Origin of the sequence: Gardnerella sp. DNF00476, from assembly GCF_049262735.1 — a bacterium.
Classification (GTDB): Bacteria; Actinomycetota; Actinomycetes; order Actinomycetales; family Bifidobacteriaceae; genus Bifidobacterium; species Bifidobacterium vaginale.
The window spans coordinates 1,153,428-1,384,113 of record NZ_CP058401.1; the positions used below are offsets into that span (position 1 = coordinate 1,153,428).

Annotated in this window: 183 protein-coding genes, 7 tRNA genes, 1 other RNA gene, 2 pseudogenes and 2 riboswitches (2 of these 195 only partly in view); of the genes and pseudogenes, 148 read left to right on the top strand and 45 right to left on the bottom strand. The window is 41.0% G+C overall.

Features of this window, described 5'->3' with window-relative positions; genetic code table 11:
• Positions 1–5,010 carry the 3' portion of a sugar-binding protein gene (locus HXT25_RS04585; protein WP_422118726.1) on the top strand. 1,251 nt of this gene lie to the left of the window's left edge, so 5,010 of the gene's 6,261 nt are visible here — the last part of the coding sequence; its start codon lies off the left edge, out of view; it ends in the stop codon at positions 5,008–5,010.
• 479 nt (positions 5,011–5,489) lie between these two features.
• On the opposite strand, the gene HXT25_RS04590 is transcribed toward HXT25_RS04585, so the two are convergent.
• The 4 genes from HXT25_RS04590 to HXT25_RS04605 form a co-directional block, all read right to left on the bottom strand.
• Positions 5,490–7,457: a family 16 glycosylhydrolase gene (locus tag HXT25_RS04590; protein ID WP_415706846.1), complete on the bottom strand. Its 1,968-nt coding sequence runs from the start codon at positions 7,455–7,457 to the stop codon at positions 5,490–5,492.
• Positions 7,458–7,587: 130 nt separating this feature from the next.
• Entirely contained in the window at positions 7,588–8,418 is an 831-nt protein-coding gene (locus tag HXT25_RS04595; RefSeq protein WP_004112249.1) for a carbohydrate ABC transporter permease, read from the bottom strand.
• Complete coding sequence (locus HXT25_RS04600; protein ID WP_004112250.1) at positions 8,418–9,362, bottom strand: carbohydrate ABC transporter permease; 945 nt, start codon at positions 9,360–9,362, stop codon at positions 8,418–8,420. Before HXT25_RS04600 ends, HXT25_RS04595 begins: the two co-directional genes overlap by 1 nt.
• 143 nt (positions 9,363–9,505) lie before the next feature.
• A complete protein-coding gene (locus HXT25_RS04605) occupies positions 9,506–10,759 on the bottom strand; it encodes an ABC transporter substrate-binding protein (RefSeq protein WP_422118727.1) in 1,254 nt (417 codons plus the stop codon).
• Positions 10,760–11,069: 310 nt separating this feature from the next.
• Between HXT25_RS04605 and HXT25_RS04610 the strand changes: the two genes are divergently transcribed.
• The 7 genes from HXT25_RS04610 to HXT25_RS04640 all read left to right on the top strand — a co-directional run bounded on the left by HXT25_RS04610 (position 11,070) and on the right by HXT25_RS04640 (position 20,296).
• Positions 11,070–12,689 carry a glycoside hydrolase family 31 protein gene (locus tag HXT25_RS04610; RefSeq protein ID WP_422118728.1) on the top strand — a complete coding sequence of 540 codons (1,620 nt, stop codon included), beginning with the start codon at positions 11,070–11,072 and terminating at the stop codon, positions 12,687–12,689.
• An 85-nt stretch (positions 12,690–12,774) separates the two neighbouring features.
• Entirely contained in the window at positions 12,775–13,887 is a 1,113-nt protein-coding gene (locus tag HXT25_RS04615) for a LacI family DNA-binding transcriptional regulator (RefSeq protein WP_004112255.1), read from the top strand.
• 46 nt (positions 13,888–13,933) lie between these two features.
• On the top strand, positions 13,934–14,668 hold the full coding sequence (locus HXT25_RS04620; protein WP_422118729.1) for a hypothetical protein: 735 nt from the start codon (positions 13,934–13,936) through the stop codon (positions 14,666–14,668).
• Complete coding sequence (locus tag HXT25_RS04625) at positions 14,655–17,465, top strand: HAD-IC family P-type ATPase (RefSeq protein ID WP_422118730.1); 2,811 nt, start codon at positions 14,655–14,657, stop codon at positions 17,463–17,465. The genes HXT25_RS04620 and HXT25_RS04625 overlap by 14 nt, the downstream gene beginning before the upstream one ends.
• Before the next feature lie 145 nt (positions 17,466–17,610).
• Positions 17,611–19,095, top strand: a complete 1,485-nt coding sequence (locus tag HXT25_RS04630) for an L-serine ammonia-lyase (RefSeq protein WP_004112260.1) — start codon at positions 17,611–17,613, stop codon at positions 19,093–19,095.
• Positions 19,096–19,342: 247 nt separating this feature from the next.
• The gene (locus tag HXT25_RS04635) at positions 19,343–19,750 is read left to right on the top strand and encodes an FKBP-type peptidyl-prolyl cis-trans isomerase (RefSeq protein ID WP_014554739.1); all 408 of its coding nucleotides are present in this window, start codon (positions 19,343–19,345) and stop codon (positions 19,748–19,750) included.
• Positions 19,751–19,816: 66 nt separating this feature from the next.
• Positions 19,817–20,296 (top strand): GreA/GreB family elongation factor, encoded by a 480-nt coding sequence (locus HXT25_RS04640; protein ID WP_004112265.1) that lies wholly within the window; start codon positions 19,817–19,819, stop codon positions 20,294–20,296.
• Positions 20,297–20,462: 166 nt separating this feature from the next.
• Here HXT25_RS04640 and lexA read toward each other — a convergent pair whose 3' ends face one another.
• Positions 20,463–21,182: a transcriptional repressor LexA gene (gene lexA, locus HXT25_RS04645; protein WP_004112267.1), complete on the bottom strand. Its 720-nt coding sequence runs from the start codon at positions 21,180–21,182 to the stop codon at positions 20,463–20,465.
• 171 nt (positions 21,183–21,353) lie between these two features.
• Between lexA and HXT25_RS04650 the strand changes: the two genes are divergently transcribed.
• From HXT25_RS04650 to nrdR, 3 genes are read left to right on the top strand one after another with little or no spacing between them, the layout of a single operon-like run.
• A complete protein-coding gene (locus HXT25_RS04650; protein WP_248903213.1) occupies positions 21,354–21,722 on the top strand; it encodes a LysM peptidoglycan-binding domain-containing protein in 369 nt (122 codons plus the stop codon).
• 45 nt (positions 21,723–21,767) lie between these two features.
• Positions 21,768–21,959 (top strand): hypothetical protein, encoded by a 192-nt coding sequence (locus HXT25_RS04655; RefSeq protein WP_014554736.1) that lies wholly within the window; start codon positions 21,768–21,770, stop codon positions 21,957–21,959.
• Positions 21,960–22,012: 53 nt separating this feature from the next.
• On the top strand, positions 22,013–22,462 hold the full coding sequence (gene nrdR / locus HXT25_RS04660) for a transcriptional regulator NrdR (protein WP_004116911.1): 450 nt from the start codon (positions 22,013–22,015) through the stop codon (positions 22,460–22,462).
• A gap of 74 nt (positions 22,463–22,536) precedes the next feature.
• On the opposite strand, the gene HXT25_RS04665 is transcribed toward nrdR, so the two are convergent.
• Positions 22,537–24,813, bottom strand: a complete 2,277-nt coding sequence (locus HXT25_RS04665; RefSeq protein WP_285085085.1) for a HelD family protein — start codon at positions 24,811–24,813, stop codon at positions 22,537–22,539.
• A 230-nt stretch (positions 24,814–25,043) separates the two neighbouring features.
• Here HXT25_RS04665 and mraZ point away from each other — a divergent pair, with 230 nt between their 5' ends.
• The 16 genes from mraZ (at position 25,044) to tuf (ending at position 45,520) form a co-directional block, all read left to right on the top strand.
• A complete protein-coding gene (gene mraZ, locus HXT25_RS04670; protein WP_004115702.1) occupies positions 25,044–25,817 on the top strand; it encodes a division/cell wall cluster transcriptional repressor MraZ in 774 nt (257 codons plus the stop codon).
• An 11-nt stretch (positions 25,818–25,828) separates the two neighbouring features.
• Positions 25,829–26,890: a 16S rRNA (cytosine(1402)-N(4))-methyltransferase RsmH gene (rsmH, locus tag HXT25_RS04675; protein WP_422118839.1), complete on the top strand. Its 1,062-nt coding sequence runs from the start codon at positions 25,829–25,831 to the stop codon at positions 26,888–26,890.
• Positions 26,890–27,522 (top strand): hypothetical protein, encoded by a 633-nt coding sequence (locus tag HXT25_RS04680; protein WP_020760101.1) that lies wholly within the window; start codon positions 26,890–26,892, stop codon positions 27,520–27,522. Before rsmH ends, HXT25_RS04680 begins: the two co-directional genes overlap by 1 nt.
• Positions 27,522–29,615, top strand: coding sequence for a peptidoglycan D,D-transpeptidase FtsI family protein (locus tag HXT25_RS04685; protein ID WP_422118731.1), 2,094 nt, complete (start codon positions 27,522–27,524; stop codon positions 29,613–29,615). The genes HXT25_RS04680 and HXT25_RS04685 overlap by 1 nt, the downstream gene beginning before the upstream one ends.
• Positions 29,616–29,643: 28 nt before the next feature.
• Positions 29,644–30,888, top strand: coding sequence for a hypothetical protein (locus tag HXT25_RS04690; RefSeq protein ID WP_004112287.1), 1,245 nt, complete (start codon positions 29,644–29,646; stop codon positions 30,886–30,888).
• Positions 30,889–30,981: 93 nt separating this feature from the next.
• Positions 30,982–32,712: a UDP-N-acetylmuramoyl-tripeptide--D-alanyl-D-alanine ligase gene (locus HXT25_RS04695; RefSeq protein ID WP_004122305.1), complete on the top strand. Its 1,731-nt coding sequence runs from the start codon at positions 30,982–30,984 to the stop codon at positions 32,710–32,712.
• Positions 32,709–33,812: a phospho-N-acetylmuramoyl-pentapeptide-transferase gene (gene mraY / locus HXT25_RS04700; protein WP_004116897.1), complete on the top strand. Its 1,104-nt coding sequence runs from the start codon at positions 32,709–32,711 to the stop codon at positions 33,810–33,812. Before HXT25_RS04695 ends, mraY begins: the two co-directional genes overlap by 4 nt.
• A 77-nt stretch (positions 33,813–33,889) precedes the next feature.
• On the top strand, positions 33,890–35,467 hold the full coding sequence (murD, locus tag HXT25_RS04705; RefSeq protein WP_004124704.1) for a UDP-N-acetylmuramoyl-L-alanine--D-glutamate ligase: 1,578 nt from the start codon (positions 33,890–33,892) through the stop codon (positions 35,465–35,467).
• Positions 35,454–36,782, top strand: a complete 1,329-nt coding sequence (locus HXT25_RS04710; RefSeq protein ID WP_004124706.1) for an FtsW/RodA/SpoVE family cell cycle protein — start codon at positions 35,454–35,456, stop codon at positions 36,780–36,782. Before murD ends, HXT25_RS04710 begins: the two co-directional genes overlap by 14 nt.
• A gap of 132 nt (positions 36,783–36,914) precedes the next feature.
• The gene (locus tag HXT25_RS04715; RefSeq protein ID WP_246979435.1) at positions 36,915–38,141 is read left to right on the top strand and encodes a UDP-N-acetylglucosamine--N-acetylmuramyl-(pentapeptide) pyrophosphoryl-undecaprenol N-acetylglucosamine transferase; all 1,227 of its coding nucleotides are present in this window, start codon (positions 36,915–36,917) and stop codon (positions 38,139–38,141) included.
• 2 nt (positions 38,142–38,143) lie between these two features.
• Positions 38,144–39,655 (top strand): UDP-N-acetylmuramate--L-alanine ligase, encoded by a 1,512-nt coding sequence (gene murC, locus HXT25_RS04720; protein WP_422118732.1) that lies wholly within the window; start codon positions 38,144–38,146, stop codon positions 39,653–39,655.
• A gap of 64 nt (positions 39,656–39,719) precedes the next feature.
• Complete coding sequence (locus tag HXT25_RS04725) at positions 39,720–40,853, top strand: cell division protein FtsQ/DivIB (RefSeq protein WP_004122291.1); 1,134 nt, start codon at positions 39,720–39,722, stop codon at positions 40,851–40,853.
• Positions 40,854–41,132: 279 nt separating this feature from the next.
• Positions 41,133–41,504 carry a 30S ribosomal protein S12 gene (gene rpsL / locus HXT25_RS04730; protein ID WP_003813881.1) on the top strand — a complete coding sequence of 124 codons (372 nt, stop codon included), beginning with the start codon at positions 41,133–41,135 and terminating at the stop codon, positions 41,502–41,504.
• Positions 41,505–41,507: 3 nt separating this feature from the next.
• Positions 41,508–41,978 (top strand): 30S ribosomal protein S7, encoded by a 471-nt coding sequence (gene rpsG / locus HXT25_RS04735; protein WP_004112309.1) that lies wholly within the window; start codon positions 41,508–41,510, stop codon positions 41,976–41,978.
• Between the two features lie 42 nt (positions 41,979–42,020).
• Positions 42,021–44,150: an elongation factor G gene (gene fusA / locus HXT25_RS04740; RefSeq protein ID WP_004112311.1), complete on the top strand. Its 2,130-nt coding sequence runs from the start codon at positions 42,021–42,023 to the stop codon at positions 44,148–44,150.
• Between the two features lie 170 nt (positions 44,151–44,320).
• On the top strand, positions 44,321–45,520 hold the full coding sequence (gene tuf / locus HXT25_RS04745; protein WP_004112314.1) for an elongation factor Tu: 1,200 nt from the start codon (positions 44,321–44,323) through the stop codon (positions 45,518–45,520).
• 792 nt (positions 45,521–46,312) lie between these two features.
• Here tuf and HXT25_RS04750 read toward each other — a convergent pair.
• Positions 46,313–46,386: transfer RNA gene (locus HXT25_RS04750), tRNA-Lys, on the bottom strand.
• 437 nt (positions 46,387–46,823) lie between these two features.
• Between HXT25_RS04750 and HXT25_RS04755 the strand changes: the two genes are divergently transcribed.
• From HXT25_RS04755 to murI, 10 genes are all read left to right on the top strand, one after another.
• Positions 46,824–52,847, top strand: coding sequence for a S8 family serine peptidase (locus HXT25_RS04755; RefSeq protein WP_422118733.1), 6,024 nt, complete (start codon positions 46,824–46,826; stop codon positions 52,845–52,847).
• A 152-nt stretch (positions 52,848–52,999) separates the two neighbouring features.
• The gene (gene xseA, locus HXT25_RS04760; RefSeq protein ID WP_050543325.1) at positions 53,000–54,355 is read left to right on the top strand and encodes an exodeoxyribonuclease VII large subunit; all 1,356 of its coding nucleotides are present in this window, start codon (positions 53,000–53,002) and stop codon (positions 54,353–54,355) included.
• 115 nt (positions 54,356–54,470) lie between these two features.
• Complete coding sequence (locus HXT25_RS04765; RefSeq protein WP_422118734.1) at positions 54,471–54,782, top strand: exodeoxyribonuclease VII small subunit; 312 nt, start codon at positions 54,471–54,473, stop codon at positions 54,780–54,782.
• A 49-nt stretch (positions 54,783–54,831) separates the two neighbouring features.
• A tRNA-Arg gene (locus HXT25_RS04770) sits at positions 54,832–54,904 on the top strand.
• Between the two features lie 256 nt (positions 54,905–55,160).
• A complete protein-coding gene (gene ileS / locus HXT25_RS04775; RefSeq protein ID WP_004574981.1) occupies positions 55,161–58,571 on the top strand; it encodes a mupirocin-resistant isoleucine--tRNA ligase in 3,411 nt (1,136 codons plus the stop codon).
• 282 nt (positions 58,572–58,853) lie between these two features.
• A complete protein-coding gene (locus HXT25_RS04780; RefSeq protein WP_422118735.1) occupies positions 58,854–59,741 on the top strand; it encodes an ABC transporter permease in 888 nt (295 codons plus the stop codon).
• On the top strand, positions 59,738–60,745 hold the full coding sequence (locus HXT25_RS04785; RefSeq protein WP_004115673.1) for an ABC transporter permease: 1,008 nt from the start codon (positions 59,738–59,740) through the stop codon (positions 60,743–60,745). The genes HXT25_RS04780 and HXT25_RS04785 overlap by 4 nt, the downstream gene beginning before the upstream one ends.
• A gap of 142 nt (positions 60,746–60,887) precedes the next feature.
• A complete protein-coding gene (locus tag HXT25_RS04790) occupies positions 60,888–62,636 on the top strand; it encodes an ABC transporter substrate-binding protein (protein ID WP_101891859.1) in 1,749 nt (582 codons plus the stop codon).
• A gap of 16 nt (positions 62,637–62,652) precedes the next feature.
• Complete coding sequence (locus tag HXT25_RS04795) at positions 62,653–64,278, top strand: ATP-binding cassette domain-containing protein (protein WP_064623537.1); 1,626 nt, start codon at positions 62,653–62,655, stop codon at positions 64,276–64,278.
• A 50-nt stretch (positions 64,279–64,328) separates the two neighbouring features.
• Positions 64,329–65,111, top strand: coding sequence for a glutamate racemase (gene murI / locus HXT25_RS04800; protein ID WP_004115668.1), 783 nt, complete (start codon positions 64,329–64,331; stop codon positions 65,109–65,111).
• Positions 65,112–65,188: 77 nt separating this feature from the next.
• Here murI and HXT25_RS04805 read toward each other — a convergent pair whose 3' ends face one another.
• Positions 65,189–65,893 carry a vitamin K epoxide reductase family protein gene (locus HXT25_RS04805; RefSeq protein WP_004116863.1) on the bottom strand — a complete coding sequence of 235 codons (705 nt, stop codon included), beginning with the start codon at positions 65,891–65,893 and terminating at the stop codon, positions 65,189–65,191.
• Between the two features lie 81 nt (positions 65,894–65,974).
• Here HXT25_RS04805 and HXT25_RS04810 point away from each other — a divergent pair, with 81 nt between their 5' ends.
• Complete coding sequence (locus tag HXT25_RS04810) at positions 65,975–66,862, top strand: PHP domain-containing protein (RefSeq protein ID WP_415681711.1); 888 nt, start codon at positions 65,975–65,977, stop codon at positions 66,860–66,862.
• 8 nt (positions 66,863–66,870) lie between these two features.
• On the opposite strand, the gene HXT25_RS04815 is transcribed toward HXT25_RS04810, so the two are convergent.
• Complete coding sequence (locus HXT25_RS04815; protein WP_004112344.1) at positions 66,871–67,095, bottom strand: DUF3107 domain-containing protein; 225 nt, start codon at positions 67,093–67,095, stop codon at positions 66,871–66,873.
• A gap of 82 nt (positions 67,096–67,177) precedes the next feature.
• On the bottom strand, positions 67,178–68,722 hold the full coding sequence (locus tag HXT25_RS04820) for a phosphotransferase (protein WP_422118736.1): 1,545 nt from the start codon (positions 68,720–68,722) through the stop codon (positions 67,178–67,180).
• A 151-nt stretch (positions 68,723–68,873) separates the two neighbouring features.
• Here HXT25_RS04820 and HXT25_RS04825 point away from each other — a divergent pair, with 151 nt between their 5' ends.
• Positions 68,874–70,457, top strand: coding sequence for an ATP-dependent helicase (locus tag HXT25_RS04825; RefSeq protein WP_246979471.1), 1,584 nt, complete (start codon positions 68,874–68,876; stop codon positions 70,455–70,457).
• A gap of 125 nt (positions 70,458–70,582) precedes the next feature.
• Here HXT25_RS04825 and HXT25_RS04830 read toward each other — a convergent pair whose 3' ends face one another.
• Positions 70,583–72,409, bottom strand: coding sequence for a zinc-dependent metalloprotease (locus HXT25_RS04830; protein WP_020760564.1), 1,827 nt, complete (start codon positions 72,407–72,409; stop codon positions 70,583–70,585).
• Positions 72,410–72,628: 219 nt separating this feature from the next.
• Between HXT25_RS04830 and HXT25_RS04835 the strand changes: the two genes are divergently transcribed.
• From HXT25_RS04835 to HXT25_RS04850, 4 genes are all read left to right on the top strand, one after another.
• Positions 72,629–73,561, top strand: a complete 933-nt coding sequence (locus HXT25_RS04835; RefSeq protein ID WP_004112354.1) for a YlbL family protein — start codon at positions 72,629–72,631, stop codon at positions 73,559–73,561.
• Positions 73,562–74,179: 618 nt separating this feature from the next.
• Positions 74,180–79,573, top strand: coding sequence for a Rib/alpha-like domain-containing protein (locus tag HXT25_RS04840; RefSeq protein WP_422118840.1), 5,394 nt, complete (start codon positions 74,180–74,182; stop codon positions 79,571–79,573).
• Between the two features lie 270 nt (positions 79,574–79,843).
• Complete coding sequence (locus tag HXT25_RS04845; RefSeq protein ID WP_422118737.1) at positions 79,844–81,478, top strand: SpaH/EbpB family LPXTG-anchored major pilin; 1,635 nt, start codon at positions 79,844–79,846, stop codon at positions 81,476–81,478.
• Positions 81,479–81,783: 305 nt separating this feature from the next.
• On the top strand, positions 81,784–82,893 hold the full coding sequence (locus HXT25_RS04850) for a class C sortase (RefSeq protein WP_422118738.1): 1,110 nt from the start codon (positions 81,784–81,786) through the stop codon (positions 82,891–82,893).
• A 118-nt stretch (positions 82,894–83,011) separates the two neighbouring features.
• On the opposite strand, the gene HXT25_RS04855 is transcribed toward HXT25_RS04850, so the two are convergent.
• A tRNA-Val gene (locus tag HXT25_RS04855) sits at positions 83,012–83,085 on the bottom strand.
• 148 nt (positions 83,086–83,233) lie between these two features.
• On the opposite strand from HXT25_RS04855, the gene HXT25_RS04860 reads away from it, so the two are divergent.
• From HXT25_RS04860 to HXT25_RS04885, 6 genes are all read left to right on the top strand, one after another.
• A complete protein-coding gene (locus tag HXT25_RS04860) occupies positions 83,234–84,760 on the top strand; it encodes a DivIVA domain-containing protein (RefSeq protein WP_004112362.1) in 1,527 nt (508 codons plus the stop codon).
• A 46-nt stretch (positions 84,761–84,806) separates the two neighbouring features.
• The gene (gene recO / locus HXT25_RS04865; protein ID WP_004112365.1) at positions 84,807–85,541 is read left to right on the top strand and encodes a DNA repair protein RecO; all 735 of its coding nucleotides are present in this window, start codon (positions 84,807–84,809) and stop codon (positions 85,539–85,541) included.
• 121 nt (positions 85,542–85,662) lie between these two features.
• Positions 85,663–85,765, top strand: a riboswitch (TPP riboswitch).
• Positions 85,766–85,800: 35 nt separating this feature from the next.
• Positions 85,801–86,421 (top strand): ECF transporter S component, encoded by a 621-nt coding sequence (locus HXT25_RS04870; RefSeq protein ID WP_004112368.1) that lies wholly within the window; start codon positions 85,801–85,803, stop codon positions 86,419–86,421.
• Between the two features lie 178 nt (positions 86,422–86,599).
• Positions 86,600–87,523, top strand: a complete 924-nt coding sequence (locus HXT25_RS04875) for an ABC transporter substrate-binding protein (protein ID WP_009993809.1) — start codon at positions 86,600–86,602, stop codon at positions 87,521–87,523.
• A gap of 144 nt (positions 87,524–87,667) precedes the next feature.
• Positions 87,668–88,885 carry a phosphotransferase enzyme family protein gene (locus HXT25_RS04880; RefSeq protein WP_174191032.1) on the top strand — a complete coding sequence of 406 codons (1,218 nt, stop codon included), beginning with the start codon at positions 87,668–87,670 and terminating at the stop codon, positions 88,883–88,885.
• Between the two features lie 104 nt (positions 88,886–88,989).
• The gene (locus tag HXT25_RS04885) at positions 88,990–89,784 is read left to right on the top strand and encodes an isoprenyl transferase (RefSeq protein ID WP_004112377.1); all 795 of its coding nucleotides are present in this window, start codon (positions 88,990–88,992) and stop codon (positions 89,782–89,784) included.
• Between the two features lie 26 nt (positions 89,785–89,810).
• Here the strand turns inward: HXT25_RS04885 and HXT25_RS04890 are convergent, their stop codons facing one another.
• Positions 89,811–91,040 (bottom strand): M20 family metallopeptidase, encoded by a 1,230-nt coding sequence (locus tag HXT25_RS04890; RefSeq protein ID WP_422118739.1) that lies wholly within the window; start codon positions 91,038–91,040, stop codon positions 89,811–89,813.
• 64 nt (positions 91,041–91,104) lie between these two features.
• A complete protein-coding gene (locus tag HXT25_RS04895; RefSeq protein ID WP_004112383.1) occupies positions 91,105–91,479 on the bottom strand; it encodes an MTH1187 family thiamine-binding protein in 375 nt (124 codons plus the stop codon).
• Positions 91,480–91,649: 170 nt separating this feature from the next.
• Between HXT25_RS04895 and HXT25_RS04900 the strand changes: the two genes are divergently transcribed.
• The 13 genes from HXT25_RS04900 (at position 91,650) to HXT25_RS04960 (ending at position 108,475) form a co-directional block, all read left to right on the top strand.
• On the top strand, positions 91,650–93,170 hold the full coding sequence (locus HXT25_RS04900; protein WP_009993551.1) for a glycine--tRNA ligase: 1,521 nt from the start codon (positions 91,650–91,652) through the stop codon (positions 93,168–93,170).
• Positions 93,171–93,239: 69 nt separating this feature from the next.
• On the top strand, positions 93,240–94,394 hold the full coding sequence (gene dusB / locus HXT25_RS04905; RefSeq protein WP_422118740.1) for a tRNA dihydrouridine synthase DusB: 1,155 nt from the start codon (positions 93,240–93,242) through the stop codon (positions 94,392–94,394).
• 226 nt (positions 94,395–94,620) lie between these two features.
• Positions 94,621–95,823, top strand: a complete 1,203-nt coding sequence (ftsZ, locus tag HXT25_RS04910) for a cell division protein FtsZ (protein ID WP_004574977.1) — start codon at positions 94,621–94,623, stop codon at positions 95,821–95,823.
• Between the two features lie 24 nt (positions 95,824–95,847).
• Positions 95,848–96,315: a cell division protein SepF gene (locus tag HXT25_RS04915; protein ID WP_004112394.1), complete on the top strand. Its 468-nt coding sequence runs from the start codon at positions 95,848–95,850 to the stop codon at positions 96,313–96,315.
• 184 nt (positions 96,316–96,499) lie between these two features.
• Positions 96,500–96,796, top strand: a complete 297-nt coding sequence (locus HXT25_RS04920; protein ID WP_004112397.1) for a YggT family protein — start codon at positions 96,500–96,502, stop codon at positions 96,794–96,796.
• A 172-nt stretch (positions 96,797–96,968) separates the two neighbouring features.
• Entirely contained in the window at positions 96,969–98,285 is a 1,317-nt protein-coding gene (locus HXT25_RS04925) for a DivIVA domain-containing protein (protein ID WP_004112400.1), read from the top strand.
• A 48-nt stretch (positions 98,286–98,333) separates the two neighbouring features.
• Positions 98,334–98,828, top strand: a complete 495-nt coding sequence (locus tag HXT25_RS04930; protein ID WP_004116823.1) for a signal peptidase II — start codon at positions 98,334–98,336, stop codon at positions 98,826–98,828.
• On the top strand, positions 98,821–99,753 hold the full coding sequence (locus tag HXT25_RS04935) for an RluA family pseudouridine synthase (RefSeq protein WP_285085212.1): 933 nt from the start codon (positions 98,821–98,823) through the stop codon (positions 99,751–99,753). Before HXT25_RS04930 ends, HXT25_RS04935 begins: the two co-directional genes overlap by 8 nt.
• A gap of 52 nt (positions 99,754–99,805) precedes the next feature.
• Positions 99,806–103,357 carry a DNA polymerase III subunit alpha gene (dnaE, locus tag HXT25_RS04940; protein ID WP_004115626.1) on the top strand — a complete coding sequence of 1,184 codons (3,552 nt, stop codon included), beginning with the start codon at positions 99,806–99,808 and terminating at the stop codon, positions 103,355–103,357.
• A 61-nt stretch (positions 103,358–103,418) separates the two neighbouring features.
• Positions 103,419–104,114 (top strand): hypothetical protein, encoded by a 696-nt coding sequence (locus tag HXT25_RS04945; protein WP_004116818.1) that lies wholly within the window; start codon positions 103,419–103,421, stop codon positions 104,112–104,114.
• A gap of 153 nt (positions 104,115–104,267) precedes the next feature.
• Positions 104,268–105,605, top strand: coding sequence for a type I glutamate--ammonia ligase (glnA, locus tag HXT25_RS04950; protein ID WP_004112411.1), 1,338 nt, complete (start codon positions 104,268–104,270; stop codon positions 105,603–105,605).
• Between the two features lie 399 nt (positions 105,606–106,004).
• On the top strand, positions 106,005–106,961 hold the full coding sequence (locus tag HXT25_RS04955; protein ID WP_004112414.1) for a nucleoside hydrolase: 957 nt from the start codon (positions 106,005–106,007) through the stop codon (positions 106,959–106,961).
• A 110-nt stretch (positions 106,962–107,071) separates the two neighbouring features.
• Entirely contained in the window at positions 107,072–108,475 is a 1,404-nt protein-coding gene (locus tag HXT25_RS04960) for an MFS transporter (protein WP_004112416.1), read from the top strand.
• A 117-nt stretch (positions 108,476–108,592) separates the two neighbouring features.
• On the opposite strand, the gene hrpA is transcribed toward HXT25_RS04960, so the two are convergent.
• Positions 108,593–112,660, bottom strand: a complete 4,068-nt coding sequence (hrpA, locus tag HXT25_RS04965; RefSeq protein WP_009994825.1) for an ATP-dependent RNA helicase HrpA — start codon at positions 112,658–112,660, stop codon at positions 108,593–108,595.
• A 28-nt stretch (positions 112,661–112,688) separates the two neighbouring features.
• Positions 112,689–113,390 (bottom strand): class I SAM-dependent methyltransferase, encoded by a 702-nt coding sequence (locus HXT25_RS04970; protein WP_004116812.1) that lies wholly within the window; start codon positions 113,388–113,390, stop codon positions 112,689–112,691.
• A 169-nt stretch (positions 113,391–113,559) separates the two neighbouring features.
• Here HXT25_RS04970 and hflX point away from each other — a divergent pair, with 169 nt between their 5' ends.
• The 6 genes from hflX (at position 113,560) to HXT25_RS05000 (ending at position 119,509) form a co-directional block, all read left to right on the top strand.
• Positions 113,560–115,029, top strand: a complete 1,470-nt coding sequence (hflX, locus tag HXT25_RS04975) for a GTPase HflX (protein ID WP_013399502.1) — start codon at positions 113,560–113,562, stop codon at positions 115,027–115,029.
• Positions 115,030–115,157: 128 nt separating this feature from the next.
• Positions 115,158–116,120 (top strand): L-lactate dehydrogenase, encoded by a 963-nt coding sequence (locus tag HXT25_RS04980; protein ID WP_004112440.1) that lies wholly within the window; start codon positions 115,158–115,160, stop codon positions 116,118–116,120.
• A 158-nt stretch (positions 116,121–116,278) separates the two neighbouring features.
• Positions 116,279–117,625, top strand: coding sequence for a SufS family cysteine desulfurase (locus HXT25_RS04985; protein ID WP_020759888.1), 1,347 nt, complete (start codon positions 116,279–116,281; stop codon positions 117,623–117,625).
• A 66-nt stretch (positions 117,626–117,691) separates the two neighbouring features.
• Positions 117,692–118,339, top strand: coding sequence for a Fe-S cluster assembly sulfur transfer protein SufU (gene sufU, locus HXT25_RS04990; protein WP_020759889.1), 648 nt, complete (start codon positions 117,692–117,694; stop codon positions 118,337–118,339).
• A gap of 53 nt (positions 118,340–118,392) precedes the next feature.
• Positions 118,393–118,833, top strand: a complete 441-nt coding sequence (locus HXT25_RS04995; RefSeq protein WP_004137942.1) for a metal-sulfur cluster assembly factor — start codon at positions 118,393–118,395, stop codon at positions 118,831–118,833.
• A gap of 13 nt (positions 118,834–118,846) precedes the next feature.
• Positions 118,847–119,509, top strand: coding sequence for an HAD family hydrolase (locus tag HXT25_RS05000; RefSeq protein ID WP_014554701.1), 663 nt, complete (start codon positions 118,847–118,849; stop codon positions 119,507–119,509).
• Between the two features lie 25 nt (positions 119,510–119,534).
• Here HXT25_RS05000 and HXT25_RS05005 read toward each other — a convergent pair whose 3' ends face one another.
• From HXT25_RS05005 to HXT25_RS05015, 3 genes are all read right to left on the bottom strand, one after another.
• On the bottom strand, positions 119,535–120,194 hold the full coding sequence (locus HXT25_RS05005) for a DUF4125 family protein (RefSeq protein WP_422118741.1): 660 nt from the start codon (positions 120,192–120,194) through the stop codon (positions 119,535–119,537).
• Positions 120,194–122,251 carry a DUF4037 domain-containing protein gene (locus HXT25_RS05010; protein WP_004115594.1) on the bottom strand — a complete coding sequence of 686 codons (2,058 nt, stop codon included), beginning with the start codon at positions 122,249–122,251 and terminating at the stop codon, positions 120,194–120,196. The genes HXT25_RS05005 and HXT25_RS05010 overlap by 1 nt, the downstream gene beginning before the upstream one ends.
• Positions 122,252–122,364: 113 nt before the next feature.
• Positions 122,365–122,438, bottom strand: a tRNA-Pro gene (locus HXT25_RS05015).
• Between the two features lie 448 nt (positions 122,439–122,886).
• Between HXT25_RS05015 and lysS the strand changes: the two genes are divergently transcribed.
• Together lysS and HXT25_RS05025 are read left to right on the top strand one after the other, a co-directional pair.
• A complete protein-coding gene (lysS, locus tag HXT25_RS05020) occupies positions 122,887–124,560 on the top strand; it encodes a lysine--tRNA ligase (RefSeq protein WP_004115592.1) in 1,674 nt (557 codons plus the stop codon).
• 128 nt (positions 124,561–124,688) lie between these two features.
• Positions 124,689–125,429 carry a phosphoglyceromutase gene (locus HXT25_RS05025; protein ID WP_004112459.1) on the top strand — a complete coding sequence of 247 codons (741 nt, stop codon included), beginning with the start codon at positions 124,689–124,691 and terminating at the stop codon, positions 125,427–125,429.
• A gap of 145 nt (positions 125,430–125,574) precedes the next feature.
• On the opposite strand, the gene phoU is transcribed toward HXT25_RS05025, so the two are convergent.
• Entirely contained in the window at positions 125,575–126,255 is a 681-nt protein-coding gene (gene phoU / locus HXT25_RS05030; protein ID WP_029600550.1) for a phosphate signaling complex protein PhoU, read from the bottom strand.
• A gap of 167 nt (positions 126,256–126,422) precedes the next feature.
• Between phoU and HXT25_RS05035 the strand changes: the two genes are divergently transcribed.
• On the top strand, positions 126,423–127,850 hold the full coding sequence (locus HXT25_RS05035; RefSeq protein ID WP_422118742.1) for a sensor histidine kinase: 1,428 nt from the start codon (positions 126,423–126,425) through the stop codon (positions 127,848–127,850).
• Positions 127,851–127,873: 23 nt separating this feature from the next.
• Here the strand turns inward: HXT25_RS05035 and HXT25_RS05040 are convergent, their stop codons facing one another.
• Positions 127,874–128,128 carry a DUF2530 domain-containing protein gene (locus HXT25_RS05040; RefSeq protein ID WP_422118743.1) on the bottom strand — a complete coding sequence of 85 codons (255 nt, stop codon included), beginning with the start codon at positions 128,126–128,128 and terminating at the stop codon, positions 127,874–127,876.
• A 198-nt stretch (positions 128,129–128,326) separates the two neighbouring features.
• On the opposite strand from HXT25_RS05040, the gene HXT25_RS05045 reads away from it, so the two are divergent.
• The 3 genes from HXT25_RS05045 (at position 128,327) to HXT25_RS05055 (ending at position 131,504) form a co-directional block, all read left to right on the top strand.
• Positions 128,327–129,331, top strand: a complete 1,005-nt coding sequence (locus tag HXT25_RS05045; RefSeq protein WP_422118744.1) for a CHAP domain-containing protein — start codon at positions 128,327–128,329, stop codon at positions 129,329–129,331.
• A gap of 161 nt (positions 129,332–129,492) precedes the next feature.
• A complete protein-coding gene (locus tag HXT25_RS05050) occupies positions 129,493–130,248 on the top strand; it encodes a C40 family peptidase (protein WP_032834307.1) in 756 nt (251 codons plus the stop codon).
• Positions 130,249–130,460: 212 nt separating this feature from the next.
• On the top strand, positions 130,461–131,504 hold the full coding sequence (locus HXT25_RS05055) for a universal stress protein (protein WP_004115580.1): 1,044 nt from the start codon (positions 130,461–130,463) through the stop codon (positions 131,502–131,504).
• Positions 131,505–131,637: 133 nt separating this feature from the next.
• Here HXT25_RS05055 and HXT25_RS05060 read toward each other — a convergent pair whose 3' ends face one another.
• Both HXT25_RS05060 and HXT25_RS05065 read right to left on the bottom strand, forming a co-directional pair.
• Positions 131,638–132,876: a glycosyltransferase gene (locus HXT25_RS05060; protein WP_174191040.1), complete on the bottom strand. Its 1,239-nt coding sequence runs from the start codon at positions 132,874–132,876 to the stop codon at positions 131,638–131,640.
• Positions 132,877–132,967: 91 nt separating this feature from the next.
• The gene (locus tag HXT25_RS05065) at positions 132,968–133,387 is read right to left on the bottom strand and encodes an OsmC family protein (protein WP_004116790.1); all 420 of its coding nucleotides are present in this window, start codon (positions 133,385–133,387) and stop codon (positions 132,968–132,970) included.
• Positions 133,388–133,581: 194 nt separating this feature from the next.
• Between HXT25_RS05065 and HXT25_RS05070 the strand changes: the two genes are divergently transcribed.
• The 3 genes from HXT25_RS05070 to HXT25_RS05080 are packed head-to-tail and all read left to right on the top strand — an operon-like array spanning position 133,582 to position 135,690.
• Positions 133,582–134,454 carry a thymidylate synthase gene (locus HXT25_RS05070; protein ID WP_102720633.1) on the top strand — a complete coding sequence of 291 codons (873 nt, stop codon included), beginning with the start codon at positions 133,582–133,584 and terminating at the stop codon, positions 134,452–134,454.
• A 48-nt stretch (positions 134,455–134,502) separates the two neighbouring features.
• Positions 134,503–135,126, top strand: coding sequence for a dihydrofolate reductase (locus HXT25_RS05075; protein WP_422118745.1), 624 nt, complete (start codon positions 134,503–134,505; stop codon positions 135,124–135,126).
• An 18-nt stretch (positions 135,127–135,144) separates the two neighbouring features.
• Entirely contained in the window at positions 135,145–135,690 is a 546-nt protein-coding gene (locus HXT25_RS05080) for a low molecular weight protein-tyrosine-phosphatase (RefSeq protein WP_004112487.1), read from the top strand.
• A 107-nt stretch (positions 135,691–135,797) separates the two neighbouring features.
• Here the strand turns inward: HXT25_RS05080 and HXT25_RS05085 are convergent, their stop codons facing one another.
• Together HXT25_RS05085 and HXT25_RS05090 are read right to left on the bottom strand one after the other, a co-directional pair.
• Positions 135,798–136,583 carry a DUF4191 domain-containing protein gene (locus tag HXT25_RS05085; protein ID WP_101891869.1) on the bottom strand — a complete coding sequence of 262 codons (786 nt, stop codon included), beginning with the start codon at positions 136,581–136,583 and terminating at the stop codon, positions 135,798–135,800.
• Between the two features lie 127 nt (positions 136,584–136,710).
• On the bottom strand, positions 136,711–137,277 hold the full coding sequence (locus HXT25_RS05090; RefSeq protein ID WP_373271523.1) for a DUF3043 domain-containing protein: 567 nt from the start codon (positions 137,275–137,277) through the stop codon (positions 136,711–136,713).
• Between the two features lie 206 nt (positions 137,278–137,483).
• Between HXT25_RS05090 and HXT25_RS05095 the strand changes: the two genes are divergently transcribed.
• Complete coding sequence (locus tag HXT25_RS05095) at positions 137,484–138,851, top strand: dipeptidase (protein ID WP_004112492.1); 1,368 nt, start codon at positions 137,484–137,486, stop codon at positions 138,849–138,851.
• A 464-nt stretch (positions 138,852–139,315) separates the two neighbouring features.
• Complete coding sequence (locus HXT25_RS05100; RefSeq protein ID WP_422118746.1) at positions 139,316–141,928, top strand: ATP-binding cassette domain-containing protein; 2,613 nt, start codon at positions 139,316–139,318, stop codon at positions 141,926–141,928.
• 15 nt (positions 141,929–141,943) lie between these two features.
• Here HXT25_RS05100 and HXT25_RS05105 read toward each other — a convergent pair.
• Together HXT25_RS05105 and thiM are read right to left on the bottom strand one after the other, a co-directional pair.
• Positions 141,944–142,016, bottom strand: a tRNA-Arg gene (locus tag HXT25_RS05105).
• Between the two features lie 79 nt (positions 142,017–142,095).
• The gene (gene thiM, locus HXT25_RS05110; RefSeq protein WP_415682122.1) at positions 142,096–143,637 is read right to left on the bottom strand and encodes a hydroxyethylthiazole kinase; all 1,542 of its coding nucleotides are present in this window, start codon (positions 143,635–143,637) and stop codon (positions 142,096–142,098) included.
• Positions 143,625–143,717: riboswitch (TPP riboswitch) on the bottom strand. Its footprint overlaps the gene before it by 13 nt.
• 560 nt (positions 143,718–144,277) lie before the next feature.
• Between thiM and HXT25_RS05115 the strand changes: the two genes are divergently transcribed.
• The 8 genes from HXT25_RS05115 to HXT25_RS05150 all read left to right on the top strand — a co-directional run bounded on the left by HXT25_RS05115 (position 144,278) and on the right by HXT25_RS05150 (position 154,632).
• Complete coding sequence (locus tag HXT25_RS05115) at positions 144,278–144,904, top strand: hypothetical protein (protein ID WP_103013111.1); 627 nt, start codon at positions 144,278–144,280, stop codon at positions 144,902–144,904.
• Between the two features lie 121 nt (positions 144,905–145,025).
• Positions 145,026–145,607 (top strand): tryptophan transporter, encoded by a 582-nt coding sequence (locus tag HXT25_RS05120; protein ID WP_004115564.1) that lies wholly within the window; start codon positions 145,026–145,028, stop codon positions 145,605–145,607.
• Between the two features lie 108 nt (positions 145,608–145,715).
• Complete coding sequence (locus HXT25_RS05125) at positions 145,716–147,533, top strand: ABC transporter ATP-binding protein (RefSeq protein ID WP_116772941.1); 1,818 nt, start codon at positions 145,716–145,718, stop codon at positions 147,531–147,533.
• A gap of 18 nt (positions 147,534–147,551) precedes the next feature.
• A complete protein-coding gene (locus HXT25_RS05130; protein WP_004112504.1) occupies positions 147,552–148,325 on the top strand; it encodes an energy-coupling factor transporter transmembrane component T family protein in 774 nt (257 codons plus the stop codon).
• Between the two features lie 57 nt (positions 148,326–148,382).
• Entirely contained in the window at positions 148,383–149,465 is a 1,083-nt protein-coding gene (menA, locus tag HXT25_RS05135) for a 1,4-dihydroxy-2-naphthoate octaprenyltransferase (RefSeq protein WP_004575089.1), read from the top strand.
• A 227-nt stretch (positions 149,466–149,692) separates the two neighbouring features.
• Entirely contained in the window at positions 149,693–150,481 is a 789-nt protein-coding gene (locus HXT25_RS05140; protein WP_004112506.1) for an ANTAR domain-containing response regulator, read from the top strand.
• Between the two features lie 122 nt (positions 150,482–150,603).
• Positions 150,604–153,705, top strand: coding sequence for a DNA polymerase I (gene polA / locus HXT25_RS05145; RefSeq protein WP_009994794.1), 3,102 nt, complete (start codon positions 150,604–150,606; stop codon positions 153,703–153,705).
• 69 nt (positions 153,706–153,774) lie between these two features.
• Complete coding sequence (locus HXT25_RS05150; RefSeq protein ID WP_101887864.1) at positions 153,775–154,632, top strand: Nif3-like dinuclear metal center hexameric protein; 858 nt, start codon at positions 153,775–153,777, stop codon at positions 154,630–154,632.
• A gap of 82 nt (positions 154,633–154,714) precedes the next feature.
• Here HXT25_RS05150 and HXT25_RS05155 read toward each other — a convergent pair.
• From HXT25_RS05155 to HXT25_RS05180, 6 genes and pseudogenes are all read right to left on the bottom strand, one after another.
• Positions 154,715–154,801: transfer RNA gene (locus HXT25_RS05155), tRNA-Leu, on the bottom strand.
• Between the two features lie 66 nt (positions 154,802–154,867).
• Positions 154,868–156,859 (bottom strand): FAD-binding protein, encoded by a 1,992-nt coding sequence (locus tag HXT25_RS05160; RefSeq protein ID WP_020761791.1) that lies wholly within the window; start codon positions 156,857–156,859, stop codon positions 154,868–154,870.
• A 29-nt stretch (positions 156,860–156,888) separates the two neighbouring features.
• A complete protein-coding gene (gene dprA / locus HXT25_RS05165; protein WP_020761792.1) occupies positions 156,889–158,403 on the bottom strand; it encodes a DNA-processing protein DprA in 1,515 nt (504 codons plus the stop codon).
• A pseudogene (locus HXT25_RS05170) lies at positions 158,400–159,380 on the bottom strand (YifB family Mg chelatase-like AAA ATPase); the annotation flags it as partial. The pseudogene HXT25_RS05170 and the gene dprA, both read right to left, overlap by 4 nt.
• 188 nt (positions 159,381–159,568) lie before the next feature.
• Positions 159,569–160,085 (bottom strand): annotated as a pseudogene (locus HXT25_RS05175) (magnesium chelatase domain-containing protein); the annotation flags it as partial.
• Positions 160,085–160,546, bottom strand: coding sequence for a YraN family protein (locus HXT25_RS05180; RefSeq protein ID WP_004121877.1), 462 nt, complete (start codon positions 160,544–160,546; stop codon positions 160,085–160,087). The gene HXT25_RS05180 and the pseudogene HXT25_RS05175, both read right to left, overlap by 1 nt.
• A 231-nt stretch (positions 160,547–160,777) precedes the next feature.
• On the opposite strand from HXT25_RS05180, the gene glgX reads away from it, so the two are divergent.
• Positions 160,778–162,916 (top strand): glycogen debranching protein GlgX, encoded by a 2,139-nt coding sequence (glgX, locus tag HXT25_RS05185; RefSeq protein ID WP_004112514.1) that lies wholly within the window; start codon positions 160,778–160,780, stop codon positions 162,914–162,916.
• Between the two features lie 92 nt (positions 162,917–163,008).
• Here glgX and HXT25_RS05190 read toward each other — a convergent pair whose 3' ends face one another.
• Positions 163,009–164,106, bottom strand: a complete 1,098-nt coding sequence (locus tag HXT25_RS05190; RefSeq protein ID WP_004115545.1) for a hypothetical protein — start codon at positions 164,104–164,106, stop codon at positions 163,009–163,011.
• A gap of 134 nt (positions 164,107–164,240) precedes the next feature.
• Between HXT25_RS05190 and HXT25_RS05195 the strand changes: the two genes are divergently transcribed.
• The 5 genes from HXT25_RS05195 (at position 164,241) to aroA (ending at position 169,368) form a co-directional block, all read left to right on the top strand.
• Positions 164,241–164,314, top strand: a tRNA-Pro gene (locus tag HXT25_RS05195).
• Between the two features lie 346 nt (positions 164,315–164,660).
• A complete protein-coding gene (locus HXT25_RS05200) occupies positions 164,661–165,263 on the top strand; it encodes an ECF transporter S component (RefSeq protein ID WP_014554685.1) in 603 nt (200 codons plus the stop codon).
• Between the two features lie 198 nt (positions 165,264–165,461).
• The gene (locus HXT25_RS05205; RefSeq protein WP_004115542.1) at positions 165,462–167,039 is read left to right on the top strand and encodes an ABC transporter ATP-binding protein; all 1,578 of its coding nucleotides are present in this window, start codon (positions 165,462–165,464) and stop codon (positions 167,037–167,039) included.
• Positions 167,040–167,041: 2 nt separating this feature from the next.
• Complete coding sequence (locus HXT25_RS05210; RefSeq protein ID WP_004112518.1) at positions 167,042–167,935, top strand: energy-coupling factor transporter transmembrane component T family protein; 894 nt, start codon at positions 167,042–167,044, stop codon at positions 167,933–167,935.
• A gap of 62 nt (positions 167,936–167,997) precedes the next feature.
• Positions 167,998–169,368, top strand: a complete 1,371-nt coding sequence (gene aroA / locus HXT25_RS05215; protein ID WP_422118747.1) for a 3-phosphoshikimate 1-carboxyvinyltransferase — start codon at positions 167,998–168,000, stop codon at positions 169,366–169,368.
• 111 nt (positions 169,369–169,479) lie between these two features.
• Here the strand turns inward: aroA and HXT25_RS05220 are convergent, their stop codons facing one another.
• The 3 genes from HXT25_RS05220 to HXT25_RS05230 all read right to left on the bottom strand — a co-directional run bounded on the left by HXT25_RS05220 (position 169,480) and on the right by HXT25_RS05230 (position 175,236).
• On the bottom strand, positions 169,480–170,709 hold the full coding sequence (locus HXT25_RS05220) for an acetate/propionate family kinase (protein ID WP_009994803.1): 1,230 nt from the start codon (positions 170,707–170,709) through the stop codon (positions 169,480–169,482).
• A gap of 139 nt (positions 170,710–170,848) precedes the next feature.
• Positions 170,849–172,507, bottom strand: a complete 1,659-nt coding sequence (gene pta / locus HXT25_RS05225) for a phosphate acetyltransferase (protein WP_075038544.1) — start codon at positions 172,505–172,507, stop codon at positions 170,849–170,851.
• A 251-nt stretch (positions 172,508–172,758) separates the two neighbouring features.
• Positions 172,759–175,236, bottom strand: coding sequence for a phosphoketolase (locus HXT25_RS05230; RefSeq protein WP_422118748.1), 2,478 nt, complete (start codon positions 175,234–175,236; stop codon positions 172,759–172,761).
• A gap of 415 nt (positions 175,237–175,651) precedes the next feature.
• Here HXT25_RS05230 and guaA point away from each other — a divergent pair, with 415 nt between their 5' ends.
• From guaA to HXT25_RS05250, 4 genes are all read left to right on the top strand, one after another.
• Positions 175,652–177,214 carry a glutamine-hydrolyzing GMP synthase gene (gene guaA / locus HXT25_RS05235; protein ID WP_004112523.1) on the top strand — a complete coding sequence of 521 codons (1,563 nt, stop codon included), beginning with the start codon at positions 175,652–175,654 and terminating at the stop codon, positions 177,212–177,214.
• Between the two features lie 90 nt (positions 177,215–177,304).
• Positions 177,305–178,987 (top strand): alpha-amylase, encoded by a 1,683-nt coding sequence (locus HXT25_RS05240; RefSeq protein ID WP_180979803.1) that lies wholly within the window; start codon positions 177,305–177,307, stop codon positions 178,985–178,987.
• Between the two features lie 155 nt (positions 178,988–179,142).
• Positions 179,143–179,539: a transfer-messenger RNA gene (ssrA, locus tag HXT25_RS05245) on the top strand.
• A 232-nt stretch (positions 179,540–179,771) separates the two neighbouring features.
• Positions 179,772–181,223: a tyrosine-type recombinase/integrase gene (locus tag HXT25_RS05250; protein ID WP_422118749.1), complete on the top strand. Its 1,452-nt coding sequence runs from the start codon at positions 179,772–179,774 to the stop codon at positions 181,221–181,223.
• 53 nt (positions 181,224–181,276) lie between these two features.
• Here the strand turns inward: HXT25_RS05250 and HXT25_RS05255 are convergent, their stop codons facing one another.
• From HXT25_RS05255 to HXT25_RS05270, 4 genes are all read right to left on the bottom strand, one after another.
• Positions 181,277–181,666, bottom strand: a complete 390-nt coding sequence (locus HXT25_RS05255; RefSeq protein WP_422118750.1) for an ImmA/IrrE family metallo-endopeptidase — start codon at positions 181,664–181,666, stop codon at positions 181,277–181,279.
• A 151-nt stretch (positions 181,667–181,817) separates the two neighbouring features.
• Entirely contained in the window at positions 181,818–182,603 is a 786-nt protein-coding gene (locus HXT25_RS05260) for a DUF1829 domain-containing protein (RefSeq protein WP_415702344.1), read from the bottom strand.
• Positions 182,600–183,049 carry a DUF6978 family protein gene (locus tag HXT25_RS05265; RefSeq protein WP_250309610.1) on the bottom strand — a complete coding sequence of 150 codons (450 nt, stop codon included), beginning with the start codon at positions 183,047–183,049 and terminating at the stop codon, positions 182,600–182,602. The genes HXT25_RS05260 and HXT25_RS05265 overlap by 4 nt, the downstream gene beginning before the upstream one ends.
• Positions 183,050–183,067: 18 nt before the next feature.
• On the bottom strand, positions 183,068–183,553 hold the full coding sequence (locus tag HXT25_RS05270) for an XRE family transcriptional regulator (protein ID WP_422118751.1): 486 nt from the start codon (positions 183,551–183,553) through the stop codon (positions 183,068–183,070).
• 95 nt (positions 183,554–183,648) lie between these two features.
• Here HXT25_RS05270 and HXT25_RS05275 point away from each other — a divergent pair, with 95 nt between their 5' ends.
• Both HXT25_RS05275 and HXT25_RS05280 read left to right on the top strand, forming a co-directional pair.
• Entirely contained in the window at positions 183,649–183,909 is a 261-nt protein-coding gene (locus HXT25_RS05275; protein WP_422118752.1) for a helix-turn-helix domain-containing protein, read from the top strand.
• Positions 183,894–184,223, top strand: coding sequence for a hypothetical protein (locus HXT25_RS05280; RefSeq protein WP_422118753.1), 330 nt, complete (start codon positions 183,894–183,896; stop codon positions 184,221–184,223). The genes HXT25_RS05275 and HXT25_RS05280 overlap by 16 nt, the downstream gene beginning before the upstream one ends.
• A gap of 156 nt (positions 184,224–184,379) precedes the next feature.
• Here the strand turns inward: HXT25_RS05280 and HXT25_RS05285 are convergent, their stop codons facing one another.
• The gene (locus HXT25_RS05285) at positions 184,380–184,970 is read right to left on the bottom strand and encodes a hypothetical protein (protein ID WP_422114155.1); all 591 of its coding nucleotides are present in this window, start codon (positions 184,968–184,970) and stop codon (positions 184,380–184,382) included.
• Between the two features lie 32 nt (positions 184,971–185,002).
• Here HXT25_RS05285 and HXT25_RS05290 point away from each other — a divergent pair, with 32 nt between their 5' ends.
• Genes HXT25_RS05290 through HXT25_RS05305 form a run of 4 tightly spaced genes read left to right on the top strand, consistent with a single transcriptional unit; the run spans position 185,003 to position 186,451 of the window.
• Entirely contained in the window at positions 185,003–185,356 is a 354-nt protein-coding gene (locus HXT25_RS05290; protein WP_064340371.1) for a hypothetical protein, read from the top strand.
• A complete protein-coding gene (locus tag HXT25_RS05295; protein ID WP_422118754.1) occupies positions 185,356–185,712 on the top strand; it encodes a hypothetical protein in 357 nt (118 codons plus the stop codon). The genes HXT25_RS05290 and HXT25_RS05295 overlap by 1 nt, the downstream gene beginning before the upstream one ends.
• Positions 185,712–186,227: a hypothetical protein gene (locus tag HXT25_RS05300; RefSeq protein ID WP_422118755.1), complete on the top strand. Its 516-nt coding sequence runs from the start codon at positions 185,712–185,714 to the stop codon at positions 186,225–186,227. Before HXT25_RS05295 ends, HXT25_RS05300 begins: the two co-directional genes overlap by 1 nt.
• Positions 186,224–186,451 (top strand): hypothetical protein, encoded by a 228-nt coding sequence (locus HXT25_RS05305; protein WP_422118756.1) that lies wholly within the window; start codon positions 186,224–186,226, stop codon positions 186,449–186,451. Before HXT25_RS05300 ends, HXT25_RS05305 begins: the two co-directional genes overlap by 4 nt.
• Here HXT25_RS05305 and HXT25_RS05310 read toward each other — a convergent pair.
• A complete protein-coding gene (locus tag HXT25_RS05310; protein ID WP_250309618.1) occupies positions 186,448–186,624 on the bottom strand; it encodes a hypothetical protein in 177 nt (58 codons plus the stop codon). The genes HXT25_RS05305 and HXT25_RS05310 overlap by 4 nt on opposite strands.
• A 73-nt stretch (positions 186,625–186,697) precedes the next feature.
• Between HXT25_RS05310 and HXT25_RS05315 the strand changes: the two genes are divergently transcribed.
• The 34 genes from HXT25_RS05315 (at position 186,698) to HXT25_RS05480 (ending at position 214,032) form a co-directional block, all read left to right on the top strand.
• Positions 186,698–186,898: a hypothetical protein gene (locus HXT25_RS05315; RefSeq protein WP_422118757.1), complete on the top strand. Its 201-nt coding sequence runs from the start codon at positions 186,698–186,700 to the stop codon at positions 186,896–186,898.
• 190 nt (positions 186,899–187,088) lie between these two features.
• The gene (locus tag HXT25_RS05320) at positions 187,089–187,289 is read left to right on the top strand and encodes a hypothetical protein (RefSeq protein WP_016797627.1); all 201 of its coding nucleotides are present in this window, start codon (positions 187,089–187,091) and stop codon (positions 187,287–187,289) included.
• 1 nt (position 187,290) lies between these two features.
• On the top strand, positions 187,291–187,512 hold the full coding sequence (locus HXT25_RS05325; protein ID WP_422118758.1) for a DivIVA domain-containing protein: 222 nt from the start codon (positions 187,291–187,293) through the stop codon (positions 187,510–187,512).
• Between the two features lie 21 nt (positions 187,513–187,533).
• Positions 187,534–188,028 (top strand): single-stranded DNA-binding protein, encoded by a 495-nt coding sequence (ssb, locus tag HXT25_RS05330; RefSeq protein ID WP_422118759.1) that lies wholly within the window; start codon positions 187,534–187,536, stop codon positions 188,026–188,028.
• Between the two features lie 56 nt (positions 188,029–188,084).
• Entirely contained in the window at positions 188,085–188,639 is a 555-nt protein-coding gene (locus tag HXT25_RS05335; RefSeq protein ID WP_422118760.1) for a hypothetical protein, read from the top strand.
• Between the two features lie 583 nt (positions 188,640–189,222).
• Complete coding sequence (locus tag HXT25_RS05340) at positions 189,223–189,360, top strand: hypothetical protein (RefSeq protein WP_255264646.1); 138 nt, start codon at positions 189,223–189,225, stop codon at positions 189,358–189,360.
• A 120-nt stretch (positions 189,361–189,480) separates the two neighbouring features.
• On the top strand, positions 189,481–189,789 hold the full coding sequence (locus tag HXT25_RS05345) for a hypothetical protein (protein ID WP_422114161.1): 309 nt from the start codon (positions 189,481–189,483) through the stop codon (positions 189,787–189,789).
• Entirely contained in the window at positions 189,771–190,484 is a 714-nt protein-coding gene (locus tag HXT25_RS05350; RefSeq protein ID WP_422118761.1) for a hypothetical protein, read from the top strand. Before HXT25_RS05345 ends, HXT25_RS05350 begins: the two co-directional genes overlap by 19 nt.
• 150 nt (positions 190,485–190,634) lie before the next feature.
• A complete protein-coding gene (locus HXT25_RS05355; RefSeq protein WP_016797643.1) occupies positions 190,635–191,003 on the top strand; it encodes an HNH endonuclease in 369 nt (122 codons plus the stop codon).
• Between the two features lie 184 nt (positions 191,004–191,187).
• Positions 191,188–191,631, top strand: coding sequence for a hypothetical protein (locus HXT25_RS05360; protein ID WP_050566891.1), 444 nt, complete (start codon positions 191,188–191,190; stop codon positions 191,629–191,631).
• Complete coding sequence (locus HXT25_RS05365; RefSeq protein WP_422118762.1) at positions 191,600–193,036, top strand: phage terminase large subunit; 1,437 nt, start codon at positions 191,600–191,602, stop codon at positions 193,034–193,036. The genes HXT25_RS05360 and HXT25_RS05365 overlap by 32 nt, the downstream gene beginning before the upstream one ends.
• Entirely contained in the window at positions 193,033–194,526 is a 1,494-nt protein-coding gene (locus HXT25_RS05370; RefSeq protein WP_422118763.1) for a phage portal protein, read from the top strand. Before HXT25_RS05365 ends, HXT25_RS05370 begins: the two co-directional genes overlap by 4 nt.
• The gene (locus HXT25_RS05375) at positions 194,426–195,619 is read left to right on the top strand and encodes a hypothetical protein (RefSeq protein WP_422118764.1); all 1,194 of its coding nucleotides are present in this window, start codon (positions 194,426–194,428) and stop codon (positions 195,617–195,619) included. The genes HXT25_RS05370 and HXT25_RS05375 overlap by 101 nt, the downstream gene beginning before the upstream one ends.
• 86 nt (positions 195,620–195,705) lie before the next feature.
• Positions 195,706–195,954, top strand: coding sequence for a hypothetical protein (locus HXT25_RS05380; protein ID WP_422118765.1), 249 nt, complete (start codon positions 195,706–195,708; stop codon positions 195,952–195,954).
• A gap of 90 nt (positions 195,955–196,044) precedes the next feature.
• Entirely contained in the window at positions 196,045–196,506 is a 462-nt protein-coding gene (locus HXT25_RS05385) for a hypothetical protein (protein ID WP_422118766.1), read from the top strand.
• Between the two features lie 31 nt (positions 196,507–196,537).
• Entirely contained in the window at positions 196,538–197,452 is a 915-nt protein-coding gene (locus HXT25_RS05390) for a phage major capsid protein (protein WP_422118767.1), read from the top strand.
• Between the two features lie 15 nt (positions 197,453–197,467).
• Positions 197,468–197,854 carry a hypothetical protein gene (locus HXT25_RS05395; protein ID WP_064340354.1) on the top strand — a complete coding sequence of 129 codons (387 nt, stop codon included), beginning with the start codon at positions 197,468–197,470 and terminating at the stop codon, positions 197,852–197,854.
• Entirely contained in the window at positions 197,844–198,194 is a 351-nt protein-coding gene (locus HXT25_RS05400; protein WP_250309636.1) for a hypothetical protein, read from the top strand. The genes HXT25_RS05395 and HXT25_RS05400 overlap by 11 nt, the downstream gene beginning before the upstream one ends.
• 1 nt (position 198,195) lies before the next feature.
• A complete protein-coding gene (locus HXT25_RS05405; protein WP_415702636.1) occupies positions 198,196–198,492 on the top strand; it encodes a hypothetical protein in 297 nt (98 codons plus the stop codon).
• Positions 198,489–198,854 (top strand): hypothetical protein, encoded by a 366-nt coding sequence (locus tag HXT25_RS05410; protein WP_422118768.1) that lies wholly within the window; start codon positions 198,489–198,491, stop codon positions 198,852–198,854. Before HXT25_RS05405 ends, HXT25_RS05410 begins: the two co-directional genes overlap by 4 nt.
• An 11-nt stretch (positions 198,855–198,865) precedes the next feature.
• Positions 198,866–199,453, top strand: a complete 588-nt coding sequence (locus HXT25_RS05415; RefSeq protein ID WP_422118769.1) for a hypothetical protein — start codon at positions 198,866–198,868, stop codon at positions 199,451–199,453.
• A gap of 112 nt (positions 199,454–199,565) precedes the next feature.
• Positions 199,566–199,883 (top strand): hypothetical protein, encoded by a 318-nt coding sequence (locus HXT25_RS05420; RefSeq protein WP_410312235.1) that lies wholly within the window; start codon positions 199,566–199,568, stop codon positions 199,881–199,883.
• A gap of 2 nt (positions 199,884–199,885) precedes the next feature.
• Entirely contained in the window at positions 199,886–200,272 is a 387-nt protein-coding gene (locus HXT25_RS05425; protein ID WP_422118770.1) for a DUF5361 domain-containing protein, read from the top strand.
• Positions 200,272–203,934: a tape measure protein gene (locus HXT25_RS05430; RefSeq protein ID WP_422118771.1), complete on the top strand. Its 3,663-nt coding sequence runs from the start codon at positions 200,272–200,274 to the stop codon at positions 203,932–203,934. Before HXT25_RS05425 ends, HXT25_RS05430 begins: the two co-directional genes overlap by 1 nt.
• A 15-nt stretch (positions 203,935–203,949) precedes the next feature.
• Positions 203,950–204,699, top strand: a complete 750-nt coding sequence (locus HXT25_RS05435; protein ID WP_422118772.1) for a phage distal tail protein — start codon at positions 203,950–203,952, stop codon at positions 204,697–204,699.
• Between the two features lie 10 nt (positions 204,700–204,709).
• Entirely contained in the window at positions 204,710–206,956 is a 2,247-nt protein-coding gene (locus HXT25_RS05440) for a phage tail spike protein (RefSeq protein WP_422118773.1), read from the top strand.
• Positions 206,957–207,157, top strand: coding sequence for a hypothetical protein (locus HXT25_RS05445; protein ID WP_422118774.1), 201 nt, complete (start codon positions 206,957–206,959; stop codon positions 207,155–207,157).
• Positions 207,147–207,305, top strand: a complete 159-nt coding sequence (locus tag HXT25_RS05450; RefSeq protein ID WP_422118775.1) for a hypothetical protein — start codon at positions 207,147–207,149, stop codon at positions 207,303–207,305. The genes HXT25_RS05445 and HXT25_RS05450 overlap by 11 nt, the downstream gene beginning before the upstream one ends.
• A complete protein-coding gene (locus HXT25_RS05455; RefSeq protein ID WP_422118776.1) occupies positions 207,298–209,208 on the top strand; it encodes a BppU family phage baseplate upper protein in 1,911 nt (636 codons plus the stop codon). Before HXT25_RS05450 ends, HXT25_RS05455 begins: the two co-directional genes overlap by 8 nt.
• The gene (locus HXT25_RS05460) at positions 209,205–210,227 is read left to right on the top strand and encodes a DUF6273 domain-containing protein (protein ID WP_422118777.1); all 1,023 of its coding nucleotides are present in this window, start codon (positions 209,205–209,207) and stop codon (positions 210,225–210,227) included. Before HXT25_RS05455 ends, HXT25_RS05460 begins: the two co-directional genes overlap by 4 nt.
• Before the next feature lie 72 nt (positions 210,228–210,299).
• Positions 210,300–210,716 (top strand): hypothetical protein, encoded by a 417-nt coding sequence (locus HXT25_RS05465; RefSeq protein ID WP_422118778.1) that lies wholly within the window; start codon positions 210,300–210,302, stop codon positions 210,714–210,716.
• Between the two features lie 395 nt (positions 210,717–211,111).
• A complete protein-coding gene (locus HXT25_RS05470; protein WP_422118779.1) occupies positions 211,112–212,233 on the top strand; it encodes an RNA-directed DNA polymerase in 1,122 nt (373 codons plus the stop codon).
• Positions 212,234–212,549: 316 nt separating this feature from the next.
• Positions 212,550–213,533 carry a GH25 family lysozyme gene (locus HXT25_RS05475; RefSeq protein ID WP_422118780.1) on the top strand — a complete coding sequence of 328 codons (984 nt, stop codon included), beginning with the start codon at positions 212,550–212,552 and terminating at the stop codon, positions 213,531–213,533.
• A 22-nt stretch (positions 213,534–213,555) separates the two neighbouring features.
• Positions 213,556–214,032 (top strand): phage holin family protein, encoded by a 477-nt coding sequence (locus HXT25_RS05480; RefSeq protein WP_422118781.1) that lies wholly within the window; start codon positions 213,556–213,558, stop codon positions 214,030–214,032.
• A 97-nt stretch (positions 214,033–214,129) separates the two neighbouring features.
• Here the strand turns inward: HXT25_RS05480 and HXT25_RS05485 are convergent, their stop codons facing one another.
• Together HXT25_RS05485 and HXT25_RS05490 are read right to left on the bottom strand one after the other, a co-directional pair.
• Positions 214,130–214,966, bottom strand: a complete 837-nt coding sequence (locus HXT25_RS05485; RefSeq protein ID WP_422118782.1) for a sce7726 family protein — start codon at positions 214,964–214,966, stop codon at positions 214,130–214,132.
• 453 nt (positions 214,967–215,419) lie between these two features.
• Positions 215,420–216,166 (bottom strand): Panacea domain-containing protein, encoded by a 747-nt coding sequence (locus tag HXT25_RS05490; protein ID WP_101890149.1) that lies wholly within the window; start codon positions 216,164–216,166, stop codon positions 215,420–215,422.
• A 370-nt stretch (positions 216,167–216,536) separates the two neighbouring features.
• On the opposite strand from HXT25_RS05490, the gene miaA reads away from it, so the two are divergent.
• The 11 genes from miaA to HXT25_RS05545 form a co-directional block, all read left to right on the top strand.
• Positions 216,537–217,526 carry a tRNA (adenosine(37)-N6)-dimethylallyltransferase MiaA gene (gene miaA, locus HXT25_RS05495; protein ID WP_004115519.1) on the top strand — a complete coding sequence of 330 codons (990 nt, stop codon included), beginning with the start codon at positions 216,537–216,539 and terminating at the stop codon, positions 217,524–217,526.
• Positions 217,527–217,677: 151 nt separating this feature from the next.
• A complete protein-coding gene (locus tag HXT25_RS05500; RefSeq protein ID WP_004115518.1) occupies positions 217,678–218,679 on the top strand; it encodes a cation diffusion facilitator family transporter in 1,002 nt (333 codons plus the stop codon).
• 68 nt (positions 218,680–218,747) lie between these two features.
• Positions 218,748–219,713, top strand: coding sequence for a TrmH family RNA methyltransferase (locus HXT25_RS05505; RefSeq protein ID WP_004115517.1), 966 nt, complete (start codon positions 218,748–218,750; stop codon positions 219,711–219,713).
• 60 nt (positions 219,714–219,773) lie between these two features.
• Positions 219,774–220,841 carry a phenylalanine--tRNA ligase subunit alpha gene (gene pheS, locus HXT25_RS05510; protein ID WP_004121821.1) on the top strand — a complete coding sequence of 356 codons (1,068 nt, stop codon included), beginning with the start codon at positions 219,774–219,776 and terminating at the stop codon, positions 220,839–220,841.
• A gap of 5 nt (positions 220,842–220,846) precedes the next feature.
• Positions 220,847–223,471: a phenylalanine--tRNA ligase subunit beta gene (gene pheT, locus HXT25_RS05515; protein ID WP_004115514.1), complete on the top strand. Its 2,625-nt coding sequence runs from the start codon at positions 220,847–220,849 to the stop codon at positions 223,469–223,471.
• Between the two features lie 194 nt (positions 223,472–223,665).
• Positions 223,666–224,289 carry an arginine repressor gene (locus HXT25_RS05520; RefSeq protein WP_004121816.1) on the top strand — a complete coding sequence of 208 codons (624 nt, stop codon included), beginning with the start codon at positions 223,666–223,668 and terminating at the stop codon, positions 224,287–224,289.
• 287 nt (positions 224,290–224,576) lie between these two features.
• The gene (locus HXT25_RS05525) at positions 224,577–225,791 is read left to right on the top strand and encodes an argininosuccinate synthase (RefSeq protein ID WP_004115510.1); all 1,215 of its coding nucleotides are present in this window, start codon (positions 224,577–224,579) and stop codon (positions 225,789–225,791) included.
• 30 nt (positions 225,792–225,821) lie between these two features.
• Positions 225,822–227,339 (top strand): argininosuccinate lyase, encoded by a 1,518-nt coding sequence (gene argH, locus HXT25_RS05530; RefSeq protein WP_246979113.1) that lies wholly within the window; start codon positions 225,822–225,824, stop codon positions 227,337–227,339.
• A gap of 66 nt (positions 227,340–227,405) precedes the next feature.
• The gene (gene tyrS / locus HXT25_RS05535; protein WP_004112539.1) at positions 227,406–228,725 is read left to right on the top strand and encodes a tyrosine--tRNA ligase; all 1,320 of its coding nucleotides are present in this window, start codon (positions 227,406–227,408) and stop codon (positions 228,723–228,725) included.
• An 83-nt stretch (positions 228,726–228,808) separates the two neighbouring features.
• Positions 228,809–230,374, top strand: a complete 1,566-nt coding sequence (locus HXT25_RS05540) for a tetratricopeptide repeat protein (protein WP_162861912.1) — start codon at positions 228,809–228,811, stop codon at positions 230,372–230,374.
• Positions 230,375–230,472: 98 nt separating this feature from the next.
• Positions 230,473–230,686: the start of an HAD-IIA family hydrolase gene (locus HXT25_RS05545; protein WP_422118783.1), read on the top strand. The gene runs 884 nt beyond the window's last position; 214 of the gene's 1,098 nt are visible here — the first part of the coding sequence; its start codon is at positions 230,473–230,475; its stop codon lies off the right edge, out of view.

Consider the following 230,686-nt stretch of genomic DNA (forward strand, 5'->3'; position numbering starts at 1 on the left):
ACAGAGAAGACGCAAGTTGAAAATGCTATTAAGAATGCTAATCAGAATAAAAATATCAAGAGTGTAACTGTTGATGGTAACGGTAAAGCGACTATCACGTTTGATGATAAAATTGGCACTCCTTCCACTAAGACAATTGAAGGCCAGTATCTTGTAAAGAAGCAGCGTTCACTTGCGGATAAGTTTACGCCATTATACGGGTTACCTATTGGTGTGAAGAATCCAAGTAGCCTTTCGCCTGATGACATCAAAAAAGTTCAGGAATCTATATACGATGCTAATAAAAATGTAAATGGATTCCTTGATGCTATAAGTAATAATAAAAATAACATTTCGATTGCAACTAATGGTGATGCAACAATTACTTACAAGGATAACGAAAATAGCTTCCCTTCAAAAGATACTATTTCTCACACGTTATTAGTTTATAAGATACCATCTTTATCTGAGAGAGTGAAAATTGCTATGCCAAGCAGACTTGGTGTAAAGAATGCTGAAGATTTATCTTCACCAGAACAAAATGCAATTAAAGATAATATCAAAAAAGCTAATAAAGATCTCGATCAAAATCTTAAGAAAGACGCTAATGCTATTAATGTAGGAAAAGATGGTACTACAACAATAACGTTCAGCGATGATAGTACTGTAAAAATTCGCGGCGAGCGTCTAGTTTATACGCAAGGTAAAAGCACTGCGCAAGGAACTCATAAAGTTACTACTGGAAAGTATACGTACAATATAACTCCTATTAAGGTGACCAATATTAATAATATCGATGGAAATAATTGGGCTGATGCAGCTCGGCGTTTCATGTTCGATAATTATGATTGGACAAATAAAGGAACAGAATTTAATAAAATTAATCATACTGAACCGCTTGCAATTGGTGGTAGTAATATAGCTAGCAACAATAAATGGGATCTAGAAAAACAGGCAAGTATATTCACTCCAAAGAGTGGCACTAACGGATTAAAAATTAATGTTTGGGGTACACTTGGTATAACTAACATTGTGCATGGAAATAGTGGTATTGAGATTAGAGGTGCTAGTAGTACTTGGAATACTGATGATTTGTACTTCACATTATCCAAAGATGATCTTTTCTATGCTGATGGACCAGCGTTTAATCCAGAAGACGAAAAGAAAAAGATTGATGATGCAATAGAGAAAGCTCTGAAAGATAAGGGATTCTCTGGAGATGAGCTTAATAAACTTAAGAATGAAATATCTAAAGATAAAGATGTTTTATCGGATAAAAACGGTATTAAAAAACAAGATGACGTTGATAAGCTTCTTAAGAAAATAGACGAGCTTGTTAATAAGAAGAAAGAAGAATCTGATAATAAAAAGCAGATTGATAAGGTTAAGAAGGATCTTGGTCTTGATGATAAGCAGAAAAAAGAGCTTGATGAACAGCTGAAAGGCGTAACTGATCCTGAAAAGATTCGTGAGAAGATAAACGAATTCCAGAAGAAGCAGGATCAGCAGAAGCAGACTGAGTCTGATGACAAGCAAAAAGAGGCTGATCAAAAGCAAAAGCAGGCTGTTCAAACTCAGCAGAATGCTGATAATAAGACTGTCGACCAAAAGCAGCAGCAAGCTACTCAGGATGAGAATACTTCTAATCAGCAAGCTGAAAAAGATAAGAAGGCTGCTGAGCTTGAGAAGCAAAAGCAGTCTGCTATTGATGAAATTAGCAAGAACGACAAACTTAAGCCTGAGGACAAAGAGCAGTTTATTAAGAAGATTCAGCAGGCAACTGATGAGAATGATATAAATACTATAAAGCAACAGGCTGCGGAAAAGGCTACTCAGAATCAGACTGCTTTTGATAACAGTAATAATAATGGTCTTGATACTGCTAAGCAAGCTGCTAAGGATACTATCGGTAAGCTTACTAATCTTAATGATACTGAAAAGCAGAAGTATCAGGGTGATATTGATAAAGCAAATAGTCTTGATAAAGTTGCAGAGATTCTCAACAAAGCTGAGTTTGAGGATGCTAAAGCTGCAGCTAAGAAGAAGATTGCTGATCTGAAGCAGAAAGGTGATCTTACTGATCAAGAAGCTACAGATCTAAATAATCGCATTGATAAAGCTAATGATTTGCGAGAAGTTGAGGGTATCCTTGAGGAAGCTGAGTTAAATAAAGCTAAGAGTGATGCTAAATCTGATGTAGATAAGCTCACGAATCTTAACAAAGCTCAAAAGGATGCTTTGAAGCAGAAAATTGATGATGTTGAAACTGATCCTACCAGCGATAATTTGAAGACTGTTGATCAGGCTAAGACTGCCATCACTGCTGTTGTTGCTAAGGCTAAAGAGCTTGACAAGAAGATGAGTGATCTTAAGACTCTTGTTGATTTGGTCAATAAACAGAAAGAAACTCTTAAGAAGTCTGATGGCTACAAGGATACATCTAAGAAGAATGCTTTTGACACTGCATTAACAAATGCATCTACTCTTGTTGATCTAACTAAGGGTACGAATGCTGATGGTGCCAAGGTTGATGAGACTAAGAACACATTAGAAAATGCTGTTAAGGATCTCGGTGGTAATACTGTTGACAAGTCAAAGCTTCAGCATGAAATTGAGACCGCTTATGAATGGCAAGGCAAGGATAAGCAGGGTAAAGATGATTCTTCTATAAAGAAGAATCCAAAGTATGAGAATGCTTCTAAAGATAAGAAGAATGATTTTGATACTGCTCTGTCTAATGCAAAGAAAGTTTATGAACAAAAAGATGCTTCACAGGTGTCTATTAATGAGGCTGAATCTAAGTTAAGCAAAGCAATTGATGCTCTTGATGGTCATAATAAATCTGATTTGAATGATGCCATAAAGAAAGCAAATTCAAAGAAATCTGAAATTGTTTACAATAACGCGTCAGAAGATAAGAAATCTGCTTTTGATAAAGCGTTAAAATATGCTGAGGAAATCGAAAAGAAGCTTGGCGCATCAGATGTTGAGATCAGTAAAGCAAAAGACGACTTGGATAAGGCACTTAACGATCTTAATGGTAAGGTTAAAACTTCTGATTTGGAAGCTGCTGTAGAAAAAGCAAAGAAAATGAAGAAGTCAACAACTGATCCTAAATCTGATGGCGATCCTAAGTATGAGAATGCTTCTCAAGAAAAGAAGCAAGCTGTTGATACGGCTCTCAATCGCGCTGAGTCTGCTCTTGCTGACGCTAAGAAGGATAAGTCAAAGAACACTCCTGAGCAAAAGCAGAAAGCTATTGATGAAGCATTAAATAAACTTAATGATGCTATTAGTAATCTTGATGGTGTTGACAAGACTAAGTTGACAGGAAAGCTTACGGAGGCAAAAGGTAAGAAGGATACTCCTGCTTATAAGAATGCTTCTAATACCAATAGTAAAGCGCTTGATGACGCTATAGCTTCTGCAGAAAATATCGTAAATAAAGCTGGTGCAACAGAGAAGGAAATTTCTGATGCTATCAATAAGCTTACCAAAGCTATCGATGGTTTGGATGGTCATGATATTTCTGATTTGCATAACGCTGTTGATAATGCCAATACTAAGAAGTCTAAAGTGTCTTACAAGAACGCCAATCAAGATAAGCGAGATAATTTTGATAAGGCTCTGAAAGCTGCTGAAGAAATCTTGAAGAACCCTAATGGTAAGACTGAGCAGGCAATAAAGACTGCTAAGGATAATCTTGAAATTGCATCGAACGAGCTGGATGGCGTTGTTGATACATCTAAGCTGCAGTCTGAAGTTACTAAGGATACTGATATAAAGGATAAGCCGCAGTATAAGAACTCTGATAAAGATAAGCAGACTACTTTTGATCAGGCTCTTATCGAAGCTCAGAATGCTTTGAGTGAAGCGAAGAACAATAAGTCTCAGAAGTCTCCTGAGGATAAGCAGAGTGCTGTTGACAATGCTTTGAAGAATCTTCAGACTGCTGCATCTTCGTTGAATGGTGTTGATATTAGTGCTTTGCAGGAAGAGATTGCTCTTGAAGGCACTGTGAGAATGTCTTCTGCGTACCTCTATGACACTTCGGATAAAAAGACTGCATATAATGATGCTTTGCAAGATGCGCGAGATCTCGTTTCAAAGTTGGCTGATATATCTGGTACTGGTAAAGATCTTGCTTCTAAGACTCAATCAGAGCGTCAAGCTCTTGTTGATTCTGCTTTGAAGAAGCTCCAGCGGGCTAAGAATGCGTTGACTGGTGTAGCTCCTGCTCAGTCTCTGTCTCCAGTTATTCCTGTGAATCCAGAGTTTGAGCAAAAGCCTGTTCCAGTTCCAACTCCCGATACAACTCCAACTCCAGAGCAAACTCGTGATTCTGGTTTTGGTGTGAATGATAATGCGCCAGCTATTGTAGATAAGGGCGAGTTGCATTTGCAGATCGAGGGTGCTGAATCCGATTTGCAATCTAGCGATAATGCCAATGGTTCGCAGCAGAACAATGTGGATGATAACTCTAGCAATTCTATTAATTCAGGGAATGTTAGCAAGAGTACAAATAGTGGTAATGGTGTCACCAGCAGTTCTGCTGCTAAGCAAGATAATGCATCCAATGATAATGGATCACATGATGCAAATATCGATTCTGGTGTAGAGAATTCTCCAGCTGTTAAGCAGGCGGATATTGATGTTTCTAAGGCAAAATCTAATGTTGATAGTGCTTTGGCGGAAGCTAAAAAGGTAGCGGCCGATCCTCATAGCACTCAGGAACAAGTGAATGCTGCTGTTGAGAAGCTGAGTGCTGCGCGTAAGGCTTTGCTTGCTGCTAAGTCTCGTGCTTCGCAGGTTCGTGATGAGGTTCGTGCTCAGGTTATTAAGAATTCTAAGTCTGCTGGTATGCGTGCTTATTCGAATGCTGAAATGAGTAGTGATAGTAATAAGCGTGGAGAAATCAGTGGCATGAATACTGGTTCTGTTGTTGCTCCTACTGGGCTGCTGGCATCGCTTCTCGCTGCTGCTGGAGCGCTATTTGCTGCTCGTCGTGGTGGATTGCGCAAAAATAAGTAAGCAGTTTTAGCAGTGTAAATTGGTTGCTCGGTTTTATAGCTTTTTGCTTGTAGCTGAGCAACTTTTTTATTCTCGTAACCTGTATGGCTGACTAGTTTATAACCGTATGCACTTATGCAGGTCATTTTTTACTTGTATTTGTACGTGCTATGGGGTGAATATGGCGTAGGGTGTGTTTCGACGTTAGCGCGGTTTAAGTGCGCTCACGTCTTTGCCTGTGTTTGTGTATTTTCGCCCGTGTTTGTAGTCGTTTTTGTATAAAGAGAGAACAAATGTGAGAATAGGGTTACGATTATGTGAGCGTGCTGTAACGTGCGAGCTTTATGGCTTCGAGTTGAAATATGTGATATATATGAAGTTGTAGTGTTTTTGTTCCCAAAATGCGTAGTTTTGAAAACAAAAACACTACAGAGTAGTAACATGCATATGTACTAAGAATGTGTTATGTGATTATTAGAGGTTATTTTTGTTGCTGCTATTTATTTAGAAACAAAATGTATTTCACTCATAGCCATATGATGCCAAGTATTTCCGATATCTACAGGAATAATACGATAGTATTTAAAAGAATTCTTTAGAATAGCTGCAGGGATTTTTATATATTGGCGTTCTATATGGACTTGAGAAGTTTTCCAAGGAATAGTAAAAATCATATCTTTTTGTCCATCTTTTATATTTTCCCAATTTATTCCATCTTTAGATGTGGAAAGCTTAAATTTTTTAATTGCCTGATCATTACCGTAGTTAGCGTAGAACTCTATGCCAGATATTGATCTACATTTATCAAATTTATAATTAATTGATATCTTTTCTTGCTTTAAATGAGAAGGCTTAAAGTCGAATACTCCAGTTTTATATCTATTGGTGATCTCCCCATTAAAAAGATTATCTATAGCATGAGGTTCTACAGGAACAAGTCCATTAGAACTATATCGTTTCATATTGTTTGCTGAAAATTCAGGCGTGATAACCATGTGGGTTACATGACTGCTATGCTTCTGCAAAGAAACAATATTTACAATCCCACGTTTCATTACTGTTTTACCGCTACGTAATTTTGAAATATCATCTTCTGTTATTGGATCCCATGTTACTGGTTCTTGAGTTTCTATTCCATCACTCCAATTAACGCGTACATATGATTTTGTGCCTAATATGTTCTTTTCATAATAATCCTTAATACCATCACCATTAATGTCATAAGATTTTGTATTTATATCTTTATTACCAACAATTGGGTTTTCAGCAATAATGCTAACAATATGTAATTGATCGGAGGATAAATTATGTTGATTTTTAGGCAACTTTTTGTAAACTCGAACATAATCTATATCCATGGTATTAGGATAAGGCTCCCATTGCCATGACCCTGTCCAACCTCCTGATCGTTTTTCGTATAAAGACAAAAGCTGAATCATAGGATAGTCAATATTTACTGATACTTTAGCGTATTCATTACCATCTACATAAAAAACGATACGATCTGGGTATCCAGAGCGTGTTCCTGTACCTTTTTGCCAATCAAAACCATATACATGATATTCATCATTGAAACTCTTATTTTTGTCGTAATACGATCTCAATCCAGTAAAATGAGGAAAAGCAATTTTATCTCTCCAAGAATGTAGATTTGGTGGAACCTTATGATTGTCCCTGCCTTGTACTTCCATGATATCAATTTCAGCACTTTGCTCTGGAGTATCTTCAAATCCTAAGAGCCACCATGCGCTATGTCTAGCAGAACCAGGTTGACCTTTCATTCTCATCTCGTAATAGCCATATTGATTAATATGAGTTAGCTCTGTTTTGTCTGGATTGCGAACGATGTTTTTTCCTGTCCAATTGTGTAAGCTATTGCGATTACCGGTAGAAATACCGCTAACAATAGTTTGCCCATCAAATTCTGGACACCATGGTTGAGAATTTTGATTAATCTGTAATTGCAAATGTCCATTATTAACTAGATAGTTACTCGCATTTTGCGAAGTAGTGCTCCATGAAGATAGATATTTATTTACCCAATATTTTGTATCCAAATTATTTTCATTAAATTCATCATGAAAAATCAAACGATAGCCTTGTTTTTGTAGTTGATTACCTGGTATATTCTTACCAAATTTTGCGTAAAATGTGACGCCATTGCTTAGTTCAGAATGAAGAGTCTCAGGAATTAGAGATAATTTAAATGGGAAGATTGCCTTATATTCATTTCCTGAGCTTTTTATTCGCCAAAACCAGCCTAGAAAATCTTTACCTTTCCTAATAGGATTTTCTGGCAGATTACTGTCATAGATCGTATAATCTTCGCCATCAAAATCGACTTGTAATGTTTTTATTACGTTGTCGTCAATCATGAAACGAACAGGAATATTTGTCTTGGCTTTATCAGTGTCTCTATTCTTAAATGTACGGCTATGCTTAGAATTGATTTCTAAACTGTTTGCCACCGAAAACCAGTTACTTTGTACAACACATGTACTTATACATATAGCAGAAAATATGCACATGCACTTTTTATTAAAATTGATTATCTTCATTGATTATCCTAATTATGTAAAAACATTTATCTATAAATATTTAGCCCTTTACTGATCCAGCTAAAAGACCAGAAACTATCCACTTCTGGCAGAAGCAGAAGAAAATAAACACTGGAATCAAAGCTAATACAGTCGTTGCCATGAACAAAGGCCAGTTTGTTGTGAATTGTTGTACAGCATTGTAAACCTGTAAGACAACAGTCTGTTTGTCTGTTGATGATAAGAACACGCTTGGTAAAAGAAAGTCATTCCAAGTGCCCATTGTTTGGAAAACAACTACGGCTACAATAATTGGACGTATAAGAGGCAGAACTATAGTCCAATATATTCGGAATGGTCCTGCGCCATCAATTTTTGCTGCTTCAAATAATTCTTGTGGAAGAGCTTTCATATAGCCAACAATAAGGAAATAGCAAAAGACGCAGCTACCCATATATAGTGCTACAAGACCTGTAAGAGTATCTGTTAAACCTATTGAAGATTCCATACGGTATAAAGGCAATAAAGTCGCTTGTACTGGTATTGCAAATGTAATCATTAGGATTGACCCAATAATCATAGTAAAAAGAGATTTTTTCTGTACTACACCATAAGCTGCAAGTGATCCGATTAATACTTGCAAAATAACAGCAACAGCAGTCACAGTAATTGTGTTTATAAATGCTTGAATGATTGTTCCATCTGCAAACGCATCTATGTAATTATTCCATAACCATTGTGTTGGTAGCTGCAATGGGTGTTTAATCATGTCGATAGGTGTTTTGAATGAACTAATTACAACGTAGTACAGGGGGACAGCGCATATTAGAGCAATTGTCCAAACAACTATAGTTCGAACTGTTTGAGATACGATTTTGTGACGCTTGTTCATTATTGGAATCTCCTTGCAACTGTGCTTGATACCTTCATTTGGATTGCAATAACAATTACGCAAGCAATCGTGAATAATGTAGATAATGCTGATGCTAAACCAACGTCAGATTGTCCCATGCCGCGCATAATTATCGCTTGAGTTATGGTATTTGTGGAATGACCAGGACCTCCAGCGGTCAATGTGTATGGTAAGTCGTATATTTTCAAAGCAGTTGTCATCAATAAAAATGTTGAAACAACCATTCCTGGAATTAACTGTGGCAAAGTTATATGAACGAATCGCTGTAAACCATTCGCACCATCTACTCTCGCTTGTTCATAGAGATCTGCTGGAATTGCCTGAAGCCATGCGATGTATAAAGTAGCATGCCATCCAACTTGCATCCATACTGCTACGAACATTACGCAAAAACGTGCCCAGTTATCTTGAGAAAGCCATTGAATAGAAGGTAAGCCAAATGTGTGTAAAACTTGATTGGCGACTCCAGAATCTAAAGGAGAAAAAATGTATTGCCAAATTAGACCAATTACCGCTTGTGCTGGTACTCCTAGGAAGAAGAATAATGATCGCAAAAAACTCTTACCAATCATTGCTTGATTTAAAACAACGGCTAGAGGAATTGCCAGACATGTAACTACGATGGTAACGATGAATGAATACATCAATGTAAAAATTAATGCTGAAAGTAATGATGTGTCAGAAAAGACTTGTTGATACTTTTGCAAGCCGATGAAGTGAAAATTTAAATCGTAGCCATTGAAATCAGTAAATGAGTAAAAAATTGATTGCATTAAAGGAATTAAAGTTAACACAATAAAAATAATCACTATTGGCAATAGGAACCAAAATGAAGTTAAATTATCTTTAAAGGCAGCTGAAGATACAGAAAACTTATGTCTTATTTGCTCAGAATTGCTGTTATTGTTTGGTGAACACCTCATAGTAATGCCCCCTCTATGATCTACAAATCTGCTATTGCTAACAGGATTACAGATGCAAATTACTCTTGTCAATGAAAACGGGTTGCACTCTGTAACAGATTTTACTGATTTAAAATTTCAGAGTGCAACCCATTCTGCTTATACTATTTCATCGAATTCCATTTATCGTCTAACAACTTAGTGAATTCTTTTGGAGTGATTTTTCCTTGAACTAGCTCTTGTTGACGAGATGCCATCTCTGTCATCATTGCGCTAGGAGACTTGGAGAAGTTCACCCAGTAGAATTTGTTATTTTGGAAATAATCTTTAATAACTCCAGCAAGTTCAGCAGGAGGATCTGCGCGATACTTATCAGATAATGACAAAGTTCCAGCATTTGTTGTGAACGTCTTAAGACCATCCTTGCTGTTCAAATATGCTAAGAATGTTTTTGCTGCTTCTTGCTGAGCTTTAGATGCTTTAGCTGCAATAGCGAATCCTTGGTCAGGGCCACCATTAATCCACTGCTCTCCATTCTTATAAGAAGGCATAGGAGCAACACCAAAATTAATTCCAGAGGCTTTTACATCTGCCAAATCCCAAGGACCAGAACGCATAACTGCAAGATTTCCAGTGACAAATTCTTGCTTTACCTGATCTGCTGTTAGGCCAATGCTCTTATGAGGAATGACTTTTGCGTCTATAGCTTTAGCCCATTCGCTCAATGCTGGAGTCCACTCTTTACTAAATGTTGAAGATCCGTTCCAGATTACTTCGTCTTGCTTATCGTTTTTGTCAGAAGCATATTTACTTGCTAATAATGCCTCGAATGTGCCAGATGGCTGTGTGTTAAAATCTTCCAAGAATGCGACTTTACCAGAATCATTAATCTTCTTGCCCATAGTAATAAAGTCGTCCCATGTCTTAGGGAATTCAGTGTATCCAGCTTGCTTCAAAATATCTTTATTGTAAAACATTGCACCAACCCAAGCAGAAACTGGCATGCCATATGTTTTACCGTTGTGTTGGAATAGCTTGAAGTTTGATTCATCAATTCCAGATAAGAATTTTGATCCTGAAATATCCAGAGCTTGACCAGATTGCATTATGTCAGTGCGGTTATCCATTGTTAAATTGAAAATCGTCGGAGGAGTGCCGCCAGCTAGTCGAGTTTGCAGAGTTTGGATGTATTGCGTTGAATTTTGACCATATTGCGCATCAATCTTAATATTTGGATGTGCTTTTTGAAATGCTGAAATTACATTGCCTATCTGATTTTTCTTGAAGTAAGAATAAAACGAAATAGATACTTTTCCAGCAGAATTTCCATTGCCACATGCTCCCAATGGTAATAACACTGTGGCGAGTGTCACCAGTGCCACCGCCGTGCGCTTTACATTTCGAAACCCACACCTCATTGTGATTTCCTTTCTTTGTGATAGCAAATCTTCTACCATCTTTTCAATACGTATTAGTACTGATAGGTACAGTATGACACATATCTTATAAAAATGCAACTTAAATATAGTTATATGTGTTTTTAAAAAGATATATAACAAGCGTAAAAATAGTGATTTATTAAGGGATTTCGTTATTCATGAGCAGGATAAACTTGTATGGATAAAGAATATTTTATATATATTAGACAATATCCATTATTAATATTATAGTAATAATACGTATTAGTAATAATTGAATGTATACAGATAATATTTTTTAGGATGCAAGATGAACGTGGAAATTAGTCGCACAATGGATGTGCTAAACACAGCAGAGACAACAAAAACAGATGTAGTTTCAAATGTAGTCGATAAATTTGTAACCACAATTAGGTTGCTCGAAGGGGAGCGCTGGTGGGGTGGAACAGTAATTGATGGGATATATGAACCATTTGGGAAACAAGTATTTACAAGAGATTTGTCTGAATGGACTCAAAAACTAAGAGAAGTTCCTGAAGCCTCAAATCAATCTTCTCCGCTACTAATATCTACGTGTGGACGATATGTATGGTGCAAAGAACCTTTCAAATTTACATTCGCAGATAGAACTCTATCGATAGAACATTCATCATCTCTAACGTTTACCAAAGTTGGAGATAAATTATCTGATGCTTATAAGTATGCTTGCAATAAATATTTTCCACCAAGCGGTAGAAGTATACCTGCAGATCTTATTGATAAGCCGCAATATAATACTTGGATCGAAATGCCTTATGCTCCAACGCAAAATAAAGTAGAAAATTATGCGCGTCAGATTCTTGAATTAGGAATGCCATCTGGAATCATTATGATTGATGACAAATGGTCACCTGATTATGGTGATTGGACATTTGATATTTCGCGTTTTCCAAAACCTCGTAAAATGATTGACTCATTGCACGAACAAGGCTTTCGTGTAATGCTTTGGCTCGTGCCTTTCATTAGTCCTGATTCTGAAAATTTCCGTTATTTGGAAAAAGAAAATCTTTTATTGAGAAGTGTAAATGGGGAAACAGCAATACGACGATGGTGGAATGGCTTGAGTGCTGTTTTGGATTTGTCGCATCCAAAAGCAATCTCTTGGTTAGAAGAGAAGCTTGATGCTCTTAGACAAATAGGTGTTGATGGGTTTAAATTCGATGGTGGTGATTTTTATGAGTGTCATAACGATGACATTTCATACGAATCAATGACGTCTGCAGAATTTTGTGAGCGATGGGCGAAATTCGGGTTGCGCTACTCTTACAACGAGTTTAGAGCATGTTGGAAAATGGGTGGTCAGCCTTTAGCGCAGCGCTTACGAGATAAGCCACAATCGTGGGGGGTTGAAGGTCTACAATCGCTTATTCCAGAAATAATAGCTCAAGGTCTTATTGGTCACGCATTCACATGTCCAGATATGATTGGTGGAGGCGAAATTGAATCTATGCAAAATGCTAATAGTATAGATCAAGATTTCTTTATTCGGTATGCACAGATTGCAGCATTATGTCCTATGATGCAATTCTCTACTTTACCTCACCGTGTTTTAGATAAAGAGCATATGAAAGCTCTAATTTGTGCTATAAGAACGAGAGAAGCACATTTGCCGACGATACAAAAGTTTGCATTAAATGCTGCTAATACTGGTGAGCCAATAGTACGACCAATGTCTTACCACTACGATCATTGTGAAGATATAATTGATCAATTCTTACTTGGAGACAGAATTATAGTGGCTCCAGCTCTTCATAAATATCAAAAACAGCGTTCTGTTTATATTCCTGATGGAAGTTGGGAAAGTGATGATAAAATTATTTTTGATGGACCAACTACTATCATTGTTGATACGCCGTTGGATCGAATTCCAATATTCACAAAAAAAATGTAGAGTATATTTTGTATATACTATATATTTTGGGATTGATGGCAAGTAGTACAAAGGTTGTAATTGCTTAGCGATAGGTTGTAATGCAATGAGAATTTCACAAGACGGATTTGCCTACAAAGCTCCTACAAGTAAAGATGTAGCGACTTTAGCTGGAGTTTCGCAAACAACTGTTTCGTTTGTTATTAATGATAAAAACGGGATTGCTCCTGAAACACGTAACCGTGTACTCAATGCAATGCGCACACTTAACTATCATCCTAACGCTGGCGCTCGCATTCTTCGAACATCTAAGACGAACATTATTGCACTATTTGCAGAGATGCGTAGCAATAAAGATGCAAATGAAACTACTCCTTACATAGATACCATAGTTCGTTATGCTGAAGAACATGGATATGATGTTATTCTTAACACAACTGCACATGATTCAAAGAGTATACAAAGATTAGCTAATAAGACACTTTGTGATGCTTTTATCCTTATGGATATTGAGACTAATGATCCTCGTATACCAGTAGTTTGCCAATTGACTCAGCCAACAGTGCTAATTGGAAGACCTAGAAATGCGCAGGGCTTGGATGTCGTAGATTTAGATGCTCGTATTGCAGGACGCATGGCAGTTGATGAACTATATGAGACAAATCATCATCATATTGCTGTAATAGGGGAGCCTGTGAGTAACCCGTACTCTATAGACTTTGAAGAGCCTGAAAACATGTTCTTTATTCACGAGTTCCATATGGCCATACGTCAAGAATGTGAAAAGCTTAATATTCCGTATTCTATAATCCCAAGAAAATCTCCAGACTGGACAGGTTTTGTTGAATGCGCTGACAGATTATTGAAGTACAAAGATGATAGACTTGGTATTATTGTTCGTCAGCCTAGTGTGGCTCAGTGGTTGTTATGGTATTTGAAAGAACGAAATATTCAGCCTGGGAAAGATTTATCGGTTATCGTACATTGTTCTGATGATTATGCAGAGAGTTTCCCAACGCCTATTACTAATATTTCAACTGTTCCAAGAGAAGTTGCAAAAACTGCGATTCAACTAGTACTTCAGAGACTAGATAGTGAATCCAATCAACAGCATTCTGAATTTAAACAAAATAAGATTATTCCTAATCGCACTAATCGTGAGATACTTGTAGCTCCATCTAATATACATAGGAGAGCAACGACTGTTACATCATGGTAATACGCCTTTTAAGTATTTCATATGCAATTTGTGATATAAAAGTATTATGTCTCTTATGCGCAAAACAAAGCACGTGCTTATGAATAAACTTAAACGCGTGACATGTTTATGCGCAGCTGCGTCGATTTCTCTATTGGCGGTAGCGTCTTTGAGTGGGTGTGAGCCTAATAATCACGCGGTTGGGGATACGGGTAAGGCAGACGACATAGTTCACGATGGCATTGACGTAGAAGATATCAAGCTACTTATAGTTGGGTCAAAATCCGCATCTCTTGATTCCAAGCTTCTTCATTTATGCGAAAAATCTGGTTTGAGTGCATCTTATGCTTCTGTGTCGGATGTTAAGAACGCTAATGAGGCTGCAAGGGATGCGATTAAGTCTGCTTCCGAGCAGCCTGTTTCTATGATATTGATTAACAACATCAATATTGATGCTTCAGATTCTACAGATTTAGGGGTTAAAAGCAATGCTGGTGGAGCGCATGTAGATTCAAAGGCTCGTGAATCTTGGATTGATGCGCTTAAATATGCTCGTTTTGCTGGAATACCAGTAGCTCTTGTGAATCCTAAAAATCCTCCGAAGGATTCAACTTTGTATGCTGCAAAATTGTATATTTTCAAGGATTTAGACAATCAAGCTTTGTTTGAGTTTAATAGGGATAATAGGTCGAATGTAGATAAATTGGGAAAAATTCAACATTCATCTCTTCTAAAAATCGTTCAATCATTAATAGATAATACGCCTCACAGCAGGGATGTGATTATAAATGACAAGAACTAGCGTAATTAAGAAAGATTTGCCAGAGACTTCTCGGAGGCTGCAGATGCGTGATTTGGATAATTTGCGTGACATAAGTGACATGTCTGATTTGCCTGATTTGCCAGAAGTTAACGAATCTGGTTTAAATGCAGATGAAGTTTCTTATGCTGTGGAAAATGGCGACGTTAACATTACGACTAATCGAACATCTAGGTCTGTGCTTTCTATTGTGCGCGCAAACGTGTTTACACTTTTTAATGCGATTATCTTTGTAGCAATGGTGGTTGTTCTCGCTACTGGATCTTGGAAAGATGCCGTTTTTGGTTTTGTTATTTTGATTAACACTGGTATTGGCGTTGTTACTGAGTTGCGTGCAAAACACACGCTTGATAGGCTTTCGATTCTTGTGGCTTCGCGATCGATTGTGCGACGAGGCGGAAAGAACGTTTTTATAAACCATTGCGATATTGTGCTTGGTGATTTGTTATGGGTTCGTGCTGGAGACCAGGTTCCTGCGGACGTGCAAGTGCTTGAATCTTGGGGTTTGGAGATGGATGAGTCAATGCTTACGGGCGAATCTGCAACTGTACGTAAGGCTGCAGAGGATCGCGTATATTCTGGCTCTACCGCTGTTTCTGGTGTTGCTTTGACTCGTGTTACGGCTGTGGGTGGCAACAGTTATGCTGCTAAATTGGCTGCTCAAGCAAAGGTTTACACTAAAACAATTTCGGATTTGAGCCGTGGAATTAACACGATTTTAAAGTGGATGACGATTGTTGTTGTGCCTCTTTGCGTCTTGCTTGTATGGTCTCAGATTAGTAAGGTTGGTGGTTTTGCGCTTGCGTGGCAAACTGGCCATTGGCGTAGTGCTGTGGTTTCTGCTGTCGCTGGTGTTGTCGGCATGATTCCAGAAGGTCTTGTGCTTTTAACTTCGCTTAATTTTGCTGTTGCTGCTATGCGCCTCGCTCGAAAGAAGACTCTGATACAAGAGCTAGAATCTGTGGAAACTTTGGCGCGAGTGGATTGTTTGAATTTGGATAAAACTGGCACTATTACGGATGGTGGAATCGCATTTGTAGGCGTGGATTTGCTTGATGACAATTTAAGTGATGTTGTAAAGCAGAGCAGCGCGGATGCTTTCGACTTGAATGATGGTTTGCGCGGTTTTGTAAATCAAGCTTTATTTGATTTGTCTAATGAAGAAAATCCAAATGCTACTGGTATAGCAATTATGGAAGGTCTTGGTAGTAAAGATACTTTTAGCAAAGGTCTTGATGATAAAAACGGTGAAAATCAGGGTGTCTCCTCTGGTTGCGTAATAAATAATCGTCTTCCGTTCTCGTCTTCTAGAAAATGGAGTGCTATTAATTACAAGCATAAAGATGGTAGTTTTGAAACTTGGTACATGGGTGCTCCAGAAGTTTTGGTTAGTGCGATTCGTGAGTTTCGTGAGTTTCGTGATTGTTCTGACGGCAATTCTGATTCTAACTATTCTAATATGCGCTCGCATGAGCAGTTTGATCGTATTTTGCATCGCGTAAATGAATATGCTCAAAAAGGTGAGCGTGTGCTTCTCCTTGCTTTAGATGACAGCGATTCATGTGATTCTACTTTTTCTGATTCTCCTACTATTTCTTCTAATGCGCGTCCTGTTGCCTTGGTTCGTTGTTCGGAGAAAATTCGTTCGGATGCTAGACAAACGCTCGCATGGTTTAGGCAGCAGGGAGTTAGATGCCGTGTTATTTCTGGCGATAATCCTATAACAGTTGCTGCAGTGGCGGAAAAAGTTGGATTAACCGGCGATTCTAAGCCTATTGCTATGGATGCTAGGAATCTTCCTAAAGATGTTAATCAGCTTTCCCAGGTGCTCGAGAATGTTGATGTTCTTGGTCGTGTTTTGCCAGATCAAAAGAAGGCGATTGTTCAGGCTCTGCATGCTAAGGGTCATGTTGTTGCTATGACTGGCGATGGTGTTAACGATACTCTTGCGCTTAAAGAAGCGGATTTGGGTGTAGCTATGGGGAATGCTGCTCCTGCAGCTAAGGCTGTGGCTCAAGTTGTGCTTGTTGATTCGCGTTTTTCACATCTTCCAGACGTGGTTGCTAGGGGGCGTCAGGTTATGGCAAATATGGAGCGTGTTGCAGGATTGTTCCTTGTTAAAACTGTGTATTCTGCACTTATTTCGGCTGGTGTTGTTCTTCTTGGTCTTCACTTCCCGTATCTGCCTCGTCACATAACTTATATTGGCTCGTTAACAATTGGTATTCCAGCGTTTTTGCTGGCTTTGGCTCCTAATTCAAGACGTTATATTCCAGGGTTTTTGCATCGCGTTGTGCGTTTTGCTCTTCCTAATGGTGTGGCTGTTGCTATATCTGTGTTGGTTACGGCTGTTTTTGCTCCTATGATGTTGGCGCGTGGTTTAGATGCTTCTGGTGTGAGTGCTTCCAAGCTCATTGTTGGTGCAGCCAAGTCTTTGGGTGTGACTCGTAGTATTTGTTCGGTTGTTGTTTTTGCGCTTGGTGTAGTGGTTTTAGCTACTGTTTCTAAACCTATTTTTTCTTGGCGTGGAATAATGGTGTTGTGCTTTGCGCTGGCTGGTGTTGTGGGTGTGTTTATACCGTTTGTCGCTCATTTCTTTGATTTGCACATTCCAACTAATGGGAACGATATGTTTGTTATGATTTGTGCAGTAATGTTTGCTTTTGTTGTGTGGATGCTTTTACACTTATTTAGCAGACTAATCGTAAGTTGGTTAGACAACAGTCATTCTTCTGATATTTCTGCTGCAGATATTTCTATGGATGAAGATGCTGATTAGCTTTTATTAGCTTTTATCAACTTTAGTTGGTTTTTGGGTTTTGTAGTGCATTTTATTTTTATGTTGAACGCAACGTATATCGAATCGCTGCGTGTCGTGACTTTGAAATTATGCTTACAATGTATATGTGTTCAGTATTTTAGAAATGTTTTCGATTGGTGTAGGACCTAGTTCTTCTCATACTGTTGGTCCTATGCGCGCTGCGAACGCTTTTGTTACTTCTTTGAAGGAAAGTGGAAAGCTTAATAATGTTGCGCGAGTTCATGTTACATTGTACGGTTCTTTGTCTCTTACAGGTTTAGGTCATGGCACGGATCGTGCTTCTGTTGCAGGTTTGGAGGGTAATTTACCTGACGATGTTGATACAGAACACATGATGACTATTCGCGAATATTGTAAGAAAACTGGTACTTTGACTCTTGCTCATAGTCATACTATTGAATTTGATTACGATTCAGACGTGATTTTTGAAAAGTGGAAGCGCATGGTTGCACACCCTAATGGCATGAGGTTTGTGGCTTTTGATTCTCAAGGTAATACTGTTGACGAGCAAGTTTGGTATTCAATTGGAGGTGGTTTTATTCGCAAAGGTAACGCGAATGATGCAATGGTTGGGTTGCATGATCGCGTTTTAGACGATGCGAATAATGTTGATGATTCTAAGTCTGACTCGACAAATAATTCTGTAAATGGCGATTCTTCCGTAAATTCTTCCAATGATTCAACTGTTCCTTATCCTTTCTCGACTTGTAAAGAGCTTATTTCAATTTGCAAAAAAGAACATAAGAATATAAGTGATATTGTTTGGCAAAATGAGCTTGCTTTGCATGAGGGAGATGCGCATTACGTTCGCTCCTATTTGCTACATGTGTGGAAGGTTATGAGCAAGTGTGTGGAAAATGGTTGTAATTCTAAACAGGAGATTCTCCCTGGAGGACTTGATGTTCCTAGGCGTGCTCCCAATATGTATGCTCGTCTTGCTGCTAATTCAGATATGCTTCGTCAGAATCATCGTAGGGCTGATTCAGCTTTAGAAAGCTCCGATTCTGCGTGGGTTAATCTTTTTGCACTTGCTGTGAGTGAGGAGAATGCTGGTGGTGGTCGTATTGTTACGGCTCCTACTAATGGTTCTGCCGGAATTATTCCAGCTGTTTTGCAATATTATTGGCGGTTTGTAGATAGTGCTAGTGAAGATGGAATTGTAAGATTCCTTCTTGCTTCTGGCGCTGTTGGATACCTGTTTAAACGCAATGCTTCGATTTCTGGTGCAGAAGTTGGATGCCAGGGAGAAGTTGGTTCCGCGTGTTCTATGGCTGCTGCTGGATTATGTGAGGTGCTTGGCGGCACTCCTGAACAGGTTGAAAATGCTGCGGAAATTGGTATTGAGCATCATCTTGGTTTGACTTGTGATCCTGTTGGCGGTTTGGTGCAGATTCCTTGCATTGAGCGCAATGCTATGGCTGCTAATACGGCGATTAATGCTGTGAGAATTGCTCTGCTAGGTGATGGTTCGCATATTGTTAGCCTTGATAATGCGATTAAAACAATGAAGGAAACTGGTCAAGATATGATGTCTAAGTACAGGGAAACATCTAAAGGTGGACTCGCCGTAAACGTTGTTGAATGTTAGATTGAATGTTAGATTGAATCCTAAATTAAATTTTGGATTAGATTAGGATTTAGATTAGGATTTGACTTTATATTATTGGCATAGGTAGCGGTTGAGTGCTAATCTAAATCACGCTATAAGATTACAGAACTGTTATAATGTTCGAAGTTTTTGGATAATGCTATTAAACATTAGTTGATTTTTGCAAATGTTTTAAGCATTTACATATGGCTGTAAGGGATTGGAAAAGATTATAAAGGAGGGCAATATGGCACAGGATATGCCAGAAGTAGTTTCGGAATTTGGTACTACGCCAACGGTGACGTTCCCAGCGTCTGAGCCGCCAGCGGGGCTTAAGGTTGTTGAGTTAGTAGAAGGTAATGGTCCTTTAGTTCGCGCTGGAGATACTGTGACTGTTAATTATCATGGTGTTGTTTGGGGCGCGGATAAGCCGTTTGATTCTAGCTTTGATCGTCATAGGCCAGCAAGTTTTGGCATTGGTGTTGGTCAGGTGATTCAGGGGTGGGATCGTACTGTTCCAGGTCATAATGTTGGCTCTAGGCTTCTTGTTTCTATTCCGCCTGAGTATGGTTATGGTTCTCGTGGAGTTCCTCAGGCTGGAATTGGTGGTTCAGACACTCTTGTGTTTGTGATTGATATTATTTCTACGCGATGAATATTGCGTGTGATTGATTTTTAATTTGCTGTTTTATTCTTTGTTCTTTATTAAGGAGATTACAAAATGGCTGAAGAAAAAACGATTTTGTTGACTAAGGAAGCTTACGATAAGCTCAAGGAAGAATTGGCTCATCGCGAAGGCGAGTATCGTGATGAAATTACTGAACGTATTGCTGCTGCGCGAGCTGAGGGCGATTTGTCTGAAAATGGTGGTTATCAAGCTGCTCGTGAGGAGCAGGGCAAAAATGAGGGTCGTATTAACGAGCTTATTGTTAAGCTTCGTAATGCTAAGATTCTCGAAGCTCCAGAAGCTGGCAGTGTTGGGAATGGCTCTCTTGTAACCTTGGAGCTTGCTGGCCGAGAAATGACTTATGTACTTGGCTCTCGCGATATTGCTGTTGCTACAGATTACGATGTTATTAGTCCAGAATCTCCAATTGGTGCTGCAATAATGGGCGCTAAAGCAGGTGATACTGTTAGCTATTCTGCTCCAAATGGTCGTGAGATTTCTGTAACTATCAAGGATTCTCATCCTCTCGCATAATAAATTTTTATGTGACAGGAAAGTTCATTTTTTAATCGCTGTGATTTTAAAGCTCTTATAGCTGCTAATCACAGCGATTTTTTTTTATTATTTGTTTTACATATTGAGAGAGTATTTGTAATGTTTTGCGTTTGCTAGAAATTTAGTTCTAGTTCTGCTTAAAACGTTAAATTTTTCTTAAGATAGTAACAACTTTACCCATTATTTTTGCGTGTGATCCATCGATAGGTGAATACGCTGGATTGTGTGGCATAAGCCAGACGTGACCATTGTCTTTTCTAAACGTTTTTACAGTAGCCTCATTATCTAGCAGTGCGGCAACTATATCTCCATTTGTTGCTTCATTTTGTTCTCGTACAACAACGTAATCTCCATCGCAGATTGCTGCATCGATCATTGAATCTCCATGCACTTCTAGCATAAATAGATTTCCGCTTCCAGTAAGTCTTTCTGGCAATCTCATAACATCTTCAACGTGTTGCTCTGCTGTTATAGGTGTTCCAGCTGCAATTCTCCCAACAAGTGGTACGTCGTGTGAGTGAATCAATGAGTCGTTGTTGTATATGCTTACATCTACTGCTGATTTTGTAATCAGTGTATGAGCTTTCTCCTTATTTTTCTTTAAGAAATCTCCAATAACCTCAATGGCACGCCCTTTATTGGCGCTTATTCTTATTAGTCCTTTCATTTCTAAGGCTCGCAATTGATGTTTTACGGAAGAAGGACTTCTTAAGCCTACAGCTTCGCCTATTTCTCTAAATGATGGAGGAAATCCATGTTCTTCAAGGCAATTTTGTATGGCATCCATGATTTTGCGCTGACGATCTGTTAGCGGTTCTGTGTTGTGCGCCGCGGAATCACTAATCTCGTTTGTGTTGATATTCATGGTGTCTCCTTTCGATGATTTTATTCTATGACAAACTCGCAAAAAAATCAAACATATGTTCGACACGCCGTTGCATCTTTAGAACAGATGTGTCAAGATTGATACACCTGTTCGATAGAACAAATGTTCATATGGATTTATATTGATTTAAATTTGTGAGAAAGGGTAATTATGCATAAGAGATCAAAAGCAACTGGTGCTTTATATAGTCAGTTTGCGAACAACGGTACTTGCGTAGATAAAACTTGTTTAAAACGAAATGAGTATAGTAAATCTTTTATTAGATTTATTGTTTTTGTTGCTTTAGTGTGTTTTGCATGGATTATTTTTACTCCAAAGCCAGCAGTTTCTGCAGTGTCAAAATCTTTTGTAACATACACTGTTCGTCCTGGAGATACTTTATGGAGTTATGCAAAAACTATAGCAAACAAAGACAGTAATATTTCTGATTCTGTAGATTATCTCATGCAAATTAATAATTTAGATTCAGCAGATTTAGAAGTAGGTCAGTCTATAAAAGTGCCGTTTATAGATGATTAATCAATGTAGATAATTTTATTCGATAGTTAAAATATGGAGGTTTATATGGATTGGATTTGCGAATGTGACTCGTATGATGAAGATTATAACAATGTTGTATTTATGGCTTCGTTGATATATGAAACAACGGTACAAGTAATTGCAGATATGGCTTTATATCCATCAATTCAGGTATTTATTGGTAAAATTTATCAAGAATATGGACAAAAATATGAAAAAATCGATTTATTTATATAACAAATATTAAAGCATATATAACATATTTTAATAATTTTTAGTATGCTAGATGTATGCATTGTCCTTTTTGTAAGAATTCCGATACTAAGGTTATCGATACGCGAATTAGTGAAGATGGATATTCGATTCGTCGCAGACGTGAATGCCAGATGTGTGGCAACCGCTTTACGACAGTTGAAACTACTCAACTGCTTGTTATGAAACGATCTGGTTCAATTGAGCCATTCGACCGAGCAAAGGTGGTTGCTGGTGTAGGAAAAGCTTGTCAGGGTAGACCTATAGACTCTGAAGCTTTAAAGACGTTGGGAATGGAAGTTGAAGCTGATTTGCGTGCTCGCGGATTAGCGCAAGTTACATCTGAAGAAGTTGGAAAAGCAATATTGAAACCATTGCGAGAACTGGATGAGGTAGCTTATCTTCGTTTTGCTAGTGTATATCAGAACTTCGCTGGCTTGAAAGATTTTGAACAAGCCATTGAGGATCTTAAAAAGAGTAAGCAATAACCCTTCTTGTTTGACCCATATATTTCAATAGGTCAAACAATGTACTAGGTTATTCGGGTTTAGTGTTTTTGTGTTTATTTTGAAAAATCAGCATCATCTTGTGTGCGCAAGATGACTAATCGCTGTGTTGGTCTTGTCATAGCAACGTACAGATTTGCTGCTGCTGTAAGCATAGATGCTGCCTCTTGTTCTATTTTAGAAGGTTGCATCAGAATTACGGCATCGTATTCTAATCCTTTAACGTCTTCAGGCGTGCAAACGCTAATCTGACTATCGTCTGAATTCTGTTGAAGTATGCGATTGTATTCTTTATCGGAAAGATTTTTACGAAGAGTATCTTTAACGATTTTATCAGTATGGTCTAATAGTTCATTAGGAACTATTATCGCTACGCGACCACTTCCATCTTCTGATACGAATTCTTTAAACAAATCAATGCAATATTTTGAAAGCGTTCTATCTAGTTCATCTTGATGCTTAAGTGTATGGGTAACAAGAGAATCAGGAACAGATCGTACAGCATTGACTGTGGAAATGTACAATCCAGAGTTGTTTGCCACTTTTCCTGCAGCATCTGAAACTTCTTTAGGGTTACGATAATTAATGGTCAACTCGTAAAGATCCCAGTTTGCATCTCCAAACAGTGAGCTCATATTCTTTTGCCAATGATGCGTTCCACCTAAAGCGGATGTTTGAGCAACATCACCAACGATTGTAAATGATCTGGAAGGGCAGCGACGGATTAGCATTCGCCAATCCATTGCTGTAAGCTCTTGAGCTTCATCTACAACCACATGACCATAAGTCCACTCTCTATCTGACGCAGCAAGATTGGCAACCATGCTTGTATCGTCACCTTGAATGTTCTCTATGAGCATATCTGCGGTAACGATTCCATTTCCAATGCCATTTTGAGCAAGTGTTTCAGAAGCGTATTGCTGCTCTTCGAGCTTTTTGCGAGCATTTGCAGCATTTTGTGCCTCAACTTTTGGATCTTCACCTAGAAGCTCCATAGCCTCATCAAGAAGCGGTATATCAGAGCGAGTTAGAGGACTACCTTTTGGTCTAGTTAATACACGGATATCGTCTTCGCTTAACCAAGGAGCATATATGCGAAGTTGTTCAGGTTTAGAAAACAGCTGGTCAATAAGCCACGTGGCAGTCATAGGGAGCCAAGCAAGATTCAGAGTAATCTTAAGTTTCTCTTCCATACGAAGCTGCGATGTAATATCGGATATTTCAGACTGCGAAGGAGTGTAATCTAACTGTTCGAGGTATCTATTTCTAAGTGAACTTATAACTGACTTTACGAAAGTTTTGCGAGCCTGATTATGAGGTTGATGTGTTCGTTGAGCATCTGATTGTGCAAGCTCAATATCCTCTTTTTTGAGTTGTACAGCAAACCCGTTTATGCGTAGCGTTGGTAAATCTTTAGGAACACGTATTCTTGCACAAACAGCGTTCTGAATAACGTTTTTCATGCGATACATTCCCTTAAGCTTTGCCGCATGTGGAGTATCTTCTGCAACAGCATGAACATTTGGGATTAAATCAGAAATTGTTCTACTTACAACACCAGTTTCACCCAAAGAAGGCAAAACTTGATCTATATATCTTAAGAATGCCGAGCTTGGTCCTACAATCAGAACGCCTGATTTTTCAAGCTTTCTACGATGTGTATAAAGAAGATATGCTGCCCTGTGCAATGCTACGGCGGTTTTGCCAGTACCAGGCCCACCTTGTACAACAATAGTATGGTCAAGAGGAGCACGAATAATGCGGTCTTGTTCAGCTTGAATAGTTGCAACAATATCAGTCATTTTTCCAGTTCTACGAGAACCTAGTGAAGCTAGTAAAGCACCTTCGCCTGTTAGAGTTCCCTGCTTAGAAGCCTTGTTTACCTCGTCTGCATGAATATCAAGAATCTCGTCTTCAACTCCAACAACCTCGCGGAATTTAAGAGTTATATGCCTACGCATAACGATATTTCCATGGTGACGTGGCGTCGCCTCATAGAATGGTCGCGCAGCTTCTGCTCGCCAATCTGTAAGAATAGGATCGTGATTTTCACTGAGTAGACCAATCCTACCTATGTAGTGTCTTGTTCCTTCGCGATCGTCAAGTCTTCCAAACACAAGCCTGTCTTCTACGGCTCTAAGTTGAGTTAACCGATCCTCATACATTGTTGCAAATGAATCACGTTCGGTGCGCTGAGTAGGCGACCCGTGTGATCCTGCAGCTCGTACAGCGTCAAGTCTTGTACGAACCGTAGAACGCAAGTCATCCAAGCGTCCGTAAGTGCAATCAACTGCTTGTTGTTCTTCGCTAAGTTGTGAGGAGTACGTAGACATTTGTGTCCGTTCTTCTTAAATGTTGAGCTAAAAACTAGGCGTTTAAGTATATCTCGAGGCTTATACACGGTATTTTCTAAGAAAGTTTTTGCGACGAATGCATAAAGTGGCACTTTTATGAAAAAAAAATATTATTTTTTTATAAAAAGTGGGGATTTTTGGTGAGGAATGGGGTAAAATGGTGAACGATGTGCAAGTGGCATATTGCATGTTGAAAAGGAGGTGGAGTTATGGCTCGTAATAATGCGGATGATAATGCGCAGAATAAAGCCAATTCCTCCTTTATGCATGCTCAAAATCTCTCTGACAGTGATTCACAAAATATTGCTCAAGCTAATGCTCAGGAAATGCATATGCCAATGCAAAATCCTCAAGCGTACGCTCAGCCTTATTATGTGATGCCACAGATGTATCAGCCACAGCAGATTCCGCCAATGCAGCAGATTCCTTTTGCGCAACCCATTAACCAGGCTCCATATTCGGCTTTTAATTCCACTCCTTTACCGAATAATGAAGATTCTCGTGGTAATGGCATAAGCAATCAGAATCAGCAACAGAATCAAACCCCAATTCTTCTTGGTACATATGCTCCAAAAATTGATGGAAAAGGTCGTGTAGCTTTACCAGCGAAATTTAGATCTCAATTAGGGAATGGTTTTGTTATGGCACGTGGTCAGGAACGTTGCGTATACGTACTGCCAATGCAAGAGTTTCAACGTATTACAACGCAGATTCAGCGCACATCTATGAGCAATAAGTCTGCAAGAGACTATTTGCGAGTGTTTCTTTCTGGCGCTGTAGATCAAGAACCAGATAAGCAGGGACGCATAGTAGTTCCACCAATGTTAAGAGATTACGCAAATCTTGGAGACGAGATTGTTGTAATTGGTGTTGGCACTCGCGCAGAAATATGGAATAAGTCTGCTTGGAACGAATACCTTGCAGATCGTGAGCAAGATTATGCAGATATTGCAGATGATGTTCTTCCGGCGGTGATCCAATGAAAGGTGATCCAATGAAGGACTTATCTACAATACACGCACCAGTATTGCTCGACGATTGTGTAAATCTAGTATCTCCAGCGTTAAACCACAAGAATTCTGTTGTTGTGGATTGCACGCTGGGTCTCGCTGGTCATGCAACAGCTTTTCTTAAAGCGGCTCCTCTTGCAACGCTTGTAGGCATAGACAGAGATGGCGAAGCTCTTGAGCTAGCTACGAAAAGAATGCGTGAAGAAGGATTAGACGAACGTTTTATTCCAGTACATGCAGCATTTGATGAAGTTGACAAAGTTCTTGAAGATTTAGCAATCTACCATATTGATGCAGCATTTATGGATTTGGGACTTTCTAGCTTGCAAATAGACGAAGAAGATAGAGGATTCTCATATTCTCACAACACTGCATTAGATATGAGAATGGACACTACACAAAGCATAACAGCTGCGACTATTCTTGCGACTTATGATTCGCATAAGCTTGCGAATATTTTCCGAGAATATGGTCAAGAGCGTTTTTCTGGTCCAATAGCTCGCAAAATTGTTCAAGTTCGTGAAGAGACTCCGATTACCACATCTGGTCAGCTGGTTGAATTAGTTGATAACGTTATTCCTCGTTCTCATCGTGCTCCAGGAAACCCAGCTAAGAGAGTTTTCCAAGCTCTTCGCATTGAGGTTAATGGAGAATTAGACAAACTTGCTAGGACACTACCAAAGTTGGCTCTGCGTTTAAATCAAGGTGGCAGGATTGTTGTTGAATCTTATCATTCGCTAGAAGATATTGCGGTTAAAAGATTCATGAATAATGGCTTAGAAGTAGATGTTCCAGCGAATATGCCTATTATTCCAGCAGATGCACAGCCTTTCTTTAGGTCGCTAACTAGAGGAGCTGTGAAAGCATCTAAGGAAGAAATAGCAAATAATACTAGGTCTTCGTCTGTTCGCTTGCGTGCAGTGGAACTGATTCGAGATATTCCAGAACGTTGGATTAAGGAATTTGAATCTATTTCTAAAGGTATTGAAGAATCATCTAATTCTTCGACTATACGATTTGCACATAAAAAAGGGGGTAGGTTCTAATGATTAAGCCATTAAAAAACCGTGCTCCTGGATTGTCTACTGTTACTGCAACAGCAGCTCCTGCAGGTCGTGTAAAAGAAAAAGTTGTTGGAGATTCAAGGAAAAATCGTGTTCTAAAATCCCTTCCATTGGTATTTAGTGCATCAGACCGCAGATCTTACACAGTAATGAACCGCTTGCATAAGGTTATAGAGTGGAGCAATACTCGTAAAGCGCCTCTTTTTAATGTGATTATTGTTGTTTTGTTCTTAGTAATCACTCCTACAACATCTCTATTGTTGCGCACAAAAATGGCAGAAATATCTTTTGAACAAGCTGCTACACAATCGAGTATTTCTAGGCTTCGTCAAGATGTAGAAACAGCGCAAACAAAATTAGATACTTTAGAGGCGGATCTTCCAGCAAAAGCGCAAACAATGGGAATGGTTCCGCAGCAAGGTGCAATAACCGTTGATTTAAGCGATTATGCAAATAAAAAGAAAGCTGAAAAAGCAATGCTTGATGCTAAGAAAGCTCAAACACAGGCTAATCTCAAGAATCAAAAGTCACAGCCCAAACAGCAGACGCATGATTCACAACAATCTAAACAACAATCTCAACAACAAAAACCAAAGGATAAGGAGAAACATTGATGAGCCGCCAAATCAAGCAACGTTTCGCCAAATATTCAGGCAAAGTTAATGGAGTTGTTAATTCTATTAAAGACAAAGTTAATAGAACAAGCAATTCCAGTGGATTTTCAAAAACCAGTAAGTCTCTAAAAGACGGTATTAGTCGCGTTTTTAGCTTACTGAAGCTGATTAAAAGAAAATCGCAATTTACAAGGTTTAAAAAGTCCAGCACATACAATGCGAATTCTTATGAGGCTTACGGATCCTATAATCGGTCTGCTGCTAATAAGACTGCTGCGATGAATAGCACAGTTTTTGCAAAGAAGTGCGTAATTGTTGCAATTATTTTTGCGTTTGTTGCAACATGTGCAATAGTAAAACTTAGTTTTATACAGCTTATTAATGCTCGTTCTACTGCTCAGGCGGCTCAAGCAGAACGTATTAGGACAAAACCAATTCTTGCTAGAAGAGGTCGTATTTTAGATACAAACGGTTCAGTTCTTGCTCAAAGTGTTGAAAGATACAATATAATTGCTGATCCTATGAATGCGCAGGCGTTTAAACCTACTCCTTGCACAAAACAAACTGCTGGTAATTGTCATTCGATTAATGGTAAGGATGTTGAAGGTACTGGTGCCGTGGCGGTGGCACGTCTTTTAGCTCCAATTCTTCATATGAGCTCTGTTGAAATCGGCGGAAAGATTTCTGGATTGGGTCGTTACGCAGTTATCAAGAGGAATGTGAAGCCTTCTGTTAAGCGTGCAATTGACAAACTCAACCTTTCTGGTTGTGTTTATGCAGAAAACAGTAGTGAACGAGTGTATTCAAGTGGTCCTATTTTGGGTGCCCTAATTGGTTCTGTCAAAGATGCCGAAGAAAGCTCTAGACCAGAGGCAAAGGGTAGAAGAGGCGAAATAGGTGAATCTGGATTAGAGCTTTCGCAAGATAAAGTTTTAACTGGTACAGATGGATATCAAAAGTATCAGGGAAACAATGTTGGAAATGAGAAAATTCCTGGCACTGTTAGCGAATATAAAGATGCTGTAAATGGTAATGACATAAAGTTAACCATTGACAGCGATGTAGATTGGTACGTTAAAAAAGTTCTTCTTGACGGAATGAAGCAGTACAAAGCTGGATGGGGAATTGCTGTTGTTCAGGATATTCGCACTGGTGAGATTCTTGCGTTAGAAGATACTGACGATATTAAAGCTGGTTCTTCAGCTGCTAGAGCATCTGTTTCTAAAGCGGTTAGCCAGATCTTTGAGCCAGGTTCTATAGGCAAAGTGTTTGCCATGGCTGGAATGGTTCAATCTGGTGCGCGTCAACTCAGCGACAAATTCTCAGTTCCAGGGACAATAGACAAACAAGGTCAGGTTTTCCATGATTCTCACAGTCATGGTATTGAACGTTTAACATTAGCTGGAATTTTAAAGGAATCTTCTAATGTTGGCATGATTTTAGCTGGCGAAAAATATCCTAATAACAAGCGTTATGAGTTTTTGTCTAAGTTTGGAATTGGGCAATATACTGGTTTAGGTTTACAAGGTGAATCTCCTGGTCTTCTTCCAAGCGTACAAGCATGGGATGGTCGTAAGCAAAACACTGTTTTGTTTGGTCAGGGTTATGCCACTAACGCTTTGCAAATTACTAATGCTATTGCGACTATTGCGAACAAGGGTGTAAGGCTCCAACAGTCAATAATCAAATCTGTAATAGATCCTCATGGACGTGTTTCAGAGCACAAGAGACCTCAGGCAACTCGCGTTTTGGATGAACATGTAGCATCGCAAATGTTGAATGCTATGGAAAGCACAGCGGAATCTTACAAGAACTTTATATCAATTAATGGATACCGTGTTGCTGCTAAGAGTGGTACTGCAGAAGTAGCGGGATTCGGTGGAGGATTAAGTTCTATCGTTGCAGATTGTGCTGGAGTCATTCCTGTGGATAATCCACGATTTGCTATTACAGTGGCATTAAGTAATCCTCAGGGAACTTTCGGCGTTGTTGCAGCAGCACCTCTTTTGAAAGCAATTGGAGAATTCTTGATGCAAAAGTATGATGTTCCAGTTTCTACTCCTCGTAGCAACCCTATTGCTGTAGAATGGTGATATACAACAAATAAGGGCGAGTGCGAGTATGAATGCTGTTGATGAATTTTCCAGAACCAGAGTGACGCTTGGTTTTGCTGCTGAACAGTATGGTTTTGAGGTAATTCCTTCCTTTGCATCTGGTGTGACTATTACATCATTAGCTTGTGATGTTAGAAGTGTTAAACCAGGTTGTCTTTTTGTTCCTTCATCTCGAGTAGATAAGAGACAATTAGAGGCTGCTAGAGATGCTGGAGCGTATGCTGCAATGGTTCCTCCAGAGTTTAGATCTGAAGCAATGAGTGTAGGCATTCCTCTGCTGGTATCTTCTAATAATCCAATAACTCTCGGTAAGCTAGCTTGTGATGTTAATTGCGATCCGTCATCTTTTATAGCAACTTTTGCAGTTGCAGGAGATAGTGATGATGAGATTTACGCAAATGTTATACGTTTGGCTGATTTTCTTCATATGCTCGGCAATCCAGTTGGTATTATTAGTGCAGCTGGGTCTAGCTCTCTTCAAAGAGAGTTAGATTTAGAGTATCCTATGGGAATAATTGATATACAGCATAACTTGTCTGTGTGTGTAGAAGATGGCGCTGCAGCTGTTGTAATAGCATTAAATTCTGCAACTCTTAGTAAAGATGCATTGCAGTCTGTTAACGTTGATGTCCTTGGAGTTGAAAGCAATAATGCTTTAGCAATGGCTGGAAGCCTTGACTTATATGCAAGCGACTCTTCTTATTCTGATCCTTACTCTAATACTTCAAAATTTGATAGTCATGCAAATCATGCAAGTCATGCAGATGATAATGCAGATAATCATTCATATAATAAAAAGAAGTATGATTCTGATACTACATTAAATCAGAATTCAAAATCGCAGCAAAAAGTCGAATCACTTAATTCCGATAGTGAATCTCATAGTGAATCCGATAGCGTATCTGATATTTCTTCTTATAGAACTTCTGCTAATAAATCTGATAAACATTACGAAAATAGTTTTATCAAAAATCAAAATGATGATTCCGCTATAGATGAAGAAAGTATGAAGTCCGCGCGACCAGTAATAAGTTTTTATACTCTTCAACAACGTTATGGGTTTGTAAGTCATGAAAGATCTTATTGCGTTATGCGTTCCCGTGAATCAGATGAGTTAGCTGCTTTAGCAGATCAGATTGGTGGCAAGGATGTTCACAAACATCTTTCTCTTTCAATAGCGATGGTTCTTGCAGCTGGAGTTAGAAGAGGAACTATTAAAAGCGCGTTACGAGTGTCTCATGAATTAAAGTAGTGTTAATTAAAGTAGTGTTCAGAAACGTGTTGATGATTAATAGATTTGTTGCAAAGCAAATGAAACCAATGTTGGGAAAATAACGAGGTTATGATGCAAAATAAGACTTTGGGCAATAATACAACGACCAATAATATGCGTATGATGCCTATGAGTGTTAGAGAAGTAGCTGCTGCGGTTAATGGCAGACTTTTTATAGGTGGTTGTTTAGTAAAAGAAAACCATAGTATTACTTCTGAGAAATTTTGCATAACAGATAATGATGTTGTTATTTCAGATAATGATGTTGTTATTTATGCAACAAGTGATTCTCGTAAAGTTGTGGATTCTTCCATATTTGTAGCAATACCAGGCGATCGTGTTGATGGTCATGATTTTGTTCAAAAAGCTGCAGAACTTGGTGCAAAAATTGCAATAGTGGAGCATTTTGTAAAGTTAGATGAGTCTAATAATAGTAAAATTGCTCAAATAGTTGTTGAAAATTCGGTTGAAGCTCTTGGACTTTTAGCAAAACACAATCTTGAGCGTCGCCGCGCGTTAAATACACCATTTAGTATTATCGGCATAACTGGTTCAGTAGGAAAAACCACTACAAAAGATATGCTCAAGGCTCTTCTTTCAACGCTCGGTAACACTGTTGCACCAATTGGATCTTTTAATAATGAAATTGGTTTGCCGTTAACATCTTTGCAAGTAAATGAAAACACGAGATTCCTTATTGCAGAAATGGGAGCAAATCATGTTGGCGAAATCGCAAAACTAACCACAATAGCTCCTCCTGATTTAGCTGTTGTATTGAAGGTGGGTGTTGCGCATTTAGGTGAGTTTGGTTCTGTAGAAAGAATTGCTCAGGCAAAAAGTGAGATTGTTAGAGGTCTTGTTGCACACGGAATAGCAATTTTAAATGCTGATGATTTTCGAGTATCTGCAATGCGTTCTTTAGCTGATCAAGATAAATTGCGTTGGTTTGGTAAAAACACCAATACGGAAGGTGATTTTGACGCATCTAACAATGGCAATTACCAATTGTCTGCAAGTGATATTTCATTAGATGAAATGGGTTGTGCAGAATTTGTTCTTAATGAGAAGAATGAGGATAAGTTTAAAAACTCAGTTAGAGTCCATCTTGCTATACAGGGACAGCATAATGTTATGAATGCAATGGCTGCTTCTAATGTGGCAAGATATTTTGGAATGAATCTTGAGAGTATTGCTAAAGTTTTGCATGAAGTTTCGCATATTAGTCCGCATAGAATGCAGCTTTCTAAAATTTCTAACAATAATAATGTTTTTACGCTTATTGACGATTCATTCAATGCAAACCCTGATTCCATGAAGGCTGGAATTGATGGATTGTGTTCTTATGAAAATCATGACTTACATAATTTAAACGTTAATGCTGAAGAAGATCTAACAAGTAAAAAGAATAATATTTTTAGAATAGCAGTTCTTGGATCTATGTTAGAGCTTGGTTCTAATGAGAATAATATGCATGAATCAATAGGCGAATATGTTGCAAAGCATAATATTGATGCGCTAATAGCTGTTGGTTCTAAGTTTGATAAAAAATTAGATGAACTAGCTGGTTGCATTTATAAAGGTGCTAAAGATAATTGGCAGAATAAGAGCCTTGATGTTGAAAATGGCGTATATTTTGTTCATGATTGCACTGAGGCGGATAACGTTGTGTGGAACCTTGTGGCCGCGCATTCGAGTAGTGTTGTGTTATTGAAGGGGTCTCATGCTTCAGGCTTGAGCGTGTTAGCTGAACGCTGGTCTAAACTTAATGAGAGTCTTAATGAACATACGGAGGTTAACCTGTGATTGCGCTTATCGTGGGAATTGTGGTATCGCTGATTGTTACTATTGTCGGTACGCCGCTTTTAATCCGCTTAGTACACCGTTTAAATTACGGTCAGTACATTCGTCAGGACGGTCCACAATCTCATTTAGTTAAACGTGGAACTCCTACAATGGGAGGTGTTGTTATAAACCTTGCTGTTGTAGTTGGTTGGGCTGCTTCTGCTCTTTACAGATACTTCTCTGTTGGGCGTACTCCATCTTGGTCTGCGGTTCTTGTGCTTTTTGCAATGCTTTCTATGGGTTTCCTTGGGTTCATTGATGACTTTGCAAAAGTTCGTAAAAAACAGAATCTTGGTCTTTCGGTTCGTGCAAAGCTGGTTGGTCAAATTATTTTTGCAAGCATTTACGCACTTTTGGCTCTAATGCTACCAACTCAGTCTGGTATTGCTAGTGCTCAGGCTGGTATGAGCTTTATTGAAAAACCATTCCTTGATTTTTCAATGTTTGGGCAAGTCGTAGGAATTGTGGTTTTTATTATTTGGGTTAACTTCTTGATGGCGGCTTGGTCTAATGCTGTAAATCTTACAGATGGTTTAGATGGTTTAGCTTCTGGCTCTTCAATGATTGCTTTTGCTGGTTACGCTATGATTGCGTTCTGGGAAAGTTACCACGTTAAAGGTGGCGGTCATTTTGGTTTCTCGTACGCAGTATCTGACCCTCTTGATTTGACTATTATTGCTGTTTGTGCAGCTGTTGCCTGCTTTGGATTCTTATGGTACAACTCAAATCCTGCTCAGGTATTTATGGGAGATACGGGATCATTGGCATTAGGCGGTCTTTTTGCTGCTCTTTCTATAGCTACTCATACCGAGTTCCTAGCTGTTATTTTGGGCGGACTATTTGTTATAGAAGCATGTAGTGATGTAATTCAGGTTGGATGTTTTAAGCTTACGCATAAGCGAGTGTTTAAAATGGCTCCTATACACCATCATTTTGAGCTTGTTGGCTGGGCAGAAGGTAAAGTCGTTGTCCGTTTTTGGATGATTGAGCTTATGTTTGTACTTTCTGCATTGATGATGTTTTATGCGGATTGGGCTGGTCATTCTGGGTTACTGATTTAACGATTAGTTCTGACTTAACGATTAGCATTGACTTAGTAATTGAGTATCTACTTGGTAATTGGTGAGGGTTAAATAATATGAGCAGCGTTGCAGAAGATTGCTTGCTTAGGGAATTGTCGTTCCACAAGAAGTTCCCATTCAATAATGTTCTTGTGGCGGGTCTTGGTGTTTCTGGCATTGGTGCTGTAGAAGTGCTTAAATCTGTTGGTGCTACAGCGATTACTGCAGATGAGCGTAAGGAAGAGGCTCAGGTACACGATTTTTCCAAGATTGATTGGGATAATATAGATGCTGTTGTAACATCTCCTGTTTTTAATCCTCGTACACCTTTTATTCTAGAAGCGCAGAAGCGTAATATTCCAGTTATTAGTGAAGTGGAGCTTGCTTGGCTTGTTCGTGTAAACTCAGATAAAACCAATAATCCTGCACCTTGGGTTGGAATCACTGGTACGAATGGAAAAACTTCCACTACAGAGATGACTTCCGAAATGCTAACTGCTTGTGGTTTTGATGCTCCTGCAGTAGGAAATATTGGAAAATCGGTTTCTCACGCTGCTATGGAATCAGAACATGATGTTTTGTGTGTAGAATTAAGCTCTTTCCAGCTTCATTTTACTAATTCGATGAGATTAGATTGTGCAGCTATTACTAATATTGCTGCGGATCATTTAGATTGGCACGGTGGGATTGAAGCTTACGCAAAAGACAAGTCTAAAGTTTTTAATGGGGTTAAAAAGGCTCTTGTTTATAATGCTCAGGATCCTAGAGTAAGTGAACTTGCAAGTAACGCTCAAGTAGAAGATGGTTGTAAGAAAATTGGTTTTACACTTGAACCTCCAGAATCTGGAGAAATAGGTGTTGAAAATGGTTGGATTGTAGATAAGAGTGGTGTTGCTGGCGGAAAAGTTGGAGATCCAGTTAAATTAGTGGAGCTAAGGGATCTTAAGCATTTATGCGAACCAGACGGAAGCGTATATCCTCATCTTCTTGCAGATGCTTTGACTGCTTTAGCTCTTACATTAGGGTTGAATCCAGATGTTGAAAATGCTGTAAAAGCTTTGTGTAACTTTGCTCCAGGAGGTCACAGGATTCAAACTGTTGCAACTTTAAATGCTAACGATGATCTTCCTGAACACTCGATTCGTTTTGTAGATGATTCAAAGGCTACTAACGCTCACGCTGCAGCAGCATCTATTTCTAGTTTTGGTAAAAAATCTGTAATTTGGATCGTTGGGGGGCTTGCAAAAGGCGGTTGTTTTGAAGATCTAGTTAAAGATAATAGAAGTATTATAAAGGCTGCTGTTGTGATTGGTGTAGATCAAAAACCGATTATAGAGGCTCTTAATGCTAATGGAAAAGATATTCCAGTAACTATTGTTTCTCCAGATGGAACAGGTTGTGAGTCTTTTGATTATGCGGATGATTCTGTTCTTAAAAAAGTGGAAAACGATAAGACTATTAGCCCAGATTCTTCTCTAGGTCAAAAAGTTATTTCTAAAGCAGTTGATGCTGCTGGATGTTATGCAAAACAAGGAGATGTTGTGTTGCTGGCTCCAGCGTGTGCATCAATGGATCAGTTTGTGTCTTATGCGGATCGCGGATCTCGTTTTGCTAAAGAATCTGAGCGATGGGTTAATAGTCATGAACGTGAATAGCAAAAAATCTAATCCTAACAATGCTAATAAAAAGCCTTTGCGATTGTTTTCTTCTAGTAAAAAACAGCGTTCTACTAAATCGTCAAGAGCGTATGAAACTTTTAATGAAAACAGTCATGCTTTTAAACAATACGTTGGTATTCGTAGCATATTTAACCCATTATGGTGTTTGTATGGTTTAAGAATATCTGTTGCAATGCTTTCCGTTTTCGGCTTATTTATGGTTTTTTCAAGTTCCTCAGTGACTATGATTACTTATGGAGCAGGTCCTTGGGGTTCTGGAATAAGTCAATTGATTTATTGCATTATTGGATTTATTGGTTATTTGATTTTTTCTCGTCTTCCAGTCGATTTCTATAAAAGTAAGATTATTGTTATTTACGCAATATCTGTTTTTATGCAATTTTTGACTTTTGTGCCAGGAATTAGACATGAGGTTAATGGTAATGCTAGCTGGATTAAGATAGGTCCTTTTACAATGCAGCCTGCAGAAATAACCAAGTTAGCTATATGTATTTGGCTTCCTATGGCTCTTATATTGGCTAAGAAAGCTTATGAGCGTGTTCAAATGCGCGCATACATTCCGTCTGTAGCGGCTCTTGGAGTTTCATTGCTTCTTGTTGTTGCTGGTAAAGATCTTGGTACTGCGTTGATTATTCTTCTTATAGCCGTAGTCGCATTTTATATAGGAGGATTCCCTACAAAGTGGCTTGTTGTCGCTCTTATATCTGCATCTGCAGCTGTTTTATTGTTGGTTATTACTAGTCAAAATCGTATGAGGCGTATTCTTGCGACTATCCATGGTTGTGATGCTAAGTCTATAAAAGGCGTGTGCTTCCAAGCTATTCATGCGCAATACGCTATGGCTTCTGGTGGTCTTATGGGTGTTGGCATAGGTAATTCTCGAGAAAAATGGAATTATCTACCTTATGCTCATAATGATTTTATTTTTGCGATTATCGGCGAAGAAATGGGATTCTTTGTAGCGTCTTGTGTGATTCTTCTTTATATTGTTATTGGATGGTGTTTGTTAACTTCCGCATTGCAATCTCATAGTAAGTTTGTTTCGATATCTCTTATAAGTATTGCTACATGGATTGTAGGTCAGGGTTTAATAAACATATTGGTTGTGGTTCAAGTTCTTCCTGTTATGGGTGTTCCTATGCCGTTTATTTCTGCTGGTGGTTCGTCTTTAGTTATGTGCTTGTTGAGTATTGGTGTTGCGGACTGTTTTATTAGAAGTAACCCTTATATTAAGCCTAGTGTTAATAGCAGTATTAAGTCAGTTTCTAGTGAGGATGACAATAAACGTTAAAGTCTGGTTATTGTCTAATTGTTTAGTCTTAGATTAAAGTTTTAGATTAGGTTAGAAATTATTATAATTAGTGGTTTTAGATTGATTTAAATTTATTTTAGATTCACTCTAGCTTGAATGTAGGTGGTTTATATGGAAGATGTGAACTCTGATTCATCTGTCGATAATGTCGATGAAGGTTCTTTGCATGTTGTTTTAGCAGGGGGCGGAACAGCAGGTCATGTTAATCCTCTTCTTTCTGTAGCTAGCGCATTAAAAGATTTAGATGAATCTGTAAAAATTAGTGTTATTGGAACTAATGTTGGATTAGAAAAAACTCTTGTTCCACAAGCTGGTTTACCGCTTGATGTTATTGAGAAAGTTCCTTTTCCTAGAAAACCTAATTTATACATGTTTAAGTTTCCTTTTAAATGGGTTCGTGAAAAGAATAAGGTTCGTGAAATACTGAAAAAAAGACGCGCTGATGTTGTTGTTGGTTTTGGTGGTTATGCTTCTGCTCCTGTTTATTCGCAAGCGCACAGCATGAGATTGCCTATTGTTATTCATGAGCAGAATGCTCGTGCTGGAATGGCAAATAAACTTGGTGCGCGTTGGGCTAACATGATTGGTTGTGTTTATGATGGCACTGGTTTATGCTCAAAATTAGGTTCGTGCACAAAAGCGTTACGAGTCGGTTTGCCTCTTAGAAAAGCGATATCTGATTTATGCGCACAAATTACACAAGATTCTGATTTAGCCAGGGTAGAAGGTGCTAAAAAGCTTGGATTAGATCCAAGTAGACCTATTGTACTTGTTACGGGTGGGTCTTTAGGTGCTAAAAGTTTGAACGATTCTGTTTCTATTGCTGCTGGCGATTTGCTTAAGTGTGCTCAAATAGTTCATCTTACGGGTTCTGGAAAGTCTAAAGAAGTTAAAGATAATGTTGCGCGAGTGGCTGGTCTTAATCAAATAAACGACGTTAAGCCAGAGCATGCAGGTTTAGGTGATTATCATATTTGTGAATATTTGGAGAGGATCGACTGGGCTTTTGCTTGTGCAGATTTGGTGATTTGTAGGTCTGGCGCTGGTACTGTTGCAGAAATATCTGCTATTGGTCTTCCTGCAATTTATGTTCCGCTGCCGATTGGTAATGGTGAGCAGCGTTTTAACGCACAGCCTGTTGTGGATGCAGGAGGAGCGATTATGGTTAGCGATTCTGATTTTACTGTTGACTGGATTCGTGACAATGTGTTGAAATTGCTTGACAATACAAATCGTCTTGAACAAATGCGTGAAAAATCTTGGAAATATGGCATTCGTGATGCTGCAAGCGTAATGGCAAAATATATTCTTGATATTGCAAAAGAAAGCAGAAGATAATTATGAATATTAATATGAATCCTATGCGCTCAGCATTTGAAGCAGACCAGACTATATCTTCGTTAGGCTCTGTTCACTTTATTGGAATAGGCGGAGCTGGAATGAGCGTTTTGGCAGAAATGTTACACGAAGAAGGGGTAGAAGTAAGTGGATGTGATTGTCAAGAAAATGACCACACAAGACGCTTAGAAGAACTTGGGATAAATGTAAAAATAGGTCAAAGTGCAGGTCATGTAAAAAATTCCGATATTCTTGTGTATTCTAGTGCGATTAAGCCGAGTAATCCTGAAATTATTGCTGCTTATCAAAATGGTGTGAAACTTGTACACAGAAGTGATATCTTATCCTTGCTTTTAAGTGCTAAAAGGGGAGTAACTGTTGCTGGAGCGCATGGCAAAACTACAACAAGCTCACTTTTAGCACATATTTTGCGAGTTTGTGGTAAAGGTGATCTAGCAGACCCGAGTTATGCGATTGGCGGATCTATTCAAGCACAAGATGGTGGTGAAATAGACGGAGGCCATGCTGGCAGCGGAATCGTTATGGTTGCGGAGGCGGATGAATCCGACGGCAGCTTTGAAAAATATAATCCGTATATTGCAATTGTTACAAATGTTGAAGCGGATCATTTGGATCATTATGGAAATGCGCAAAATTATCGCTCGGCTTTTGTTGAACATTTAAGCCATGCTCTTGGGCATATTGTGATTTGTGCAGATGATGATGGTGCTCGTGCCGTTTTAGATGCTTTAAGCGATGATTCTCTTAAAAAAACAATCGTTTACGCAAGTAATAAAGATAATGTTTCTTTGTTGAATGATCGAGTGAAAAGTTTTGTAAAATTTGCTTTTATTGAGCATGAAAGTGAAAAAACGGGTAGCGGAAGTGAATCGTTTGTTATTGAATTTAATGGCGATTTTATAGACGTTAATCTTATAATTCCAGGATTGCATAATGCTAGGAACGCATGTGCTGCTATTATTGCTGCGATGCTTTTAGGCATGAGCTCTAAAGATGCGGCAGATGGTGCTTCTAGTTTCCGTGGGGCTTCTAGGCGATTCGATATCCGTGGGTGTGTTAATGGAGTAACGGTTGTAGACGATTACGCGCATCATCCTACGGAAATAGATGCTCTTTTGCGCGCTGCAAGAAGAAGATATCCGAATGCTAGTATTCGTGTTCTTTTCCAGCCGCACCTGTTTTCTAGAACTCGCTCTTTTGCGCACGAATTTGCATCTGCATTATCTCTTGCAGATGACGTGATCGTCACTGGAATTTTCCCAGCTAGAGAAAAACAGGAAGATTTCCCAGATATTCACGCGTCAACTATTGTTGATGTAGCTAGGAAAGATGATATTACGTCTAATATCGAGGCAGTGGAAGATATGCGTGAAGGTGCTCTAAAATTGGCTAATCGAGCAAAAAATGGCGATGTGCTGTTTACTGTTGGAGCAGGAAGTATCACAGCTATGACATCTGTTATGCTTGAAGCATTGAGTTCCAAAAGTTTGTGAGTTTATAAGAGTTTATAAAACTTTAAAGCAGATAAAAGTCGTAAGCTGATTTAAGAGGTAGTGTATGGGGCGTGTGATTTTTAGCAAGTCTGAAGGTCGTACTGTATCTAGTACGACTGGAAACGATGCGGAAAATCGTAACCTGATTTCTAAAAAATCATTGCGCAAAAAAGGTAGAACAGCAAAATCGAATTTAACTACATCTGATAGTTCTATTGAGTTTGTTACATCTTCCGTGCCTACAACTGCATCTAAATCTTCTGCGTCTTCTGTAACTGCAGAGTTTTCTGTATCGGGTGAATCTACAAAAAATAATGCTTCTAAAAACACTTTTGTAGATGCTAGGAGACTTTCTGTAGTTGATTTTGTAAAACAGACTTTGCGTTCAACCGCTGGACCATTGGGTATTGTTTCTAGGCCTAAAGTTATAGATTTCAGTGCTAGAGAAAAAGAAAAAAAGTTCGCTAGTTTACGTACGATTCTGTTGAGATTACTCTATAGTTTTCTGATAATTGCATCTATAACATTGCTATGTTGGGTTCTATTCTTTTCTCCTATATTTAGACTTAAGTCTGAAAATATTAGTATTCTTGGCTCTAACGAATGGGTTAGTGAGCAAAAAATTTCGTCTATTGCATCTAATCAGGTAAATAAATCGCTGTTTTTAGTGTCATCTCAAGAAATAATTGAGCAACTTAATAACATACCTGGTGTTACAGAAGCTAAGGTTTCAAAAAAATTCCCTCAAGGATTGCAAATAACGGTTAGGGCGCAAAAGCCTGCTGCGATGCTTAAATCTCACGGTAGTGAAAAATTAACAGCTGTTGACGTTAAAGGTAGAGTTCTTAATGCAGTTGAAAATGTTCCTACTACAGGCATTCCAGTTATTGAAGTTACAGACGTTCACAAGAGTTTGAGCAGTAAGGCTGTACGTGAGGCGTTGAAAATTGTAAGTTCTTTGTCTGAAGATTTTCGTTCACATGTAACGCGAGTTAGTGCCAGAACTCAGGATTCTGTTGAAACTGAGATTTCTTCCACTGTTTCTAATGTAGAAATTCATCGTGTAATTGTTTGGGGTGATTCTTCAGATTTAGATCTTAAAAAGGCGATTGTAGACGTGATTATCAATGATCCTAGCAAAATTGGAAACAGGCAACGTCTTGATGTTTCTGCTCCCGCGAGACCTATTTTAAAGTAGTTCGTTTAAGCGGATCTTATTTAAGCGTATTTTAATTGTCAAGCAAGGATGTATAATAGTAATTCGTGTGTGCCAACGGTGCGCCTTATGTTATAGGTGTTCTCGTTGGGATATCCCAAGTGCCAAGGATAGCGCGCAGTAATGCGTGGCTGGAGGCACGAGGGCCATCGGGCCGGTGGACTGTGGCTTTTACTCTTTTAACCGATTCATGGTTTAAGGTGTGCTGCAGTGTGGCGGTTTTCACCAAATAGAAGATAACAATGAATCGGAGAACTTAAGTTGCCTACGATTGAACAACTCGTCCGTAAGGGACGTCAGGCCAAGCCTAAGAAGTCAAAGACTTTGGCCTTGAAAGGTAGCCCGTTGCGTCGTGGCGTGTGCACTCGTGTGTACACCACCACTCCTAAGAAGCCAAACTCTGCGCTTCGTAAGGTTGCTCGTGTGCGCCTCAGCTCGGGTATTGAAGTAACCGCCTATATTCCAGGCGAAGGTCATAACTTGCAGGAGCACTCCATTGTGCTCGTGCGCGGTGGCCGTGTGAAGGATCTCCCAGGTGTGCGTTACCACATCGTGCGTGGTGCTCTCGATACCCAGGGTGTTAAGGACCGCAAGCAGGGTCGTTCCCTGTATGGAGCAAAGAAGGCGAAGTAAAACATGTCACGTAAAGGACCTGCAAAAAAGCATCAGCTGCTTCCTGATCCAATCTACGGCTCGACCGTCGTGGCTCAGTTGATTAACAAAATTCTTCTCGATGGCAAGAAGTCCATCGCAGAAAACATCGTCTACACTGCTCTTGAGCAGGTGAAGGCAAAGACCGAGCAGGAGCCAGTTTCTGTTTTGAAGCGCGCTCTCGATAACATTCGTCCAAGCCTTGAGGTTCGTTCCCGCCGCGTCGGTGGTGCAACCTACCAGGTGCCAGTCGAAGTTAAGCCTGCTCGTGCAAACACTTTGTCCTTGCGCTGGCTTACCGACTTCTCCCGCCTTCGTCGTGAGAAGACTATGGCTGAGCGTTTGGCTAACGAAATTCTCGATGCCTCCAATGGCTTGGGTGCTTCTGTAAAGCGCCGCGAGGATACCCACAAGATGGCAGAAGCAAACAAGGCTTTTGCTCACTATCGCTGGTAATCCACAAGATAATCGGTATCTTAAAGAGCTAAGGATAATAATATGGCACAAGATGTGCTTAACGACCTGAATATGGTTCGTAACATCGGCATCATGGCGCACATCGATGCTGGTAAGACTACTACCACCGAGCGTATTCTTTACTACACTGGTAAGAATTACAAGATCGGTGAAACTCACGATGGCGCATCCACCATGGACTTCATGGCACAGGAGCAGGAACGCGGTATTACTATTCAGTCTGCTGCAACCACTTGCTTCTGGCAGCGTCAGACTCATGACACTGACGATCGCTACCAGATCAACATCATCGATACACCAGGACACGTTGACTTTACCGCAGAGGTTGAGCGTTCTTTGCGTGTTCTTGACGGTGCTGTTGCAGTGTTTGATGGTAAGGAAGGCGTGGAGCCTCAGTCTGAAACCGTTTGGCGTCAGGCTGATAAGTATAGCGTTCCACGTATTTGCTTCATCAACAAGATGGATAAGTTGGGCGCAGACTTCTACTATTCTGTTAAGACCATTAAGGAAAAGCTTGGCGCTAAGCCACTCGTTATTCAGCTTCCAATCGGTGCTGAAAACGACTTCCTTGGTGTTGTTGACTTGATTCGTATGAAGGCTTACGTCTGGAATGACGTTAAGGACGATATGGGTGCCCACTACGACACCGTTGACATTCCTGCAGACTTGCAGGAGCGTGCAGAAGAATATCGTGCCGAGCTTATGGATCAGGTTGCAGAAGCTGACGAAGAGTTGCTTGAGAAGTACCTCGAATCTGGAGAGCTTTCTGAAGAAGAAATGCGCGCGGGTATTCGCAAGCTTACTATTGCTCGCGAAGCCTTCCCAGTAACTTGCGGTTCTGCATTCAAGGATAAGGGCGTTCAGCCAATGCTGGATGCTGTTGTTGACTTCCTTCCAAGCCCAGAAGATGTTCCATCTATTAAGGGCTTTGATCCAAGCGACGAATCTGTTGAAATTGATCGTAAGCCAGTAAACACCGATCCATTTGCAGCTTTGGTGTTCAAGATTTCAACCCATCCATTCTATGGAAAGCTTGTGTTCGTGCGCGTGTATTCTGGTGAAGTTAAGCCAGGCGATTCTGTGTACGATTCCACCAAGTCCAAGAAGGAACGTGTTGGTAAGATCTTCCAGATGCACGCAGATAAGGAAAATCCTGTAGATTCTGCAGAAGCTGGAAACATTTACACCTTCGTTGGTTTGAAGAATGTCAGCACTGGTGATACTTTGTGCGACGAAAAGAACCCAATTTCTTTGGAATCCATGACCTTCCCAGATCCTGTTATCGAGGTTGCTGTGGAGCCAAAGACGAAGGCAGATCAGGAAAAGATGAGCTTGGCTTTGGCTAAGCTTTCTGATGAGGATCCTACCTTCCAGGTTAAGACCGATGAAGAGTCTGGTCAGACTTTGATTTCTGGTATGGGCGAGCTTCAGCTCGACATTATTGTGGATCGTATGCGCCGCGAGTTCAAGGTCGAAGCGAATGTTGGTAAGCCACAGGTTGCTTATCGTGAAACCATTCGTAAGGCTGTTATGAACCAGGAATACACCCACAAGAAGCAGACTGGTGGTTCTGGTCAGTTCGCAAAGGTTTTGATGAACTTCGAGCCAATCGATCCAGAATCTGGCGAAGTCTATCAGTTCGTTAACGAGGTCACTGGCGGCCACATTACTAAGGAATTCATTCCTTCCATCGACGCAGGTGTGCAGGAAGCTATGGAATCTGGCGTTTTGGCAGGATTCCCAGTGGTTGGCGTTAAAGCAACCGTTACCGACGGTCAGACTCACGACGTTGATTCTTCGGAAATGGCCTTCAAGATTGCAGGTTCCATGTGCTTCAAGGAAGCTGCTCCTAAGGCTCACCCAGTAATCCTCGAGCCAATTATGGCAGTGGAAGTTCGTACTCCAGAAGAGTACATGGGTGACGTTATGGGCGATTTGAACTCCCGTCGTGGAAACATTCAGTCTATGACCGACGCTACTGGCGTTAAGGTTATTGACGCTAAGGTTCCACTGAGCGAGATGTTCGGCTACATTGGTGATCTTCGTTCCAAGACTCAGGGACGTGCAATGTTCACCATGCAGATGGACTCTTACGCGGAAGTTCCAAAGGCTGTTTCGGACGAGATTATTAAAGCCCAGCGCGGCGAGTAAAAGCGCACGCTACTTCGGTGTTTTGTGTCCCTAGTCAACGCTAGAATTTCGTACGTTGACTGGGTTCTGGCACCGAAGTGGCACCTAACCCAGAAACCCAGTAAATATGTAGCGAGAGGCTTCACATAAGGTTGTGAAGCAAACTACGAGACGTCCAGGAGGACAAACACATGGCAAAGGAAAAGTACGAGCGTACTAAGCCGCATGTTAACATTGGTACCATCGGTCACGTTGATCACGGTAAGACTACCTTGACCGCGGCTATTTCTAAGGTGCTGCATGGCGAGTATCCAGATCTGAACCCTCAGTATGACTTCGATCAGATCGACGCCGCTCCAGAAGAGAAGGAGCGCGGCATTACCATTAACATCGCCCACATCGAGTATCAGACGGCTGCACGCCACTATGCTCACGTGGACGCCCCAGGCCACGCTGATTACGTTAAGAACATGATCACTGGTGCCGCTCAGATGGATGGCGCAATCCTCGTGGTTGCTGCTACCGACGGTCCAATGGCTCAGACCCGTGAACACGTCTTGCTTGCTAAGCAGGTCGGCGTTCCAAAAATTCTTGTTGCTTTGAACAAGTGCGATATGGTTGACGACGAAGAGCTTATCGATCTCGTTGAAGAAGAGGTTCGTGACCTCCTCGAAGAAAACGGCTTCGATCGCGATTGCCCAGTCATCCGTACTTCCGCTTACGGCGCTTTGCATGATGACGCTCCAGACCACGACAAGTGGGTAGAGACCGTCAAGGAACTCATGAAGGCTGTTGACGAGTACATCCCAACCCCAACTCACGATCTTGACAAGCCATTCTTGATGCCAATCGAAGATGTGTTCACCATCTCCGGTCGTGGTACCGTTGTCACCGGTCGTGTTGAGCGTGGTAAGCTCCCAATCAACACCCCAGTTGAGATTGTTGGTTTGCGCGATACCCAGACCACCACCGTCACCTCTATCGAGACCTTCCACAAGCAGATGGATGAGGCAGAGGCTGGCGATAACACTGGTCTTCTTCTCCGCGGTATCAACCGTACCGACGTTGAGCGTGGTCAGGTTGTGGCTGCTCCAGGTTCTGTGACTCCACACACCAAGTTCGAAGGCGAAGTTTACGTCTTGACCAAGGACGAAGGTGGCCGTCACTCGCCATTCTTCTCCAACTACCGTCCACAGTTCTACTTCCGTACCACCGATGTTACTGGCGTTATCACCTTGCCAGACGGCATCGAAATGGTTCAGCCAGGCGATCACGCAACCTTCACTGTTGAGTTGATCCAGGCTATCGCAATGGAAGAGGGCTTGACCTTCGCAGTTCGTGAAGGTGGCCGTACCGTTGGTTCTGGTCGTGTGACCAAGATTCTTGCCTAGTATTTTTTCTAACTGAAGATATTAGTTAAGTCTTAGAAAAGACCCCATGAGGAAAATCGTGGGGTCTTTTTGTATTTTCTGTTGAAGAATTACACATAGATCGTTTTGTGTTGTTTGGTGTGTTGTTTGGCGTTGTTTAGCGTGTTTTGAATTTTTACTTTTTTATAGTTATCACAAAAATTATCACAACATTGTTTTTTTTTTAAATGTTATTGTGTAAATGGCGAAAGTGTGTCTGAGAGTCAGTCTTTTGTTGGAATATTGGGGTTATAGGCCAAAAAGTGTGTAATAAATCATGTCTCACGCATTGCAATACAAGGGTTTTGCGGTAATCAAATCTGTTTTCTGCACATTCGCCACCCGGACAAAAAGTGTGTAAAAAATCAGTTCATAACCCTTATAGCAGTACGGCTCGCGGCATATAGAATGTGGGTTATTTCTTATGTTCTTTGGTGTTCGAAACATGTATTAGCTGAATATTTAACAATAAATCGTCAAACGCTGTTACTGTCGCAGATTACGTACTGCACTAGTAACATATGACCCTTACTTTCTCAGTTGGCTGACTGAGTTATTAACAGTGTCGTGCCTATTACCGTTATTTTCTCAGTTCGTTAACTGAGTTATTAACGGTGTGTGTACTGTGGCTTATACGCCAGAAGATTAATCAGCTTAGCTTTACACACTTTTTGGCCTATAGCCCCTTTTTGGCCTATAGCCCATAAATCATATGTGAATAATGAAAAATCTAAATACGAAAAAACCCAAGCCGCAAAGCTTGGGTTTTGTTTGTGCCCCCTCAGGGATTCGAACCCTGGACACGCTGATTAAGAGTCAGCTGCTCTAACCAACTGAGCTAAAGGGGCGTTGGTCATTTCTTGAGCCGAGTAATAACTATACTCAGAATCGATTTATTTGCAAGTTACGGCGTGTCGTGTTTTGTTATTAGTGCTATAACACTTTTTGGTTTCACATTTTATATTTCGGAAAAATTTCGATAAGAAGTTTATCTAAAGTAACATATGTTTATAAATATAAGCAATATTTATAAAAAATAGTAACAAAAAACGAGTTTTGAATCTTTTGTGTGAACAACATGTTAATTTATAGTTGTATAATCAACGCAATTCTGAAAAATTTTCTCTTTAGAAATGGCTATATTTAGCCGTTCTTTGTGGGTTGATTCGTATTTTTTAACTGTTTATGCATAAAAATTTACATATTTATGTTTTTTTTTTATTTTCCTCAATGCTAGGCTTGTGAAAAATATTTTATAAGTATTTCATTGAAGGAGAGCGTATTTATGAAGTTCAAAAGAGCATCATATTTAACTCGCTTAGCTGCATTAGGAGTTGCTACAGCAACCCTTATCGTGCCGCTTTCCGGATTAACTACAGCATACGCAGAAACTGTATCAAACGTAAATGTTAATAAAAAATCTGATAAAACCACAATTTCTGGTGCAAATAAATTGCTCAGCAAAGCTGCTGATTCAGGTCATGTGCCTACAGAAGCAGAAATTAAAAGAGCTATTAAAGATTTTGCTGAAAATAAAAAGAATGAAGGTACGGAAGAATCTTATAAAGGTTCATTGCTTGAAAAAGCTATAGAAGATTATAAAAAAGCGTATAAAAACGAATTTGACTTTAATTCTAAAGAAGAAGTAAATGTTGTAGTTACTCTTAAAGGTAAAGGTGGCATTGGAAAAAGTATTGCTTCAGAACGTAAGAATCAACAAAATAAACTTCTCCCTCAATGGTGCAAAAAATATAAGATGAAGGTTCGCCGTCAGCTTGGATACTTGGTGAATGCATTTGAGGTAACCATGCCTCAGAATATGGTATTAGAACTTAGAAAAGAGCCTGAAATTGAATCTGCTCACAAAGCACGTAAATTCCGGACAATGGAAAACAATGCACGTGTTTTACAAGGTGTAGGTGAGGCTTTTAAAAAGTATAAGCTTGATGGCACTGGTATGCTAGTTTCAATTATTGATACCGGTATTGATATGAATCAGCCAGATATGAAGCTCGATGAATCTGCAAAAGCTCATATGAAAATGAAGCCTAAGCCTGGTTTTACAGATAAAGTTCCTGACGGCTATAATTTTGCAGATCAAAACGATAATGTTAGAGATGATATTAGTGAAGAACAGCATGGCATGCATGTAGCTGGTATTGTGGCTGCTAATGGAGATGAGACAGGTAAACCAGCAGACAAGAATTGGCGTGTAGATGGTGTTGCTCCAAACGCACAGCTACTTGCTATGAAAGTGTTCTCGAATGAGGCTAGCAGAGCTGGCGGTGCTGATGATGCTGATATTGCTGCTGCTGTTGAAAAATCCGTTGAGCTTGGTGCGGATATTATAAACATGTCGCTTGGTTCTATCAACGGCTTTAGTGGAGCCTCAAATATTACAGGTTTGGCATTAAAGAAAGCTAGAGCTGTTGGTGTGCTTCCAGTTATTTCTGCCGGTAATTCAGGTTTGAATTTTTCGTCTAATGGTGAAATAGATGATGTTTTTGGAAAGTTAGATGATGCGACTCTTGGCACGCCTTCTGCATTCCCTGAAGCTTTCAGTGTTGCTTCTGTTGAAAATTCAGTTATGACAGAGAAAAAAGCAACTTATAAAGTAGATGGTTCTAGTAAAGGTACAGATATACTTTATAGGTTGGCTACAGGCAAACCTGATGGTCAAGAGCGTGAAGTCGTTTCTGTAGGATATGGAAGATCATACGATGATGATTCAGATGATCCTGATATAGATGAGTACGATAGCGTAAATGTTCACGGTAAATATGTATTAGTTGAGCGCGGTAAAATCAATTTTGCTACAAAATTCAAGCATGCTTTTGAAGCTGGTGCCGCAGGTATACTTGTTTACAATAATGATAAAGGTACAGAACAATTCCTTGGTATGGCTGGTATTGAAGGATTTGGCAAAAAATTTGGAGTGTCGATTAGGCGTACTGACGCTTTAAAAATGCTCGATGATCTTAAGCAAAATAAGAAAGTTAAGATTTCTTTCAGCAATGATTATGTAAGCGCTCCAAATCCTGATAGCATGCATCCTTCAGGATTCTCTTCGTGGGGTTCAACGCCAGAGCTCGACTTTAAGCCTAATATCGCTGGTATCGGTGGTAACGTATTTTCTACTCAGAACGGTAAAGGCAATTATGTAAACATGTCGGGTACCTCTATGGCTGCTCCAAATGTTTCAGGTCTTTCTGCACTTATGGTGCAATATTATAAGAATCGTTTTCCTTCTATTAGTAGAGTAGAACGCGCAAAGAGAGCAACTCAAGCGTTGATGAATACTGCGAAGATTCTTACTGATGATGGTAAAGATACGGGCGTTCCGTATGTTCCTCGTCAAATCGGTGCTGGCTTGGCACAGGTTGACAAAGCTATGGATACAAATGTTATTGCTACTGTTAACGGTGAATCTTATGTTCCTCTTCGTGAAGTTAATGGTGAAAGAACTATTAAAGTAGATTTGCACAATTACGGAAGCAAAGATTTAACTTTCAACGTTCCAACTCAACAAGTATTAAATGAATCAAACGAAGCTAATAAAAATACTGTTACAAATATAAGTAAGAATGAGGATTTGACTCCTCAAAATTGCAATGGCAGTATTTTAGTAAAAGCTAATAGTGTTGCAACAGTTGAATTTAAGCTTAAGCCAAACACTAGTAGGAATCACTATATTGAGGGTTATATTCGATTTGAATCAAAAGATTCTAATCAACCAAACATCTCAGTTCCATATCTAGGTTTCGTTGGAGATTGGAATAAAGAGCCAATTCTTGTTGATCCTAGTAAGGAGTATTCTTCAGATATTAAAGCAAGTACAACTCTTGTTTCTGCGGTAAGTAATACTAATAAAGTAAAGGTGAATCGTGAGGGTGAAGCTACTAAATTAGGTTCATTCTCTCCTAACAAAGATAAGCTTTTAGACACTATCATTCCATCTGTAATGATGTTCCGTAGTGCTGAAGAAGTCAGATATTCTATATATGACAGTAAGGGCAACCTTGTTAAAGATTTAGGTTATGACAATTATCTTAGCCGTAGTGATTACAGGAGCCTTAAAGGAAATGCTCATGGTAATGAGAGTTCTACTGGTGAATGGGATGGTAGTGAATACGATCCTAAAACCGGTAAAGAGGTAATTGCTCCTGATGGAATATATACGTACAAGGTTACAGCAAAATTGTCTAAGAATTCTGATCGTTCACAAACCTACACTATGAAGGTTGGTCTTGATACCAAAGCTCCTAAGATTAAGGTTTCTGACCGTGACTCTAATGGTGATGTGATTATTACTGTCACTGACGATTTGAGCGAAACTTATGTGCCTGATATTCATATAAATGGCAAATGGTCTGCAGTTAGAAATGTAGATAAAACATGCCAGGAAAAAGATGACAAGGGTGCTTGTAAGTTAAACTTTGATCCTTCTAATCCTGCGACAAAGCATACTTATAAAGTTCATATTGGGTCTGATGCTAAATTCCTTTATGTCTCAACTAAGGATTCTGCTGAAAATAAAAGTGGTTATGTTTATAAGATTTTTAAGGATTCTAAGGATTCTAAAGATGTTGTTATAAATGGAGCCTCTAAGCTTGCAAGTAAGACTATGGCCATTAGATTCATGTCTAAATTCGATGGTGACAATAATCTTTATCTTCCTATCGGCGGTTATGCTTCCGATGATGTGAAAGATATTAAAGTTTCGGTTACCTATAAAGATAATGGGAATAAGACTGTAACTGTTGATGATGAGCATAAGAAATTCTTCAAAGATAAGTCAGCTTTTGCCGCCTATGTTCCTCTTGAGAACGGTGTTAATCATATTGTTGTTACAGGTTTAAACAATGAACGTAAGCCAATTGGTAATGATGAAGTTGATGTAACTTTCAATGCTCATGCTCCAAATATAACAGTAACCAATTTGAACAAAAATAATAATCTCGATGTTCTTAAAAACGGTGAGGTTACTATTAAGGGCAAAGTTACTGATGATAAAGGTGACAAGCTTTCGATGCATTTGGATTATGTTAAGACAGCGCAAACTCCTGATGGTGGTGTTTCCGTTGGTAGCGGTTCTTCTTCTGGAGAATTTGTAGATCCTGATGATGTAAAGCTTAATGATGACGGTTCATTCGAAGTTACTATTAAACCTGATGCTACTGCTTATACAGTTACTTTAACTGCATCTGATGGTGCGAATGATTCTTCTAAAGTGTTTGCTTTAGAAGGTCGTACGAAGCCAGTAGATAAGTTTGATAGTGAAGTTCATAGGATATTCAGCAAGGATTATGACTTTGAAATAGATAAGGAATCCGCAAATAAGTTTGAAGGAATTAACACTTATATAATTCAACCAAAATTGAAAGACGGTAAGCCAAATCCTAATATAAGTGGTAATTCCTTTACAGTAACAGGTAAAGTTGGACCTAAGATTTCAAACATAGTGTTCACGCCTTCTGCTGAAATAGTTGACGGTCATATGAAATTGAAAGATCCTATTGTTGCTGTAATTAAAGATGGTCGTTTTTCTGTGACGCTTCCTATGCATGTTGGAATAAATGATTTCCGTATGCAACTTAAAGAAAAAGTTAAGAAAGAAGGGTCAACAGAGGAATTAGAGAGAAGCTTCCTTGATACTAAGGCAAGATTCTACTTTGACGTAAATCCAGCTAAGGCTGTGTTTAACGCACCTATTGTTTACGGTAATACATTGTTCACCAATAAAGATTCTGTGGACTTCAAGGGTTCTATGAGCCAGGATTGCTTTGGGTATTCTCTGTTTATAAACGGAAGTATAGTTAGTGAATTCTTCTCAACAGATGGTGGTGGTGAAAAGGTAAACAAGTCATTGTTTAACAAGAATTTTGCTGTAAAAGATAAGGATATTATTCATGTAGAAGTGAATAATACAACTGCTTCATCTTTGGAAACCTTCATACCTGTAGTTGTTGATAAGAAGGATCCTGAAGTTAATATTGGTGTGGAAAGCAATGAAACTATTAGTGATAATAGATCCATCAAGGTGAAGGTCAAGGATAATAATCTTCAACTTGCAAAAGTATATGTTGATGGAAAAGTTGTCGCTTCTGCTAAAAATAATCTAGTTAAGAAGAATATAGAAGATATTCTTGTAGATTCTGATAATAGTAAAGATAATGCTGCTGTTGTTGCTAGCAAGCCGGGTGAGACTGAATTCAGTCTTGATATTCCAACTGCTGATTTAAATAACGGTAGTCATACTATTAGAGTAGAAGCTGTTGATTACGCGGGTAATATTACGACTAATACGAACGCTGATAGTGATACGGTTTCTAAGGTAATTGTGATTGACAGAAAGAAAGAAAAGAAAGATACGCCTCAAGGTCCATCTGAACATTCTGGCTCTTCTAATACTTCTGTAAATCCACCTGCTGAGTCGACTTCAGCGCCTAAGGCTCCTGAATCAATAGCAGATCTAAAACAATTACTTAAAGGTGATCTTGTAGTTGGTAATCGCTTGAATAACGTTGCTCGTGCTGGTAAGAGCAATCCTGTTGTTATGCTGATTGCTGGAATGAATGATTCTGCTGAATCTGGTTCTGAGTCTCCTAATGCTAAAGTTTCTAGTGATACAAGTGCATTCATTAACCAACTTAAGAAGAATAAGTTAGCTTATGCTTATGCTTACATTTATTCTTCGCCTGTGCTATTGCATGGTAAAGATGGATCTAAGTATGTAACGGTAACGTTAGGTGATGATGGGTTGCCTCGCTTCGACGCTAAGATCCCAGAAGGATATTCAGGTGAGTATACGATTGTTCTTCTTGATGAAAATGGTTCGCAGATTGCATGGACTACTGTGTGGGTTATTCCAGCTAATGCAACTTCATCTGAAGAAACAATTGCAGAATATAATCAGAAATATTCTGAAAATAATTTCGGAAGTGTTTTGGGAAGTTCTTCAGGATTTGGATTTGATTCATATTACGAGAATTATGAATCTTCTAGCAATGCTGCCAATGATTATTTGAGCTCTGGTTACGCAAATGCTAGTGGATCTGCAAATGCAAGCAATGCTGATGCCAACGGTAGCGGAAGTAAGAACGGAAGCGGATCTAAAGCTAATGGTGCTGCCAATTCTGGTGCAAGCAATTCTGCATCTTCAAAGGAAACTAATGCAAGTAGCATGCTTTCAAAGTTAAGTGCAACTGGTGTTGGAACAGTTTCCACTCTGGTTACAGTTACTTTGTTGATGCTAATTAGTGCTTTTGCGTTAATTGCTAGCAGATTGCGGAATCGAAGCATTAAATAATTGAATTTTAGATTCTGAAGTTGAATTTTAGATTCTATGATTCTAAATAATTAAATACTCCTCATGCTTAATCGCATGGGGAGTATTTTATTGTGGGCACTACTGTCGAGAGTTATCGCGTGTTTGTCCCTCTTTGCAGTCAAGCTGTAAACATGACCTCGTCAAATATGATGCCGCAATTATTCCAGGATGATGCTTCGCAAGATATGCCGCAAGATTCGCAGCAGACGATTATGTCGCAGCCGCGCCAAACGTTCGTTCAGTCGCAGTCGCAGCCGCGCCAGCTTCCTCTGAAGGCAGCCGACACGACTGCCGAAAATCCTTGGCCAGTAAGCGTTATAAGCCAAAAGTTCCATGGTGCTGTAGAAAAGTGGCCTGCAGCTTGGGTAGAAGGTCAGATTGTTGAAATCAACATGAGAAGGTCTACGTCTGGCTACATAACGCTCAGAGACAGTAACGAAGACATTTCAATCTCCATAATGGGCTTTAGCAAGTTTGTTCAGCAAGCGAAAGATTTGCGGCAGGGCGATAGAGTAGTTGTTCACGGCAAGGCAGATATTTGGGTAAAAGCAACGCGATTGAGCTTTGTTGCAGACGAAATTAGACGTGTTGGCGCTGGCGACTTAAAAGCGCAAATAGATGAGTTGCGCAAAAAGCTTAAAGGCGAAGGCTTGTTTGACGTGGAGAATAAAGTGCCTCTGCCTGAGTTCCCAAAGTGCATTGGTCTAGTGTGTGCGCCTCAAGCTCGCGCCGAGGGGGATGTTATTACAAACGTCAATTTGCGCTGGCCTGTAACGCGTTTTAAGGTGGTTCACGCGCATGTTCAGGGTGTGCAATGCCCAGCGGACGTAATTGCGGCCATTAAGCAGCTAGACGCAGACCCAGAGGTTGATGTGATTATTGTTGCGCGCGGCGGCGGTAGTTTTGAAGATTTGATTGGTTTTTCGGACGAAGGCGTGGTTCGCGCTACGGCTGCTTGCGTAACTCCGATTGTTTCTGCGATTGGTCACGAAGACGATTGGACGCTGATTGATTTGGCTGCAGATATGCGAGCTTCTACGCCTACAGACGCAGCAAAGCGCGTTGTTCCAGATGTTAACGAGCAATGGCAGTTGATTGATAACGCTTTGCAACACGCGCGTATGAGGATTTCTGCGCGAGTTAGCAACGAGATTCAGCTTATTGAAGGCTACGCGAACCGTCCTAGCCTTACTAGACCGAGCACTATGCTGGAGCCGCATGAGTTGTTTGTGCAGCAGGCCGTTGAACGCATGAGGCATGGTTTGGTGCGGCTGCTTGACGACGCTAGTTTGACTGTTGAAAAGGCGCATGCCAGTATTACGGCTCTTAGTCCGCAATCAACGCTTAATCGAGGTTACGCAGTTGTGCAAATTAGCGGTGGGAAAGTACTCGATGATTCTAGTCGTGTAAAAACTGGCGATGATATAACTGTTACTCTTAAAAGTGGATTGATTACAGCTAGCGTTACTTCTGTAGAAAAGTCGTAAAGTCTAAAGCTGTAAAATCTAAAGTCGTAAAATTGTAAAATCTAAATATCTTAAAAATAAAACACAAAAATCTTAAATAAAAAATCTTAAATAAAAAATTAGAAAAAGGATGATTATGAGCGACGAAACAAAAGATGCAAATGGTGCAAAAGTTGACGCTATTAGCACGCTTAGCAGTGAAGAGCGGGCTGCGATTAACGCAATGCCTTACGAAGAGGCGCGCGAAAAGCTTGTGCAAGCTGTTAAAGCACTTGAGGCTGGCGGTTTGACTTTGGATCAGTCTATGCATCAATGGGAGCTTGGAGAATCGCTAGCAAAGCGTGCGCAGGGTTTGCTTGCATCGGTTCGCGCTAAGTTGGACGCGGCTCAAGCGGAGCAGTCTGCTACGGCTGCAACTGCTGGAACGCAGTCTAATCTTGAATCTTGAGCAGGTTATAGCGTGTAAACCACGCTATAGTGTATAATTGCCATTTGTTGCCTCGGTAGCTCAGTGGATAGAGCACCACTCTCCTAAAGTGGGTGTCGTCAGTTCGATTCTGATCCGGGGCACTTTTTGCTAATGTTAGGGGATAGTGTTAGATTGTTTCTAACTTAAGCGATGATCCGTTATCGGCGGGGAGTTTTCGGAAGAACGGCGAGGATTCGTAAGATCCTCGCTTATTAGAACCGACGGGGTTGGCCCGTATAGCCAAGCACGAGAGGCTGCAAGAGTTGCGTAAGCATCTTGCAGCAAGCGAGGTGGTACCGCGGCAATAACTGTCGTCCTCGCAGGGAAATATTCACCCTGTTGAGCGAGGAGAGCACAGTGAGCGAATCCACTAATCCAGCAACTAGCGCGTGCGCAAATACGTCTGCAAATCACGTATATCCGAAAGCAAATGTAACTGCATCAACGCAAGAAAACGCCGGCGCGCAAGTTGCACCAAATCCTTCCTTCCCAAAGCTTGAAGAATCAGTTCTCCAATACTGGGATGCAAACAACACTTTCCGCAAGTCAATCGAATACCGCCCGTCTGGCAAAGGTAGCCAAAACGAGTTTGTGTTCTTCGATGGCCCTCCATTCGCAAACGGTCTTCCTCACTACGGCCACCTTCTCACAGGCTATGCAAAAGACGTGGTTCCGCGCTATCAGACTATGCGCGGCCGCAAAGTAAACCGCGTTTTTGGTTGGGACACTCACGGACTTCCAGCAGAGTTGGAAGCGCAGAAGGAACTCGGCATCGAGTCGGTTGAGCAAATCGAAAAAATGGGCATCGCGAAGTTCAACGATGCTTGCCGTGCCAGCGTTTTGAAGTACACGAACGAGTGGCAAAACTACGTACATCGTCAGGCTCGCTGGGTTGATTTCGAGCGCGGCTACAAGACACTGAACATTCCATATATGGAATCCGTAATGTGGGCATTTAAGCAGCTTTACGATAAGGGCTTGGCTTACAAGGGTTACCGCGTGCTTCCGTACTGCCCGAAGGACCAAACTCCACTTAGTGCCCACGAGCTTCGCATGGATGCGGATGTGTACCAGAATCGTCAGGACACTACCGTTTCCGTGGCTGTTAAGCTTCGCGACGAAGACGATGCTTACGCAGTATTCTGGACCACTACTCCTTGGACAGTTCCAACAAACTTCGCAATCGTAGTTGGTGCAGATATTGATTACGTGGAAGTTCGCCCAACTGAAGGCAAGTTTGCTGGCAAAAAGTTCTACATTGGTAAGCCTTTGCTTGGTTCCTACACTAAGGAACTTGGCGAAAACTATGAGGTTGTGCGCGAGCTTAAGGGCGCTGAGATGGCTGGCTGGCGCTACTATCCAGTGTTCCCTTACTTTGCAAGCGATTCTGCGCTCGCTGAGGGTGGCACTCCTGGTCCTAACGCTTTTACGATTTTCACAGCAGATTATGTTGACACCGCTGAAGGTACTGGCCTCGTTCACCAGGCTCCTTACGGCGAAGACGATATGAACACGCTTAACGCGCACGAGATTCGCAGCGTTGACGTGCTTGACGCAGGCTGCAAGTTTACAAGCGATTGCCCAGATTACGAAGGCTTGTACGTTTTTGACGCGAACTTGCCAATTTTGCGCAACTTGCGTGCAGGAGACGGTCCGCTTGCTCAAATGCCGGAAGATCAGCGCGCGTTGCTATTCCAAGAAAAAAGCTACGTGCACAGCTATCCTCACTGCTGGCGTTGTGCAACTCCGCTTATTTATAAGCCTGTTTCTAGCTGGTTTGTGTCTGTTACGAAGATTAAGAAGCGCTTGCTTGAGCTTAATCAGGAGATTAATTGGATTCCTGGAAACGTTAAGGACGGCCAGTTTGGTAAGTGGCTTTCTAACGCTCGTGATTGGTCTATTAGCCGTAACCGATTCTGGGGCTCGCCAATTCCAGTGTGGGTGAGTGACGATCCAAAGTATCCTCGCGTAGACGTTTACGGTTCGTTGGATGAGCTTAAGGCTGATTTTGGCGACTATCCTCGCGACGACGACGGCAATGTGAATATGCACCGCCCATATATTGATCGCCTTACTCGTCCAAATCCAGACGATCCTACTGGAAAGTCGCAAATGCACCGTATTACGGATGTTCTCGACTGCTGGTTTGAGTCTGGTTCTATGCCTTTCGCGCAATTCCATTATCCTTTTGAAAATAAAGACTTCTTCGAAGAGCACTTCCCATGCGATTACATCGTTGAATATATTGGTCAGACTCGTGGATGGTTCTACACGCTTCACATTATGGCTACGGCTCTGTTCGACCGTCCAGCTTTTAAGAATGTGATTTGCCACGGCATTGTGCTTGGCTCCGACGGTCAGAAGATGAGTAAGCATTTGCGCAATTATCCGGATGTGAACGGTGTTTTCAACGAGTATGGTTCAGATGCTATGCGTTGGTTCCTTATGTCTTCGCCAATTTTGCGCGGTGGCAATTTGATTGTGACTGCAGACGGCATTAGGGATACGGTTCGTCAAGTTATGCTTCCAGTTTGGAGCTCATATTACTTCTTCACTTTGTATGCGAACGCTGCAAACGGTGGTAAGGGTTACGATGCTCGCAGGCTTCGCGCGGACGAGGTTGCAGGACTTTGCAACATGGATCGTTATTTGCTTGCTCGCACGCGTTTGCTTGTTGAGCGCGTAGAAAAATGCTTGAACGAGTTTGCAATTAGCGATGCTTGCGCGGCAGTAAGCGATTTTATTGACGTGCTTACGAATTGGTATATTCGCGGCAGCCGCGACCGATTCTGGAATGAAGACGAGACTGCTTTCAACACGCTTTACACTGTGTTGGAAGTGTTTATGCGCACGATTGCTCCTCTTGCTCCTATGGAAGCAGAGGCTGTGTGGCGTGGTCTTACTGGCGGCGAATCCGTGCATTTGGCTGATTGGCCTTATTTGGTTGAGCCGCAAATGCTTTCAGATGGCGAGAAGAACCCTAAGGCTGGCGAAGTCACTGAGCTTGGTGCTGTTCTTGCGCACGACGATGCTTTGGTTGCTGCTATGGATAAGGTTCGCGAGGTTGTGTCTTCTACGCTTTCTTTGCGCAAGGCGGAACAGTTGCGTGTGCGCCAGCCGTTGGCAAACTTGACTGTTGTTGCAGAAAATACTGCTGCTGTAGAGCCTTACGAGCAGGTGCTTGAGCGCGAGCTTAACGTGAAGAATGTCACATTCTGCACTTTGCAAGATGCAAGCGAACACGGTTTGAAGATTGTTCACGAGCTTAAGGTTAACGCTCGCGCGGCTGGCCCTCGTTTGGGTAAGCAAGTGCAGTTTGCTATTAAGGCTTCTAAGAGTGGCGATTGGCGTGTTGACGAGTCTGGCGCTCCTGTTGTTATGACTCCAAACGGCGAAGTTGCGCTTGAACAAGGCGAGTATGAGCTTGTTAATCGCGTTGAGTCTTCGGATGCTCAAGCGGCTGCGAATACGGCTTCTTCTGCAATGCCAACTGGCGGTTTCGTTATGCTCGACACTGCTTTGACTAGCGATTTGCTTGCTGAAGGTTACGCTCGCGACGCTATTCGCGCTGTTCAGGATGCTCGTAAGGAGAACGGTTTGGATGTTACAGACCGAATCGCTTTGACTTTGAATGTGCCTAGCGTGGACGTTGCTAAAGTTGAGCAGTTCCGTGATTTGATTGCTAACGAAACTCTTGCTACAAGCTTAGAAGTTACTGAGGCTGATTCTAGCGCAACTGAGCTTAGCGTAAGTCTTAAGCGCGCGTAAAAAACACAACTAACAGCTAATTAACTAAACAAAAAATGTGCCGTTGTATGATTCATACGTCGGCACGTTTTGTTTGTCTTCGGATTTCGCATAAGTGTAGGCGAAATCGGGGTCGCGATACGCTCTAAGCGAAAAGTGAAGCAATGCGACACTCCGATTTTGCTCACTTCCACACCTTCATATAAATTCGTTATGACAACAATACAAATTTATTCATGTTTGTATTTGTTAGTTTTATAGAAAAATTGCAATATGAAAGTGCAGGTAACGAAATGAGTGGCGATGAAAAGGGGCGGTGTATTTTATTCGCGTAGTAAGCGCGACTTATCAAGTGTTACCGCAATTGTTGGAATTGCAATAATATCACTGTTTGTTTTATTGGCGATTTTTGCCGACCTTTTTACTCTTATTACAGGTAATGATCCATATAGCGAAAATCCCGATGTTTTGTCGGATTCTTCGTTGCCTACAGGCATAGGCGGAATAAGCTCAAAACATTGGTTTGGCGTAACGCCATTGCGCGGAATTGACTTATTTGCAATCATCTCTCACGGCGCAAGAATCTCTCTTGGAATTGGCTTAGCTTCTACTGCAATCTCCGTTGTTTTAGGCGTTGTAATTGGCGTTATTGCTGGTTATTTTGGTGGTTTTGTTGATTTTGCAATTTCTCGCATTATGGACGTGTTTTTTGGGTTTCCTTTCCTAATCTTTACGATTGCACTTTCTGCGATTGTGCCTCAAACTTTCCCGCGTCCGCTTCTTTTAACTCTTATAATCGGCTTTTTTGGTTGGCCTAGTATGGCGCGATTGGTTCGCGGCGAAACACTTAGCCTTAAAAATCGCCATTTTGCTGTGGCTTCTAGAGTTATGGGCGCTAGTGCTTTTCATGTTTTGCGCAATCAGATTTTGCCAAACATGCTTCCAATAATCATTGTTAATACAACACTTTCTATACCAGGCCGTATTGCACTTGAAGCGGCACTTTCATTTCTTGGCGTTGGCATGAATCCGCCTTCGCCTTCGTGGGGACGCTCAATATCCGACGCAGTGCAGTGGGCATTGGTAGACCCGTGGTATTTAATATTCCCAGGTTTATCTTTGTCCCTGCTTGCGCTCGGGTTTAATATGCTGGGCGATTGGCTTTCTTCAAAAATGGAGATAGCAGCATGAGCGTTTTTCTTTACATTATTAGGCGCGTTGCAAGCGCTTTGGCTGTTATTGCTGTTATTGCAATGGCAATGTTTTTGATTTTCTTTATGACTCCAACAAATCCTGCTCAGCTTATGTGCGGCAAACCTTGCACGCCTGAGCGTTTAGCACAAGTTTCTGCGTTTATGGGAACTGATTTGCCTTGGTATAGTCAGCTTTTTAACTATTTACAGGGTATTTTTGTTGGCCGTACTTTTGGCGATTCTGCATCTGCCAGCGCAATTGTTTGCGCGGCTCCTTGCTTAGGATGGTCTTTTGCGCTTAATGAACCTGTTACTGGTTTGATTTTTAGTCGTTTTCCAGTTACAGCATCAATCGCCATTGGCGCTGCTGTTTTGTGGATGATAATTGGCGTATTTGCAGGCGTTTTGCAAGCTGTTAAGCGTGATTCGTGGATTGACCGCTTAATTGTAGCAATATCTTCGATTGGTATTTCGTCTCCTACCTACTTAATTGGTTTGCTGGCGATTATTGCTTTTGCGGTTTACATTCCCGTTTTTCCTACGGGTGGATATGTTAGCTTCTTTGCTAATCCTTTTGACTGGGCTTGGCATCTGCTACTCGCTTGGATTGTTTTAGCGTTGATAAATGGCGCTTTTTATGCGCGCATTACTCGTTCTACAATGATTAGGGAATTTGGTAAAGATTATGTGCGAACTGCAATAGCAAAGGGCATGCCCGATTCACATGTTGTAGTAAATCATGCTTTGCGAAATGCGATTTTACCAATATTTACAATGTTTGGTTTAGATCTTGGCGGTCTTCTTGGTGGAGCGGTTATAACTGAGCGTGTGTTCTCTATGCACGGGTTGGGTTCGCTTCTTTTAGACGCTGTTAAGACTTTTGATTTGCAAGTTTTGGTTGGAGTTACGCTGTTTTCGGCCGCTCTTGTAATAATTGCAAATCTTATTGTTGACGTCTGTTATTGTTTGCTTGATCCTAGAGCGGCTAAAGTCGCCCTTTAAAGTGGTGATTAGTGAGCGATTAAAATCGCCAGCAAAATCGCCATTAAGGTTGCAACTAAAGTCGCTACTAAAGTCTTCTTTAAATCACAATAATAAAAATTTTTAATAACTTTATAACTTTATAAAAAATTAAGGAAAAATCATGCAAAATACACAAAATATACAAAATTATTATCAAATCATCAAAAAATTTAATCGCGGTTTTGCTCTAAATATATTAAGAGCAATTGCTGTAATTCTAGTGTTTTCGCTGGTTTATGCATTTTCTGCTTGCGGAACTGCTGTGCAAAGTGGTCAAAACCTACAAAAAAGACTACCAAATGCTTCTGTGCTTAATAGCAATCCAAAAAAGGGCGGAACGCTTACGATTCTAAGCTCTGAATCAAAAATGGATTTTGATCCTGCAAGAAGTCAGGGTTTGCCAATAACTTCTAATAGCCTAGTTTTCCGCGCTTTAACAACGTGGAAAGTAACGCCAAGTGGCAAAACGCGTGTTGTTGCCGATTTAGCAACAGATACGGGAACTGCTTTAGACGGCGGAAAAACTTGGAAGTACACTCTTAAAAAAGGCATTAAATACCAGGATGGAAGCCCAATAACGTCTAAAGATATTAAATATGGTCTTGAGCGTTCTTTTGCAAACTCGCTTACAGGCGGATTCGGTTACCACAAAGCGCTTTTGGAAGGCGCTAAAGACTATGCCGGTCCGTTTAGTGGCAAATCTTTGGATTCGATTGAAACTCCAGACAATCAAACAATCATTTTTAAACTAAATGCTGCTTTTGCTAATTGGCCTTGGGTTGCGTCTTTGGCGGCCTTTGCTCCCGTTCCGTTAAATTCTGGGAATGCGCAGGATTATGGTAAAAGCCCAGTTGCTTCTGGACCGTACAAAATTGTTGAAAACGAAGTTGGCAAGCAAATTGTTATGGTTAGAAACACTAATTGGGATTCCAGCGCGGATTCAATTCGAGCTAATTACCCAGACAAGATAATTTGGAAGCTTGGTGTTGATCCTTCTGTTGCTGCCCAATCTATGATTCAAGGCAATTCTGGCGCAGACAATGCTATTCTTGCAGATTTTGTGCCTCCAGCTCAACGCGCACAAGCTAAAGCAAGCTACAAGTCGAGCAATCTTTTAGTTACAAGCTGTGACGGAGCGTTGGAATATTTGGCCATGAACAATCGCCGTATTAAAGATGTTAAGATCCGAAAGGCGATTCAGTACGCTGTAGATAAGCAGTCGTATCAGCGAGCAAAGGGCGGTGCGGTTGCTGGCGGTTTTTCAACAACGCTTATTACTCCAGGCGTAAGCGAGCGCAAAGTCTATAATCTCTATTCTGCAAATCCGCGTGGGGACGTAGAAAAGGCTAAACAATTATTAAAGGAATCGGGTAAATCTAAACTAAAGTTTAGTCTTATTGCTCGCCCAGATCAGGCGCAAGTGGCATCTTCTATTCAAGCAAGCTTAAAGCGCGTTGGAATTGATGTTTCTATACGAACTGTGGATTCGCAGATTTTTACCGATATGATTACTGGCGATTCTGGCGACTACGATTTAGCTTTGTCTAAATGGCAGCCTGATTTTCCTTCTGCGTATGCAAATATTGGTCCGCTTTTTGACTCTTCGCAAATAGGCGGCGGCAATTGGAATATATCTCGCTACTCGAATCCAAAAGTGGATTCCTTGATTCGCCAAGCTGTTGGCGTTATAGATAAGTCGCGTGCAGATTTGCTTTGGCAGCAGGTTGATAAAGAGATTATGCGCGATTCTCCAATCGTTCCGCTTATTTACTCTAAGAACACTTATATTCACGGAAGCAATGTGGAAAACTTCTTTGTTGGGTCTTTCCCGGCTTATCCAAACTATGCGCGAGTTTCGCTTAGAAACTAGAAAAGGATTTAAGAAAATGTTGGAAAATCGCGAAAACCCAGTGCTTAGCGTTAGTAACTTGTCTATTGCGATTGGCAAAAATCAGATTACGCATAACGTATATTTAAACTTATATGCGGGCAAAATTAGTGCGCTGGTTGGCGAATCTGGTTCGGGAAAGTCCTTAACTTCGTTGGCATTAATGGGTCTTCTTCCAGACGATTTTAGTGTTTCTGGCAAAGCGGTTATTAATACAAGCGCTAATGACAGTTTGGATTTACTAAGCAATAATGCTCCGTATTCTTATATTCGTTCGGGGCTTATTTCAATGGTATTCCAAGAGCCATCTACAGCATTTAATCCAGTTATGCGCATTGGCAAGCAAATTGAAGAGTCATTAAAATATCATCACGAAAAGTTTGGCAAGATGAGCGCTCGCGCTAAAAAATCGCGAGTTCTTGATTCCCTTAGCGAGGTTGGCCTAAAGGATGTAAATCGCGTTTATAGGTCTTATCCGCACGAACTTTCTGGAGGGCAGCTTCAGCGCGCAATGATTGCAATGGCAATTATTAATCAACCTTCTTTGCTTATTGCAGACGAGCCTACAACAGCTTTGGATGTTACAACTCAGCGTAAGATTTTGCAGCTTTTGCGCGATTTAGCTAAAAAGCATAATATTGCGGTTTTGATTATTACGCATAATATGAGCGTTGTTAAGGCTGTTGCAAACACAGTTTATGTTATGAACAGTGGCAGTATTGTTGAAAGTGGGCTAGTTAAAGATGTGTTTTCTAATCCTAAAAACAGCTATACGCGATCTCTTTTAGACTCTATTGTTGATTTTGATATTAGTAATTTAGCTAGCGAATCAACTAGTTCGGAGGCTGGCGATTTTTGCGTAAACATTCAAAATGTTTCTGCTAAATATGCTAAGTATTCTAAAATTTTCAACCCTTCTAAGTACGCAATAAGTGATTTGAACCTTAATATTTTAAGGGGGAAAACGCATGCGCTGGTTGGCGAATCTGGTGCTGGAAAAACAACGATTGCAAAGCTTATTTCTGGTCAGCTTAAGCCAGAATCTGGCAGCATAAGCATAGAGGGTCTTAATTTATACTCCGATTGCAAAAAACGCGCAAATCGCAAGATTTTAAGCAATATTGGGTTCATTTTCCAAGATTCTGGCTCGGCGCTAAATCCTTTAAAAACTGTAGGTTGGAGCATTGCCGAGCCTCTTATTGTCAATAAAAGTCTTAGCGAAGAAGAGCGCAAAAAGCGCGTGGAGCTTGTTCTTAATCAAGTGCATTTGCCATTAAGCTTAATAAACAGGTTCCCGCACGAGCTTTCTGGCGGTCAAAAACAGCGAGTTGGCATTGCGCGAGCGTTAATAAATCGTCCTTCTTTGATTATTGCAGATGAGCCAACTTCGGCGTTAGATGCAAATCATTGCCTAAAAATCCTAAATCTTTTAAGTAGCTTGCAAAAGCAGTACAACTTTTCGTGCTTGTTTATAACGCATGATTTGGCTTTAGTAAGCCGCATTGCTAGCCAAGTTAGTGTTATAAAAGGCGGAAGGATTGTTGAGCAGGGAAGCGTTAAAGATGTATTGCGTTTACCTAAAAATCCATACACGCGCAGTCTTATTGATGCTGTTTTGCAATGATTATGTTTGTGCTAAAAAGTACCATTGTAAGAGTTTATTAGGAGGTTTTTATGTCTTCGTGCGCTCCAATAGGTGTATTTGACTCTGGGTTAGGTGGTATTTCTGTAGTTCGTGAGCTTCGAGAAGCAATGCCAAATGAGCGCATTATATACTTTGGGGATTCTGCTAATGCTCCATATGGCATAAAAACTCCGCAAGAAGTGCGTGAGCTTAGTTTTAAGATTGTTGAGCATTTTGCAAGTCTTAATGTTAAAGCTATTGTTATTGCTTGCAATACTGCCACTTCTGCTGCTGTTAAAGATTTGCGTGAGCACTATAGTATGCCGATTATTGGCATGGAACCTGCTCTTAAGCTTGCTTGCGATTTAGGTGGCGGCAAGCCTCAGCGCGTGATTGTTGCTGCTACTCCTTTAACGCTTAAAGAGCGCAAGTTTGCGGAACTTATGAATCGTTTTACGCAAGATCACCAAATTTTTTCTAGACCGTGTCCAGATTTGGTAGAAATTGTGGAAAATGGTGATTTAGGCAATAAAAATATTGTTATGAGTGCTTTGCATAAGTATTTTGATTCTTATGATTTAAACAATATTGATTCAGTTGTTTTAGGCTGTACTCATTTTGTGTTTTATAAAAGTTATTTTCGTGAGTTTTTGCCTGATTGCGTGAAGATTGTAGATGGTAATGCTGGCACTATTCATCATCTTAAAAGCGTCTTAGATTCAATGAATCTTCTTGCGGATAAAGATGACGAGGGGAGTGTTTTGCTCACTAACTCCGATTCAAGCGATCGTATTGCTAAGCTATCGCAATCTCTGCTTAATAGTGACTGCTGATTATAACTTTAATTTAAATTGCAGCTTATAAATATGTGATGAAATATGTGATGAATTTAGTTGTATAAGCTTTTGATTCAACTAAATATAGCATGACCGTATTTGCTTAAAATTAATAGCACGATTACGAATATCCATAGTGAGTCTACGATTAAATCGTAGTTAATTCTGTAATACGCGTTTAGAATTTTATTTTTTAATCCAATTCCTTGCGCGCTAACTGTTGCGTGGCTAAGTGACATGAATTGTATAGTAGTGCAAAACATTAGTACTAAGCACCATGGGCAAAGAACTTGTATTACGAACATTGATTGAGAAAACAGCCAATACGCGTACAAGAGTGCGCATAATCCGCCTATCCAACTAAATATCGCTAGCCATTTTGGAAGTTTTACTTTTGCTATTCCGACTACAGCAAGTGTTACAAATACGCTTTCGGCTGCTATTCCAAAGAAGGCGTTAGGGAAGCTTAGTTCGCCAAATCGTATGAATTCTGCTTGCCATGTTTGAGCTACTTTAGAGCATGATACGAGAGTGTTTATATCGCATCCAAGCGCTTTGTGCGGTGTGCGCGCAAGAGCTAAAGTCTCAGAAGATAATATTAGAGATGTTAGAAGGGCTATTGCAGAAGTAACTAGCATAATAGCGTAAACCCAAGTAGCAGAATGTCTCCAGCCTTTTAATGAGTTTGTTTCGTAAAGTGTTTTTTCGTCTACATTGTTTTCCGTTTTAGATAGCTCATTTATATTAGTGAGTTCTGTTTGTGAATTACAGCTATCCATAAGTACTCCTGTAAACGCTAATAATGTAGGGATTAATCGTTTATAAGATAAACGTTACATGCCACAGTTTACGATAATTGTATGACTGTAACTAGCACTAGCGCTGATATTGATTTTTTTGCAAACCCTGATGAGAATAATTCTGGTTGGGATTTGCATTGTCATACCTTTTATTCCGATGGTACAAAGTCGCCAGAAGATTTGGTAAATGAAGCTAAAACTATTGGTCTTAAAGGTGTGGCTATTACAGATCACGATACTACTGCTGGTTGGAGTGATTTTAAAGAAGCTGCTAATATTGCGGATTTTCCAGTTATTTTTGGATCCGAAATCACATCTGTAGAAGGTAATATATCTGTTCATATGCTTGCTTATCGTTATAATCCAAACGACGAGTGCATTATTGAAATGTTTGATTTAACAAGGAAACGTCGTTTAAATCGTACGCGTAAAATGGTGGAGCTTATGTCTCACGATTTTCCGATTACTTGGCAAGATGTTCTTGCTCAGGCAGGTAAAGGGAATCTGACTACGATTGGCAGACCACATATTGCAGATGCATTGGTTTCTGCAGGTGTTTTTGAAACAAGATCTCAGGCTTTTGCAGGGCCAGTAGCGCCTCATGGACCTTATTACATTCCTACGCCATCTCCCAGCGTTGATGAAGTTATTAAAGTTATTAAACATGCTGGGGGAGTGAGCGTTATTGCACATCCTGCGGATTATAGTAGGAATCCTGTTATTCTTTCAGACTCTCAAATTGCTCATTACGCTAGTTTAGGTCTCGATGGTTTAGAAGTGTATCATCGTGGTAATTCTTTAACGCAAAGACAAAGACTATTTGGATTAGCAAAAGACTTGGATTTGCTTGTTACTGGCGGCTCTGATTGGCACGGAAGCGGGAAACCAAATAGTCTTGGTGAAGAAACAACTAGCGACGAAGTAGTGAGTAAAATCCTAAATCGCTAGTTTTGTAATTACAATGCGTTGAAACCAACAGTGTGTGTTGGGGTATCTCCGATTATTGCATAGGCAAAAGAGTTGCTAGGTACAACAATTTTCCTGTTATTTTTATCTGTAATGGTGATTAATTTTTCGTCTTTGATTGCATTGGTTATAATATTCTGCACGTCTTCTTCGCTTTGTTCTGATTCAAAGCTGATAGTGTCGTTTACGTGTTTAACTCCGATTGTTACCTTCATTTTGTTTCCTTTAATACTTTTGATACTTTTAATAATTGGTTTCTTTGATTTTACTTAATATTTAGCATCTAATATTTAGCATTTACGAATTACTCAGTTTGTCTTTAGCATCTTTAATAGCTTGATCTGCATCTTTTAGCATTGGGATAATAATAGTTGCTGGCTTATCTAAATCTTCATTGTTATTTTTGCCAGTATTTTCTACATTGTTATCTTTGCTTTCGATGCTGTTATTGCTCTCAATCTTGCTTTCGATGCTTCCGTCACTATTCTTGTTACTATTATCGGCGTTATTGATAATGCTATTTATAACTTGTGTTTCTAGATTATCAGCAACAGATGTAGTTTTAGTAGCATTCGTATTATCAGACTCTTTGTAAGAATCTTCTTGCGCTTGTGAATTTGAATAGTTCACTTTTGTAGGGTTTTCACTCGTGCTGTCGTTATTGCTGTTTAAAGCAATTGTCTGACTTTTAGCACTTATATTGCTCTCATTTGTGGCATCAGAAGATTCAATAGTATCGTCTTTAACTATATCTCCTACAGTTAGAGAAGACGCAGGATTTGCGCTTGAATTGTTGTTTTGATTAGCATTTGCGTTTCTAGAATTGTTTATACGCGTAAGCTCGTGAGCAAGACGTTCTACTTGTGCTTTAAAGCGCATGATCCCAGTTGTATCCGCACGCTGCAAAGCTTGAACAAAGTCGCCAACCTGCTCCATTTGAAGCCATAGGTTTGCGCGAAGCATAATCATGCTGTCTAATCTGGCTCCTAGCATTCTTCCGTAAGCGCTAAGAAGTGCATTCCTATGCTGTTCATTAAGTTTTGCAAAAATCCACGCTAAATCTCGCGCAGGATCGTTGATTTGCATGCTCTGCCAATTGGTTATTGCAGTAATCGTAGATCCAGAAAATAGAAAATCTCCATCTTTAAAACCGCCGTGAACAGGGCAAGTGTCAAATGCCCACAATCCATCGGTTTCAAGCACTCTGGACCAGTTATCGGTGATTTCAGTAGGAATGTGACCAGCTTGACGTAGCCTTTTAATCCAAGATGTTAATTGTGCGCGAATCTGACCAGTAGTAAAAGTCGGGTAGCCGCCTTTTGTTAAAAATGCTGGGCTTAGTCGGTGAATCGCGCCCATGGCTGTGCCAGCGTTTACGCAATCGTCTGTTGTAAGAAGGCTTAATTCTCTAGCGCTTCCGTTTAAATGCGGGCAAATCAATACTGTTGGATTATTACAATCTGCCTGTCCAAGTCTTTCGCCATATAAGCTGTTTGAATCAGATTGGTTATTTTCTTGAGCAGATTGTGTAGATTGTGTAGATTGCGCAACTTTTGTATTTTGCGTATTTTGATTGTTCTGGTTTGAAAGAGAGCCAGGAACAAACTTAAGCATTTCTTCGTGTGCAAATCCAAGAGCTGCAAGTCCTTTGGTTTTTTGCAGCACCCATGCTGCTCTCGCTCTGTCGTGTAAGCGTTTTTGCCCTTTTTCCTCGGAGCTTACAAAAATGTCATAAAGGTTACCAGAAACGTCTTGAATAACGGCATGAGATATTCCCGCAGCGGCATCGGTGGCGTTTGCCTGCTCACTTTGGCGGGTTCCGGCGAATTGTACTTCTGGCATGACCGATGAGGCCAGCGCTACCAACTTGAATCTGCTTATCTGTGTCACAGTTCAACAGTAATACAAAGCAGCGAGATATAGTCAAATAACCTTTAACCACATTTGTGTTTTAATCTTTTATTTTTTCTTTGTTTGCTGTAACAATAGAAATATGATTTCTTCTCCAGAGTCATTATTGAATGATTTAGATGATTCACAGCGTGCAGCAGCCATGGCGTTAAATGGTCCTGTTCGCATTGTGGCATGCGCTGGTGCTGGTAAAACTCGCACTATTACACGCAGAATAGCGTATGCGTGTGCTAAAGGAGAATGGGATGAAAATCGCGTTTTAGCGGTAACTTTCTCTGTAAAGGCTGCTAAAGAAATGCAAGAACGTCTTAAAAAATTAGGTGTTAATAATGCGACTGTTGCAACTTTTCATTCTGCAGCATTAAAACATTTACGTAAGGTATGGGATTCAGTGTGCTCAGCTCCTTTTCCAAGAATAATGGATAATCCTAAAGAAGTTACAGAGCAAGCATTGATTCATTACACAGATCTTGCAAATATGACGTCTGTGCAAATAAGAGATATTATTTCAGAAATTGATTGGGCGAAAGTTTCGCTTATTGCACCAGATGATTATGCGAAAGCATATGCTTGTGTTCATAGAGAACTCCCTGCGGGCTTAGATGTTAAACAATTCGTAGAAGTTTATAAAGCGTACGAGATTGAAAAAAATACGCGTAATCTTATTGATTTTAACGATTTGCTCCTTTTAACCTGTCATATTTTAAGATCTTTCCCTAATGCTGCTAAACAGATTCGTAGTTTAATAGGTTGGGTTACTGTTGATGAGTATCAGGATGTTTCGCCGTTGCAACATGAGCTTCTTGTACTATGGTTGGGCGATAACCGCAATATTTGCGTTGTTGGAGATCCTGCCCAAACCATCTATTCTTTCGCTGGTGCTAGTAGCTACGATTTACTTGAGTTTCCAAAAGAATTTGCACCAATCTACGCGGATATTAGTTTGAATACGGATTACAGGTCTACAGAACGTATTGTTGGTCTTGCTAATCGTGTTCTTTCACAATCTGCGTGTAGGCGTGATTATTTAAAATTAAAATCAAATATTAAGGGTGGCGCTCGCGTTTCCAAAAGTATTTATAATACTGATTACGATGAGGCTCTTTCTGTTGCTCAGCAGATTTCTAAAGCTGTTAAATCGGGGGATGCGCTTCCTACGGATTTTGCTATTCTTACGCGCACTAATGTTCAGCAGAATATGTTTTGTAGAACATTAGGTAGCTTGGGCTTACATTTTTCTGTTAAAAAAGATGCTGGTCTTCAACCTGATGTGCTCGATAATAATATAGATAATACAGAAGTAAGCAATTCCAATTCATCGGTTGCTGGCGACTTATCCTTTGCTGATACAGATAATAAGTTTGTAGATAATGTTTCCGAAAAGAAGCATGTTGATTTAATTAAAAAATCTTTACTTCCTGTAACTATATCTACAATTCACGCGTCTAAAGGTTTGGAATTTAAACACGTTTTTTTGGTTGGCTGTTCTGAAGGTCTTCTTCCTTTTGGATCTTCTGTTAGTAGAAGTGAAGATGAGGATGAAGAAGAACGCAGACTTATGTATGTTGCAATAACAAGAGCGGAAAAAACCTTGCATATTTCTTACGCTCTTTGCAAGGATTATGGAAGTGGTATGCAAAGAACTGTAAGTCATTTCTTAGAATAATTTGTTTAAAATAATTCTAAGAAAATCGCAAGTTTTTCCGCTCTGTTTTATTATTTCTATTCATTTATTATTCATTTGTTATTTATTTATTGTTATTTATTATTTATTTATTTATTATTCACTTATTATTTATTTATATCTGAATCGGGATTTGAATCAGAATCAGTTTCACCGTTATCTGAATCTTCGTCAGCATTGTTGTTTGCGTCATCAGATTCGTCGTCAGACGTGTCATTAGATGCTAACAGTTTGCTTAATTCATCGTCCCAATTCACATCTTTGAGTTTCTTTTCTAAATCTTCACTATTCTTGAAGTCTTCCAAATTAGGCATATTCATGCTTGATTCTTTTGACTCTTTATTTGTTTCAGTTTCCGATTCAGAATTAGACTCAGCATTAATTTCAGCATTAGTCTCAACATTATCATTTTTCTTATTTTCATAAGAATTTTCATGTTCAGACTCGTCGTTATCAATCTTAGAAGCTGACGACTCTTCATTATCTGTAGAATCAGCCTCATAGGATTTGCTTGCCTCATCTTTGTTTGTAGAATCTGCAGAATCTATTTGCTTATTATTATCTGTGCTATTTTCATCTGTAGTATTCGTTTTTTTATCACTTGCGTTTGCCTCATCCTGAGACTCTGGTAAATCAGGCAAAAGATCAGGATGATTCCACATAGAGTCTCGCTCCTCAATGCCTTTTTCGTTTGTGATTGAATCCCATAATGCTGCAGCTTCTCGCATTCTGCGCGGTCTTAATCTCAATCCGATAAGAGATTCAAAAGTTATTTCCGAAGGTCCACCTGCAGCGCGCTCGCGTCTCATCATCTCTCTAAGTTGATCGATGTGTGGAATATGTGCCATTCCAGCACGCCAAATAACGCAATCAACCCAGCCTTCTGTAAGAGCAAGAAGTGTTTCCAGTCCTTTAAGAGCCTGTTTTTGACCCTCTGTTTCTGTATCTGCAACTTTAGAAATATCCACCGCTCCAGAAACAGCTTCTGGATCCATTTCTTGAATATCTCTAAGCTGGTCTTCTACAGCATCTAAGTCAATAGAAATACCATCTGCATACTTTATAATCAGAGCTTCAAAACGTGGCATAAGCCATGGTACAGACGCAAACAAGCGAGCGTGTGCAAGTTCGCGTAAGGCAAGATAATTCATAACTTCTGTTACGTCTAATCCCCAGGTTTTTGCATAATCTATGCAATTGTATGGAATAAGACCTCCAGCTGGATTGTTAAGTAGTGCTATACCTTGATCGAAGCTTCCATGAACCTCGTGAGATAATGCTCCAGCAGCGTATCCTAGTTGCATAGCAAAAGATGTATTTCCGAGCAATCTCATAAACTGGTCAGGTTGTTTTACCTCATCTGGCATAGGGATTGGCATAATTCCATCGTATATGCCATCCACTTCTGTATCTTGTGAATCGCCGAATCTTGCGGATATTACGCTTGTAAACGCCTCGCACACAGATTTTGCAACAGGGTTCGCGAATTTAACCCACGAATCTATTGTTCCTTCAATCCAATCAGATCTAGAAAGAATATCAGGTGTTCCTGGCGCAGGATTTAAGTTGCAACTTGTGTCTAGCCACAAGTTTGCTTGGCTAAGTGCTCTTCTAGCACAGTCCGCAACTTCAGCGTTTACGGTTCCTCCATCGCTTGTTGATCTTTGAATAGCGATAGATTGTGCAAGCTTTTTATTTATTGGACCGTCTTCGAGAGTCACTCTCATTTCAAGAGGATTGTTTAATCCTCCTGTAGAAAAAGCTTGCATCATGGCGTGAACTTCGCCTGGTGTCGGAAGTCCTCCAATTCCACACCTTTCCTTGATGTGTTCGCGTATGTCAAAAGGGAGGTTCTCAAAGTTGTGCCATGCTTTTTCGCCTTGTTCAGAACCAAAGCAGTCGACGAGCCACTGGTGAATTTCTTCTTCGCTCATAGTTAAGTCCTTACAGTCTTAGTTAAAAGTCATCTAATATTTTCTACGTTATTTCGCATTCATTTATTAGTGTGACTTTTTGCAGCTTATTACAGATTCTACCTGATATACGGCAATTTTCATTCAATAAATCAATAATTTAAGTAACTTTTTTAATTTAATATTTTAAATGAATCCTAATTCCGTTATGCGTATGGCTTGAGTATAGAATTATTTCTTATGACTAATAAGATATTTGCTGTTTTTAATAATGTATGTATGACTGTTATAAGTTTTACGAGTAGAGTTTTTAATTATTTTGTTAAATATTTTTCTTCAAAATCCGTGCAGTATTTTATTGGACTGATCATTGGTGTTCTTGCGATTATTGTGCTTTTTCTTCCTAGCGCATATGTTGTTGAAGAGCCAGGGCCAACTCAAGACGTTTTAGGAAAATCTTCTGGAAAATATGTGATAAACGTAGATAATCCTAATAATCCTAATAAAAAAGCTGCTTCAGCTGCTTCGGGTTTAAAATCGCATTCAAAAAGTGGCAAATTGCTTTTAGTCACAGTAAATACATCTGGAGTGCCAGGGTATGAGATTCCAAATATTTACGCTGTTTTATCTTGGTTTGATTCAAAAAAGCAGATTTTGCCGCGTGAGGTGTTAGTACCTGTAAATCAAAATGCAAGTGATTATAAAAAAGAAACAAATAAGCAGATGACTTCCTCGCAATCTTCTGCGCAAGTGGCGGCTTTGGATTATGCGAAGAAACATCTTAATGTGAATGTAAAAAACGTAAAAGTTAAGATGCATATAGACGATATTGGCGGTCCTTCTGCAGGAATGATGTATGCTTTGGGTATTTTAAACAAGCTAACTGGCGTAGATTTGGCTGGCGGCAAAACAATAGCAGGCACGGGAACCATTGATAATAATGGGAAAGTTGGGGCAATCGGCGGAATTCGTTTAAAGATGATATCTGCTAAAAGAGATGGTGCAAGATGGTTTCTAGCGCCAAATAGCAATTGCGATGAGGTGGTTGGCAATATTCCGCAAGGTTTAAACGTAGTAAGCGTTAAGACTTTAGATGATGCATATAAAGCGTTGGAGAAAATTAAAGCTGGTAAAAGTATAAAGTCTTTTAAAACGTGTAATGCGAAGATGTAGAAGGTGTAGAAGGTGTTGCTTCATTTTTAACTCTTTATCTCTTTAACTCTTTATTTCTATTATCGAAAATCCTATATTTAGTATGTTTTATTATGCAAAGTGCTGCATATTGTGTTTTAAGACACGCCGAGTGTGATAATTTCGATGCTAAAAGCGAAAAATATAAAGTTTCCAATATATTTTTAACGTATTTTATGGTGATCTTTATAGAATCTAGGAATTTTTACGAATGTTAAAAAATGTGTAGATTTTCCTTGAATTTTCCTATGGGGGGGGGGGTACAACTGTATACGTGCTTTGCAGTAGTGCACTGTATTATTTTGCATTTGAGCGTTTGGCGCGAATTTAACTACTGGTTTTGGGGAAGCTAGGTATGCTTACGTTTATTTAACGCTTGCACGCTAGTTTTCATCGATAGTTTCGAGTCGGCTTACGTTTATTTACGTAACTTGATTGCGCGCTTTTTGCTTGCAATGCAGTGTTCTGCACCCCGGGCAATGCTTGTTGGCTTATAAAACCAACAAGCATGAGTATTCGAGCAGCTTTTAGATTTTAAGAAATCGAGGCGTTAGAATGTCACGGCTTCATGGCTTATTGAACTTGCGTAAGCAGTTTAGAATGCTTAACGCTTCTGCTTCTTCAGATAGTTGCAGACGTATTCTTTCGAAGCGTTACGTTTTCCGTGCGTTTTTAGCAATGCTCGTTGCCGCCGCCACCATAGTGACAATGCTCATAGTGCCGCCAGTAGAAGAAGCTAAGGGTTATGCAGATGGTAAAGCACCTATTCATGCTTGGTGGAATAGTTTTGGTACAGGCTTTGTGTCTGGTTCTGGCTTTGGAATAGGGGATGCTCCTAGTCAGATTGCTTCTAACGTTGAAGTTGGTCGCAATGTTTATGACTCTTCTACTGGTAGAAATAGAACTCAGATTAAATGGGAAGTGTTCTTCAATACTTACTCTCAAATGTACGAGAGTATTGTAACAGGTGAACCTTATAGCGGTAAGCAAGAAGATAAAGCGTTTGGTGGTAAAAGACCTCTTCTTATGGCTTGGCTTCCAAAAGGTATTGATAGAAAGAGTATAAGAATTAGTAGAAGGAAGTCTGGTAATAGAGCTGGTTACCGTAACTATGGCTGCTGGCCTGAAACAGACAAGTGGTATAGCGCGTTTCCAAAAGATAAACAGTTTGATAAAACTGATAACGGTCGTGGATGTAGAGCAATCCAGTATCAAGAGCCTATTGTTACAATTAATAAAACATTAGATGAGTTTGTTAACAGTAGTTCTAGATGGGCTCATTCGTTCGATGGTAATTTGTATGAAGGTAAAGCTGGTAAAGAGGGTGCTGGTAAAGATCAACAGCTATTTAACTCTTATTGGGATAATGCTTTAGGTACTTCCAGACTTACATCGTATTGCGATTCGAACGATAAGCATGACATGTGCGAAATTAGAAACTGGAAGAATGATTTCTCTACTGTTCTTGCTGACTGGGAAGTTTCAGGTAATACGGCTTTTCAGTGGAATATCACTGCGTTTGTTGATAGTAGTATGGAAAATCGCTCAGATTTAGTATTGAAGAATCTTCCGTTCTCAGCTGGATGGAACTCTGGCAAAGGTACATATTCCGAAAGCGATTTTGGAGATTTAGAAACGAAGAAAAATGGTGCTGTAGAAGTTAGAAGTAAGTGGACTTTTATTGGACCTTTCGATAGTGATGGCGATGGTATTCCAGATTCTATGGAAGGTTATGACCATAAGAATCCTGATGCTTTGCCTGATTTTAGTAATAGTGATCAGCCGCATACTGTTTTGAATAATATTACTGATCCAAATGGTAAGACTGAAATCAAGTATCCTCAATATTCGTCTAGCATGATGAATGATTATGTAAAGAAATTAAATAATCAGAATTTAAGCTCGGACACTACTTATGGTGGCGTAGAGAATGTGCCTGTTACTACGTATGGTACGCCTGTAACAATTAAGCCGTACGTTAATACTGGTTCTTGGCAGGGGTGGGATTTAGGCGACTGGGACGGTCAATATTCTCTACAAAACCATTATGGCGGTCACTATGTTGCAGGAAAAGATACGGATACTACTACTAATATTCCATCAGATTTTCCTAACGGCTCTAGCATGAAGTACGAGCTTACTTCTATTCCACAAGGTATTACGCAATCAAGTAGTTGTAGTACTGGTAAGAATAATTCTGACAAAGGCTGTGTGAGTATAGATAGTAAAACTGGTTATATTACTTATAATCCAGGAAGGTTGGATCGTAAAACCGAAGGTATTACTTTTAAGGTGAAGATTACGCACCCAACTCCTAGTGCCTACCAATACAACTGTAAGTATACGACACCGATGGTTCAGGAAAATGTACCTATAAAAATCAAGGTTGTTTCTAATGCCATGTTGTACAACCCGCAGTACAAGGAAACTACTGTTGCATACGATCCGAATCAGAAGAAGTTTAACCCTACTGATAGCGAAGAGCCTAAGAGTGTACGAGCTAACAAAAAGCCGTGGGTTAGAGTAGGTAATCTTCCTAAAGGTTCTACCTTTAAGTTAGAGAAGTATGGTAAATACGGTTCTCCTGTGCTTGATTGGTCTAAGATTGATTCGAAAAATACAGGAAACGGCAAAGTGACGTTTAGCCCGTCTAAAACACAAGCTGGTAAAAGTGAAAAGACGCCTGTGCTTGTTACGTACCCAGATGGTTCTACGTCTAAAGATAGTGATGCAGGTAATTATGACAAGGTCGTGTATGCTACTGTTAAAGTTGGTGATTTGCCAATTTCAGGCGGTGACTTGAATCTTGGTTTATATGACGGGAATAGCATAAATAATAATGGTTTCTGGGGCTTTTCCTTTAGAGATAAAACGAATCCTCACGAGATCGATAAGGGTAAGAAAATAGGTCTGTCAGATAAGGATCACAAGAACCCTAATAAGGGTATTGTGTTTGATTCTTGGGCAAAGAATGGTAAAGGTCCTATTACTTTCCGCGTGATATGCCATAGGACGGATGTACCTAATTCTCCGTTCGCGTTGCTTAAGCCTAAAGAAGGAAACAAAGAAGCTAGCGGAGAGATTAACGGCTTGCATTTTGAGGATTTCCGACAGTGGATTCGAGATAACGACAAGCGTTGCAAGGGCAAGGATTGCAGTAACGATAATCTCTACCTTCACTCTAGAGAATACGAAAATGACACTATGGAGCGTTCGCGCGCGATGATTGGTGGCACGCCTAAGGAAGGCGGCTCGTACGAGTGTAAAGTGTTTGCTTTCCACGACAAGCCTGATGATAACAAGCTTAAGGACTATAGTGGTTCGTTGGACACATTTGATAAAGCGGCAAAAAATGGTGGTTCTACTGAGTATTCAATACTTTTTGATAACTATGAAAGTATTAAAGCGGCAACAAAAGGCTCAGAGTGGATTACTGACAGTTTCTACTTTAAAATCAAGCTCAAAGACAACCAAAAGTACAACCCGACTTATGTAAAGATGCCAACTATTCAAGCTGGTAAGTCAATTAAGGATGGTAGGTATAGCAGTCCAACAAAAGACAATATCAGCACTGATCAGCCAAAGAGCACTAAAGATGGAAATGATGTTTCGGAGGATGATCGAGCTAGCATTCTTGTTGGTGACCTTCCTGATGGCACGTGGTTTGAGATTAAGAATCTGATCAAGAAGGTTGATAAGAAAGATCCTAAAGACTGCCCTAAGGAAAGTGTGCAGTGGTCTAGGTTTGAAGATTTTGAAGACAACGTTAAGCGCGGCGCTGACAACAAGCCTGTTAAAGATAAAAACGGCAAAGTAGTTACTTTAGATCAGTCTAGTCGCGAATACGGTGCCGTCACCTTCCGTCCAGATAAGTGGCAGTCTGCTGGCGAATATTGGGCGGAAGTTAGAGTTCACTACCCAGACGGCTCGGTTTCTGACGGCGAAGGCTCTGTGAACGAGAAGCATCCTGTGTATGCGAAGGTGAATGTTACTGCTAAGCCTGGCAATAATACATTTGGTCTTAATTTGTTTAGGTATACAACGGATTCTCAATACAGAACTATCAGCGTTGAAAATGGCATAAACCTTCATCCAGGAGATTTACTCGCTGGTAACGATCGCCCTATGTTTGATTCTTACTTAACAAACGCGATTGGCAATCTTCATCAGCATATGATTTGCTCAAAGCAAGACAAGAATGGTAAGCAAACCGATTACACGTATGGCATTCTTCCTGGTCATGTTAATAATGAGAAGTCGCAGAAAGATAGCGAAAAAGACGGATTGCGACTTTTGGAACCGCAGACGATTTGGAAGCATTCATCACTTAAGGATCAGTTTGAGTGCAATACTAATGGCAAAAAGTGCAAGTCTGATACTTACTTATACGATGATTGGGTTGATAGCGATAAAAGCTATAACACTTTTGAGCGCACGCACGGATCTTTTGGTGGCGTGGCGCAAAAGACTGGCGACTATGTGTGCAAAGTCTACGTTATAAAGGGTGATCAGAAGAAGTCGGATGCGTTTAAGAATGCTGTTGAGGCTAATATCAAATCTAAGAAGAACGAAGACCCAGTTACAAGCGTTCTTAACGCTAGAGGTAATCCATATGGCAAAGAAGGCGAAGACTACAAAATTGGCGCATTCTCTGTGCATATTCATAGAGATAACCACTTCTACAACCCGGAGTACGCTGCTGTGAGCGTTAAGGCTGGTCAAAAGGTTGAGAATGTTGTGCCGAAAAGCGTTAAGAGCGCTAACGGTGCGGATAAATACCAGGATGCTGTGAAGGATGGCGCGCTTCCGGACGGAACTTGGTTTGAGTTTAAGGATGCTACTCACGGCTTTGAGGTAAAGGCTGACAGCACTGTTGGGAACAAGGTGTCTTTAGACTGGTCGTATTGGGCTGGTAACGCCGCAGATAATTCAGGTGATCAGAGCAATAAGCCTGATGATACCAAACAAAAGAATGGCAAGCACAATGCAAAGGGTGACGGCACTCGTTACGGCAAAGTGACATTCCACCCGGATCAATCTGTTGCGCCTAAAGCGTACTTGAAAGAGATTGTCATCCATTACCCGGATGGCTCCACTTCGGACGACCCGGATTCTGGAAACAACGGCAAGCCTGTGTATGCGAAAGTTACGGTTGGAAGTCTCAGTGGAGCTGACAAGGATCTTAAGATGATATTGCTAAGATCCCAAGACGCTGATCCTGTTGACACGCTTGGTGGCGGTAATTCTCTTACTGTTATGAGCGGCACGAGTCTTACTAAGAACCCGTATGTGCGCGCGTGGAGCTTGAAAGATCGTAGCAATATTTCATTGCGTATGATGTGCACTAAGCAAGGCGAGAAAAAGTGGAGTCGCGGGCTTGACAATACGCTCAATATGCACCTGAACCAGAATTACGGCGAAAAGGTGCAGCCGTGGGCTTTTGCAAGTGCTGAGCAGCGAAAGTCTTGCAGTCAAGACGGTAAGACTTGTGTGGCTAACTTGCTGTATGGCTTCACGAAGAATGGTAAGCAGGACAGCATAGAAAGCGCTGTGTCTCGCAGTGAAGACGATATTGTTGGCGTACCTAAAAAGGCTGGAAATTACACGTGCGCTGTGTTTGCGTTGAAGCCGAATGCACTGACGGTGTTTAATAACACGGTTAATGCTGGGCTTAGTGATGATAAAAAGTATTCGTCTACGGATATGAAAAATACTTGGTTTGAAGGCGTAGCCATTGGAAAAGACTGGAACAGAATTGCTGTTGATGTGAACGTGATCGATCCGCCTAAATTCGCGTTGCCAAAGACGGGCGGCATGAACTGGAACATGCTTCTTGGTGGTGTTGTGTTTGTTGGCACTTCTCTGATGTTTATTGCGTTGCTGCTTGATCAAAGCAAGTGGGGGCGTGCACTCATCGCTGAGATTATCAATATTATTAAAGTTTTTATCCGCAAAACCGCTAGAAAATGGCGCATTGAAAGGTGGCGATGCTGATGAAAGAAAGTCTGCAGCGCAAAAACTGCAGTGTCAACGTTCCATGTGTCGGCAATGGCGTTACGTAGTTGAGTTACATAGCGACGTTACATAGTAACGACAATTATGCCGAAATATGGTTCGGATTTAATCTTGCTGCGCGCGGCGCAAATCTTATACGCCGACAGCAGAGTTCATGCAGCTTGCAATGGCTCCGCCGACCGTGCGCAACACAAAACAGAAAACTTATCTCTTAAACCTGCTCGAAAGAGCAATAAAAAAGGAGAAATTATGAACAAGATAACTAAGCAATGCGTGGCGGCAATCGCCTCGCTCGCAATGGCTGGCACGCTGTGCGTCGCTGGCGCCGTGGTGGCTGGCAGCTCCGCTTGGGCTGTGGATGCATCTTGCAATGCTGGCGCGCCTTGGTCTGATGCATGCAAGAATAAAAAAGGTTCTATCACAATCACCAAGTATAAGGATGAAACCAATGCTCAAGGTGTGCAGACAAAGAAAACCAAGGTTACTGGTGCAAAGTTTAAGGTTTACAAAGTAACCAACTTTGATTTAACCAGTTATGATAAGTGGCTTGAAGTTGCTGCTAAAGTCACATCTCTTAACACTAATCCAAACGATTCTTCTGCTGGTTTAAACTTTGATAACGGAACTGAACAGGCTACAAAAGATGGTGTTGCAAAGTTTGATCAGTTGGGTATCGGCTTATACAAAGTTGAAGAAACAAGTGTTCCAGATGGATACGAAAAGCTTCCAGAACCATTCTTCATGACTATTCCAGAGATTACCAGTGGTAAAAAAGGCACAGAATATAATTACAATCCAACTGTCGATCCTAAGAATGCATATACTAAAGATGCTATTAAGAAGACTGTTGATACTACGGGAATGGTTGGCACAAAGGATGATTTGCCATATACCATTTCAACTTCTGTAGTCACAAATAGTGGTACGCCTGTTAAAGATCGTACGGCTGATGATTATCAAGGCTTTGCTGTGTGGGATGACGCGTTGACTAAAGCATATGATGCCAATGCGAACGTTGTGCAGAAAGTTAAGATCGGTAATTCTGAAATTACGAATACTAAAGGCAAAGAGGATAAGTATATAGTAGCAGTTAGTAATACGCCTGATGATAATAATCGTAAGCGTATTACCGTATCGTTTACAGATACAGGTCTTGGTGAAATTGCTACGGCTCTTAAGACTTCGCCAAATGCAAAGTTAACTGTTGATCTTAAATTCACTCTTAAAGAAGGAGTTGATTCTGGCGAACTCGTTAACAAGTATGGTTATCAGCCAGGATATAAGAAAGGTACTCCTGAAAATGAAAAGCCAAAGCCTGTTAACCCAAACCCAGGCAACGAATCTAAGGTAACTCTTGTCAAATTCCAGATTAAGAAGATAAGCAGTACTAACGGAACACCTATTAAGGGTGCTAAGTTTGCTGTGTTTGCAAAGGAAGATGAGGCAAGTGCATGTGCTGCTGATGCTTCTCGTTCTGAAGCTAAATGCAAAAACAAGTCTTCTAAGGGATTTGCTACTGATACTGAGACGGCTGATAATACTGGTTTGACAGCAGCTGGATTTAAAGCAAAAGTTGGACAAAAGTTCTACGTTGTGGAAACTAAGGCTCCAGACAAATATGTCTTGGCTCCAAAAGTTGAAGAAGTTACTATTCCTACGGAATACACAAAAGATGCTAAGTATGATAGTAGTACGCAAACATTTGTTTACTCGTTCAAGGATGTTCCAACGAGCGACAATGGCATTGACCACTGGTTCAAGCTTCCTAAGACTGGTGCTTATGGCGTGATTATATTCGCCATCATCGGTTTGGGCTTAGTTGGTGCTGGTACATTCATGTACATGCGCAATAATCGCAAGAAGGAAGAAGAGCAGGCTGCATGATTTGCTCAGTTTGATTAGAAAATCATAAACGATTGAGTCTATAAACGATTGAGTCTGCATAAATTGAGTCTAGGAGCAAAATCCTAGACTCAATCCTATGTGGACTGTTAAAGCAACAAAACCCGTCGTTTTTCCGCTTTTTGTTGTTGATTTTGTGGTTTTAAGCAACATTTTCGGTAAGTTTTTCCCGATTTTGTTGTTAATTTTGCCGTTTTGAGCAACAAAAAGCGCAAAATCCCACTGCGTTTGTAGCAAAATCAAACCAAATATTATCTTTAATTCAATAGCTTGAGCTTGGAGGAGTTATGAAGCTAGCCGATATTAGCAATTGGTGCCACTCGTTGAGCGAGCGCGCGGTTGCTAAGTTGTTTAAGAATAAGGCGAGGCGTACCTCCAGTGTGGCTAGCACGAGCAATGTGGCTGGTGCGAGTGATTTGCTAGCGGAAAAGTCGTCAGCAACCGAAGAGCAAACTCCACGATCCAACTCAAGCAAAAAAATAAACCAAAAAACACAGAAAAACTTAAAAACACAAAAAACCTTTATACATCGCATTATAGAGCCGATTGCGTTAGTGCTAGCAGGCGTATTGTTCTTCAGCTACCCAGTGGCGTCAACACTGTGGAACAACCACGTGTCTAAACAAATTTCTATAGATTACGACAAAGTAAGTTACAATCAGGCCGCTGGCGTGCGAGAATCTATTCTAAGAAGTGCGCGAAAATACAATGCGCGCAGAAAAAAATTCTTTACAGCCGACCCGTATGACGGAAGTGATAATTACAAAAAAACAGCAGACTATAAGTCATATATCAAACAACTAGACGAACCAATGGGAATTATGGGAATCATAAAAATCCCGAAAATTGGCGTAAAACTACCGATTTATCATGGCACTTCGCGCGATGTTCTAGCTCGCGGAGCAGGGCATTTGTATGGTACAGATTTACCTGTGGGCGGCAAAAACAGGCATACTGTTATCACAGCGCATACTGGTTTGCCTACGGCAACTATGTTTGACGGTTTAATCGACATGAAGCGTGGAGACTACTTCTACATTGATGTACAGGGCGACACGATGCGCTACAGGGTGTTTCGCATTAGTGTTGTAGACCCGCAGGATATCAGTTTGCTGCAGCGTGAGCCTGGGCGCGATTTGGCGACTTTGCTTACATGCACGCCGTATGGTGTGAACTCGCATAGGCTACTGGTTACGGGGTATCGCGTGCTGCCGGACCCAGCGCACGCTCCAGAAGATCATCTTCAGTGGCCGCTTTGGATGACGCTGTTTGTAGCTGCTATGATTCTTTCGCTGTTGATAATTTCAATCATGGTAACTGGGTATTTGCAAAAGCGTAAGAATAAATCAGATTTGCGCGGCAAACACATACTGCGCGAGACCTGCCTTCGCGATTAAAGCGTAACGCGCGAACGATTTTCCCGAGATTGTTTACGTATTTGGTGGTTTTGGGAACAAACGCGGGGAAAAAATAAACAAACATGGGAGAAGTACGCTAACCAAGAAAAGCGGAAAGTGGGCGATGAGGGACTCGAACCCCCGACATCCACCGTGTAAAGGTGGCGCTCTAGCCAGCTGAGCTAATCGCCCGCTTGAAACAAGATACAGTATGGTGTGTACTAGATGCGTGATTCGCGATTTGCGTGTGTCTTTCAGAGTTTGTGTTTTGCGTTTTGAAGCGTCTTAACAATCGCGTAGAGTATATTCAATAATGATATGTTCAGGAGGTCTATTGTTTATGGCAAGTAAACCCGATACTGCGCGTAATTCTTCTGGTATTGAGCGCGTAGGTAAGCGCAAGAAGGGTTACAGCGTAGAGCAAGTTAATGATTTTCTTGAGCGTGCCCATTCTTTGTATGAGTCCGACGACATTCGTCTTACACAAAAAGATATTCAAGACGTGTCCTTCGATTTAGAAGATGAAGGATACGCTATTCCTCAAGTTGATGCGGCTCTTTCTAGGTTGGAACGTGCTGTTGTAGATAAAACAACCGAATACGAAATTTCTCATCGCGGTAGAATCGTTTGGAAAGCACAAGCCGATAGTGAATACCGTGTTTTGCTTAATCATTCTCAGCGTGATTACAAGATGCGTTTTGATTCTGGTCAATCTCGCAAGCCTTCGTATGATAAAAAACAGGTCGATAATGTTGTTAATAAGACCTTAGATAAGATTTCTATTCTTCTTGGATATAAGCCAACGTGGGGTAATAGTTCAAGCGATCTTGATGGCATTGACGCAATGTTTGTTTCTAACGTGTTGTTTACACAGCGTTCTGGTAAACATGGATACGATGAGCGTCAAGTGGATTATTATTTGAACGCTTGCATACGATTGCTTAGTAGGCTTGAATCTTACGATCGTGTTTCTAAGTACCTAGATTTTGATTCTAATGGTGCTGCCGCATCTTCTGTTAACGCAGCATATAGTCAGACGACGCCACAGCCTGTGCAATCTGCAAATCCTATGCCTCCATCTGTTCCCGTTGAGCATAATGCGGATTCGTTTGTAGTAAATCCTGTTCAAAATACTGTTGAAGCAGATAATCCTGTTGCAAATGATATTTTTTCTAGAACTACAGTTGATGAAGTAGATTCGCATCATATTAGTGCAGATAGTGTGCCAGTCGTTGAGCATGTGGCAGATAGTGATAATAGTTCTGCACAGCATATTGAAGATATGCCTCAAGATAGGCAAAGCATTTTCGCACCTGTAGACAACAGTGTTGATAACAATAGTGGTGCTTCTCTTAACGATTTGCACCATGGGGATAGGGCTATTTTTACGCCTCATTCTGCTAATGTAGAGCCTAATGATGATACTGATGACGAGATGTCTCAGGCTTCTACTGTTATGCCTCCTACGTTCCCACCATCGTATGCTCCGAAAGATTCCTATTCGCAGACTTATACAAGAGACAGTGCTATTCCAGCTGCACCTAGCCAAGATTCTTATAGTCAGAATCATGTTAATGCTGCTAATGCTAATGCTGTTAATACTAAAGATGATGATAAGAATGATTCAAAGAATAGTGCTTCAAACCCTGTTGGTGATTTGAATTTGTCTCTTCTTGCATCTCCTAAATTTGAGCCGTCGCAAAGTCTCAATCTAGATATTCCAGATCTTTCATTCCCAGTTATGAATCATTTTAATGCTTCTTCTGAAGATTTTAATGCTAACAATGCTGGCAATAATGATTCAGATGATTTGGATGATACTGGCGAATCTAATTTCGGTGGTTTTGTGAATCCAAGCCACAACTGATCTATAAAAATACTTTGGATTAGCAGATTAAGAGTTTTTGATTTTCATGCCGTTGTATAACGATGAGGCTGTAGTTCTTAAGACTTTTCCTTTAGGAGAAGCGGATAGAATTGTAGTTATGCTTACTAAAAAGCATGGTAAGATTCGTGCTGTTGCAAAAGGTGTTAGGAAAATAAAATCTCGTTTTGGGGCGCGTTTAGAACCTTTTATGCGTGTGAATGCACTTTTTGCTACTGGAAGAACTTTTGATGTTGTTTCTCAAGCAGTTTTAGTTTCTGCTTATGCTGAGAGCATTTGTGCTGATTATGATTTGTATAGTCGTGCTAGCATGATTGCTGAAATCGCAGATGATTTGGTTTCGTCTTCTGCACAGTATCAGGATTCTTGTATGCAATACAATCTGCTAGTTGCAGCCTTATCTGCTCTTTCTAGGGGATTGCATAGTGCTGATTCAATTGGATTCTCATATGTTTTAAGAGCGTTAAAACTAGCCGGCTGGTCTCCTATGCTTAATGAATGCGTAGTTTGTGCAACTAAAGATGATTTATCATATTTTTCCTCTTGTTCTGGAGGAGTTATGTGTTCTAAAGATCATGATTTGCAGTCAATTAAGTGTAATGGTTTAGCACGTTTTCAAATGATTTCTTTGATTAATGGCGATTGGAAGAATATAGACGGAACAGATATTGATTATTTAACGTATAGATGCGTTGAGCAGTGGTGTGAATATTATCTTGAGCGTCCAATTAAATCAATGCATTTATTAGAAAATAATATGTGATTTAATATAGCTTTTTTAGCGTCTTATTTAACGTTTTTGTGAACGTTTTAGTGAGCGTTTTTGTTAATTTTTTGTTTGAATTTTATAATAATTGTCCTCGCTGTCTGATGCAATAATGATTGATATCAGACACGGGTGCTCTTTCAAAGAGCTGAGAAGATTACTGTCTAACCGTTTAACGTGATTCGGTTAATGCCGACGTACGGAGTTTTCTGCAGGGTCGCCTTTGTTTGATAACTGATAATGAAAGGAGACCCTAATGGGTGCATCTGTTGAAGAAGAAACCGTGCGTCCATCTTTGCGATGGAATGTAGCTGATATTACGCTCACGGTTGTTGTAGCTGTAGCTTCTGGTATTATCTTCTGGGGTATCGGTTTGATTAGCGAGCCTATTTCTGCTGCTCTTAAGCTTATTCCAGTTCCAGGAGTCAGCGCATTGTACTACGGTTTGTTCTATTTTGCTGGTCCTTTGGCTGCTATTATGGTTCGCAAGCCAGGTGCAGCATTGTTCGGTGAGTTTATTGCTGCAATGGTTGAGTTGACTGTTGGAAGCCACTGGGGTGGTATCGGTACCGTTCTTCCTGGATTTGTTCAGGGCTTGTTCGCTGAATTTGCATTCTTGTTCTTCATGTATCGCAAGTGGAATGTTGGCTTAAGCGCACTTTCTGGCGCATTAGCTGGTTTGGGTGGAATCGTTTCAACCTACCCGTTCTACTATGCAGGTGTTCCAATCTTTGGTTCATTCATGGTGATTCACACTATTTGCAGCATGATTTCTGGTGCTGTAATCGGTGGCGTTTTGATGTGGTACTTGTATAAGGGTATTGCTGCCACTGGCGCATTGAGCCGCTTTGCTTCTGGCAAAGAAGTGCGCGCCTGATTTTACGGGTAAGATTACAAGTAAAATCAACTTATAAATTTGATTTGTGGGCGGGGATTAATTACCTCGCCCATTTTTGTAAAGTCGCAAGTTAAATCGCAAGTTAAGTTGCAAATAAAAGTCAAAATAAAATCACAAATAATAAAATCATAAATCACTATAAAACAAAGGAGTTAATATGCTAAGAGTACGTCTTGAATATGTGCATCCATGGACGAATCACGCAGGTATGTATCTTGCAAGAAAGCGCGGATTGTATGCACAATACGGATTAGATGTAGAGTTTACAAGCACAGATACAGAGCGCGGCGATGTTCCAGCATGTTTGGAGCGTGGAGAAGTAGATATAGCTCTTGTTCGTTTAAATCAACTTTTGGCTCATCAAAATGGTGCAAACAGGCTAACGTCGTTTGCTGTAATGAATCAATCGCAAATTGGTGGAATCATAACAAATAAAAACACGGGCATTACGCGATTTAAAGATCTAGAAGGAAAGCGCGTAGTAATTCCTATGGGCGTTAAGCGCCTATACACGGAGCTTCAGCAGGCGGTTGCTGCCGACGGCGGCGATTTTAGCAAGCTGATTACAATTGACCCAGGCCCATGGGAGCCAGACATTAGAGCAGTAGAACGCGGAATGTGCGATGCTTTTATTAACGTAGCATGGTGGGAGCCATACCAGGGTTCGCTTCCGTTTGATCAAGTTGTTGTTCTTCCATTCGATTCTATTGGCGTAGCGCCGCATCATTCTTACTATGTTTGCGCTCGCCAAGAGATGATTGAGCGAAATCCGCAATTAATACGCAACTTTGCAAGCGCAACAGTTAAGGGCTATGAGATGGCAGGAAAAGACCCTCAGGCTGGTGTTGATGCTTTGCAGAATGCGCTTTGCCATATTAGCCCAGAGGCTTTGCGTGCCTCGCTAGACGAAGTGATTCCGTCTTGGTACGACAAGAATGGTCGTTGGGGCACGGCAGACATGGCTTTGGTGGAAAACTACACTCGTTGGATGGGTGAAAATGGCCACTTAAGCGTGCCTCTTGATTGCGCGCTAAAAAGTTTAGAAAACGGGTGCGTAACAAACGAGTATTTGCCAGAATAGTCATTAGTTTTGCAATAGTTAGTTTTGCATAAGCAAAGTCGCCAGCAGCCGCACATGAGCTGGTTTAGCGTTAAATAATCCCGCAAAAAATGCTCGAAAAACAATGAACCTGTAGTTAAATATTTGTATAAATATGGAGCGAATATGGAAAACGAAAGCAACGACCCTCAACTAGATATTGTTGCTCAAAGATGGGCAAATGTTGATTTAGATGAGGCAAATACTGTGTGCTCGCTTTTAGAGGAGTCGCTAGAAGTAGATTGCGTTTTAAGCCATAGTTTGCGCCCGATGGCTGCAGGTTCATTGCTTCGCGCGCATTACAAAGATAATGCATCAAAGCAATCTAAAAGTTTGGACGTTTATATTAAAAGATGCAGCACAAAAGTGAGGCAAGCTAGCACAATTAGACCGTATCATCGTTTTGCGGAGCATCTTTTACAAAACAAAATAAGCACACCAAAGTACTTGTATTTTAATAAAAATAGCGAGTATTTAGGTTTAGAAAAGAATACTTCTGGCGATATTTGCGTAGACGGAACTCTTCTTGTAATAGGCGATTGCGCTTACGAAGTTACTTTAAAAGCTAGCGGAGAAGACCGATACAAAGACGCGTACACTTGGGATCCGCCTAAAACGTGCGAAGAAGCCAAAAATCTTGGAGCGATGATGGCAAAAATCGCCTTAGCTTCACAAAGTTTTGACGAGCCAAATCCTAAGGAAATCAACGCTTTTCAATCAAGATTTAGTCTTTGTGCAAGCGAAGACGTGCAAAGTGATGCCGAAGTTTGGTTAAAAAATAGGCCCGATTTAGCGAAATTCTTAAAAGAACAGAATCGTGATTTTGTAAAAGATTTAAGCGAATTTGCTCCAACATGCAAAAAAATTTACGATTTGGGGTACGCGAATCTAAGAAAGCAGTGGGCTCATGGAGATCCGCATATATCTAATTTTATGTGGGAAGGTAGTGCTCCAAGCGCAGTATTTGACTTTGGAATGGCGTATAGAAACACAGCAATCTACGATTTAGCAATGACTTTGGAACGCAACACAATTCAATGGGTAGATATTGCGAATGGCAAAAAAGATTCATTTAGAACGGATTTAGTTAAGTCAATTTTGCAAGGATATGCTAGCGTTCGGCCATTAACAGATGTTGAAAAAGAGTTGCTTCCGTTTGTTCTTAGCGTAAGTCAAATTGAGCAATGCGTAGAATTTGTAGACTATTATTTAAAGTCAAATGGATCTTACGACTTTAAAATTTGGGGTTACGATACTGGGTTCTTAGAGCACGCTAGATGGTATAAATCTAGTTACGGAGAGCAATATTTAAACGCTTTAATAGAGATTTTGCGAGAAATATAAATATAGAGGATTTTGGCGGATTTTTTATCTGATTTAGCTGGCTTTTATTAAGCTTTGCAAAACGGGTTTAAGTATTCGTTCAATGGGGTTGTTAGATTTTAACTATGAGTTTTGAAAACGTTGACTACACTTCGTTAAATATTCCAGCAGCTCCATTTAGTGATCCTAGCCGCGTGCCAGATTTTCCTAAAGGTAAAGTTCCTCGCCATGTAGGCGTGATTATGGACGGCAATGGGCGTTGGGCTAAAGAGCGCGGAATGATTCGCACCGAAGGGCATAAAGCGGCGGAGCCAGTGGTTTTTGACACTATTGCAGGAGCCATAGAAGCAGGTGTTCGCTACTTGAGCTTGTACACGTTTTCTACGGAAAATTGGAAGAGATCTCCTCAAGAAGTGCATTTTTTGATGGGATTTTCTAGAGACATTATTCACCGCAGGGTTGCGCAAATGAATGAGTGGGGAGTGCGCGTGCGCTGGGCCGGAAGACGGCCAAAATTGTGGAAGTCTGTCATTGACGAGTTGGAAAAAGCTCAAGAGATAACGAAAAATAACACTACGATTGACGTTGTTTTTTGCTTAAACTATGGTGGTCGCGCGGAAATCGCAGACGCTTGCGCGGCAATTGCTAGGGAAGTTAAAAGCGGCAAAATTAAGGGTGATCGCATTAGTGAGAAGATGATTGCGGAACACTTGTATAACCCAGATATTCCAGATTGCGATCTTGTGATTCGCACTTCGGGAGAGCAGCGCACTAGCAACTTTTTGCCTTGGCAAGCGTCTTATGCTGAGCTTGATTTTGTGCCAGAACTTTTCCCAGATTATGGTCGCGAAGCGCTGTGGAGGTCAATTGACCGTTATGCGCATCGCGACCGCAGATTTGGTGGCGTAAAAAACGCTTAAACTTATCTGTTAGTAGAATTAATTTATTAGTCGCAAGCTAGCCAAGCGCAAGCTGCTACAACAGCTGATTCAAGTCCACGATTTAGAGTTGGTTGCAAATCTGGAGCAAAAGCTGGATTGTGATTTCCAGGAGCATTTTTCATGTCTTCAAATCCACCTAATCCCCAGTATGCGTAAGGTGTATTGAAAGCGTTCGCGACTATAGAAAAATCTTCCGAAGCAGAAGCGCGCGAAATATTTACAGAGTCTTCTCCAAAGTATTCATCAAAAGCTTTACGCACGCGCAAAGACGCATTCTTATCATTATTCGTAAGCGGATAGCGGTCATAGTATGTAAATTCTGGTTTCTTAGGACATCTTGCAAGCTCGCACTCTCCACGCACAATTCGTTCAATAGCATTGTGTACAAATTTTTGAGTATCTTCGCTATAAGTTCTTGTGTTAATTAAAAGCTCGGCATCATCAGGAATAATATTCGACTTACTTCCTGCATTAAGCGCACCAACTGTAACAATTGCGTAATCTTTAGCTGCAAGTTCGCGAGACACAATCGTTTGCAATTTAAGCACAATTGACGAAGCAACAATCACTGGGTCAACACTCAACTCAGGCATAGAACCATGTGAACCTTTACCAAAAATGTGCACACGAATCGAAGCTGCAGTAGTTAAGAACGCGCCCGATCGAATACCAACTGTTCCTGCAGGAATAGCGCCCAACACATGCTGACCAAGGTAAACGTCAGGCTTTGCAATCATGCTCGTAATGCCATTTTCCACCAAGTATTTTGCGCCTTGAGCTGTTTCTTCTCCAGGCTGAAAAACGCCAATGTACGTTCCTCTCCAAGCATCTTTATGCTTGTTAAAAGCCTTCAAGGCGCCAAGTAGGCTGGAAATATGAAAATCGTGACCGCAAGCGTGTGAAACTCCAACCGTTTTGCCATTTTCGTCTTGCGTGCTAACTGTTGAAGTATAATCTTTCCCTGAATTTTCTTTAATTGGAAGCGCATCAATATCCGCTCTCATAGCAACAACAGGACCTTCGCCGTTTTTAATCTCTGCCACAACGCCTGTCTTGCCAACTTGCTTTGTTTCAATCCCAGCCTTGCTAAGAATATCAATAATTGTTTGAGCTGTATGATCTTCTTTCATTGACAGTTCAGGATGTTGATGAAAGTATTTGTATTGTCTTTCTCGTTCTGATTGGGTTTCATCTAAATCGGATAATATCTTCTGAACTGCCGTAAGTTGCAGCATAAATTCCTGCTTTCTTTTGTTTTATTATAACTTTGTTGAGTTTTGAGATTATTTGATTTTAGTTTTATTTTTCTTTATTTCGTTCTTCGAGAATCTTGTCTACAAGAGCAGCTTTTGCGTCGATTTGATCGCTAAAACCAGGACGAATGTCTAACTTTAAAATAACGCCTGTGCGATAGCCTTTTTCAACAAGAACCATAGTTGCGTCTTTTACAACGCGCATAACATCGTCGAATTCGCCTTCGATATTTGTAAACATTGCGTTCGTTTCGTTTTTTAATCCAGAATCACGAATCACTTTAACGCAATCTGCTACATATTCGCTAAGTTCTTCCCCAACTCCGCTAGGAGCAATGCACAATGCTGCAACTGTATTAGTTTTGTGGCAATTCTTGTTATTGCAAGTATCGCAAGTATTGTTATCAGTGTTTTCGCTCATTTTAAATCCTCTCAAAGTGAAAAATATGTGTTGCAAAATTATGCTTACACTTTATTGTATTCGTTTAGCTTATATATGATGCTTATATATGTTGCTTTAGCGTCACAGGGTTTTTCTATAATAAACACCGTTTTCACCCAAATTTTCTAGATTTACGAAAAAGGTGTATTGTGGCTGTTTCAAAGCTTGATGAAGTCGTATCCTTGGCTAAGCGTCGAGGATTTGTGTTCCCAGCTGGCGAGATTTATGGTGGTACGCGTTCTGCTTGGGATTATGGTCCTTTGGGCGTTGCGTTAAAAGACAATATTAAGCGCGAATGGTGGCGTTATATGGTCACTACGCGTGGCGATGTTGTTGGAGTGGATACTTCTGTTATTTTGCCTTCCCAAGTTTGGGTTGCGTCTGGTCACGTTTCTGTGTTCAATGATCCTTTGATTGAGTGCTTGAATTGCCATAAGCGTCATCGTGCAGATAAGCTCGAAGAATCCTATGCCGAAAAGCACGGCGACAAAATGCCAGAAAATGGCTTGAAAGACATTGCTTGCCCAGATTGCGGCACTCGCGGAAACTGGACGGAGCCTCGCGATTTCAACATGATGCTTCGCACGCATTTAGGACCAGTTGAAGACGAAAACAGCTTGCACTACTTGCGCCCAGAAACAGCTCAAGGCATTTTTGTTGACTTTAAGAACGTTATGACTGCTACACGCCAAAAGCCACCATTTGGCATTGCGAATATTGGTAAGTCTTTCCGTAATGAAATCACTCCTGGAAACTTCATCTTCCGCACTCGCGAGTTTGAGCAAATGGAAATGGAGTTCTTCGTAGAGCCTGGAACAGACGAAGCTTGGCATCAATATTGGATTGATACACGCGTAAATTGGTATGTTGATTTGGGCGTAAAGCCTGAAAATTTGCGTATGTATGAGCATCCTAAAGAGAAGTTAAGCCATTATTCCAAGCGCACTGTAGATATTGAATACAAATTCGGCTTCCAAGGATCTGACTGGGGAGAGCTTGAAGGTATTGCAAACCGTACCGACTACGATTTGTCTGCTCACGCTAAGCATTCTGGCGAGGATTTGAGCTACTTCAATCAGGCTACTGGCGAAAAGTATGTGCCTTACGTTATTGAGCCTGCTGCTGGCCTTACGCGTTCGCTTATGGCATTCTTGGTTGATGCTTACGACGTTGACGAAGCTCCAAACACTAAGGGCGGAGTTGACAAGCGTACTGTTCTTAGACTTGACCCTCGCTTGGCTCCTGTTAAAGCTGCAGTTTTGCCTTTGAGCAAGAAGCCAGAATTGCAGGCTGTTGCTCAAGATTTGGCTGCGGATTTGCGCCAGCACGATTGGGTTATTGATTACGATGAGTCTGGTGCTATTGGTCGCCGCTATCGTCGTGAGGATGAAATTGGTACTCCTTTGTGTGTAACAGTTGATTTTGATACTTTGGAAGATCATGCTGTAACGATCCGCGAGCGCGACACTATGCAACAAGAGCGCGTTTCCTTAGACAAGGTTGCAGATTACGTAGCAAGCCGCATTAACGAAAAGCGCGTTAAGTATCCGCAAGGTCCTGTAGAGATTGTTGGTACTCGCGCTGCAGATGGTGGTGTGGATGTTTCTAAAGAAAACGGTGTTGATGAATCGCAGCCTGTAAAGATTGCTCAGGCTGGCGGCTTGTATTAATACTCGTATAGTGAAAAATCGCTAATAAACAAAAACAAAATATATTAAAGTGAATGGAGTTAAAGCAATATGGATTTTTCTATTAAACCAGTAGATTTAGGGAAAATTCATATTGCAACTCCTGTTGTTTTATCTCCAATGGCTGGTATTACTAACTGGCCTTTTCGAGTGATTTGCCGCGAATATGGTCCGGACGGGCTTTACGTAGCAGAAATGATTACAGCTCGCGCATTAGTTGCAAGGAATCCTAAAGCCTTGCGTTTATGCCGTTTTGCGCCTAACGAAAAAGTGCGTTCTTTGCAACTTTACGGAGTAGATCCTTCTATTGTAGAGCTTGCTGCTAGAATTGTTGTTGATGAGAACATGGCGGATCACGTTGATTTAAACTTTGGCTGCCCAGTGCCTAAAGTTACAAGACGCGGTGGTGGATCTGCTCTTCCTTGGAAAACGGATTTGCTTCAAGAGATTTTGCATCGTGTTGTAAGCGTGTGTGATCCAGCGGGAATCCCAGTTACGGCTAAATTCCGCGTTGGAATTGACGAAAACCACGAGACTTTTATGCAAGCTGGTCGTATTGCTCAAGAAGAGGGATGTGCTGCTGTAACTTTGCACGCGCGTACCACTGCAGAATATTATGGTGGCCATTCTGATTGGAGTCGTATTGCTGAGCTTGTAAATGCTTTGGATATTCCTGTTTTTGGTAATGGCGATATTTGGGGTGCGGATGACGCTCTTGCAATGTTTAAAGAAACAGGATGCGCAGGCGTTGCTATTGGCCGCGGATGCCAGGGGCGTCCTTGGATTTTTGCTGATATTCGTTCTGCTTGCAATGGAAGCGACGATCGCGTTAATCCAAGTCTTGGGCAAGTTTGCAAGGTGATTTTAAGACATCTTGAGCTTTTAGTCGAGTTTTATGATGGCGACGAGCGAATGGCTGTTCATGACTTGCGCAAGCATATTGCTTGGTATTTAAAGGGGTTCCCTGTTGGAGGTGGAACTCGTAAGAATTTTATGGAATGTGAGTCTATTGAGGATGTCCAGCGTAATATTGATGCGTTAGATTCTTCGCTAAAGCTTCCTGAGCAAGTTTTAGACACGCCGCGTGGGCGAGTTCGTTTTGCAAAAAAAGTTCATTTGCCATATGGGTGGTTGGATTCTCGAATAACATCTCACAGTGAGCGTGAGGAGTTGTTTGGCGATGATCCAATGGATGCAAGTTACTAGGTTTTACTAGTGTTTTCTAGGGTTTTTGAGTATATAAAACATAATATAAACTACTGCTTAATATTTTAAACTTTTGTTAATAAAACGCATTAATGATTTGCGTATAGCACGGTGTATTATCGAATCGGTGACATTTTTTCAGTTTTTATTCATAAAACGCCGCCATTATCGAGCGTTTTGCGCTAAAGTAATGCGTAAACGTGCGTGTGAGTGACAGGAGACAACGGTGAGCGAGATTGCCCAGACTGACAATTTCAACGACAAAACCATAATCAAGGTAGTCGGCGTCGGTGGAGCCGGTGGTAACGCCGTCAACCGAATGATCACCGAGGGTTTGCAGAACGTAGAATTTGTGGCTATTAACACTGATGCCAAGGATTTGTTGCGTTCTGATGCTGACGTGAAGATTTCATTATCTGACGCTTCGAGTCGAGGATTAGGAGCAGGTGCTGACCCAGAAAAAGGCGCTAAAGCTGCTCAAGATCATCAATCTGACATTGAAGAAGCATTAAAGGGCGCCGATATGGTGTTCGTAACCTGCGGAGAAGGCGGTGGAACTGGTACGGGTGCAAGCCCTATTGTTGCCCGCGCTGCACACCAGCAAGGTGCTTTGACAATCGCAGTAGTTACGCGTCCATTCGGTTTTGAAGGACCTCAGCGTGCTGCATCAGCAAAACTTGGTATTGAGAATCTTCGTAAAGAAGTAGACGCTTTGATTGTGATTCCAAACGATCGTTTGTTGGAAATTTCAGATCGAACCATCGGAATTATTGAAGCTTTTAAGACTGCAGATACCGCATTGCTTGCAGGCGTTCAGGGTATTACAGATTTGATTACCATGAATTCTTATATTCATGTTGATTTCTCTGATGTTACCGCTGTTCTTCGCGGTGCAGGAACTGCGCTATTTGGTATTGGTGCAGCGAAGGGTGAAGACAGAGCTACGCAAGCTGCAGAAATTGCTATTAGCTCTCCATTGCTTGAAGAAAGCATTGAAGGTGCTCATGGTGCTTTGATTAATATTGCTGGTCCAAGTGATTTGAAGCTTCAAGAAGCAAGTGCTGCAACAGAGCTTGTTCGTAAGGCAATACATCCAGAAGCGCAGATTATTTGGGGTCTTTCTTTGGACGATTCTTATGGAGACGAGGTTCGTGTTACTGTTATTGCAGCTGGTTTCGATTCTCATCCTAAGTCTGAAGACAGCAAAGCAGGTGCTTTCGTAGATATGCAGGCAGGAGTCGATTCTGTGGCTCCAGCTCATTCCACTACTACTGCTCCTTCTAAGCCTGTGGACACTGTTGAAACCGCGGAACCTGTTTCTTCTATGTTTGATTCTGTTGATCCAGTTAAGCAATATCAAACACAGGCTACTCAAGTGAAGCCTCAAGACGAACCAGACGAGCTGGATATTCCTGATTTTCTGCGTTAAGCATAACTAGGGGAGGGCATCTTAATGGCTGGTTTTATGAAGAACATGATGTCTTATGTAGGCATGAGTGATGTTCAGGACGACGATGATTTCGTTGATTCTCAAACACAGGATACTTCGTTTGACAACGACCACAGTGTTGCTCCTATGAGCCTTCATAATGGTGATGTTGCACAATCTGGTAATGGTGCTTCTACTCGATCTAATGCAGGTCGTATGAGTCGCATTACTACGATTCATCCAAAATCTTATGAGGATGCGCAATTAGTTGGAAGAGCTTTAAGAGATGGAACACCAGTAGTCTTGAATCTTACGGGTGTTAGTGAATCCGTTGCATATCGCATAGTTGATTTTTCTGCTGGCGTTGTGTTTGGTGTTCGCGGATCTATAGAAAGAGTAACTCCTAGAGTCTTCCTTTTAAGCCCTTCTCAAGTAAATATAAAAGTTGAAGATGCTCCTAATGGCGGATCTGCTCGCGACTTATTCTCCTAAAGCTAAATAACATGAGACTAGTCGCCAGCGACCGAACATTCGATTGCTACGCTTAACTTGTATTTAAGGCAGATATCTTTTAGGTATCTGCCTTAAATTTATACTTATTCTGTACTTATATTTTGGTTTACGATTAACTTAGCTATTGTGTAAAATTATTGAAATAGTTTAAAGGAAAATCTTAATGAATTTTGTAATACGCTTAATACTAATTTTGAATATTTTTATAAACGCTTATCTAGTAATACTGTTTATTCGCGCAGTTTTAGATTGGATTCCGTTTATATTTCGTTCTTTTAAACCAAATGCGATTTTGCAAAAATTCACTCAAATCATATATTTTATGACAGAACCACTTTTAAGATTTGCGCGAAAATTTATACCACCAGCAAGATTAGGTAGCATAAGTTTAGACGTGAGTTTTATGGTAGTGTACTTTTTGTTACTAGTTTTGCAAATGTTTTTGAACATGCTTTACTGATGCTTATTAATCACGATTTTTAATGAAGCGACACGTTAGTTATTAATTTAGAAAAATTTGGTAGATTTCGTAAAAAAATAATCGCTTTTTACACAATTTTTTCTATAGACGTGATAGCATCGAATAGATATATCAAAAGGGCTGCGCGCCCAAAAGTGAGGTGTAATGCATTATGGCTCTGTTAACGCCTAAAGACATTCGCGAGCATACCTTCCAAATCGTTCGATTCAAGGGAGGCTATGATGTTGACGAAGTTGATGACTTTTTGGATCAGGTTACAGAAACAATAGAAGCGCTTGGTCAGCAGGCAGTGCAGGGGCTTGGAGCTTCCACGCAGTCTCTTGGCGCCGATGTTGCTAGCTTGAACAATAAGATTTCTGATTTGACAAAGCAAGTTGAATCTTTAACAAAAGAAAATAATGATTTACGTGAAGCATCCAGCAGCGCGAACAAGAATGACAATGATCTTGCAGCAAAGCTTAAGGAAGCTGAAGAAAATAATCGTGCATTGAGCGAGCAGAATCAGCAGCTTAAAGAGCAGCTGGATGGTTTAGGTGCTCAGGTAGATCAGCTCACAGCACAGGCTGCAAATGCTGATAATGCTAAGGCAGACGCTGATAAGAAAGTTCATGAAGAGCTTGAAAACGTTACTCGCGAACGCGATGACTTTAGAGCAAGTAGCGAGAATTTGGGTCGCGAATTGGAAGAAGTCCGTCAACAGCTTGTTGTAACACAGCAGGAAAATGCAAAGGTTCAGGATTTGTCTCGTCAACTTGAAGAATCTCATAAGCGCGAAGAGCAGCTTCGTGAGCAGGTTGCTAAGATGGAGCCAAGCACGGAAACAGGTAGCTTGCAAAAGATTGCAGGTGCTGGTGCAGAAGTGGGCGGTTCTGAGCCAGAACGCGCTACAGCAATGTTGACTCTTGCAATGCAATTGCACGATCAGTATGTAGATAAGGGCAAGGCTAAGGCAACTCAGATAGTCGAAGAAAGCCAAGCTCGATATAACGAGATCGTTACTAAGGCAGACGATTATTCTAATCGTACTCGTAGCGAGGCTGATGAATACAATAAGCAGACTCGTGGAGATGCGGATGATTACTCCGTTCGTACTCGTAGCGATGCAGACGCTTATGCTGCTCGCGCGCACAACGAGGCAGATGCTTATTCTGGTAAGGTTCGTCAGGCTGCTGATGATTATTCTAAGCAAACTCACGATCAGGCTGATCAATATGAGTCTGAAGTTCAGCATAGAGCAGCGGATTATGATTCCACTACTCGTACTGCTGCAGATGCTTACGCTCGCCAGGTACGTGAGAATCTTGAAAAGCAGACTAAGGTTATTGAAGGAAACATTCAAAGCCTCAAGCAGTTTGAAACTGAGTATCGTACTCGCTTGACTGACTTCCTTGGTCAGCTTGTTGCTCAAGTTTCCGATGAGAACACTTACAGTTCTATGGAAAATCAGGACCAACAGGATCAAAAGTAGTTATACTAAATCCAGTTAGATTGGAAAAATACATTGACGCATTGTGATATGCGTGTAGAACGGCTGCGTAATCGCGCAGCCGTTTTTGCACTGATTGCTTTTATTGGAGTGGTTTTAGACCGCATAACCAAAGTTTGGGCATTAGCAGCGCTTAGTGGAGGAAAAAGCATTGATATTCTTCCACATTTGCTCTCTTTTACTCTTGTTAGGAATCCTGGAGCATCTTTTGGCTTAGGCTCTTCTTTTACTTGGGTTATTAGCGTGTTAGCTTGCGTTGCATGCGCTGCTATGATTGCGGTTATTAAGCACACAAAATCTTTATATTGGACTATTGCGCTTGCTTTAGCTTTTGCTGGAGCTTTTGGAAATCTTATTGATAGAGCGCAATATGCTCAAGGCTTTTTGAACGGAAAAGTCGTAGATTTTATAAACTACGGATGGTCCGTTGGGAATGTTGCAGATATTGAGCTTATGTTTGCAGGAATTGCAGTTATATGCCTCATTTTGATTGGGATTCCTCTTATAGAGCGCGCTGATGAGTGATATTCGTTTTACAGTTACGAGTCAATTTGCTGGATGCAGGTTCGACGTATGCTTGTCGAACCTTATGGGAGTATCGCGTGCAAACGCAATATCGCTAATCGATAGTGGCAAAGCAAAAATCTTAGATAAAAAATCACAAAAATCCTCAACTTTGCAAGATGGAGATGCGATTGTTATAAATCAAGAGGAAGTTGAGGATCAAAAACAAAAGTCAACTAGCAAATCCACTATATGCGATATTCCAATAGTTTATAATGATGAAGATATTGTCGTAGTAGATAAGCCTGTTGGAGTTGCAGCGCATTCAGCAAAAGGCTGGGATGGCCCAACAGTGCCAGAATGTCTAGAAGCAAGCGGTGTTGAAATAAAAACAACCGTGTGCGATGAATCACGAAAAGGAATCGTAAGCAGATTAGACGTTGGAACAAGCGGATTAATGCTGGTTTGCAAAACAGATTTTGCGTATGAAGAAATGAAAAAACAGTTCGCAAATCATAGTGTGAAGAAAATATATCACGCTTTAGTCCAAGGAAATCTTAAACAAAATAAAGCTACAATTGATGCACCAATTGGGCGAGCAAAAGTTTCAGATTTTCGTTTTACAATAACTAAATCAGGTAAGTCTGCAATTACGCATTGGGATGTTATAGAGCGTTTTAAGGGAGCGACTTTAGTGAAAGTCAATCTGGAAACTGGCAGAACACACCAAATTCGTGTGCATTTTTCGTCAATAGGACATCCGGTAGTGGGCGATCCTATGTATGGTGCAAATCCTCAATTAAGTGAAAAATTAGGGCTTTCTAGACAGTGGCTTCATGCAATGAGTCTAAAATTCAAGCATCCTCGAACGGGAGAACTTATTAAAGTTGAATCGAAGTATCCGTTAGATTTGCAACACGCTTTACACGCCATACAAGAATTGTAAAAGTAGAGTTATTTAGTAAAACAGGTCATATTGCATCTATAGAATAGCCACTATGGCTAGGTTGGAAACAAACTTCGTACACTTACATAATCACACACATTATTCGCTTTTGGATGGTGCTTCGAAGATACCAGACCTAGTTGCACGTGCAAAAGAATTAGGTATGCCAGCTGTGGCTATTACAGATCACGGAAATATGCATGGTGCATACGAAATGTGGAGTACTGCTGTAAAAGCTGGAATTAAGCCGATTATTGGAATCGAAGCTTATGTGACCCCTGAAACAGCCAGACAAGACAAGAGCAGAGTGCATTGGGGAACTGAAGCGCAAAGAAGCGACGATGTTTCTGGCGGCGGTTTGATTACGCACATGACAATGTGGGCTGAAAATGATGAAGGCTTAACAAATCTACTCAAAGCGTCTTCTATAGCTAATTTAGAAGGTCGCGTAATGCGATATCCTCGAATGGATAAAGATGTGTTATCAAGGTATTCTAAAGGGGTTATAGCGTCTTCTGGATGCCCATCTGGAATTATTCAAACGCGTCTTCGTTTAGGTCAATTTGATGAGGCTTTACGCGCTGCAGGCGAGTTTCAGGATATTTTTGGGCGCGATAATTTCTTTATAGAATTAATGAATCATGGGCTTTCTATCGAAACGCGCGTTACTAAAGATTTGCTTGAGATTGCTAAGCGTCTTAATGCGCCTCTTCTTGCTACAAACGATTTGCATTACGTGCACGAAGAAGATCGCGAAGCGCAAGATGCAATGCTATGCATTAATTCAGGATCGCGCTTGGATGATCCAGACCGTTTTAAGTTTGATGGCTCTGGATACTATTTAAAATCTGCCGAGCAGATGCGTGAATTGTTTAAAGAGTTTCCAGAGGCTTGTGACAATACGCTAGAAATTGCCCGTCGTTGTAACGTTATGTTCGACGATGGTGAAGATGGCGCTTTTATGCCGCAATTTGATTGCCCTGAAGGTTGGGATGAGACTTCGCTATTCCTTAAAAAAGTTGAAGAAGGATTAGAGCGTAGATATAACAACAATGTTCCTATGGAAGTCTTAAAACAAGCAGACTACGAGTGTGGTGTTATATGTCAAATGCAGTTCTGCGGATACTTCCTAGTTGTTGCGGACTACATAAATTGGGCAAAAGCACATGGTGTTATGGTTGGTCCTGGACGTGGTTCTGCAGCAGGCGCAATGGTTGCGTATGCTATGGGAATTACTGAGCTTGACCCAATGAAGCATGGTCTGATTTTTGAACGATTCCTAAACCCAGAGAGAGTATCTTTACCAGATATTGATGTTGACTTTGACCCAGATGGTAGAGCCAAAGTTTTGGAATACGTCGGTGAAAAATATGGAAGAGATAAAGTAGCTCAATGCGTGATTTATGGAACGATTAAAACAAAGCAAGCATTGAAGGATTCAGCTCGAATAATGGGCTACGAGTTTTCCGTTGGAGAAAAAATTACAAAAATTCTGCCTCCTCCAAAAAACGGAAAAGATATGAGTTTCCACGATATTTTTGATGAAAAATCAAAGAGATACGCGGAGGCGCGCGAGTTTCGCGAAATGTATGACACTGATCCAGATACGAAGCGAATTACCGAAGAGGCAAAAGGTATCGAAGGCTTGATCCGCCAAACTGGTGTTCACGCTTGCGCAACAATCATGGGCTCGGAGCCGATTACTGATACTTCGCCTCTTTTGGAGCGTACTGATGGAACAATAACAACAACGTTCGAGTATCATACTTGCGAAACGTTGGGCTTAGTGAAAATGGACTTTTTGGGTCTTTCCAACTTAACAGTTATTAGGGATACGCTTAAAAATGTTGAGCATAATGGTAAAGAGCCTATTGACTACACTAAAATTCCGCTTGACGATAAGGAAACATATCAGCTTCTTGCTAGGGGAGACACTTTAGGAGTCTTCCAGCTTGATTCCGACGGTATGCGCGCTCTTCTGCGCACACTTAAGCCAGATAACTTTAACGATATTTCGGCTTTGATTGCACTTTATAGACCAGGCCCTATGGATATGGATTCTCACACTAACTACGCCAAGCGTAAGAATGGTTTGCAAGAGATAACGCCTATCCATCCTGAAGTTGCTGAGCCGCTAAAAGATGTTCTTGGCGAAACATATGGTTTGATTGTTTACCAGGAGCAGGTGCAGTCAGCTGCGCGTATTTTAGCTGGGTATAGTCTTGGTAAAGCAGATGTTTTGCGTCGAGCAATGGGTAAAAAGAAGCCAGAAGTGTTGGCTAAAGAAAAAATCCCGTTCTTTAAAGGCATGAAAGAACATGGTTATTCAGAAGAAGCTGCACAAGCTGTTTGGGATGTTCTGGTTCCTTTTTCTGGTTACGCGTTTAACAAGGCTCATTCAGCCGCATACGGTTTGATTTCTTATTGGACTGCGTATTTGAAAACGCATTATCCTGTGGAGTTTATGGCTGCATTGCTTCAAAACGAGCGCACGAATAAGGATAAGACAGCGCTCTACTTGGGTGAAGCTAGACGCATGGGTATTCGTGTTTTGCAGCCAGATATTAACGAGTCTGTTCTTGAATATTCTGCAGTTGGAGATGTAGTTCGTTTTGGACTCGGAGCTGTTAGGAATGTTGGTGATAAAGCCGTTAACGATATTATTAGCGAAAGAGAAAGCGATCGCGGAAAGTTTATTGATTTTAAGGATTTTGTAAACCGTGTATCTTTTGCCGCTTTGAATCGTAGACTTGTCGAATCTCTTATTAAATCTGGTGCTTTCGATTCAATTAATCCTTGTAGAAGAGCTATTTTTGAAATTTGTGAACCACTAATTGACTCTGTTATTTCTATTAAGCGCAGACAGGCAGGTGGTCAGTTTGATCTTTTTGCTGATCTTGATGATTCCGATAGTGATCTTGGAGATGCTCAAATCAACATTCCAGATGTTGAAGAATGGGATAAAAAAACGAAGCTAAACTTTGAGCGAGAAATGCTTGGGCTTTACGTTTCGGATCATCCTTTGAGTGGTCTTTCTGCTGTGTTGGCTGGTCTTAGGGAAATGTCGATTGCTCAGCTTTTAAATCGCGCTAAAACTATGGGCGAAAATCAGCAGGTAACTCTTGCAGGCCTTGTGACTAGCGTAGACAGGCGAGTATCTAAAAAAGGTAATGCTTGGGCGATTGTAACTATTGAAGACATGGAAAGTTCAATACAATGCATGTTCTTTGGTAAGGTCTATGAGTCATCTGCTGCAGAACTTGCGATTGATCAAGTTGTGAGAATTAGGGGACAGGTAGAGGTTCGAGACGAAACAGTGTCTTTAAGAGCAACTGAGTTTGAAGTTCCAAGCTTAGAGGCGGAAGATGCTCAGCCTGTTACAATTGTTCTTCCTTTGCAAGCATTAGAAAAGTCACGTATAAAAGAGCTTGAAAATATTGTTACAAGACATCCTGGTTGTTGCGAAATGAATCTTGCTTTGATTGATTCTAGAGGATGCGCAAAAGTGTTATCGTTTGGAGATAGATTTAGAGTTAAGCGAGATACGTCACTTTTTGCAGAGATCAAAATATTGTTTGGTCCTAATTGTTTGCCAAGCGCGTAGATTATGCTTAAAGTGTTTTTAAGTGGCGTTAACTAGCTGTTTAATAAGTTAGGGGTACAAAATGTGTGCAGATCATGAAGGTTTGAGTGAAGATAGTAGCTACAAAAACTTTGCGAATAATGGGAAAAATTCCAATAATTCTTCTAATTCCAAAGAGTCGAAAGAAGTTCGCACATCTTTTACTGATAAAGAGCTTGAAGATGCGTTACTTGGATTTGAAAAAGAATTTAGCGATGAACAAAAACATGATTCTGTCGATGATGTTGTAAACAAAATTGAGCAAGCAAACTTTGAAGAAGATTTGGAAGGTTTGCTGGGTAAAAAAGCCAAGTGTGCTCTGTTTCTAACTGTTATGGAACCAGGGGAGCTTCTTGCTGCTTTTTGTAAAATGGCTGGTATTAGAGCTAAATGTTTTAGTGACGAGAACGGTGGAGTCGCCGTTTTATGCGATTTAGACGAGGATAATCCAGAAAAATCTGTTAAACGATTCACAGAGTATTTTCGCGGTATTCCAGCGATTTTAATGGTGAATCGAGCTAATAAAATTGATGCAAAAGTCTACGAATATAAAAAAGAAGTACAGGATGCTATTCCTCCCATGGTTCTTACCATGTCTGCTAGATGTGTGGAAGATCTTATGATTTGTTATGCGACAGTTGAAGATCTTAAAGAGTCTGGGATTGAGGTTACTTATACGGATGATTTAAGTGATGAGCAAGCTAAAGAGATTTTTTATAAATATGGCAAAAAAATGTGAGCCTAATCTTGCAAATACGCTAAATTAAAAGTAAGTAAATTCATTGCTATATTTCTAAATAAAAACTAAATATAAGAGATAATATAGTCATTGCGTTTTGCTCTAAAAACATGTTGAAAAATATAAGACTTGAATACTGATTGGACTGTAGATATGGATAGACAACAAGAGTTCGCTTTGCGTACGGTTGAAGAGCGTGATGTCCGTTTTATTAGACTATGGTTCACGGATGTTCTTGGAACTCTTAAATCGGTTGCTATTGCTCCAGCAGAGCTTGAAGCTGCGTTTGAAGAGGGTATTGGCTTTGATGGGTCTGCGATTGAAGGCATGACTCGCGTTTTAGAAGACGACATGATTGTTAAGCCAGATCCTTCGACTTTCCAACTTTTGCCATGGCATGGCGGCCCAGAGGGTACGGCACGCATGTTTTGCGACGTTCTAACGCCAGACGGGGAGCCGTCTCTTGGAGACCCTCGTCATGTTCTTAAGACTGCGCTCGCAAAAGCTAAAGAAAAAGGCTTTACTTTTTACGTTCATCCAGAAATTGAGTTTTACTTATTTGAAACGCAAGACGATTGGTCTAAAGCACCTGTTCCTATTGATGAAGGTGGGTATTTTGACCATGTTCCAAGAAGTTCGGCAATGGACTTTCGTCGTAGTGCTGTGAGCATGCTTGAACAGATGGGTATTTCTGTTGAGTATTCTCACCACGAAGGCGGTCCTGGTCAAAACGAGATTGACTTAAGATATGCAGACGCTCTTACTACTGCAGATAACATTATGACTTTCCGCACTGTTGTTAAGGAGATTTCTCTTGAGCGCGGAATGTATGCGAGCTTTATGCCTAAGCCTTTAACGGATCAGCCTGGTTCTGGTATGCACACGCATTTAAGCTTGTTTGAAGGAGATTCCAACGCTTTCTACGAGGCTGGGCAAGAGTTTAATATGTCGCTTATTGCGCGCCAATTTGCGGCTGGTATTTTGCATCATGCTGCGGAAATTTGCGCTGTTACCGATCAGTATGTGAACTCTTATAAGCGCTTGTGGGGTGGAGCTGAGGCTCCTAGCTATGTTTGCTGGGGTCATAGTAACCGTTCTGCGCTTTTGCGTGTGCCTCAATATAAGCCAGGCAAAGGTAATTCTTGCCGTATGGAGTTTCGCGCGCTCGACCCTGTGGCGAATCCGTATCTTGCATACTCTGTTTTGTTGGCTGCTGGCTTAGATGGTATTGAAAAGCAGATGATTTTATGTGAGCCTACGAGCGACGACGTTTGGGAGCTTACGGATGCTGAGCGTCAGGCTATGGGCATTCAGCCACTTCCTGAGTCTTTGGATGAGGCTTTGAAGATTATGGAGAAGTCTGATTTTGTGGCTAGCGTACTTGGTGAGCATGCTTTTGAGTATTTCTTGCGTAATAAGCATCAGGAATGGGAAGAGTATCGTCGTCAGGTCACTCCTTTTGAATTGCAGAAGTATTTGCCTAGACTTTAGTTTTCTTTTGCATTGCTTTCGCGCGTGTCAAATCTAAATTTTTGAATATTTTTGAATATTTTTCAAATGTTATTATTTGTGATTGTTGACACGCGTTTTAATTTTTTGTATTCATATGTTTAGTTTGTGGCTGAGCTCACAGCTATAATCTAAACATATGTTTATATATATTAACGTTTGTTGAAAATTATAACATTTTATAACAAAATTCGTGAATATTAACAATTAAAGCAACATTATGTCTTCTTGCTTCTATTTAAATATGCCATTGCTTTTCGAGATTATAATAATAAAATTTTTAAATTGGTGATACTTAAATATCAAGTTAGATATTCAATTACACCCATGATTTACAACGACTGTAAGCCATGCCTAAATATAAGAAGGAAGGTAACTCAAGTGAAGAAGCTGATTCTTGATCTTGATACTGGTGTTGACGATACTCTCGCTATATCTTATGCTCTTGGAAGCCCTGAAATGGAGCTTATTGGCATAACTGGCACATACGGTAATGTTTTAATGGAGCAAGGTGTTCGTAACGCGCTTGCAATCACAGATTTACTTGGGCATCCAGAAGTAAAAGTTTATAAAGGTCTTTCACACGCAAGCACAAAAGATTCGTTTGAAGTGCTTCCAATATCTGCTTTTATTCATGGTGACAATGGAATTGGCGATGTTGAAATTCCAGATTCTCCTCGCAAAGCAGAAGATGAATCCGCTGTTGATTTCATTATTGATTCCGTAAAGAAATATGGCAAGGACTTAGTGTATGTTCCAACCGGTCCAATGACCAATATTGCTGCTGCATTGAAGAAAGCTCCAGAAATCAAAGACGAAATCGGAAAGATTGTTTTGATGGGTGGAGCGCTCACCATTCATGGAAACGTAAACGCTTGGACTGAGGCGAATATTTCCCAAGATCCAGATGCTGCAGATATTTTATTCCGTTCTGGTGCTCCAGTGACAATGATTGGTTTGGATGTTACCTTACAGACTTTGCTTACTTACAAGGAGACAAAGCAATGGCGTGATCTTAACACCAAGGCTGGCAAGTTCCTTGCAGATATGACTGATTTTTACATCAAAGCTTATGAAACCACTGCTCCGCACCTTGGTGGATGTGGTTTGCATGATCCTTTGGCTGTTGCTGTTGCAGTTGATCCAACGCTTGTTACAACGCTTCCAATTAACATGCAGGTTGATGTGGAAGGTCCAACTCGCGGTCGTACCATCGGTGATGTTACGCGCTTGAATGACCCTGTTAAGACAATGCAAGTTGCTGTTGGCGTAGACGTTCCACGATTCTTGAACGAGTTTATGACGCGTATTTCTGGTTTGGCAAAAATCGCTGGCTGAGATCATATTGTTTGTGTTGCGCAACATTTTGCGACCTTCTACGCTTCTTGTTGCACAACATGCTTTATGCGTAAATGTAAAAATTAAAAATATTTATTGATCGGATTATTATGACTGAAATTGCAAAATCTACTGCGGTAGATCCATACGAGGATCCAAAAACCCGCGACAAAGTGGCGATTTACTCGCTGATTTTGTTGCTTATAACCTTTATTCTTGGAACATTATGTTTGCAGGGATTTAATCTTGTATTCGACCAGATTGGCAAGGCTGTTGGTGCCCCTGATCAAGCTTCGCTTATTACAAGCTTGCCAATTATTGTTCTAGGTATCGTGTGCTTTATATACGGTTCTCTAGGTGACTTTGTTTCTCTTCGCAGACTTATAACAATCGGTCTTGTAACACTGTTTGTTGGTTCCTTGTTTGGTTTTATTGCAAACTTCTTCTTTACTCCAAATTTGTGGACTGTTATTATTGCTCGCATTATGCAAACTGCTGGTGAACAGGTAGCAGGTTCTTCCTTCCTTGTTATTGCAACTAAGTATTTGCGCAATGATTTGAAAGTTATTTTCTTTGGACTCTTTACTGCCGCATATCAGCTTTCTGCTTCTATCGGCGTATTTGCTGCTGGTGCTCTTAGCTCTATTGCTTGGCAATATTTGTTCCTTATTCCTGCGATAACCATTCTGTTCTTGCCAGTACTCGTTAAATGCTTACCGACTAAGAATGGTATTGGTGGAAAGATTGATAAACTCGGCTTTACCATATTCGGTATTGCTGTGACATTGTTGACTTTGTTCTTCTCTTACAAAGTTTGGGGATTGTTACTTGGATCCATCGTGCTGTTTGTTGTGTTCGCTGGATACATTATGAAGGCAAAGAACCCGTTTGTGACTCCTGCATTCTTTAAGAATAAGCGTTGGCTTTCGGGCATTGTTTTGATATTCATCTTCTACTTTACTAACTATTGCATGCCTCCAATTTACAATGTAATTGGCGGTGCTTTATACAAGATGGATACTTCTCAGGTTTCTTCTTACCTTGTATGGGCATTCGTCGTAGCAGCAGTGTTTGGCACTTGCTCTGGAACAATCATCGGTTTCATTGGACGTAAAGCTGGTATTATTACAGCTGCTGTTCTTATGATTCTTGGATGGGTTGGTGCTGCTGTATTCATCAATTCTGGGTTCCTTACATTAACACTGTGCGCATGCGTTTACTACGCTGGGTGCGGACTTATGTATTCGCCAATCGTTTCTACTGTTCTTAGCGCATTGCCTGTTGAAGAGTCTGGTCGTGGCTGCGGTATGAACGATTTGGTTATGAACGTTACAGCTTCTATTGGTATTTCTATTTTCAGCGGATTCTTTGCTGGAAATCTGTTCAAAGGATTCTCCTTTGCGAATATTCAAGGATTAGCTGCAGGATACTCAAACTTGCTTATGATGGGCGCTATTGTAGCCTTCATAGGTTTGGTGGTTTACATAGTTCGTAGCGTTATGGTTAAAGAGTAATTAATCTTTACCCAATATATTAGTGGTCACTATCTTGCAGTCATCTTTGGCTGCGTGGATAGTGGCCACTTTTTGTAGTCTTATGCCGCGTATTTTTACGCTAACATAGTTTTTACGCTAACATAGTTTTTTCATACGCTGAATACTAATCGGGTATGCTGTTCCAAGTTCTTGTGCCCAAAGAGAAACATAGAATTCTTCGCACATCCACTTTAGTTTTTGAGCTTTTTCTTGAGCCTCATCTCTATTAGGTCCAGCAGGCAAGCTTTCTGCTCTATTTTGAGCTTCTAGCACAAGCTTATGAGCTTCATCTGCTTGCCAAGCCCATCGTACATCTCTATCCTTATTTGTTTTAGCTTTATCAAGTCTAATTAAATCAGCATGCAAGTAGCGTTCTATTGAACTAAGTGCGCTAGAATCTGCTTTTGCAATAAATCCAGGAAAAACAAGTGAGGCTGCGTGTTCTCTAATCGATTGAAGAACGCTAAGCATCGGCAAGTCGGCTTTGCCGCCAACAGCAGTGCTAACTTTAGCAAAACGCTTCAAAATAGCAATCACATCGTGCGCAATACCATAAACTGTATCTTCGTATACTTCGGCAATATTTCCAACAGCTTCCTTAAGCTCAACATCGTTAGTAATTTTTTGTGTATCTGGTATAAGTCGCTTAATAGCTGCCATTTGCAAATCTTGGGCCAAATCTTTAGAAGACTTATAAGGTGCAGAAGCAAGTATCAGAGCCTCACTTCCGAGCCATCTAGATGTAATACGTTTATCATCTAAAATAAGCATATTGAGCGCGCCCTGCCAAACCATTTGAGATCTAGAAAGATTAGTTGCACCAGACTTGTGTAACAAATCTGCTCTCTCAACAACATTTCCAGCTTGTGCAGCTTTAATCGCTTTGCTATTAACAACATTTAATGCACACTCTTGAGCTGATTTTGCAAAGCGATGCTGAAGACTTATCAGCGATTTATCTGTTCCTAAAACAGTAGGCTTAATGCGCTTTTTGCTTTGATTATGGGAATTGTTTGATTTATTTTGATTAGCTTTCTTTTGCTCAACGCTAAAAGTTATGCGCAAATAAGGAGATAGCCGTTGCAACTGTTCATCGCTTAAAACTTCTGGGTGGATTTGTGCTCCAACAACACTAATCGCAGCTTTAGTAAAGACTTCGCTAAAATCTTGCCAAATAAAATCTTCTTGTGGATTTTCGTTTATTCCTGGAAGATAGTCATAATTGTCATCTATCCACTCACGGATTTTACGAGCAGTATCTGGAGCTGGAACGAATTGTACTCGCAAAGTCTTAGGAAGAGACTTAATCATGCCAATAATAAGCTCGTCTAATAAGCCTGGCACATTCCAAGTAAACTCTTGAGGTTTAAGTCGCAAAAGCGCATGAAGTGGAACGTGCACAGTTACACCATCTAAAGGATCATGCGGATCGTAAATGTAGCTTAAATGCAAGTTGATTTTCTGACCGTCTGTTCCAATCGTATGCCAAGTATCTGGGTAATCTGCCAAATCAGTGTCATTTGCGTATTGCAAGCGCTCAACACAATCTGGGTTAAAATCAAGAAAATGCGGGTCTTGGAGCCTGTAATTTTTCCACCATTTAGCTAAATCTGCAATAGTCGTAGCTTCTTGAGGAAGTTTATTATCGTAAAAAGTAAACAAATCCTCGTCGTTTACAGTTTCGCTTGCCTGTCTAGTGCGATTTGTTTGATTATCGGCATCGTTTAAAATGTTAATATTTGAGGAGATAAAATCGTTGAATGGAAAACGCTGTTGAACGTTTCCTTCGACTAAGCCTTGACGAATCATTAACATTCGAGATTCGTAAGGGTTGATTTTAGACCATTGAACAGTGCGATTTTGCACAATAGGCAAGCCGTACAAAAGCACCTTCGATTGGGCGATTGCTGCACCTTTGCTTGCGCTCCAATGAGCATCTGAATATGTTACGCGAGTAAGATTCTTAGCTAAAGACTCTGCCCAAGCAGGGTCGATTTGCGCGCAATACCTTGCCCAAAGTCTAGAAGTTTCAACTAATTCCGTACACATAATCCAAGAAGGAGTTGTTTTAGAAACAGATGAAGCTGGAAAGATTGCAAACCTTGTGCTTCTAGCACCCTGATAATCGTTTTTTGCCATTTTTTGAGCGCGCTTAATAGCGCGAATTTTGGCTGTTCCGCGAAGACCTGCAAAATCCGAAGCCTTAGGCTCGCGAATAACTTGCATGCCAATCATAGAAAGCAAGCCAGAAAGCATAGAAGCGTGGATTCCTTGGTAATCCCAAGTGCAGCAAAGACTGTGAGCAGCTTGCTGATTATTTGGTAATTGGCGGATTTGCAAAGGTGCGCGTTTAAGTGGTAATGCTTCGCCAACATTATAATGAAGTTCTTTGCATAAATCTTTAAGCTGATTAACTAAATCTTTCCACTGTTTTAGGCGTAAAAAGTGGAAAAATTCCTCTTTGCAAAGTCGCCTTAGCGCGTTATTGCTTATTTCGCCATCCGCTTGGAATATGCGATCCCAAATATTCAATGCCGTTAAAAAGTCACTTAACTCGTCTGCATAACGATTGTGTAATCTATCTGCTTCATCGCGTTTATCTTCCGGACGTTCGCGCGGATCTTGCAAACTCAAAAACGCCACAATTACCAGCACAGCAGCAAGAGTATTAGGAGTGGTTTTACGCGCAGCTTCAATAATCATGCGTCCTAAACGAATGTCAATCGGTAGTTTAGAAAGCTCGCGTCCAATATGAGTTAAAGTGATGAAGCCTGATTTTCTGCTTATTGCACCAAGTTCACTAAGCTCGTTAAAGCCGTCGCTTACAGCCTTAATATCTGGAGGATCAATGAATCCAAAATTCGTTATATCTTCGCCAGTTTTAGCAACACCAACAGAGAGCATGTGTAAAACAACAGCGCCGAGTGAAGTGCGTAAAATCTCGGGGTCGGTAAAGCGCGGGCGAGTTTCGTAATCTTCCCTAGAATACAAGCGAATAGCAATGCCATCTGCAATTCGCCCACAACGACCAGAGCGCTGATCTGCACTTGCTTGAGAAATAGGTTCTATAGGAAGACGCTGAACTTTAGCAGACTTAGAATATCTAGAAATTCTAGCAAAACCAGGGTCTACAACGTAGCGAATCGAAGGCACTGTAAGAGAAGTTTCTGCAACATTAGTGGCGATTACAATGCGCTGATGTGTGTGGTGTTCAAAAACGCGATGCTGGTCTTTAGAAGAAAGACGTGCAAAAAGTGGAACAATCTCAATGGCGTCACTACGATTCATGTCGCTTGCACGCGCACCGAAATAAGAACGCAACGATGCTTCAAATTCTCGAATATCGCGCTCGCCAGAAGCAAAAACCATAATATCGCGCGCGCCTTGAGTGTGGTTTGAATGAATCACAAGTTGCGCGCATGCGCGAGTTACAGCAGAAGCAATGTCTTCGTCGCAAATATCGCCGCTTTCCGAAAGACTTTGGCTTTGCGCAACGCTTTCATCATCCATAGCAATATCGGCAAAACCTGGAACGTGCCTCATAAGTGAAGGCGCGCTTCCAAGCGGCTCGTAAAGTACGCGCACGGGGTATGTTCGCCCCGAAACCTCTATAACAGGCACCTTAATGTGCAGCGCTTGCTCAAAATGGTCTTTAAATTTTGCAGAATCTATTGTTGCAGAAGTGATAATAAGTTTTAAGTCTTTGCGCTTTGGCAAAAGAGTTGTTAAATATCCAAGCAAAAAATCAATATTTAGGCTACGCTCGTGAGCTTCATCAATGATAATAGTGTCATAGCGCGTAAGAAGTGGATCGCGTTGAATTTGAGCGAGTAGAATACCATCCGTAACTATCCGAAGCTTTGTTTTAGATGAACTTTCGTCGTTAAAACGCACCTGATAGCCGATTTCTTCGCCAAGCTTAACACCCATTTCGCTTGCGATTCGTTCGGCAACTGTGCGCGCAGCAAGTCGTCGAGGTTGTGTGTGAACAATTTGCTTTCCGCGACCACCTCTGCCAAGTTCCAAAGCCATTTTTGGGATTTGAGTGGTTTTGCCAGAACCAGTTTGACCAGATACGATTATAACCTGCGACTCTTTAATGGCTTCAATAATCTGGTCGTGTGCAGCACAAATCGGCAGTTCACTAGGATAGTCAAAGTTCATATTCAATCCTGTTAAATTTTGCTAAATCTTATTTTCTTAAGACTTCTATAATCCTGTATCCCTTAGAGCTTGCGTATTTTTCAACGCTAAAATCTTCCCCAAGAGTTTTAGAAAGCCAAGTGATTAAGGAATCGGAGCCAAGATTTTTTTGAACAACTAAATAAGCAGCTCCACCAACTTTTAGGCGAGGAAGCCAGGTGATCAAAATATTGTGCAAAACGTCTTTTCCAACGCGGATTGGAGGATTAGACCAAATAAGATCAATGTCTTTTAGCGCATCTTCTTTTAATGCATCTTCTACAAGATAAGTGTGAATGTTGTTTAATCCAGCATTCTTGGCATTAATATCAGTAAGATCTAGAGCACGTTCATTAACATCTACAGCATAAATTTGCGCATTAGGGGATTCAAAACCTAAAGCCAAACTAATAGCACCCCAGCCGCAACCGATGTCGAAAAATCGCCCATTTTCTGGAGGCTGTGGAGCGTGTTTAAGTAGAACTGCAGTGCCTAAATCAAGCTTAGAAGAGCTAAAAACTCCATTAGAAACCTGCACGCTAACCTCGTGACCGCGCAAATCAACATGCAAAGTTCGTCTTAAGTCTAAAGAGTTTGGGTTAGCGGAAAAATACTGTTCGCCGCCAGTTTTAGCTTCTTTAGTATTTTTGTTTGTTTTAGTAGCATTAATGCTGCTCGTCTTTTTAGTTTTATTAAAAGTGTTAATAGCCATTTTAGTGTTGCGTTAAAAATTATGTCTCCTAGATTCACAATAATAAAACAAACGTTGTAAATCGTGTATTAACAGGGGATTTAGCGTTAGTAGTTAAAGCAAAATAGCAAAGGGCATAGTTTTGGTAGATACTTTAGCAAACAGCAATTTGGCGAGTGGTGATAATAATATGCCTGAGCATAAAAATGAGCATAAAGACGTTCTTTCAGGACATTCCGAAGTACTACTAGATTCCACAAACACTGGATCAAGCCTAGAAAGTAACGATGAAGCTTGGCAAGAGCGAGAATCAAGAAACGCCTTAAAACGAGTTGCGGGTCTTGGAGAATTACAAGACGTAACCGAAGTAGAATACAGAAAACTAAGACTAGAGCGCGTTGTTTTAGTAGGCGTATGGTCTAGCGCTCGCGGAACTTTAAGCCAAGCAGAAGAGTCTCTTAGAGAGTTGGCGGCGCTTGCTAAAACAGCTGGTGCAGTAGTATGCGACGGCATGTTGCAGCAAAGATACAGACCAGATGCAGCAACGTATGTTGGTTCTGGAAAAGCGCGTGAACTTGCAGCGGTTGTGGCGCAAAATGATGCGGATACGATTGTGGTAGACGACGATCTTCCACCAAGCCAAAGAAGAGCTTTGGAAGATGCCACTAAAGTCAAGGTTGTAGACAGAACGGCTGTTATTCTAGACATTTTCGCTCAGCATGCAACAAGTAGGGAAGGAAAGGCACAAGTCGAGCTTGCTCAGCTTCAATACATGCTTCCGCGACTTAGAGGTTGGGGTGCTGCTCTTTCTAGGCAGGCTGGTGGTCGCGCTGCAGGAGATGCAGGAATAGGCTCTAGAGGTCCTGGAGAAACAAAAATCGAAATGGATAGGCGCGCAATTAGGAATCGAATTTCAAAATTGCGTCACGACATTGCACTAATGGCACCAACTCGCGAGACAAAGCGCGGATCTAGGCGTCGTCAAGATATTCCAACTGTTGCAGTAGTGGGGTATACAAATGCTGGAAAATCTTCGATTATAAACAGACTTACAGGATCTAAAGAACTTGTAGAAAATGCGCTTTTTGCAACTTTGGATACTGCTGTTCGAAAATCTTTAACTAAAGATGGTCGCGCGTACACGCTTGTAGACACGGTTGGTTTTGTGCGAAGGCTGCCTACTCAGCTAGTAGAAGCGTTTAAATCAACTTTGGAAGAAGTTGGTAATGCAGATGTAATTTTGCACGTAGTTGACGGTTCTCACCCAGACCCTGTTTCTCAAATTGAGGCAGTTAACGAGGTTTTAGCTCAAATTGACGGTGTAGAAGATATAGCGCAAATTATTGCGTTTAATAAGTCGGATGTTATGCAAGAACCAATGCGTTTACGCTTGCAATCGTTGTATCCTGATTCTTTAATTGTGTCTGCTGCAAGTGGAACAAATATTGACCGTTTAAGAACGCGTATAGAAAATTTGTTACCTTCACCACATGTTCATGTTAAAGTTACATTGCCTTATAGCGATTATTCTGGGTCTTTGCTATCTAGAGTTAGGGAAAACGGTATTGTAAAATCCGCGGAATATAAGGATTCTGGTGTAGAATTAGATGCTTTTGTTGGCGATTCTTTGGCTGCAAAACTTATGCAAATTGCACTTTAAACAAAATTCCGGTGGTGTGATTAAAGTAAAAACTGTTTATACACATATAGCTCTTAATGTGAGAGCAGCCCTTGTATTTTTCTATTTATATAAGGGTCGACTCGGTTTGTGGAAAAGGGGTTTTTCTAATGGTGAGTTCTCAGGTTAAGCCAACTAAGCTTGCGATTATTGGTGCTGGTGCAGTAGGTTCCACGCTTGCGTTTGCTGCAGCTCAGCGCGGTGTTGCTCGTGAAATTGTGCTTGAGGATATCGCTAAGGAACGTGTTGAAGCGGAAGTGCTCGATATGCAGCATGGTTCTAGCTTCTATCCAGCTGTTTCTATTGATGGCTCAGATGACGTTGAAATCTGCCGTGACGCAGACATGGTTGTTATTACTGCTGGTGCTCGTCAAAAGCCTGGTCAGACTCGCTTGGAGCTTGCAGGTGCAACCATCAACATTATGAAGTCGATTATTCCTAATGTTGTGAAGGTCGCTCCAAACGCTATCTACATGCTTATTACAAATCCTGTGGATGTTGTTACGCATGTTTCTATGAAGCTTTCTGGTCTTCCTGCTAATCAAATGTTTGGATCTGGTACAAACCTTGATTCTGCACGTTTGCGCTTCCTTATTGCGCAGCAAACTGGTGTGAATGTTAAGAATGTTCACGCTTATATTGCTGGCGAGCATGGCGATTCCGAAGTTCCTCTTTGGGCTTCTGCAACTATTGGTGGTGTTCCAATGTGCGAGTGGAATGCTCTTCCAGGTCATGAGCCATTGGATGAAGCTAAGCGCGAAGAGATTCATCAAGAAGTTAAGAACGCAGCTTACAAGATTATTAACGGTAAGGGCGCTACAAACTACGCTATCGCTATGTCTGGTGTTGATATTGTTGAAGCCGTTCTTCGCGATACTAACCGCATTTTGCCAGTATCTTCTCTTCTTGACGATTTCCATGGAATCTCAGACGTCTGCATGTCCGTTCCAACTTTGTTGAACCGTAATGGCGTAAACTCTCGCTTGAACACTCCAGTTTCGGATCGCGAGCTTGCTGCTTTGAAGCGTTCTGCGGAAACTCTTCGTCAGGCTGCTGCAGAGTTTGGATTCTAATTGATATTAGCTGTTCATAAAACGCTAATTATTAAAATTTAAATTTTGAAAGTCGTTCCTTCAATCTTTGTTTTGGGGGAGCGACTTTTAAATTATGAACAAGATTTATAAAATTTGATTGTATAGGTTGTATAAATTTGCTTAAAAGGGGATTTTGAATGTTTAATCATAAAAATCTTGAGACAGATACTGTGTTAATGCACAAGTTTGAAGATTTGAGATCTCAATTTCCAATTTTAGGTCGCAAAGTACATTCAAAACCCTTGATTTACTTAGATTCTGCAGCTACTGCTCAAAAGCCGCAGGTTGTAATCGATGCAGAGAGCGAATTTTATAAGACTATTAATGCTGGCGTGCATAGGGGGGCGTACGAGTTGGCGGCGCTTTCGACAGTTGCCTTTGAAGAAGCACGTGCAAAAGTTGCAAAACTCGTTGGTGCTTGTAGTGAAGAAGGAAACGAAGAGATTATTGTTACGCCTGGTGCTACGGGCGCTCTAAATCTTCTTGCCACTTCTATTGGAAACGCTACGATTAACGCTAGATTAAATCGCACTGGTTTTGCGGAAGATAACTTAACTTTGCGCCAACATTTTGTGATTAATGAGGGAGATAATATTGTTGTTTCTCGCTCAGACCATCATTCTGTTTTGTTGCCGTTCCAAGAGCTTGCGATTCGATTGGGTGCAGAGCTTCGCTGGATCGATGTAAGTGAAGATGGTCGAGTGCGGGCGGACGCGGATTATTTGAGCACGATTGTTGACGAGCGCACGAAAATCGTTGCAGTTACGCATATTAGCAATGTTACTGGCGCTATTACGGACGTTTCGCCGATTTGTAAGCGTGCGCATGAGGTTGGTGCAATTTTTGTTCTTGACGCATGCCAGTCTGTTCCGCATATTCCAGTTGATTTTCATGCGCTAGATGTTGATTTTGCAGCTTTTAGCGCGCATAAAATGTACGGCCCTACGGGCGTTGGGTTCTTGTATGGACGCCGCAATCTTTTGAACAGTCTTCCACCAGCCAATTTTGGTGGATCTATGGTGGAGCTTGCGTGGCTTAACAAGCCAGCGCAATATATGCAAGCGCCTTACCGTTTTGAGGCGGGAACTCAGCCAGTTGCACAAATGGTTGCTGCAGGAGTAGCTGCGGATTGGCTGCGCGCATTGGGCATGAACCGAGTTGCAGAGCACGAGCAGGAACTTGCTGCAGAATTGTTGAAATTGCAGGATGTTCCGGGCGTTCGCGTGCTTGGGCCGCTTGATTTAAACAACCGTATTGCAACGGTTTCTTTTGAGGTTGAAGGCGTGCATCCGCATGACGTTGGCCAGTTTTTGGATGCGCAAGGAATTGCGATTCGCGTTGGACATCATTGTGCTCAGCCGATTCATCGCCATTTTGGCGTGTATGCTTCAAATCGCGCGTCTGTTGGAGTTTATAACACAATCGAAGAAGCTCGCGCGCTTGTGGAAGCTGTTTCCCATGTTCGCGCATACTTTGGTGCATAGTATTGTCAAATAAAATTCAAATAGAATTCAAATAAAATACTGTTTAATAACAAATAAGGAGAGCATATGTTTGATATGAGTGTTGACGACGGTAGTGGCTTAGAAAGCATGTATCAAGAAGTGATTTTAGATGCTGCTAGAAATCCGCACGGAAAAACACATTTTTCAAACACAGAAAGTCTTTCTAAAGCAGAAGAGCAGGAAGAGAAAGTTGAGGAGGCTTCGGATAAGTCGCCAGCAACCGATGAGTTAAAAAACAATTCTAATATAACAATTACAAATCATCATGAAAATTGTGCTGTAGAAGCTAATAAAAATTACGCATTAGGAAAATCTCATCAATTTAACCCAACTTGTGGAGATGAGGTTACGATGCATGTGGAACTCGCTAAAAACGTTGACAATTCAAGCAATGCGCTTGTTAAAAGTATTAAGTGGGATGGCCATGGTTGCTCAATTTCGCAAGCTAGTCTTTCGATTATGGTTGATTTGGTTGAGGGAAAAACTGTTGCGGATGCCTTGCGATTAGCCGCGCTTTTCCACAAACTTATGGAATCTAGGGGAGCGGGATTAGAAAACGAGCAAGACGAAGATGAGTTGGAAGATGCAATGGTTTTTCAAGGCGTTTCTAAATATCCAATGCGAATAAAGTGCGCATTGCTTGCATGGGAAGGCTTAAAAGACGGTATTGCAAAGGCTATTGAGGATTTATAAAATCGTATGTGGCTTTATAAAATCGCAGTGTAACACTAAAAATAAGGAATATTATGGCAGAAAATCAAGCTCAATCTCAGATCAACGTAAATAGCATCGGTCGCGTAACTGAGGAAGACATTCAGGATGCTTTGCATGATGTTGTAGACCCAGAGCTTGGAATTGACGTAGTTGATTTAGGATTAGTTTACGGGATTGAGATTGATGAGCTTGGTCGTGCGATTATTACGATGACGCTTACAACGCCTGCTTGCCCGCTTACGGATTTGATTGAAGACGAGTGCGCGAGTGCGCTTGTTGGATTAGTTGATGAATTTCGTATTGATTGGACTTGGAAACCGCGTTGGAGCGTTGAAAATATTACGGAAGATGGGCGCGCGCAGCTTGAGGCGCTTGGCTATAATTTGAACAATTTGCCTGCTAGTTTTGGTGCTGGAATTGGTGTTGGTGCTGGAATGTCGTCCTATGCCGGAGGAATTTCGCCAACTGAATAATTTAGGATTTGTAATGATTTGCACAGAAGATTTTTCGCCTAATCGCAATGATTGCAAGAATAGTTGTGATTATTGCGATTTATGCGCGCAAAAAATTATTGAAAACGGCATAACAGATGTTGTTTTTGACTTGCATCTTCTTGTTGATTGGGATGCGCGTCGCACATTGGAATCGTATTACCCAGATTATATTGGCGAGGTGCTGTTTAGCTATGAGCCAGAATGGGGTTTTGAGTTTCACGAGGCTTTGCGTGAATCAGGATGGAGCATTGAGTGTGCGCTTGAATCGTTTAGTGAGCATCATGGTCCTGCCGTAACTTGGCTTTATCGCTTGTATTTTGAGAATTTTTTACACGGATTTTTAGGGGAGCGAGAGCGTTTTGCGGCTGTTGCTCGCGATTTAATTGCAAAAGATGTGCGCGTTTGGGCGTTTGGAAATGCTTCACAAGAGTGGGTTGATTGCGCGCGCACAACTTGCCCAATACTTGGCGAGATAAATGGCGTTAGCGCATCTTATGAATATCATTTGCGCAAGCCGAATATTATGATTTATCGAGATTTTTTGAGCAAAAATGGTTTGAGCGCATCTTCTACTGTTTTTGTTGAATCGGATTTGCGTAGTTTAAAAACTGCACAAAGAATTGAGTGTGCATCTACAAAATTATTCATGCTGTAATAAAACTATTCACGCTATAGTCGCATCAACATTTGTCGGCTGCTTCGAGTGAATCGTAGCCATACATGCGCACAGTATTTGTAATAATCATTTGCGTTAGATTTAGATTTTTCGCTGTTAAATCTTCTATAAAAGCCTTATATTTAGCAAAAGTTTCGGCGGAATACGTGCTTAATTCTCCTCGTAAATACGTTTCAAAAGATGTATTTTCTTCTGTATCTTCGCTTGTTTTTAGAACGCGCATCGCAAGACCTAAATGAGTGTATCGATCGCGAAAATCATCCGCCCATTTAACTTGCGTTAAAATAATCTGCTCCTGCGCACTTTTTATGGGTTCTAAAATCGGCTTAATATAAGGCTTAATTGTGCGCTCAAAAATTTCTGGCGCAGTAGACTCCATCATTCGTGCATATTTTTCTGTTATCAAATTTCTGCCATTGCTGTCAGCGCGCTCAAGATCTTTCTTATAAGACTCTTGCAAATCCAGAGGCCAAGTTAAAAATTGACTCATGCGCATAATGCGGAAAGTTTGCCAATCTTCCTGGCAATTCGCGCGTCCGCCTTCGTTTTGCGTAAGCTGGAATTGCTGCCATTCTAGTTTTGTAATTTCTTCTGCAAGATTTTGCGTTTTTGGATTTTGCGTTTTTGGATTTTGCGTTTTTGGATTTGATAATGAATCGCACATCATAAGCTCCTTAAGCACGTTGCGCGCGAATTAATATGCGCTTCAACATACGGGCGTTGCCATTCTAAAAACGTTTCATTGCAATCGCTCAAACCTTGATATTTAAGCTCTTGCACTACTTCGTTGCACACGTTTTGAATAATCTCGTTTATTTTAGATTCAGCTTCGCTGCTGCCTTTTGTGCCTTCGCCAAATCCGATTCCACCAAAGCATGCTGCGGAGCTTAGTCGCATAAGCGATTCAAGTTGATTTGCTACGCCAGAAAGCCTAGACGCCATGCGATTGCTTAGCTTGCGAAGTGCTGCAAATTGCCACTTATAATATGGCAAATATCCTGCACTTATTGGGTTATTTAGCAAAAATACGATTGAAGCGGTTGCGCGCACAAACTCGTTTATAGAAAGCCATGCTGCAGCTCCGTCTTTTCGCGCTAGCATTCGTGGAACATTGTATTGACCTGCTTGAGCCATCATGCCAAGCCTTCTAGAGATTAGCGAGATTCGCACATCGTCTGGCATGAGTTTAAAACTTTGACGCGTTTTGCTAAATTCTCCAAGTGGGTCTGCAAAAATTTGGCCGTTCGTAGCTGCAGCAAGTGTTGGCTCGCTTAACGAAAGCCATAAATGCGGCTCGTTTTGACTTGGTGCAGTAGAAAATCCCGTTATGTTTTCAAAAAATTCGCTTATGCTAAATATTCCAACTCGCTTGCTTCCTTCGCATGATTTAGCGCGTGGAGTTTCTTCGCGAGAGCCAAAACCAGCGTATTCTTGCGGAAGAGAATCGTAAGCTGCTTGCAAATCATCGCCAATTTTCGCATAGTCTTCATCTGTAAGCCATAAGCAGAATCCTGGGCCAAAATCGTGATCGCGCGAAATCTCGTCGTCAAATCCGTAGCATTCCGATCCGTGACCTACTAATCCTGCAGCTATGCGGTTTTTATAGTCTTTAAATTGTTCAAGTTCAAGCAGTGGTTTTCCGTAAGTTTGCCAATATGATTTTGCAAGTTGCATGCCGTTTTTGATTTTTGGATTATATTCTGTTTTTACAGTTTTGATTGATTTTATGGTTTTATTTGATTGTATAGTTTTATTTGACTCTGGCTTTGGCTCATCGCTTGCTTGCGACTTTTCCGAATTGCATTGAATTGTATTTGCCGCGCTTTTCGCCGTAAATTTTTCTTCTGCATCCTGTGCTTGCTGCAGATTCTCCAACGTTATAGCGTATGACTCGCTATCTTTTCCGTAACATTGTGCTATTAAATCTAGAGCTTCGCTGTATGCTTTCACAGCGTCGGAATACTCTTTTCGTGCGTATTGAACTTGAGCATATCCAGCTAAAGCAGATGTGTAATGTGGTTGATTTTGGTTATTTCCTGCAATGTACATGCGAATACTAGTTGAAGCGTGTTCAAAAGCAGAGTTAAGGATAGTGGATTTGCTGTTTGTGCTTTCGCTAGGCTGCGAACACTCTTGCAAAATCGCAAGCGCAAGATTTGTGTGAGTTGCTGCTATATCTATGTCTGTTGAAGGATCGATACTCGATTTTTGCAATATTTCAAGCGCAATATTAAGTTCATTAATTGCTTCGCTCGTGTTGCCTGTTTCGCTGTAAAGCATTGAAAGATTGTTGTGCAGAGCTGCGAGCTTTCTATCGTTTGGTTTTAGTGTTTTCGATGATTCTTTAATAGCTTGAGAATATATTTCTGCTGCGCGCTCATAGCTGCCCGCGGCTCGTAGGCTAGTAGCAGCGTTTATAAGCGTGGTTGTGCCAGCTTCGCTGCCTGCTAAATCCATCTTTTTTGACAAATCTAGCGCATTATCAATTATTGGCTTGTTTTTTGCGTGTTCTCCTCTAGACCTATAAAATCCCATCAACTCGTTTAACACAGATAGTTGCAATGCTTGAGCGTTTGCTTCTGCGTGGTTTGTTGCTTCTTGGTTTGCTTTTGCTTGCGATTGGTTGAGCGCATTTAGCAGGTATTTTTCGATTTCTTGCGCGCTTGTGTGGCTTGCAAACATATTGTCTAATTCTTTATAAAATTGCGAAACGCTTAACATTTAAGCCACCTTGCTTCTTGCGATTAAATTCCGTTTTGCTCACTACTCAATCATAGCGAATTATTTGTTTATACGAGTGTTGTAATATGCGCGATTGTGCAAAAAATCAAAAGTCGGGCTGGTGGGATTTGAACCCGCGGCCTCTTCGTCCCGAACGAAGCGCGCTACCAAACTGCGCTACAGCCCGATGTCGATTGTGCGAACTCAATAGAGATTGCACATCGTGAATCCATCTTATGAATACATGACGCAGCTACATGTTGTAATTGCGCATGCAACACTCCGACAACGTGGTTATAATAGCGTGAACTTGCTACAAATTAACAGTGTGTGTCGTTGTCAAATAAATTCTTTTAAAATTTTATTAAAAATTCACTTGTATTCTTTTGCAGCTGCATGGTCTCCGCAATATTTGCAAAATGATGTAACTTTTCGTAAATAATTTTGTATATCTTAATAAAATAATAAAAAGTTTTACTGTAAATGTATTTTTCTTTCGAAAACAGAAAAATATAAATATTTCTATAAAAATGTATATTTGTTGCAAAAATGATTAGCGCAATCGATCTAGTAACACAATAAAATGCATTTGCGACTCGCTTACCTGTATTCCCTAGTAGCTACAATTGGCGTTTATGACTGACACGAATACTGCAATGTCTGCCGCACAAAACGCCGCAGAAAATGACGTAACAGATAACGCCAATGAAATTGACACCGTTGAGCATGCTGAGATGCTGCTCGCTCAAGATGAGGCTATTGCTAAGCGCGTAAATGATGGTGCTACTCTTGACGAAGCAATTGATCCAAGCAATAAAGAGTTTGGTCCGCTTGCGCACCCAGAGCAGGTGCAGATGCGTGTTGCTAAGCGTGCGATGATGCTTAAGGAGGGTGTGCAGCCATACCCAGTGCATCTTAATGTTACGGATACTATCGAAAAGGTTCGTGCTGATTTTGATGGCAAGCTTGAAGCTGGCGAAGAAACTGATACCGAGGTTGGTATTGCAGGTCGCGTGCTTTTCTTGCGTAATGCTGGTGGCTTGTGCTTCGTTAAGCTTGCTGCTGGTGACGGCACTACGATTCAGGCGATGGTTTCCAAGAAGGAAATTGGCGAAGAATCTATTAAGAGCTTCAAGCAGATGGTTGATTTGGGCGACCATTTGTATGTTCGCGGTCGCGTTATTTCTTCTAAAACTGGCGAGCTTTCCGTATTTGCAACTGAGTGGGCAATTGCAGCTAAGGCTTTGCAGCCACTTCCGGCTTTGCATAAGGAATTAAGCGACGATACTCGTACGCGCAAGCCTTATATTGGCATGATTGCGGACGAGAAGATTCGCGATATGGTTCGCAGGCGTTCTCATGCTGTAGCTTCTCTTCGCCGCACTTTCGACAGCCACGACTTCTTGGAAGTTGAAACACCAATGTTGCAAACGGTTCACGGCGGCGCTGCTGCTCGTCCGTTTACAACTCATATGAACGCGTTCGACATTGATCTTTATTTGCGTATTGCGCCAGAGCTTTTCTTGAAGCGCTGCTTGGTTGGTGGCATTGATCGCGTGTTTGAAATCAACCGTGATTTTAGAAACGAAGGCGTAGATGCAACTCACGCTCCAGAGTTTACAATGCTCGAAGCTTACCAAGCTTATGGCACTTACGATACGATTGGAGCTCTTACTAAAGAGCTGATTCAAAAGGCTGCTGTCGACGCTTTTGGCTCCACTAAGGTGACTTTGCTTAACGGCGAAGAGTACGATTTTGGCGGCGAGTGGAAGCAGATTACCATGTACGGCTCGCTTTCTGAGGCTTTGGGTGAGGAGATTACGCCAGAAACTTCTGTTGAGCATTTGGGTGCGATTGCAGACAAGCTTGGCGTTGAGCGCGACGAAGTGGAGAATCACGGCAAGTTGGTTGAGCACTTGTGGGAGCACTTCTATGAGGATAAGCTTTATGAGCCAACGTTTGTGCGCGACTTCCCAGTGGAAACCAGCCCGCTTGTTAAGGGTCACCGTACTAAGCCAGGAATGGTTGAAAAATGGGATTTGTATGTGCGTGGCTTTGAGCTTGCAACCGGCTACTCCGAGCTTAACGATCCTGTTGTGCAGCGCGAGCGCTTTGTGGCTCAAGCTAAGGATGCTTTGGCTGGAGATGTTGAGGCAATGGATATTGACGAGGACTTCATTGAGGCTCTTGGCGTCGGTATGCCTCCTGCTGGCGGCATGGGAATGGGTATTGACCGCTTGCTGATTGCGCTTACGGGCGCAACCATTCGCGAGACGATTACGTTCCCACTCGTAAAGCCTCTTCGCTAACTGATAGATTTAGTAGATTGTAAAGCCGTTGTATGTTGTTTAAACATTCATCGGCTTTTTCTATTAAATTTTTCGTGTTTGCTTACTTTTATGTAAGTAGTCGTACGAAACGAATAGACTAGGTAATTATGACATATAAATTAGTATTGCTCCGACATGGTCAGAGCGCATGGAATAAGACCAATCAGTTCACTGGTTGGGTTGATGTACCGCTGACTGAGCAGGGTGTCGAGGAAGCTAAGCATGGTGGCGAGCTTCTTAAAGAGAAGAATGTTCTTCCAGACATCGTGTTCACTTCTTTGCTTCGTCGTGCTATCAATACCGCGAATTACGCGCTTGATGCAGCCGACCGCTTGTGGATTCCAGTTCGTCGTAGCTGGCGTTTAAACGAGCGTCATTATGGTGCTTTGCAAGGTAAGAACAAGTCTGAGATTCGTCAGGAATATGGCGATGAGAAGTTCATGATTTGGCGTCGTTCTTACGCAACTCCACCTCCTGAGATTGATCCAAACGATGAGTATTCTCAGACGAATGATCCTCGTTACGCAGGTGATCCAGTTCCAGAAACTGAAGCTTTGGCGAACGTTGTGACTCGCGTAACTCCTTACTGGGAGTCCGATATTATTCCAGAGCTTAAGTCTGGCAAGACTGTGATGATTGCAGCTCACGGCAATAGCTTGCGCGCAATTGTTAAGATGCTTGACAACTTGAGTGAGGAAGAGATTTCCAAGGTGAATATTCCAACCGCTATTCCTCTTCTTTACGAGTTGGATGAGAACTTTAAGCCAATTAAGCCTCGCGGCGAGTATTTGGATCCAGAAGCTGCTGCTGCTGGTGCTGCCGCCGTGGCTGCTCAGGGTCAGAAGTGAGTTTGATTAGCTTAAGTTAGCTTAATTATCTTAAATTAACTTAAATAAAAAGTAGGTTTGCAAAATTAATTGCAAACCTACTTTTGTTTTACAAGCTACTTTTTAGATTTCTATTCAAAAATCGTGTTCTATGCCACAACCGTATTTATGCCACAACCGTGTCTTTATCTGGTTCTGGCTTCTTAGTTGGGTCAAATCCCGAAACAATAAATACAACTTGCCTTGCTGCAGCAACTGAATGATCGCCGATTCTCTCCATGAATCTGCTTAGAAGTACTAAGTCAATCAATTGTTTTCTAGTGCCGTTCCAATCTTCGCCTTCTACAAGCGCAAAAATGTGTTCGTGTAACTTATCCATTACATCGTCGCCGTGAATAATTGCATCTGCTACATTAACGTCTCTATTTGAAAGCATGTCTGTTAATTGACCTGCAAGAACATGCAAAAAGTCAACCATTTTTTCAACAGTTTCTTTTGCTTGACTTGGTATTGCGCAATCAGGCCAATTTCTTCTTGCGATTTGCGCAACGTGACTTGTTAAATCTCCCATGCGCTCAAAAGTCGCAGCCAAACGCATGGTTGCTACTACTTCTCGCAAATCTGTTGCTACAGGATTTTGTCTAGCTAGCAATGTTAAGCATTGATCTATAACGCTATTTTCTAGTGAATCTAGTTGAGTGTCATTGTCTATAACTGCTTGTGCAGATTCTAAATCAGCATTTAATAAAGCATTTCCAGCATCGTTCATGGCTTTTGCAACAAGCTCTGCCATGCGTTCAATGTTTAATGCAACTGCCTTCATCTCTTCGTTGAAAATCACTCGCATGGTGCGTCCTTTCTTGCGTTCAATCGCGCTCAATTGCGTTTGGAGCATATTCGCGTTTGTTTAGATTGCCCTAATCAAGTATAGACTACTGTGCGCACGTGCGTTAAATGTATTAGTCGCTGTATTAGTCGTTTAAATGTGAGCGCGTTAGAGTATTCTTTAAGAGTATGCTTCAAGATTCGCCATATTCGCCTTTAATGGTGTTTGTTGTTTTTGCTTTGATTGCGCTTTGTGTTGCAATCGTAATTGTTATGTTTGTTGTTGATTCGCTTTTTCCAATATTTCGTAGTGTTTTTAGACCGTTTTTTAGTTCTGTTGTAAATCCTATAGCAGGTGGTTTGCGTAGGATTTTTCGTAGTAGCTTTAAGAAGATCTTAAAAATTTTAGGTAAACGTAGTTTTAGTGATGATGAAGATGATGAAGATTCAGTTGATAGTAATTCAGATGATATAAGTTCAGATGCGTGTGCGATTTTATCCATGCTGTCTGCTGCGACTATTGTTATCGATGCTGATAATGATGTTTTACGAGCTAGTTCTGATAGTTATACGCTTGGTGTTGTTGTTGATGATTCTATTGTTCAACCGCGAGTTTTGGATTCTGTAAATCGTGTGCGCGCGTCTGGCGGTTTTGAGAGTTTTGATTTGATTACTTTTACTCCTGAACGGTATATAACTATTGGTGAAGATTCTGATTTTAATAGTAATTTTTCTGGTGACAGTGCTGTGTTATTAAAATCAGCTACGGTTGCTGGCGACTTTTCCTCGAATAAAACTGATAAATCGTCTGATGCTTCTACAGTTTCTAGACCTAATTGGCTTAATGTTACTGTTGGAAGTGTTGGAGCAGGCAAGGTTGTTGTTATTTTAAATGATACGAGTGCTGCGCATCGTTTTGAGCAGACTAGAGATGATTTTATAAGTAATGTTTCTCAACAACTTATTAGCTCTACTCGAATGATTTCTAGTTTTATAGAACTTTTGCAGGATAATAATGTTACTCTTAATCGTGTTAAGGAAGTGTCTTTAAAAGCTCAGAGGTCTTCTAAACGCTTGGAACATATGTTGGAAGATCTTCTGCTTCTTATGAGTGCTCAGAAGCCTATAGATGTGTCTAAGGCGAGTGCTGTGAACGTCTTGAGTGTGTTAAAAGATGTTCAGAATCAGGTTTCATATCTTGCTTTGAGCCGAAATGTGCGTCTTTGCGTTAAGTCTGATTCTTCGCTTAGTGTTTTAGGCAGTTTTTCACAAATCAGCGCTGCCGTGCGTAAACTTGTTGAGAATGCTATTATCTATTCTTCAGCAAATAGCAGTGTGGCGATTTCAGCGTTAAAGTCTGATGACTCTCAGTTTGCAGTGATTCGTGTTGTTGATTGTGGCTCTGGTATTGCGTTGCGTGATCAGCCTCGTATTTTCGAGCGTTTTTATCGTTCGGATAACCAGAATGACGGCAGTCAGGATGGTGTTGGTTTGGGTCTTGCTATTGCTAAGCACGTGGCTCTTACTCATCACGGTAGCATTACATTGTGGAGTAGACCAGGGCAGGGTACTACGGTTAATTTTGCGATTCCGCTTTCAAGATCGGATGCAAAATAGTTCGCTTAATCGTATTAAGCGTTTTACTTTCCTAGTCTTCTATAATCCCAACGGTCAAAGTGTTCCCAGATTAAAAGCAAAATACCTATTACGAATCCGCTAAGGCAAACTATAGCAAAAAACCATAGTAGAAAGTGTAAGATTGCGAGCACAACAGTGATTATTGATGCTATAAGCCATAGAACTGTTCCAACCATAAATGCTTTGCACAGGTCTACGCGCAATGGCTTTGGTGTCTCTTTGCGTGCATCTGGGTTAATAATCGGTGCTAGCTTCATATGATTAACCATACATCTAGTGATGTCTAATATCAATTTTTGGTTATATTTTTTGATGATATACGTTTATGATATACGTTTAAATTTTACTATTTTCTTTTTCGACACTATTTTTATCACATCCGCACCACGTTGTAGTCTTGAGCTTTGTAGGTGCCGTTTTGACGTGATACTTTAACAATTCGGGAGTGGTTTTTTATGAGACATGGTGCACATGGTGCTAAGAAAGCAAAGGGGCGTTTTGTTTCGCCTTTTATGCTTTTTTCGTCTTCTCATATTTCCAGTGCTACTTCTGAGCGTTCTGCCGAAGCGGTTTGTGCGAATAATGGTGCAGTTGTGGGTTTGAGCGAATCTGTGGCTCAGAGTTTGCAAATGTCTTCTGCTCCTCGTACTCGTCGTGAGATTCGTTTAGCTCGCGAATCTAGAGAACGTAAGAATTGTATTATTGTTTCTACGTCTTTAGTAGCTATAGTTGGTGCCGCATTGACGTCTATGGCTTTGAGTAAGACTGATGGTTTGGGTTCTTTTGCTTCAAAGCAATATGCTTCTGAGATTAATTTTTCCAATGATTCTAATGATCAAGCTGCTTCTCGTTCTAGTCAGCGTGAAAAGTTAGATCGTGCTGATAAATATTTGAAGTTCAGCAGTGCTGTTGCTGGTCTCGAAGCTGATTTAAACGCTTTCTCTACTAGATCGTCTCATGAGTCTAAGTGGGATTTAGGTTCTAATTCAGATTTTAAAGTTTCTGAAATGTCTAAGTCTTCTGCGAATAATCCGCAGGTTGCTATTTTAATGGATTCAGACGTTAATTCTTTGCCTGCTGGATTTAATCCAAATCATAGTTCTGGTGATTCTGGGAATGCGTATGAGTTTAGCCAGTGCACTTGGTGGGTTTATATTCGTAGGCATCAGCTTGGTCTTCCTGTTGGTTCCAATATGGGAGACGGCTGGATGTGGGCTTTGACTGCTCGAAAACTTGGATATTGGGTAGATCGTACGCCTCGTCACGTTGGCGATATTATTGTGTTTGGTCGCGGTCAGGCTGGCGTTAATCGTACTTATGGTCATGTTGCTGTTGTTGAAAAAATTAATCCTGATGGTTCTATTGAAACATCTGAGTCTAGTGCGGAGCTTCATGGTAGGACCTTCTCTAGGGTTGTAAATCCGAATGAAACTTCGGCTTTTGAATTTATCCATTACTAGATTATTTGGAATTTTAATATTTTGACATTTTAATATTGATATCTGTTACTACGTTTTGCGGTTTTCTAGTCTATTCTGGCTGTTATGCGTGTAGGTGTGCATTGTTGTGCTGTAAATAGTGCGTGCAAATTTTGTTTGTGGTCTTAGTTTGTAGTATTAACATGCTAACATCGCTAATGATGATTAAGCGAGATAAGATTTTTTCTTCTGTATTTGCAGGTTTTGTATCTGCAGCGCTGGTTGCTGCTATGATTCCGCTTGCTTGTGCTTCCGCTTCTGCTGAAGAATCAGCAGTTACATCTACACGTTCTTTCCCTAAGATTACTGATGTTAAGCGTGATTTGTTTACAGAATCCACTTCTACCGATGTTGATGCTAATTCTCATTGGGGCAGTATTGAGTCTTTGGATGTTCCGCAGACTAAGAGTGCTGCTGAACTTGCACTTGAACAGGCTCGCCAGCAACAACAGGCACAGAATAATTCTGCTGATGGCTTCGACGCTACTGCAAGTCGTTCTGGAGCGCGTAATGGCGTTGGACCTATGACGTACTTTGTTGCTCCTCCAGATAATCAGTCTGTTTCGGCGATGCTTAATTTTGCGGCTCAGTTTTTAGGTAAAGTGCCTTATCGTTCTGGTGGTACAAGTCCTGCTGGCTGGGATTGCTCTGGTTTTGTGCAGTACGTTTTTGCCAATATGGGTATTTCTTTACCTAGAACTTCTGGAGCTCAGGCCACTGTAGGTACGGCTGTTCCGAGTTTAGCTCAGGCCCAGCCTGGTGACATAATTGCCAATGGTGCTCATGCATCTATTTATGTTGGTAATGGAATGGTTATTAATTCTCAGTACGCTGGAACTCAGTATGATCCTATTAGATACGTTTTTTCGGGATCTTATTCTATTCGTAGAATCTTCTGACAATTTGATTTTGAGTGGTATTCATGATTTTATGGATACAACTTTTAGTTTTTGTTAGTAGTTTTGATACGTTTTTAGGTTATTTTTAATTAATTTTGCCATTAATACTTAGGTTTGTTGTGTCGCGATAGACGCGACTACCTTAAACGCGCTATTCTAGTATTTAAAGTATTTAAGAAAATAAAAAATCGCGCGATGCTAGGAGGATCTAGATGGCACAAGGTGTTATTACACAAGAAAAAGCTGTTCTTGTAGGTGTTGATGGTTCTCATGCGAGCTATAAGGCTGTATGGTGGGCATCTAATTATGCTAAGCATGCTGGATTACAGCTTCAAATAGTTTGTGCATATTCTTTACCTAGTTATGCAGCTGTATCTTTTGATGCGACTTATACTGCGATTGGTGATGATAATGTTGCTCATCAAGACGCTCAGGAAATTCTTTCTAAAGCAAAAGCTGTAGCTTTAGAACAGGGTGTGGATGCAACAACGTTAATCGTTACTGGCGATCCTTCTTCTGTGTTTGTAGAGCTTTCTAGGAACTATCAGCTTATTGTTATTGGTAACCGAGGTAAAGGTGGATTGGCTGAGCGTTTGCTTGGCACGACAAGTTCTTCGCTTCCAGCCTACGCTTATTGCCCAATTGTTGTTGTTCCATATACAGATGATGATGGTCAACGAATCCACTTGAATAATAAGATTTCTAAGATTGCTGTTGGCTCCGACGAGTCTAAGTGGGGATTAAAAGCTCTTGAGATTGCTGCAGATTTGGCTGATAGTTGGAACGCACAATTAGATGTGATTTCTGCTGTTCCTAGCGTTCAGGGTGCAGAAGGTGACACTGCTGTTATGGGATCTTATATGGAAGATCTTGATGAGAGAGTAAAGCCTATTTTGCAGCGTTTGCCAAATCTAAAGATTCATCGTTCTGTAGTTCCAGGTTCTGCTGTAAACGCTTTGACTCAAGCGAGCTTAAACAATGATTTGGTTGTTGTGGGTTCACGAGGACGTGGTGGTTTTACAGGATTGCTTCTTGGTTCTATTAGCCAAGGTTTGTTGCAGCATTCTTCTAGACCGGTGTATGTGGTTCCACGTAAGTATGTGGAGTTAAGCGCTGCTCAAGTAGCACAGCAGTCTAAGGTAAGTAATGATACTAGTGCTATTGATTCTATAAGTGGCGTTCATACAGTTGATGTTCCAAAAGCTGGTGTGGAAGCTGCTAAAGAAATCGAGCAAACTATTGATCCGCTTCACTAGTAGTTTGTAGTAGAGAAGTAGCTTGTAGTAGAAAATAGCGTCCAAAGCACTAAAACAGTGTTTTGGACGCTATTTTGTTGCAAAGCTAGCCCAGGCATGTACTATGTGCTTTTTATTTGTTTAAGTTTGATTTTTACTTGTTTTTAAGTAAAAATCGTGCGCGTCTTTTTTCGCGAGCAGCGCGTTTTTTAGCAAGTTCGTTATTGTTCATTTCAATAGCAAGTTTATAAATTTTAATTAGCTCTTGAGCTTGCTTTTTAAAGTCATTGTTCTTTGAGTATTCGAGAACATTTGCTTTTAGTTGTGCTTGCTCTTCTTCACTCATGTTAAGAACGTGACTAAACACTTGCTTAAAGTCTTCTTTAGAATCCCACTGATAACCATTTTTGCCACTAATAATCTGATTCTCATTAGGGATATCGTGCTTTACGAGAGCAAATAATCCAGATGCCATGGCTTCAAGCATAGAAAGTGAATGCATTTCCGATAGGGAAGCGGTAGTGTAGTAGTCCATAGCGTGCAAATACTTAGGGATCTGCGTGTGTTCAATAGGGCCAAGTAGGTAGATTCTATCTTCAAATCCTTTGCTAGCTACTTTCTTACGCAAGTCTTCTAAATCAGGTCCTCCGCCAATAACAACGAGTCTAGCTAATTCGCGTGGAAAATCGCAATACATAAAGTTGTCAATAAGCTCAGAGATATTCTTTTCTGCTCCGATTCTTCCAACAAAAACGAAGAGTTTCGTGGAATCAGCAATACCGTATTTTTTACGGAATTCTTTTCTAAAAGCAATTCGCTCTGGTGTAGGCAAGAACTTTTTATATTCAACTGCATTGCTAAGAACAACAACTTTTTTATCGACTTTTTGACGATCAATATAAGCTTGAGCCTTAGAGGACATACTAGTAATAATTGTTGCATTTTTAGAAAATCGCGTAAAATATTTTGCTGAAATATTCCTAGAAAACTCTGTAAAATGCTTTAGACCAATATAAAACAGGAACTTATCGTATTCTGTATGAAGAGTATAAATAACAGGAACATGTTCTTTTTTAGCAACTTCTAGACCTATTTCACCAATACCAAACTCATTTTGTATATGAATAACATCTGGTTTAAAGTTGATAGGAAATTTTTTGCGCATGTTTCCAATCGGAATTGCAACTCTATACTTGTATAGCTTTTTAAGGAGTATTCCTGGAACGTATACAACTCCGTCTACAAGCTTAGTTTTTCGCTGTTTTTCGGATCCAACCGTAACAACAAGAACCTCGTGTCCAAGTTCCTCGTACATTTTTTTAAGCATGTATGATTGCGTTGCTACGCCATTTATGTATGGTGGATATGTTTCTGTAAAAATCGCGATTTTCAAAGTTTCCTCCAGTTACATAAATAGCTCTAACAACGTTAAAAGTGTAGCATTGTGTAAGTTATTGCGCCACAAATTGTGATTTTTAGCGTTTTTAGTGTCTTACATTTACTGTTACACGCACTTGCGCACCGCGTTCAAGAGTGTGCTTAACTGTGCAACCCTTGTTGATATGTCTTTCCATGCGTTCTTTTAGTTCTTTTGCATTTTCATCGTTTAAAGCAGGTTTTGCGCTTGTAGCATCAACTGTTACATCCTCTTGGAATCTTAAGTAAGTTCCTTCTTCTGGATCATAAGTTCCATTTACAAGAACTCGAGCGCCTTTTCCTTCTCCGAGCGCATGTTCAACAGCGTATTGGCTGCTTAAAGCTGTGCAACCAGCTAGAGCTATTTGCATTAGTTCCACAGGTGAAAATTGTCCTTCTCCTTTACCAAATTTTAGTGTTGCACCATCATCACTTTGTGCTTGCCAAGACCCGTCTTCTAAACGTTCAACCCATATTCTTCTAGTCATTTTTGCTCCTTTGCATTTTTATACATTAACACATTGTGATTATGTTTGTGCTTATGTCTATTTGTTTTTAACTTTTATTTTTTAAGACAAACCTATTATAACTAGCATGCTTTGATTTCAGTTTGATTCTTGTTCTTATATTTCTTATATTTACTTTTGGTGGTGTTGAATTTAGCTAATGATAAAATAATCTCATGGCTTTAACTCAAGAAGAACTTGCGGATATCCGCTCTCGCGTACCACAGAAACCTACTTCCGATATTCCTACACCTTATGAGGATTTGGTTAGAAAAATACTTATGGAAGGTACTTTAAAATCGGATCGCACTGGTACTGGAACAATATCTCTTTTTGGTCAACAAATTCGATTTGACTTAAGCAAGAGTTTTCCGCTTATAACCACAAAAACAGTGTTCTTTAAGGGACTTGCATATGAGCTTCTTTGGTTCCTTAAAGGTTCTAGTAATGTGCGCTGGTTGCAAGAAAACGGTGTGCATATTTGGGATGAGTGGGCAGATGAAAATGGCGATTTAGGTCCTGTTTACGGCGTTCAGTGGCGTAGTTGGCCAGCGCCTACGCAAGAAAATCCTAATCGAACAATCGACCAGATTGCAAACGTTATGGAGCTTATTAAAAATCATCCAGATTCTCGTCGAATGATTGTCAGTGCTTGGAATCCTGCAGAAGTAGAGAATATGGCTTTGCCGCCTTGTCACTCGCTTTTCCAGTTCTATGTTGCTGACGGCAAGCTTTCTTGCCAGCTTTACCAGCGTTCTTGCGATATGTTCCTTGGCGTGCCATTCAACATTGCTTCTTACTCGCTTTTAACAATGATGATGGCTCAGCAAGCAAGATTGGAACCAGGAGAGTTCGTGTGGACAGGTGGCGATTGCCATATTTACGATAATCACGTAGAGCAAGTGCTTGAGCAGCTTTCGCGTGAGCCGTACCCGTATCCGCAGCTTGAGATTCGTAAAGCTGATTCAATTTTTAGCTACGACTATAGTGATTTTAAGGTTGTTGATTATAAGCATCATCCTACGATTAAAGCTCCTGTAGCTGTGTGATCTTATTTATTAGTTGCTTATTAGTTTGAGTTTTTGACTAGGAGTTTTATGGCAAACGATATTCCTGTGCGTTTAATTTGGGGGCAAGCATACGATTTGGAAGGCCGCGTAGGCGCAATGGGTGTAAATGGTGGTATGCCATGGAGACTTTCCACAGATTTGCGCTATTTTAAAGCCATGACAATTTCTTGCCCAGTAATAATGGGTAGGGGAACTTGGGATTCTATGCCAGAAAAGTTCCGTCCTCTTCCTGGGCGAGAAAATATCGTTGTTTCTAGGAATCCAGATTTTAATTCAGATGGTGCAAAAAGTTTTACAAGCATTGAAGAAGCAATATGTTACGCAAAAAAATGGATTGAAGATAATCCTATTGAGCATGTAGATTCTTCAGATTTGCCTAAAGATGGTAGCGCAGTTTGGATTATTGGTGGCGGAGCAATTTTTAGAGAAGTGATTGAGTCGCAAATTGTTGACGCTGCCTATGTAACTCAAATTGACACTAGAGTAGAAGCTGATACGTTTGCTCCTAACATTCAGAAACTTGTAGATGATGGATTGTGGAAAGTTGCACGTGATGGTGATTGGCAGGAATCGACTATAAAAGTTGGCGCAAATCAATTCAATACAAAATACAAGTTTATGGTATATAAGCCAATTAAAGCTAAAAAATAAGCTAGATTAAGGATATGTATGGAATCTTTAAACAAAATTCACGTAGATGCTAAGCATCCGTATGTTGTTATGACGGTTTGTACAGGGAATATTTGCAGATCGCCAATGGCAGAAATTGTTTTGCGTAACGAGTTTAAGCTTAGAGGATTAAGCGATGTTGTTGCTGTAAAATCATGTGGCGTAAGTGACGAAGAATACGGAAATCCGATTGATAGACGTGCGCAAAGAGAGCTTAAAAGTAGGGGTTATTCTTTGCCGTTAAGCCATTTTGCGCATAGGATTGAGCGAGATGAAATAGAAGAGACGAATCTTTTTCTTCCAATGACTGCTTCGCATATGCAATCTTTGCTCAGGATTATTCCGCCACAAAAGCGTAGTCTTGTTCACATGTATAGGTCTTTTGATCCGTCTTTAGAAAAGCCACAAGTTGGTCGCGAAGCTGTTTTGGATTTGGCGGACCCATGGTACGGAGGTCCTAAAGAGTTTGAGATTGCAATGGATCAAGTGGAGGAGTGTGCTCCTTACATTGTGGATTGGGTAGAGTCGCAGATAACGCGCGAATAATAATTGCGTAAAGTCATATAAAGTCGCTTAAAATATATTAAAACCAGACGAACCAATTGGAACGTCTGGTTTATTTTTATGACTTTTATTTAAATAAAACCTACGATTTATTTTCCTCTTAAAGCTCTGCGACTTACTCGAGGAGCATGAGTTGGGTCAATTCCTTTTGGAATACCGAACCCAGATTTGCCCTGTAGCGTACGCAAACGATCATTCAAAATTGCAAGCTCAGTTTTAGTGAGGAAGAAGCGACGATTAGGGTGAATCATCTTAAACAAAGCAAACTTGTGATTTGTAGGCATTAAAGTTTTAGCTTTTAAAACCTTACTTCTTAGATCCCTAAGTTTAACTTGATTTTCACCATTACCGACGCAAATGCGGTAAACAGGAATATTAGATCCTGCTGTAACACTTTTAATCGCGTGCTCTTGGCGATTCATAGCTTGGCTTAAACGCTCATAGTTACCTTCGCCAACAAGGAAGATGCCGTTAAAACCAGTTCCTCGCCAAATAGCATCTTTTGTGCGAGGATCAACCCATACAGGTTGTTGAGGGAAAGTAAATCCGCCTTTGTTAATAGCAGATACAATGCCAGCCGCAGCTCCAGGCTTTCCTTCTAGTCTTGCATAGCCAACCTTATCTGCGCGTTTAGTGAGAACAACAGTAAACAGTAAAAGACCCAGCATAAGTGCTGTTATTACCATCATAATCCAAGTCAAAATGGACCATCTAAGAATAACACCAGCTACAATGCACAGCACAACAGGAGCTACAAAAGCTAAGCCAAGCCAAAGTGGAAGCTGCTTATCGTCTGTATGCGTGTACTTGTAGATACGCATAATTTGTGAAATCATGCCTGGCTTCTTAATGCCTTTTGGTTTATCGTTTGCCATTTGCGTTTATCCCCTAATACATAATATTAGCGTTTTATTGCTTTGTATTTTGTTGCTTTATTGCTTAGTAATCATACCCTAAACACGCTTATGCTATAAATCATAGCTTTGTTAGTATACTAGCGATTTATTTAGGCCAATTACCGCGCTTTGGTGTACTTGGCTTTGGGAGTCTCCATCTGCGCATTTGTATTGCTCGACTGCAAGCATACATAGCAGATCTAGAGCTTTTGCCAACAGAAACTTCGCCGTATCGCTTAACAAGCTCTTTACGAAGCTTACGCCACATTATTATAACGTCAATAATTGCAGCAAAAAGATATGCGTAAAGAACAATCGCAAGAGCAAAATATAGAGCAATATACTTAGTGGATAAGAAGTTTTGTGTTAAGAATATGCAGAGCATAATAACGATTGCAAACGGCACAAAAAATTCGCCAATATTGAAACGCGCATCTACATAATCTCTAATATAAACTCTCCATGGAAGCTGCTCTGACTTTGGCATATGAGCTAAGTCTCCATTTTTCATCGCATCGTATTGAGCATTTTCTTTTTCGCGCAATCTGGCTCGCGCAGCCTTTGCGCTTGCTTTTCTATCCGTTGGAACTAACGGTCTAAGATTCTGCGCTGTAGCTTCGCTTTGCTTCGGCGTTGGAGCGTTTTTTGTGCGAGTCTTTGCCTTATCTTCTATTTTATTTTCACTATTTTCATTAGTCGCTGATTGATTGCCATTTTGTGCACCATTATCAGCAGATTTTTTTACGAATGGATTCCATGTCATGTTTGCAGATTACCCAACAGACTAGACGCGTTATGAGCAATTTCGTTGGTTATGAATAGTCTGATAGTAGTAATTCAACTAATGTTTTTACTAATCTACTGTTTTTTGGAGGACTTATGGCTAGTTTAGAGGTTGCTGATGTGCGTTCGCGCGTGCAAAACGCTTGGGAAGACGTTATTAGCGTATTAAATAAGAAGATCTCTTTAGGAGCTGTTTCTGCTAAAGGTATTACTGGAGATCATATGCGTGCTTCGGCTGAGTATGTGGCTGAAGTTTTGCGCGAAGTGGGTGTAGATGCTCGCGTTGAGCAGTCTCAGAATCCGGATGGTACTCCTGGAGCTTTTGAAGTAGTTGGATCTCGTATTGTGGATCCTAGCGCTCCAACTGTTTTGCTTTACGCTCATCACGATGTTCAGCCTGTTCCAGATGCAAGCGAATGGAATACTGATCCTTTCAAAGGAACTGAAGTAGATGGTCGCTTGTATGGCCGCGGTAGTGCTGATGATGGCGGCGGAATTGCAATTCACTACGGTGCTTTGCGCGCTTTAAGCGAAGATTTAGGCGTAAATATTAAGGTATTTATTGAAGGTGAAGAGGAAATGGGCTCTCCAAGTTTCATTCCATTCATCGAAGCTCATAAAGATGAGTTTGAATCAGACGTTATTATTGTTGCCGACTCTGGAAATTGGTCTGCGGATGTTCCAAGTCTTACGACTAGTTTGCGCGGAAACACTACTGTAGACGTTAAAGTGAAAGTTCTTGGACATCAGGTTCATTCTGGACAGTTTGGCGGACCAATTTTAGACGCATACACGCTTGCTTCAATGCTTATTGCTTCTCTTTATAACAAGGAAGGTGATTTGGCTGTTCCTGGAATTGAATCGCAAGAGCCTGTTGGCGGTTTGCAACGTGATTTGGATGAGGCTCAAGTTCGCGCAGATTCTTCAGTAGTGGATTCTTACAAGCTTGCTGGTACCGGTTCCCTTGCTGCTCGTATGTGGACTAAGCCTAGCTTGACTGTTATTGGTATGGATGCTCATCCAGTAGAGGAAAGCTTTAATGTGATTGCTCACGAAACGCGTTTGCGACTTTCGCTTAGAACTGCGCCTTGCCAGCGTCCAGAAGAAGCGCAAAAAGCTTTGAGCGACTTTTTGGTTGCAAACGCCCCATTCGGTGCGCAAGTTACTGTAAAGCCAGTTGACAATGGTATGGGTTGGGCTATGGATCCTGATGCTGTAGCAACTAAGGACGCTTTAGCTTCTATGAAGGATGCTTTTGGCGTGGATCCTATTAACAAGGGCGAAGGTGGTTCGATTCCATTTATTCCAGAATTGCAACGAATTTTCCCTAAAGCTCAGGTTTTGGTGACTGGACCTGAAGATCCAAAGTCTAATGCGCATAGTCCTAACGAATCGATTTCTCTTTCTGGCTTGAAATCGAATATCGTAACTGAAGCTTTGCTCTTAGATCGTCTAACTAAGTAAACTTAACAACTCGTATACAATCGCTATATAAAATTTTAGCGTTTGTATACGAGTCTACGCAATGACGTAAAATCTTCACACGACACGGGTGCTTTGCATTAATTTGTAAAGCTGAGAGAAACCGCTTGAACGTGAATCCAGGTAATGCTGGCGCACGGAGATCTGTTTTTCCCGTGCCTTAATGGTGACCTACGATTTAAGCCAACGCATAAGTCGTAGTGAAAGAACAGTAAGGCACATATCTATGTCGAAAGAAAATGTCTTATTGCAATGCAATCAGCGATGTAAATCACTGATATGACGTTTTGTTATTAGGATAAGTCAAAAACGTGTTTGTAATAAAGACATTTTAGGATTTTTAGGTCGTTAAAAAGTCCGTAGCAGATCTAAATGATTCTAAAAGAAAAAATTAAAAAATAGATAGAAAATAATTAAATAAAATCATTGCCATAAAGGATTTTTCTATGCCCGATGCATTTGAAACGCCAGTTTTGAACAAAACTAATACGCAGGATGCCGAAACATTCCTTCCATCGGCTAGCTGCAATGCTCAGCTACGTTTTGATAATTGGGGTTATCGTCATGCTTCTCGCAAACATTTTGCTGTACGCGGGTTGAACCTAACAATTGAAGCAGGGCAAAGAGTTTTGTTGCTTGGTGCATCGGGCATAGGCAAATCCACAATTCTTGAAGGTGCTGCTGGGCTGATTGGTAGTGATATTGTTAAATCTAGCTCAAATAATTCAAAGCCTGATTCGAAGAAGAATGTTTTAGTAGAAGATGAAGATGGCGGTGTAAGCGAAGGCTCAGTATTCGTAGATGATTTACCAGTTCATAAAGCGCGTGGGCGAGTAGGATTAGTGTTACAAGATCCAGAGGCTCAAGCTATTTTTCAGCGTTTAGGGGATAACGTCGCCTTCGGTCCTGAAAATATGAATGTTCCTCGTAAAGAAATATGGGATCTTGTTAATAAAAGTCTTGAAGAAGTAGGTTTAGAAGGATTACAGTTACACCGTTCTACCGCCCATTTAAGTGGTGGTCAAATGCAGCGTCTGGCATTGGCTGGAGCATTGGCTATGAAGCCAAGTGTGCTTCTTTTAGATGAGCCTACTGCGAATCTAGATCCAGATGGTGTTAATCAGATTGTAAAAGCTGTTGGTAAAGTTTTAGACGATACCAATGCAACAATGGTTCTTGTAGAACATCATGCGCAGCCTTGGATTGATTTGATTGATAGAGTAGTGGTTCTTGGTCTTGATAATTCTGTGAACAATACTGAAGAGAATAATTATGTTCACGATGATGATATTGCGCGAGACGAGTTTGCGCAAACAATTATTGTTGCAGATGGAACTCCAGACGAAGTGTTCAGTAGAAGCGATCTTGATTTTGAAAACCTTGGGATTTGGCTTCCTGACAAGTATAAAGATCCGCAAGATCGCAGAATTGGTAGGATTTATGTTGAATGTGAACCAGATTGCGATCCAGCAAAAGGTGATGGAAGAGTAGTTCTATCAACAGAAAACCTTGCGATTAGTCATACGAGTACTCCAATAGCAAAAAATATAAATTTGAAATTTAATTCTGGACAAATCACAGCATTAGTTGGAGCAAACGGTGCTGGAAAATCCACTTTATCTCTAACTTTGGCAGGATTAATTCCAGCTTTAGAAGGTCAGGTTGTAGCTAGTGAGGATCTTTGCGAAGGCGCTGGTGGCACCGATCCTATGAAATGGAAGTCTACTGATCTTGCTAAAAGAATTTCATACGTTTTCCAGAATCCAGAACATCAGTTTGCGTGTGGAACTGTTCTTGAAGAAGTTATGCTAGGTCCTATTAGAACTGGAATGAGTGAAGAAGACGCTAAAACTAAAGCAGAGTCTTTATTAGATAGATTCCGCCTATCTAGATATTCTAACGCAAACCCATACACTTTATCTGGCGGTGAAAAGCGTAGACTTACTGTTGCCGCATCTTTGGCTGCAGCTCCAAGAGTTTTAATTTTAGATGAACCGACTTTTGGACAGGATCGTAAAACTTGGTTACAAATTATAAAACTCATTGCAAGCCTTCGCGCAGATGGCGTTAGTGTTATTGTTGTTACTCATGATAGAGAGTTAGTAGATGCGCTTGGAGCGCGTTTAGTGGAACTTAAAACTAATGTGGATTCCACTAATGACGAATCTTATGAGTCTGAAAATGTAGATAATTCACAAGAATCTTTAGCATTATCTTCGTCAACAGATGCAACGAATATATCTCGAATAGAAGTTAGCGATGTGAACCATCGTGATGAGGCAGCTCGCGCATCAAGTTATTCTCCATTCTTGGCATCTTTGAATCCTGTGTATAGGATGCTTGGAGCTTTCCTACTTTCGGTTCCGCTTTTGTTTACTCTCGACTGGCTTTCTGCAACAATAGCTTTGGTTTTGGAGTTTGTGATTCTTTGGGTTGTTAAAATGAACCCTTTGCGAGTTATTAAACTTTCTTGGCCTGTATGGGTTGGTGCTCCTGGATCTGCATTAGCAGTGTGGTTGTATGGTAAATCAGGTGGAGCAACATGGTTTGATTGGGGAATTATTCATGTAAGTGATCATTCCACAACTCTTGCAATTGCAACATTCATCAGAATTTTAGCTATCGGTGTTCCAGCTATTGTTACTGTTATTGGCATTGATGCAACTGATTTAGCTGATGCCTTTAGTCAAGTTATGAAATTGCCAGATAGGTTTGTTTACGGTGGATTAGCTGGTATGCGATTGTTTAGCGTCCTTCAAGATGATTGGGCTGCTCTCAGCGCATCTAGGCGTTCTCGCGGACTTGGCGATGATAGTAAGATTAAGGCTTTTATGCCTCAAGCTTTTGCTCTTTTGGTGCTGTCTATTCGAAGATCTACAACTTTGGCTACGGCTATGGAAGCTCGTGGATTTGGCGGAGAAAACCCAAGATCTCATGCACGTATAAGCCATGTGAATAAACGCGATTATGTGTTTATGATTGGGTGCTTAATTATTCCTGCTATAGCTTTAATCGCTGCTGTATATTACGGTACTTTTGCTCTTCTTGGAGGAAATTAATACTAACACAAAATGTGGGCTTGATGAGATTCGAACTCACGACCTTCTGCTCCGGAGGCAGACGCTCTATCCACTGAGCTACAAGCCCGCAACTTGTGAAAGTATACACGTTGCTAGGGATTGAAAGTATACGCTATTAGCCAATTTTTGTGACTTTAATGCATACTTTAGCGAGTTATTACGCTTTTAAGGTCGCTTGCTACTTTTTTAGGATCTTCAGCGCACATGAGCGCAGATACAGTGCATACTCCGTCAATACTCAGGTCTTTGATTGGGAAAACGGTGTTTTCGTGTATTCCACCAATCGCTAGAGTTTTTACACCCATGCTGTGTGCTACTTTTGCTACTTCATTTACGCCTTCAATTCCAAGAGGAGGAACATCATGCGCCTTAGTATTTGTGGCAAATGCAGCTCCGATTCCTATAACATCAGGAAGTGGAGTATCGTTCTCTTTGCACTCTTTATATGCTTTTTCCATTAGGTCTACTCTTGCGCAAGAAAGTCCAATCATCCATTCGGCTGGCATGGATTTACGTGCTGTAACGAAAGGCGTGTCTTTTTGACCAATATGCAGGTTGAATCCCAGTTTTGCTGCAGTATCAACGTGATCGTCTATGAAAATCGGTATATCTCCATGTTTTGCTTTTATAAGTGTTTTGCGTAACTTTATGGCTTTTTCTGATATTTCAGTATCGTTGGAGTATTTATCTCGCAATTGAACTACTGTCACTCCGCCATCTATGGATTCTACTGCAACTTGTTCTTCGCTACGGTTTCCCATTCGTGGATCTGTGACTAGGTAAAGCGTCCAATCTGTTGGTTCTATGCTAAATTCAATGTTTGTTAGTTCAAACATGTTGTTTACACTTAATGTTTGCAATGCGTCGATCCACAGTGTTTTGAATGTTCCTGGTGCAGTTGTTTGTCTTGCTGCAAACGTTCCAGCTGCTGCAGCGTGCACGTGTGCAGCCACTGTTGCTGCCACTGGGCGCTCTGGGTTTGCACCCACATATGCCGCCACTAATGATCCAAGAGCGCACCCAGTTCCTACAACTTTTGTCATAGCCTTGTGTCCGCCAGTTATTCGCACTAGGCATCCGTGACCGTATACCGCGTCTTTTTCTCCAGATATTGATATTACAGATCCGTATTCTTTTGCCAGTTTTTTGGCTGCTTCTAGCGCGGAGTTTACTGGATCTTGCGCATCTACGCCTTTCATCTGACTGTTTTGCCCAACTAAAGCTAATATTTCGCTTGCGTTCGCTCGTATTACTGTTGGGTTTCGTTTTACTATTTCTCTTACAAATTTTGTTCTAGTGGTTAATTCGTCTACTCCAACTCCAACTGGATCTAGTACCCAAGGAGTTTGTGTTTCTTCGCAAGTTTCTATTGCTTTGCGTATGGCTTTGCCTTTTATCTCTTCGAATGTTCCAACATTTACTAGAACGCCTGACGCTATTTTTGCAATGCCTGCTGCTTCATCTGGGTCGCATACCATTATTGGCGTAGCTCCTGCGGAAAGTAGTACATTTGCTGTTATTTCTTGAACAATATTGTTTGTTATGCAATGAGTTAGTGGCTTCTTTGCTCTCACTCTTTCTATGCATGATCTAACGTCATTTAGAAACATTCGTCTTCTTGCGCGAACGCTAAAACTTGTATCTATATTTGTATCTATATTTGCATTTGATTCGTTTAATTCTTCCATGATTTTCCCTTCGCTAGCACTACCTAGATCAGGTTTAACGGGTGTAATCTCAGCGTTTTTACGCACCCCGAACCGACTTTGACTATATCGTTTGTGTATGACGTTTGGCTATGTAATATTTTATTTCGCGCGTTTTGCGTTGTTTCGCTTGAAATTTCGGGGATGATTGAAGATTATTGTTTTGGATTTTATAAAATTTTTCCATTAATTTTTTATTTTTGTTTGCATTTGTACTTTTATAGTGTTAGCATCAAACACAACACAAACGGATATCGTAAATTTTACGATTTACGATTTTGGATTTGTGATTGACCACATTAAGCGTTTAGCTTTGCAGCTAAGTATTAAGGAGGCGGCTATCATGCGTAACATGAATGCTCAAGCTCGCGATACTTTTGATGCTGCTCGTATGTGGTGGTGGCAGACTTCTCTTTGGCGTAGTTTACTCTAAAGCTTTAGAAGCTGCTTGTTTAGGCTTGTAAAAGACCTCTAGGGTAAACCTGGAGGTCTTTTTTATATCTCCAGAAAGCCAAATCTATTTGGATTAATTTTACGTCTAAAACAAATCTATAAACATAAAAAACAATTAAAAAATTGTTTAAAACAATCAACATAAAAATCTACATAAAAGGAGAAAATCATGGCTCAGGAAATTAATGAAACTAAGCAGGAAACCTCATTTACTTCTGCTGAATCTAGTGTTAATCAGGCTTCGGATTTACTTAAAGGTGTAAATGTTAAAAAGCATGCTTTAGATATTACGTCTTTGGTGTTGGTGGCTGTTCTTTTTGCAGCAGGATGTATTCTTGACTTTACAGTTGCAAAAGCGCTTTCGATTGGAAATATTCAGCCAGAGTTTGTAATTGCATCGTTCTGCCTTGCGATTTTGTTGGTTCGTCCAAATGTTATTCAGGGTGCGATTATTGGTGCTTTGGCTGCGACTTTAATTCAATTTAACACTTCAATTCCTGGTCTTGAATACGCTTGCGATATTCCAGCAGCAATTATTATGACTTTGATGTTGATGGGTTATTTAAAGGCTTTTCCTAAGGATGCTGCTAGAAAGTTCAGTATTTTCCCATTAATTTCTTCCTTTATTGCAACTGTTATTTCTGGAATGATTTTTGCAACAATCGCATCTTTCTTTATTCTTCACTCTCCAAACACTGTTCTTGTTATGCTTCCAATCATTTTGGGTACTGCTGTGTTTAATGCTGTTGTTGTTGAGGTTCTATACACTCCAATTCGACTCGTTTTACACAAGTAAATCAGAATTGAAAAATAATTAAACAAATTAATTTAAATCAATATAAATAAATATCAAAACATATATAAATAGCAAAAGTCGATAATTAAAACTTGATTATCGCAACTTAAAGGAGAAGATTATGAATCAGGAAATTAACGAACATGAAGGTAATATGCTTAATGCTGTAAGTATTAAAAAGCACGCTTTAGATATTACGTCTTTAGTGTTGGTGGCTGTTCTTTTTGCAGCAGGATGCATTCTTGACTTTACAGTTGCAAAAGCGCTTTCAATTGGAAATATTAAACCAAACTTCTTAATCGCATCATTCTGCCTTGCGATTTTGTTGGTTCGTCCAAATGTTATTCAGGGTGCGATTATTGGTGCTTTGGCTGCAACTTTAATGCAATTTAACGCATCTATTCCTGGTCTTAATTATGTTTGCGATATTCCAGCAGCAATTGTTATGACTTTGATGATTATGGCTTATGTCCGCGTTTTCCCTAAGGATGCTGCTAGAAAGTTCAGTATTTTCCCACTTATAGCAACTTTTATAACCACAGTTGTTTCTGGTTTAATATTTGCATCTACTGCATCTTTCTTTGTTCTTCATTCTCCTAAGACGATTCTTGTTATGCTTCCAATCATTTTGGGAACTGCTGTGTTTAATGCTGTTGTTGTTGAAGTTCTTTACACTCCAATTCGACTCGTTCTACACAAGTAAGTATTTGAATTTATTTTAGATGATATTCAGTAAGTCATATAATCGTCAGAGAGTAATCAATAAGTAATGTTCATAGTATTGTTGGGTTTTTAAGAGTTAGGAATTGTTGTGTCTTTGCTTGAGCTTAGGGAAGTATCTTTTAAATATTTGAATCATAATAAGGATGATTCTTTAGACTCTGCAAAGGCACAAGATTCCACTTTTGCCTTGAACAATATAAGCCTTAGTATTGAAGCTGGCGAATTTGTTGGAATTATTGGACCATCTGGATCTGGTAAAACAACTCTTGCCTCTATTTTCTCTGGTGCTATTCCTCATCATTATTCTGGAGAACTTTCTGGAATCGTTAAGATTGCAGGTCAAGAAACTAAAAATCTTGCTTTAACTAATATAGCCTGCTTAATTGGATCAGTTATCCAAGATATTGATGCGCAAATGGTGGCTGCAAACGTAGAAGATGAGATTCTTTTTGGTCTAGAAAACTTTGGTGTTGCACACAATGAAATACCGAATCGAATCGATGAAGCTTTACAAATTGTTGGCATTAGTGATTTGCGCAACCGCGATTTAGACACTCTTTCTGGAGGTCAAAAGCAGAAAGTTGCGATTGCTGCTATTCTTGCGCTAAAACCTAAAGTTATGGTGTTAGATGAGCCTACGTGCGCTTTAGACCCTGTTTCTTCTAAAATGATTTTTTCGATTCTTAAAGATTTGAATAAGAATTTTGGAATAACGGTTGTTGTAATTGAGCAGAAAGTGGCGCTTTTAAGCGAGTATTGCAAGCGTTTGGTTGTGCTTTCTAATGGCACTTTATCACTGGATTTGCCTGTTGGACAAGCGCTAAAAAATATGGATTTGCTTTATTCTATTGGAATAAATTATCCGCGCACTACACATTTGGTTAATGATTTACAGCGTGAGAGTGTTTGCTCTAAAAGCGATTTGCCTGTGTCTGTAGAAGATACAGTAAATACTATTCTTAATACGATTAATAGTGGAAATTCTTTAGTTTCACATGATGATTCACATAGTGAATGCGATGAAGATAAATGTGCGGCTGCTTTCGACTTTTCCAATGCATCGCAAAACTTAGCACAAAATTCTTCACCATGTCTTTCTTTGCAAAATGTTAGTTTTTCATATCCGAGTGGTGTTAGTGCTTTAGAAAACGTGTCTTTTGACGCTTATCCTGGGGAGCTTGTAACTCTTGTTGGAAGAAATGGTGCTGGAAAAACAACTGTTACTAAGATAATAAACGGTTTGCTTAAGCCAAATAGTGGAAGTATTTTTATTGATGGCAAAAATACTAGCAACATGAAAATAAGCCAAATTGCCCACTATGTTTCGACTCTTTTCCAGAATCCAGATCGTCAGCTTTGTAAAGATACTATTTTAGAAGAAGTAGCGTTTAGTTGCATTCTTTTAGGTGAGTCTGTTAAAGAAGCTAATGATCATGCTATGCAAGTGATTGAAAAGCTTAATTTAGATCCTAATGCTAGCCCTTTTATGCTTTCTAGAGGTCAGCGTCAGATGGTTGCTTTGGCTGCAACTGTTGTAACTAAACCTAAGATTCTTGTGTTAGATGAGCCTACTTGCGGACTGGATTACATGGAATGCTTGAGAATTATGCAAGTTGTAGAAGACCTTAGAGACCATGGTTGTTGCGTAATAATGGTTTGCCACGATATGGAAGTTGTTCTTGATTTTGCAACGCGTTTAATTGTAGTAAACGATGGACATATTCTTGAAGACGGAAGCATAAGCCATGTGTTTGAGAATAAGAGTATTTGCGATGAAGCTGCTTTATGTGCTCCTCTTTTGTGCGCTGTATCTCAGGGCTTAGTTAAAAATGGTTTTGCTAAGTGTAAAGGATTGTATAAGAGAGATATGTTGGTTAATGCTCTTAAAAAGAGTTGCAATTTGTAAAACAAATGGGTGATTTTTATGCAAACTAAGATTCTTACTTATAATGCTGGTTCAACTTTCTTGCACAAGGCAAATCCTATTGCAAAACTTATATTAGCTATAAGCGTTGTTGTGTCTGCTTTTATAGCTCAACAATTTAGCGTTCTTGTAACTATTGCAGTATTGATTCTTGTTGCTATGGCTATGGCTGGGATTCTTAAAACTCTGTTTCCTCTTGTGCGCGCAATGCTTATTCTCGGCGTTGTAATGTTCTTTTTGCAAACGATTATTGCTCAGGGTGGAAATTATATGTTCTTGTGGTTTACATCAAGAGGAATTTCTGTTGCTGCAAGAGCATCTTTGAGACTATTCTGTTTTGCTTTGCCTCTTGTTAGCGTTCTTAGCATTACAAAATTGAACGATTTAGCTAATGCTGTTGTTCAATATCTACATGTTCCTTACTGCTATGTTTTTACGATTACTACAGCTGTGCGTTTTGTTCCTATTTTTGCGTACGAAATGTCTCAGATTACAGAAGCTCAAATGGCAAGAGGAGTGGAGTTCGATACTAAGAATCCTTTTAAAAAGATTAAGCTTATGATGCCTTTGATTGTGCCTCTTTTGGTTTTGTCTGTTCGTAAAGCCGATAGTTGTGCTTTGGCTGCGGAAGAACGTGGATTCTATTTGCGCACTCGTAAGTCATCTTATAAAAAGTACACTTTTGGATGGCGTGGGCTTGTTCTTATTGTAATATCTGCGATTATGATTGCTTTGCCTATAGTTGTGTCTATATTAGCTCCACAAATTATTTAAAATAGTCTAAACTAATCTAGAATAAGTTAAAAAATTCTAGAATCTAGGCGATTTTTGATGAATAATTTAAAGGTTTGGCTTAAAGGTGCAAGACTTTATACTCTTCCAATCGGAATAGTGCCAGTTATTATGGCGATTTCGATTTTTGCAAGATATTTATTCAGTGGTCAAATACTTGTAAAACCTTATAATATTGAAAATTTTGTTATTCAATCACTATTGTGTATAGGTGTTGCTGCTTTTATGCAGATTTCAGTGAACTATGCGAATGATTATTGTGATGGTTTGCGTGGATTAGATGATCAAAGATCTAATAGAGATTTAGGCGATAAAACATTGTGTGATGTGTCTTGGAGACTTGCAGACGCTGGTATTAAACCAAAATCAGTTTTGTATGCTGTTTGCATATCTGCCTTAGTATCATGTGTTTTTGGGTTAATCATTACTGTTAGAAGTGGAATTTGGATATTTATTCTTCTTGGACTAGTTTGTCTTATGGGAGCGTGGTTTTATGCGGGAGGATCGCATCCTTACGGTTACCGTGGTTGGGGAGAATTTAGTGCGTTTTTGTTCTTTGGACCTGTTGCTTTTCTAGGAACATTGTGTGCTCTTAGTTTTGGAAGTGGTTTTCCTAAAGAATCAATAACAACGGCAAGCGTTCCACAAATTGTGTTTTGTGTGTTATTGTCCATCATTCCAGGCGGGTTCTCTGCTTGTCTTATGATGATTAACAATTTAAGGGATATAGAAAGTGATACAAAACACGCAAAATTTACAGCAATGTCAATTGTTGGGGAGAATATAGGGCGAATTATATTCGTTTCTGTTGTAATTATGTTTACACTTCTGCAGTGTGTTTATGTTTTTCTTAATATATTTTTTGCTAAGTTTATGACAATAATTTGGAATGTAGCCAGATTGAATAAAAATGCTTTCAGAATAAATTGCTTCTTGTTTAATCAGGGTGTGTTTATTGTTTGCTGCATTTTGTTATTATTGCTTACCTACATGTTTATTAAAAAAGCGTATTCGCTAGCATATGCGGTTATATGTGGGAATTATGCTAATGCTTTTCCAATATGCGTATCTTTAGCAATGCTTGGTTCTTTGACTTTTGTATTGTCAATATTTGCATGCTAGCTTTACCGCATTAAAAAGCGGTTTATAATGTATTTTATACATGCGTACTAGTAAAATCATATGGCAACGCGCACGGTGTGCTTTTAGTGTTTGTGCAATGAATATGCATGATGCTGGTTCACGCAATGACCGCAAAGCTGGCGTGTATTAGAGTGTGCAAAATGTGTGTTGGTGGAATACATAGCGCTGTTGCCTTGTGTTTTAGGGTAAGGAAATGAGGTTGTAAAATGTCTGCTGTAACCAGCGATGAAGAGATGGGGAAGTCGCCAGTTGTGCTTACCGATGATGAGTTGCGAGATGCGGCTGAGTTGTCTACTCCTAAAAAAGACGATGATAACAGTGAAAGCAAAAAAGAAAATGCTGAAAAAACTGTTGTAGTTGCAGAAGACGAGGCAGTGAACCGTATGGATCTTGTAGCAATGTTGGAAGATAATGGCTACAAGGTTGTAGGACAAGCAGCTAATGGAGAAGAAGCGGTTAATCTTACTCGTCAATTCCATCCAGATGTTGTTTGCATGGACGTTAAGATGCCAGTAGTAGATGGTATTCAAGCGGCTGCCACTATTTGTGACGAGAATATTGCTCCAGTTGTTATGCTCACTGCTTTTTCTCAATCTGATTTAGTTAAGAGAGCTACTGGCGCTGGTGCTATGGCTTATGTTACAAAGCCGTATGAGGAGTCAAAACTTTTACCTGCTCTAGAAGTAGCTATGGGTAGGTTTAGTGAAATTAACGATTTATTAGATAGTGTTGAGCGTACTGAAAATAAGCTACAGGATGCGCAAGATCAGCTTCGTAAAGCAGAAGAGAAGCTTAGGAAGGCTGAAGATACTCTTGAAGAGCGTAAGCTTGTAGACAGGGCAAAAGGTTTGCTTATGGACAAGGCTGGATTCTCGGAACAGGGTGCTTTCCGCTGGATTCAAAAAACTTCTATGGATCAGCGTATTCCAAAGAAGCGTCTTGCTTTGGCTATTATTGCTAAGTATGGTGAAGAAAAACCATCTGCAGAAGCGTAAACAGTATTTCAAAGCATTATTTAAAAACAATATTTTGTAGTTGTTACAATTAATGGTTGTGCCAGCTATGGCAAATAATTTCATAAAAAATTTATTTTACGAGAACGCAGGTGGGTAGTTAAGTGAATGCCAGCATCGTTGCAAACGAGGATTCTTTGAATAATGAGGATGAAAATGGAACGTTGTTGGTGGTAGATGGCCACTCACTTGCGTTTCGTGCTTTTTACGCAATATCTGCGGATAATTTTTCAACAAAATCTGGTTTTGCAACCAATGCAATATGGGGTTTTTCAACAATGCTTTCTCAGGTTATTGAAAAAGAAAAACCAGATAAGCTTGCTGTTGCTTTTGATGTTAAAGGCGGAACTTTTAGAAATAAACTTTTGCCGCAATATAAAGGAACTCGAGAAGCTGCACCAGAAGAGCTTCTAGCTCAACTTCCTGTTATACAAGAATTGCTCAATGCATTAGGTGTTAAATATATTACAAAACAGGGTTATGAAGGCGACGATATTATTGCAACCTTAGCCACAATGGGCGCTAAAGCTAAATATAAGACTCTTGTTCTTTCTGGAGATCGTGATGCGTTCCAACTTATTGATGAATATATAAATGTTTTGTATCCAGGCAGGCATTTTAAAGATTTAAAACAAATGGATACTGATGCGATTATTGAAAAATATAATGTTACGCCTAAGCAATATTCAGATTTAGCAGCGCTTAGAGGAGAAACTTCTGATAATATTCCAGGTGTTCCTGGCGTAGGCGATGGTTATGCAGCAAAGTGGATTAATCAATTCGGTGGATTAGAAGGCATTATAGAACACGCGGATCAGGTGACTGGCAAAAAAGGTGAGTCTTTGCGAGAAAGCATAGATCAGATTCGTCTGAATAAGAAAGTAAATACTCTTGTTAAAGATTTAGATCTTGGTGTTGGTATTAATGATCTTGAATTTGGAAATGTTGATGCCGCGTCAGTTGGCGAATTGTTTGAAAGACTCGAATTTGGTACTCGCAGTAGAAGGAAGATTTTAAAAGAATTTACGCGTGGAAGCAAAGAGCTTTTAGAAGAGAACATTAAGATGATGATTTCTGCTGGAAGCACTCATGCTGGCAGTGATGTTAGTTCTACAGAGTCTGATAATTCAGATGATTTAGAGGATTTCAAAACTATAGTAGATAAAATAAATATTCATAAAATTTATTCAGAATCTGATTTAGATAATTGGATTAATCTCGTGTCACCATGTATTGAGAAAAGTGAGTCAAATGGATCGTCAGAATTAGTTAAAGAGAATACGGAATATAAATCTAAAGCAACCGTAGATTTGTTTGAATTACTTGAGTCTCAAGAAAAACCTTCTTTAAATCTTATAAGAAATGATTTAGAGTGTGCAAAAACTATTAAAGATCACAAAGAACTAGTTATATATGCATTGCAAAAACCAAATGATAGCAGTCAGTTTGGTATTTATGCAGATGTGCTAGTAATGCTATCGCAAAATAATGCTGCAATTGTGTATTCTGATGTTCTTAATGGGGATTCTAGCGAAGATTGTAATAAAATCTGCCACAAGCTAAAAGATTTCATAAAAATGTATGAATCTTCAATTGTTTTGCATGACTACAAAAAACATATAGCTCTTCTTAAATCGCTGAAAATTGTAGATAATAATTACTCTTTTAATCCATTACTTGACACTCGTTTAGCATCTTATTTGATAGAACCAGATTTTCGCAATGAAAATATTGAAGATATGGCGGAACATGTTCTAAATATTCATGTAGAAAATGAAAAATCTAATGAAGAGCCTGCACAAGGAGAGCTTGATTTTGTTTTAGAAGATAGTGATAATCCTGAAGAGTTAAATCAAGAAGAGGATAAGCGTAAAAAGCAAGAAAAGCGTATTTTGGAAACTGCTATAACAATAAGATTGTTGGCAAAGCAATATGCTATAAAACTAGATGAACGTAAACAAACAGGATTAATGGTCGATGTCGAAATGCCTGTTTCTAGGGTCTTAAGAGGCATGGAAGATGCAGGTGCTGCCGTAGATATGAGCAGGCTCGTATCTATGAGAGATAATTTTGCGGCAGAAGCTCAATTTGCCCAAAAAATGGCTTTGGATGTAGCAAACAAGCCGATAAATTTGCAAAGTCCTAAGCAGCTTCAACAATTGCTATTTGAGGATATGGGTTTAAAGCCTACAAGAAGAACGAAAAGTGGATCTTATACTACTAATGCAGAAGCATTGCAAGAATTATATGCAAAAATTGATCCAGATGAAAAAGCTAGTCAATTCTTAGGGGCTTTGCTAAAACATCGTGAGACAAACAAGTTAAAGCAGATTGTACAGAGTCTTATTGATTCTGCAAGATATGAAGATGGCAGGATTCATACCACTTTTGAACAAACTATTGCAGCTACTGGGCGTTTAAGTTCTTCGGACCCAAATTTGCAAAATATACCGAATAGGAATGTGGTCGGTAGGGAAATTAGAGCTGCTTTTATTCCAGGAAATCAATACGATCAGCTTATGAGTTGTGATTATTCTCAAGTAGAGCTTAGAATTATGGCTCATGCTTCTGCAGATGAAACACTTATTAAAGCTTTTAAGTCTGGTGTTGATTTTCATAAGTTTGTAGCAAGCTTGGTTTATAAGATTCCAGTTGAACAAGTTAGCCCAGATCAGAGATCGCATGTTAAAGCAATGAGCTACGGATTGGCATATGGGCTTAGTACTTATGGTTTAGCAAAACAGCTTTCTATTAGTCCTGCTGCTGCAGAAGTTCTTAAAGAAAAGTATTTCGATACCTTTGGTGGCGTGCATGACTATTTGGAGTCTTTAGTAGATAAAGCTAGAAAGCTTGGATATACTCAAACGATGTTTGGTCGTAGAAGGTATTTTCCTAAGCTAAATTCCACGAATAGAGCATCTCGTGAATCTGCAGAGCGAGCAGCTTTAAATGCTCCTATTCAAGGAAGTGCTGCAGATATTATGAAGCTTGCAATGATTCAAGTAGATAAGGATTTGCGAGAAGCTAAAGTAAAAAGTCGTGTGATTTTGCAAATACACGATGAACTTGTTCTCGAAATAGCACATGGCGAAGCAGATATCGTAGAAAATATTGTTAAAAACGCTATGGAACATACTGTTGAGCTAGACGTTCCGCTTAACGTGTCTACTGGATTGGGAGCTGACTGGCAGCTTGCTGCTCACTGATTTTATTTGTGAGAATTATTGTAAAGTCCGCTGTAGGTTTATTGTAGGTTTATTATAAAGGTGTAGAATATGACAACTTTAGTTGATGTTGTTAATGTTTTAGAAGACTTGTATCCTCTAAATCTTGCTGAATCTTGGGATAATCCTGGACTAATTGTTGGAAATCCTACGGATAAGGTGAATAAGATAGTTTGTTTATCTGATCCAACTTTAGAAGCTGTTGAAGAATCATGCAAAATGGGTGCTAATTTGATTGTTTCTCATCATCCTTTATTCTTTAGGTCAGTTCATGAAGTTTCTGGTTTTTCTGTTCGCGGAAAAATAGTTCAGACACTTATTGAAAATCATTGTGGCTTGTGGGTCGGTCACACTAATGCGGACGCGGCTTTTAGGGGAGTGGCGGATGCTGCAGCTAATGCTTTTGGTCTTAAAGATTTGCATCCTCTTGTTCCAGCAAGTAATAATGACCTTTCTCTTGGTCTTGGCAGAGTTGGAGTGCTTGAACAAAAAATCACGCTTAAAGAGTTTGCTATGCGCGTTTTTAACGCTTTGCCTACTACTAATCTAGGCATTCAAGTGTGTGGAGATATTAATGCAATGGTTAGTAAAATAGCTGTTCTTCCAGGTTCAGGTGATTCTTTATTTGATGAAGTTCGCGCTTGCGGAGCAGATGTGTATGTAACAAGTGATTTAAGGCATCATCCTGCAACGGACGCGTACGAGCAGGCTGTGTATGAAGCAAAATTAGAAAATTCTAATATTATTAAGCCCATGCTTATAAACACTCCTCATAGTGCCATTGAGTCGTTGTGGTTTAAGTATGCTGTGCAAGATGTTCATGATTCTATATACAAGAATTTTGGTGAATCGTTGGATGTTTCTTGGATTGGTAGAGCTTTTGACCCTTGGAATTATGTGATTAATTAGAGTGATTGATCAGCGCGATTAGCGGATATGAATATGAAAAAACAGAAAAGTCTTGCTGATTTCTCAGCAAGACTTCATTCCGTGTCCGGAGCGGGACTTGAACCCGCACGCCTGTACAAATAGGCACTAGCACCTCAAGCTAGCGCGTCTACCATTCCGCCACCCGGACGGGTGTTTTAGACAACAGATAGAACTATAACATTTTTTTTGACTCTTTGCTTCGGCGTGTTGAAAATTAATCTATTTTTGTCATAATTTTGTTAATTTCGTCCCTATTTTGATTATTAATAGGCTTGTTTGGGTCAAAATCGACAATTATTACCGGAATATTTTGCACTTCTCCGCTTGAATCCACTATAGAATGTTGCGGATTTTGATTGTTGTTATGCTGTGGATAGTCCAATCTTGTGAATGCTCCACGAGATTCATGTCTTGCAAGTGATGCTTTCAGAACTGATTTTGCAAGCGTAATCATGTTTTGTAATTCCAAAATAGCAATTAGTTCTTGATTAAAAACAAGATTTTGTGAATGTAAAACAAGAATTTTAGCTTGTGGAATAATAATAGTATCGATTTTTTGCAAAGCATCTTTAAGGGTATTTTCACTGCATCTAACTGCTGCAGCATTTTCCATAATATTTTCTAGTTTTTCTAGCAGATTATATGGGTTTGTTGTGTTGCTAGATGTGCTTGTATTTTGAATAAGATTGACTATCTTTTGTACACGATTTTCTGATAATTTGTCTAGATTTTCAAAAGTATTAGGAGTGTTATCGTATACATTTTTTGATGTATCTAATGTATGCTCCTCGTGTTTTTCTTGACTTTTTTCCTGAGTTTGTTCTTGTAATTCTTTTGCAATAGACTTACCAGCTAGTTTTCCGAACAAGCATGCATCAAGAAGAGAGTTTCCGCCAAGGCGATTAGCTCCATGTACTCCCGAGCATGCGCATTCTCCTGCAGCATATAATCCAATTATTCTCTGTTTTTTATTATTAATCAGTTTATAAACCTGCCCGTTAAGTGATATGGGTATTCCACCCATTGTGTAATGCGCTGTAGGCCTAATAGGTATAAGATCTTTTGATGGATCAAGATGAGCGTATTTTTCAATAGTTTCTACAACCTGTGGAAGAGCTTCTAGCATATGTTGCTTTTCTATATGAGTCATATCTAGCCATACGCAATCTTTTCTATCAATGTTGCTAGTAGTATCTTCAACACCTCTTAAAGCATCTATTTCTGATACAATCGACCTGCTTACTACATCTCTTGGAGCTAAATCCGCATGCGCATCATCGTAGTTTTTCATAAATGCTTCATTCTTGCAATTCCTAAGAACTCCGCCTTCTCCTCGAGCTGCTTCAGAAAGCAATATTCCAGTATGAGCCAGACCAGTCGGATGGAATTGTATGAACTCTATGTCTTCTAGTTGCAATCCTGCGTTTAGTGCTAAAGACATTCCGTCCCCAGTTAAATCCCAGGAATTAGATGTTGTTGAAAATAGTCTTCCAGCTCCGCCAGTTGCTATAAGAACATTTCTTGCACATATTTTTTCTACTTTTCCACTTTTTTCGTTTAGCGCGATTATGCCCTCTGCGCTATTGGATTTGTGGTTTATAGCAATATCTGTTACATAAACATCTTCTTCGATTTTAATATTTTCTTCTATGCATTTTTGCCATAGACTGTATAGAATTTGGTGTCCAATTCTGTCTGCAGCGTACGCAGCTCGTCTAATTGGCTGCTGGCCGAAGTCGGCAGTATGCCCACCAAAAAATCTTTGATTAATATGACCATCTTCTGTTCTAGAAAAGGCAACTCCAAAGTGTTCTAGTTCAATAACTGTATCTCTAGCTTCTTTTGCTAGCATTTTTGCTGCATCTTGATCGCTTAACCAGTCTCCACCGTGTACGGTGTCGTAATAGTGCCATTGCCAGCAATCTTTTTCTATGTTTCCTAATGATGCTGCGATTCCGCCTTCGGCAGAACCTGTATGAGACCTTAACGCTTGAAGCTTGCAAATCACTAATATTTTAGGCTGTTTTCCTTGAGATTTTAGCGTTTTATATTCTTCAGATTTCACTAATCCCAGTGCTGCAGAAAGTCCTGCTGCTCCTGCGCCGATAATCACAACATCGTATGATGATTGCTCTACTTGTATTTGCACAGTTTTTTCTTTAACTGTAGTAGTATTTTCTTTTTGCTGACTCAAGTTTGACTGCATAACATTTATTTTCTCATATTTTCTGCTTTTTATTTAAGATTTTTCCTATTTAAACTAAAAACACCATTTTGGTTTTTGACTATTCCATTTAATTCAAGAATTGCTATTTCTCCAGAAATCTTAGATATTGAAAAATCATTATTTGAGTTTGTATGAAGCATGATTGCGTGTATATTGTCAATGTTTGCGCATATTTTTTTGCTCTTACACTCTTGAATTGCTTTCAATATAATTCTTTGAAAATCATTACACGTATTTGGAATAATATTGTTATTGCTTAAAGAGTGTGGCAAATAATGGTGTGAATTAGGGTAGATACTATCTATATCATTTTGTGAACATATCATCATAGCTTTTCCATCGTGAATAAGCATATTGCATCCAGCGTTACTCGGTGATGTTACATCTCCTGGAACAGAATAAATCTCGCGATTTAAGCTATTCGCCCAGTTTGCTGTGTTTAAAGCTCCTGATCGTAATCGTGCTTGAGATACTATTACCTTGCTGGCAATAGCCGCAATAAGGCGATTTCTGAGTAAGAATCTACGTGCAACAGGAGTAGTGTCTGGGCATAATTCGCTAATACATGCTCCGCCGCTAGAAAGAATCGCATCAAAAAGTTGAGCATTGCTTGAAGGTCCCATTTTGTTCAAACCTCCAGCAAAAACAACAATTGTTTTGCCAACAGGATTAACATTTGCTGCATGAGAGTCTAAAGCATCTAAGGTCCCCCAATGAGCTGCAGCGTCAATACCATAAGCTCCGCCAGAAATAACTGTGTGCCCCTTTTTAGCGCACGATTTAGCGAATGTAAAGCTAAGCTCGTATCCGTAGTCATTGCAACCTCTAGAGCCAACAATTGCAAGTGGTTGCTTACATTGAATAAGTGCGTTTGGATCTCCAATTCCCCACAAACACAATGGGGGAGCTACTTGGCATTGGGTTGCTAAATCTTGTAGCTGTTTTGGCCAATATTTACTGTTTGGTGAAATAATCCATTGCGTTCCGTTAGAACTAAACCATCTTTTAAGTTGATTTGAATCCCAAGAAGGCAATTGTTTTAGTCTTAAACACCATTTTTTAATGGATTTGTGTAATATATCAAAATTGTTGATAGCAATTTTATTGTCAGCATTATTGCTTCCCCATATTTTAAGACCTTTTAGAAAATATTCTTCTAAAACAGAAACCTTCGAGTGATTTTTTATAATATTAAGAATTTTTCCATCATTTTCTAAATCATTTAAATTCGATTTAGTCTGATTTTCTAAAGATCCGTCTATGTAAAAATCATCTTGACAGCAGCTATTTTGCAGATCTAACTCTAGTTGCTTGTTTTTTGTTTTACCAATAGATTTACTTATAGATTCGCAAATAAGGTGAAGTACTTCCACAATACTGCCAGCGTTTACTGACCCTATTACAAGCGTGTACATTATTGCGTCTGCGCCATCAATACAAAATGTGAGTATTGCGCGCGATAAAGTATCGTTATCTATTCTGTAAGTATTGTTATTGCCATTTATGCTACTAATACTGTTCATATTCTGGTCCTTAAACTAATTGCCTGAGCCATGTCAGTTAAATCTGGAGAAGTGTGCCCATAAAGATCAGCCAAAGTCCATGCAAGCCTTAAAGCTCGATCTGCTCCGCGTAAACTCAACTTGTGATTTTCAAGTGATTTATTAATCAACTCAATAGCGTATTTAGATGTGTATTTTCTAAGCCATGTTCCAGACGCTTGAGCGTTACAACTCCATCCGAGTTTTCTAAAACGATTTTGAGCAACCAGCCTTGCGTTTTTTACGTTTTCTCGCATCATTGCACTAGTTAGAATTTTTTCTGACATTTGACTGGATCCATGTTCTAATTGCGCTTTTGAAGTAATAATTTTTTCTACAGGTGGAACATCCATTTGAATATCAATCCTGTCTAGAATTGGTCCAGAAAGTCTAGAAAAATAACGTATTCGTTCCTTCTCTTTGCATGTACATCGTTCGCCATTACCATATGCGTATCCACATGGGCATGGATTTGCTGCGATAACAAGTTGGAATTTAGCAGGATATAATGTTGTTCCTTTAGATCTAGAAACAGCTATATGACCAGATTCCAATGGTTCTCTAAGCGTTTGTAAAACTCTTGGTGAGAATTCTGGAGCTTCATCCATAAACAAGACTCCACAATGCGCACGAGTTATTATTCCAGGCTTGGCTAGACCTGCGCCTCCTCCTATAAGAGATGCTGCAGAAGATGTATGATGAGGTGCCTCAAAAGGCGGAACATCTGTTATTCCATAGTATGGTAGTGTTCCGCAAAGTGACCTAATAGATGCCACTTCAAGCTGTTCTTGCTCGTTTAGTGGGCACATGATGCTTGGCATTCTAGATGCCAGCATAGTTTTACCAGATCCTGGAGGTCCAATCATCATAACGTGGTGTCCGCCAGCTGCAGCTACTTGCAATGCCCACTTTGTGTGTTCTTGCCCTAATACTTCCGACATATCACCGATTTCTCCTAGCGGATTGGCGCTTTTTATTGGATCAACATTATCCGTATTATTCATGTTTGAAGTCGTATTATCGTTAAGTGCTGATTTGGAATAGCGTCTTGTATTATCGATTTCTTTAATATGAAGATGATCATAAGGGTTAATTGCTTTTAATGCGCGTTCTCTGTTCTTTTCGGCAATCGGTCTAGCTTTGTTTTCTAATTTCCCGTTTAGTTCGTCTACCAAATCTAAAATGTGTTTAATCCCAATTACTTCAATTCCATTTATCAGTTTGGCTTCTGAAAGATTTTCGTAGGGAATAATCATTTTTGTAATATTTTTTTGCTTGGCATATAAACAAATTGGTAGCATGCCTTGAATTGGTAGAACTGACCCATCTAAGTTAAGTTCTCCTAAAATAATAGTATTTTCTAGCTCGTTAAGTGGAATAATTCCTCTAGCACTAAGTATGCTTGCTGCAATTGCAAGATCGTAAGATGCTCCACTTTTTGGCATAGATGCAGGTGAAAGATTCACTGTTAACCTTGTTTCTGGCCATTCGCAGCGTAAAGACGTATATGCTGATTTAACTCGTTCTCTCGCTTCGCTTAAAGAGGTGTCAGGAAGACCAATAATAGAGAATCCTGGCAATCCGCTAGATATGAATGCCTGCAATTGTATTGTAAAGGCTTTCAAACCCAGTAATCCTACAGATAATGCGTTTCCAATAACCATTAGAATGCTCCTAAAATGTGATGTAGTTGAATATTTTTATCTTTTGAAATTAGGATTGATACAGCGTCGAATCGTATTTTTCTGTGTTTAAAAAAGTTGTGCTCGTCTAACCACTTAAATCCAGCTTTATGTGTTTTTAAGCATTTTTCGTTTGTTACTGCTTCTAGTGGAGTTCCAAATCTTACGCTTCGTCTCGTTTTTACTTCTATGAATACAATTCTTCCAAACGGATCCATCATCACAACATCAAGCTCTCCAAAACGACTATGCCAATTTCTGTCTAATAGAATCCAATTTTTAAGAATTAGTTTTAGGGATGCGTATTCTTCTCCAAGATTTCCTATTGTTTTATTAGGGATTGAAAAATCGCATAGTTCTACTTCAATTTCTGCTATGCGATTTAAAATTTCTTCTTTTAATCCCACGTCATCCGTGTAATATTCGTTTTGCTTATATGTCATGTTGCTATTTCATCAACACTAAAAACGAATTACCAGATTTTTTAATCAATGTGGTTAAAGGATGCTTTTGGCGTGTTGCGTTGGTTTTAAAGGGGAATTGGCACATAAATATAATTCATATTTTTTTTTATTATGCGTTAATTGTGATTATTTTTGAATCTTTTTCATCTTTTATAAAGAATCGCCTACAGTATTAATGAAAACTATATAAATATATGCAATACTTGAATTATGCAAATTAGACCAGGTTCTATGTATCCGCTTGGAGCTACCTACGACGGTGCAGGCGTGAACTTCGCATTGTTCTCTGAGGTGGCAAAGCATGTTGAGCTATGCTTGTTCGATGAGCAAGACAATGAGACTCGCATCGATATGACCGAGCAGAATTCTTACGTTTGGCATACTTACATATCTGGAATACAGCCAGGGCAGAGATACGGTTATCGTGTGCATGGACCGTATGATCCAAATCATGGATTGTGGTGTAATCCAAACAAACTTCTTTTGGACCCTTATGCAAAGGCAATAGAGGGCAATATTGACGGTGACGAAAGCCTATTTTCGTATTGGTTTGCTAATCCAGATGATTTAGCCGCAATGAACACTTTGGATTCTGCAGATCACACTATGAAAGCAGCTGTTATTAACCCATATTTTGATTGGGGTAACGACCAGCATCCAATGATTCCGTACCACGATAGCGTGATTTACGAGGCTCATGTTAGAGGAATGACGAATTTGAATCGTAATGTTCCTCCAGAAATTCGTGGAACATACGCAGGTTTAGCTCATCCAAGTGTGATATCTTATTTAAAAAAGCTTGGTATTACTGCTATTGAGCTTATGCCTATCCACCAGTTTGTAAATGATTCTTTCTTGCAAAATAAGGGATTAAGCAATTATTGGGGGTATAACACCATTGGATTCTTTGCTCCTCAGAATTCGTATTCGAGTTCTGGGCAGCGCGGCGAGCAAGTTAACGAATTCAAGGCAATGGTTAAGGCGTACCATGCTGCAGGAATGGAAGTTATTCTAGACGTTGTTTACAACCATACCGCTGAAGGAAACGATAGAGGTCCAACCTTAAGCTTCCGCGGAATCGACAATCGCGCATACTATCGTCTTGTAGATAACGATCAGAGACATTACTTCGATACTACTGGTACTGGAAATTCGCTTCTTATGCGTTCTCCTAAAGCGTTGCGACTAATCACAGACAGCTTGCGCTATTGGGTAACTGAAATGCACGTAGACGGATTCCGATTTGACTTGGCGGCAACGCTTGCTCGTCAATTCCAAGAAGTAGATAAGCTTTCTGCATTCTTCGACATTATTGAGCAAGACCCTATTATTTCTAGCGTAAAACTTATTGCAGAGCCTTGGGATATTGGCGTAGGAGGATATCAAGTTGGAGGATTCCCTCCAAGTTGGTCCGAGTGGAATGGTCGCTACCGCGATTGCGTACGCGATTTTTGGCGCTCGCAGCCTTCGACTTTGCCTGAATTTGCAAGCCGACTTATGGGAAGCTCCGATTTATATGAGCAAAATGGACGTAAGCCTGTAGCTTCTGTGAACTTTATTACCGCTCACGATGGTTTTACTATGAACGATTTGGTGAGCTATAACGAAAAGCATAATGAAGCGAATAAAGAAGGCAATAACGACGGTGCTAACGATAATCGTTCGTGGAATTGTGGAGTAGAAGGTCCTACTAATATTCACGATGTTAACGAACTTCGTCAACGTCAAATGCGAAACCTGTTCTCAACTTTGTTGATGAGCCAGGGCATTCCTATGATTTGCGCTGGTGACGAGATTATGCGTACTCAAAATGGAAACAACAATGCATATTGCCAAGATAATGCTATTTCTTGGATTAATTGGGATTTTGATTCCACACAAAAAGATATGTTTGATTTTGTTTCTAAGCTTATTCATTTAAGACTAGATCATCCTGTTCTTCACAGGCGTAGATTCTTTACTGGTCGAGAACCAGGGGATGATGTTTCAGAGATTCCACAAGTAGAATGGTTTGATCATACTGGTTCTGTTATGGATATGGAGGCATGGAGTAATACGCATGCTCTTTCGGTAATGATTTATTTGAATGGTTCAGATATTCCAGAAACCGATTGGTATGGAAGCAGGATGGTGGATAATGACTTCCTTCTTATTTTCAATGCGCATTATGAGCCTATAACATTTACTTTGCCAGATAAGAATTATGGTGAAAAGTGGACTCTTGTTGTGGACACTCATAATCCAAAAGGACCGCAATTGCATTATGAATCAGGATTCAATATTGTTGCTCAATCGCGAAGTTTCCTTCTGCTTATGAGTGAAAATCAAGAAGAAAATAATCTAGCATAAAAATATTCATATATAAAACTAATTTTCATATATAAAACTAATTGAGGCTTAGATTCTAAAAACTAGATTCTAAGCCTCAACTTTTTTATTGATTAATCTATATCATATTGAATATTGTTTTTAGAATGTTCATTTATTTTAATCTGCAAACGGTCGCTTTGCATTGCAGCGACCTGTCTTGAAAATACTATTATCCATCCTAAAAAGAGTAAACAAGATAATGCTTCTACGTTAGTTAATGTGTTATGACCCTGCACCCATTGGTTTCCAACCCATGCGGTAAGGACTACTGCTAAATCTGAAGCTACGTAGAATGTTTTAGAAAGTCTAGGAGCAAGCCAAGGAAGGCAAATAAGCATAGTGCAAATAAGACCAGTAACACCTCTTGCACATAAATCATGTATAACTGGGTGAGGAGTGTATCTAAATGTTCCTATGCCAATAAACGCAATTCCCCCCAAAATTAGTAATGTAGCCATAATGGTGGTTCTAGTTTTAAAGTGTTTTGTAATATTAGCGTCTTTATGTTGCAAAATTTCTTTCTGAGTGGCAACGAACTCTGTTATAGCAAAGTAGCTTGTAATAATAATGCATATTCCAGATAAAATCAGCGTAGCATTAAACATGCTTGCAGCAAATGTTGTTTTATCTCCTAGTTGAGAGAAGTTATTGTTGTACCAATACGGGTCGTCGGATGTCAATCCAGCTGTTGCTGCACCAGAAATCACAAATAGTGGTAGCAGTGATGCAACGGTTTTCGCCTCTAAGAGTTCCGCTTGAACCAGAGTTGCGTATCCAACAATTCCACTTAAAGCACAACAAAGTACAGGAAGATAACTGTTTACTGCGCTTCTTCCAATAATGCTATTGATTATAGAAAGCAGAGCGAAAGACATAAGCAGCATTGTTGCGCCATAAATCGTAGATAATGCGATTATTTCAAAAGCATGTTTTGCAATTTGTAGCCAATTCTTTTTAAGTATTTCTTTGTGTGTTCTTAAATATCCGACTACAAAAGTACACATGCTGCAAATAGCCACTATTCCAGATGCTACCGTAAATAATCGTTGCGTAACTTGCCAAATCGCTGGCATAGTTTTCATGTATACAGACATTACGACTATGCTGAATATTGCACAAGCTAAAAAAGCTATTAATCCAGCCGCTTCTGCACGCTGAAAACGCCCCATGCTAACCTCTAAAATCTATCGCCTATTTTCAATGCTATTTATATTCTATCGCGCGTGTTGCAAATTTGCGTTTGTCTGCGATGTGCGCTATTGTAGTTGATTGTGCTTGGAGCTGGTAGTCAGCTTGGAAGCCTCGGGGTGTAGCGCAGTTTGGTAGCGCGCCTGCTTTGGGAGCAGGATGTCGCAGGTTCGAATCCTGTCACCCCGACTTTTTTGTATTCGCTTGTATTTGCTTGTTTTTGTGTAATTTTTAATCAAACTGTGTACGTAGTTGTGTACTTATATAAATGTGCTTATACAAAATTGCGTATTTGCATTTTCAACACTTACTATACAAAAAAGTACTCTATGTGTATTCTTGAAAAGGTGAGTTTTTGATGCATTATTTGCGTTGGATTCTTACATTGTGATTATAAATATTTGACTCGGGAGCCGTTTCTGGCTGAGAGGAAGCGAAAGCTTCGACCGATTGAACGTGTGCTAAGTAATGTTAGCAACGGATGTCGCTCTTTTCCCGTGCCCAAATCTTTCAATATTGAAGAAAGGCACTTATTATGACTAATGTTTCAATGGAACATTCTAATCGCTGGCGTATTCTTGATATCGTCATAGCTGCTATTATCGCTGTTGCATCTGGCGTATTATTCTGGGCTTGGGATATTGTGTGCGCAGCTCCTACTAATCTTTTTGCAAGCCTGTTGCCTGGTGCTGAAGGTTTATCTAATGGTTTTTGGCTTTTTGCTGGACCTTTAGCTGCAATAATCGTGCGTAAGCCTGGTGCTGCATTGTTTGCTGAAACTCTTGCTGCTTTTGTGGAACTTATGTTAGGAAATCAATGGGGTGTTGGCGGATCGTTAATCGTCGGCATTATTCAAGGTGTTGGCGCTGAACTTGCATTCATTTTCTTTATGTATAAAACATGGAATTTGCTTTCCACTGCAATATCTGGATCGTTAGCAGGCGTAGCTTGCTTTATTTATAATTGGGTTAGCGGCGGTCAAGGCTGGAGTACTCAGTATATTGTTGCAAATCTAGTTACTTCTATTATTTCTGGTTTTATTGTTGCAGGCGTTGTAGTGTGGTTTGTTCAAAAGGCATTAGCTGCAACGGGCGTGCTTGATCGTTTTGAATCAGGCCGTCCTCAAGCATTAGTGTGAGTTATATCTAAATACTCATTGCAGCTTGTAAACTATCGTGTTTTGTGTAAAAAGTACAAAACACGGTAGTTTACTCGTATGATGCTTATATTTTATATTTGTTTTACTTTATATTTTTTGAGATTGTGTTATGCAATTTTTATATTTTAGATTTTGCTATGCAATGAAAATTTTGCTATGCAATGAAAGTTTGTTTGTATGCAATTTGTGAATAAAACTGAATGGACTCCAGCTAGCGTAGTTGCTAAAAACTGGGGTTGGAGACACGCTACTCGCAAAGATTTTGTGTTGAGGAATGTAAATATTGATATTAATCCTGGTGAGCATGTGTTGCTTTTAGGTGCTTCTGGCGCTGGAAAAAGCACATTTATGGCTGGTTTAGCAGGTGTTTTAGGCGATGAAACAGAAGGCATGGAAGAAGGTAGCCTTCTAGTCGGTGGTGTTCATGCTAGGGATGCTCGCGGAAAAGTTGGACTTGTTATGCAAGATCCAGATTCTCAAATCATTCTTGAAAGAGTAGGTGACGATGTAGCTTTTGGAAGTGAGAATCTTGGAGTTAACAGCGAAGAGACTTGGAATCGCGTAAAGCTTTCGCTAAAAGCTGTTGGTTTAGACAATATTACTCAAGGAAGTCAGGGTCTTAGACGCTCAACACAATCTTTATCTGGAGGCCAAAGGCAACGTCTTGCTTTAGCAGGAGTGCTTGCAATGCATCCTGGATTGCTGCTTTTAGATGAGCCTACAGCTAATCTTGATCCTGAAGGTGTTCAGCAAGTGCATGATGCTGTAGCGAATATTCTTAAAAAAACAGGTTCTACAATGATTGTAGTTGAACATCATATTGATGTGTGGCTGGATTTGATTGATAGAGTTATTGTTATTGGAAAAGATGAAAATAATAATGATGCAAATGTAGGATGCGTTATTGCAGACGGTAAGCCTGAGGATGTTTTTGAAAAATATGGCGATATGCTTGCAAAAGGTGGTGCTTGGGTTCCAGGAAGAACAGTTAAATCTTTTGCTCCTAAACATTGCGATGATGAGATCAAAGACGAGATCAAAGATACGGAAGAATCTGTAGCGCTCTATACTAATGATTGCTCTTTTGGAAGAACTTTGCCACTAGCGGAACATGTTAATGTAGCTTTTCGTTTTGGTGAAGTAACAGCTTTAATGGGGCCTAATGGTGCTGGTAAAACTACGCTAGCGTTAACGCTTGCAGGCTTGTTAAAACCAATTGCTGGCAGTGTGTGCATGATGGAAAAGTATGTGCCAAAACGACGTAAAAATAATCTTTTTACTTGGAAAAGTCAAGAATTATTAGGGCGAGTTGGCATGGTGTTTCAGGAGCCAGAACATCAATTCATAACATCTTCTGTAAGAGATGAAGTTGCTGTAGGACCTAAAAAGCAAGGAAAAAGCGAAAAGGAATCTTACGATATTGCCGATAGCATGCTTGAACGTATGGATTTGAAGCGTTTTGCTCTTGCTAATCCTTACATATTATCTGGAGGAGAAAAACGTAGACTTTCTGTAGCTACGCTTTTAGCTGCTGCTCCGCGTGTTGTTATTATGGATGAGCCTACTTTTGGACAAGATTTTAAAACTTGGACAGCAATGGTAAAACTTATTGCGCAAATCCGCGATAGTGGCTCAGCGGTGATTATGGTTACTCACGATGATGAGCTTGTAAAGTCTTTAGATGCCAGAGTAATAAGAGTTGAGTACGAAAAAATCGTAGAGTCCGCTCATAACTATAGCGAAGGGAATGAGTAGAAGTGAATAAAACTAGTAGTGCAGAAGAATCGTCTAGTATTAAAGTTAAAGACTTTGAAAGTTTATTAAAAGTTTCGCATATTGATGTAACAGCGTCTTCTAAACGTTTAGAAAGTGAACGACTAGTTTCGCCTTCTTGGTTTATTCGTAAGCTTAATCCAATAAGTCGTTTTATTGGAGCGTTATTACTTTGCTTGCCTATGTTCGTTACATTAGATATTGTTTCTGCTTCTATTGCATTTGGTTTAGATATACTGTTATTTGCAATTGCTGGAGTAACTCCTTGGTATGTTTTACGCCATACTTGGCCAGTTTGGATTGCTGCTTCTGGTAGCTTTATATCTGTGCTTTTATATGGCCAAAGTTCTGGAGATGATATATTTAAGTTTGGCTGGATGCATATAAGCCAAGGATCATTGTATTTGGCAATTTGTACGTTTGTTCGTGTTGCATCTGTAGCAGTTCCAGGCGTTATATTAGCCATTGGATTAGATCCAACTGATTTAGCAGACGGCTTAGTGCAGATTTTGCATTTTTCTCCACGATTTGTGTACGGAGCATTAGCTGGATTGAGAATGTTTAGTCTATTGCAAAATGATTGGCGTGCTTTTGGTTTAGCTCGCAGGTCTCGTGGTATATCGGATGGTAAAGCGTTACAGCGCATGCTTTCGCAATCTTTTGGTTTGCTCGTGTTATCTATTCGCAGAGGTACGAAACTTGCTACAGCTATGGAAGCTAGGGCTTTTGGAAGTAGTATTAAACGTGTTCCAGCACGAAAATCGAAGTTAACAGCATACGATTGGATATTTTATGTAATTTGCATTGCTGTTCCTGCTATTGCTTTATATGCTTCAATACAAACAGGATATTGGCATAATGCGTTTATTCATATGTAAAGCATTGTGAAAATTACAATGCGTACATATTTATAGATAGTATTCATAATATGAGCGGAATAATGAATTCTTATAATCATGATGATGTTTGGCAAGCTCCATCGTGCAATATGCCTTTGAATGCAACAGTGAATATTCCTGGAAGCAAATCATTGTCTAATCGTTATTTGATTTTGGCAGCTCTAGGTAAAAAACCAGTTGTTCTAAAGGGATTGTTGCGATCAAGAGATACAGAACTTATGATTAACGCGCTAAGCGTATTTGGAGTTAAATGCGATTCGCTAAGCTGCGATGGTACAACAATTTGCGTTATTCCGCCCAAAAATGGCGTTTTTAGTGTAGATGATTGTGCGGTTGTTAATTGCGGCTTAGCTGGAACGGTTATGCGTTTTGTAACGGCTTTGTCTTTATTTGCAAATAAACCTGTGCGTTTTGATGGAGATGAGCAAGCGTATGCTCGTCCAATGAAGCCTGTTCTAGATGGATTGGAACAGTTGGGCGCAAAAATCGTATATCACGGAAAAGTCGGATTCTTACCATTTAGCGTTATTCCGCCTAAAAATCTTGAATCATATGGTATAAATGACGCGCAAAATTCTTGCAATAATCGCGTTATTCGTATCGACTCTTCATCATCGTCTCAATTTATATCTGCGCTTCTGCTGATTGCATCTCGCGTTCCAGGAGGGCTACAAATCGAGCATATTGGAAGCAAATTGCCTAGTATGCCGCATATTCAAATGACAATGGAAGATGTGCGCAAAGCTGGCGGAGTGGTAGATATGCCAGAAAGTGGAGTATGGCGTGTTAAAGAGCATGATTTGACTTTGCCGCATGAAGTTGTTGTAGAGCCAGATCTTTCTAACGCGGCGCCTTTTATTGGAGCAGCGTTGATTGCTGGCGGATGCGTTAAAATCCCTAATTGGCCTCTTAAAACGACTCAGCCTGGGGGGTTGTTGCCTGGGATTCTTGAGCAAATGGGCGCAAAAATTGTTTTTGAGCATTCTAGCTCAGATTCTTCAACATTGTGCGTAACTGGTAGCGGAAAAATTCGTGCTATTAAGTCGCTTGATTTGGCTGCTGCTGGCGAGGTTGCGCCAAGTATTGCTGCGATTCTTGCGTTTGCAGACGGTGTAAGCGAGTTACGCGGTATTGCGCATCTAAGAGGACACGAAACGAATCGCTTGAGTGCAATAGTTACGGAACTAAATCGCGTTGGAATAGGCGCTGATGAGCTAGATGATGGAATTCGTATTATTCCTAGCAAAAATATGCATGGGGAAGTGATAGAGACTTATGCGGATCATCGCATGGCAACTTTTGCATCAATGTTAGGGCTTCGTATATCTAATATAAGCGTAAAAAATATTGCCACTACGCGCAAAACGCTTCCTGATTTTCCAACAATGTGGAATAACATGCTTAAAGAGTGAGCCTAAATAGTGAGCTTAAATAATATGCTTAAATAACAAATAATCCCGAGTTTTTTAACCCGGGATTATTTATGTGTTACGTTTTTACGTTACGTTGTTTTACACTACGATTTAGCGTTCAAACTTGTTGCCGTAAGAATCGACTCCATCTTCTGCAATTTGTGCAGACTTTCGAGCGATTGCCAACTCTTCGTTAGTTGGGATTACAGCAATAATCACAGAGCTATCTGGAGTGGAAATAATGCGTGGCTCCTTAGAACGAACCAAGTTCTTCTCTTCATCGAGCTTAACGCCGAATGGAGCAAGCTTTTCGCACACAAGAGCGCGAACAATCTCGTCGTTTTCGCCAACGCCAGCGGTGAATGTGATTACGTCCACGCCGCCCATTTGAGCAGTGTAGTTGCCAATATAGCCAACAATGCGGTGAACGTACACGCCGAGAGCAAGCTTAGCGTCTTCGTCGCCTTCTGCAATTAGCTTGTGAATGTCTCGCAAATCGCCGTGGCCAGTCATACCCATCATGCCAGAACGCTTGTTGAAGAGCGTATCAAGCTCGTCTACGTTCATGTGAGCGTTGCGAATAAGGTGGAACACTACAGCTGGGTCAATATCTCCAGTGCGGCCGCCCATCATTAAACCTTCGAGAGGCGTTAAGCCCATAGAAGTTTCAACTGGCTTGCCAGAAATCTGAGCGGAAGCAGAAGCGCCATTGCCAATGTGCAAAACAATCTGCTTTAAGCCTTCTGCAGGCTTTCCAACAACGCTTGGAACTACAGAGCCAATGTATTCGTGGGAAGTGCCGTGAGCGCCATAGCGACGAATGTGGTACTGGTTTGCAATATCTTTGTTTAATGCGTAAGTTGCAGCAACTTGTGGCAAATCGTGGAAGAACGAAGAATCGAACACCATAATTTGTGGAACATCTGGCAAAAGTTCAGTCATGACTTCAGCGCCAACAGCCTCAGGACCGTTGTGAAGTGGAGCCAAAACAGCCAAATCCTTCACCTTATTAATGGTCTTTTTGTTTACTAATGCAGGCTTAGGGAATGTTAAGCCACCCTGAACAACGCGGTGTCCAACAGCTACGATTCCAGACTTGGAAAGATTTGGACCATATTCCTCGAAGAAGCCGAGTACGCGCTTTAAGCCTTGCTCGTGATCATGCACTGGCTCGTCAAACTCATGCTTTTCGCCATTGAATACGTGCTTGTAGTGTCCGTCAACTGGCTCGCCAATTTTTTCTACAATACCAGATGCAATACCTTCGCCGCTTTCCAAATCGACGAGCTGGTATTTAATCGAACTAGAACCAGAATTGATAACAAGAACGGTTTTTGCCATGAGGGAATCCTCCATAAAGTGTTGATAAGGCTAGTAAATTGCCACGTTTAAGTGTACAGGTAAGTTCCTACAATGAGTAGGTTTTATTAGTCAGAATCTCTGCAGGAACTTACCTATTTATTAAATTTGTTATTTATTGTTAGAATTGTGCTTCCAATGCTGTAAGAGCAACAGTGTTAATAATATCTTGAACCAACGCTCCTCTAGACAAGTCGTTAACAGGCTTGTTTAATCCTTGTAGGATTGGTCCAACAGCTAAAGCGCCGCTAGAACGCTGAACAGCCTTATATCCAATGTTTCCAGCGCATAAATCTGGGAACACAAACACATTTACGTGACCTGCTACATCATTTCCTTTAGCTTTGGACGCAGCAACAGTTTCAGACCATGCAGCGTCAAATTGAATAGATCCAACAACTTTCAAATCTGGGTCTTTTTCTTTTACAAGCCTTGTAGCTTCCTCAACTAAATCAACGTCTGGGCCTTTTCCAGATCCAAGAGTGGAATAAGATAGCATTCCAACTTTAGGATCTAATCCGAAAGCTTTAGCGGTTTGTGCAGATTGAAGAGCAATGTCAGCCAATTGTTCAGCGTCTGGGTTCAGATTAATAGCACAATCAGCAAATACTGCTACATGATCCTTAAAGCACATAATGAATGCGCCAGAAACAAGCTTAGATCCAGGCTTAGTTTTAATAACTTGAAGAGCAGGGCGCACAGTGTTTGCTGTTGAGTTAACAGAGCCAGAAACAAGTCCGTCTGCTAATCCAAGTACTACTAGCATTGTGCCAAAGTAGCTTGCGTCTTTAAGCTGTTCTCTAGCTTGCTCTTCGGTCATGCCTTTCTTTGCGCGCAATTCGCAAAGCTTGCTAATCATTTTGCTAAGAACCTCTTCGTCGCTCATAGACTGGAAGCTTGCTTTGCTAAGAGACTTTAATCCAAGCTCTTGTCCTCTTGCAAGAATAGATTCGCGTTCTCCAACAATAATAAGGTTTACAATGTCTCGTTCTAGCAAATAGTCAGCTGCTTTTAGAATGCGGTCTTCTTCGCCTTCTGGAAGCACAATTGTTTTCTTATTTGCTTTAGCTTTTCCAAGCAAGCTGTATTGGAAGGCGTACGGGGTAGTAGGTGCATTAAATGGCTGTTTCAAAGCGCTAATAATCTCTTCATCTGCTACATAGTCGTTGAATTTATCTGATTCTGATTCGCTTATAGAAGGCAAAGTCCAAAGTGGAGTGCCATTATTGTTTTGAGCGTAGTTTTCTTTTACTTCTTTTGCTAAGTCTTCTTTGCAATCAGTTACAAATACGCCGAATACTTTTGTGTATTCTTTGCTAACGCTTGCACATTGTGCTTCGATTGTTTGCAAGATTTGCTTGCTATCTCTGCCTTCTGCGCAAATGCTTAGGAACACTGGAGAAGCTAAGTCGGCTGCCACACTTGCATCAAATCGGAATAAATCTGGATCAAATACAGAAGTAGAATCGCTTGCTACAATAACGCATCCTTGAGCGTTCGTCACGCTAATCAGCTCGTTGAAGTGAGCTACAATGTCTCCTCTTAGTGTGTCTTTGTTTTTACGAACTGCGCATGGGCATGCTGCGATCACTTGTTCTAGAGTCGGTTTTGTATTACTTGATGCTATTAATTCGCTTGTAAACGCGTCATCATGCTTTGCGGATGGTCTAAAAACAGTTGTTGGATAATGACTTGAAAGAGCTTTTGTAACTCCTAGTGCTACGACATTGCGACTTTGTGCGCAATCTGCGCTGATAATAGTTACGTTAACTAACGACACGACTTTTCTCCTTTGATGCGTCTGTGTTTATTCTATTTTGCATTGCATTTTCGTTTTACTATTCTTCGTATTTCAACGTTGAAAAATTTACATATCAAACGAAGAATCCTCTAGTTATTCTAGAGCTATTTGCGGAACAACAAGCTGATTTTTTAATTTTTTGCATATTTTTTATTAATTTTTTAGGGAGCCAACCTTTCGATTGACTCCCTAAAAATCAACTAAGCAATTTTAGCATTGATAGCTTAAAACTACTCGTTATCGCCAGCGGTTGCAGCGGTAGCGGTGACAGCGCCTGGCTTGTCGGTCTTAACGCCTGGCCATACCCAATCGGTGTAGTCTGGGTGATCAAGACCCTTGTCGACTGCATACTGGAAGGCTTCGAGGCGGAAGTCCTCGAGCTTCTTGATTTCGTCGGCATACTTATCAGCGTCAACCATGCGCAATGCTTCAGCAGTAAGCTCGTAACGATCCATGTCGTTCACGCGAACCATATCGTATGGCGTGGTGGTGGAGCCCTGCTCCTTGTAGCCATGAACGTTGAAGTTGTCGTGGTTTGGACGATCGTAAATCAAGCCGCGAACGTCATGTGCGTAGGAGTGATAAGCGAAGAGGACTGGCTTGTCAGCAGTGAAGAGATCAGTGAACTCTTCGTCAGTCAAAGCTTCGTTGTTTTCCTTAGCGGACTGCAACTTGAGCAAGTCAACAACGTTAACAACCTTGAACTTAACGCCAAGCTTGTTCAACTTGTCGGCAGCTGCCATCAATTCCTGCTGTGGAACATCACCAACACCAGCGAGAACAACCTGAACTTCGTCATTGTTCTTAGCGTTGGAAGCCCACTTCCACTCAGCAGCACCCTTCTCGAGCTCTTCGCGAGCTTCGTCGAGAGTCAACCAAGTAGCAGCTGGCTGCTTACCAGCGAAGATGGCGTTAATCATGTTGGTGGACTTGTAAGCCTTTTCAGCAACAGCAAGCAACATGTTGGAATCTACTGGGAAGTAGATTCCAATCACGTGATCGTTGTTGAAGGTCTTGTTCAAGAGCACGGAAGTTACGCCTGGATCCTGATGCGAGAAGCCGTTGTGATCCTGACGCCACACGTGAGAGGATACCAACAAGTTCACAGAGGAGATTGGCTTACGCCATGGAATCTCACGAACGGTAGCTTCAAGCCACTTTGCGTGCTGGTTCAACATGGAATCGATGACGTGTACGAAGGACTCATAAGAGCTCCAGATGCCGTGACGACCAGTGAGCAAGTAGCCCTCGAGGAAGCCTTCCATCTGATGCTCGGAAAGCTGTTCGGTGACCTGGCCGGTAACAGCCATGTGCTCATCGACTAAGCCAGAAAGGTAGCCAGCATCCCACTGCTTGTTGGTTACCTCGTAAGCAGCCTGCAAACGGTTGGAAGCGGTCTCATCTGGGCCAAAGATACGGAAGGAATCTGGGTTGTTCTTGATGATGTCGCGAGTGTAAACGCCAAGACGACGGGTAGCTTCGAGCTGACCCCAGCCGTGACCGAATTCCTTAACTTCCTTGACTTCGTAATCCTCAAGCTTTGGAAGCTTCAAATCTTCACGAATACGACCACCGTTGGCGTTTGGATTTTCACCAATACGGAGTTCGCCCTTTGGCATGAAGGAAAGAACGTCTTCCTTAACAGCACCCTTTTCGTCGAAGAGCTCTTCAGGCTTGTAGGACTTCATCCAGTTCTTCAAAACCTCGAAGTGAGCTTCGGTATCGCGAGCAGATGCCAGTGGCACCTGGTGTGCACGCCAAGAGCCTTCGGTCTTCTTGCCGTCGATGAACTTCGGGCAGGTCCAACCCTTTGGAGTGCGGAAGATGATCATTGGGTAGTAAGGACGAGTTACATCGTTAGTCTGAGCTTCAGCCTTAATATCGCAAATCTCATCGAAGATGGTTTCGAACATGTCAGCGAAGCGACGGTGGATGGAAAGATGATCCTCATCGTCGAAGCCAGCAACGAACTCGTATGGTTCGTAACCCATGCCGTGGAAGAACTCATGAAGCTCTTCGTCAGAAATACGGGAAAGAATAGTTGGGTTAGCAATCTTATAACCGTTCAAGTGCAAGATTGGAAGCACGATACCGTCGGTACGTGGGTTCACAAGCTTGTTGGACTGCCAACCAGTGGCCAAAGGACCAGTTTCAGCTTCGCCATCGCCGACGATTGCTGGAACGAACAAGCTTGGGTTGTTCATAACAGCGCCGTAAGCGTGAGAAAGTGCATAACCAAGCTCACCACCTTCGTGGATGGAACCTGGTGTTTCAGGAGCGAAGTGAGAAGGAATACCGCCTGGGTAAGAGAACTGACGGAAGAACTTCTGTAAGCCAGCTTCGTCCTTAGTGATCTTTGGATAATATTCAGTGTATGTGCCGTCGAGGTAGGACTGAGCAGTACCAGCTGGGCCGCCGTGGCCTGGACCCATGATGATTACAGTATTCTGCTGGTGATCAGCGATAAAGCGGTTGATGTGTCCAATAAGGAAGTTAAGGCCTGGAGTAGTGCCCCAGTGACCTACCAGACGATGCTTAACATCTTCGCGAGTAAATGGCTCCTTCATTAGAGGGTTGCTGCGAAGATAAATCTGACCGATTGCGAGATAGTTTGCTACGCGCCAATACTTGTCTACGCCTTCGATGGCCGCCTCAGAAACTGGAGCATTTAGCTTCTTCCAAGGGGTGCCAATAACAGGACTCGTCATGTGTACTCCTGTACTCAAGCACTTTTCAGTGCAATTTTAATCATTACCATTTGGTTATAGAGGCTGAAAAACGAATGTATTAGCCTCTTTTTCCATCATTCTCAGTATAGTAACAGCTTTTGACTTTTGTGCGTTTGATTACTCACTACGTGCGATTTTGTTGAAAAAATGTGTTAAAGTGTTCGCAAAAATTTTCTTAAAATTATCATTTATGTTATGTTTTATGTTCACTTTATTGCTATATAAAGCTTGATTGGTTTTAAAACTAGATAAGTCACGGCGTTTCGAAGCGCTGCAACGTCGCAAAGCGCCATTAGTATAAATTGAATCAGCCTTAAATATCACCTTTAAAACATTTGCAAAAAATAAAGTGATAAATAAGGAATATATAAGAAGCGTGTAAATAAGGAGAATCATGGCAAAAGGTCCGGTACTTGTAGTTGACTTCGGTGCCCAATATGCCCAGCTAATCGCTAGAAGAGTGAGGGAAGCAAACGTTTATTCGGAGCTTGTTCCACACTCTATGCCAGTAGAAGAAATGCTGGCAAAAGATCCAAAAGCCATAATTCTCTCTGGCGGTCCTGCTTCCGTTTATGAGCCAGGAGCGCCAAAAATTGATACAAAGATTTTTGAAGCAGGAGTTCCAGTGCTCGGAATTTGCTACGGATTCCAAGTTATGGCTCATGAGCTTGGCGGAGTTGTAGACAAAGCTGCACTGGGTGAGTATGGAAAAACGCATGCAACTATTGATGAAGCAGAAGGATTGCTTGCTAATTCTCCATTAGATCAAAATACTTGGATGAGTCACGGAGTGGCAGTTAAGAGCGCGCCAGAAGGATTTGAGGTGCTTGCTCACACTCAAGGTGCTCCAGTTGCAGCTATGCAAGATAAAAGTCGCAAGCTTTACGGAGTGCAATGGCATCCAGAAGTCAAGCATACGCCTTTAGGTCAAAAGCTGATTTCCACATTTTTGCACGAGTGTGCAGGATTGGAAAATGATTGGAATCCTTCGAATATTATAGAAGATCAGGTTGCAAAGATTCGCGCTGAAGTTGGAGATGCACAAGTTATTTGCGGACTTTCTGGAGGAGTCGATTCCGCAGTTGCAGCAGCACTGGTACATAAAGCAATCGGAGATCAGCTCACTTGCGTTTTTGTAGACCATGGCCTTCTCCGTAAAGGCGAAGTTGAGCAAGTGAAGCACGATTTTGTTGAGGCCACTGGAATCAAGCTTATTGCAGTGGATGCAGAAGATGACTTTTTAGATGCGCTTAAAGGCGTGAGCGAGCCAGAGCGCAAGCGCAAGATTATTGGCGAAAAGTTTATTCGCACATTTGAAAAAGCACAGCGCCAAGTTATTGAAGAAGCTGGAAAATCTGGAGCAGAAGTTAAGTTCCTTGTACAAGGCACACTTTACCCAGATGTTGTGGAATCTGGTGGCGGAGATGGTGCTGCAAACATTAAGTCGCATCACAATGTTGGCGGCTTGCCAAAGGACTTAAAGTTTAAGCTTATTGAGCCTTTACGCACTTTGTTTAAGGATGAGGTTCGCGCAATTGGTACGGAGCTTGGGCTTCCAGACGCTATTGTGTGGCGCCAGCCGTTCCCAGGCCCAGGATTGGGAATTCGCATTGTTGGCGAGATTACTCGCGAGCGTTTAGCTGTTCTTAGAGAAGCAGATGCGATTGCGCGCGAAGAGCTTTCGGCAGCTGGATTAGATCGCGATATTTGGCAATGCCCAGTTGTTCTTTTGGCAGATGTTCACTCTGTTGGAGTTCAAGGAGACGAGCGCACATATGGATCTCCAATTGTGCTTCGACCAGTAAGTTCTGAGGATGCTATGACTGCTGATTGGTCGCGAGTTCCTTACGATGTATTGGCAAAGATTTCTACTCGAATCACAAACGAATGTCGCCAGATTAATCGCGTTGTGCTTGATGTTACATCTAAGCCGCCTGCCACAATCGAGTGGGAATAGATGGTTCTAATATAGTGAGGTAGAATCTAGCTCTAAAAAGAATAAAGTAAGAACAAAGCAAAGCCGCAATTCTTGCAGGAAGGAACAATGATGATCCACGGCATAGAAGTATTTACGAGCTTCAATAAAAAGGCGCTTGTAAAGTTAAAGTTTGTGTTGGCAAGAGTTGCGGCTATAACATCTTGCGTCGCTATGATTTTGGCGGGAGCAGTAGTCGCAAGCAGCCCAGCGATTGCAGATGAGGGTGCAAAATCATCTCAAAAAACTACACAAAAAGGTGTAATCGTAACAGCGTTCCAACAAAATTGGAGAAGTATAGCTAAGGAATGCAAAAAAACGTACGGCCCAGAAGGCGTAAAGTACGTACAAGTATCACCTCCGCAAGATCATATTAAAGGTGACCAATGGTGGACAAGCTATCAACCTGTAAGCTATAAGCTAAATTCAAAACTTGGCACAGAAGACGAGTTTAAAAAGATGATTACAACGTGCAAAGCTTCAGGTATTGGAATTATTGCAGATGCGGTAATAAACCACACAACTGGTTTTGCAAACAAAGACACTGTTGGTGTTGGTGGAAGCAAGTATGATGCTGCAAATCAATCGTTCCCAGATGCTGGATATACAAAAGACGATTTTCATAAGTCAACAGAAAATATCAACACGTATCGAAAAGCAGAAATCGTTTGGACGCATCGACTTGTTGGACTATTGGATTTGGACACTTCTAATCCTCATGTGCAAAAAACTTTGGGAGAGTACTTTGCGCATATGCTAAAGCTTGGAGTTGATGGGTTTAGAGTTGATGCTGCAAAACACATGTCTCCGCAAGATGTAAAGGGCATAAAAGATGCAGCTGCAGAGGCTGCTGGAACAACGCCAGATAAGATTTGGTGGATGCAAGAAACAATAGGGTTTTCTGAGCAAGACCCTAGAATTCAGCCAGACCAATATTTGCAAACTGGTGAAGTGAATGAATTTGAGTACTCTTATAGGCTTAGAAACTATTTTTATGGGTCTATTGAGAATCTTAAACATATCACAGATAAGTTAATTCCAAGCAAAAAAGCTGCGATTTTCGTTACAAATTGGGATACTGAGCGAGATAATGCAAGCAGAGTTTTGACGTATAAAGATGGTAAAAAATACGAGCTTGCAAACGCGTTTATGTTGGCGTATCCATATGGAACTCCAAATGTGTTTTCTGGTTATGAGTTTACAAAACGAGATGAGGGAGCACCTGGAGCTACGCAAACTTCAATTCCTGATGTGAGTTGTGCAAAGGATTCTAAGTGGCAATGCACGCAAAGGCTAACTTCGATTCGCGGAATGATTGGGTTCTACAACGCCGTTAGGGGCACTAAGGTTACTAATTGGCAAGATGATGACGATAATAACGTTGCATTTAGCCGAGGAAACAAGGGTTTTCTTGCGATTAATAATACGGAAGAGCCGCAAAAAGTGAGTTATAAGACTGACTTGCCAGATGGTGAATATTGCAATGTTTATGAGTCTAAAGATTGTACTAAAACTGTGAGCGTTAGTGGCGGAAAAGTAAAGACCACTGTTGATGCGGAATCTGCTGTTGCTCTTCATGTTAATGCTGTAAAAAGTCTTGGAAATGCTAGAGCTAGAAACGTTACAATATTTATTTGCGTGTTTGTTGCGTCAATTTGTACGTTTGTTGTTAATAGAAGATTTGTTGAAAAATCGAAGAAGCTTGCCAAAGGCAATAGTGATGGTGTTAAAACAGGTGAGACTAAAGGTAAGTGATTCTGGAATAAATCTTTAGGTGAGCTTTAGTTGAGCTTTAAGTGATTCTGAAATAAATCAATATTCTAAAACAGGTTGACTCTGTTAAAACGTTTATTTATAATGATTATTCTGGCTTTATGCCAGTATCTAATTGATAGTTTGATAAATCAAAAGGGGTCGATCGGTTTCGACGGTGATCTGTTCGCCGCGGGGAAGCGTGCCGAGAATGCGAAAGTCCACTCGTAAACGTCCTTTCGCAAAAGAATAAGTGCTAAATCTAATCGCACTGAGTTCGCTCTTGCTGCCTGAGCTTCGCGCCAGGATTAACCAGTGAGCAGCTGCTCCGTTTACCCACTCACGTCTTCGGAGTGGTGCTAAACGTCATTAGAAGACTTGCTTGAATTGCCGAGCTGCAGGGTAGTTCAGGGACTTTTACTGTAGATATGCTCGCCATGAATTGTCTGCGATAACATGGGGGCAGAAAAACTGCCGAATGGCCAGCAGGCTACGCACGTAGAAGACCGAGGGTACGGTTTCCGGACCGGGGTTCAATTCCCCGCGACTCCACAAACGCAAAAACGCCACTGCTCACACAGTGGCGTTTTTTGTAGCAAAACCCAATGTTTCCAATGCTTAAGGCTCAAAAGCTTTTAATATTGAATTGTGCAAAATAATGCATTTTGATACGATATAATACATTATGAAGGGCATTATAGAGGGCATTGAAAAATGACCTTCAGAAAATCAATGCCCATCATTGCCCTAAGTGCTAAAAATTGGTTAATGCGAAGGGGTATGCATTATGGCACGGCGTAGTTTTGGAAGGCTCAAAAAAGTAACACGATCATACGGCGCTGCATACGTTGCACGCTACTCAACGCCGCCAGCAGCCTTGGCAGAAAACCCATCGCTACCAAAAGAATTTACGCGAACATTGCCAGCAGCCTACCGCGTAGAGCTAGAAGCATGGCTTGCTCAAGCAGAAAAAGAAATAGCATTAGGCACATGGACTCCCCCAGCTAAACTAAATCGTCATGAGATAGATAAAAGCTCAATTACATTCGCGCAGTTAGCAGACGACTATATGCAAAATCAGCGCAAACCAGACGGAAGCAGGCTGGAAGAAACTACGCAATCACACAAAGAAGGACGATTGCGCAACTATCTCCTACCAGCATTTGGAGAAAGACGCATCAAAACAATCACAAGCAAAGATATACAAAACTGGTACGATGCGTTCGATTGCGACGAACTTACAGGAAGGAACACAGTAGCACGATCACATTGCTACACACTGCTTAGAAGCATATTCAACTACGCTTGCGCAAAAGAAGTAAACGCTGCTGGAGAAACACTACTACAACGCAACCCTTGCACGCTCAAACTCAAAAAACCACGCACAAGGCACGAAAGCATTGCCATCAGCATTGCGCAACTCGTTGATATATACAGCATGATGGCACCACATTTGCGCATCGGAGTCATGTTAGCTGGAGCGTGCGGATTGCGCGAAGGAGAATGTTGCGCACTCACCAGAAGCGATGTAGACCTTGACGCAATGACAATCAGCGTCAACAAAAGCCTAAAAAGCATAAACCATTTAGGGCAAAGACGACGTCTTGAAGTAGGCAAACCAAAAACAGCAAGCAGTATAAGAAAAGTGCCAATACCAGAATGGACGCGCGAATATTTTGAAATACACATGCGTCAGCAAATGCCAAGCGGCAAACCAGATGAGCTGATTCTACACACTCGCACGCCTAGAGCGTTCGTTGCGCCAGCAAGCCTTAGAGAAAGCTTCAACCGCGCAATAGCACACATGCCATCATTAAAAGACATGCACTTCCACGACCTTCGGCACACAGCACTCACACACTACGGAGAAGCAGGCGCAAGCCTTGCAGAACTCATGGAAGTCGCAGGTCATAGCGACATTAAAACCGTATCCGTATACCAGCAAATCAGCCAAGCACAACGCAAGCGTACATCAGCTAGACTTAATGAACAAGCAAAAGAAGAACAACTCGGCATAAAACCACAAAGCGTAGAAATGCAAAAAGTTGTAGGGCCTACACAAAGTAATGTAGGGCCTACACAAAATCAAGAAAAAGACCCACTCATAGCAGTACTAGCAGCACTCACACTAGATCAGCAAGTAGCAACGCTCAAAGCAATAGACAAAACGAGGCAAGCCACAATAATTAGCCAAATGCCCCCAGAAAATCAAATTCAGCTACTTTCACGGCTACTTTAGGCTAAAAATACGCAAAAAAGGCGCTGAAAATGCAAAAATCGCAATTTTTGGCATTACACAAGAACGGGAGTGGAGAGGAAAGAGCGATAGTCCTGGATGACATCACAAGTAACGCCAAGAGCTTCAGAAAGAAGCCAAACATCAGTGCCATACATTGATTCAGCAAGCTTGTAATCAACATAGCTAATAAGCCTAGAAGCCGTTATGCGCCTTGTACGAGTCTCAAAACGCGAATCAAATCCACAAGCAACATCACGATACTCAGCATGAACTAACTCATGGCACAACGTACACAAACGTTGATGATCAGCCAAACGCTCATCAAGAAGAATCAGCCTACAAGCATCGTAGTAATAGCCACACACACTACCAGAGAGTCTGCGCTCTTCCACTCGCACACCAAGCCGCGCGGCTTCATCATAAAGCGAATCAAAGCGAAGCATAATGCAAACCCCAACGAAATCAATACAATGCGTTATACTCTATAGAAATGGATTGGGAGTACTCGGTCGGCGAAAGCTCTAGGCGTAATGCTTAGAGCTTTTTGCTTTTCTTATTATCTACATCAATTTCATAATGAGCATAAAAGCAGTATTAAGCTGCACGCAACAACTCAGAACGTTCCTCGAGATTGGAAAAAGGAATAACTTCCACACCATAGTTTTCAAAAGCTTCCAAAGCAGCAGGCTGCAAAGGACGCTCTCTATCGTCGCCAATCACAAATAGCTTAGAACCTTCACGCTCTTTTGCTTTACAAGTATCCTGCCAGCTCCACATAATATCGCGAACAGCAGTTTTATCAAACTTATTAGGAGCATGACAGAATCTAGTAGGATATTTTGCGCTACGCTGGAACAAGAAATCAAAACTATGCTCATATCCAGAAACACCGCGAATAATCACATTTGGCGTGTAGTAAACTTTGCAAGACTTCAACACTTCAGCAACATCGTCAGCAAAATACTCAGCCACATGCCTACGTGAAACTTCAGTCATAGAATTCAACGACAAAAGAGCCTGAGCATAACGGTTCAAAGCATTAGCGTAGTTATCTTCAGCATCAAGAGTAACCTCACCATTATTAGTGATACTCACACCATACCTGCGTGCCAAGCACTGCATACGTTCCAAACGCTTTTCAGTAATACTCACACCCTTATGATTCAAAGTAGCAAAAGTATAACCATCGTCAGTAAAAGCAACGCTGTTACTACGATCAATGCGCACATAAAAAACAAGGTCGTCGCCAGAACAATCAAGAAAAGGTAACGTAACCTCATTCCATTCGCCAATTCTCTCAACAGTAGAAGACCTACGCAACCATGACGTATAGTCATCAAGAAGCGCGGGAACATCAAACGCTACACTACTTGCACTCATAATAATGCACCTTGGAACTTTGGCTTTTGAATTACATGAAACTTATCAAGTAATAGTATTGTATCATGAACGAAGTCAGGCGAATCTATATTTGCTGCAACTGCAACAAAATCATCAAATCCTTCACGATAAATATGCCAGTGAGTGCCGCCAATTCTTGTTCCATCTGGATTAGTATGCGTAGAACCATTCACGCACAAACGAATCAGAGGTATGCCAGAAACACTAATACGTGCAGATAAAGTATGCTTATTTGCACGTATGTTTCCCCTATACAAAGCGATAGTAAACGAGTGTTCTTGTGATTCAACATGAAACTCAGCATTATGCACGCCTTGAGCAGGCATAGTAACAACACTCTCAACAGCACGCTTAGTTTCTTCGATAAGTGAATTAGCTTCAGTCTGCGTTAGTGTAAAACGCGGCGTAAAAGATTTTCTGCTCATAATATAACCGCCATGCAATTAGTTACGAGGTGTGGTGGATTCGAGGAATTTGTTAGGGTCGGTATGAGCCATAAGAGCAAACTGAGAAGGATCAGCAGCAATCATGTCGGCAACATGACTCACATAATCATCATCCAAGTTGTTTGAAGCATCAGAAGACACATCAGAATCAGAAGACGCACTCGACTCGGGCTTTGCAGATGGCTCTGGCTTTATAGAATCAAGATAATCTTCTACAATTCCAGGGTCTTTCACCAATTTTTCAGAATCAGCAATAATCGCAGATAGAGGCACACCAAGAGCTATTGCAATTTTCCTCAATTGCTCATAGTCGGCAACCGTGTTTAATTCAAGAATCTTTCGTAATGTGCCATACGGAATTGAAGATGCTTTCGCTAAGCCTGGCGTCTTCAATCCTCGAATCGCCATTGCTCTTTTAATAGCTATAGATAAAGCTTTTGACTCTACAGTCGTTTTTCTACTTCCTGCTGCCATATAGGGCATATTACCACCATATATTACGAAGTATGTCCCAAATAGGACACGCCGACATTGACGAAAATAAGATAGAGCGTAATATGTTCCATATGGAACTAATAGTGCCCACTTCATCGCAACTAGGACTTGCACTGAAAAATGTGCTTACAAAAGCAAACATAACTCAAGATACGTTAGCAACCAAAGCTGGGATACCGCGTAACACGTTAAACAGGAAAATTAACGGTGGTGTTTTTCGCTTTGATGAATTAACGAGAATATCGAAAGTATGCAAAATGCCTTTGTCAAAGATTCTTGAGCAAGCAGAAAAGCAAGCTGCAATTGCAAGCAAAGAAAAGAGTCAATCATGCTTACCAGGCTAAAAAACGCGCTCAAAACAGGCAGCGCCGCGGACACCAAACTCATGGAACTCGTAGCACAATATCGCAACGCACTCGATCAAGAAGAAAACGCGCTCAACAAATTCAGAGAAGCGCGAGACAAGTGCCAAGCAATAAAGAAAGCCGAGCAAGCAGTCAGAGACGCGAAACAAAAATATCAGGACGCGCTACAAGAACTTCATAAACAACAAGAAAAATTCGACGAAGACAATACAGAACTATTCTGCAAAGTCAGTGAAACGCGTCACGCCAGTAAAGACGCAGAAACGCGACTGTTTGACGAAATAAGGAGGTGAGAAGAATGAGCGGCAAATTAGCAGTACAGCTCGTAGTCCTAGCTATTCAAGTCATACTCCTAATAATTCAATGGGCAGTGATTTGGGCAACAGAGCCAAAGCGTATGTATGAAGAAGCTGATGCAAAACACCAGCACGGTTTCAAAGTAGCAAAAGTTATGCCTCATGCCAATGAGTCAGCCTATAAAACCAAACAAACGGGCGATATGAACGCTTCTCAGGTATTGGATTATATGGTTGCAAATCAAACTTGCCTTCAAGCTCAATCAGCTGCGAAACATATTTATGGCAACGCACCGGCCGCACCATCCACCGAACATGGAATCCGCTACGTTGGGCGTTCTTATGCCTATAAGCAACGACCAATACCGATTCACCACACGAAATACTCGCTAAAGCCTCAGGTAAGAGGATTTTACGGAACCCGCGAGCGTCTACTACTCCCTCGACAGGCTCAACAATAAAAACATCACAGTCGATAGCGGAAAGAGATACGTCAAATGCAACACAGTCCCCAGAATTCGTCAACTTTACAGCATAATCAGGCTCACCTCTCGTATACATCATTTCCAATCCACGGAATTCAGGGACTACAGCCGCGAACGCATCAAAAGAATCGAAAGGCATAGAAACCAAGCACGCTTGAGGGCGATTATGCCATGGCCACCAAACTGTAAAAATAGCGGAAACAACCGCAACGCCAGCAGAAAACCATGTTGCAGCATCGCCTAAATTATCAAAACTCATACACAAAAGTGTAAAGGAAGAAAGGAACAGAAATGGAAGAACTTGAGATTGAACAAACATTTTCCAAATGTGCGTCTTTCCCCGTTTTTGTAGTAGCACTTCAAAACTATCTCAAAGCGTCGCTAGAAGCCGAAAGCGCGCTTTACGAATACGCTAAAGCAAAAAGTGAGTGCGAGTTTCTTGAAACTGCAAAAAAAGACTACGACATAGTTTATCAGGAAGAACAAGACGCGCTAAAAAGACGCAATCAAGCAGAAACCAAATTTGAAGAAGAACATAAAGAATTGTCAAAAAATGTTCGTTCTGCCAAAAGAGCACAAAAACGCGCTCTTTCTGAACTAGAAATTTTAAGGAAAAAACTAATTAATGAAGCAAAGGAACAGTAATGGAAGAACAAAAAGGCAAAGAGTGCAAAGGCAATAAAGAGTACAAGAAGCTCAAGAAGATGCTTAAGAAAGCGTATAAGGCTTCTGTTAAGGAAAACCAGCTTGAGGCATTCATAAAGGAAGCAAAGAAGAATTTCCCTGGCTACATGAAAGCGCAAAAAGCGTATGACGAAGCTCCTAGAGGCGCAGACTCAGTTAAATATGCAGCATTCAGCCGCGTGGAATCTGATTTTTACGAAGCATACGCCGAGCAGATAGATAAATGTCGCAAAACAAGAGAAAAAGCCTTCGAACTTCGCTGCCGCGTTAATGGCAAGCTCATCCACGCTGGCGAAAAAGAAAGCGAGGAAGAGTGATGCGAAAGAAGGTGGACAGCAAGAAAGAAGAGGCGAAAAACGTAGCCATTGAGCGCGGTCGCGTATTTTACATTCTAGCACTTCAACGCGTTTTACAAGCTCCAGAAGAGCTTCGTTCTACGCTTCAAGATTTAAACATGAATCTTCAACAGTACATGAACCAACATTGCACGCATGGAGATCAGGTGCAGGCAACATGGCTTTCGTTGCTATCTTTTTTGGATATGATTACAGCACTTTCACTTGTTGAAGCGCCAAACGATACGAATATTGACGATAAGATTGACCAAACTCTGGGCTCAGCTTTTTCTTTGGAGGACATGCGAATCCTTGAGGACTTAGCGCGTAAGAATAACCCCAATCTTGAATTGCTAGTTATATGCAATCGTTTGGACAACAAGAAAGCAGAGCTCATAAAAGCGAAGCGCGAATACGAATATCAGCTATTTGCAACCTACAAGGCATTCAAAGATTACATCGAAAAATATAAAGAGCAAGCAGAGGAAGAAGAATGAGCAAGAACTGGGAGCCAGAAGAGCCAGAAGTGCCAGAATCACAAGGAACATATGAGCTAAAACACGCTCAGCAAGGAATTCATATGTACCACGTTATTGATGAGTGGGCAAAAGATAAGGTCACTGCATGTAAAAAACAAGCACAAGCAATGACCCCAATAATTGCTATAAGCGCGTTAGTAGTAGCTCTACTAGCAGTAATAATTAGCAAACATAAATGCTAGTTTTGCAAATGTTTTGCAACTTGTTGAGCGCCAAACCCAATAAAATGCACAGCCTTAGCAAGTTCCCTAATTTCGCGGCTAGAAGCAGAATCTTGAAGGTCTGCAGCAATGCTAGTACCAAACTCTATATTGCCTATGCCTTCTTTAATTTCTTGCTGATTTGAATAATCCATAATTTAACCTTTCAAAACAATTTTTAATACAGCAGTTACAAGAACTGCAATTACAGCTTACAAAGGAGGCAAAATGAGCTTCGTACAAAAATATCCGTACATAACAGCATTCATAAGCCTTGTGTGCTTTGCTATTAGCTTTTGGGCGGCAATAAGGAATATGGCTTATTGCTTTAACGGAGCAAACATTTTGGGAATTGCAGGAACAATTATTGCAGTTGTTTTTGAAATTCGTTCAGTATCAATAATTGACGAAAGACTATTGGAACAATGAAAAAGTGTATAGCAATAATTGTCGGCGTACTTATAGCAATAAGCGGCCTGGCGTTCGTTTTCAGCGCCTTCTACAACTTAAGCCTTTACTTATGCGTGCCACTTGGATTATTCCTCATACTCATGGGGATTACGGGTGTAATAGCAGCAACTGAGATTCCAAACGACAAAAAAATAGAAAAGGACAAACAATGAGCACATCAGCACTTACACCAAGAATCCCATACAAAAGGCTATGGAGCCTTAAAGAAGTATGCGATCAGCTCAGCATGGACAAACGTGCCGTAATGAAGCTTGTAGATGCAGGAATCTTGCACATGCCTCACGGTCGCTTACCAGGCAGCAAGGTTTACATTACAAACACAAGCATTGAAAAGTATGTAGGTGAATGAAATGGTTACTTTACTAACGCCGCAAGATGTAAGAAACATGCGATTCACGGAGTGCCTTGGATTCTTTGGAATGCAAAACGGGTACGACGAATACGAAGTAGATCAAGCATTAGAAAAAGTCCAAGAAACTATTGAAATACTCGGCAATGAATGGATAAAAGCAGTACAAGCAGCAGCAAAATATCGTGCACAACTTGAAACTGCAGGACTACTAGCTGAATAACTAGCTAAATAAGGAAGAGTCATGAGCGATAACACATACTACATTGCAGGGAATCTTACAAAAGACCCAGTGGTAAGCACTACTCCTAACGGCACTACTGTAGTAAATTTCACAATTGCTGCAACCACTCGTGTGCTTGATCCACAAACCTCGCAATACAAGGATACTGGCACTGTTTTTATGCGCTGCACAGCATGGAGAGCGTTAGCAGAACATGTAGCTAAAAGCCTTACAAAAGGCATGAGAGTTATCGCGTATGGAAAGCTAGAACAAAGTACGTACGAAGCCGAAGACGGTTCACATCACACTTCAATCAAGCTCAGCGTAGAGGATATTGGAGCGTCAATGCGATTTGCAACAGCGCAAATTACGCAAATAAAACAGCAGGGCATGCAGCAAATGATTTCGCAGCCTCAGCAAATGCAGCAATCACAGCAGGCTCAAGTGGCTAGTCAAGAACCTTGGGCTTCAAAAAGCAATATAGACAACTATTACAGCGAAGAACCAGCATTTTAATAACTAAATTAACGAATTTTAGAAAACTATATACAAACCTTACGAAAGGAACAATAATGGCACCACTATCTGCAGCAAGGCGAAAAGAAGCGTGCGAATTGGTTATTATCGCAAAATGTGATGGCATCAATACGCTAAATTCTAGAGAATTGAGACTTGTTAAACGATACATGCAAGAAATAGGTGTGGAATCGTTAGAAGAAGCTTACAAGCAAGCTCTAGAAGAAAAGAAAGCTCCTGAAGATCAGCAAAAACCAAGGAAAGCAAAAGAAAAGAATCTTAATCAACAGAAAAAGCCAGAATCTAAAAGCAACAATACTTCTACAAATTCGGAGGAGTTACTTGAAAACTGGCCTGAAGGATCATTTGAGAAGTTTGCTTATCCATTGCATTACAAAGATTTTGTTGACAAATGCAAAGCAAATCCAAATCGCGTAGCACTGTTCAAAGAAGGACTTACAAGGCATACTGCATCTGATACGGCTTTGCGCGTAAGAAATGCTAGATATAGGGCGTTTGTAGCTAGTAAAGGCCACTTTGAGGCACGAATACTGCAATGTGATGAGTCTTACTCGGTATATGTGAAATACGTGCCACAAAAAGCAGCGTAAAAGGGAATAAACAATGATAAAAAGATACTCTGAGTATAAAACTTTGTATCCGAGATTGAGATATTTTGAACAGGCGCATCGCATTTATGCTAATAGCGCGTACGCAAAACCTGAGATAGTTCCAGTTGCGCTTACAGGTTCGCAGTACTTCAATAAAACCATTTTTGCCAATAGACAAGAAGTTGTAATTAAGCCACAAAACTACAACAAGCTTGTATATGCATATAGCTGCAAGGCAAATAGATCATATCCATATGCTGTAGAACTTTATGGATATTGGACAAAAAATGAGCAAGTTGAAAAAGCGAGTTCTAACCAAAAACAAAAAATAACCATAAACCCTTTTAGGGCATATTAGAACGTTAAATCTGCAGGGGAGCAGTGGGAATAAGTAAAACTTTTCTAGCTCCTCTACAGTACTCGCATTGGCCAAATGTGGGACAATTTAACGCGGCATAGACTTACGCCCCTTAGGCAGCGTAAATAGCCGCTGTAAAGACCTATATCGGTTTCCCTACCGATAACATAAGCGTTCCGCGGTATTGAGCGGAAAGAGTCGGGAATTGATGCTGTAGAGCGTCTCATGACAGGACGACCGGATGAGCGAACATGGCAAAGCCAGAGCCTTACAGCAAACCGCCGTGTGGATATTTTTTTCACTCGTCATACGCGATGGCATGGCTCCGCCGAAAGCGCTGTAGGACGACCTAAAAGTCATTGAGAAAATGAGATTGAGAAAGCCGAAAAAGCTTTCTCAATTTTTATTTTTCCCCTTGACTAGGTCGTCCCACTCAAGCAATTCACCACCGAAAGTACATGGAATTTTCGAGAGGAGGAAATTGTGAAACATAGTCAAGATAAAAATATTAGTAAAAAACAAGAGAGGTTAAAAAAACTTACTTTTAGACTTTCTTACTTATACAAAATTCTTAACTCAATACACAAAATCGAAGTAGATGAAAGTTACATTATTACTGCACTCGGATTAAGAACATTAAGCAAGTATGACATAAATGGGATTCATGCATTACAGCAACTTATAAGTAGCGGCTTAATGCCAAGACCATTTAAGAAACATGGAATACGCTACTGGAATACTGAAAATCTTATAAATCATTTGGAAGGAATCTTATGCAAAGCTACACTGTAAAAGAACAACGTGAATATATGAAGCTTCTTGGTTCGCTTCCATCGTTAAATAAGCAGCTATCAATGTTGGCGTATTGCGAAATAAAGCGTAACCAATCTGGGTATCATACTCATGTAAACAGAAGCGTGACTCCAGTAAACTTGAGTGCTCTTGATAAACTTGATGAGCTTGAGGGCCTAGAGCGTGAAATATTAAGCCAACTCGGCAGCAACAATTTAGCAATCGCACAAACTTCACCAATCATTACAGTAGTTAAAGCGCTTAAAGATAATGCAAAAGAAATAGTCTTATTGGCAAGCGCATCAATATCTTATGAACAGTTAAAAAATATTAGAGATAAAGTGCTAGCAGATACAAATCCAAAATTCTTAAAAACATTTGGATTATGCCCAAACTGCAGAAGACCATTGAGGTATGAAAGCACTAATGAATGTGTTACTTGCCAATCATGCAGATCAGTGACGAATAGCAATGAAGTTTTAAGTAATACGCGTAAAGAATTATCAAAGCTTACTTATGTTGGGAGTAGCAAGCAAGCATCGGAGTTTATGCATCGTGTACTAAATAAAAACATTCCAGCAGGAACACTTCGCAGGCTTCGTTCAACTGGTAGAATTCATACATCAGGTCAAGGTACTGTAGTTATATGGAACATAAGTGAAATATTAAATAAGACTCGCCAGAAGAATTATTAGACTTGACAAAGTGAACACCAATAATGATATAATCACACTGAGGTGTGAAGTGGCCGCAAAGAAGAAACCACCTCTCACACTAGAAAATAAAAGACGTTAAAGAAAGCCTCGTGGTTCATACCTCGGGGCTTTTTTGTAAGGTGCTTGCATATGCCACAGAAACCAAAGAGTAACCCACGCAGTAAGTATGGGAGCAGACGCAAAGCAATGCGCAAACGAGTGCTTGCTTACTATGACACTTGCTACTTGTGTGGCAAGCCAGTAGATAAAACTATTAAGACTCCAGATCCATTGAGTCCTGAAGTAGATGAGATAGTTCCAGTGAGTAGAGGCGGAAGCCCAACGGATTGGAATAACGTTCGACTTACACACAGGCAATGCAATCAGCTTAAGAAAGCACACACTGCAGCTTGGGCACAAGCAAGAATATATGAGAAAGAACACGGATTAGACACAGGCGTAGCGCCTGAAGCATGTTGCGACGCATATAATCAGAAAAACAGGCACTCAAATTGGTAAACACGAGTAACGCAACACAAAACGTTTCAACCTTAGAGCATTTCGGCAGGGGGAGTAACCCCACGATTTTCCAAAGGAAACCAAGCCGGACAAAGGGCTAAAATCCCCCCACTAAATAGCCATTACGTTACAGCCAAATCGTTACACGGTGATTTTTTCACTACAAAAAGGAGCAAAAGTAGCCATGAAATGCAAAAATTGTGGTCGTTTTTTCAAAACAACAGGCCGCGGACGTGCTCCAATGTACTGCAGTGAGAAATGTAGGGTAGATGCACACCGAAAAAAGAACCCAAAACCAACAAAATCAAAAAGACAAGAAGTACTTTTTGAGATTCCAGGCGAATCAAAACCAATAAAAACGACAATACCGACCGACGAATTAACAAAAGACGCATTCGACAGAATGTGTGACAGCAGACTTGAAGATGAGTTAAGATTCGCGCGCGACATTTTGCATGCAGCGCTCATAAGTCCAGATACGCCGCCAAGCGCATTGGCAAGCATGGCAAAACAATACATAGAAATAACAGAAAAGCTAGCAGGCGTAGTTGATGACGAAAAAGAAGACGACGAAAATATGGATTCGGAGGTAACTTTTGACGCAGTCTTTACTCCAGACCAAAGCTAGGCATTTTATATACCCAGATGGAATAGTTGCATCAGAATTCCCAGCATTGCAAAAGAAAGCATTACGATACGGCGTAACCTTTGACTCGTGGCAGTCTGAACTTGGCATGTACATATTAGGCAAACGCAGTAATGGCAAATTTGCTGCAGGAGTATCTGGCGTAGTAATGAGCTTACCGCGCCAAGTTGGAAAAACGTATACGATCGGAATGATTGTAGTCTTTTTATGTTTAATGCACGAGAAAACTATTGCTGTTTGGACAGCACATCACTCAAGAACAAGCGATGAAACTTTTCGCGACATGAAAGAACTGATAGAAAACAACAGAGGAATAGCAAGATTTGTAAAAGAAATACGCAAAGCAAACGGTCAACAAGCGATTGAATTTACAAACGAATCACGAATCTTATTCGGTTCTCGTGAGCGAGGCTTTCGAGGGTTACATGAAGTTTCCGTTATAGTTTTCGACGAAGCACAAATTTTAACAAATAGAGCACTTGACAACGCATTGCCAACATTAAATACAGCTTCAAACCCATTAGCTTTCTATATGGGCACGCCGCCGAGACCATGCGACCCTGGAGAAGTATTTAGAGATAAGCGCACAGCATTATTAAAAGGATCAGATAGAGATGGAATATATTTAGAATTTAGTGCAGACAGAAATTGCAACTTAGATGATAGAGAAGAATGGGCAAAAGCAAATCCATCTTATCCATCAAGAACAAGCGAACTAGCTATATTACGCTTACGCAGACAATTTTCCGAAGACTCATTCAGACGCGAAGCTCTTGGAGTATGGGACGAACTCGCATTAGCAACATCCGCAATCAACGATAAGCAATGGCAAGCAGCAACAATAAGCAATCGCATAGAAGGCGGCGTTAAAGCATACGGAGTAGAAATCCCACCATCGCGAGACCGCTTAACATTATCCGCTTGCATGAAATACTCCGACGGATACGCACACATTGAATTTTTAGAATCACATCCACTTACAGAAGGCACAGACTGGCTAATCGACTTTCTAGCAGAACGCAAACGCAACATGTTAGGAGTCGGAATCGACGCAGGAAGCGCAACAGGCATACTCTTACAAGATTTCGCAGACGCACACATCCCAACAATATCGCTAACAATGCGAGACGTAGGGCAAGCGTGCGGAAGATTCATGGACATGCTAGCAGCTGGGAAACTCACACACCTACCAGATGAAGATCAGCCAGCACTCGCAGCAGCAGTAAAAGGCGCATCAACAAGACCTCTTGGCAAAAGCGGACTTTTTGCCTGGGGAAAGTTAGGTGATGACGTAGATACCACACCACTCGTGTCTTGCACAATGGCACTACATGCAGCATTTGTAAGTAAACGACATCCTGGAAGAAAGCAGAGGCTATTAGTATGACGTTACAAGATTTTGAGAACACAAGCTCGCAACTGTTGTCATTTGGTAGCAAAATTGATGGCGTAGATGAAAAAGACATGCCAACTATTAAAAGGCTTTACGACACATGGCAACAACATTACGAAAGTAACCAAAAACGAACAAAATACTTTAATGCAGACGAAACAGTTAAAAATCTGAATATTTCCATTCCAGAAGATGTAGCTCGCAGAGTTAAAGCAGTCGTTGGTTGGAGCGCGAAAGCAGTAAGAGCATTAGCTGACTTAAGCGTTTACGATGGGTTACAAATCAACGGTGACGATGTACACAACATGCGCGCAATCGCAGAAGCAAACCAGTTCAGTGTGATTTTGCCACAAGCTATCATCAGTGCATACAAGCATTCATGTAGTTTCTTAGCAATATATAAGGACGCTGACGCAGGTGGAGCAGTAAGAATCACACCTAGAAGCGCACTCATGAGTTCCGCATTATGGGATATGGGTCACCAAGAAGTAAAAGCTGCAATGACCATTACAGGAACAAATGAGAAAAACGAAGTCAACGAAGTAAGATTCTGGCTCAAAGGCTACTCATACGAAGTTAAAAAAGTTGAAGGCGCATGGAAAGCAACACTTGCTAAACAGTCTTATCAAGGCGTATCTGTAGTACCAATTTGCTACGATCCACAGCTCGACAGGCCATTCGGACGAAGTCGAATCACAAGACCGCTTATGAGCTATACTGATATGGCAATTAGAACCTTCGTAAGAATGGAAGCAACTGCAGAGTTCTACAGCATTCCAAAGATATGGTTCTTAGGTCTTTCTGAAGATGCACAAAAGGCGCAATGGAGTAGTTACGTTAGTGCAGTCAACGGTATAACAAAGGACGAGGATGGAGATACTCCAACCTTGCAACAGCTTACACAAGCAAGTATGACTCCACACTCGGAGATGCTGAAAACGATTGCACTCATGGTATCTAGCGAAACAGGTTTGCCAGCATGTGATCTTGGTATTACAACATCAAACCCAACAAGTGCTGAAGCAATGAGTGTAGCAGAACGCAAATTAACGCGCGAAGCAGATAGGCAAAACTTGATTTTTAGCCAATCGATTATTAAAGCGCTCGGCATTGCAGTTTGCTTACAAAATGACGGAATGACAACAATTCCTCCAGATGTTTATGCGGCACAAGTTGCGTGGAAGCCAACGCAAGAAGTAAGCATGGGAGCTAGAGGCGACTTCTTCAATAAAGTTGCAGCAACATGCCCATCGTATGCAATGAACGAAATCGCATGGCGACAACTAGGGTTCAGTGACGCAGAAAGCAGGGCCCTACTCAGCGAAGCACGAAAGACGCGTGCGCTTGATTCACTTAACAATTTGCTAGGCAAGGAGACGACAATTGGTAACAAGGGAGGATACGAATCGTCTAGCAGCAGCCAACAAGAAGATAAGCGACTCAGCACAGCAAGCAGCGCAGGAAGTACTACAGAAAATAGCTAGCGCACCAACAGAAGCTGCTCGAATTGCTCTCATAGACGAACTGATTCCAGCAGTAGCATCACAATATAGCGAACAAATTGCTATGGCGGCTGCTAAATGGTATGAAGAAGTTCGCGCAGACGCATTGCCTGACGTTGACGACGGTTTTGAAGCGTCACTCGCACAAACTTATTCCAAGAAAGCAATCGTTGAAGAAATACACGATCACATACTTTCAAACAGGAACAAGTTTGATGAAGCAATCGTCGACGCTATGGATAGATGGGTTAAAATACCAGGACGCGCAACAATCGCTGAAAATTGCAAACGAGACCCTAAAAAACCACACTATGCACTCGTACCACAAGGCAAAACATGCGCTTTCTGCACAATGCTTGCAGGTCGTGGATTTGTGTATAAGTCTGAAAAAACAGCTCATAAAATGCATAATCATTGCGACTGTGTAGCTTGCCCCGAGTGGGATGCAAATCCAAACAAAATTAGAGGCTACAACCCTGACGCGCTTAGTGACGAATGGGATAAAGCCAAAAAAATAGTTTGGGAGAAAAATAAAGCAGAAGCTCGCAAAAACGGTAAAGATGCTAGCGAAGTTTTCGAACCAAGCATGAAAGAGATTCTTGCACAGTTACGGAAAACTCCTGGACTTTGTTCTGATGGATGCAAGCCAGTTAATAACACAAAGAGTTCAAAAGGTTCAATAAACATACCCGACGGAGCGCGTGTTAACAGTAAAGAAAAGCGCGCTATGCAATGGATTGCACAATCAGGGCACAACATTATAGCAAACCCAGTTTCAAATGAACGTAATGTAAAAACAGCTGATTTTACAATAGATAAAGAAACATGGGAATTAAAAACCATTTCAGGCAATGGCAAAAACACTATAGATAATGCGCTAAAACATGCGTCCAAACAAAGTTCAAATGTCATTCTAGATATAACTGATTCAAATATGCCAAGAGATTTGATAAATGCTATTGTTCAAAAACGTTTATCTAGAGAAGATACGAAACTAAATTGTGTTTGCATAATAGAAAACGGGAAAATTAACTATTACAAAAGAGCTGGTCATTCCCCCAAACCTACCCCGTGAAGGGTCAAGGGTAAGGGGGAGCCCCAGCTCTCAATTCGATTCTATCATATGGCTTTATCCTATTCAATGCTTAGAAAGGAATTAACATGACATATCTTGCTAAAGCTGCACTATTTTGCGACCATTGCAAAGCTAAAGTCGAATGTACACCCGAAGCAGAACCAACACTAGGATTTGACTTGAGGGAAGATTCTCCACTTAAAGGCTGGATAAATGTTGGGTTCAGTCACCACTTATGTGCTAATTGTGCAAAAGTCTATCTTGCTAAACGAGCAGAACTTGAACGAGAACTTAAAGAAGAATACTTAAACAATACTAACGAATTTACGCTATAACTTATAGCAATTATCAGATTTTAGCCACCTTGCAAGAGGTGGTTTTTTATTAACCAGCCCCGCATGGGGCTTTTTTATTAAGGAGAAAAGGTGGAAAACACAACACAAGAGACAGAAACCGAAAAGGTCGAAGAACTCAACAATGCCGAAACTACTTCAACAGAAGAGAAAACCGAGGAAGTAGATTACAAAGCGGAAGCTGAAAAATGGCGCGGGTTTGCACGCAAATGGGAAGCCAGAGCCAAGAGTTCAGAACAAGCAGCCGAAAGACTCAAAGCAGTAGAAGAATCTGAAGCAAAGCTGAAAGAAAAATTATCTGCTATTGAAACTCAGCGCAAACACGATGAACTCACACAACTTGTTGCAAAAGAAACTGGCGTACCAGCTGCACTATTGCGTGGTTCAACAGAAAAAGAATTACGCGATCACGCGGCGGCAATTAAAGAGTTTTCCAAACCACGAACAGACAGCATTCGCCTTAACGATGAGCCAGACGGCTTAAAAGTAGACGATACGCGCGCGTTTGTTCGCAAACTTTTTTCTAACGATTAAACAAAACCCTATGTAAGGAAGGTAAAAAATTATGTCAATTTTAGAATCTAAAGACCTAAAGCTCCCTGACCACTTGGTGAAGGGAATTGTAAAAGGTGTAACCTCTGGCTCTGCTGTTGCAGCATTGTCTGCAGCAAAGCCAACACTTTTTGGTAATTCCACACTCGTCACCTTGGATTCGAAGCCACGTGCAGAATTTGTTGCAGAAGGCGCAGATAAAGGCGCAACCAACGCAACATTTGGATCTGTAACTGTAACGCCGCATAAGACTCAGGTAACAATGCGCTTTAGCAACGAAGTGTTGTGGGCCGACGAAGATTACCAAATCGGTATTATGCAAACTCTCGCAGAGGAAGGCGCAACAGCGTTAGCTCGCGCACTCGACTTTGGCGTATTCCATCGCGTAAATCCAGCAAACGGCGCAACAACCGACTGGACGAACTACCTTACTTCTACAAAGAAAACCGTTGATGCTAGTACAAGCATTGACGCAGACATTGAAAAGGCAATTGGTTTAGTTTTGACAGACGGGGAAGGAACGGACGTAAACGGTTTAGCACTTTCCAAGCCAGCTGCTTACGCTCTTGCTACAGCTAAAGACAAGCAAGGTCATTTAATGTACCCAGAACTTGGATTTGGTACTGGAATGACTCAGTATAAGGGCATTAAAACAGCTGTGTCTACTACCGTAAACGGTCTTCCTGAAATGAAGCAGGACAGTGGCATTAAAGCTATTGTTGGCGACTTTACGAATGGTGTGTATTGGGGCATTCAGCGCAATCTTCCATTGGAACTTATCCAATTCGGCGACCCAGACGGTCAGGGCGATTTGAAGCGTAAGAATCAGGTTGCGTTGCGCTTGGAAGTTCAGTACGCATGGTACGTATTCGCGGACCGTTTCGCTGTTGTTAAGGCACCAGCTGGATCAGCAGTTGTATCTCACTAATAGGAAGGCGCTAGCATGGAAGTGTTCGCAACGTTTGACGACGTAAAGGCGCGCTACCCAGCAGCCTCAACACGAAACCGTGAAACGGTAGAAACACTGATATCTGATGCGTCAGCTCTTATGCAAGCAAGCGCGCCAAAACTCACAGACAACAAGCGGCTACTTTGCTTCGTTTGTTGCAGTGTAGTACGGCGCGCTCTTGCAGCAGCTGAAAACGTCGGCGACGGAATGACTGGAGTAACGCAAACGTCACAAACCGTGGGAGCTTTCTCACAATCGTGGAGTTTTACGAATCCAGCTGGTGACTTGTATTTAACTCGCGCTGAAAAACGCTTAATACGAGGGCAAGGCGCGCAAACAGGCTTTCATGTGAACCTTACAGGAGATTCAGATGAAAGGTGAAACAGTAACCGTTCTTTTCCCAGTATTTAACGGAGTTGACGCACTCAACAATCCTATAGAAGTAGCACCAAAAGAGGAACAAGTAGAAAATGTGCTTGTTTCTCCAGGAAGCGGAGTATTTGCTAACGCAAACGCGGATAGCGAACTACAGCCATACGGCATAGAAGTGTCACGCATCTGCTACTTTCCCCGCTCATGGACTTACAAAAGCCTACGAGGAGCAAAAATTCGGATTCGAGGACGCGAATATTCAGTGCTAGGAGACCCAGAGCCACTAGACGGAGGTATGAGTCCAACTGCATGGAATCTCGAAGTCGACGTAACAGATAAGGAAGGATGATGTGAGCAAAAACAACGTTAAATTAAACTTTGACGGCTTCCTACAGCTGCGACGAACAGCAGGGCACACAGTAGTAGCAAAAGTAGCACAAGAAATTGCGTCAAATGCTACATCAATGGCAACAACCACAAAAAGCGGAATACACCCGAAATATGTGGCATTGCCAGTAAAAGATACTAAACAGGGTGCCGTCGCAATCGTTACAGCAGCAAGCAATCCTTCCAAAGAATGGCTGGCAACAATGCGCTCAGAAGGACGGCATCACTGGTTAGCAAAAGCTGTAGGAGCAGGTAAATGAAAACCATTGAAGAAACAGTTATCACTTATCTCAACACAGAAGGACGCATCGACGGTTTCGAAGCATCAGGACTTGTGCCGCAAAACGCAACAAGCTCAAGCAGCTTCATAACGGTAGAAAAAAATGGCACAAGCATAAGTGACAGAAAAAGAATTTACACTCTTTCTGCATCAATTTATGCACCAAGCCAAATAAAAGCCGCAGAAGCTGCAGATGCTCTTGCCCTCACGCTTATAGCGATGCCAGAGCATGCAGAAAACGTTGCAAGCGTGATCATCGATACAGTCACAATCTACCCAGACCCATACACCCCATATCATCATCGATTCATGGTGAACTTCAGAATTAACACACCTTTATAAAGGAGATTTTTATGGTTAGAAAAATTGCTATAGCAAAACAATTCCCAGGCGGCGTACTTTTCGTAGCGCCAGTGGGTACACCGTTGCCTACAAATGCTACCGAAAAGCTGAATGAAGCTTTTAAGAATGTAGCGGACTTGAACGAAGACGGTATTACAAACAGTCCTGACGTGGATACTACAGACGTCGACAATATGGATGGGCAAGAGGTAGCGTCGTTTATCACTTCTTATTCAGAAAAAATTCAGTTCACAATGTTAGAGACAACAGCTACAGTGCTTAGGACTCGATACGGAAGCACTCGCGTCACAGCCAACGGAGAAGACGTTATTTCTTACACTACAGGAACGCCTAAAGTTGAGCATATAAGCATTGTTGCAGAGTTGCTCTTAGAAGGTATGAACAAGAAGCTACGCAAAGTATTCCCCGATACAGTTCTTACAGATTCTGATGATGTTCAATATCACGCTGGAGACGCTATTGCATATGGCGTAACATTTGCCACCTTCCCAGATAAGCAAGGCAATAATTCATACAATTACTTTGCAGATTTGGGCGCGTCACAACCAACCAGTGGCGCATCTTCTTCTCAGGGCTGAATCTAATTAATCTTGCTCACGTAGGGCTTTTATTCCTTTCACTTACGTGAGCAGCTCTTAACAAAACGAAAGGAACTTTTACTCTTTTACACACTCTCAAAAAGGCATAAATATGACGCAAGAAAAGAAAATTGTACCTAAAGATGAGCCAATTCTTGTATCCATCAAAGGCATAGAGCTTACAGTCGACCCACAAGTGCTAGACGACCTGGAGACGTTGGAGCTTCTTTCACAATTAAACCCAGCAGATGATACAGAACCTAACGCTTTCGCACTTATTCCATTACTTAAACGACTTTTTGGAGAAAAGTACAAGCAAGTTAAAAACGCTTTACGAAATAAGGAAACAGGACGAATCACTATGGAAGAAGTATCCTCTTTCGTATCTGAATACTTGCGTAAAGTCTCCCCAAACTCCTCACGCTCGTAGAAATGCTACGCATCGCGCCAGACACTTTACGCGCGGACATTCAAAGATTCTACGGGCTTAACTTAGACGAAACAGGCGAAAGTATACGCGTTAGGCGAATGGCTGATTTAGCAGCAAATTTGCCAGATTGTGCGCTTATTTGGGGAAAAATAAATCCACAAGCACAATGGGACGCAACGCGACAATTGCTTGCAAATATTGCAGACAATACGGCTTTTCTAGCATTTTGCAAAACAAAAGATGCGAGCAAAGGCAAAAAATTCAGTAATACTATCAAGCGGCCTGGTTCAAAATCGAATACTAGCAGCACCACAATCAAAACAGGTCATGCGGAAAGTAGTGAAGAACTTTACGCTTTGCTTGGTATAGATAGAGAAAGAGACGAATAATGGCAAAAGGCGATACTGGCATTAATATTGCGCGCGCTTTCGTAGAAATCGTTCCATCTACAAAAGGCGTAGGTAAGGCTATTTGCGACGCTTTCAATAATGCCAACAATAGCGTTTCCCAAAAAGGCTCTGAATCTGGCAAAAAATATGCAGTTGGATTCAATCAAAACGTTAGCAAAATTGGAAGCAATATTGCCCAAAAACTAACATCAGCTAACTCTACCGTTATACAAAAAGGCTCACAAGCAGGCACAGGGTATGCAAGCACTTTTTCTCAAAAAGCAGCAGGAATAGGCGGCAAAATCCAGCAAGCACTCAACTCTACAGCATCTCACGCGCAAAAAAGTGGCGAAAACGCAGGCAGCGGATTTGCTAAAGGTTTTGGCTTAAAAATGGGCATGATTAGCGGCATAGCTCAATCTGTTACCAGCAAAATTCTTGGCGCTTTTGGCGGTATTACTAGCGAAATCATGAGCGCCTCCGACTCTGCACAGAAGTTTGGCGCAACATTGCAATTTGCAGGAGTAAGCAGTAACCAGATTAAAGAGCTTACCAAGTCAACACAAACGTACGCAGATAAAACTGTGTATGATCTTGAAGATATACGCTCAACTACAGCACAGCTTGCATCAAATGGAGTAAAGGGATACGACAAGCTCGCTGAAGCAGCTGGAAACTTGAACGCAATCGCAGGTGGAAACAAAGAAACATTTAAGTCCGTCGCAATGGTTCTTACTCAGACTGCTGGTGCTGGAAAACTCACAGCAGATAACTGGCGCCAGCTTTCGCAGGCAATACCAGGCGCATCTGGCAAGATTCAGGAGCAACTTAAGAAAAACGGTGTATACACTGGTAATTTTGCTGATGCAATGCGCGAAGGCAAAATTACCAGCGAAGCCTTCAATAAAGCATTGCTTGATCTAGGATTCAACGATGTTGCCGTAAAAGCTGCACAAAGCACAGTAACAATCGAAGGCGCATGGGGCAATCTGCAAGCGTCTGTTGTAAAAGCTGGAATGATAATCTTTGACTCAATCAAAGGTCCAACAACTCAAGCAATGAGCGCAATTGCAGATGCAATCGGGGACCTAACTAACTCGATGCAAGCACCATTGTCAGCTGCCATTAGTGGAGTTGTTGACTGGTTTGGAAAACTCTTTGCGGCAATGCAAAACGTTGGAGTATTCGAGTCTTTTAAAGCAATATGGCAATCATTGTGCGACATCTTCAAAGAAGTATTCAGCATTGCTGGAGGATGGGGGGCGCTATTCCCTCCAGAGTCGTTATCTGCAGCCTTAAAGGGAGTTCTCGACGCATTAAATGGTGCCTTGCAAGTAGTTAAATTCTTGACGCCTGCTTTATCCCCGCTTATTGCAGCATGGGCAGGATATGCAATTGCCGTAAAAGCCGCACAAATTGCCACATCAGGGTGGTCCAGCGTTACAAAAATAGCCGCAGCAGCACAAGCAGCTTTTAACGTTGTAATGAGCATGAACCCTATAGGAGCAGTAGTACTCGCATTAGCAGCACTTACTGGCGTTTTAGTTTGGTTCTTCACACAAACAGAAACAGGGAAAAAAGTCTGGCAAGCACTATGTGAAGGATTCTCGCAATTTATTAATGGCATTGGGTCAGCATTAGGCACCGTGTGGAACGGAATCATAAGCGGATTCCAAGGGTTCATCAATATATGCTCAAACGTTTGCAAAGCAGTGCAAGGAGCAACACAAAGCATTGCAGAGACATTAGGCCCTATAATTTCTACTGTATTAGGTGCTATTGGAGCTGCTTTTGGCCAACTCGTTCAGATAATTGGAGCTGCTTTTGGCCAACTCGCTCAGATAATTGGAGTCGCATTCGACGCTCTCCCTGCTCTTTTCAGTAAGATTGGCGAAGCTTTGCAAAGCTTATGGGATATGATATCAAGCACTGTTGGACCACTTTTTGAGCAACTTGCCAAAATAATTGGTCCTACTTTTTCTGAATTCCCTGCTCTTTTCAGTCAGCTTGGCGAAGCGTTGCAAGATCTATGGAATATATTTTCTACTGTATTAGGTGCTATTGGAGCTGCTTTTATTCAACTCGCTCAGATAATTGGAGTCGCGTTCATTGCTCTCCCAGTTCTTTTCAGCCAGCTTGGAGCAATATTACAGGGAGTGTGGAATATAGTGTCAAACGTTGCAAAAGCGCTCGGCACTGCGCTTTTGCAAGCTGTTCAAGCAGTATGGAATTTCTTGCAGCCGGTATTCCCTGCGCTTTTGCAAGCTGTTCAAGCAGTATGGAATTTCTTGCAGCCGGTATTCCCTGCGCTTTTGCAAGCTGTTCAAGCAGTATGGAATTTCTTGCAGCCGGTATTCCCTGCGCTTTTGCAAGCTGTTCAAGCAGTATGGAATTTCTTGCAGCCGGTATTCTCTGCAGTTGGACAAGCAATACAACTTGTATGGCAAGCCCTCCAGCCGTTAATAAACGCTATAGGAACATTAATACCTACAGCAATAAACATAATGACACCACTACTACAAGGAGCTTTTTCTATAATTTGCACAGTATTTCAGACTCTTGGCAACATAATTGCAGCTGTATTAATGCCAGCTTTTAATGCGATTATTCCAATCGTTTGCGCTGTTGCACAAACGGTAGGAGGAGTCTTACTTGCTGCATTCCAAGCAATTGTAGGAGTAATACAGGGAGTCATTCAAGTATTTACTGGAATTATTCAATTTATAGCCGGAGTATTTACGGGCAATTGGAACAAATGCTGGCGGGGTATTCAAAATATTTTTGGCGGTATTTGGACTGCGATAAAAAGCATCGTAACTGGCGTTTGGAATGCTATAAGTTCTTTAATTCAAGGAGGGTTACAAGTACTTCAAACCGTCTGGAACACAGTATGGAACGCCATTAAAGGCATTGGAGAAGCAGTTTGGAATGGAATAAAAGCGATTATACAGACTACTCTTAATACAATTAGCAACGTTTGGAACGCTTGCTGGAATGGTGTAAAAAGTTACTTCGGCACCATTTGGGATGGCATCAAAAACGGTGCTAAAGCTGGCATTGACGCTGTGTTCAAATTTGTTACTGGTCTTAAAGATAGGATTCTCGGGTTCTTCAGTGGCGCTGGGCAATGGCTATGGAATGCTGGCAAGGCAATCCTTAACGGTTTGCTCAAAGGCTTAAGAGCTGCATGGGACGGTATTTGTAATTTTGTCGGCGGCATTGGCTCGTGGATTGCCAAGCACAAGGGACCAATATCCTACGATAAGAAGCTACTTATTCCAGCGGGCAACGCCATCATGCAAGGCTTCAGCAAAGGGCTTGGTGATTCATGGCAAGGCGTACAAAAGCAGGTTGCAGGGTTTACCAAGCAGTCTGGGAATTGGTTTAATGACGCGAACGCCATCCGCTTAAGGACTACTGTTATGCCACCTGATGGAGGCTGGAATGCTCAACAAAATCAGATAGCAAAAGTTGCAGCAAATTATGAAGTCGACGCATCAAGAACAGGCTTAACAAAGCAGGATCTATACGATGCGTTCGATGGAGTAATGAGCCAAGGCATAACGCTAAAACTGAACGGTCGCGGCGGAGAAGTTATGGCTGGAATACTCGCAAAGCCAATGAACAATGAGCTAAACAAAATGGCAACACTAGGAAGATAAAAGAAGGGAACAATAATGCTGGAATGTAGAATCAACAAAATCCCACTCGACGAATGGGGGCTGAATCTCGAAAAAAGGGGAATCAGCATAGAAGCACCAAAACCAACTACTTCCAGCATTACAGTTCCTGGACTCAACGGCGCGCTAGATACAACAGTAGAAGACGATACGCACACAGCGTTCCTACAAAAACGCGCAATCACCTTAAGCCTCTACGCTTTAGGCGATTTAGCCACAGTAAACGCTCTTTTTGAACATATTGCCAAAGAAATTCATGGAAAGAACGGAAGCCTACAAACAAGCGACTCAAACGGAGAATATCGCGGACGATGGAGCATATCAAACTGGAACACAATACGAAACTGGCAAGATTCATTCCACTGTGCCCTACTGCTAGAACTATCACTCGATGCAGATCCATACGTTTATGGCAAAAAGCACACATTCAGGCTACATGAAGGTGAAAACCACGTGGCAATATCAGGTAGCAGTCCAGTGTGGCCGCAATTCTCGCTCTCCATTGACACAGGCTCAGCATCAATATCTAGGCAAGATGGCAAAACTCTTACCTTTAGCACAGGCTCACACATGAATGGAGTACTGACAATCAACGCGAATCCGCAAAGCAGAAATTGCAGGATCAACAACAATGTTATTCTTCCAACAATTGATTCCGACTACTTCACGCTGCTACCAGGAGCAAACACAATCACATGTACAGGCTGCAGCGGAACGCTCGAAGCAACACCATTAACTTTAATATAAAGGAGCATCAATGCGATTTGCTCACGTAAGCTACAACGACATACTAAAGCCAGATATTACATCTATTATTAAAGCGGTAAGCACATGCGCAGTAGACGGCACAGATACTCTTGATATTACGACGCTTGATGGTGGTATGGAGAAAAATGACCGCTTGCTTTACTTAGATGGCAAAGACTTGTGGCATGAGGATATTGTACAAAGCGTTGAAACACAGCGCGACGAAGGCAATCCAATTACTACAGCGTATTGTGTGAATTCTATTGCAGAACTTGGAAGCGTATACATACTAGACAAACGAGGGCGAAAAACAACCGCACCAGAGCGCGCGAAAGTAGCATTAGAAGGCACGGGATGGAACGTTGGCACTGTAGATAACGGCACCATACGCCATTACGCTGATCTAAACTTCTACCATCAAAGTGTTCTAAAATCTTTACAAGACATTGCAAAAACATACGGGCTTGAGATTGAAACTAGCATAAGCGTTGAGAATGGTAAGGTTACGGCTCGTACTGTAAACCTATTGGAGCAGCGTGGTAATAAGAATGCTGAAAGGCGATTCGAGTACGGTTGCGACTTAAAGAGCGTTAAGCGCACTCTTATGGCTGAGCAGGTTATTACGCGTCTTTACGCTTGGGGTAAAGGTGAGGAGAAAACAGACGATGATGGCAACGCCACGGGCGGATACTCTAGGCGTATCGGTATCAAGGAAGTAAACGGTGGTAAACCGTATCTTGACAATGTTGAAGCGCAAAAGTATTGGGGGGTGCTTGAAGGCGACGCGGTTTTTGAGGATTGCGATGACCGTAATGAGCTTTTAAGGCTTGCTAAGGCGCGATTGGCACAAGTGTCGAAGCCTCAAGTAGCGTACGAAGCTGACGTGGTGAATCTTGGTCGTGCTGGGTTTGATGCGCATGGCGTGAGTGTTGGCGACGCTGTGCAGATTGTTGATACTACGTTCACGCCTCCTATTCGCGCGGAAGGGCGTGTGCTGAAAATAGAGGAAGACTTACTCGATTCTGTTGATGCTACACGTATTACGCTCGGCAATATCTGCGAGTCGTATACTCAAAGGCGGCGTGCGATGCAACAGAAGCTTGATGCGCTTATCGCTCAATCTGATGAGTGGAATGCTGTCGCAGATGGCAACGGCTTGTATGTTCGAGATCTTATTGGGCGCATGAATGAAATTCTCAATGCGCGTGGCGGTTACACGTATTTCACGCCTAACGCAGGTTTGTACGTGTATGACAAAAACAAGGATAAAAATCCTACTACTGTGACTCAGATTAGTGGCGGATTTTGGCGCATCGCAGATTCCAAAAAATCTAATGGTGACTGGGACTGGAAGAATGTTTGCGACGGGCACGGACTTTTTGCGAACCGTATTTACACTGGTATTTTGAGTGACGCTCAGGGGCGCAATTTTTGGAATCTTGATACTGGTGAGTTCTCATTGCAGGCGGCGGCGAAGATTGGTGGTAAGACCGTTCAGCAGATTGTTAACGATAGCGCGGATGGTGTTATAAGCAAAATGAACGAGTCGCTAACGCAGGAGGCTATTTTTAACAAACTCACTAATAATGGTGAGACGCAGGGCATTTACTTGAGTGGCGGACATGTGTATTTAAACGCGTCTTACATGCGTACTGGCTATCTTAGCGCGGACATGATTAAGACTGGTAATTTAGACGCGAATCTTATTCGTGCTGGTCGTATTCAGGATTACGCGAACTCTAACTGGTGGGATTTGACGAACTCGAGTATTCACGTGTCTCGTGGCGAGATTGGCGGAATGACGATTAATAATGGCATGATTTACAACGACCACATGGCTTTGATGACTGACGGGATCCATTTCTCTACGTCTGCAGGTAACAGTTTTGGGCACATTGGATATCGCGCTGGTTATTCAGGTGAGGCGACTATGGCGTTTGAAGCGGACGACTGGCATACATCCCTTAGCTGGTGGTGTGGAGGTCAGATGCGTATGCTTCTTAACAATGACGGTATAGGCGCGTCGCCTACACCGGGTTTCACTATTTTTGGCAACCTTTCGCTTTCGAATCGAAGCCTCACGAACGCGGTTATTGACAAAACGTGTCGCGTTTCTGGCGGCGGCGTATTTATGCCTGTGCGTGAGTATTACTTGCCTTTTGAGATTAATCAACAGACAGGCGTGGTGTTGCAATGGCAGCCTGTTCGTTTTGGCTTTAGTCATGGTTTTGTTACTACTGAGGATTGGGGTTATTAAATGACCGATGAGAAAAAATATGTTATTCCGCCTTACCTTGAGATGCCGAAGAGTCCTCCTTGCCCACCGCCTGAAAGAGTGCACTTGAAGGCTGACAATACGCAGCAGCAGATTTTACTGAAGCTTGACGCGATTATGCAAGCTTTAGGAATCAAAAATATTAATGGACATAACGGAGAGGAGTCTTCTGATGGAAGATGAGAATACTATCACTTTAACTAATCTACAACTTATGATCGCGAATCTTAGTTTGGATAATGCGAAGCTGCAGGCGCGCAACAGCGTGCTTTCTAAGAGAGTGCAGGAGCTTGAGGCTGCTGCAAATAGTAAAGGTGGAAAGCATGAGTGATTTTACTAGCGTTACGCGTTCGATTATTCAGCTCGATTATGCGAACGCGTTTATTCCTGATGTTCGGTTGAACGGTGGGGATGAGAACGGACGCATTATTCGCGTGCAGCTTCTTGAGAATGGTGTCCCAGTTGATGACTCAACTGTTGAAGTGTTCCTATGCTGGAATAAGCAGCCGGGGGTTCTTATTGGTGACCGTGTGAAAATGGAAGCGAAGGACTCGGATGATGGCCGCATTTGGCAGGTTACGGTTCCGGTTGCTGCATGCCGCATGCCGGGCACGATGACTCTTGGTTTTGAAGTGAAGCGTGAGAATACTGTTGTGTGTTCTCGCTCGTTTACTGCTATTGTGGAGCGTCCGGTATTTGATGCCGGTTCTTCTGAAGGTAAGTCGTATCGTCAGGAGCTTGAGGATGCGGCACAGGGAGCTGTTGAGGCTACGAGTAAGGCTAACGCGTTGAGTGAAAAATTCACGCACCTTGTTGAGCAGAGCGAGCAGGTTGCAAAGAACGCTCAAGCAGCTGTTGAGGCTGCTAATCAAGCTGCGCAAAAGACTGAGAGTGTTTGTAGTGCGGCTAGCGAGGCTGCTGGTAAAGCGTCACAGGCGGCACAAGACGCGCAGAGTGCGATTGGCCGTGCTAACGAGGCTGTTCAACAGTGTGATTCTAGCAAGCAGACTGCTGATCAAGCCGCTAAGCGTGCTGACGATGCTGTGAGTAGCATGAAGCAGACTGTGCAGGACGCGGCAAACGACGCGGCCAGTAAAGTTCAGCAGGCGGTTGAGCGCGCGAATAGCGCCGCGCAACAAGCAGACTCGGTGCGTGAGAAAACAGAGGCAGCAAACAAGCAAACCGAAACTGATTTAGCAGCATTAAAGGAAGAAGTTGTTAAAGCTCAGCGTGCTGGCTTTAGCGCGTCGTCTAGTGCTCAAAAGTGCGATGAGGCTGCACAAGCTTATAGGAACGTGTCTGGTGAGGTGGCTCAAGCTAAGCAGACTAGCGAACAAGCTGTAGAAGCGGCTAATCAGGCGCTCCACACGGCTCAAGAGTCTGCTACGGCTGTGGCTCAAGCTCAAAGTGTTCTTGACCAAGTCAAGACGGCTGGAGAAACAGCCGCTAAGGTTGTTGGCGCTGTTGAAGAGCTTAAGCAGACTAAAGAGGCTGCACTCGAAGCTACTCGTACCGCTAACGCTCAAGCGGCGGCAGCTGGAGAGGCGGCAGGGAAAGCCAATAATGCTACTAGCACGGCGAATAGTGCGGCACAAGCGGCTACTGAGGCGGCTGGTAAGGTTACTCAGGCTTTGCAAGAGTCTGAAACACGGTTGAAGGCTGTTGAGCAGACGGCGGCTGACGCTAAGAGCACGGTCGGTACAGCGAACAGTACGGCGGATGCTGCACGTAATACGGCTGAACAAGCTCAAAGCAAAGCCAATGATGCAGCTATTGCGGCTCAACGTGCACAATCCACGGCTAACAGTGCTGTTGAGCAAGCTGACAATAATAAAAATAAGATAGTGTCAATGGATAATGCGTTAACAGCGTGCCGTGAAGGTAAATACTTGCGCGCGGGCGCTGGTGTTGAATTTACTAGCCAAAACAATCCAATGGACGGTATTATCATTTCTACAAAATCACAGATTTATACTCTTACTGTTACAGCTGATGAGTTTAAAGAGAACATAGCGAATATTCCGATTCCTGACTCAATCGTTGGCACTCACCACGTGCGAACTATCTCTTTAAAACCAAAATCTCAGAATGAAGTGAAATTGTATGCTGAAGCATCTCCTATTTTCTTGGATTCAGACGATGACTCAAGCATTGATGCTGGATACTTGAGAATCATTGTTAAGAAACCAACGACATTGAAGTTTACTGTTCTTGAGCAGGAGGTAGCACAATGACGGTTATACAACCTATTTTCTACGGCGGTAGTGGTAGCGGTGACGTGAAGTTGAAAGCGTTGAAGCCACAGTATAATTCTGTGACTTTAGCGAAAAATCAAAGTATTGACTTTACCGTTACGCCTGAGTTGGATTTGAGCAAATTGGACTTGTATAGTGTGTCTTGTGACGATCCGCGTGTAACCATTGAGCGTCGTGACGGTGATAAGTGGCATGTTGCAATGCCTGATGAGAAAATTCCAAATACTACTACTACTCAATTGCATTTGCGTGCGAATGATGATAGTGGCGTGAACGTGGATGTGCCTCTTACTTTGCAAGCTGGCTTGACTGAGAGTGAGGCTCGAGATTGGTTTACCTCGCATTCGTCGTCTAAGCAGCTTACTCCTAGTTTTGAGCCTTTGCCTGGCTGGAAGCCGTTTAAGGATTATGCGTCGGGTGCAGAGATTATTGCGCGCGCTATCCGTGATAATAAGCGCTACATGGTAAACGTCGGGGATTATTTCGATGAGACGGTGAATGGTACAACATACCGTTGGACTATCGTGGAGTTTAATCACTATGGGCGAAACGAGGCGCTTATGGTGCCAGATAAGCTGATACCAGGCGATGGTACATTTGGCAGCAATAATACCTATAGTGGCTCTAATTTGGAGAGTAGGTTTAACGAATTTTATAATTCAATGCCAGCGTCATTGAAGCCTTATGTACTCGCGACGGCGTTACCGTGGACGGACCAATACGGCTCACAAAGTACTGTTACTGAGCATGTGTTCCCACCGTCTGAGATTGAGGCTTTTGGCGAAAAGCATTATTCTAAAGAATCTTCTAGCTCTTACAGAAAATGGGCTTGTTTCTCTGACAATGGTAGTCGAGTACGCTCCAATAGAGATTATTGGCTTCGCAGCACGTGTGGTGGCTACTCGGTCTACGTTCCCGTTGTCTACAGTGACGGCTCGTACAACTACCACTACAGTAACCTCGCGTACGGCGCGTGCCCGTGCTTCTGCATCGCGTAGGATACGCGCATCTATCAATTCTTGGGGTCGCCTTTGTGCGACCCCAAACTATATCTAAAGAAAGTATTTAAGATGAGTCAAGTTTATGCAAGACAAAGAACAGAAACTCTTACGGGGTATGTGGTAACCGCTAGCAAGATCCGCATCGAAACACTAAAACTAATAAAACGCGAAACTGTACTACCGAAATCACTACGCTTTCTGGTAGGCAAAGATATAACAAGCCACGCTGAAAGCTTAGAGCGTGAGGCTGAGCACGCTTACGCATGGTACCCGTCCGATGAAATGCGACTAATGGAGCGCAAAAAGCATTTAATAGAAGCAGGTGCATCATGCATTGATCTAGTGCACGATTTGCAGATGCTTTTCCAACTAGGAACCGTAAAACGTGGCATGGCAGCATTACAGCCGCTGCTTGATTTAATTGAGCAAGAACGCACAATGTTAACATCACAGCTTAGCCACGCTCGAACAGTAAAACAAAAATAATAACTCTTTGGGGATTAAACCATCAGCACGTATGGTGGCAACTCGGACTACGTTCCCGTTGTCTACAGTGACGGCTCGAACAACTACCACAACAGTAACAACGCGTACGGCGCGTGCCCGTGATTCCGCATAACGCTAGACCTAGTAGCACTAAGTGCGAACGCAATGCAATGCAGAAGGGGTTTAATCTCCATCGCTATCAAGCGTAAAAAAGTGTCTGATAAGATGCAGCGGACGTCAAAAAAGTGCATGGCAATCGTACTCGCTTACCACGATTGTTTCATGCTGTTATCTCAAGCTGCTATGGAAGTCGCCTTGCACCCCGATAGCGTATCCGTCGGGCTTTAGGAGCAGCATCAGACACCAACTCTACTCTTTTATATAAAGGACTACATATGAGTATTAAGCGCGTTGAAGCACGATACAAGCGCAGGCAAATCAAACGGCAACACAATCGCGCAGCACAAACCAAGACGGCAACGTTTGAAAACACTAGCAGCCTACAGTCGCTCACTGACGCGGCGTATGAGGCGTGCAAAACAATCAAATGGAAAAATAGCGTGCAACAGTATATGAACAGTGCGATGCTTAATACTTTACGCGCTCACAAGCTCATGACCAATAACGGCAAAATAACAGGGCTTCGCAAGTGTTTCACGATAATGGAGCGCGGCAAGGTGCGGCATATTCAATCTAGCACTTTCTGGGAGAAAGTAATACAGAAAAGTATTGCAAGAAACGTTTTAATACCTTGCTATACGCGCTCGTATACTCACGGCAATAGCGCAAACCAACGCGGTAGAGGCGAAATGTATGCGATAAAACTACTACGCAAACAGCTCGCACGACACTACAGGAAGCACGGTTCGCAAGGCTGGATACTGTTGTGCGACTACTCGAATTATTTTGCGTCAATTCCGCGCGAGAAAGTCTTACAGCAAGCCTCTGAGCGAATACAAGATGCTCGTATCATGCCATGGCTAGAGCAGCTCATGAACGCAGAGTGCGATAGTGGCCTTGGTTTAGGCGCTGAAACCAACCAGCAATTGGCCGTAGGATACGTATCACGCATAGACCATTGGATAGAAGAGTGCTCAGGTTGTGAGGCAACCGGACGCTACATGGACGACCTATACGTTATCGACTCGGATCTGCTTAAACTACGCTCGACGCTAGATGAGATTAAAGAGATGAGCGCCGAACTAGGCTTAACACTTAATTCAACAAAAACGTATATTACGTCATTACATCATGGCTTTACGTTGCTTAAAAAGAAATGGTATTACACGCAAACTGGACGGATAATAACGCGTCCGATACCGAAGACAATTAAGCGAATGAGACGCCATTTGCGTGCATTGACGCGGCTTGCAGACCGTGGCGAAATCAGCTGGAAGCAAATAACAGCCATGTATCATTCATGGCGCGGAACACTTAAGCACTATAACGCTTGGAGAACAATTCAAAGCATGGACGCTTATTATAAGCAGCTCAAAGCGAAAAATAAGACACTTTAGGACAGCATAGGATAAATAGGAAAACAAAAAGGTACTTTCAATAGTGTTTTGGGTACTTTGGGTACTAATTAAGGTACTAATTTCAGAAAGTTCAGTAAAAGTACGGTAAGAGTCCAATAAGGTTAAAACGCAAAAAGTATGATACGCACGATTAACTCACGATTAATCAAAGTAAAAACCGCATAAAATCAACGTTCAGTAGAATTTTTCGAACGATTAGCACACGATTAGATTTTGAACTTGTTCGGAAATCCCGAACAACTCAACTTTTAAGCCACGCAAACAGCGTGGCTTTTTTAATATAAGGAGGAAGAATATGGCATTAAACGGCATTGACATATCGTGGTATCAGCGCGGCATTAATATTGCCGCAGTACCAGCTGATTTTGTCATCGTTAAAGCCACGGAAGGCACATGGTATACAAATCCGTGTTTCCGCGAACAAGCCGACGCGACGCTAAACAGCGGCAAACTGTTGGGAATCTACCACTATATTAGTGGCGGCAACTGGCAAGCCGAAGCAGAATACTTTGTAAATACTGTAAAAGACTATGTTGGTCGCGCCGTGCTCGCACTAGATTTTGAAAGCGGCAACAATAGTGCTTATGGTGATACGGCATACTTGCAACAGTGCGCTCAAACAGTCTACAACCTTACAGGCGTGAGAACTATTCTTTACGGTGGTCAGCGAGACTATGAGAGACTCGCAGTCGTTAGCAAAGCAACAAATTGCGGCTTGTGGATAGCACAATACGCGAATAATAATCACACTGGATACCAAGATTCGCCTTGGAATGAAGACGCTTATAGTTGCGCAATACGCCAATACTCTAGTGCTGGAGCATTGCCAAACTACGGTGGCAATCTTGACCTTGATAAGTTCTACGGAGACCGCGCCGCATGGGAATCATACGCAAAAAGCGATAGGCAGCAGTCACAAGAAGAGCAGCCAATGCCAGCCATATCTGAGATCACACACGACGAAGACATTAGCACTGTTTACGTGCACATTCCATGGAGCGTGCAGCAGGATATCAGAATGGCTGTTGTGCGAGTCGGGAATATTGTGACCGTAAATGGTTGCGGAGGCATGAGCGCTGGAGACGCGCAATGGGCAAAGGCGAACGAGTACATACCAGAAGGCTTCAGACCTACCTCGCTCGCAGCGATCACACTAACTGGAGGGCGCGCAGCATTGCTAGTACAGCCAGACGGCTCGATTTACTACGACGGCGATGCGCGCAACTGTACTACACACCTTAGCGGCGCATGGATAACAAAAGACAACCAACCAGAATAAAAAGACAATAAGGAGAAAAAATATGAATGATATAGAAATATATTTCCTCGAGATTGCAGGCGGAGTAGTGCTGTTCGATTTTATCAGCGGATTTGCGAAAGCACTCTACACTCACAGCGTAGCTAGCAGCAAAATGCGCGATGGGCTGTTCCATAAGTTTGCGTACGTACTGGTCGTTGCTATTTGTATCCTGTTTGACTATGCACAAGCTAAAGTTAATCTCGGGACTCACGTTCCACTTGTGTCAATTGCGTGCGGATATATTATTCTTACAGATACTGTTAGCTTCTTCGAGAATCTCACAGCATTCAACTTGCAGATTGCGAACATGCGAGTTGTAAAAGTCATTTTATCTGTACTTGCTTGTGTAAAAAATTACATTGACGGACAGGCAGACGACGCTATTAATAATGGCAAGCACGCGGCGTTGACTGAGGCTGATATTGAGCTGGATGGACGCGGCAAGCCAACAGACGTCACGCCTACTGAAAATAAGTAGTGTGCGATATGCTTAAAGTATTCTCTAAAGATGTATTACATTGAGAATTAGCGCAGTCGACTATTGTTACCCCTCGCTCCATGCGGGGGGTAATTTTTTATATAAACCTTTCCTCCAAAAACCTAAGCAAGCCGTTAAGGTTTTTCTTTGTGTTATAAGAAAAGTATGCAAGAGACTTTAGCGCATAAGGCACGCGATTAAACGTGTCTATGTTTTTAATGATGTTTCGTTTTCTAAGCTCGCTCATAACCATTGTGTGAGCATTGAGAATAGGAATTTGGCAAAACAGATCCAAACAAGCGTTATAGTAAAAAACTGGCTTAGCGGCTGGCTGTGCATTAAAGTACTGTTTTAATATGTTTTCATACTCTGTTTTACGCAGTAGCTTAAAAAGCGCAATATGCTCAAGTTTTGAATTATCTTCGACAGGTTCTTTGTGCATCTTTTCGCTTATACAGTTTTGACTATCAAGCACATAAATACCTACAGGAGTATTAGCAAGAGTTTCTACAGCGTTTTGATACTTGTTTTCAGATGTCACTACGCACACACGGTTGAAAGCTTTGAAGTAATTGCTAAGTTGTGTCTTTAGTCGTTCGAAAGTGTCGAGCTCGGTTTTTATCTCATACACAGTAGCTTTATCGTCGATAACGATGAAATCGGCTCTTGACTTGCTTATGGGAAGCTGTGTCAATGCAGTTGATTGTGTGTTATTGCCGCCGCTGAGCAAGAACTTATTTAATAAAGTATTTTGATAAAAATACTCACACCTATGTCCTTTCCCCATAAGCTCGTAAATCTCGCTTATTATCTCGCTATTAGTTTTCCCTTTAGCATCTTGTACAAAGCGATTTACAACCGTCTTATAACATTGATTCTGAGATGCTAAAACTCGAGGTGTGAAGAAATGATTAAGTATAAGCTCGTCTCCCATCGGATACAATTCTACTCTTAACTACTGAGGAATTTTCTGCAATATTTGATAGAATTCAAACACGATAACAAACGTGAAAGATGTTCTAATATTTGCCGCAAAAATACAAGATAAGGCGATATTGAGCGCATTGGTACTAAAACGTTATTCTATGAAACTCTTAGAAAAATAAGGCATTAGCGGCTGTTAAATGCTAATTCCCCGCGACTCCACAAACGCAAAAACGCCACTGCTCAAACAGTGGCGTTATTTGTAGCAAAACCCAATGTTTCCAATGCCTTTAGCATAGAACAGTGGGCGTTGTTTACCTCTTGCACACAAGTATGTACGATATGTGATATAGCACATACAACAGACGGAAATAATCAGAGCAAAAGCTCTAGGTATAAGATCTAGAGCTTTTTGATTTTCCTATGCATACTTATTTGCGCCGTATGTTTTGACCTATACCACTTATTTATTTTTATTTTTATCATTAATATCATTGTTTATGTAGTCAACAAAATGTCGTGCTGTAATACGAACAATGTTTTCATCAAAATAAATTTTATTATTTTTAAGCCCATTCAATATGCTTAATTTTTCTCTTAAAATTTTTTCAGCCCGTCTTATTCTTCTAACTTTTTCATCTTGATTATATTGATTAAATTTTTCAATTTGTTCAGAAATTATATCTTGTATGTCTTTTTGTAGTCCTTCATCATCTTTTCTAAATTCTTTGCTTCGTGTTGTTCGTGAATTCGTATTAATTACTGGATGTTTTACGTAATAATCATGAATAATTTTCTTAGATATTTCTACTTCATTAGCCTTATTTGGTAATATCCCTCTGCGTGCATCAATCCATGGCATCTCACTGCGGGCGCGATTTTCTAGTTCTTCGATACTAAAATCAATTAAAGCGTCGCAAACGTTATAGATAGTGAGTAAATTAGAATAAGTAAGATGATTTTTAAGTTCATAAGGTCCTAGAACAATATCTTTACATTCTATAAAAACATCATTAATTCTGTGCATCTTAAATAAATCTAGGCATACTGGACCGTTGCGCCAAGCCTGAAAATTGTTATAGAACAAAGGAGAATTAGTGGATGCTAGGTTATAAGCTTGGCAATAGTAAGAAAGTAATTGTAAGCGATTAATATTCATTTTCCCATAACGTTTTAAAATCGCATATGCTACATGAGAAATAGTAATCATATCTATTCTCCATCGGTGCAGAAAAGACAACAAAATGATTAACGTAAAACCAAATAGAATCCTTTTATAAATCACGTTGAACGAATAATTTTAGTTGTAAAATGCACGAACACGTGTAAACAATAAAAATCATTCGGTTTTAAGTTAGCGAAAACGGTACCATATAAAATAAAACACATCAACAATAGCGCGTGTCGTCCTCAATGGGGATTGTAATACAGTGTGGTAATCAACTACTGCTTTGGTGTCGAAGCAAAATCTCCTACTACTTTTATTGACTTTTATGTATGTTTGATTGTGTAAATTTGTAGAAAAGATTCTTCTTTAAGGTTGATTTTAGTTCGTTTAATATGATTATTAGGAGCGCATTGTGTGCAAACCGCCGAAAGTGATTTCGATTGTAGGTCCAACAGCATCTGGCAAAACGAGTCTTGGTATTGCAATTGCAAAGAAATTTGCTGAACGTGGTGTAAAAGCGGAGATTATAAACGCAGACGCATATCAAATGTACCGTTATATGGATATTGGTACAGCAAAAGCCACTAAAGAAGAGCAAAGCGAGATTAAGCATCATTTAATAGATATTATTGATCCAGAAGAATCCATGAGCGTTGCAAAATTTCAAACGCTTGCTAGGCAATGCATACGCGATTTGCAAGAAAAAGGTATTCGCCCAATTCTTGTTGGAGGCTCTGGTCTATATGCACGTGCGGCTGTAGATGATATAACTTTTCCAGGTACAGATCCTAATATTCGCAAAGCTTTGGAAGATCGTGAAAAGTCGCAAGGAGCAATGGCTCTTTTTGAAGAGTTACAAAAACTGGACCCTGTGGCGGCTAAAAATATGGATCCAAGAAATTCGCGCAGAACAATTCGCGCTCTAGAAGTTATTGAGTTAACAGGAAAGCCGTATTCTGCTACTCTGCCAAAATACAAGTATTTGATTGATTGTGTGCAAATAGGATTGGACTTAAACAGAGAAGATTTGGATGCGCGAGTGGAGCTTCGCACAAAAATGATGCGCGAGCAGGGTTTTGTAAACGAAGTTAAAGAGATTCGCTCAAGGCTTGGTGTTACTGCGAGTAGAGCTTTGGGATACAAGCAAATAATGGACTATTTAGATGGCTTATGCAGCGAAGATGATGCTTTTGCTGATATTGCTCAGAAAACTAAACGTCTTGCTAGAAAACAAATGGGTTGGTTTGGAAGAGATTCGCGTATTCATTGGGTTAATGCTTTGCAGCCAGATGTGGTTGATGTCTCAATGAAGATAATTAATGCTGCTGATAATGGCGATTTTAAAGATGATTTGATTGCCGAATCAACTTCCCATCATCTCGGCGCGTTAATTGACGAATAGTAATAATAGAATAAGTTTTTAGATAATTAATCTTTAGATGTTTATGCGTGAACCCTAGCTTAGGCTGGGGTTCATTGCGTATAAGGCATATTGGGAATGATATTGAGAAACGATATCGAGATACTTATTTGTATGAACATAGGAGATTTGTGTGAATAATCATCATTTGTCAAACTCTTCCAGTGAAATCTTAGAGAAGAATGATTTAAGTACTTCTGGAACTAATGCCGCTTCTTTGCAAGATGCTATTAAAGCAAGTCATGCGCATCAGCATAAGCTAACTATCACTTTGGCTTTAACGTCTATTGTATTCTTGGCAGAAGTAATTGGATCTGTTTTAACAAATTCACTTTCTTTGTTAATTGACGCAGGACATATGTTAACAGATATTTCTGTTTTAGCTGCATCTACGGTTACTGCGATTTTGATGCGCAAAAGACCTAATGCAAAGCGCACTTGGGGTTGGGCTAGGCTAGAGGTAATTACTGCTGCTGCTGGTGCTCTTGTTCTACTTTTTGTTGGCATTTATGCGATTGTGGAATCTTGTATGCGTCTTTTTGGTGTAAATCATAATGGAATACATGATGTAAATCAGCTTCTTTTCTTTGGTATTCTTGGTTTGCTTGCAAATCTTGCTTCTCTTGTAATTCTTGTTTCTCAATCTAAAGACAACATGAATATGCGAGCAGCCTTTTTAGAAGTAATGAACGATGCTTTGGGATCTGTTGCTGTTGTAGTGTCTGCTGTAGTAATGATGAGTACTAGTTGGAATGGATTTGATGCTTTAGCTGGCGGGATTATTGCAATTTTGATGATTCCTAGAGCGTTACATTTGCTTAAAAATGCTGTAAAAGTTTTGCTTGAGCAAACGCCAGAAGGATTGGATATAGAAAAAGTTCGCGATCATCTTGAACACGTTCCTCATGTTCTTGCTGTTCACGATTTGCATGCAAGTACTGTTTCTACAGGAATGCCTATTTTTATGGCACATGTTGTTGTAGAGCGCGATTTAACAATGGATCAGTGTGCTGATATTTTAAGCCAGCTTCAAGATTGTTTGCGTGAGCATTTTCCAGTTTCTGTTTCGCACACCACATTCCAACTAGAACCTGAAGGATATACCACTCAAAGTTCGTCGGAACATCATGAGTAGTTTCGTTGAGTAGTTTTGTATTGCAACATTTACGCGTGTTGTAACTATATGTAAAGTAGAGTGATATTATGCCGTTAAAAGAGTTAATAGACAACGCGCATAGCGATCGCGTTAAGCGTATTTGTGCAATAAGTCGTGCAAAATCGCGAGTGGATGGGCGCTTTTTAGTAGAAGGTCCGCAAAGTGTTAGGGAAGCGGTAAGGTACGCGCATAAATCGATTTTAGACATTTACGTTTTGCAAGATGCTGTTAATAGTGACTACATTGATGTCAATTCTTTTAAAAATCTTAAAAATGGCATTTTGCAAAATGGATCTTTAGAAACGATAAGCAAAATTGTTGACGAATCCTTAAAAAATCAGTGCTATGTGCACCCTGCAACAGCAGAAGTTATGCATAAGATCAGTACGGATTGTCAAGGGATTGTTGCCGTTTGTGATTCTACTATTTTAGATAAAGAATTTATAAAAGAATTTAATAGTATTGGGGTAGAAAGCAAATATAAGTCTGGTTTTGCTTATGATCCTATATTGATTGCAGCCTGCTGGCAGGTAAGAGACCCTGGCAACGCTGGTGCGATTATTCGCGTTGCAGATGTAGCTGGTTGTAGTGCCGTTGTTTTTGTTGACGATTGCGTGAATCGTTTTAATTCAAAGCTTGTTCGTTCTACTGCAGGCTCATTATTCCATTTGCCAGTAGTGACAATGAGTGAGGATGATTGGTTTGATTGGACAAAGTCATTAAAAATAAGGGTTATTGCAGCTGATATTTATGGAACGGAAAATAAAAAACCAAAGTCTTTTGCAAATCTTCTAAAACCACTAAGTGATGATTTAAATAAAGGATATAACGAAGGATCTAATGCAATATTATTTGGAAACGAAGCCAGAGGATTGCCAGAAGAAATATTAAATAGAGTAGACGAAATATCGGTAATACCTATTTACGGAAAAGCAGAATCAATGAACTTGGCAACCAGCGCTGCAGTAATGCTAATGGGCTTGGCTATGTCTAGTCATGAGCGAAAAATGTAGATTTGAGACGTTTTTTGAATGCTTCACAAAAGTACACATAACACGGATAGGAAGGGTGCTGTGGCAAGTAGTAAGCCGTTCGACGCGAAGGCAATTACAAAGGTAGTAAAAGAGGGTATAGCTTGTGTTCAAGCCGCTAAAACAATGGAAGAGTTGAAAGCGGCAAAAACTAAGTATGCAGGAGCTCAGTCTGCAATGACCCTTGCCAGCAAGTCTATTGGAAGTCTTCAAGTAGAAGAAAAGAAAGAAGCTGGCAAGATAATGTCGGCTTTACGCGCTGATTTTGGTCGTGAATTTGCAGCAGCCCAAGAGCGTATTAAGGCTATTGAAGAAGCTAATATGCTTCAAAAAGAAACAGTCGATATGACCTTGCCAATAAATCGTAAGCCGCTTGGCGCTCGCCATCCGATTGCGCGTATTATTGAAGACTTTGAAGACTTCTTTGTGTCTATGGGTTGGCAGATTTCTGCAGGACCAGAGGTAGAAACAGAGTGGTTCGATTTTGACGCGTTGAATTTTGGTCCAGATCATCCTGCTCGTCAAATGCAAGATACTTTTTATGTGCAAGGTAATCAGGCAAAGGATGCTGCAGGATTTGTTGGATCTAACATGGTTTTGCGTACGCAAACTTCTTCCGATCAGGTTCGTGCGTTAATTGAGCGAGGAGTACCTCTGTATATTGCGTCCCCAGGCCGAGTATTCCGCACGGATGAGCTTGATGCAACGCATACTCCAGTCTTCCACCAGTGCGAAGCTTTGGCAGTAGATAAACATTTGAGCATGGCTGATTTAAAGGGTGTTCTTGATCGCCTTGCTGTTGCAATGTTTGGTCCAGATGCAAAAAGCCGTTTGCGCCCAAGCTACTTCCCGTTCACGGAGCCTAGTGCGGAGTTGGATCTTTGGTTCCCAGATAAGAAGGGTGGCCCAGGTTGGATTGAATGGGGCGGATGCGGAATGGTGAATCCGAATGTTCTTAAGTCTGCAGGCTTAGACCCAGATGTTTATACGGGATTTGCTTTCGGTGTTGGCTTGGAGCGCACTTTGCTGCTTCGTCACGATATTAACGATATGCACGATTTGGTTGAAGGCGATAAGCGCTTCAGTGAACAGTTTGTGATGGGAGAGTAGTACTCATGCCAATGGTAGATATTGACTGGCTTAAAGATCATGTTGAAGTGCCAGAAGGTTTGACTTACGAGCAGCTTGCTAAAGATTTGGTGCGAGTTGGCTTAGAAGAAGAAGAGATTCACGACTCTCAAGTTACAGGTCCTATTGTTGTAGGATACGTCGTTGATGCTACTCCTGAGCCGCAAAAAAATGGCAAAATTATTAATTGGTGCCATGTTGATGTTGGAGATAAATACAACGAGGTAGACGAAAATGGTAATAAGGTTCCTCGTGGAATTATTTGCGGTGCTCCAAACATGGCTGCTGGAGAAAAAGTTGTTGTAACTCTTCCTGGGGCAGTTTTGCCTGGCGATTTTAAGATTGAGCCTCGCAAAACTTACGGCCACATTTCTAATGGAATGTGCGCATCCGAGCGCGAGCTTGGTTTGGGAGATAGCCACGATGGCATTATTTTGCTTCGCGAATACGGTTTCTCTAAAGCTGAATATGATGCTTTGAAACCTGGAGACGACGCAATGTCGCTTCTTCACTTAAACAAGCCTTTGCTGGAAATTAACATCACTCCTGATCGTGGATACGCGTTTTCTTATAGGGGTGTTGCGCGCGAATATCACCATTCAACTGGTGCAACTTACACTGATCCAGTAATTGAACTTAATAATAAAGCTGATCAAGTAGTTTCTATGTCTGATGGAGCTTCTAAAGATATAGAAGTTAGTATTGAAGATAATAATCCTATTCATGGTGTTGTTGGATGCGACCGTTACTACGCTCGCGTTGTTAGAAACTTTAATCCAGATTCTTCTAGCCCTAATTGGATGCGTAGGCGTTTAACTCGTGCTGGAATGCGTGGTATATCTCTTGCAGTAGACGTTACAAATTACGTAATGCTCGACTTAGGTCAGCCTCTTCACGCTTATGATTTAGATAAGATTGAAGGTCCTATTGTTGTTCGCCGCGCTAAAGCTGGAGAGCATTTAACAACTTTAGATGGCAAAGACAGAGAGCTTAACGTTGAGGACTTGCTTATTTGCGATTCTCCAAAGGGAAATCACGGTTCGCGTGTTCTTGGACTTGCTGGCGTAATGGGCGGAATCTATGGAGAAGTAACGAGCGAAACGAAGAATATTCTTGTTGAAGCTGCACACTTTGACCCCGTTTCTATTGCACGTACAGCTCGTAGACATAAGCTTCCAACTGAGGCATCTCGCAGGTTTGAGCGTGGTGTTGATACTGCTTTGCAGCCAGCAGCTGCGCAAATGGCTGTTACAATGCTCAGCGATTTTGGTTCTGGAGAGCCTTCTAATACGCCTACAGACGTAAACAATACTGTTGATAGAAGTGTTATTGTTTTCAAAGCTAGCGAAGTAGAGCGTGTTTCTGGCTTAAGCATTGATTTGAATAGTATTAGCGATATTCTTACGGATATTGGTTGCTCTGTTGCTGGCGGCGGAAACGGATCCTTCTCTGTTTTGCCTCCAACTTGGCGCCCAGACTTAAATGAGCCATGCGATTTGGTCGAAGAAATCGCGCGCTTGGTTGGCTACGATGAGATTCCTGTTAAGGTTCCAGCTGTTCCTGTTACTGGCAAAACTGGTTTAACGCAAGATCAAGCAACTCGTAGAGCTATTGCATATGAACTTTCTGAAATGGGCTTGATTGAATCTTTGAGCTACCCGTTTGTTGGTCAGGAAGATTTTAAAGCTTTCCGTGAAGACGTTGATTCTGTTGCTAAAGTCAGCGTAAAAATCGCAAATCCTTTGGCTGGCGATCGTCCTTGGCTTCGAAGGAATGTTCTTACCACTTTAGCTGGAACGGTTCGCAGAAATATTCGTCGTGGCTTAAGTGATGTTTCGCTTTATGAGCTTGGTCACGTGTATTTTGCGGATCCTAATGCTCCAGCTATTCCTGCTTTGCCTGGTTCGGTTCGTCCTACGGATGCTCAGCTTGCTGCGTTGGATGCAGGTTTGCCTGAGCAGCCTTTGCATGTTGCAGCTCTTTTAACTGGTAATGCTGAAGAAACAGGTTGGCTTGGAACTCATAGAGAAGTTGATTGGAGTGATGCTGTAGAAGCTGTTAATCGTTTAGGAAAGCGAATCGGCGTTGCTTTTGACGTTCGTCAGATTAATTCTGATGATGTTCCTGCTTCTTGGCATCCAGGTCGTACAGCGAAGGTGTATATTCCTGTTGATGGTGCCGACGATGTTGAAATTGGTATTGTTGGAGAGCTTCATCCTCAGGTTGATGAGAATTTGGGTTTGCCAAAGCACTCTGCAGCATTCGAGCTTGATTTGAGCGCATTGTTTGATGCTATGCAAGTTAAGCCTGTTCAGGCAAAACCTGTTTCTACATTCCCTCCTGTTAAGCAGGACTTCGCGTTTGTTGCTCCTTCTTCTTTGACTGCTCACGATTTAAAGGAAGCTATTGTTAAAGCTTCTGGTGATTTGCTTGAGTCTGTAGAGTTGTTCGATGTTTATGAAGGCGAACAACTTGGAGAAGGGCTAAGATCTCTTGCTTATTCTGTAACATTTAGGGCTGCTGATAGAACGCTTTCTAGCGATGATATGGAAGCGGTTCGAGAGGCTATTACAAAGTCTGCTCAAAAATTGCATGCAACATTGCGAGTATAAGTTCGAGTATAAGTTACAGAGTCGCGTTTTTTAAATTAATACGGCTGAATGATTAGTATTATCTGGTTGTTCAGCCGTATTTTTTAGTAAATAAAATAGTATTTATGGCTTTGTTAAAATGTATATATTCATGAATATATTTATGTATTCATGTATATTAGATTGGAGTGCTCTTTAGAAAGGTATTGCCAATTATGGTTGAGTCTAATAGGAAGTCAAATAATTTTAGTGGCGATGATGCGCTTAATCATAGTTATGTGAATGAAGATAATAATTTTGACGATGCTTTTGATGTTAATGACGATTTTGGTTCTATTGAATCCGCTGGAAAGCAGCGTCCTACGACTAAAGCTGCACGTTTAAATGCGATTGAACAGGCGCTTTTAAGTGAGGTTATTACTTCACAGTCTCAGCTTGCTAAAGTTTTGGCTCGTCATGGTTTTGAGGTTACTCAAGCAACTTTGAGTAGAGATTTGGATGAAATAAATGCTGTTAAAATTCGTCTTACAGACGGCAGAATTGCTTATGTTCTAGGAGATGGAACTGGTAATCGTCATGCAATGGACACAGTTAGGATCGATCAGCAAGTTGCAAGAACTCTTTCTGGTCTTATTACAGAAGTTGGATTTGCTAATAATATTGTTGTGATTCACACTCCTTCGGGCGCTGCTCAATATGTTGCAAGTGTTATTGATAGGCAGCCTTTAAAAGGTATTTTAGGTTCGGTTGCTGGCGATGATACAGTGCTTATGGTTTGTGTTTCTAACGAAGAAGCAGAAGATAGAGCTAATTGGATGCTTTCAGTCGCATCTAGGTGATTTTGTATATAGTTTATTCATTTTATAGTTATATTTGTGTCTAATATGCATCGATGGATGTTGAATTTATAATACTTGTTGCAAAGATTACAGCGTTGTGATTTTTGCACTTTGTTATAGTACGATTAATTGTATAAGTATTATTTTTATTGTCTTATTTTTTTAAATATTATTTTTCAAAATATGATAAAAACGTTGTATTTCTAAGCGTGTTGAGATTTTATCTATGGTTGTATAATATACTATATATCGTTTATTTATTCAATATATGACCTTGGGAGGTCACTATGACTAGTAAGAAACGTATTGTATTAGCGTATTCGGGTGGCCTCGATACATCTGTAGCTATTCCGTACCTTAAAGAACAAACAGGTCAAGACGTTGTAGCTGTGTCACTAAACGTTGGTCAAGGTGGAGAAGCACTCGAAGTTATTAAAAATCGCGCTTTGGCTTGTGGTGCTGTTGAATCGTATGTAGTTGATGCTCGTGAAGAATTTGCGGATAACTATTGCATGCTCGCATTAAAAGCAAATGCAATGTACGAAGACGTGTATCCTTTAGTTTCCGCGCTTTCTAGGCCGCTTATTACTCGTCACTTGGTTCACGCAGCGCACGAATTCGACGCAGATACGATCGCACATGGTTGCACTGGCAAAGGAAACGATCAGGTTCGTTTTGAAGTTGCAATTCAGTCTTTGGATCCAGATTTAAAGGCAATTAGCCCAATTCGCGATTTGTCGCTTACTCGCGATGTGGAAATCGCTTTTGCAAACGAGCACAAGCTTCCGATTACTCAAAGCAAGAAAAGCCCATATTCTATAGACCAAAATGTTTGGGGAAGGGCTATTGAAACAGGCTTCTTGGAAGATCCGTGGAATGCTCCAACCGAAGAATGCTACTCTTACACAAAGAATCCTTTGGAAGCTACAACTCCAGACGAAGTTACAATCACGTTTGAAAAAGGTATTCCAGTTGCAATTGACGGTCATAGCGTAACTCCATTGCAAGCAATCGAAGAAATGAACAAGAGAGCTGGTGCACAAGGAATCGGCAGAATCGACATTATTGAAGATCGTTTAGTTGGCATTAAGTCTCGCGAATTGTATGAAGTTCCAGGCGCGCAAGCTTTGATTACGGCTCATCAAGAGCTTGAGAATTGCTGCTTAGAGCGTGAACAGCATAGGCTTAAGCGTGCTCTTGATAAAAAGTGGGCGGAATTTGTGTATGACGGCCAGTGGTTCTCGCCAGTTGTGCGTTCTTTGAACGCGTTCATAAACGAAACGCAAGAGCATGTTTCTGGCGATATTCGCATGACTTTATACGCTGGAAAGGCTGTTGTAACAGGCAGAAAGTCGGATGAGTCTTTGTATGACTTTAACTTGGCTACTTACGATTCTTCCGATACTTTCGACCAGCGCGCTTCCAACGGATTTATTGAAATCTACGGATTGTCTAGCAAGGTTGCAGCGGCTCGAGATATGCGCGTTGCAAAGAACAACTAACAAGAGGAAAGCAGAAAGAAGAATATAACTATGCACGATGCAAATGCCAATGCAAATGCCAACGCAAATGCCAACGCAAACCATCCAATAGCCTTGTGGGGCGGACGTTTTAGCTCAGGACCTTCCGCAGAGCTTGCAAAGCTTAGCAAATCAACTCAATTTGACTGGCGATTAGCGGATGACGATATTGCAGGATCTCGCGCTCATGCGCATGCGTTGCATCGTGCAGGTTTATTAACAAATCAAGAATACGAGGATCTTCAAAAAGCTCTAGACGAGTTGCAAAATCGCGTGGATAATGGCACTTTTACGCCAATTGAAGAAGACGAGGATGAGGCAACTGCATTAGAGCGCGGTTTGCTTGAGATTGCAGGAAACGAACTTGGAGGAAAGCTTAGAGCCGGACGCTCTAGAAACGACCAAATCGCAGCTTTAATACGCATGTTTTTGCGCAGACACTCGCGCGTTTTGGCTGCTCTCGTGTTAGATGTTTGTAATGCTTTAGTTGCTCAATCTTTAGAAGCAAAAGACGCTGTAATGCCTGGTCGTACTCACATGCAGCATGCTCAACCTATTTTGCTTGCACACCAGCTAATGGCTCATGTTTGGCCGCTTTTGCGAGACGTAAATCGCCTTGCGGACTGGGATTTGCGCGCAAACGAAAGCCCATACGGAGCAGGGGCATTGGCTGGCAACACTCTTGGGCTAGATCCCGAAGAAGTTTCTAAAGAACTTGGTTTTTCTGCTGTCTGCGCGAATTCTATTGATGCTACAGCAAGTAGAGATATTGTTGCGGAGTTTTCATTTATTGCAGCCATGATTGGCGTTGATATTTCTCGTTTAAGCGAAGAGATTATTATATGGAATACTCAAGAATTTGCGTTCGTAACTTTAGACGATGCTTATTCTACTGGATCTTCTATTATGCCTCAAAAGAAGAATCCAGATATTGCGGAGCTTGCTAGAGGTAAAGCAGGACGATTAATCGGAGATTTAACTGGATTAATGGCCACTCTTAAAGGTCTTCCTACTGCTTATGCAAGAGATTTGCAAGAAGATAAAGAGGCAGTTTTTGACCAAATTGACACTCTAGAAGTTCTGCTTCCAGCATTCGCAGGTATGGTTAGAACAATGCAATTTAATATTGCTAGGTTGCGTGAACAGTCTGCTACTGGTTTTGCCTTAGCTACAGATATTGCAGAATGGCTTGTAAAACAAGGTGTTCCATTTAGAAATGCGCATAAGTTATCAGGATTATGCGTAAAACGTGCTGAAGAACTTGGTGGGGATTTAGACGTTTTAAGTGATGATGATTTTGATAATATTCTGAATGATTTTGTAGATCGAGCCGATATTGAGAATCTTAAACTTGTTCTTTCTAGTGATGGATCAGTAGCTTCTAGATGTGGAAAAGGTGGAACGGCTTTTGTTCGCGTAAAAGAACAAATTACTCAAGCTCAGCTTGCGATTGATGAGTATAAGAAATTTTCTGAATCTGTAAGTGATGGAACTGCTTATAAGAGTGTCGCCCTGTGCTGCCAAAATTGAAAGGCTTGGATTGCGCTTTTAGCGCCCGATGCCTAGGTAAGTTTTGGCAATAATAAGGAGATACGAATGGCTCAGGTCAGGAATTACAAGGAAGCTGGATTTGCTTCCTTGTTTGAAGAGCTAAAGTGGCGTGGATTAATTTCACAATCTACTGATGAGCAGCAGCTTGCTCAAGCGCTTGACGGAGAACCATTAACGTATTATTGCGGTTACGATCCTACTGCTGCTTCATTGCATATTGGTAATCTTGTTCAGCTTATTAATATGCGTCATTTGCAAGCTGCAGGTCATCATCCTATTGCGTTAGTTGGTGGTGCTACTGGTTTGATTGGTGATCCTCGTCAAAGTGGAGAACGCACGCTTAATTCTAAAGATATTGTGGCTGGTTGGGCAGAGCGCTTACGCAAGCAGATTGGCAGAATTTTGCCTCTTGATGGTGAAAATCCTGTTCGTTTTGTTAGCAATTACGACTGGGTTTCTAAGATGTCTGCTATTGACTTTTTGCGTGATGTTGGTAAGAATTTCCGTGTTGGCACAATGCTTTCTAAGGATATTGTGGCTCGCCGCTTAAACTCCGACGAAGGAATTTCTTTTGCTGAGTTCAGCTATCAGGTTTTGCAAGGAAACGACTTCTTGTACTTGTTTGATAATTACAATGTTACTTTGCAACTTGGCGGATCTGATCAGTGGGGTAATTTGACTTCTGGCATGGACTTGATTCGTAAGGTTCGCGGAGCTTCTGTGCACGTGTTTACAAGCCCGATTATTACGGATAATCAAGGTCGTAAGTTTGGCAAGTCGGAGGGTAACGCAATGTGGCTTGATCCTACAATGCTTAGCCCTTATCGTTTCTATCAGTTCTGGTTTAATCAGCCAGACGATGAAGTTGTTAAGCTTCTTAAAGCTTTTACGTTCTTGCCTAAGAGCGAGATTGAGCGTTTGAACAAGCAAATTCAAGAAGACCCAGGAAGTCGTGAAGCTCAGCGTGTTCTCGCTTGGGAAGTTACAAGCTTTGTTCATGGTGAAGATGTTACGAATCAGGCTATTGCTGCTTCTTCGGCATTGTTTGGTAAGGGTGATTTAGACGCTATTGATGCGCAAACTCTTGAAGCTGCCTTGGATGGTGTTAAGGTTAAGGCGCAGGATGGTAGTTTAGAATTTGCTAAAGCAAATAGTGGTGATCGCGTTGTTGAAGCTGCTGTTGCTGCTGGATTGTTCCGCACAATTTCTGAAGCTCGTCGTGCTATTGAAGCCGGTGGTTTGTACGTTAACAATAATCGAGTAGACAGTGTCGATGACATTTTGAATGATAATTCATTCTTGCATGGTCGTTTTGCTTTGATTCGTAGGGGCAAGAAGGCTATTGGCGCTGTTGAGCGTGCTTAGTTTTTTAAGCGTGTTTGATTTGTTTTTAATATTAGATTTTTAGTATAATTTTATATTTTTAGAATTTGAAAGGTATGCCAATAATGGGCGAAGAACGCGGATCGCGTAGTGGTAAGTCGTTTGGTAATCGTGGCCATTTTAGCCGTCAAAATGGCGGTAAAAATGGTGGAAACGGCGAGCATCGTGGCGGATTCCATAAGGGTGGATTCCACAAAGATGGTGGCAGAAAGTTTAATCACCGTGATGGCGAACGTAGATTTGAGCACAATGATCGCAGATATGATGATCATAAGAACGGTCGTCGTGACGATTTTGAGCGTGATTCTGGTAGTTCAGAAGGTTTAAGACGCAATGGATTCCACAAAGGTGGATTCAATAAGAGCGGTTTTAAGAAGGATAACGATCGTAGGTTTAACCATCGTGATAATGATCATAGGTTCAACCGTGATGATCGTGATAACCGCAGTGATCGCAGATTCGATAGAAAAGATAATCACGAAACTCGCAGAAATCGTGGTTTTGATGTCAAGTCGGAAGAAAATGGCAATCCAAGGTACAAGAAGTTTGATCGTGATAATCGTGGCGAGCGCAATGATCGCCGCTTTGAAGATAATCGCGGTGGCTTCCACAAGGGTGATTTTAAGAAGAATGATTCTAGAAAGCGCGATTCAAAGTCGTCTTTCCGCTTTGAAAATGGTCCTCGTAGAAACTCGGATGGAACTGTTTCTTACCCATCTCAAAACCCTTATACTGATAGGCGTCCAGGCGAACCTAAGATGCCTAAGGGCTTAGAATATTCCATGCTTTCTAAAGAATCTCGTGAGCGTTTGCGCGGTCTTTCTAAGGAACATTCTGAAAATATTGGTTTGCATATTCTCGCAGCTTATGCTTTGCAAGAAGAAGATCCAGAGCTTGCATTGGAACATGCAAAGTGGGCTGCAAAGCAGGCATCGCGTATTGATTTTTCGCGCGAAACATTAGGATTTATTGCATACCGTCAGGGTGATTACAAGCTTGCTGCGCGCGAGTTTAGAACAGCTATGCGAATGAATGGATACATGGATTATCTTCCATTTATTGCCGATTGTGAGCGCGGTATGGGCAACCTTGATAAGGCTTTGGAAATCTGCATGTCGGATGAAGCTAGAAGGGTTACTGGCGAAGTCAAGGCAGAAATGTTCCTTGTGTACGCAGGTGTTTTGGCAGATACAAACCATTCAGATAAGGCTATTGAGCTTGTTCACGCAATGGGTAGGTCTAAGGGTTTGCCTGGCGAGTATAGAATGCGTGCAGTTCAAGCGGAACAGTACTTCCTAGAGGAGGCTGGGCGAAGTGATGAGGCTATTGAGCTTGACTCTTTGCTTGATCGCTTAGAAGAGCAATACGCAGATATTGAAGACGAAGAAAATCCAGAAGATGTTGTGATTGACTACGATTTGGAACATCTTAATGACGCGATTATGGACGAAGTTGGCATTAGTGAAGATGATGCGCAATTTGCTCCAGATGATGACTCGGATGATTCAGACGATTCGGATGATTCAGATGACGATTCGGGCGAAGATTCGGATGATCCAGACGATGATTCACAAATCGCAGACAATACTGAAACTATAGAGATGAGTGCAGTTAAGTCTGAAGAGGAATAGTACAACCATATTTTCTAAGCCCGGCTTCTGTATTATGAGAGTATAGTAAGCCGGGCATTTGCTACTTTGATATTTTTAAAATCATGTGGGGATATTCTATGCAACTTGATGAACGAACGAATTTTTCAAATAGTAAATCTGCGTTAAGCAAGAATTTTCGCTTAGCTTTGCTTGACTTAGACGGCGTAGTGTATAGAGGCGGAAAATCCGTTGAATATGCTGCTGAATCAATTGAAAATGCTCAAAAAAATGGCATGTTTATTGAATATACGACTAATAATTCTTCTCGTTTTCAAGAAGTTGTAGCAAGTC

What these genes read in the sequence shown, in the direction of transcription:
- HXT25_RS04595 (WP_004112249.1), bottom strand. Translation starts at nt 8,418, where the DNA reads ATGAACAAGCGTCACAAAATCGTATCTCAAACAGTTCGAACTATAGTT.
- HXT25_RS04600 (WP_004112250.1), bottom strand. Translation starts at nt 9,362, where the DNA reads ATGAGGTGTTCACCAAACAATAACAGCAATTCTGAGCAAATAAGACAT.
- HXT25_RS04605 (WP_422118727.1), bottom strand. Translation starts at nt 10,759, where the DNA reads ATGAGGTGTGGGTTTCGAAATGTAAAGCGCACGGCGGTGGCACTGGTG.
- HXT25_RS04610 (WP_422118728.1), top strand. Translation starts at nt 11,070, where the DNA reads ATGAACGTGGAAATTAGTCGCACAATGGATGTGCTAAACACAGCAGAG.
- HXT25_RS04615 (WP_004112255.1), top strand. Translation starts at nt 12,775, where the DNA reads ATGAGAATTTCACAAGACGGATTTGCCTACAAAGCTCCTACAAGTAAA.
- HXT25_RS04620 (WP_422118729.1), top strand. Translation starts at nt 13,934, where the DNA reads ATGTCTCTTATGCGCAAAACAAAGCACGTGCTTATGAATAAACTTAAA.
- HXT25_RS04625 (WP_422118730.1), top strand. Translation starts at nt 14,655, where the DNA reads ATGACAAGAACTAGCGTAATTAAGAAAGATTTGCCAGAGACTTCTCGG.
- HXT25_RS04630 (WP_004112260.1), top strand. Translation starts at nt 17,611, where the DNA reads ATGTTTTCGATTGGTGTAGGACCTAGTTCTTCTCATACTGTTGGTCCT.
- HXT25_RS04635 (WP_014554739.1), top strand. Translation starts at nt 19,343, where the DNA reads ATGGCACAGGATATGCCAGAAGTAGTTTCGGAATTTGGTACTACGCCA.
- HXT25_RS04640 (WP_004112265.1), top strand. Translation starts at nt 19,817, where the DNA reads ATGGCTGAAGAAAAAACGATTTTGTTGACTAAGGAAGCTTACGATAAG.
- lexA (WP_004112267.1), bottom strand. Translation starts at nt 21,182, where the DNA reads ATGAATATCAACACAAACGAGATTAGTGATTCCGCGGCGCACAACACA.
- HXT25_RS04650 (WP_248903213.1), top strand. Translation starts at nt 21,354, where the DNA reads ATGCATAAGAGATCAAAAGCAACTGGTGCTTTATATAGTCAGTTTGCG.
- HXT25_RS04655 (WP_014554736.1), top strand. Translation starts at nt 21,768, where the DNA reads ATGGATTGGATTTGCGAATGTGACTCGTATGATGAAGATTATAACAAT.
- nrdR (WP_004116911.1), top strand. Translation starts at nt 22,013, where the DNA reads ATGCATTGTCCTTTTTGTAAGAATTCCGATACTAAGGTTATCGATACG.
- HXT25_RS04665 (WP_285085085.1), bottom strand. Translation starts at nt 24,813, where the DNA reads ATGTCTACGTACTCCTCACAACTTAGCGAAGAACAACAAGCAGTTGAT.
- mraZ (WP_004115702.1), top strand. Translation starts at nt 25,044, where the DNA reads ATGGCTCGTAATAATGCGGATGATAATGCGCAGAATAAAGCCAATTCC.
- rsmH (WP_422118839.1), top strand. Translation starts at nt 25,829, where the DNA reads ATGAAGGACTTATCTACAATACACGCACCAGTATTGCTCGACGATTGT.
- HXT25_RS04680 (WP_020760101.1), top strand. Translation starts at nt 26,890, where the DNA reads ATGATTAAGCCATTAAAAAACCGTGCTCCTGGATTGTCTACTGTTACT.
- HXT25_RS04685 (WP_422118731.1), top strand. Translation starts at nt 27,522, where the DNA reads ATGAGCCGCCAAATCAAGCAACGTTTCGCCAAATATTCAGGCAAAGTT.
- HXT25_RS04690 (WP_004112287.1), top strand. Translation starts at nt 29,644, where the DNA reads ATGAATGCTGTTGATGAATTTTCCAGAACCAGAGTGACGCTTGGTTTT.
- HXT25_RS04695 (WP_004122305.1), top strand. Translation starts at nt 30,982, where the DNA reads ATGCAAAATAAGACTTTGGGCAATAATACAACGACCAATAATATGCGT.
- murD (WP_004124704.1), top strand. Translation starts at nt 33,890, where the DNA reads ATGAGCAGCGTTGCAGAAGATTGCTTGCTTAGGGAATTGTCGTTCCAC.
- HXT25_RS04710 (WP_004124706.1), top strand. Translation starts at nt 35,454, where the DNA reads ATGAACGTGAATAGCAAAAAATCTAATCCTAACAATGCTAATAAAAAG.
- HXT25_RS04715 (WP_246979435.1), top strand. Translation starts at nt 36,915, where the DNA reads ATGGAAGATGTGAACTCTGATTCATCTGTCGATAATGTCGATGAAGGT.
- murC (WP_422118732.1), top strand. Translation starts at nt 38,144, where the DNA reads ATGAATATTAATATGAATCCTATGCGCTCAGCATTTGAAGCAGACCAG.
- HXT25_RS04725 (WP_004122291.1), top strand. Translation starts at nt 39,720, where the DNA reads ATGGGGCGTGTGATTTTTAGCAAGTCTGAAGGTCGTACTGTATCTAGT.
- rpsG (WP_004112309.1), top strand. Translation starts at nt 41,508, where the DNA reads ATGTCACGTAAAGGACCTGCAAAAAAGCATCAGCTGCTTCCTGATCCA.
- fusA (WP_004112311.1), top strand. Translation starts at nt 42,021, where the DNA reads ATGGCACAAGATGTGCTTAACGACCTGAATATGGTTCGTAACATCGGC.
- tuf (WP_004112314.1), top strand. Translation starts at nt 44,321, where the DNA reads ATGGCAAAGGAAAAGTACGAGCGTACTAAGCCGCATGTTAACATTGGT.
- HXT25_RS04755 (WP_422118733.1), top strand. Translation starts at nt 46,824, where the DNA reads ATGAAGTTCAAAAGAGCATCATATTTAACTCGCTTAGCTGCATTAGGA.
- xseA (WP_050543325.1), top strand. Translation starts at nt 53,000, where the DNA reads ATGACCTCGTCAAATATGATGCCGCAATTATTCCAGGATGATGCTTCG.
- HXT25_RS04765 (WP_422118734.1), top strand. Translation starts at nt 54,471, where the DNA reads ATGAGCGACGAAACAAAAGATGCAAATGGTGCAAAAGTTGACGCTATT.
- HXT25_RS04780 (WP_422118735.1), top strand. Translation starts at nt 58,854, where the DNA reads ATGAAAAGGGGCGGTGTATTTTATTCGCGTAGTAAGCGCGACTTATCA.
- HXT25_RS04785 (WP_004115673.1), top strand. Translation starts at nt 59,738, where the DNA reads ATGAGCGTTTTTCTTTACATTATTAGGCGCGTTGCAAGCGCTTTGGCT.
- HXT25_RS04790 (WP_101891859.1), top strand. Translation starts at nt 60,888, where the DNA reads ATGCAAAATACACAAAATATACAAAATTATTATCAAATCATCAAAAAA.
- HXT25_RS04795 (WP_064623537.1), top strand. Translation starts at nt 62,653, where the DNA reads ATGTTGGAAAATCGCGAAAACCCAGTGCTTAGCGTTAGTAACTTGTCT.
- murI (WP_004115668.1), top strand. Translation starts at nt 64,329, where the DNA reads ATGTCTTCGTGCGCTCCAATAGGTGTATTTGACTCTGGGTTAGGTGGT.
- HXT25_RS04805 (WP_004116863.1), bottom strand. Translation starts at nt 65,893, where the DNA reads ATGGATAGCTGTAATTCACAAACAGAACTCACTAATATAAATGAGCTA.
- HXT25_RS04810 (WP_415681711.1), top strand. Translation starts at nt 65,975, where the DNA reads ATGACTGTAACTAGCACTAGCGCTGATATTGATTTTTTTGCAAACCCT.
- HXT25_RS04815 (WP_004112344.1), bottom strand. Translation starts at nt 67,095, where the DNA reads ATGAAGGTAACAATCGGAGTTAAACACGTAAACGACACTATCAGCTTT.
- HXT25_RS04820 (WP_422118736.1), bottom strand. Translation starts at nt 68,722, where the DNA reads ATGCCAGAAGTACAATTCGCCGGAACCCGCCAAAGTGAGCAGGCAAAC.
- HXT25_RS04825 (WP_246979471.1), top strand. Translation starts at nt 68,874, where the DNA reads ATGATTTCTTCTCCAGAGTCATTATTGAATGATTTAGATGATTCACAG.
- HXT25_RS04830 (WP_020760564.1), bottom strand. Translation starts at nt 72,409, where the DNA reads ATGAGCGAAGAAGAAATTCACCAGTGGCTCGTCGACTGCTTTGGTTCT.
- HXT25_RS04835 (WP_004112354.1), top strand. Translation starts at nt 72,629, where the DNA reads ATGACTAATAAGATATTTGCTGTTTTTAATAATGTATGTATGACTGTT.
- HXT25_RS04840 (WP_422118840.1), top strand. Translation starts at nt 74,180, where the DNA reads ATGCTTAACGCTTCTGCTTCTTCAGATAGTTGCAGACGTATTCTTTCG.
- HXT25_RS04845 (WP_422118737.1), top strand. Translation starts at nt 79,844, where the DNA reads ATGAACAAGATAACTAAGCAATGCGTGGCGGCAATCGCCTCGCTCGCA.
- HXT25_RS04850 (WP_422118738.1), top strand. Translation starts at nt 81,784, where the DNA reads ATGAAGCTAGCCGATATTAGCAATTGGTGCCACTCGTTGAGCGAGCGC.
- HXT25_RS04860 (WP_004112362.1), top strand. Translation starts at nt 83,234, where the DNA reads ATGGCAAGTAAACCCGATACTGCGCGTAATTCTTCTGGTATTGAGCGC.
- recO (WP_004112365.1), top strand. Translation starts at nt 84,807, where the DNA reads ATGCCGTTGTATAACGATGAGGCTGTAGTTCTTAAGACTTTTCCTTTA.
- HXT25_RS04870 (WP_004112368.1), top strand. Translation starts at nt 85,801, where the DNA reads ATGGGTGCATCTGTTGAAGAAGAAACCGTGCGTCCATCTTTGCGATGG.
- HXT25_RS04875 (WP_009993809.1), top strand. Translation starts at nt 86,600, where the DNA reads ATGCTAAGAGTACGTCTTGAATATGTGCATCCATGGACGAATCACGCA.
- HXT25_RS04880 (WP_174191032.1), top strand. Translation starts at nt 87,668, where the DNA reads ATGGAAAACGAAAGCAACGACCCTCAACTAGATATTGTTGCTCAAAGA.
- HXT25_RS04885 (WP_004112377.1), top strand. Translation starts at nt 88,990, where the DNA reads ATGAGTTTTGAAAACGTTGACTACACTTCGTTAAATATTCCAGCAGCT.
- HXT25_RS04890 (WP_422118739.1), bottom strand. Translation starts at nt 91,040, where the DNA reads ATGCTGCAACTTACGGCAGTTCAGAAGATATTATCCGATTTAGATGAA.
- HXT25_RS04895 (WP_004112383.1), bottom strand. Translation starts at nt 91,479, where the DNA reads ATGAGCGAAAACACTGATAACAATACTTGCGATACTTGCAATAACAAG.
- dusB (WP_422118740.1), top strand. Translation starts at nt 93,240, where the DNA reads ATGGATTTTTCTATTAAACCAGTAGATTTAGGGAAAATTCATATTGCA.
- HXT25_RS04915 (WP_004112394.1), top strand. Translation starts at nt 95,848, where the DNA reads ATGGCTGGTTTTATGAAGAACATGATGTCTTATGTAGGCATGAGTGAT.
- HXT25_RS04920 (WP_004112397.1), top strand. Translation starts at nt 96,500, where the DNA reads ATGAATTTTGTAATACGCTTAATACTAATTTTGAATATTTTTATAAAC.
- HXT25_RS04925 (WP_004112400.1), top strand. Translation starts at nt 96,969, where the DNA reads ATGGCTCTGTTAACGCCTAAAGACATTCGCGAGCATACCTTCCAAATC.
- HXT25_RS04930 (WP_004116823.1), top strand. Translation starts at nt 98,334, where the DNA reads ATGCGTGTAGAACGGCTGCGTAATCGCGCAGCCGTTTTTGCACTGATT.
- HXT25_RS04935 (WP_285085212.1), top strand. Translation starts at nt 98,821, where the DNA reads ATGAGTGATATTCGTTTTACAGTTACGAGTCAATTTGCTGGATGCAGG.
- dnaE (WP_004115626.1), top strand. Translation starts at nt 99,806, where the DNA reads ATGGCTAGGTTGGAAACAAACTTCGTACACTTACATAATCACACACAT.
- HXT25_RS04945 (WP_004116818.1), top strand. Translation starts at nt 103,419, where the DNA reads ATGTGTGCAGATCATGAAGGTTTGAGTGAAGATAGTAGCTACAAAAAC.
- glnA (WP_004112411.1), top strand. Translation starts at nt 104,268, where the DNA reads ATGGATAGACAACAAGAGTTCGCTTTGCGTACGGTTGAAGAGCGTGAT.
- HXT25_RS04960 (WP_004112416.1), top strand. Translation starts at nt 107,072, where the DNA reads ATGACTGAAATTGCAAAATCTACTGCGGTAGATCCATACGAGGATCCA.
- hrpA (WP_009994825.1), bottom strand. Translation starts at nt 112,660, where the DNA reads ATGAACTTTGACTATCCTAGTGAACTGCCGATTTGTGCTGCACACGAC.
- HXT25_RS04970 (WP_004116812.1), bottom strand. Translation starts at nt 113,390, where the DNA reads ATGGCTATTAACACTTTTAATAAAACTAAAAAGACGAGCAGCATTAAT.
- hflX (WP_013399502.1), top strand. Translation starts at nt 113,560, where the DNA reads ATGCCTGAGCATAAAAATGAGCATAAAGACGTTCTTTCAGGACATTCC.
- HXT25_RS04980 (WP_004112440.1), top strand. Translation starts at nt 115,158, where the DNA reads ATGGTGAGTTCTCAGGTTAAGCCAACTAAGCTTGCGATTATTGGTGCT.
- HXT25_RS04985 (WP_020759888.1), top strand. Translation starts at nt 116,279, where the DNA reads ATGTTTAATCATAAAAATCTTGAGACAGATACTGTGTTAATGCACAAG.
- sufU (WP_020759889.1), top strand. Translation starts at nt 117,692, where the DNA reads ATGTTTGATATGAGTGTTGACGACGGTAGTGGCTTAGAAAGCATGTAT.
- HXT25_RS04995 (WP_004137942.1), top strand. Translation starts at nt 118,393, where the DNA reads ATGGCAGAAAATCAAGCTCAATCTCAGATCAACGTAAATAGCATCGGT.
- HXT25_RS05000 (WP_014554701.1), top strand. Translation starts at nt 118,847, where the DNA reads ATGATTTGCACAGAAGATTTTTCGCCTAATCGCAATGATTGCAAGAAT.
- HXT25_RS05005 (WP_422118741.1), bottom strand. Translation starts at nt 120,194, where the DNA reads ATGTGCGATTCATTATCAAATCCAAAAACGCAAAATCCAAAAACGCAA.
- HXT25_RS05010 (WP_004115594.1), bottom strand. Translation starts at nt 122,251, where the DNA reads ATGTTAAGCGTTTCGCAATTTTATAAAGAATTAGACAATATGTTTGCA.
- lysS (WP_004115592.1), top strand. Translation starts at nt 122,887, where the DNA reads ATGACTGACACGAATACTGCAATGTCTGCCGCACAAAACGCCGCAGAA.
- HXT25_RS05025 (WP_004112459.1), top strand. Translation starts at nt 124,689, where the DNA reads ATGACATATAAATTAGTATTGCTCCGACATGGTCAGAGCGCATGGAAT.
- phoU (WP_029600550.1), bottom strand. Translation starts at nt 126,255, where the DNA reads ATGCGAGTGATTTTCAACGAAGAGATGAAGGCAGTTGCATTAAACATT.
- HXT25_RS05035 (WP_422118742.1), top strand. Translation starts at nt 126,423, where the DNA reads ATGCTTCAAGATTCGCCATATTCGCCTTTAATGGTGTTTGTTGTTTTT.
- HXT25_RS05040 (WP_422118743.1), bottom strand. Translation starts at nt 128,128, where the DNA reads ATGAAGCTAGCACCGATTATTAACCCAGATGCACGCAAAGAGACACCA.
- HXT25_RS05045 (WP_422118744.1), top strand. Translation starts at nt 128,327, where the DNA reads ATGAGACATGGTGCACATGGTGCTAAGAAAGCAAAGGGGCGTTTTGTT.
- HXT25_RS05050 (WP_032834307.1), top strand. Translation starts at nt 129,493, where the DNA reads ATGCTAACATCGCTAATGATGATTAAGCGAGATAAGATTTTTTCTTCT.
- HXT25_RS05055 (WP_004115580.1), top strand. Translation starts at nt 130,461, where the DNA reads ATGGCACAAGGTGTTATTACACAAGAAAAAGCTGTTCTTGTAGGTGTT.
- HXT25_RS05065 (WP_004116790.1), bottom strand. Translation starts at nt 133,387, where the DNA reads ATGACTAGAAGAATATGGGTTGAACGTTTAGAAGACGGGTCTTGGCAA.
- HXT25_RS05070 (WP_102720633.1), top strand. Translation starts at nt 133,582, where the DNA reads ATGGCTTTAACTCAAGAAGAACTTGCGGATATCCGCTCTCGCGTACCA.
- HXT25_RS05075 (WP_422118745.1), top strand. Translation starts at nt 134,503, where the DNA reads ATGGCAAACGATATTCCTGTGCGTTTAATTTGGGGGCAAGCATACGAT.
- HXT25_RS05080 (WP_004112487.1), top strand. Translation starts at nt 135,145, where the DNA reads ATGGAATCTTTAAACAAAATTCACGTAGATGCTAAGCATCCGTATGTT.
- HXT25_RS05085 (WP_101891869.1), bottom strand. Translation starts at nt 136,583, where the DNA reads ATGGCAAACGATAAACCAAAAGGCATTAAGAAGCCAGGCATGATTTCA.
- HXT25_RS05095 (WP_004112492.1), top strand. Translation starts at nt 137,484, where the DNA reads ATGGCTAGTTTAGAGGTTGCTGATGTGCGTTCGCGCGTGCAAAACGCT.
- HXT25_RS05100 (WP_422118746.1), top strand. Translation starts at nt 139,316, where the DNA reads ATGCCCGATGCATTTGAAACGCCAGTTTTGAACAAAACTAATACGCAG.
- thiM (WP_415682122.1), bottom strand. Translation starts at nt 143,637, where the DNA reads ATGGAAGAATTAAACGAATCAAATGCAAATATAGATACAAATATAGAT.
- HXT25_RS05115 (WP_103013111.1), top strand. Translation starts at nt 144,278, where the DNA reads ATGGCTCAGGAAATTAATGAAACTAAGCAGGAAACCTCATTTACTTCT.
- HXT25_RS05120 (WP_004115564.1), top strand. Translation starts at nt 145,026, where the DNA reads ATGAATCAGGAAATTAACGAACATGAAGGTAATATGCTTAATGCTGTA.
- HXT25_RS05130 (WP_004112504.1), top strand. Translation starts at nt 147,552, where the DNA reads ATGCAAACTAAGATTCTTACTTATAATGCTGGTTCAACTTTCTTGCAC.
- menA (WP_004575089.1), top strand. Translation starts at nt 148,383, where the DNA reads ATGAATAATTTAAAGGTTTGGCTTAAAGGTGCAAGACTTTATACTCTT.
- HXT25_RS05140 (WP_004112506.1), top strand. Translation starts at nt 149,693, where the DNA reads ATGTCTGCTGTAACCAGCGATGAAGAGATGGGGAAGTCGCCAGTTGTG.
- HXT25_RS05150 (WP_101887864.1), top strand. Translation starts at nt 153,775, where the DNA reads ATGACAACTTTAGTTGATGTTGTTAATGTTTTAGAAGACTTGTATCCT.
- HXT25_RS05160 (WP_020761791.1), bottom strand. Translation starts at nt 156,859, where the DNA reads ATGCAGTCAAACTTGAGTCAGCAAAAAGAAAATACTACTACAGTTAAA.
- dprA (WP_020761792.1), bottom strand. Translation starts at nt 158,403, where the DNA reads ATGAACAGTATTAGTAGCATAAATGGCAATAACAATACTTACAGAATA.
- HXT25_RS05180 (WP_004121877.1), bottom strand. Translation starts at nt 160,546, where the DNA reads ATGACATATAAGCAAAACGAATATTACACGGATGACGTGGGATTAAAA.
- glgX (WP_004112514.1), top strand. Translation starts at nt 160,778, where the DNA reads ATGCAAATTAGACCAGGTTCTATGTATCCGCTTGGAGCTACCTACGAC.
- HXT25_RS05190 (WP_004115545.1), bottom strand. Translation starts at nt 164,106, where the DNA reads ATGGGGCGTTTTCAGCGTGCAGAAGCGGCTGGATTAATAGCTTTTTTA.
- HXT25_RS05200 (WP_014554685.1), top strand. Translation starts at nt 164,661, where the DNA reads ATGACTAATGTTTCAATGGAACATTCTAATCGCTGGCGTATTCTTGAT.
- HXT25_RS05205 (WP_004115542.1), top strand. Translation starts at nt 165,462, where the DNA reads ATGCAATTTGTGAATAAAACTGAATGGACTCCAGCTAGCGTAGTTGCT.
- aroA (WP_422118747.1), top strand. Translation starts at nt 167,998, where the DNA reads ATGAATTCTTATAATCATGATGATGTTTGGCAAGCTCCATCGTGCAAT.
- HXT25_RS05220 (WP_009994803.1), bottom strand. Translation starts at nt 170,709, where the DNA reads ATGGCAAAAACCGTTCTTGTTATCAATTCTGGTTCTAGTTCGATTAAA.
- HXT25_RS05230 (WP_422118748.1), bottom strand. Translation starts at nt 175,236, where the DNA reads ATGACGAGTCCTGTTATTGGCACCCCTTGGAAGAAGCTAAATGCTCCA.
- guaA (WP_004112523.1), top strand. Translation starts at nt 175,652, where the DNA reads ATGGCAAAAGGTCCGGTACTTGTAGTTGACTTCGGTGCCCAATATGCC.
- HXT25_RS05240 (WP_180979803.1), top strand. Translation starts at nt 177,305, where the DNA reads ATGATCCACGGCATAGAAGTATTTACGAGCTTCAATAAAAAGGCGCTT.
- HXT25_RS05250 (WP_422118749.1), top strand. Translation starts at nt 179,772, where the DNA reads ATGGCACGGCGTAGTTTTGGAAGGCTCAAAAAAGTAACACGATCATAC.
- HXT25_RS05255 (WP_422118750.1), bottom strand. Translation starts at nt 181,666, where the DNA reads ATGCTTCGCTTTGATTCGCTTTATGATGAAGCCGCGCGGCTTGGTGTG.
- HXT25_RS05260 (WP_415702344.1), bottom strand. Translation starts at nt 182,603, where the DNA reads ATGAGTGCAAGTAGTGTAGCGTTTGATGTTCCCGCGCTTCTTGATGAC.
- HXT25_RS05265 (WP_250309610.1), bottom strand. Translation starts at nt 183,049, where the DNA reads ATGAGCAGAAAATCTTTTACGCCGCGTTTTACACTAACGCAGACTGAA.
- HXT25_RS05270 (WP_422118751.1), bottom strand. Translation starts at nt 183,553, where the DNA reads ATGCCCTATATGGCAGCAGGAAGTAGAAAAACGACTGTAGAGTCAAAA.
- HXT25_RS05280 (WP_422118753.1), top strand. Translation starts at nt 183,894, where the DNA reads ATGCTTACCAGGCTAAAAAACGCGCTCAAAACAGGCAGCGCCGCGGAC.
- HXT25_RS05285 (WP_422114155.1), bottom strand. Translation starts at nt 184,970, where the DNA reads ATGAGTTTTGATAATTTAGGCGATGCTGCAACATGGTTTTCTGCTGGC.
- HXT25_RS05290 (WP_064340371.1), top strand. Translation starts at nt 185,003, where the DNA reads ATGGAAGAACTTGAGATTGAACAAACATTTTCCAAATGTGCGTCTTTC.
- HXT25_RS05295 (WP_422118754.1), top strand. Translation starts at nt 185,356, where the DNA reads ATGGAAGAACAAAAAGGCAAAGAGTGCAAAGGCAATAAAGAGTACAAG.
- HXT25_RS05300 (WP_422118755.1), top strand. Translation starts at nt 185,712, where the DNA reads ATGCGAAAGAAGGTGGACAGCAAGAAAGAAGAGGCGAAAAACGTAGCC.
- HXT25_RS05305 (WP_422118756.1), top strand. Translation starts at nt 186,224, where the DNA reads ATGAGCAAGAACTGGGAGCCAGAAGAGCCAGAAGTGCCAGAATCACAA.
- HXT25_RS05310 (WP_250309618.1), bottom strand. Translation starts at nt 186,624, where the DNA reads ATGGATTATTCAAATCAGCAAGAAATTAAAGAAGGCATAGGCAATATA.
- HXT25_RS05315 (WP_422118757.1), top strand. Translation starts at nt 186,698, where the DNA reads ATGAGCTTCGTACAAAAATATCCGTACATAACAGCATTCATAAGCCTT.
- HXT25_RS05320 (WP_016797627.1), top strand. Translation starts at nt 187,089, where the DNA reads ATGAGCACATCAGCACTTACACCAAGAATCCCATACAAAAGGCTATGG.
- HXT25_RS05325 (WP_422118758.1), top strand. Translation starts at nt 187,291, where the DNA reads ATGGTTACTTTACTAACGCCGCAAGATGTAAGAAACATGCGATTCACG.
- ssb (WP_422118759.1), top strand. Translation starts at nt 187,534, where the DNA reads ATGAGCGATAACACATACTACATTGCAGGGAATCTTACAAAAGACCCA.
- HXT25_RS05335 (WP_422118760.1), top strand. Translation starts at nt 188,085, where the DNA reads ATGGCACCACTATCTGCAGCAAGGCGAAAAGAAGCGTGCGAATTGGTT.
- HXT25_RS05340 (WP_255264646.1), top strand. Translation starts at nt 189,223, where the DNA reads ATGACAGGACGACCGGATGAGCGAACATGGCAAAGCCAGAGCCTTACA.
- HXT25_RS05350 (WP_422118761.1), top strand. Translation starts at nt 189,771, where the DNA reads ATGCAAAGCTACACTGTAAAAGAACAACGTGAATATATGAAGCTTCTT.
- HXT25_RS05355 (WP_016797643.1), top strand. Translation starts at nt 190,635, where the DNA reads ATGCCACAGAAACCAAAGAGTAACCCACGCAGTAAGTATGGGAGCAGA.
- HXT25_RS05360 (WP_050566891.1), top strand. Translation starts at nt 191,188, where the DNA reads ATGAAATGCAAAAATTGTGGTCGTTTTTTCAAAACAACAGGCCGCGGA.
- HXT25_RS05370 (WP_422118763.1), top strand. Translation starts at nt 193,033, where the DNA reads ATGACGTTACAAGATTTTGAGAACACAAGCTCGCAACTGTTGTCATTT.
- HXT25_RS05380 (WP_422118765.1), top strand. Translation starts at nt 195,706, where the DNA reads ATGACATATCTTGCTAAAGCTGCACTATTTTGCGACCATTGCAAAGCT.
- HXT25_RS05390 (WP_422118767.1), top strand. Translation starts at nt 196,538, where the DNA reads ATGTCAATTTTAGAATCTAAAGACCTAAAGCTCCCTGACCACTTGGTG.
- HXT25_RS05395 (WP_064340354.1), top strand. Translation starts at nt 197,468, where the DNA reads ATGGAAGTGTTCGCAACGTTTGACGACGTAAAGGCGCGCTACCCAGCA.
- HXT25_RS05400 (WP_250309636.1), top strand. Translation starts at nt 197,844, where the DNA reads ATGAAAGGTGAAACAGTAACCGTTCTTTTCCCAGTATTTAACGGAGTT.
- HXT25_RS05410 (WP_422118768.1), top strand. Translation starts at nt 198,489, where the DNA reads ATGAAAACCATTGAAGAAACAGTTATCACTTATCTCAACACAGAAGGA.
- HXT25_RS05415 (WP_422118769.1), top strand. Translation starts at nt 198,866, where the DNA reads ATGGTTAGAAAAATTGCTATAGCAAAACAATTCCCAGGCGGCGTACTT.
- HXT25_RS05420 (WP_410312235.1), top strand. Translation starts at nt 199,566, where the DNA reads ATGACGCAAGAAAAGAAAATTGTACCTAAAGATGAGCCAATTCTTGTA.
- HXT25_RS05425 (WP_422118770.1), top strand. Translation starts at nt 199,886, where the DNA reads ATGCTACGCATCGCGCCAGACACTTTACGCGCGGACATTCAAAGATTC.
- HXT25_RS05430 (WP_422118771.1), top strand. Translation starts at nt 200,272, where the DNA reads ATGGCAAAAGGCGATACTGGCATTAATATTGCGCGCGCTTTCGTAGAA.
- HXT25_RS05435 (WP_422118772.1), top strand. Translation starts at nt 203,950, where the DNA reads ATGCTGGAATGTAGAATCAACAAAATCCCACTCGACGAATGGGGGCTG.
- HXT25_RS05440 (WP_422118773.1), top strand. Translation starts at nt 204,710, where the DNA reads ATGCGATTTGCTCACGTAAGCTACAACGACATACTAAAGCCAGATATT.
- HXT25_RS05445 (WP_422118774.1), top strand. Translation starts at nt 206,957, where the DNA reads ATGACCGATGAGAAAAAATATGTTATTCCGCCTTACCTTGAGATGCCG.
- HXT25_RS05450 (WP_422118775.1), top strand. Translation starts at nt 207,147, where the DNA reads ATGGAAGATGAGAATACTATCACTTTAACTAATCTACAACTTATGATC.
- HXT25_RS05455 (WP_422118776.1), top strand. Translation starts at nt 207,298, where the DNA reads ATGAGTGATTTTACTAGCGTTACGCGTTCGATTATTCAGCTCGATTAT.
- HXT25_RS05460 (WP_422118777.1), top strand. Translation starts at nt 209,205, where the DNA reads ATGACGGTTATACAACCTATTTTCTACGGCGGTAGTGGTAGCGGTGAC.
- HXT25_RS05465 (WP_422118778.1), top strand. Translation starts at nt 210,300, where the DNA reads ATGAGTCAAGTTTATGCAAGACAAAGAACAGAAACTCTTACGGGGTAT.
- HXT25_RS05470 (WP_422118779.1), top strand. Translation starts at nt 211,112, where the DNA reads ATGAGTATTAAGCGCGTTGAAGCACGATACAAGCGCAGGCAAATCAAA.
- HXT25_RS05475 (WP_422118780.1), top strand. Translation starts at nt 212,550, where the DNA reads ATGGCATTAAACGGCATTGACATATCGTGGTATCAGCGCGGCATTAAT.
- HXT25_RS05480 (WP_422118781.1), top strand. Translation starts at nt 213,556, where the DNA reads ATGAATGATATAGAAATATATTTCCTCGAGATTGCAGGCGGAGTAGTG.
- HXT25_RS05485 (WP_422118782.1), bottom strand. Translation starts at nt 214,966, where the DNA reads ATGGGAGACGAGCTTATACTTAATCATTTCTTCACACCTCGAGTTTTA.
- HXT25_RS05490 (WP_101890149.1), bottom strand. Translation starts at nt 216,166, where the DNA reads ATGATTACTATTTCTCATGTAGCATATGCGATTTTAAAACGTTATGGG.
- HXT25_RS05505 (WP_004115517.1), top strand. Translation starts at nt 218,748, where the DNA reads ATGCCGTTAAAAGAGTTAATAGACAACGCGCATAGCGATCGCGTTAAG.
- pheT (WP_004115514.1), top strand. Translation starts at nt 220,847, where the DNA reads ATGCCAATGGTAGATATTGACTGGCTTAAAGATCATGTTGAAGTGCCA.
- HXT25_RS05520 (WP_004121816.1), top strand. Translation starts at nt 223,666, where the DNA reads ATGGTTGAGTCTAATAGGAAGTCAAATAATTTTAGTGGCGATGATGCG.
- HXT25_RS05525 (WP_004115510.1), top strand. Translation starts at nt 224,577, where the DNA reads ATGACTAGTAAGAAACGTATTGTATTAGCGTATTCGGGTGGCCTCGAT.
- argH (WP_246979113.1), top strand. Translation starts at nt 225,822, where the DNA reads ATGCACGATGCAAATGCCAATGCAAATGCCAACGCAAATGCCAACGCA.
- tyrS (WP_004112539.1), top strand. Translation starts at nt 227,406, where the DNA reads ATGGCTCAGGTCAGGAATTACAAGGAAGCTGGATTTGCTTCCTTGTTT.
- HXT25_RS05540 (WP_162861912.1), top strand. Translation starts at nt 228,809, where the DNA reads ATGGGCGAAGAACGCGGATCGCGTAGTGGTAAGTCGTTTGGTAATCGT.